The organism is Haloactinopolyspora alba, from assembly GCF_003014555.1.
GTDB classification, from domain to species: domain Bacteria; phylum Actinomycetota; class Actinomycetes; order Jiangellales; family Jiangellaceae; genus Haloactinopolyspora; species Haloactinopolyspora alba.
In genome coordinates this window covers 113,762-312,825 of sequence record NZ_PYGE01000005.1, presented here as the reverse complement: position 1 = coordinate 312,825, position 199,064 = coordinate 113,762, and the positions used below count along the sequence as shown (strand labels likewise).

General features: G+C 70.3%; 181 protein-coding genes, 2 tRNA genes and 4 pseudogenes (1 of these 187 cut by a window edge). 78 read left to right on the top strand and 109 right to left on the bottom strand.

Going from position 1 to position 199,064, the window contains the following annotated elements; translation table 11 throughout:
* A pseudogene (locus CLV30_RS26395) lies at positions 1-622 on the top strand (hypothetical protein); the annotation flags it as partial.
* A 140-nt stretch (positions 623-762) separates the two neighbouring features.
* Here the strand turns inward: CLV30_RS26395 and CLV30_RS09800 are convergent.
* Entirely contained in the window at positions 763-2,913 is a 2,151-nt protein-coding gene (locus CLV30_RS09800; RefSeq protein WP_106537002.1) for a DEAD/DEAH box helicase, read from the bottom strand.
* Positions 2,914-4,004: 1,091 nt separating this feature from the next.
* Here CLV30_RS09800 and CLV30_RS27825 point away from each other — a divergent pair.
* Positions 4,005-4,257 (top strand): annotated as a pseudogene (locus CLV30_RS27825) (TrmO family methyltransferase domain-containing protein); the annotation flags it as partial.
* 37 nt (positions 4,258-4,294) lie between these two features.
* Here the strand turns inward: CLV30_RS27825 and CLV30_RS09790 are convergent.
* The gene (locus tag CLV30_RS09790) at positions 4,295-5,098 is read right to left on the bottom strand and encodes a GntR family transcriptional regulator (RefSeq protein WP_106537001.1); all 804 of its coding nucleotides are present in this window, start codon (positions 5,096-5,098) and stop codon (positions 4,295-4,297) included.
* A gap of 199 nt (positions 5,099-5,297) precedes the next feature.
* Between CLV30_RS09790 and CLV30_RS09785 the strand changes: the two genes are divergently transcribed.
* From CLV30_RS09785 to CLV30_RS09765, 5 genes are all read left to right on the top strand, one after another.
* On the top strand, positions 5,298-6,080 hold the full coding sequence (locus CLV30_RS09785; RefSeq protein ID WP_165358596.1) for an ABC transporter permease: 783 nt from the start codon (positions 5,298-5,300) through the stop codon (positions 6,078-6,080).
* The gene (locus tag CLV30_RS09780; protein ID WP_106536999.1) at positions 6,077-6,877 is read left to right on the top strand and encodes an ABC transporter ATP-binding protein; all 801 of its coding nucleotides are present in this window, start codon (positions 6,077-6,079) and stop codon (positions 6,875-6,877) included. The genes CLV30_RS09785 and CLV30_RS09780 overlap by 4 nt, the downstream gene beginning before the upstream one ends.
* 32 nt (positions 6,878-6,909) lie before the next feature.
* Positions 6,910-7,920 carry an ABC transporter substrate-binding protein gene (locus CLV30_RS09775; RefSeq protein ID WP_106536998.1) on the top strand — a complete coding sequence of 337 codons (1,011 nt, stop codon included), beginning with the start codon at positions 6,910-6,912 and terminating at the stop codon, positions 7,918-7,920.
* Positions 7,921-7,960: 40 nt separating this feature from the next.
* Positions 7,961-9,508 (top strand): choline-sulfatase, encoded by a 1,548-nt coding sequence (betC, locus tag CLV30_RS09770; RefSeq protein ID WP_106536997.1) that lies wholly within the window; start codon positions 7,961-7,963, stop codon positions 9,506-9,508.
* 512 nt (positions 9,509-10,020) lie between these two features.
* Positions 10,021-11,835, top strand: coding sequence for an NPCBM/NEW2 domain-containing protein (locus CLV30_RS09765; RefSeq protein WP_106536996.1), 1,815 nt, complete (start codon positions 10,021-10,023; stop codon positions 11,833-11,835).
* A 45-nt stretch (positions 11,836-11,880) separates the two neighbouring features.
* Here the strand turns inward: CLV30_RS09765 and CLV30_RS26390 are convergent, their stop codons facing one another.
* The 6 genes from CLV30_RS26390 to CLV30_RS09740 all read right to left on the bottom strand — a co-directional run bounded on the left by CLV30_RS26390 (position 11,881) and on the right by CLV30_RS09740 (position 16,065).
* A complete protein-coding gene (locus tag CLV30_RS26390; protein WP_165358597.1) occupies positions 11,881-12,033 on the bottom strand; it encodes a hypothetical protein in 153 nt (50 codons plus the stop codon).
* A gap of 43 nt (positions 12,034-12,076) precedes the next feature.
* Positions 12,077-12,150, bottom strand: a tRNA-Leu gene (locus CLV30_RS09760).
* Between the two features lie 36 nt (positions 12,151-12,186).
* A complete protein-coding gene (locus CLV30_RS09755) occupies positions 12,187-12,672 on the bottom strand; it encodes a peptide deformylase (protein ID WP_106537040.1) in 486 nt (161 codons plus the stop codon).
* Between the two features lie 56 nt (positions 12,673-12,728).
* Positions 12,729-13,247, bottom strand: coding sequence for a glycine cleavage system transcriptional repressor (locus CLV30_RS09750; protein ID WP_106537041.1), 519 nt, complete (start codon positions 13,245-13,247; stop codon positions 12,729-12,731).
* Positions 13,244-14,542 carry a class I SAM-dependent methyltransferase gene (locus CLV30_RS09745; RefSeq protein WP_106536995.1) on the bottom strand — a complete coding sequence of 433 codons (1,299 nt, stop codon included), beginning with the start codon at positions 14,540-14,542 and terminating at the stop codon, positions 13,244-13,246. The genes CLV30_RS09750 and CLV30_RS09745 overlap by 4 nt, the downstream gene beginning before the upstream one ends.
* Positions 14,543-14,721: 179 nt before the next feature.
* A complete protein-coding gene (locus tag CLV30_RS09740; protein WP_106536994.1) occupies positions 14,722-16,065 on the bottom strand; it encodes an NAD(P)/FAD-dependent oxidoreductase in 1,344 nt (447 codons plus the stop codon).
* Between the two features lie 184 nt (positions 16,066-16,249).
* On the opposite strand from CLV30_RS09740, the gene CLV30_RS09735 reads away from it, so the two are divergent.
* Complete coding sequence (locus CLV30_RS09735; RefSeq protein ID WP_106537039.1) at positions 16,250-16,822, top strand: DUF4232 domain-containing protein; 573 nt, start codon at positions 16,250-16,252, stop codon at positions 16,820-16,822.
* 173 nt (positions 16,823-16,995) lie between these two features.
* Here CLV30_RS09735 and CLV30_RS09730 read toward each other — a convergent pair whose 3' ends face one another.
* Entirely contained in the window at positions 16,996-17,871 is an 876-nt protein-coding gene (locus tag CLV30_RS09730) for a uracil-DNA glycosylase (RefSeq protein ID WP_106536993.1), read from the bottom strand.
* Between the two features lie 169 nt (positions 17,872-18,040).
* On the opposite strand from CLV30_RS09730, the gene CLV30_RS09725 reads away from it, so the two are divergent.
* Positions 18,041-20,080, top strand: a complete 2,040-nt coding sequence (locus CLV30_RS09725) for an N-acetylmuramoyl-L-alanine amidase (RefSeq protein ID WP_205740797.1) — start codon at positions 18,041-18,043, stop codon at positions 20,078-20,080.
* Here CLV30_RS09725 and CLV30_RS09720 read toward each other — a convergent pair.
* The 6 genes from CLV30_RS09720 to CLV30_RS09695 form a co-directional block, all read right to left on the bottom strand.
* A complete protein-coding gene (locus CLV30_RS09720; RefSeq protein ID WP_106536991.1) occupies positions 20,011-20,829 on the bottom strand; it encodes an HAD family hydrolase in 819 nt (272 codons plus the stop codon). The two genes, CLV30_RS09725 and CLV30_RS09720, sit on opposite strands and share 70 nt — an antisense overlap.
* A 146-nt stretch (positions 20,830-20,975) precedes the next feature.
* Positions 20,976-21,902 (bottom strand): Ppx/GppA phosphatase family protein, encoded by a 927-nt coding sequence (locus CLV30_RS09715; RefSeq protein ID WP_106537038.1) that lies wholly within the window; start codon positions 21,900-21,902, stop codon positions 20,976-20,978.
* Positions 21,899-22,402: a DUF501 domain-containing protein gene (locus tag CLV30_RS09710; RefSeq protein ID WP_106536990.1), complete on the bottom strand. Its 504-nt coding sequence runs from the start codon at positions 22,400-22,402 to the stop codon at positions 21,899-21,901. Before CLV30_RS09710 ends, CLV30_RS09715 begins: the two co-directional genes overlap by 4 nt.
* Entirely contained in the window at positions 22,399-23,001 is a 603-nt protein-coding gene (locus CLV30_RS09705; protein WP_106536989.1) for an FtsB family cell division protein, read from the bottom strand. Before CLV30_RS09705 ends, CLV30_RS09710 begins: the two co-directional genes overlap by 4 nt.
* Before the next feature lie 15 nt (positions 23,002-23,016).
* Positions 23,017-24,297, bottom strand: a complete 1,281-nt coding sequence (eno, locus tag CLV30_RS09700) for a phosphopyruvate hydratase (protein WP_106536988.1) — start codon at positions 24,295-24,297, stop codon at positions 23,017-23,019.
* 153 nt (positions 24,298-24,450) lie between these two features.
* Positions 24,451-24,657 (bottom strand): hypothetical protein, encoded by a 207-nt coding sequence (locus CLV30_RS09695; protein ID WP_106536987.1) that lies wholly within the window; start codon positions 24,655-24,657, stop codon positions 24,451-24,453.
* Between the two features lie 69 nt (positions 24,658-24,726).
* Between CLV30_RS09695 and CLV30_RS09690 the strand changes: the two genes are divergently transcribed.
* The 4 genes from CLV30_RS09690 (at position 24,727) to CLV30_RS09675 (ending at position 29,491) form a co-directional block, all read left to right on the top strand.
* Entirely contained in the window at positions 24,727-26,100 is a 1,374-nt protein-coding gene (locus CLV30_RS09690; RefSeq protein ID WP_106536986.1) for a hypothetical protein, read from the top strand.
* A 2-nt stretch (positions 26,101-26,102) separates the two neighbouring features.
* Entirely contained in the window at positions 26,103-26,777 is a 675-nt protein-coding gene (locus CLV30_RS09685; protein ID WP_106536985.1) for a hypothetical protein, read from the top strand.
* A gap of 82 nt (positions 26,778-26,859) precedes the next feature.
* Positions 26,860-28,518, top strand: coding sequence for a helix-turn-helix domain-containing protein (locus CLV30_RS09680; protein WP_106536984.1), 1,659 nt, complete (start codon positions 26,860-26,862; stop codon positions 28,516-28,518).
* Between the two features lie 133 nt (positions 28,519-28,651).
* Complete coding sequence (locus CLV30_RS09675) at positions 28,652-29,491, top strand: class I SAM-dependent methyltransferase (RefSeq protein WP_106537037.1); 840 nt, start codon at positions 28,652-28,654, stop codon at positions 29,489-29,491.
* 18 nt (positions 29,492-29,509) lie between these two features.
* On the opposite strand, the gene CLV30_RS09670 is transcribed toward CLV30_RS09675, so the two are convergent.
* From CLV30_RS09670 to mfd, 6 genes are all read right to left on the bottom strand, one after another.
* Positions 29,510-30,175, bottom strand: a complete 666-nt coding sequence (locus CLV30_RS09670) for an AAA family ATPase (RefSeq protein WP_106536983.1) — start codon at positions 30,173-30,175, stop codon at positions 29,510-29,512.
* Between the two features lie 9 nt (positions 30,176-30,184).
* Positions 30,185-30,574: a TFIIB-type zinc ribbon-containing protein gene (locus tag CLV30_RS09665; protein WP_106536982.1), complete on the bottom strand. Its 390-nt coding sequence runs from the start codon at positions 30,572-30,574 to the stop codon at positions 30,185-30,187.
* A 111-nt stretch (positions 30,575-30,685) separates the two neighbouring features.
* On the bottom strand, positions 30,686-31,483 hold the full coding sequence (locus CLV30_RS09660) for a pentapeptide repeat-containing protein (RefSeq protein ID WP_205740835.1): 798 nt from the start codon (positions 31,481-31,483) through the stop codon (positions 30,686-30,688).
* 146 nt (positions 31,484-31,629) lie between these two features.
* Positions 31,630-32,637 carry a nucleoside triphosphate pyrophosphohydrolase gene (locus tag CLV30_RS09655; protein WP_106536980.1) on the bottom strand — a complete coding sequence of 336 codons (1,008 nt, stop codon included), beginning with the start codon at positions 32,635-32,637 and terminating at the stop codon, positions 31,630-31,632.
* Positions 32,634-33,269, bottom strand: coding sequence for a SurA N-terminal domain-containing protein (locus tag CLV30_RS09650; RefSeq protein WP_165358598.1), 636 nt, complete (start codon positions 33,267-33,269; stop codon positions 32,634-32,636). Before CLV30_RS09650 ends, CLV30_RS09655 begins: the two co-directional genes overlap by 4 nt.
* A 37-nt stretch (positions 33,270-33,306) precedes the next feature.
* A complete protein-coding gene (gene mfd / locus CLV30_RS09645) occupies positions 33,307-36,945 on the bottom strand; it encodes a transcription-repair coupling factor (protein WP_106536978.1) in 3,639 nt (1,212 codons plus the stop codon).
* A 495-nt stretch (positions 36,946-37,440) separates the two neighbouring features.
* Here mfd and CLV30_RS09640 point away from each other — a divergent pair, with 495 nt between their 5' ends.
* Both CLV30_RS09640 and CLV30_RS09635 read left to right on the top strand, forming a co-directional pair.
* The gene (locus CLV30_RS09640; protein ID WP_205740799.1) at positions 37,441-39,057 is read left to right on the top strand and encodes an alkaline phosphatase D family protein; all 1,617 of its coding nucleotides are present in this window, start codon (positions 37,441-37,443) and stop codon (positions 39,055-39,057) included.
* A gap of 31 nt (positions 39,058-39,088) precedes the next feature.
* Positions 39,089-39,943, top strand: coding sequence for a galactose-binding domain-containing protein (locus CLV30_RS09635; RefSeq protein ID WP_129710992.1), 855 nt, complete (start codon positions 39,089-39,091; stop codon positions 39,941-39,943).
* A gap of 37 nt (positions 39,944-39,980) precedes the next feature.
* On the opposite strand, the gene CLV30_RS09630 is transcribed toward CLV30_RS09635, so the two are convergent.
* From CLV30_RS09630 to CLV30_RS09605, 6 genes are read right to left on the bottom strand one after another with little or no spacing between them, the layout of a single operon-like run.
* A complete protein-coding gene (locus CLV30_RS09630; protein WP_106536975.1) occupies positions 39,981-41,561 on the bottom strand; it encodes an N-acyl-D-amino-acid deacylase family protein in 1,581 nt (526 codons plus the stop codon).
* Entirely contained in the window at positions 41,558-42,454 is an 897-nt protein-coding gene (locus CLV30_RS09625) for a serine hydrolase (protein WP_106536974.1), read from the bottom strand. Before CLV30_RS09625 ends, CLV30_RS09630 begins: the two co-directional genes overlap by 4 nt.
* Before the next feature lies 1 nt (position 42,455).
* Entirely contained in the window at positions 42,456-43,865 is a 1,410-nt protein-coding gene (locus CLV30_RS09620) for an SLC13 family permease (protein WP_106536973.1), read from the bottom strand.
* On the bottom strand, positions 43,862-45,001 hold the full coding sequence (gene menC, locus CLV30_RS09615) for an o-succinylbenzoate synthase (protein WP_106536972.1): 1,140 nt from the start codon (positions 44,999-45,001) through the stop codon (positions 43,862-43,864). The genes CLV30_RS09620 and menC overlap by 4 nt, the downstream gene beginning before the upstream one ends.
* Positions 45,002-45,006: 5 nt before the next feature.
* Positions 45,007-45,711 carry a MurR/RpiR family transcriptional regulator gene (locus tag CLV30_RS09610; protein WP_106536971.1) on the bottom strand — a complete coding sequence of 235 codons (705 nt, stop codon included), beginning with the start codon at positions 45,709-45,711 and terminating at the stop codon, positions 45,007-45,009.
* The gene (locus tag CLV30_RS09605; RefSeq protein ID WP_165358599.1) at positions 45,708-46,466 is read right to left on the bottom strand and encodes a GNAT family N-acetyltransferase; all 759 of its coding nucleotides are present in this window, start codon (positions 46,464-46,466) and stop codon (positions 45,708-45,710) included. The genes CLV30_RS09610 and CLV30_RS09605 overlap by 4 nt, the downstream gene beginning before the upstream one ends.
* Before the next feature lie 234 nt (positions 46,467-46,700).
* Between CLV30_RS09605 and CLV30_RS09600 the strand changes: the two genes are divergently transcribed.
* A complete protein-coding gene (locus CLV30_RS09600; protein WP_106536969.1) occupies positions 46,701-47,831 on the top strand; it encodes a M20/M25/M40 family metallo-hydrolase in 1,131 nt (376 codons plus the stop codon).
* Between the two features lie 125 nt (positions 47,832-47,956).
* Here the strand turns inward: CLV30_RS09600 and CLV30_RS25960 are convergent, their stop codons facing one another.
* Positions 47,957-48,202 carry a hypothetical protein gene (locus CLV30_RS25960; protein WP_129710994.1) on the bottom strand — a complete coding sequence of 82 codons (246 nt, stop codon included), beginning with the start codon at positions 48,200-48,202 and terminating at the stop codon, positions 47,957-47,959.
* Here CLV30_RS25960 and CLV30_RS09595 point away from each other — a divergent pair.
* The 3 genes from CLV30_RS09595 to CLV30_RS09585 are packed head-to-tail and all read left to right on the top strand — an operon-like array spanning position 48,201 to position 49,694.
* Complete coding sequence (locus tag CLV30_RS09595; RefSeq protein ID WP_129710995.1) at positions 48,201-48,929, top strand: ADP-ribosyltransferase domain-containing protein; 729 nt, start codon at positions 48,201-48,203, stop codon at positions 48,927-48,929. The two genes, CLV30_RS25960 and CLV30_RS09595, sit on opposite strands and share 2 nt — an antisense overlap.
* Positions 48,926-49,207 carry a hypothetical protein gene (locus CLV30_RS09590; protein WP_106536967.1) on the top strand — a complete coding sequence of 94 codons (282 nt, stop codon included), beginning with the start codon at positions 48,926-48,928 and terminating at the stop codon, positions 49,205-49,207. The genes CLV30_RS09595 and CLV30_RS09590 overlap by 4 nt, the downstream gene beginning before the upstream one ends.
* On the top strand, positions 49,200-49,694 hold the full coding sequence (locus CLV30_RS09585; protein WP_106536966.1) for a hypothetical protein: 495 nt from the start codon (positions 49,200-49,202) through the stop codon (positions 49,692-49,694). The genes CLV30_RS09590 and CLV30_RS09585 overlap by 8 nt, the downstream gene beginning before the upstream one ends.
* A 39-nt stretch (positions 49,695-49,733) precedes the next feature.
* Here the strand turns inward: CLV30_RS09585 and CLV30_RS09580 are convergent, their stop codons facing one another.
* Positions 49,734-50,288, bottom strand: a complete 555-nt coding sequence (locus tag CLV30_RS09580; protein WP_106536965.1) for a helix-turn-helix domain-containing protein — start codon at positions 50,286-50,288, stop codon at positions 49,734-49,736.
* A gap of 67 nt (positions 50,289-50,355) precedes the next feature.
* Between CLV30_RS09580 and CLV30_RS09575 the strand changes: the two genes are divergently transcribed.
* Positions 50,356-51,039 carry an AzlC family ABC transporter permease gene (locus CLV30_RS09575; RefSeq protein ID WP_106536964.1) on the top strand — a complete coding sequence of 228 codons (684 nt, stop codon included), beginning with the start codon at positions 50,356-50,358 and terminating at the stop codon, positions 51,037-51,039.
* Positions 51,036-51,359 (top strand): AzlD domain-containing protein, encoded by a 324-nt coding sequence (locus CLV30_RS09570; protein ID WP_106536963.1) that lies wholly within the window; start codon positions 51,036-51,038, stop codon positions 51,357-51,359. The genes CLV30_RS09575 and CLV30_RS09570 overlap by 4 nt, the downstream gene beginning before the upstream one ends.
* Before the next feature lie 15 nt (positions 51,360-51,374).
* Here the strand turns inward: CLV30_RS09570 and CLV30_RS09565 are convergent, their stop codons facing one another.
* Together CLV30_RS09565 and tdh are read right to left on the bottom strand one after the other, a co-directional pair.
* Positions 51,375-52,544: a glycine C-acetyltransferase gene (locus CLV30_RS09565; protein ID WP_244908029.1), complete on the bottom strand. Its 1,170-nt coding sequence runs from the start codon at positions 52,542-52,544 to the stop codon at positions 51,375-51,377.
* Between the two features lie 20 nt (positions 52,545-52,564).
* Positions 52,565-53,596, bottom strand: a complete 1,032-nt coding sequence (gene tdh / locus CLV30_RS09560; RefSeq protein ID WP_106536961.1) for an L-threonine 3-dehydrogenase — start codon at positions 53,594-53,596, stop codon at positions 52,565-52,567.
* Positions 53,597-53,748: 152 nt separating this feature from the next.
* On the opposite strand from tdh, the gene CLV30_RS09555 reads away from it, so the two are divergent.
* Positions 53,749-54,408, top strand: a complete 660-nt coding sequence (locus tag CLV30_RS09555) for an NAD(P)H-binding protein (protein WP_106536960.1) — start codon at positions 53,749-53,751, stop codon at positions 54,406-54,408.
* 178 nt (positions 54,409-54,586) lie between these two features.
* Here CLV30_RS09555 and CLV30_RS09550 read toward each other — a convergent pair whose 3' ends face one another.
* Together CLV30_RS09550 and CLV30_RS09545 are read right to left on the bottom strand one after the other, a co-directional pair.
* Positions 54,587-54,940: a PPOX class F420-dependent oxidoreductase gene (locus tag CLV30_RS09550; protein ID WP_106536959.1), complete on the bottom strand. Its 354-nt coding sequence runs from the start codon at positions 54,938-54,940 to the stop codon at positions 54,587-54,589.
* Positions 54,937-55,173 (bottom strand): DUF6069 family protein, encoded by a 237-nt coding sequence (locus CLV30_RS09545; protein ID WP_106536958.1) that lies wholly within the window; start codon positions 55,171-55,173, stop codon positions 54,937-54,939. Before CLV30_RS09545 ends, CLV30_RS09550 begins: the two co-directional genes overlap by 4 nt.
* A 113-nt stretch (positions 55,174-55,286) precedes the next feature.
* Here CLV30_RS09545 and CLV30_RS09540 point away from each other — a divergent pair, with 113 nt between their 5' ends.
* From CLV30_RS09540 to CLV30_RS09515, 6 genes are all read left to right on the top strand, one after another.
* On the top strand, positions 55,287-55,922 hold the full coding sequence (locus tag CLV30_RS09540; RefSeq protein WP_106536957.1) for a TetR/AcrR family transcriptional regulator: 636 nt from the start codon (positions 55,287-55,289) through the stop codon (positions 55,920-55,922).
* 10 nt (positions 55,923-55,932) lie between these two features.
* Positions 55,933-57,240 (top strand): adenylyl-sulfate kinase, encoded by a 1,308-nt coding sequence (gene cysC / locus CLV30_RS09535; RefSeq protein WP_205740800.1) that lies wholly within the window; start codon positions 55,933-55,935, stop codon positions 57,238-57,240.
* On the top strand, positions 57,237-57,572 hold the full coding sequence (locus tag CLV30_RS09530; RefSeq protein WP_106536955.1) for a mycothiol transferase: 336 nt from the start codon (positions 57,237-57,239) through the stop codon (positions 57,570-57,572). Before cysC ends, CLV30_RS09530 begins: the two co-directional genes overlap by 4 nt.
* Before the next feature lie 146 nt (positions 57,573-57,718).
* Positions 57,719-58,498 carry a hypothetical protein gene (locus tag CLV30_RS09525; RefSeq protein ID WP_129710996.1) on the top strand — a complete coding sequence of 260 codons (780 nt, stop codon included), beginning with the start codon at positions 57,719-57,721 and terminating at the stop codon, positions 58,496-58,498.
* Between the two features lie 224 nt (positions 58,499-58,722).
* The gene (gene fdhA / locus CLV30_RS09520) at positions 58,723-59,937 is read left to right on the top strand and encodes a formaldehyde dehydrogenase, glutathione-independent (RefSeq protein WP_106536953.1); all 1,215 of its coding nucleotides are present in this window, start codon (positions 58,723-58,725) and stop codon (positions 59,935-59,937) included.
* Positions 59,938-60,113: 176 nt separating this feature from the next.
* On the top strand, positions 60,114-60,308 hold the full coding sequence (locus CLV30_RS09515) for a hypothetical protein (RefSeq protein WP_129710997.1): 195 nt from the start codon (positions 60,114-60,116) through the stop codon (positions 60,306-60,308).
* A 13-nt stretch (positions 60,309-60,321) separates the two neighbouring features.
* On the opposite strand, the gene CLV30_RS09510 is transcribed toward CLV30_RS09515, so the two are convergent.
* The 3 genes from CLV30_RS09510 to CLV30_RS09500 are packed head-to-tail and all read right to left on the bottom strand — an operon-like array spanning position 60,322 to position 61,664.
* Complete coding sequence (locus tag CLV30_RS09510) at positions 60,322-60,603, bottom strand: type II toxin-antitoxin system RelE family toxin (protein ID WP_106536951.1); 282 nt, start codon at positions 60,601-60,603, stop codon at positions 60,322-60,324.
* Positions 60,600-60,860 carry a hypothetical protein gene (locus CLV30_RS09505; RefSeq protein WP_106536950.1) on the bottom strand — a complete coding sequence of 87 codons (261 nt, stop codon included), beginning with the start codon at positions 60,858-60,860 and terminating at the stop codon, positions 60,600-60,602. Before CLV30_RS09505 ends, CLV30_RS09510 begins: the two co-directional genes overlap by 4 nt.
* A gap of 57 nt (positions 60,861-60,917) precedes the next feature.
* On the bottom strand, positions 60,918-61,664 hold the full coding sequence (locus tag CLV30_RS09500) for a TetR/AcrR family transcriptional regulator (RefSeq protein WP_106536949.1): 747 nt from the start codon (positions 61,662-61,664) through the stop codon (positions 60,918-60,920).
* Positions 61,665-61,752: 88 nt separating this feature from the next.
* On the opposite strand from CLV30_RS09500, the gene CLV30_RS09495 reads away from it, so the two are divergent.
* The 3 genes from CLV30_RS09495 to CLV30_RS09485 are packed head-to-tail and all read left to right on the top strand — an operon-like array spanning position 61,753 to position 66,533.
* Positions 61,753-62,742: an ATP-binding cassette domain-containing protein gene (locus CLV30_RS09495; RefSeq protein ID WP_240723294.1), complete on the top strand. Its 990-nt coding sequence runs from the start codon at positions 61,753-61,755 to the stop codon at positions 62,740-62,742.
* On the top strand, positions 62,739-63,599 hold the full coding sequence (locus CLV30_RS09490) for an ABC transporter permease (protein ID WP_106536947.1): 861 nt from the start codon (positions 62,739-62,741) through the stop codon (positions 63,597-63,599). Before CLV30_RS09495 ends, CLV30_RS09490 begins: the two co-directional genes overlap by 4 nt.
* Before the next feature lie 48 nt (positions 63,600-63,647).
* A complete protein-coding gene (locus CLV30_RS09485; protein WP_106536946.1) occupies positions 63,648-66,533 on the top strand; it encodes an AfsR/SARP family transcriptional regulator in 2,886 nt (961 codons plus the stop codon).
* 17 nt (positions 66,534-66,550) lie between these two features.
* Here CLV30_RS09485 and CLV30_RS26935 read toward each other — a convergent pair whose 3' ends face one another.
* A complete protein-coding gene (locus CLV30_RS26935; protein ID WP_211300031.1) occupies positions 66,551-67,054 on the bottom strand; it encodes a G5 domain-containing protein in 504 nt (167 codons plus the stop codon).
* 357 nt (positions 67,055-67,411) lie between these two features.
* On the opposite strand from CLV30_RS26935, the gene CLV30_RS09470 reads away from it, so the two are divergent.
* Complete coding sequence (locus tag CLV30_RS09470; RefSeq protein WP_205740802.1) at positions 67,412-69,808, top strand: M14 family metallopeptidase; 2,397 nt, start codon at positions 67,412-67,414, stop codon at positions 69,806-69,808.
* 236 nt (positions 69,809-70,044) lie between these two features.
* On the opposite strand, the gene CLV30_RS09465 is transcribed toward CLV30_RS09470, so the two are convergent.
* From CLV30_RS09465 to CLV30_RS09430, 8 genes are all read right to left on the bottom strand, one after another.
* Positions 70,045-70,521: a ribose-5-phosphate isomerase gene (locus tag CLV30_RS09465; protein WP_106536945.1), complete on the bottom strand. Its 477-nt coding sequence runs from the start codon at positions 70,519-70,521 to the stop codon at positions 70,045-70,047.
* Positions 70,521-72,278, bottom strand: a complete 1,758-nt coding sequence (locus CLV30_RS09460) for a dihydroxyacetone kinase family protein (RefSeq protein WP_106536944.1) — start codon at positions 72,276-72,278, stop codon at positions 70,521-70,523. Before CLV30_RS09460 ends, CLV30_RS09465 begins: the two co-directional genes overlap by 1 nt.
* On the bottom strand, positions 72,275-73,411 hold the full coding sequence (locus CLV30_RS09455; RefSeq protein ID WP_106536943.1) for an ABC transporter ATP-binding protein: 1,137 nt from the start codon (positions 73,409-73,411) through the stop codon (positions 72,275-72,277). The genes CLV30_RS09460 and CLV30_RS09455 overlap by 4 nt, the downstream gene beginning before the upstream one ends.
* A complete protein-coding gene (locus tag CLV30_RS09450) occupies positions 73,408-74,616 on the bottom strand; it encodes an ABC transporter ATP-binding protein (protein WP_106536942.1) in 1,209 nt (402 codons plus the stop codon). The genes CLV30_RS09455 and CLV30_RS09450 overlap by 4 nt, the downstream gene beginning before the upstream one ends.
* Positions 74,617-75,483, bottom strand: coding sequence for a carbohydrate ABC transporter permease (locus CLV30_RS09445; protein ID WP_106536941.1), 867 nt, complete (start codon positions 75,481-75,483; stop codon positions 74,617-74,619).
* A 1-nt stretch (position 75,484) separates the two neighbouring features.
* Complete coding sequence (locus CLV30_RS09440; RefSeq protein WP_420841995.1) at positions 75,485-76,417, bottom strand: carbohydrate ABC transporter permease; 933 nt, start codon at positions 76,415-76,417, stop codon at positions 75,485-75,487.
* 64 nt (positions 76,418-76,481) lie between these two features.
* Positions 76,482-77,921 (bottom strand): ABC transporter substrate-binding protein, encoded by a 1,440-nt coding sequence (locus tag CLV30_RS09435; protein WP_106536940.1) that lies wholly within the window; start codon positions 77,919-77,921, stop codon positions 76,482-76,484.
* A gap of 24 nt (positions 77,922-77,945) precedes the next feature.
* Positions 77,946-79,010: an alcohol dehydrogenase catalytic domain-containing protein gene (locus tag CLV30_RS09430; protein WP_106537034.1), complete on the bottom strand. Its 1,065-nt coding sequence runs from the start codon at positions 79,008-79,010 to the stop codon at positions 77,946-77,948.
* Between the two features lie 227 nt (positions 79,011-79,237).
* Here CLV30_RS09430 and CLV30_RS09425 point away from each other — a divergent pair, with 227 nt between their 5' ends.
* The 3 genes from CLV30_RS09425 to CLV30_RS09415 all read left to right on the top strand — a co-directional run bounded on the left by CLV30_RS09425 (position 79,238) and on the right by CLV30_RS09415 (position 81,975).
* Positions 79,238-80,224 (top strand): sugar-binding transcriptional regulator, encoded by a 987-nt coding sequence (locus CLV30_RS09425; RefSeq protein WP_106536939.1) that lies wholly within the window; start codon positions 79,238-79,240, stop codon positions 80,222-80,224.
* A 102-nt stretch (positions 80,225-80,326) separates the two neighbouring features.
* A complete protein-coding gene (locus tag CLV30_RS09420) occupies positions 80,327-81,430 on the top strand; it encodes a helix-turn-helix domain-containing protein (protein WP_106536938.1) in 1,104 nt (367 codons plus the stop codon).
* Positions 81,427-81,975 (top strand): PIN domain-containing protein, encoded by a 549-nt coding sequence (locus tag CLV30_RS09415; protein ID WP_106536937.1) that lies wholly within the window; start codon positions 81,427-81,429, stop codon positions 81,973-81,975. Before CLV30_RS09420 ends, CLV30_RS09415 begins: the two co-directional genes overlap by 4 nt.
* Before the next feature lie 23 nt (positions 81,976-81,998).
* Here CLV30_RS09415 and CLV30_RS09410 read toward each other — a convergent pair whose 3' ends face one another.
* Genes CLV30_RS09410 through CLV30_RS09400 form a run of 3 tightly spaced genes read right to left on the bottom strand, consistent with a single transcriptional unit; the run spans position 81,999 to position 83,942 of the window.
* On the bottom strand, positions 81,999-82,841 hold the full coding sequence (locus tag CLV30_RS09410; protein WP_106536936.1) for a glycosyltransferase family 2 protein: 843 nt from the start codon (positions 82,839-82,841) through the stop codon (positions 81,999-82,001).
* 10 nt (positions 82,842-82,851) lie between these two features.
* Positions 82,852-83,664, bottom strand: coding sequence for a hypothetical protein (locus CLV30_RS25955; protein ID WP_146154791.1), 813 nt, complete (start codon positions 83,662-83,664; stop codon positions 82,852-82,854).
* Entirely contained in the window at positions 83,661-83,942 is a 282-nt protein-coding gene (locus CLV30_RS09400) for a PqqD family protein (RefSeq protein WP_165358600.1), read from the bottom strand. Before CLV30_RS09400 ends, CLV30_RS25955 begins: the two co-directional genes overlap by 4 nt.
* 155 nt (positions 83,943-84,097) lie before the next feature.
* Between CLV30_RS09400 and CLV30_RS09395 the strand changes: the two genes are divergently transcribed.
* The 10 genes from CLV30_RS09395 (at position 84,098) to CLV30_RS09350 (ending at position 97,614) form a co-directional block, all read left to right on the top strand.
* Complete coding sequence (locus CLV30_RS09395) at positions 84,098-84,580, top strand: LPXTG cell wall anchor domain-containing protein (protein WP_129710998.1); 483 nt, start codon at positions 84,098-84,100, stop codon at positions 84,578-84,580.
* Positions 84,581-84,653: 73 nt separating this feature from the next.
* Complete coding sequence (locus CLV30_RS09390; RefSeq protein ID WP_205740805.1) at positions 84,654-85,892, top strand: glycosyltransferase family 4 protein; 1,239 nt, start codon at positions 84,654-84,656, stop codon at positions 85,890-85,892.
* A complete protein-coding gene (locus CLV30_RS09385) occupies positions 85,889-87,067 on the top strand; it encodes a class I SAM-dependent methyltransferase (RefSeq protein ID WP_106536932.1) in 1,179 nt (392 codons plus the stop codon). Before CLV30_RS09390 ends, CLV30_RS09385 begins: the two co-directional genes overlap by 4 nt.
* Positions 87,064-88,215: a class I SAM-dependent methyltransferase gene (locus CLV30_RS09380; protein WP_106536931.1), complete on the top strand. Its 1,152-nt coding sequence runs from the start codon at positions 87,064-87,066 to the stop codon at positions 88,213-88,215. Before CLV30_RS09385 ends, CLV30_RS09380 begins: the two co-directional genes overlap by 4 nt.
* A 23-nt stretch (positions 88,216-88,238) precedes the next feature.
* Positions 88,239-89,171 carry a glycosyltransferase family 2 protein gene (locus tag CLV30_RS09375; protein WP_106536930.1) on the top strand — a complete coding sequence of 311 codons (933 nt, stop codon included), beginning with the start codon at positions 88,239-88,241 and terminating at the stop codon, positions 89,169-89,171.
* The gene (locus CLV30_RS09370) at positions 89,168-91,297 is read left to right on the top strand and encodes an InlB B-repeat-containing protein (protein WP_106536929.1); all 2,130 of its coding nucleotides are present in this window, start codon (positions 89,168-89,170) and stop codon (positions 91,295-91,297) included. The genes CLV30_RS09375 and CLV30_RS09370 overlap by 4 nt, the downstream gene beginning before the upstream one ends.
* Before the next feature lie 159 nt (positions 91,298-91,456).
* Entirely contained in the window at positions 91,457-92,947 is a 1,491-nt protein-coding gene (locus tag CLV30_RS09365) for an oligosaccharide flippase family protein (RefSeq protein ID WP_165358601.1), read from the top strand.
* Complete coding sequence (locus CLV30_RS09360) at positions 92,944-93,993, top strand: right-handed parallel beta-helix repeat-containing protein (protein ID WP_106536927.1); 1,050 nt, start codon at positions 92,944-92,946, stop codon at positions 93,991-93,993. The genes CLV30_RS09365 and CLV30_RS09360 overlap by 4 nt, the downstream gene beginning before the upstream one ends.
* Positions 93,994-94,413: 420 nt before the next feature.
* Entirely contained in the window at positions 94,414-95,691 is a 1,278-nt protein-coding gene (locus CLV30_RS25950) for a polysaccharide lyase domain-containing protein (RefSeq protein WP_129710999.1), read from the top strand.
* Between the two features lie 141 nt (positions 95,692-95,832).
* Complete coding sequence (locus CLV30_RS09350) at positions 95,833-97,614, top strand: asparagine synthase-related protein (RefSeq protein WP_106536925.1); 1,782 nt, start codon at positions 95,833-95,835, stop codon at positions 97,612-97,614.
* Positions 97,615-97,636: 22 nt separating this feature from the next.
* Here the strand turns inward: CLV30_RS09350 and CLV30_RS09345 are convergent, their stop codons facing one another.
* Genes CLV30_RS09345 through CLV30_RS09330 form a run of 4 tightly spaced genes read right to left on the bottom strand, consistent with a single transcriptional unit; the run spans position 97,637 to position 101,902 of the window.
* Positions 97,637-98,572 carry a glycosyltransferase family 2 protein gene (locus tag CLV30_RS09345; protein WP_165358602.1) on the bottom strand — a complete coding sequence of 312 codons (936 nt, stop codon included), beginning with the start codon at positions 98,570-98,572 and terminating at the stop codon, positions 97,637-97,639.
* A 38-nt stretch (positions 98,573-98,610) separates the two neighbouring features.
* Positions 98,611-99,456, bottom strand: a complete 846-nt coding sequence (locus CLV30_RS09340) for a glycosyltransferase family 2 protein (RefSeq protein ID WP_205740806.1) — start codon at positions 99,454-99,456, stop codon at positions 98,611-98,613.
* The gene (locus CLV30_RS09335; protein ID WP_106536923.1) at positions 99,456-100,718 is read right to left on the bottom strand and encodes a Coenzyme F420 hydrogenase/dehydrogenase, beta subunit C-terminal domain; all 1,263 of its coding nucleotides are present in this window, start codon (positions 100,716-100,718) and stop codon (positions 99,456-99,458) included. Before CLV30_RS09335 ends, CLV30_RS09340 begins: the two co-directional genes overlap by 1 nt.
* The gene (locus tag CLV30_RS09330; protein ID WP_146154790.1) at positions 100,715-101,902 is read right to left on the bottom strand and encodes a polysaccharide pyruvyl transferase family protein; all 1,188 of its coding nucleotides are present in this window, start codon (positions 101,900-101,902) and stop codon (positions 100,715-100,717) included. Before CLV30_RS09330 ends, CLV30_RS09335 begins: the two co-directional genes overlap by 4 nt.
* 244 nt (positions 101,903-102,146) lie before the next feature.
* Here CLV30_RS09330 and CLV30_RS09325 point away from each other — a divergent pair, with 244 nt between their 5' ends.
* Positions 102,147-103,016, top strand: a complete 870-nt coding sequence (locus CLV30_RS09325) for a YveK family protein (RefSeq protein ID WP_106536921.1) — start codon at positions 102,147-102,149, stop codon at positions 103,014-103,016.
* Positions 103,013-104,518 carry an O-antigen ligase family protein gene (locus CLV30_RS09320; protein WP_106536920.1) on the top strand — a complete coding sequence of 502 codons (1,506 nt, stop codon included), beginning with the start codon at positions 103,013-103,015 and terminating at the stop codon, positions 104,516-104,518. The genes CLV30_RS09325 and CLV30_RS09320 overlap by 4 nt, the downstream gene beginning before the upstream one ends.
* A gap of 55 nt (positions 104,519-104,573) precedes the next feature.
* Here CLV30_RS09320 and CLV30_RS09315 read toward each other — a convergent pair whose 3' ends face one another.
* Positions 104,574-104,972 (bottom strand): DUF4440 domain-containing protein, encoded by a 399-nt coding sequence (locus CLV30_RS09315; protein ID WP_106536919.1) that lies wholly within the window; start codon positions 104,970-104,972, stop codon positions 104,574-104,576.
* The gene (locus CLV30_RS09310) at positions 104,972-105,871 is read right to left on the bottom strand and encodes an SDR family oxidoreductase (protein ID WP_106536918.1); all 900 of its coding nucleotides are present in this window, start codon (positions 105,869-105,871) and stop codon (positions 104,972-104,974) included. The genes CLV30_RS09315 and CLV30_RS09310 overlap by 1 nt, the downstream gene beginning before the upstream one ends.
* Before the next feature lie 69 nt (positions 105,872-105,940).
* Here CLV30_RS09310 and CLV30_RS09305 point away from each other — a divergent pair, with 69 nt between their 5' ends.
* Positions 105,941-106,888 carry an AraC family transcriptional regulator gene (locus tag CLV30_RS09305; protein ID WP_106536917.1) on the top strand — a complete coding sequence of 316 codons (948 nt, stop codon included), beginning with the start codon at positions 105,941-105,943 and terminating at the stop codon, positions 106,886-106,888.
* A 101-nt stretch (positions 106,889-106,989) separates the two neighbouring features.
* Here CLV30_RS09305 and CLV30_RS09300 read toward each other — a convergent pair whose 3' ends face one another.
* The 4 genes from CLV30_RS09300 to CLV30_RS09285 are packed head-to-tail and all read right to left on the bottom strand — an operon-like array spanning position 106,990 to position 110,720.
* Positions 106,990-107,628: a PIG-L deacetylase family protein gene (locus CLV30_RS09300; RefSeq protein ID WP_106536916.1), complete on the bottom strand. Its 639-nt coding sequence runs from the start codon at positions 107,626-107,628 to the stop codon at positions 106,990-106,992.
* Positions 107,625-108,440, bottom strand: coding sequence for a sugar phosphate nucleotidyltransferase (locus CLV30_RS09295; protein ID WP_106537032.1), 816 nt, complete (start codon positions 108,438-108,440; stop codon positions 107,625-107,627). Before CLV30_RS09295 ends, CLV30_RS09300 begins: the two co-directional genes overlap by 4 nt.
* Positions 108,441-108,465: 25 nt before the next feature.
* Positions 108,466-109,689: a methyltransferase domain-containing protein gene (locus tag CLV30_RS09290; protein ID WP_106537031.1), complete on the bottom strand. Its 1,224-nt coding sequence runs from the start codon at positions 109,687-109,689 to the stop codon at positions 108,466-108,468.
* Between the two features lie 2 nt (positions 109,690-109,691).
* Positions 109,692-110,720: an NAD-dependent epimerase/dehydratase family protein gene (locus CLV30_RS09285; RefSeq protein ID WP_240723296.1), complete on the bottom strand. Its 1,029-nt coding sequence runs from the start codon at positions 110,718-110,720 to the stop codon at positions 109,692-109,694.
* Between the two features lie 229 nt (positions 110,721-110,949).
* Here CLV30_RS09285 and CLV30_RS09280 point away from each other — a divergent pair, with 229 nt between their 5' ends.
* Positions 110,950-112,113, top strand: a complete 1,164-nt coding sequence (locus CLV30_RS09280; protein ID WP_165358603.1) for a nucleotidyltransferase domain-containing protein — start codon at positions 110,950-110,952, stop codon at positions 112,111-112,113.
* Here the strand turns inward: CLV30_RS09280 and CLV30_RS27820 are convergent.
* From CLV30_RS27820 to CLV30_RS09215, 13 genes are all read right to left on the bottom strand, one after another.
* Positions 112,010-112,687, bottom strand: a complete 678-nt coding sequence (locus tag CLV30_RS27820) for a trypsin-like peptidase domain-containing protein (protein WP_425323596.1) — start codon at positions 112,685-112,687, stop codon at positions 112,010-112,012. The two genes, CLV30_RS09280 and CLV30_RS27820, sit on opposite strands and share 104 nt — an antisense overlap.
* 179 nt (positions 112,688-112,866) lie before the next feature.
* Positions 112,867-113,553: an HAD family hydrolase gene (locus CLV30_RS09270; RefSeq protein WP_106536913.1), complete on the bottom strand. Its 687-nt coding sequence runs from the start codon at positions 113,551-113,553 to the stop codon at positions 112,867-112,869.
* Positions 113,553-114,833, bottom strand: coding sequence for a sulfate adenylyltransferase subunit 1 (locus tag CLV30_RS09265; RefSeq protein WP_205740807.1), 1,281 nt, complete (start codon positions 114,831-114,833; stop codon positions 113,553-113,555). Before CLV30_RS09265 ends, CLV30_RS09270 begins: the two co-directional genes overlap by 1 nt.
* Positions 114,834-114,880: 47 nt before the next feature.
* A complete protein-coding gene (gene cysD, locus CLV30_RS09260; RefSeq protein WP_106536911.1) occupies positions 114,881-115,789 on the bottom strand; it encodes a sulfate adenylyltransferase subunit CysD in 909 nt (302 codons plus the stop codon).
* Entirely contained in the window at positions 115,786-116,568 is a 783-nt protein-coding gene (locus CLV30_RS09255; protein WP_106536910.1) for a 3'(2'),5'-bisphosphate nucleotidase CysQ, read from the bottom strand. Before CLV30_RS09255 ends, cysD begins: the two co-directional genes overlap by 4 nt.
* Positions 116,569-116,687: 119 nt before the next feature.
* Positions 116,688-117,587: a dTDP-4-dehydrorhamnose reductase gene (gene rfbD, locus CLV30_RS09250; RefSeq protein ID WP_106536909.1), complete on the bottom strand. Its 900-nt coding sequence runs from the start codon at positions 117,585-117,587 to the stop codon at positions 116,688-116,690.
* 42 nt (positions 117,588-117,629) lie between these two features.
* Positions 117,630-119,012: a sugar transferase gene (locus tag CLV30_RS09245; protein ID WP_205740809.1), complete on the bottom strand. Its 1,383-nt coding sequence runs from the start codon at positions 119,010-119,012 to the stop codon at positions 117,630-117,632.
* A gap of 275 nt (positions 119,013-119,287) precedes the next feature.
* On the bottom strand, positions 119,288-119,872 hold the full coding sequence (gene pth, locus CLV30_RS09240) for an aminoacyl-tRNA hydrolase (RefSeq protein ID WP_106536907.1): 585 nt from the start codon (positions 119,870-119,872) through the stop codon (positions 119,288-119,290).
* 34 nt (positions 119,873-119,906) lie between these two features.
* On the bottom strand, positions 119,907-120,563 hold the full coding sequence (locus CLV30_RS09235) for a 50S ribosomal protein L25/general stress protein Ctc (RefSeq protein WP_106536906.1): 657 nt from the start codon (positions 120,561-120,563) through the stop codon (positions 119,907-119,909).
* Positions 120,564-120,887: 324 nt separating this feature from the next.
* Positions 120,888-121,865, bottom strand: coding sequence for a ribose-phosphate diphosphokinase (locus CLV30_RS09230; protein ID WP_106536905.1), 978 nt, complete (start codon positions 121,863-121,865; stop codon positions 120,888-120,890).
* The gene (gene glmU / locus CLV30_RS09225) at positions 121,862-123,316 is read right to left on the bottom strand and encodes a bifunctional UDP-N-acetylglucosamine diphosphorylase/glucosamine-1-phosphate N-acetyltransferase GlmU (RefSeq protein WP_106537029.1); all 1,455 of its coding nucleotides are present in this window, start codon (positions 123,314-123,316) and stop codon (positions 121,862-121,864) included. Before glmU ends, CLV30_RS09230 begins: the two co-directional genes overlap by 4 nt.
* A 111-nt stretch (positions 123,317-123,427) precedes the next feature.
* Positions 123,428-123,501 (bottom strand) — tRNA-Gln (locus CLV30_RS09220).
* Positions 123,502-123,525: 24 nt separating this feature from the next.
* A complete protein-coding gene (locus CLV30_RS09215) occupies positions 123,526-124,050 on the bottom strand; it encodes a hypothetical protein (protein ID WP_129711001.1) in 525 nt (174 codons plus the stop codon).
* A 229-nt stretch (positions 124,051-124,279) separates the two neighbouring features.
* Here CLV30_RS09215 and CLV30_RS09210 point away from each other — a divergent pair, with 229 nt between their 5' ends.
* Both CLV30_RS09210 and CLV30_RS09205 read left to right on the top strand, forming a co-directional pair.
* On the top strand, positions 124,280-125,275 hold the full coding sequence (locus tag CLV30_RS09210) for an acyl-CoA desaturase (RefSeq protein ID WP_106536903.1): 996 nt from the start codon (positions 124,280-124,282) through the stop codon (positions 125,273-125,275).
* Between the two features lie 82 nt (positions 125,276-125,357).
* Complete coding sequence (locus CLV30_RS09205; RefSeq protein ID WP_106537028.1) at positions 125,358-125,984, top strand: TetR family transcriptional regulator; 627 nt, start codon at positions 125,358-125,360, stop codon at positions 125,982-125,984.
* Between the two features lie 33 nt (positions 125,985-126,017).
* Here the strand turns inward: CLV30_RS09205 and CLV30_RS09200 are convergent, their stop codons facing one another.
* The 3 genes from CLV30_RS09200 to CLV30_RS09190 form a co-directional block, all read right to left on the bottom strand.
* Positions 126,018-127,055 (bottom strand): fatty acid desaturase family protein, encoded by a 1,038-nt coding sequence (locus CLV30_RS09200; protein WP_106536902.1) that lies wholly within the window; start codon positions 127,053-127,055, stop codon positions 126,018-126,020.
* An 89-nt stretch (positions 127,056-127,144) separates the two neighbouring features.
* Entirely contained in the window at positions 127,145-127,522 is a 378-nt protein-coding gene (locus CLV30_RS09195; protein ID WP_106536901.1) for a VOC family protein, read from the bottom strand.
* On the bottom strand, positions 127,519-128,277 hold the full coding sequence (locus CLV30_RS09190) for a trans-aconitate 2-methyltransferase (protein WP_106536900.1): 759 nt from the start codon (positions 128,275-128,277) through the stop codon (positions 127,519-127,521). The genes CLV30_RS09195 and CLV30_RS09190 overlap by 4 nt, the downstream gene beginning before the upstream one ends.
* A 95-nt stretch (positions 128,278-128,372) precedes the next feature.
* Here CLV30_RS09190 and CLV30_RS09185 point away from each other — a divergent pair, with 95 nt between their 5' ends.
* Entirely contained in the window at positions 128,373-128,873 is a 501-nt protein-coding gene (locus tag CLV30_RS09185) for a MarR family winged helix-turn-helix transcriptional regulator (protein WP_106536899.1), read from the top strand.
* Between the two features lie 85 nt (positions 128,874-128,958).
* Positions 128,959-130,170: a D-alanyl-D-alanine carboxypeptidase family protein gene (locus CLV30_RS09180; protein ID WP_165358606.1), complete on the top strand. Its 1,212-nt coding sequence runs from the start codon at positions 128,959-128,961 to the stop codon at positions 130,168-130,170.
* Between the two features lie 86 nt (positions 130,171-130,256).
* Here the strand turns inward: CLV30_RS09180 and CLV30_RS09175 are convergent, their stop codons facing one another.
* The 4 genes from CLV30_RS09175 to CLV30_RS09160 form a co-directional block, all read right to left on the bottom strand.
* The gene (locus CLV30_RS09175) at positions 130,257-131,537 is read right to left on the bottom strand and encodes a YihY/virulence factor BrkB family protein (protein ID WP_106536897.1); all 1,281 of its coding nucleotides are present in this window, start codon (positions 131,535-131,537) and stop codon (positions 130,257-130,259) included.
* A complete protein-coding gene (locus CLV30_RS09170) occupies positions 131,534-132,082 on the bottom strand; it encodes a 2'-5' RNA ligase family protein (RefSeq protein ID WP_106536896.1) in 549 nt (182 codons plus the stop codon). Before CLV30_RS09170 ends, CLV30_RS09175 begins: the two co-directional genes overlap by 4 nt.
* Positions 132,083-132,086: 4 nt before the next feature.
* Entirely contained in the window at positions 132,087-133,094 is a 1,008-nt protein-coding gene (gene trpS / locus CLV30_RS09165; protein WP_106537027.1) for a tryptophan--tRNA ligase, read from the bottom strand.
* 90 nt (positions 133,095-133,184) lie between these two features.
* Positions 133,185-134,474 carry a hemolysin family protein gene (locus tag CLV30_RS09160; protein WP_106536895.1) on the bottom strand — a complete coding sequence of 430 codons (1,290 nt, stop codon included), beginning with the start codon at positions 134,472-134,474 and terminating at the stop codon, positions 133,185-133,187.
* A gap of 173 nt (positions 134,475-134,647) precedes the next feature.
* Here CLV30_RS09160 and pgm point away from each other — a divergent pair, with 173 nt between their 5' ends.
* Positions 134,648-136,318, top strand: a complete 1,671-nt coding sequence (pgm, locus tag CLV30_RS09155; protein WP_106536894.1) for a phosphoglucomutase (alpha-D-glucose-1,6-bisphosphate-dependent) — start codon at positions 134,648-134,650, stop codon at positions 136,316-136,318.
* 3 nt (positions 136,319-136,321) lie between these two features.
* Here pgm and CLV30_RS09150 read toward each other — a convergent pair whose 3' ends face one another.
* Complete coding sequence (locus CLV30_RS09150; protein WP_205740811.1) at positions 136,322-137,344, bottom strand: LacI family DNA-binding transcriptional regulator; 1,023 nt, start codon at positions 137,342-137,344, stop codon at positions 136,322-136,324.
* A 100-nt stretch (positions 137,345-137,444) separates the two neighbouring features.
* On the opposite strand from CLV30_RS09150, the gene CLV30_RS09145 reads away from it, so the two are divergent.
* Entirely contained in the window at positions 137,445-138,311 is an 867-nt protein-coding gene (locus CLV30_RS09145; RefSeq protein WP_106536892.1) for a phytanoyl-CoA dioxygenase family protein, read from the top strand.
* A 97-nt stretch (positions 138,312-138,408) separates the two neighbouring features.
* Here the strand turns inward: CLV30_RS09145 and CLV30_RS09140 are convergent, their stop codons facing one another.
* The 6 genes from CLV30_RS09140 to CLV30_RS09115 all read right to left on the bottom strand — a co-directional run bounded on the left by CLV30_RS09140 (position 138,409) and on the right by CLV30_RS09115 (position 149,139).
* Positions 138,409-139,473 (bottom strand): ABC transporter permease, encoded by a 1,065-nt coding sequence (locus CLV30_RS09140; RefSeq protein WP_240723300.1) that lies wholly within the window; start codon positions 139,471-139,473, stop codon positions 138,409-138,411.
* Positions 139,470-140,438 (bottom strand): ABC transporter permease, encoded by a 969-nt coding sequence (locus tag CLV30_RS09135; RefSeq protein WP_420841996.1) that lies wholly within the window; start codon positions 140,436-140,438, stop codon positions 139,470-139,472. Before CLV30_RS09135 ends, CLV30_RS09140 begins: the two co-directional genes overlap by 4 nt.
* Before the next feature lie 43 nt (positions 140,439-140,481).
* Entirely contained in the window at positions 140,482-142,212 is a 1,731-nt protein-coding gene (locus tag CLV30_RS09130; RefSeq protein ID WP_205740813.1) for a sugar ABC transporter ATP-binding protein, read from the bottom strand.
* Between the two features lie 23 nt (positions 142,213-142,235).
* Positions 142,236-143,348 carry an ABC transporter substrate-binding protein gene (locus CLV30_RS09125; RefSeq protein ID WP_106536890.1) on the bottom strand — a complete coding sequence of 371 codons (1,113 nt, stop codon included), beginning with the start codon at positions 143,346-143,348 and terminating at the stop codon, positions 142,236-142,238.
* A 93-nt stretch (positions 143,349-143,441) separates the two neighbouring features.
* Positions 143,442-146,576 (bottom strand): MGH1-like glycoside hydrolase domain-containing protein, encoded by a 3,135-nt coding sequence (locus CLV30_RS09120; protein WP_205740814.1) that lies wholly within the window; start codon positions 146,574-146,576, stop codon positions 143,442-143,444.
* Between the two features lie 85 nt (positions 146,577-146,661).
* Complete coding sequence (locus tag CLV30_RS09115) at positions 146,662-149,139, bottom strand: LamG-like jellyroll fold domain-containing protein (RefSeq protein ID WP_106537023.1); 2,478 nt, start codon at positions 149,137-149,139, stop codon at positions 146,662-146,664.
* 444 nt (positions 149,140-149,583) lie between these two features.
* On the opposite strand from CLV30_RS09115, the gene CLV30_RS09110 reads away from it, so the two are divergent.
* The 7 genes and pseudogenes from CLV30_RS09110 to CLV30_RS27265 all read left to right on the top strand — a co-directional run bounded on the left by CLV30_RS09110 (position 149,584) and on the right by CLV30_RS27265 (position 155,854).
* Positions 149,584-150,396, top strand: coding sequence for a DeoR/GlpR family DNA-binding transcription regulator (locus tag CLV30_RS09110; protein WP_106536889.1), 813 nt, complete (start codon positions 149,584-149,586; stop codon positions 150,394-150,396).
* A complete protein-coding gene (gene galT, locus CLV30_RS09105) occupies positions 150,393-151,490 on the top strand; it encodes a galactose-1-phosphate uridylyltransferase (RefSeq protein WP_106536888.1) in 1,098 nt (365 codons plus the stop codon). Before CLV30_RS09110 ends, galT begins: the two co-directional genes overlap by 4 nt.
* On the top strand, positions 151,487-152,473 hold the full coding sequence (galE, locus tag CLV30_RS09100; RefSeq protein WP_106536887.1) for a UDP-glucose 4-epimerase GalE: 987 nt from the start codon (positions 151,487-151,489) through the stop codon (positions 152,471-152,473). Before galT ends, galE begins: the two co-directional genes overlap by 4 nt.
* Positions 152,470-153,576: a galactokinase gene (galK, locus tag CLV30_RS09095; protein WP_106536886.1), complete on the top strand. Its 1,107-nt coding sequence runs from the start codon at positions 152,470-152,472 to the stop codon at positions 153,574-153,576. Before galE ends, galK begins: the two co-directional genes overlap by 4 nt.
* Positions 153,573-154,499 carry an aldose 1-epimerase family protein gene (locus tag CLV30_RS09090; RefSeq protein ID WP_106536885.1) on the top strand — a complete coding sequence of 309 codons (927 nt, stop codon included), beginning with the start codon at positions 153,573-153,575 and terminating at the stop codon, positions 154,497-154,499. Before galK ends, CLV30_RS09090 begins: the two co-directional genes overlap by 4 nt.
* A 287-nt stretch (positions 154,500-154,786) precedes the next feature.
* Positions 154,787-154,945 (top strand): annotated as a pseudogene (locus CLV30_RS27815) (type IV toxin-antitoxin system AbiEi family antitoxin domain-containing protein); the annotation flags it as partial.
* 279 nt (positions 154,946-155,224) lie between these two features.
* Positions 155,225-155,854 carry a hypothetical protein gene (locus CLV30_RS27265; RefSeq protein WP_240723301.1) on the top strand — a complete coding sequence of 210 codons (630 nt, stop codon included), beginning with the start codon at positions 155,225-155,227 and terminating at the stop codon, positions 155,852-155,854.
* A gap of 59 nt (positions 155,855-155,913) precedes the next feature.
* Here the strand turns inward: CLV30_RS27265 and CLV30_RS09080 are convergent, their stop codons facing one another.
* Entirely contained in the window at positions 155,914-156,636 is a 723-nt protein-coding gene (locus CLV30_RS09080) for a GNAT family N-acetyltransferase (RefSeq protein ID WP_129711003.1), read from the bottom strand.
* A gap of 82 nt (positions 156,637-156,718) precedes the next feature.
* On the opposite strand from CLV30_RS09080, the gene CLV30_RS09075 reads away from it, so the two are divergent.
* From CLV30_RS09075 to CLV30_RS09065, 3 genes are all read left to right on the top strand, one after another.
* Positions 156,719-157,021, top strand: coding sequence for a GNAT family N-acetyltransferase (locus CLV30_RS09075; protein WP_106536882.1), 303 nt, complete (start codon positions 156,719-156,721; stop codon positions 157,019-157,021).
* A complete protein-coding gene (locus CLV30_RS27810) occupies positions 156,952-157,203 on the top strand; it encodes a GNAT family N-acetyltransferase (RefSeq protein WP_106536881.1) in 252 nt (83 codons plus the stop codon). Before CLV30_RS09075 ends, CLV30_RS27810 begins: the two co-directional genes overlap by 70 nt.
* A gap of 102 nt (positions 157,204-157,305) precedes the next feature.
* Positions 157,306-158,253 (top strand): siderophore-interacting protein, encoded by a 948-nt coding sequence (locus CLV30_RS09065; RefSeq protein ID WP_106536880.1) that lies wholly within the window; start codon positions 157,306-157,308, stop codon positions 158,251-158,253.
* A 91-nt stretch (positions 158,254-158,344) separates the two neighbouring features.
* Here CLV30_RS09065 and CLV30_RS09060 read toward each other — a convergent pair whose 3' ends face one another.
* Together CLV30_RS09060 and CLV30_RS09055 are read right to left on the bottom strand one after the other, a co-directional pair.
* Positions 158,345-159,820, bottom strand: a complete 1,476-nt coding sequence (locus CLV30_RS09060; RefSeq protein WP_106536879.1) for an FGGY-family carbohydrate kinase — start codon at positions 159,818-159,820, stop codon at positions 158,345-158,347.
* Positions 159,821-159,980: 160 nt separating this feature from the next.
* Positions 159,981-161,402: an L-fucose/L-arabinose isomerase family protein gene (locus CLV30_RS09055; protein ID WP_106536878.1), complete on the bottom strand. Its 1,422-nt coding sequence runs from the start codon at positions 161,400-161,402 to the stop codon at positions 159,981-159,983.
* A gap of 138 nt (positions 161,403-161,540) precedes the next feature.
* Between CLV30_RS09055 and CLV30_RS09050 the strand changes: the two genes are divergently transcribed.
* The gene (locus CLV30_RS09050) at positions 161,541-162,536 is read left to right on the top strand and encodes a LacI family DNA-binding transcriptional regulator (protein WP_106536877.1); all 996 of its coding nucleotides are present in this window, start codon (positions 161,541-161,543) and stop codon (positions 162,534-162,536) included.
* A gap of 161 nt (positions 162,537-162,697) precedes the next feature.
* On the opposite strand, the gene CLV30_RS26380 is transcribed toward CLV30_RS09050, so the two are convergent.
* Positions 162,698-163,408 (bottom strand): hypothetical protein, encoded by a 711-nt coding sequence (locus CLV30_RS26380; RefSeq protein WP_106536876.1) that lies wholly within the window; start codon positions 163,406-163,408, stop codon positions 162,698-162,700.
* Positions 163,409-163,585: 177 nt separating this feature from the next.
* Between CLV30_RS26380 and CLV30_RS09035 the strand changes: the two genes are divergently transcribed.
* Entirely contained in the window at positions 163,586-164,134 is a 549-nt protein-coding gene (locus CLV30_RS09035) for a macro domain-containing protein (RefSeq protein WP_106536874.1), read from the top strand.
* A gap of 238 nt (positions 164,135-164,372) precedes the next feature.
* Here CLV30_RS09035 and CLV30_RS09030 read toward each other — a convergent pair whose 3' ends face one another.
* From CLV30_RS09030 to CLV30_RS08995, 8 genes are all read right to left on the bottom strand, one after another.
* Positions 164,373-165,584 (bottom strand): NADP-dependent isocitrate dehydrogenase, encoded by a 1,212-nt coding sequence (locus CLV30_RS09030; protein ID WP_106536873.1) that lies wholly within the window; start codon positions 165,582-165,584, stop codon positions 164,373-164,375.
* A gap of 169 nt (positions 165,585-165,753) precedes the next feature.
* Positions 165,754-166,743 carry a malate dehydrogenase gene (locus CLV30_RS09025; RefSeq protein WP_106536872.1) on the bottom strand — a complete coding sequence of 330 codons (990 nt, stop codon included), beginning with the start codon at positions 166,741-166,743 and terminating at the stop codon, positions 165,754-165,756.
* Positions 166,744-166,838: 95 nt separating this feature from the next.
* Positions 166,839-167,189: a DUF3017 domain-containing protein gene (locus CLV30_RS09020; protein WP_205740815.1), complete on the bottom strand. Its 351-nt coding sequence runs from the start codon at positions 167,187-167,189 to the stop codon at positions 166,839-166,841.
* Positions 167,186-168,313, bottom strand: a complete 1,128-nt coding sequence (locus CLV30_RS09015; RefSeq protein ID WP_106536871.1) for a citrate/2-methylcitrate synthase — start codon at positions 168,311-168,313, stop codon at positions 167,186-167,188. The genes CLV30_RS09020 and CLV30_RS09015 overlap by 4 nt, the downstream gene beginning before the upstream one ends.
* A gap of 102 nt (positions 168,314-168,415) precedes the next feature.
* Positions 168,416-169,276, bottom strand: coding sequence for a bifunctional methylenetetrahydrofolate dehydrogenase/methenyltetrahydrofolate cyclohydrolase (locus tag CLV30_RS09010; protein WP_106536870.1), 861 nt, complete (start codon positions 169,274-169,276; stop codon positions 168,416-168,418).
* Between the two features lie 83 nt (positions 169,277-169,359).
* Positions 169,360-170,928 (bottom strand): bifunctional phosphoribosylaminoimidazolecarboxamide formyltransferase/IMP cyclohydrolase, encoded by a 1,569-nt coding sequence (gene purH, locus CLV30_RS09005; RefSeq protein WP_240723302.1) that lies wholly within the window; start codon positions 170,926-170,928, stop codon positions 169,360-169,362.
* Positions 170,921-171,553, bottom strand: a complete 633-nt coding sequence (purN, locus tag CLV30_RS09000; RefSeq protein ID WP_205740816.1) for a phosphoribosylglycinamide formyltransferase — start codon at positions 171,551-171,553, stop codon at positions 170,921-170,923. The genes purH and purN overlap by 8 nt, the downstream gene beginning before the upstream one ends.
* Positions 171,554-171,660: 107 nt before the next feature.
* Complete coding sequence (locus CLV30_RS08995; protein ID WP_106536867.1) at positions 171,661-173,076, bottom strand: cell division protein PerM; 1,416 nt, start codon at positions 173,074-173,076, stop codon at positions 171,661-171,663.
* Between the two features lie 574 nt (positions 173,077-173,650).
* Here CLV30_RS08995 and CLV30_RS08990 point away from each other — a divergent pair.
* Genes CLV30_RS08990 through kynU form a run of 3 tightly spaced genes read left to right on the top strand, consistent with a single transcriptional unit; the run spans position 173,651 to position 176,898 of the window.
* A complete protein-coding gene (locus CLV30_RS08990; protein WP_106536866.1) occupies positions 173,651-174,163 on the top strand; it encodes a SigE family RNA polymerase sigma factor in 513 nt (170 codons plus the stop codon).
* Positions 174,156-175,619 carry a hypothetical protein gene (locus CLV30_RS26375; RefSeq protein ID WP_106536865.1) on the top strand — a complete coding sequence of 488 codons (1,464 nt, stop codon included), beginning with the start codon at positions 174,156-174,158 and terminating at the stop codon, positions 175,617-175,619. Before CLV30_RS08990 ends, CLV30_RS26375 begins: the two co-directional genes overlap by 8 nt.
* A gap of 43 nt (positions 175,620-175,662) precedes the next feature.
* Positions 175,663-176,898, top strand: a complete 1,236-nt coding sequence (gene kynU, locus CLV30_RS08980) for a kynureninase (protein WP_106536864.1) — start codon at positions 175,663-175,665, stop codon at positions 176,896-176,898.
* Positions 176,899-177,088: 190 nt separating this feature from the next.
* Here the strand turns inward: kynU and sucD are convergent, their stop codons facing one another.
* From sucD to CLV30_RS08960, 4 genes are all read right to left on the bottom strand, one after another.
* Positions 177,089-178,000, bottom strand: coding sequence for a succinate--CoA ligase subunit alpha (sucD, locus tag CLV30_RS08975; protein WP_106536863.1), 912 nt, complete (start codon positions 177,998-178,000; stop codon positions 177,089-177,091).
* A gap of 10 nt (positions 178,001-178,010) precedes the next feature.
* Positions 178,011-179,195: an ADP-forming succinate--CoA ligase subunit beta gene (gene sucC / locus CLV30_RS08970; RefSeq protein WP_106536862.1), complete on the bottom strand. Its 1,185-nt coding sequence runs from the start codon at positions 179,193-179,195 to the stop codon at positions 178,011-178,013.
* A gap of 208 nt (positions 179,196-179,403) precedes the next feature.
* Positions 179,404-182,766: a phosphodiester glycosidase family protein gene (locus CLV30_RS08965; RefSeq protein ID WP_106536861.1), complete on the bottom strand. Its 3,363-nt coding sequence runs from the start codon at positions 182,764-182,766 to the stop codon at positions 179,404-179,406.
* 200 nt (positions 182,767-182,966) lie between these two features.
* Entirely contained in the window at positions 182,967-183,380 is a 414-nt protein-coding gene (locus tag CLV30_RS08960) for a cobalamin B12-binding domain-containing protein (protein ID WP_106536860.1), read from the bottom strand.
* 478 nt (positions 183,381-183,858) lie between these two features.
* Here CLV30_RS08960 and CLV30_RS08955 point away from each other — a divergent pair, with 478 nt between their 5' ends.
* Positions 183,859-184,488: a M23 family metallopeptidase gene (locus tag CLV30_RS08955; protein ID WP_129711005.1), complete on the top strand. Its 630-nt coding sequence runs from the start codon at positions 183,859-183,861 to the stop codon at positions 184,486-184,488.
* A 502-nt stretch (positions 184,489-184,990) separates the two neighbouring features.
* Here CLV30_RS08955 and CLV30_RS08950 read toward each other — a convergent pair.
* Positions 184,991-185,254, bottom strand: a complete 264-nt coding sequence (locus CLV30_RS08950) for an acyl-CoA-like ligand-binding transcription factor (RefSeq protein ID WP_276320005.1) — start codon at positions 185,252-185,254, stop codon at positions 184,991-184,993.
* Positions 185,255-185,286: 32 nt separating this feature from the next.
* Here CLV30_RS08950 and CLV30_RS08945 point away from each other — a divergent pair, with 32 nt between their 5' ends.
* Both CLV30_RS08945 and CLV30_RS08940 read left to right on the top strand, forming a co-directional pair.
* Positions 185,287-185,607, top strand: a complete 321-nt coding sequence (locus CLV30_RS08945) for an anthrone oxygenase family protein (RefSeq protein WP_165358608.1) — start codon at positions 185,287-185,289, stop codon at positions 185,605-185,607.
* Positions 185,608-185,675: 68 nt separating this feature from the next.
* Positions 185,676-186,110, top strand: a complete 435-nt coding sequence (locus CLV30_RS08940) for a VOC family protein (RefSeq protein WP_106537021.1) — start codon at positions 185,676-185,678, stop codon at positions 186,108-186,110.
* A 54-nt stretch (positions 186,111-186,164) separates the two neighbouring features.
* On the opposite strand, the gene CLV30_RS08935 is transcribed toward CLV30_RS08940, so the two are convergent.
* Complete coding sequence (locus tag CLV30_RS08935) at positions 186,165-187,913, bottom strand: ABC-F family ATP-binding cassette domain-containing protein (RefSeq protein ID WP_106536856.1); 1,749 nt, start codon at positions 187,911-187,913, stop codon at positions 186,165-186,167.
* Positions 187,914-187,981: 68 nt separating this feature from the next.
* On the opposite strand from CLV30_RS08935, the pseudogene CLV30_RS27805 reads away from it, so the two are divergent.
* The 3 genes and pseudogenes from CLV30_RS27805 to CLV30_RS08920 all read left to right on the top strand — a co-directional run.
* Positions 187,982-188,422 (top strand): annotated as a pseudogene (locus CLV30_RS27805) (AAA family ATPase); the annotation flags it as partial.
* Between the two features lie 275 nt (positions 188,423-188,697).
* On the top strand, positions 188,698-189,354 hold the full coding sequence (locus CLV30_RS08925) for an ATP-binding protein (RefSeq protein WP_106536855.1): 657 nt from the start codon (positions 188,698-188,700) through the stop codon (positions 189,352-189,354).
* Between the two features lie 139 nt (positions 189,355-189,493).
* Positions 189,494-190,111: a dihydrofolate reductase family protein gene (locus tag CLV30_RS08920; RefSeq protein WP_106536854.1), complete on the top strand. Its 618-nt coding sequence runs from the start codon at positions 189,494-189,496 to the stop codon at positions 190,109-190,111.
* A 45-nt stretch (positions 190,112-190,156) separates the two neighbouring features.
* On the opposite strand, the gene CLV30_RS08915 is transcribed toward CLV30_RS08920, so the two are convergent.
* The 5 genes from CLV30_RS08915 to metG all read right to left on the bottom strand — a co-directional run bounded on the left by CLV30_RS08915 (position 190,157) and on the right by metG (position 195,912).
* The gene (locus tag CLV30_RS08915) at positions 190,157-191,044 is read right to left on the bottom strand and encodes a 4-(cytidine 5'-diphospho)-2-C-methyl-D-erythritol kinase (protein ID WP_106537020.1); all 888 of its coding nucleotides are present in this window, start codon (positions 191,042-191,044) and stop codon (positions 190,157-190,159) included.
* Between the two features lie 24 nt (positions 191,045-191,068).
* On the bottom strand, positions 191,069-191,941 hold the full coding sequence (rsmA, locus tag CLV30_RS08910) for a 16S rRNA (adenine(1518)-N(6)/adenine(1519)-N(6))-dimethyltransferase RsmA (protein ID WP_106536853.1): 873 nt from the start codon (positions 191,939-191,941) through the stop codon (positions 191,069-191,071).
* 32 nt (positions 191,942-191,973) lie between these two features.
* Positions 191,974-193,137, bottom strand: a complete 1,164-nt coding sequence (locus tag CLV30_RS27520) for a resuscitation-promoting factor (protein ID WP_205740817.1) — start codon at positions 193,135-193,137, stop codon at positions 191,974-191,976.
* A gap of 209 nt (positions 193,138-193,346) precedes the next feature.
* Positions 193,347-194,228 (bottom strand): TatD family hydrolase, encoded by an 882-nt coding sequence (locus CLV30_RS08900; RefSeq protein ID WP_106537019.1) that lies wholly within the window; start codon positions 194,226-194,228, stop codon positions 193,347-193,349.
* 103 nt (positions 194,229-194,331) lie between these two features.
* A complete protein-coding gene (gene metG / locus CLV30_RS08895) occupies positions 194,332-195,912 on the bottom strand; it encodes a methionine--tRNA ligase (RefSeq protein ID WP_106536851.1) in 1,581 nt (526 codons plus the stop codon).
* Between the two features lie 207 nt (positions 195,913-196,119).
* Here metG and CLV30_RS08890 point away from each other — a divergent pair, with 207 nt between their 5' ends.
* A complete protein-coding gene (locus tag CLV30_RS08890; RefSeq protein WP_106536850.1) occupies positions 196,120-197,145 on the top strand; it encodes a 3-keto-disaccharide hydrolase in 1,026 nt (341 codons plus the stop codon).
* A 153-nt stretch (positions 197,146-197,298) separates the two neighbouring features.
* On the opposite strand, the gene CLV30_RS08885 is transcribed toward CLV30_RS08890, so the two are convergent.
* On the bottom strand, positions 197,299-197,559 hold the full coding sequence (locus CLV30_RS08885) for a hypothetical protein (protein WP_106536849.1): 261 nt from the start codon (positions 197,557-197,559) through the stop codon (positions 197,299-197,301).
* 183 nt (positions 197,560-197,742) lie between these two features.
* On the opposite strand from CLV30_RS08885, the gene CLV30_RS08880 reads away from it, so the two are divergent.
* Positions 197,743-199,064, top strand: partial view of a glycosyltransferase family 2 protein gene (locus CLV30_RS08880; protein WP_165358609.1) — the 5' portion only. The gene runs 640 nt beyond the window's last position; the window shows 1,322 of its 1,962 coding nt (coding positions 1-1,322); the start codon lies at positions 197,743-197,745; the stop codon falls past the right edge of the window.

Here is a 199,064-nt window from a genome sequence, read left to right as displayed (position 1 = left end):
CCTGACACTCGACCTGTCCACATGGACAGGAAACACCACCATCAACAACATCAAAGTCTGGGTCCGCGGCACCACCAACAACGACTGGTCCGGCACCTACGACATCGGCGCGGGCTACTTCAGCTCCAATGAACCGACCACCATGCTGTGGGACTTCGAGGACGGCACCACCGGCGGGTGGATTCCCGAGTCGAACGTGGAGTCGGTCGAGGCCGTCACGACGTTCGCCAACAGACCCCGAGCGCCGGAAGAAGGCGACTACGCCCTGGAAGCCAGCTCGGCAACGGTGCCCGCCGACACTCCGCGGGTCATCTCGGTGACGCCCGACAACCCGCTGGACCTCACCGACGCCGAACACCTGGTCATGTCGGTCAACTCCTACGGCGCCGCCGGCCTCGGGATCTCCGACTACGAGGCCATCGTCCGCGTCTGGTCCGGCGACCAGATGATCGAGGGTCAGGCGTCCGATTACCAGCCCAACAGATGGAATCTGCTCTCCGCCGACGTCAGCGACTGGGAACACCGCTCCTCGATCACGAAGATCGAAGTCAGCTTCCGCGGCCTCGGCTCGTCGGACGATTGGGGCGGACGATTCCAGATCGACAAGATCGGATGGCTGTAAGCCCAGCGATTGCGAGGCCGACGATGACAACTGGCACCACGAGAGGAGCCACGTCGTCGATGACACCGCGTAGCACCGCGATGAAATAGCAGTTCAGAAGGGTGCCCCCGGTCGGGCTCGAACCGATTGGCAGCGCGCGGTTATCGCGTCGCCGACAACGCGTCTGTCAACTGTGCGACGAGAGTCTCGAGCTGCACTTCGGACGCCGAGGACACCTCTTCGTCCGAACCGTCGAGTGCTCTGGCTGCGAGCCCGGCCTTGCTGTCGATGAGCTCCGCGATCTTTGCGTCGATGGTCTGCGCGGCGATGATGCGCCAGGCGGTGACGGGTTCGGCCTGACCGATGCGGTGGACGCGGTCGATGGCCTGCGTCTGTTCGGCATCGGTCCAGGAGAGTTCGGCGAGCACCAGGTTCGAGGCGACTTGGAGGTTGAGGCCCACGCCGGCCGCCGTCAGCGAGCACACCGCGATGGAGACATCGGGATCGCCGACGAAGGCGTCGATGTTCTCCTGGCGCTTCGTCGCGGTCTGATCGCCCCGGATCGACGAGTACCGCAGGCCTCGCTCGGCGAAGACCTGCTCGGCGGTGTCCAGCACGTCGACGTGCTTGGCGAAGAAGACGACCTTGCCGACGCTGCTTGCGAGCTGCGCGGCGTAGTCTGCGGCCAGGCCGGCCTTGGCCTGGCCGATGCGCCGGATCATGCTGAACACGTTCTCGCCGGTCTTCGCCGTGGCCGCGTCGGCCAGCTCCCAACCGGCGACTCGGCGCACGAGGTCGTGGTCGATGCCCTGCACGACGTCGCCGGAGGCCCGTGTCTCGAGGGCGCTCTCGTAGCGCGACACGAGGCGGTCGGCGAGCTCGCGCTCGGCCGCACGAATCGAGCGGCCGACGGCGTCGTCGAGCTCGACGGGCAGGTCGGCGACACGGCGGGCGGGGATGTCGGCGGCCACGTCGGCCTTGCGGCGGCGGACGATGCCCAGGTCGATCACGCGCTCGCGAGCGGCGGCACAGAACCCGGGATCGGCCGGTGTCAGGCCGGTCTGCTCGAGGGCTTCCATGAGTTCCGCGCGCGGCTTCTTCTCGTCGATCCAGCCGAGGAACTGCCAGATCGCCCTGAAGTCGTCGACGTCGTTGATCAACGGAGTTCCGGTGAGCGCCATCAGCAGGGGGCGGACGGTGCGGGCCCGGATCTGTTCGGAGAGTTGCAGGACGTGTTGGGAACGCTGGGACTTCTTGTTCTTGATGAAGTGCGCCTCGTCGACGACCATGCCGCGGAAGCCGAGGTCGCCGAGCCAGCCGATGTGACGGTCCAGCACCTCGTAATTGATGACGATGATGTCGGCGAAGCCGTCGATCGTGTCCCCGTCTCCGTGGATCACGGTGGCCGGGTGGTCGGGCGTCCACCGGCCCGCTTCGCGTGCCCAGTTGGTCTTGACGACATTCGGTACGACGGCGAGCAGCGGGTAGGCGTCCGCGGCCTGCGCGGCGAGCAGCGCTTGAGCCGTCTTGCCCAGGCCCGGCTCGTCGGCGAGCAGGAAGGTCCGGTGCCCGGACTCGGCAGCCGCGACGAGCTGCGCCTGGTGTGCCATCAGCTCCGGGACGTTCGGCACTCCGACGGAGGAGGCATCAGGCAAGTCCATGCACGCCGAGACTCCGGCGGCGGCGTGCTCGAACGAACCGAGCAGGGGGCCGATCAGCTCCCAGCTGGCCAGACGGCGCGAGCCCGACCCTCGGGGACGTGACTCGCGCGTGCCCACTGACGCGAAGTCAGGCGCGAGAAAGGGATTGGCGAGCTGCCGGGAGACGACCGACTGCGGCACCACCTGACGCTTCGTCGTGGTCGTGGCGGCCGGCGGCACGCTGGTGGTGACGTCGTCGTCACCAGGCTCCATACCGGCCGAGATCAGCATCTCGCGCTTGAGCGACCTGGCTGCGTCGCCGACGACGGCGTCCTCGTCCAGCAACGCAAGGAGCGTGGTGTCTCGGGCGGCGACCTTCGCCAGGATCGTCGCGATCCCGTCGAGGCGCTTGAGCTGCTCCGCGCGGTAGGCGTCGCTTCTCGTCGAGTCGGCCTTGACACGGGCGCGTTCCTCGCGGACCAGCAGGGCGACGACCTGGAACTGGGTGCGTATAGAGGGGCTCACCGGGCCGTGCTGCACGCCCGCCTCGACCCTGCGCACGGCACTCGCGAGCACCGGGATGATGCCGTCGTTGTCCTGGTTGCGAGCACGACGCCTGGATCGCGGCGCCGTTCGGGTGGCGCCGGGCCGGCGCTGGATGTTACTGGCCAATCGCTCCTCCTCCGGAGTGCCAGGCTCGCTAGCCGTGGCGGTAGGCAGGGCCGCACCTCAATGTCCGCCAGGGTCGCCGATGCGGCAGCGAGGCTGGGCTGGTCCCCCACCCCCGCGGCGCGGTCCCACGGATCGTCACGGGCTCCGACGCAGTAGATCCTGACGTTGTGCCCACGGGTGCGTGATCTCCGACCATCGGCCGGACCACCGTCACTTGACGGCAGTGGAGACACACCCGCTCGGGGCACCAGGCCACAAGGCCACTTCTGAGAAGAGTACCGCCCACCCAAGGCCCGCCGACGGTGCCACGACCGAAGCAGGACCCAGCAGAACTCGTACTGCTCAACGCGTATCAACCCTTGGGCATTCCCGAGATGTCGACGAAGGCCCCGGAACCTCGAGAGTTCAGCCAACGCCACGACATGCGGTGAGTAGTCGCGACAGTCGTGGGAGCGCGTGAAGGAACGCCGTCGAACCAACGCATCCTGACCGCCCGCTCAGAGTCCCTGACGATCGACCCTGAACTCCAACTCCTCAATATCGTCTGGCGCCTACTCGACCCAGCCACTGAACCGGCCGCCCTCGACCAACTCACGGCCAGTGACGACCAACTCGCATGAAATGCCCGCGACCGCCAGCCACTGGTTCGTCACCAACCTGGAAAGATGCCTGAGACGCATCCACGCAGTAGGCGGGACGGACATCGGCCAGGGCACCCTGTGCCTGTCGCCGATCTGCTCACCGAATCGCTAACCCGCCGCTATGGGCAAGGACAGCTGAATACGCTTGCAAGTTTCCGAAAGGCGATCAGTTTGCGGAACCGTAGGGCCCTTCCGACTTCGTCGTTTTCGATTCGCCGGCAGGTCCTGGGCGATCGACGGCACGCCGAACAATCTGGACCAGGAAAGTCCGCCAGACCGTCGCCGCGACCAGCATGCCGATAATCAGGGGTTGAGTAATGTCGCCGAGGTAGCCCGCGCGGCGGCGCGGGCCTCGCGGATCATCTCCGGCGAGGCGGCGGGCGCACGCCGACACGCCGGGCAGGCGGCGGCCCGGTGCTCCGGATGTATGCCGCAGCGGTCACCGACGGTTCGGACGGGCCCGAAGTCGGCACATTCGGACACCGCGCCATGCGGCGCCTCAACTGGCTCGCGTCTCCCGCTGCCGACGACTCAAAGTCGACGGGCTCGACCTGCACGGCGAAGACCTCGACGCCGTCGACGGCACCCCAGTGCTCGACATCAAACCCTGGTTCACCGAGATGGGCCCCGCGGCGAGATCCACCAGCCCGAATGGACGACCACCATGCTCCGCGACTACTGCGGGTCACCCGACTCAACCTGACGAGCGGGACAACTGCCCGGCAGAATTCTCGTGTTCGTCAGTTGGGTCGCGCGGCTTCGGACGTGGATTCCAACGCGGACTCTCGCGGGTGGGCACTGGACGTGAGGTAGAGGCGGTCGGGCCGGAACGACAGCCGGCCCACCGCGATGACACGCTCGCCTTCGGTGAACAGGTGGCAGTGCACCACCAGGAGCGGGGCGCCGGGTGCCATGTCCAGTTCCGTCGCGACGGCGCCGGCGGCGGAAACGGCCGTGGCCGCGTGATCGCTACGGATCAGTGGGACGTGCTCGACCTCCCTGAAGAACGTGGTGACGCCGTCGGTGAGGGCGTTGATCCGTACCTCGTCACCGTTCAGCCTGGTGGGCAGGGTGTGTTCGATCAACGCGGCGGGCTCTCCGTCGATCTCGTAGGTCCGGCTCACCCGGAAGACCGGGTCCCCGGTCCGGAGGCCGAAAGCCGTCGCGTTCGCGTCGTCGACGGCTTCCCTGTGCACGCTCACTCTCCGGACTGCGTGAGCAGCACCGGAAGCGCCGAGGATGCCTGACACCGAACAGATGTAGTCGATCGGGTAGGCGATCGCGTCGCCGAGCGAGAGTTCACGGGGCCCCGTGATCAGTGTGCCGACACGGCGACGACGTTCGATCTCGCCGGCGGCCTCCAGAGCCGCGAGCGCTTCACGCAGCGTTCCGCGTGACGTGCCGAGCATCTCGCTGAGCTCTTTCTCCGGTGGGAGCCGATCGGACCCACGCGTCCGGTGCTCGGCCATCAGAGCGCGGAGCTTGGCCGTCACCTCGTTGACCAGTGAGCTGCGCCCTGCGGCGCTGACACCAGACGTTGTCATCGCACGATCCCTTCAACGAATGGTCTAACCATAATGCCTGCAGTACGACCGATCAAGCGGGACGACGGTCTTGACGTGCCGATCAATCGAATGTAGAAAAGGCAACCACTGGTACAGATCTTTCACTGTTTTTGATCAGACTTTAAGTCGAACCAGTCTTTCGAGTAGGCGTCGTACGCGGCAACAGATGGGAGCCGACGTGACAACCAGGGTCAGCGCAGGAACACGGCTGGCGCGGGCGGCACTGGGCACGGCAGGTTTCGCCGTCGTCGTGTTGCTCTGGCACATGTTTGCGATCGGGCAAGTCTTCGGGCAGGGACTGCTGCCGACGCCGGCGGAGGTCGGCCGGGTCATCGTCGAGGGCTTGGGCAATGGACTCTTCGGCGATCTGCTGATCAGCTTCCGGCGTGTCCTCGTCGGCGTCACGATCGGCATCGCGATCGCCACCCCGATCGGGTTCGTCCTCGGCTGGTTCGCCACGGCCCGAGCGATGTTCAACCCGCTGGTGAACTTCCTGCGCGCACTGCCTCCGATCGCCCTCGTCCCGTTGGTGGTCATCTACTTCGGCATCGGAGAGCTCGCCCGGGGCATCGTTCTCGTCTACGCCGCGTTCTTCGCCACGATCGTGATCGTGTACGAGGGCGTCGCTTCCCTCGACGAGAAGTACGTGCGAGCTGCTCAGACTCTCGGGGCGAACCGAACGGAGATCCTCGCCAAGGTCGTGCTGCCGCTGTCGCTGCCGCACGTCATGACCGCAGCCCGGGTCTCGCTCGGGATCGGCTGGGCTTCACTGGTCGCCGCCGAGCTCGTCGCGGCACAACGCGGCCTTGGGGCGGTGATCCAGAACGCGAGCAACTTCCTGGACATCCCCCGGGTCTACGCCGGGATCATCCTCATCGGGGTCTCGGCGCTGGTCATGGACGTTGCCGTTCGGATGCTGTCGGCCTACGTGGTCCGGTGGCAGGACAGGGGAACCCGATGACATCGCAGCAAACCGAGCACCGAGGACTGTCCGTCCAGTCGATCTCGACGAGCTTCGGGGACGGGCAGGCCCGCGTCGCCGTCCTCGACGACATCAGCATGAACGTCGACGAGGGCGAGTTCGTCGCCGTCGTCGGTCCGAGCGGATCGGGCAAAAGCACTCTGCTCAACGCCATCGCCGGCTTCGCACCGCCGGACAGCGGCGAACTTCTGGTCAACGGTCAGCCCGTCCGCGAACCCGGCCCGTCACGATGCGTCGTGTTCCAGGAGTACGCCGTCTTCCCCTGGCTGACCGTGCGCCGCAACATCGACTTCGGCACCCGGCTGCGTTCCTGGACCGGGACACGACAGCAGCGTGCGCAGATCGTCGACCGCTACCTCGACATGATGGGGTTGCGCGAATTCGCCGAGGCGCTCCCGAAGACACTGTCCGGCGGAATGCGCCAGCGCGTCGCCATCGCCCGCGCCTACGCCGTGGACCCGCAGATCCTGCTGATGGACGAGCCGTTCGCCGCTCTCGACGCCCAGACACGCGAGTACATGCAGGAATCGCTGATCGAGATCAACCAGCGCGAGCGGCGGACCGTCATGTTCGTCACGCACCAGGTCGAAGAGGCGATCTTCCTCGCCGACCGAGTGATCGTCATGACTGCACGCCCCGCGACGATCCAGGAGGTTGTGCCGATCCCCTGGAAAGGGCCAGAGCGCACACACGAGATCAAGACCGATCCCGAGTTCGTACGACTCCGGCGACACATCGAAGGCCTGTTGCGATCCCCGGACGGGCACGGCAGCTGATCCACGAATCCCGCTGAGATTGAGGAGCCGACATGTGGAGAAAGACCACAGCTGCGATGGGCGCCGCCGCTCTCGCGCTGACCGCCGCAGCCTGCGGCAGCGAAGAAACCGGAACAACCAGTAGCGACGGTGAGCAGGTCGTGCGCATCGGGTACATCCCCGGGCCGGCACCGGCCATGAATCTGCTGCTTGCCGATGAACGAGGCTATTTCGCCGACGAAGGGATCGACGTCGAGCTGACGCCGTTCCAGACCGGCATCTCGCTGTCCAACGCGCTGACCGGCGGGAGTATCGACGTCGGCGTCATGGGTGCCGTCGTGGCGAACTTCCCCGCGCGCGGGCAGGGCAAGTTGTTCCTGTTGAACAACCTCGAGGCCGATATTCAGCAGATCTGGGCCGCTCCGGGGTCCGGAATCGAGTCCGTGGCCGATCTCGCCGGCCGCAAGGTGGCCACCACGACCGGCTCTGCTGCCCATCTCTTGCTGCACGTCGCGTTGAAGGCGAACGATGTCTCCACCGAGGACGTCGAGGTCGTCAATCTCGACATGCCTGCTGTCGCCAACACCTTCGTCACTGGTGGCGTTCCGGCCGCCGCGCTGTGGGCGCCCTTCGACACCCAAGTCGAGGAGCAGCTGCCCGACGCCACCCTCGTCAGCACGTCCGCGGACTACGAGAAGGCCGCCATCGCCGGCGGTTGGGTCGCCAACAACGACTACTACGCGGACAACAAGGACGCGCTCGGGGCCATCACGCGGGCCTGGCTGAAATCCAACGCCGACCTGATGAACGAACGGGAGAAGGCCCTGAACGAGGCGTGCCCTCGTCTCGAGAAGTACATGAGTCTCGACACCTGCATCGAGATCTTCGGCAAGACCCAGACCTTCACCAACGACGAATGGGCCACCTTCTACGAGGACGGGACGGCCCTGGACTGGGTCGGGCGCATGGAGCAGGTCTTCGTCGACATCGGCGCCCTGCCGGAGTTCGTCGAGCCCGAGAACTTCTTCGACACGTCGATCTACCAAGACGCGGTCAGTCAGTGACGGCGGGGCACGGAACATCAGCGGAAAGGACAGCTCGGACGTGACGACGCAGCCTCAGCGCCCGAACGTACTGCTGATCATGGTCGACCAGCTCACCGCCTTCGGGCTACGGGCATACGGTAACGACGAGGTCATCACCCCACACCTGGACGCGCTCGCGCACCGGGGCGTCGTCTTCGACAACGCCTACGCGAACTCACCACTGTGCGTGCCCTCGCGAGCGGCGATGATGAGCGGCCGGCTACCCAGCGACGTCCCCTGTAACGACAACGCCGAGGAGTTCCCGGCGTCGGTGCCGACCTTCGCGCACACGCTGCGCCGTGCCGGCTACCGGACCGTCCTGGCCGGCAAGATGCACTTCGTCGGCCCGGACCAACTGCACGGCTTCGAGGAACGACTCACCACCGACATCTTCCCGGCCGACCTCACCTGGACGCGCCCGTGGGACAGCCTGGGAGACCCGCCCAGGCTGTCCGGCCGCCAGCGCAGCGGTGGCCGTGAGTACGTCGACATCCTCGACCGCTCCGGCCCCCTTCCGTGGACCTACCAGATGCATTACGACGAGGAGGTGCGCTTCCGAACCCTGCAACGTCTGCGCGAGTTCGCCGTGGACCGCGGGGAGCGCCGTGACCAGCCGTGGCTCACGGTGGCGTCATTCACCCAGCCACACGACCCATACGCGGCTCCAGCTGAGTACTGGAACCGCTACGAGGGCCGCACGATATCCCCGCCGCAGGCACCACCACCAGCATCGACGCACACACTCGACGAGTGGGTGAACGCCTTCCACGGAGTCGACCAGCACGACGTCAGCGACCAGCAGAGCGTCGACGCGCGGCGCGGCTACTACGCGATGATCAGCTACATCGACGACGTCGTCGGTGAGCTCCTCGCCGAACTCGACCGTCTCGGCATGGCCGACGACACCGTCGTGATCTTCACCAGCGACCACGGCGACCAGCTGGGCGAGCACGGCATGTACTTCAAGCGGACGCTGCGCGAATGGTCGGTGCGAGTTCCCCTCATAGCCGCCGGCGCAGGCGTACACGGCGGCCGGAAGGTTACCGAGCCGGTCTCACTGGTCGACCTGCACCCCACCCTGGCCGAACTCGCCGGAACGACGCCGCCCGACAGCGTCACCAGGCACTTCGCCGGAGCCAGCATCGTCGGCGGCCTCACCGGCGACGGCGGCGACGATCACCCCGACGTCATCGTCGAGAACTACGCCGAAGGCACCATCACCCCCATCCGCGCGCTGATCCGCGGACAGTACAAGCTCATCCAGGCGGCAGGGCTGGCAGACCAGCTCTACGACCTGGGAACCGACCCGGCAGAGACCACCGACCTGATCGACGACCCCGCCTACGCCACCACCACGGCCGACCTACGCAAGGAGATGTCGCGATCCTGGGATCCGGACCGGACCAAGGCCACCGTTCTGGAAAGTCAACGGATCCGCGCCTTTCTCGGCGAGGCCATGGCACACGGCCGGCACCATCCTTGGGACCACACCCCCGACAACGACGCGAGCCGACAATGGATCAGAGGCACCAACGACGACCCGTGGGACCCCCTCGCAGGATTCTGACCACGCACGCAAGGAATCGGCCACACACCAGTTCAGTGCTCGAAACACGAACCGAGCCGTCGATCGTGTCGCCGGCCGAGGCGGCATCCGACCGGTCAGCGTGCCGGCAGCTCGCTGGTCCGCTTCCGAAACCCACGCCGTGTACGTACGAAGCGTCGTCGTGCCGATGCGGGATCGATGCTCGCGCAGGAGTTCGAAGCTGTCCGGGTCGCGCAACTCGCACCACGAATCGCACCACGTCGCGCACACACGCAACTCCGGGGACGCACGTACTGCTGCGGTGGGGCGCGGAACAGCCCGGGAACACGCCGTAGGCGACGTCACCGATACCGCCGGAATCCGCTGGCGTCCCCGGGCGTGGAAACGCGCTCGCGCAGCGGACGGTGTAACGCGGAACTTCACTGTGGGTTCTACTCGGCGTACTGCCGACGCCATCGCGTGCCGTCAGGGTGGCGTGTCCAGAGCGAACATTCCGCTCCTCGCGGGATGTTCCGACCACAAGGAGACGTCGAATGACGCATCGCAGCACGGCCGCAGTCCTGTTAGGGGCGGTGATCGCCACGGCCGCGGCGATCCCGCAGGCCACGGCATCGCCACCCACTCAGGCAGCCGCAGCACAGTCCGCTGAACCGACCGGCACCTCGTCCGGCCAAGACGACGAGACGGTGACGTTCGACGTGTTCAGCGACATCCAAGGTCACCTCGACGACCTCGAGGATGTGCTGGACGCCGCCCACGCACTCGACCCGGAAACCGAGGGTTTGGTGATCAACGGCGACATCGTGGACCGCGGCTACTCGTTCGAATACGACGACGTGCAGGCTCGCCTCGACGCCGCCGACCGGAACGGACCGGTCGCCGCGACCATCGGCAACCACGAGGCGTACGCCGGAGCCTGGTGTGACGAGCGGACGCTCTGCCAGCCGAGTTGGCCCAACGGCTGGACCGAGGAGGCGTTCTACGGCAACTTCCTCGACTTCGCCGAGCGCGACTCGGTGTACGGCGAGTATTCCTTCGGCGGCGTACCCGTCCTCGTGACCGGCACCGAACGGCTGATGTGGTGGGAGGACCTCAACCTCGACGACCACGTCTACCTGAGCGACACTCAGCTCGACTGGCTGGACGAGCGCCTCCGCCATCACTCTCGCGATGGCCGGCCGGTGTTCGTCTTCACGCATTACCCGCTGGCCGACACCGTGAGTGCATCGGACAGGAGGGCCGGACAGTTCCACCTCCAGGACGCCGAACTTCGATCCGTCCTCGGCGCCTACCCCAACGCCGTCCTGTTCAGCTCACACACCCACGCCGACCTGCGTGATGACGACTGGGCCACCCGCGTCACGGTTCCCGGCGGGCACCCCGACGGCTTCGTCGCCGTCAACACCGGCGCCGTACTCAACCACCAGTACCTGCATGTGACGAGCGGACCCGACGGCGCCGTCATTCGCGCACGTGACACGTCAGCGGACACATGGGTCGGACGGATCGATGTACCGAGGGTGCAGCCCAGCTCCCCGGGGCTCGCGTCCGTTGCGGTCGACGTAGCCGAGGAGGCTGTCGCCCCTGGCGACACGGTGCGGATCGAGGCCACCGTGACCAACGTGGGCGGGCGGCCGATTCCGTGGGCAGATCTCACCGTCGAGGTACCGGACGGATGGTCCGTGGAACCGGTGGACGCACCGCCCGCGGGCCGGCTGACCGACGGCGACCGGCGCAGTGCCACCTGGGACGTGACCGCGCCGGGCGACGCCGCCGCTGACGTCGTCGACGTGATGGTGCGCGCCGTCGACCGGCGTGGCGACAGCCTGGGTGAGGGAACTTCGCCCCTGCGTGTCCCGTCGGCACCGGCCGGGACGCCGTACGTGTCGGACCTTCCCTTCCTTCGCGCCGACAACGGCACCGGGCCGGTGGAGCGGGACCTGAGCAACGGCGCTACGGCACCCGGCGACGGTCCGGCTCTGACGATGTCCGGAACCACCTATTCAAAGGGGCTCGGCACGACGGCGGACTCGCACACCTCGGTGTATCTCGGTGGTGCGTGCACACGCTTCACGGCGACCGTCGGGATCGACGACCGGGCACCGCAGGCGTCGCAGCGCCGGCCGCACGACGGCCGGGACGACGGTGGCGACGTGGTGCTCTCCGTCCGCGCCGACGACGGCGTCGTCTACGAGTCGGTAGTCATGCGACGGGGAGACGCTCCCGAACAGGTCGACGTCGACGTCACCGGAGCCGAGCGACTGCACCTCATCGTGGACGCCGCTGACGGCAGCACCGCCTGGGACTACGCCGACTGGGCCGACGCACGCCTGACCTGCGCGAGCTGACCCGAAGAACCAGCGAGCCCTGAGCCGGGCGTTCGTCCGCCCGGCTCAGGGCTGCTGAATGAACGCCGTAGCGTGTTCGACCAGCGTCACCAGAACGACCTCGACCGACGCACGCTCCCGGACTTCAGTGACGACGTACAGCACCTCTGAGCCGATCAGGAACGCATCGCGGATGTCCTCGACATCGTGCTCCTGCACAGCGTCGAAGCGTTGAGCGCGACAGGAACGGAATGCCCAGGGGTGCCCCCGGTCGGATTTGAACCGACACTGTGCGGATTTTAAGTCCGCCGCCTCTGCCTATTGGGCTACGGGGGCGCTGCCGCAATCAGCGTACGGGAGGGAGCGCCACGGCTACAGGTACGTCTGGCGGGCGTACACGGCGTGGGCGCCGGCGACCCGGTCCAGGAAGAGGTATCCGTCGCAGTGGTCGACCTCGTGCTGGAGCGCCCGGGCCTCGAATGCGTCGGTCTCGACGACCACCTCTTCGCCCGATCCGGGCAACCGGCCGCGCACGGCGATCCGGCTCGCGCGCTTCACGTCGCCGGTCAGGTCGGGAACGGACATGCAGCCTTCACGCCCCTTCTCGTTGCGCGTCGCCTCCTCGACGACAGCGTTGCACAGGACGAACGTGCCGTGCACCGTCCGCGCCTTCGGATGGCCGGACACGTCGACCGCGAACACGTGCCGTGCCACGCCGACCTGGCTCGCGGCGAGGCCCACGCACCCTGGCGAGACCCGCATGGTGGCCACGAGGTCCGCGGCCAGGCGCACCGTCTCGGGGTCGGCCGGATCGACCGGCGACGACGCGGCGGACAGCACCGCATCGGGCGCCTGCATCACCGGCAACACCCGGCCGTGGATGCCGAGTTCCGCCTCGGTCCAGTCCTGCAGGCTCACAGGACGTCGGTGTCCTGGGCGCGGAGGGTGACGTCGACGCCCAAGTCATGCCCGACCGTACGCAGCCTCGTGGCCAGCGCCGGCGCATCGACCTCGGCCGGCAGCTCGACCTCGGCGACGACGACGTAGAGATCGCCGGTCAGCCGGGTGGTGAGGTCGGTGATGTTGCCCCCGGCCTCGGCGACCTCGCGGGTGACCGCCGAGACGATGCCGGTCCGGTCGCCGCCGTGCACGGTCAGCAGGTACGGGTGTCCCGCAGGGCCTACACCGTCGTCGTCGGGAACGAACCTGGCCGACACCTCCAGCTGGCCGTCAGCGGTGAGCGGCGCCAACGCGTCCTCGACCTGGCGTGGTGAGCAGTCGCCGGAACAGATCAGCATCATGGCGAAATGCCCGCGCAACCGCGTCATGGTGGAGTCTTCGAGGTTCAGGCCCAGACCGGACAGACCGGCGGTGGCCGCGGCGATGATGCCCGGCCGGTCGTGGCCGATGACCGTGACGGCGATGTGGTTCACGTGCTCCATTCAATCGGACGGACCATGGGCATGTCGCTGCGGCCGTCGTCATGAGGACGCACGGCGAGTACCTGGTGGATCCCGATGCGTCCGGCGTCGAACGACAACGCCGAGCCGGCCATGTACAGACGCCACACCCTCGCCCGGCCCTCGCTGGCCGCGTCGACGGCACGCGACCAGCCCGCGTCGAGGTTCTGCACCCAGCTGCGCAGTGTGCGGGCGTAGTGCTCACGTAGCGCGTGCACGTCGCGGACCTCGAACCCGCCGGCCTCCAGGCGGTGGACGACGTTGCCGATGGGCAGCAACTCGCCGTCCGGGAACACGTACGCGTCGATGAACGTACGGTCGCCACGGACCTGGGTGGCGCGCCGGCCGCGACCGTTGCGCACGATCTGATGGTTCAGCAGCCGCCCGCCGGGACGCAGCAGCTCGTACAACCGGTCGGCGTACTCCGGCCACTGCGCGGCGCCGAGATGCTCGGCCATACCCACACTCGCGACGGCGTCGAACGGGCCGTCGTCGACGTCGCGCCAGTCGTCGCTGCGGACCTCGGCGAGCTCGGCCAGGCCGCTGTCGGCGATGCGCCGCTTCGCGTACTCGGCCTGCTCGGTGGAGACGGTGACGCCGACCACCCGCGCGCCGTACTCGCGGGCGGCGTGCAGGACCAGCGAACCCCAGCCGCAGCCGACGTCGAGCAGGCGCGCGCCCGGTTCGAGCCCGAGTTTGCGGCAGATCAGGTCGTTCTTGGCGCGCTGGGCGTCCTCGAGCGTGTAGTCCGGGCCGTCACCCGTCCAGTAGGCGCACGAGTAGACCATGGACGGCCCGAGCACGGTTTCGAAGAACGCGTTGCCGACGTCGTAGTGATGGCTGACGGCGGTGCGGTCGCGGCTCTTGGAGTGCTGCTCACCGCCGAGAGCGGCCTCTTCGACCGGAGCCTTCAGCGGCGGGCCGACCGCGCCGAGCACCACCGCCACCCGCATGACGTCCGCCCGCTCGGCCGCGGTGAGCCGCGGGCGACCGTTTATCGAGCGCACGGCGTCGTCCAGCCGGGACAACGCCTCCTCGAGGTCGCCGTCCACGTCGATCTCGCCGGCGACCCACGCCCGCGCCAGGCCGATCTCGTCCGGCTGCCAGAGCAGCCGCCGCAGCGCACGCCGCGAGTTGATGACCAACGTCGGGCCGCCCGCGTCGCCGTCCTGCGCACCGTCCCAGGTGCGGATGGCCAACGGCAGCGGGTGCCCGAGGAGACGCTCGACCAACGAGCTGATGCGACCGGCCGCTCCACCACTCGACATGACGACCTCCCCTCCGTATACCCCTGACCGTTACCGTATCGGCGGCTGCCGACACGTTCACGCGGCTTGCGGCGCGGATCACCGGCCGGAAGTCCATCAGCCGCGGACGTCACGAGGCATCTGCACGCATCACCAGGCCTGTACGGGTGGTGACGCAGGGAATTCCATGGTGAACGTGATCATTCCCGGTGTCGGGGGCGGGTGGGTTCCGCGGCGCGGCGGAAGTCCTCGCGGGGCATGCGCATCCGGCCGAGTGTCACCACCTCGCGGCGGAACAGCAGCGCCATCGTCCAGTCGACCAGCACGCGAGCCTTGCGGTTGAACGTGGGCATCTTGCTCATGTGGTACGTGCGGTGCATGAACCACGCGGCGAACCCGCGCACCTTCACGCCGTAGGTGTGTGCCACCCCCTTGTACAGGCCGAGGCTGGCCACCGAGCCGACGTACCGGTGCTTGTACGGCTTCGCCACTCTGCCCTTCGTCGACCGGGTGATGTTCTTGGACAGCAGCTTCGCCTGCCGGACCGCGTGCTGCGCGTTCGGCGCGGTCATCACGCCCGGTTCGTCGGCGGTGAGGTCAGGCACGGCCGCGTTGTCTCCGGCCGCCCACGCGTCGTCGAGGCCGTCGACGCGCATCTCCGGCAGGCAGCGGACCCGGCCGCGCTCGTCGAGCGGCAGGTCGCTGTGGCCGAGCACCGGGTTCGCCTTGACGCCGGCCGTCCAGATGATCGTGTCGCTGTCGAACGGCTTGCCCTTCGACAGCACGACGTGCCCGTCGACGCACGACTCGAGCTTCGTCTCCAGCCGGATCTCGATGCCGCGCTTGCTCAGCTCCTCCACGGTGTACACGCCCATCTCGGGTCCCACCTCGGGCAGGATGTGCCCGGATGCCTCGACCAGGACCCACCGCATGTCGTGCGAGCCGATCTGCGGGTAGTAGCGACGCGCGTACTGGGCCATGTTCTCCAGCTCACCCAACGCCTCGACGCCGGCGAACCCGCCACCGACGAACACGAACGTCAGCGCGCGCTGCTTGACCGCGGGGTCGGTCGTGGACGCCGCCACGTCGAGCCGGTCGAGGACATGGTTGCGCAGCGCGATGGCCTCCTCGACCTGCTTGAAGCCGATGCCCACGTCGGCCAGCCCGGGAACGGGCAGGGTTCGCGAGATCGCGCCCAGCGCGACGACGATGGTGTCGTAACCGATGTCGTAGGGCTCCCCGGCCTCCGGGTCGACGTTGACCGTCTTCGAGGCATGGTCGATCGAACGGACTTCGCCGGTGATGACGTGGCAGCGCTTCAGAACCTTGCGCAGCGGGACGACCACGTGTCGCGGCTCGAGCGACCCGGCGGCGGCCTCGGGCAGGAAGGGCTGGTAGGTCATGTAGGAACGCGGGTCGATCACCGTGATCCGCGCCTTCCGGCGCAGCTTGCGCTGCAGGCCGAGCGCCGTGTACATGCCGACGTAGCCGCCGCCGACGATGAGGATGTGCGGAACGTTCGTGCGTCCGGCTTCTCCATTCATGGGGCCAGACTATCGACCTTGTGAATGTGTTCACAAGCCGTTCGGCAGTGCCCTCGGCCACATCGCACCACAACCGCCGTACGCGCGCCGGCACGAGCGGGCGTGCAACCGAACGCGGCGGTTGCGGGTCATCCCGGGTAGCAGCACCAATCGAGCTCTACAACGCGTCGAGAGGACAGTCATGATGACCATCACGAGCCGAGCCACCCGGCACCAGGGCCGCGCTGCGTCGATCGCCCTTCTGCTCACCGGCACCGTCGCCACCGCCGCCGCCGCGGCAGCAGGCGCCGCCGCCGCGGCCGAGCCGGCCGAACCCGCCCGATCCGCCGCCGGAAGCTGCGCCCCGGGCCAGGTGTCCGTCTCCGCTTCGGCCACCGCGGCCGACGACAACATCGTCGCCGTCCACGTCACCAACCGGTCCGGCGTGACCTGCGCCGTCGACCGATTCCCGACCGTGACGTTCGGCGACCTCGACGGCACGGCGAGGCCGGTACCGGCGGGAGACAGCGCACCGTACCGGCTCGCACCCGGGGAGACCGCACACGCGGCGGTCCGGACCGCACCGGACATGGATTCCGACGGTACCGAGGTGGTCCAGCACGTCACCGTCGCCGCGTCGCCGGCACACGACGGCAGCCGGTTCACCGCCTGCGAGGTTGGACTGGGTGACCCCGGCATCTACGTCTACGACCCCATCACGACGTGGTGGCACCCGGCATACCAGCAGGCCGCGCAGAGCCTGCGCGAGCACGCCTGACGACCGGCCGTCACCCCTCTGAGATCTGGACCTGGTTGCCGTCCGGGTCGGTGGCCTTGATGTAGGTGCCCCAGGGCTCCTCGACCGGCTCGATGATTGGTGATCATCCGCAGCCCTCCCGAGCCCGTCCAGCCAGCCGTTGCGCACATGTTGGCACGGCGCACCGACACCGGTCAGCCGGACGCGGGCGCGGCGGTGGCGCGGGCGAACACGTCGTCGAACATCGCCTCGGTGAGCCGGCCGGTGAACGTGTTCTGCTGGCTGGGGTGGTAGCTCCCGATCAGCCGCACGCTCCCGGCCGGCGACAGTGTGAGGTCGACCTCGGCCGCGTGCCCGAACGCCGGCCGTGGCCGCGGCACCTGCGCCCCGCATCGGGCGAGCACGTTCAGCGCCGTCGTCCACGCGAACGAGCCCAGCGCGACCACCGCTCGCGTCGTCGGCAGCACCAGCTCGACCTCGCGGTCCAGCCAGTGCGCGCACGTGTCGCGTTCCTCCGGCGTCGGCTTGTTCGCGGGCGGCGCGCAACGCACCGCGGCGACGACTCGTGCCCCGGTCAGCCGCAGCCCGTCACCCGCGTGCGTCGCCGTCGGCCGGTCGGCCAGGCCAGCGCGGTACAGCGCCGCGAACAGCCAGTCGCCGCTTCGATCGCCGGTGAACACCCGGCCGGTGCGGTTCGCGCCGTTGGCCGCCGGGGCGAGCCCGAGCACCAGGACCCGCGGCTGCTCGTCGCCCCACCCCGGCGCCGGGCGCCCCCAGTACGGCTGGTCGGCGAACGACTTCCGTTTCTCGACGGCGACGCTCTCGCGCCACTCGACCAGCCGCGGACACGCCCGGCACACCGACGAGCGCGCCGTGACCTGCTCCAGGCTCGCGCCACTGGCCAGATCCGTAACCTCGTCCGCCGTGGTCGCGACGGGAGTGGCGGCGTCCGCGAGGTCGTCCGGCCATCCGGTGCCCGGCGGCACCGGGCTGGTGTACGGGTCCCCGGTGACCGGATGCGGGTGCGTCGACGGCTCGGCCTGCTGATCGTGTGCGGACACGCCGCTCATTGTGCCCTGAGCCCGGCGCGGCGCTCAGCACCGCCGATCGCGCCGAAGAATTTTCATTCACGTGAACAACACGCCAGCTGTTGACGGTCCATTTTCAGATGCAGCAGGATGATCTCCCATGTGACGGCGTCCCTTCGATCGCGTCAACCGGGCGGTCGGAGCCATCGGCATGGAGGTCCCTCGGATGCACCTCGGTTCACAGTTACGACGGCACACCCGCCTCGGCGCCGGACTTCTGGGCGTGGCCCTGGCGGCGGCACTGACGACGGCCCCCACAGCCGCGTCTCCGAACGCCTCTCCGCCCCCGGACCACCCGGTCGACGGCCGCCAGCAGCAGTACGCGGCCGCCGCCGCGGAGTTCGGCGTGCCGGTGCCCGTGCTCCTCGGAGTGTCGTACCTGCAGTCACGCTGGGACGTGCACGCCGGCTCGCCCAGCACCGCCGCCGGTTACGGCCCCATGCACCTCACCGACGCCGCCCACGTCAGCACGCTGCCGACGCCCGACGACGGCACACCGGCCGGCGCTCTCCCGGAGGACCCGCGCGGCGACGACTCGCGTCCCGCACTCGATGTCGAGCACCACGACGTGCCCCCACCCGACCAGGCAGCGCTGCAGACGCTCGACACCGCCGCGAGACTGACCGGGCAGGACGAGTCGACACTGCGCACCGACCCGGCCGCGAACATCCGTGCCGGCGCCGCCCTGCTCGCCGAGCACCAGCGCGAACTCGGCGCACCGCTGGGCGCGGACACCGATCCCGGCGCCTGGTACGGCGCGGTCGCCCGCTACGCCGGCGCCGACACCGCCGACGCCGCGGCGTCCTTCGCCGACGAGGTCTTCGCCACCGTGCGCTCGGGCGCCTCCCGGGTGACCGACGACGGCCACCGGGTCGCGCTCGCCGCGCACCCGGGCGTCGAGCCGCGAACGGAGCAGCTCGACGCGTTGGGCCTGCGCGACCTGGAACGTCCCGACGGTCTCGAGTGCCCGGTCGGGCTGTCGTGTGAGTGGCTGCCCGCGCCCTACGAACTGCTCGGCGACGGCAGCGACGTCGGCAACTACGGCAACCACGACCTGGGCGACCGTCCGAAGCAGCAGAAGATCGAGTACATCGTCATCCACGACGCCGAGGGCTACTTCGGCCCGACCACCGAGCTCGCGCAGGACCCGAACTGGGTCAGCTGGCACTACACGCTGCGTTCGTCGGACGGGCACATCGCCCAGCATCTGAAGGCCGAGGACGTCGGCTGGCACGCGGGGAACTGGTTCGTCAACGCGAAGTCGATCGGCCTCGAGCACGAGGGGTTCGCGGCGCAGGGCACCTGGTACACCGAGGCGATGTACCGCACGTCGGCCGAGCTGGTGCGCTACCTCGCGTTGCGGCTGAACATCCCGCTGGACCGCCAGCACATCGTCGGGCACGACAACGTCCCGGGCATCACGCCGGACTACGTCGCCGGGATGCACTGGGACCCGGGCCCGTACTGGGACTGGTCGCACTACTTCGACCTGCTGAAGGCGCCGTTCGAGTCGACCGGCACGCCACGGACCGGCCTGGTCACCATAGATCCCGACTTCGAGACCAACCGGCCGGCCTTCACCGGCTGCGAGACCGCGGGCGAGCCGTGCCCGGAGCGCGGGTCGTCGTCGGTACTGCTGCGCACCGAGCCCAGCCACGACGCGCCGCTGGTCAACGACCTGGGTCTGCACCCGGACGGCGGGCCGTCGACCATGCACATCTCCGACCACGGCGCCCGCGCCTCGGCCGGGCAGACCTACGCCATCGCCGGGCGCGACGGCGAATGGACCGCGATCTGGTACCTCGGGCACAAGGCGTGGTTCCACAACCCGACGGACCAGCCGACGGCGCACTGGGCGCGCGGATTCGTCGTCGTGCCGAAGCCCGGACGCGACAGCATCCCGGTCTACGGCCGCGCCTACCCGGAGCCCGACGCCTACCCCGAGGGGGTGCCGGTGCAGCCGATCGTGCCGCTGCAGTACACCCTCGCCGCGGGTCAGCGTTACGCCGCCGGGCCGGAGTTGACGGGTGAGTACTACCGGGCCACGACCTACGACGGTTCCTCCCCCGGCGACTTCACCGTGCTCCGGGGCGACAAGCGCTACGTGCAGATCCAGTTCGGTCACCGGTTCGCGTTCGTGGACGCCGACGACGTGCGGGTGGTGCCCTCCGGCGCGGATGCCCCGCGCTGAGGAGGGTTCACCAGCGAGATGTCGGCGAGGCTGCTCACCACCACGTGCGCACCGTGCTCGTACATCTCGCCGCACACGTCGCCGTGCCGGTCCACGCCGATGACGACGCCGAACGCGCCCCGGCGGCCGGCCTCGACACCGGTCAGCGAGTCCTCGATGATCGCGCACCGTCCCACGGGAACGCCGAGCCGCGCCGCCGCCTCGACGAACAGGCCCGGCTCGGGCTTGGCCTTGATGCCCAGGCGCTCCATGTCGAAACCGTCCACCCGGACGCTGAACAGGTCGACGACGTTCGCGGCACGGAGCACGTCGCGGCAGTGCCGGCTCGACGACACCACCGCCGTCGGCACACCGAGTTGTCGCAGCTCGCGGAGCAGGTCCACCGACGACGGGAACGCGATGACACCGTGCCGGTTGATCTCGGCGGCGAACCGTTGCGTCTTCTCCTCCGCCAGAGCGGCGATGCTGTCGCGACCACCGGTTTCGGGCAGCGTGATGCCCAGCGAGGCGAGATACGAGCGCACCCCCTCGTCGCGCGGGCGGCCGTCGACGTAGCGCAGGTAGTCGGTGTGCGCGTCGAAGACGGTCGGCTGCTCCCCCGTGCCCTTGGCGTGCCGGAGGAGGAACGCGTCGAACGTCTGCTTCCAGGCGGCCGCGTGCTCACGCGCGGTGTCGGTGACGACGCCGTCGGTGTCGAAGACGATCGCGTCGATCCGATCGAGATACAACGTCGCACTGTGCGTGCTCATCGCGTTTCCGTCACACATCCCGTTCGCGCTCGGGCGGCGGCCCCATGCCGGTAACCGGCGTTGACAGCCCTTACCCACACGCGGATCGTCTACACACCCCCGGCTGTCATGTTTCGCCCGCGGCACGACCGGCGCGACCGGCGCGATCAGCCGGCGACCAGGCTCCAGGCGATGCCGTCGAGGATGTCGTGTTCGCTGACCAGCACGTCGTCGACACCGGCGCGGTCGACCAGTCGGCGTAGGATCAGCGCGCCGGCGGCGATGACGTCCACCCGGCCGGGATGCATCGAAGCGATCGCCGCCCGATCCGCACGCGGCATCGTCAGCAGCCGGTCGCTGATCGTGCGCACGTCGGTGGCCGGGACGCGGCTGTGGTGGATGGCCGTGGGGTCGTATCCGGGCAGGTCGAGATGGATGGCGGCGACCGTGGTGACCGACCCGGCGAGCCCGACGAGCGTGGCGGCGGACGCGAGGTCGACGTCGGTTGCGGCGTCGTCCAGTGCGGCGTCGATGTCCTGGACGGCCGCACGGACCTGCGCGGGCGTGGGCGGGTCGGCGGCGAAGCGCCGTTCGGTCAGCCGCACACATCCGACGTCGACGCTCCGTGCGGCCTTCACGTCGTCGGTGCCGAACGCCACCTCCGTCGATCCGCCGCCGATGTCGGTCACCAGGTACGGCGCGGGCGACGAGGCCGGGAGCCCGCGCACCGCACCGCCGTAGGACAACGCGGCCTCGTCGGCGCCGCTGACCACCTCCGGGTCGACGCCGAGCACGTCACGCACCCCGGCGACGAACACGTCGCGGTTCGCCGCGTCCCGGGTCGCGCTGGTGGCGACCATGCGCACCCGCTCGACCCCGAGCCGGTCGATGATGCCCGCGTACTCACGCAGCGCCGTCATGGTCCGCTCCAACGCGGCCGGTGCCAGGCTTCCGGTACGGTCGACGTCCTGACCCAGCCGCACGGTCTCGAGCCGGCGGTCCAGGTCTGCCTGGGTTCCGGCCGTCGGATCCAGGTCGGTCACGAGCAGCCGGATCGAGTTGGTGCCGCAGTCGACCGCGGCGACGCGGGTCATCGCGGCTCCCAGGTGCAGGTGGCGGGCCGCCACACCGGTGCGAGCAGGTCGAGCGCACGGTCGCCCAGCGGGTTGACGCCCGGCCCCGCGGCCAGGCTGTGCGCGACCAGGACGTGCAGGCACTTCACCCGGGTCGGCATGCCGCCGGCGGACACGCCGCGGATCTCGTCCACGACGGCGACGCGTTCACGGCGGTCGAGGTAGTCGTGGTGAGCGGCACGGTAACCGGCCGCGAGCCCGTCGTCGGCGTCCAGCTCGGCGGACAACTCGCGCATCACACCGCGCGACTCGAGCGTGGACACCTCCGCCACCGCGTGCGGGCAGGTCAGATAGAACAGGGTGGGGAACGGCGTGCCGTCCGGCAGCCGCGGCTCGGTCTCGACGACGGCCGGATGGCCCGGCGCGCAGCGACAGGCTACCGCGCGGACGCCGCGGACCGGCCGGCCCAGCTGAAGCGTCAGCGTGTCGATGTCGGTCTGGTCGGCGTGCCGGGTGGTCATTCGCCTTCCTTCGGAGGTGGTGTGTCGGCGACCTCGACCGACGTCCACAGTCGCTCGTACCATTCGCCCTCGCCCGCCGGCGGCAGCCCGTCCTCGTCCACGGCGGACTCTTCGGCCTCCGGGTCGGCCACCACCACGTACCCCTGCTCGTCCGGCATCACGAAGTTCAGCCGCTGACGGGCCATCGCCTCGACGTAGGCAGGGTCCTCCCACAGCCGCAGCTCACGTTCCAGCCGCTCGACCGACGACTCCAGCTGCGCCGCCTCCCGTTCGAGCTCGGCACGCTCACCGTGCTGCTCGAACCAGGTCCGCAGCGGGTAGGCGTAAGAGACCAGCAGGACCGCCAGCACCAGAGCCAGCACCGCCGCGCGGCCGGTGACAGACGGCCGCCCCGGCTTGCGCGGCGGCGTCGCGCGGTCGCGTCCGGCGGCGTTCGACCCGGTGGCGCCGGGGTTCTTCGTCCCGGGCTCCACGGTGGCGCGCGGCCGGCCGGTCGATCGCGTCGACCGCGCTGCCGGGCGGGACGTACGGCCCGCCGGACGCCGTGCAGCCCCGCCACCCGAGGGCCGGGAGCCGGGGCTGCGACGGGACGTGGCCATGGTTCGGTGGACCTCCTACGCGCTGAACCTCGGGAAGGCCTTGGCGCCGGCGTAACGGGCGCCGTCGTCGAGCTCTTCCTCGATGCGCAGCAACTGGTTGTACTTGGCGACCCGCTCGGAACGTGCCGGCGCGCCGGTCTTGATCTGCCCGGCGTTCGTGGCGACCGCGAGGTCGGCGATGGTGGTGTCCTCGGTCTCGCCGGAACGGTGGCTGATCATGCAGGTGAAACGCGCGTGCTGCGCCATCGCCACCGCGTCGAACGTCTCGGTCAGCGAACCGATCTGGTTCACCTTGACCAGCAGCGAGTTGGCCGCGTGATCCCTGATGCCCTGCTCGAGCCGCTCGGGATTGGTGACGAACAGGTCGTCGCCGACGATCTGCAACGTCGAGCCGAGCGCGTCCGTCAGCGCCGCCCAGCCGGACCAGTCGTCCTCGGCCAGCGGGTCCTCGATGCTGACCAGCGGGTAGTCGGCGACGAGCTGCTCGTAGTACTTCGTCAGCTCGGCCGCGGAGACGTTTCCGCCCTCGAAGGCGTACCGGCCCTCGGAGTGGAACTCCGTCGAGGCGACGTCGAGAGCCAGCGCGATGTCCGAACCCGGGGTGAAGCCGGCCTTCTCGACGGCCTGCAGGATGAGGTCGAGCGCGTCGCGGTTGCTCGGCAGGTCGGGCGCGAAGCCGCCCTCGTCGCCCAGCCCGGTGGCCAGGCCGCGGTCCTTCAGCACCCGCTTGAGCGTGTGATAGACCTCCGCGCCCCAGCGCAGGGCGTCGCGGTACGTCTCGGCGCCGACCGGCGCGATCATGAACTCCTGGATGTCGACGTTGCTGTCGGCGTGCGAGCCGCCGTTCAGGATGTTCATCATCGGGACCGGCAGCAGGTGCGCGTTGGGGCCGCCGAGGTAGCGGAACAGCGGCAGCTCGGCCGACTTGGCCGCGGCCTTCGCGACGGCCAGGGACACGCCGAGCACGGCGTTGGCGCCGAGCCGGGCCTTGTTCGGGGTGCCGTCCAGGTCGATCATCGCCTGGTCGATGAGCCGCTGGTCGCTGGCCTCGAACCCGAGCAGCTCCGGCGCCATCTCCTCGGTCACGGCGTTGACGGCCTTCTCGACGCCCTTGCCCGCGTACCGGCCGGCGTCGTCGTCGCGCAGCTCCACCGCCTCGAACGCCCCGGTGGACGCTCCCGACGGGACGGCGGCGCGGGCAATGGTGTTGTCGTCCAGAGCCACCTCGACCTCGACGGTCGGGTTGCCCCGGGAGTCGAGGATCTCGCGTGCTCCGACTGCTTCGATCGTGGCCACGTAGAACTCCTGCGGTCTGCATGTCGCTGTCGTCGGTTCTTCTGTCGCAGTACGCCGCTGCAGTGACGACGGTGACGCTGCGCGCTCGTACGACCGCAGCTTACCCGGCCGGTCCTGCCGATTCGCCGACCGTCGCGCGCGCCACGCGGAGGGCTACTCGCGCTCGTCGGCGATGTCGCGGAGCTTTTCGGCCAGTCCAGCGAGTGCGCGCCGGGTCCCGCCAACGGTCTCGTCGGCTTCGTCCGCGAGTGGCCCGGCGAAGTCGCCGGACTGCAACTGCGCGGACAGTTCGCGCTCGACCGGCTCACAGAGCCCGTCGAGCCGCTCGGCCAACTGCCGCAGCTGCTCCACCTCACCCACGACGCGATGGTATCGAGTCGATCAAGCCACTATGGTCGTCCGAGGATCCACGACCGGGCGAGGGACGGGATGGGCAAGGTCGCGATCGACCCCGAGGGAGCCGACGAGACGGCCCGCCTGCTCGACGAGCTGGGTGAGGCGATCGACACGGCGCGCGGTGACGCCGCCGACCTCGACGTGGTCTTCCCGATGCTGGGCACGTGGCTGCATCAGTTCACCGTCCAGTCGCTGGCCGAGAAGCTGCGGACGGCGGCCGCGATCGTCCGCGGCGACGACAACCTCCCGTCGAACTGGCCGTCCGTCGCCGCCGACTACCAGCTCACCGACCACGTCGACACCGCGGACATCACCGAGGCACTGACCGGCTACGAGTCCCTCGAGCTGGATGAACTGAAGAACCTCCTCGACCTCGCCCGCGAGGCCGAGGTTCCCGCGACCGAGTATGCCGGCGCGCTTGAGCATTACTGGGAGTCCCGTGCCCTCGAACGCGCCGGCATCGACCGGGACGAGTGGGACCCGAGCCGGGGCGCCGACGTGCAGCGGGACATCATCGAGAAGGTCTACACCTACTACGGGGACCTGTACGGCGCGAACAACAACCTGATCTGGGCCGGGATGGCGAACATGATCGGCCCGTCGTTCGCCGCCGGGTTCTTCGACCTCGCCGAGTTCAAGGATCTCGCCGACCGGGTCAACGACAACGCCGCGCTGCATTCGCTGCTCGACGTGAACCCGGTCACGAAGGCACTCAGCGGGCTGCTGGCCGAGGCCGCCGGCATCGGCGAGGACGAACTGCACTTCTACGAGACGACGTTCCTGCAGATGCAGCAGGACATCTTCTTCGATCTGGCTCCCGTGCACGAGGCCTACCAGAGCGGCGGCTACGAGGCGGTCGAAGAGATGTACGACGCCGGAGTCATCGGCCGCGACGTCCGCGACGCGTTCCGGAAGATCGACCAGGGCGAACGGACCGGCGACACCTCGCTGGTCGAAGACGGGAACCGCGCACTGCTGTGGCGCGAACAGCGCGACGTCATCGACGGACACTACGATCAGATGCGATCTCACGAACCGAGCGGAGAACTCGTCACCCGATTCATGACTCTCATCGGCGCGCCGTCCATTCCGGGGGCCAAGGGCTACCCGGAGGTCTTCGACGACGGCAACATCGCCGACTTCGAGGACCGCTGGGCCCTGATCGAGCAGGACACGTTGCCGACATTCCTGGAACTCTGGCGCAACGACCGTGAGCGAGCCAACGAGATCATCTCCTCCCCCGTCGGCGACCGCATCGACGACAACAGGATGAAGGAACGGTTCCCACCGTTGGAATGGGTCCTCGACGGACCGCCCATCGACATCTCGATGCCGGACCCGCCGGGCGACATCATCCCTGATCTGCCCGGCATCGACGACATCCTCTTTCCCCCGTTGCCGTTTTGAGCATGTCCGCGCACCCGATTCTGCCGAGCCGTCGGTCCGTCACGGCCGGCTGCCTCGCGCTGATCCTGGCGCTGACCACCGGAGGCTGCATGAACGACAGCAACAACCCCGACGACCGCGGTCAGGTGGCCGATCACGTCGAGACCGACCACTACGAACTCGACCTCACCGAGCCACCCACCCGCGCCGATGTCGGTATCAGCGACGGAAGACAGGGCCTGTCCGTCTACTTCAAGGACGACACCTCCCGGACGTTCCGGACCGACCTTGCGCTGCCCGGCGGTCTGACACTGACGCTGCACCCGCGCCTCGTCGTCGTCGACGCGACCGACAATCTCGAACGGCCGCCGGAGCTGACGCCCGAGACCGCGCCCCCGGGCCACGTGGGGCTGCAGTTCTCCTTCGACACGACCGCGCAGGCCGAGGCGTTCATGCGCGATCTCGCAGCACAGCTCGGCCCGGACCATCGCGGCGAGATCACCGACCGCTACATCACCGAAACCCTCGGCCACCTGCGGCGCGGCACCCGCCCACCGTCCCCGCGCATCGCCGAGACCCGCATCGGCTACCTCCTGCTGTCCGTCCAGCCGCGCATCGGAACCGCGCCGGAGCAGGGCCCGCACTTCCTGGTCGACTTCCACTGGACGCGGATGCCGACGGCCGACAGCACCGGCTGACCGGTCCGGCGATGCGCGTCCGTCTGGAGTTCGCCGGCTCACGACAGGCGCCGAAGCCGTTGAGAAGCGCTACGGTTCTCGTGTGTCTGGCGTATTCCGTGCGGACACGGGGGGCGATGTCCTCGAGAGTGCCCGCGCGGCCGGTGAGCGCCGCGCCTGGGGCGAGGCGTACACGTTGCTGACCAGGGCGGATCAGCAGGGCCCGCTCGATGCGGACGATCTGGAGCGGCTCGCGCTCGCCGCCTACCTGACGGGGCGAGCGGACGCCGCCGCCGACGCATGGGAACGCGGCCATCATGCCTTGGTGCGCCGCGGGCAGTTGCCACGCGCGGCGCGCTGTGCGTTCTGGCTCGGACTGACGCTGGTCCTCAGGGGGCGACACGCGCACGGCGGCGGATGGCTGGCCCGTGCGCAGCACCTTCTCGAGACGGCGGCGCTGGACTGCGTCGAGCGCGGCTACGTCCGGCTCCCGGCGGGGTTGCAGGCCCTCGACAGCGGGGACACCGACACCGCGTACTCGATCTTCAGCGAGGTCGGCGAGATCGCCGAGCGGTTCGGCGACGCCGACCTGATCGCGCTCGGCCGGCTCGGGCGCGGGCAGGCACTGGTCGCCGCGGGAGACGTCGCGCACGGCGTCGGCATGCTGGACGAGGCCATGGTCGCGGTCACCACCGGCGACGTGTCGCCGCTGGCCGCCGGCCTCGTCTACTGCGCGGTCATCATCGCCTGCCGGGACGTCTTCGACGTGCGCCGCGCCGAGGAGTGGACGGTGGCACTGGACCGCTGGTGCGATTCGCATCAGGACCTCGAGCCGTATCGCGGGCAATGCCTGATACATCGCTCGGAGATCATGCAGTTGCGCGGCGACTGGGCCGGAGCCGCGCGCGAGGTACGACGGGCCTGTGAACATCTGTCCGACCCGCCGGGCGATCCGGCCCTGGGGATGGCGCACTACCAGCTCGCCGAGCTGCTGCGGCTACGCGGCGAGTTCACTCGTGCCGAGGCGGAGTACCTCAGGAGCGAGGACATCGGACACTCGCCACAGCCGGGCCTGGCACTGCTGCGGCTGGCCCAGCGGCGGGCCGATGACGCGGCCGCCGCGATCCGGCGCGAACTCCGGGAGGCGACGGCCCCGGTACGCCGCTCACACCTGCTGGCCGCACATGCAGAGATCGCACTGGCCCGCGACGACGTCACCACGGCGCGGTCAGCGACCAAGCAACTGGAGCACATCGCCGCCACGTTCGGCTCGCCGTACCTGCGGGCGGTGGTCGACTACGCCCGCGGGTCGGTGCTGCTGCACGACGGAGACCCGGCCGACGCATGTGCCGTTCTGCGCCGCTCGAAGACCGGCTGGCAGCAGCTGTCCGCGCCGTACGAGCTGGGCCGGGTGCGGTTGCGGATGGCTCAGGCGTATCAGCGGCTGGCGGAGCACGATGCCGCCGAACGCGAGGTCGCCGCGGCTCGGCGGGTGTTCGAACGGCTGCACGCAGCCCCGGCGCTCGGCCTGGCGGACGAGATCGCCTCGCTCGGTTCCGTGTACGCCGTCGGCGGATTGACGCCACGCGAGGTCGAGGTGCTGCGCCTGGTGGCGACGGGCGCGACCAACCGACAGATCGCGGACACGCTGGTGATCAGCGACAAGACCGTCGCCAGGCACATGAGCAACATGTTCACCAAACTCGGCCTCACCTCTCGGGCCGCCGCTACCGCGTATGCCTACGAACACCATCTGGTCTGATCGCCTCCGGAGTACCGCCGGCTACGCAGAATCACCTACCGGTCGTCGCCGGTGCGCATGGGTGATCCGCCCGATGCGGGCGGCGGGCGCGGCCGGGCACGCTGGGTCCACGCTCCAGAGCGAGGAGGAAACGATGACCACCACAACACCGACGCCCGAGCAGGTCCGAGCCGCCTGGGATGCGCTCGCGCCCGGGTTCGACGAACACGTGACGCCGCAGAACGAACAGTTGGGTGCGGAGCTGGTCGGCCGGGTGGACGTGCGCTCCGGCACCCGGTTCCTGGACGTGGCCGCCGGCAGCGGCGCGCTCGCCCTCGCCGCCGCGCGCCGCGGAGCGGACGTTCTCGCGACGGACGTCGCGCCGGCCATGATCGAACGGCTCCGCGATCGCGCCTCCGCGGCCGGACTGACGAACGTGCGGGCCCAGGTCATGGACGGCGAATCGCTCGACCTGGACGACGACTCCTTCGACGTCACCGGATCGCAGAACGGCGTGTCGCTGTTCCCGGGCCTCGACGCCGGTCTGGCCGAGATGGTCCGCGTCACCCGGCCCGGCGGCCGGGTGCTCGTCGCCGCGATCGGCGCACCGCAGAGGGCGGAGTTCTTCACCTATTTCATCGGTGCCGTACGTGCGGCCGCACCCGAGGCGCCCGTTCCGCCGTCGGACCCGCCACCGTTGCCGTTCCAGCTGGCCGACCCGGAAGTGTTCCGACACCGCCTGGTCGACGCGGGGCTCGTCGACGTGACGGTGCAGCCGGCGACGTGGGAGCTGCGCTTCGAGTCCGCCGCCGGGTTCTGGGCGATGGTGACATCCAGCAACCCGCTCGGCGCGCAGGTCGCCGCGGCCCTGACCAGCGAGCAGCGCGACGAGGCGTTGCGGGTGGTGGACGGAATGCTGCGGGAACGTTCCGGCGGCGAACCGGCCGCGCTGTTGCGCGCGGAGGTCAACGTCGGCATCGGCGCCACCCGCTGAGCCACTCGACGCCAGTGTTCACACGGCAACCTGCCGGCCCTCGTCATCGAGTTGCGGCTCGTGAGCGTGCAGCCAGGACACCACCGACGCGGCGGTCCGTTCGACCGGCACGTCCGTGGTGTCCAGCAGGGTGACGGGTGGGTGCATCGACGCGGCCTCTTTGCTCACCCAGGCGCTGTAGTCCAGCATCTCGGCGATCCGCGGCTCGTCCCACTCCCGCCACGCCGGCCGCGCGCGCAACCGTGCCGCCAGCTCGTCCGGTTCGCACATCAGCGACAGGTACGCGACGTCCGAGAACAGCGCGCGCTCGGGCAGCGGTTCGATCTCCGGAGGCACGACCGTGCCACACAGCACCACCGGGCGCCCGCTCTGATGGATCATCGCCGCCATCCGCAGCCATGCCGAGCGGAAGGTGCGGTGGTCGGGCTCGTCGTCACGCAGACCCGCCTGCCACAGCACGTCCTGCTCGACCACGACATACCGCGGCGCGAGCGTCTCGAGCAGCAACCGGGCCACCGTGGACTTGCCGGTGCCGCTGGGCCCGGTCACACAGTACAGCGGCAGCCGCCGGAACGGCTGCTCGTGACCGCACGCCGGGCAGCGCACGGCCGGTGGCTGCTGCCCGGCGAGCACCGTGACGTCGTCGGCGCGCTCGCCGCATCGGTCACAGACCAGTGGATTCACCGGCGGCGGTCAGTCGAAGAGCTGCTCGAACATGCTTTTCTTACGCTTCTTGCCGCCCGGACGCGGCGAGTCGCGACGGCCACCGCCGAGTCCGCCGAGCCCTCCGCCGAACGGGCCGGGACTGTCCTTGCGTCCCCCGTACGGCGACGGGCTGTCGGAACGGCCGCGGTACGGCGCCGGAGAGTCCGGACGCCCGCGACCCTGTGTCGGTGCCTGCGCCGGTCCGCCGGCCCCGTACTCCAGCGGCGGCGGGTCCTCGTTGTACTGCTGTTCGGCGGTGACGATCTGTTCGAGCTCACCGTAATCAAGGAAGATGCCTTTGCAGCTCTGGCACTGTTCGACGTGCACGCCCAACCGGTCGAACGTGCGCATCGATCCACTGCATTTCGGACAAGTCACGGTGATGGATCCTCTCGTCGAGGTCGGCAGGTCTGCGGAACATATCTCGTCGCCAACAGTGCAACGTTCGCACAGGCCGCGCGAGTTCCGCCACGGCTCGAGCCCACAGGGCTACCAGTGATCGGGGCGGGCAACCGCAGCCGGAAGAGCCGTCGCCGCGTCGCCGCGGGCGGCGTTCACCTGTGCCTGCGTCAGGAAGATGCTGTCGGTCAGATCGGCACCGGCCAGCACCGCGTCGCGGAAGTCCGCGCCGATGACGTCGGCCGAGCGCAGATCGGCGCCGCTCAGGTCGGCCGCGATCAGCAGCGCTCCGCGCAGGTCGGCGCCGCGTAGATCCGCGCCGTTCAGCCGGGCGCCGACGAGGTCGGCCCGCCGCAACTCCCGGCCCGCGCCCGGGGCGGCAGCCGTGGCGTCGGCGCGCACCAGCTCGCTGGCACGCTGCAGCAGCACGTCGACCTCACCGCGCCGGTCCGCGACGTCCGTCTCGAGCAGGACGTCCGTGTGGCTCTCGGTCAGCCGCTCGAGCTCCTGCCGTGCCTGGTGCAGGTCGGGCCGGATCGGCAGCGTCTGCGGGCGCGACTGCGCATCGGCCAGGTACCAGAGCAGCTCGTGCAGCTGGCGCATCACCCCGAACACGCCGAACATCCGACGTGCAGTGCCGGCGTCCTGCCGCCAGTCATGCCCTCCGAACGTGGTCCGGGTGACCTGTTGGCCGGCCCCGAAACAGTCGAAGACCGCACACCCTGGGAATCCGTCGGCCCGGAGCCGGGTGTGGATGCCGCACCGGAAGTCTGCCCGCAGGTGGGTGCAGGGCTCACCGGCCGGTTTGTCGATGGCGAAGTCGGCCGACGCGGTGAACGGCAGCGCGACGCAGCACAAGCCGGCACAGTTGGCGCAGTCGGCGCGCAGGCCGGCGCGCGGGTCGGCGCGGACGTCACGACCGGCACCGGCGGCTTCGTCGTCGGTGTCAACCTCCGGCGGTACGTCACCAGGCGATTGCACGCGTCACCAGGCCTGCAGGGGTGGTGACGCATGGAATTCCATGGTGAACGTGGTCATTCTTCACGCTCTGTGGTGTGGACGGTGGCGATGAAGCGGCGGACGGCGTCGCGCAGCGCCTGCTCGGCGTCGATGCCCTGGGAACGCGCGGCCGCGACGGCGGCCAGCAGCACGTCACCCACCGCATCGGCGTCCGGCAGCGACGGCAACTCGGCTTCGGGCGCCCGGACGTCGACCCGCGCCTTCTCGGTGCGGTGCAGCACCTTGCTCGCCAGCGACAGCGCCGGCTGGGCGAGCGGCACGCCGTCCATGGCGGAGTCGCGCTGCTTCTCCGCGCGCTTCAGCACCTCCCAGCGGTCGCCGACGTCGTCGGCTCCGGTGACCTCGGTGTCGGCGAACACGTGCGGGTGCCGTCGCACCAGCTTGGCGGTGATGTCGGCCGCCACATCGTCGACCGACCACGCGCCGGCGGGCCGTTCCTCGGCGATGCGCGCGTGGAACATCACCTGCAGCAGCAGGTCACCGAGCTCTTCGCGCAGTGCAGCGTCGTCGCCGGTCTCGATGGCCTCGAGCGTCTCGTAGGTCTCCTCGACCAGGTACGTCGCCAGACTGCGGTGCGTCTGATCGGCGTCCCACGGGCATCCGCCCGGTGAGCGCAACCGGTCCATGACCGAGACGAGGTCCAGCAGCCGTGCCCCGGGCACGTCGTACGAGCCGTCCAGCACCTCGACCCCGGGCGCTCGCGTCCCCCGCGCCCCGGCCTCCGCACGCACCGCCGCCACCAACTCGTCGTCGCCTTCCGGCGCGAGCAGCCACACCACCGGGCCGGACTCCACCAGGTCGAGCAGCGCGCCGGCGTCGGCCGGCACGTCGCAGCGGACCCGCACGCCGGCCGCGCGGACCGCCGGCAGCTGCGGATGCGACTCGTCGGCGGCGCACACCGTGCCCGAGCGCAGCGCATCCCATGCCGCGGCGCTGAGCAGCCCGGGCGCGACCCGGGCACTGGTCGCCAGCAGCACCAGCCGCGCGTCACCCGAGGGGGCGGCGGCCCGCGCTTCGGTCACTGTGCCGGCGGCGCAGCCGGTGGCGGCGTCTGCCCCGGAGTCGGCGTGCTGCCGGAGTTCTCGGGCTCGGAGATGGACCCGCTGTCGTCGGTGACCGCGAGCTGGTCGCCCCAGCTGCCGTAACGGGGGTTGACCTCGATGTTCAGCTGCTCGCCGAGGTCGACCAGCGCCTGGGTCACCGCGGCCTGGTCGGCGCCGGTCCGCGAGGTGTACTCCTGGACGATGAGCTGGTCGGTCAGCCCGGCGCGGAAGCTCTCGCGCGTGTAGCCGTTCTGCGCCAGCGCCGGGCCCAGGTTGCCGTCGGGCGACTGGCTCTCGAACCGCTCGATGGCGTCGTCGATCTGAGCCTGGGTGATGTCGATGTTCTCCCGCTCGGCGAGGCGCAGGAAGATCTCGTGCTGGATGTGCCGGGTCAGCAACTCACGCTGGAACCCGGACACGCCGCCCGCGGCCCGCACGTCGAAGCCCTCGAGCTGTTGCGACTCCTTGACCTGGTCCTGCAGCTCCGAAACGGTGAACCGCTCGCCGTCGACGACGGCGGCGGCGCCGACCTGGTCGGAGTCGCAGGCCGAGAGCGCGACGACGGCAGCGACAGCCAGCGCTGCGGGCACGATACGGCGAGTTGTCGACACGTTGATCCTCTTCGTCGGGTGGTCCGCCGGACGCATCCTACCCAGCCTGCGTTCCGGCCATGTCCGGCTGGTGGGCGATGACGTCGTCGATGACGCCGCGCGCCCAGGCCAGCAGCTCGACCCCGCGCAGCGGTGAGCCGCCGATGGCGGCGGTGGCGGCCGGGCGGGGCACGAGGACACTGCTGACGGCATCCTTCACGAGCGCCTTCGGATAGACGCGCTGCAGGCGCACCCGTTGCCAGTCGGCGAGCTCGACCTGGGAGAAGCGCACGAAGTTGCCCTGGATGGTCACCTCGGTCAGCCCGGCGCGGCGCGCGTGCACCCGGAACCGGGCGACCTCGAGCAGGTTGCGGACCGGCTCCGGCGGGTCGCCGTAGCGGTCCTCGAGCTCCGCCGCGACGTCCTCGACGTCCTTGTCCGAGACGGCCTCGGACAACCGCCGGTACGCCTCCAGGCGCAGCCGCTCGCTGGCGACGTAGTCGTGCGGGATGTGCGCGTCGACGGGCAGCTCGATCCGCACCTCCGGGATCTCGTCGCCACCATCACCTCGATACTCCGCCACTGCCTCGCCGACGAGCCGCACGTACAGGTCGAAACCGACGTCGGCGATGTGCCCGGACTGTTCGCCGCCGAGCAGGTTGCCGGCACCGCGGATCTCGAGGTCCTTCATCGCGACCTGCATGCCGGAGCCGAGGTCGGAGTGCTGGGCCACGGTGGCCAGCCGCTCGTGCGCCTCCTCGGTCAGCGGGGTCTCGCGTGGGTAGAAGAAGTACGCGTACGCCCGCTCGCGGCCACGGCCCACCCGTCCGCGCAGCTGGTGCAGCTGGGACAGGCCGAGACGCTCGGAGCGGTCGACGATGAGCGTGTTGGCGTTCGAGATGTCCAGGCCGGTCTCGACGATCGTGGTGCACACCAGTACGTCGACCTCGCGTTGCCAGAACGCGCTGATGACCTGCTCGAGCGCGTGCTCGCCCATCTGGCCGTGCGCGGTGGCGACCCGGGCCTCGGGCACCACCTCGCGCAGGTGCGCGGCGATCTTCTCGATCGTGTCGACCCGGTTGTGGACGAAGAACACCTGTCCCTCGCGCATCATCTCGCGCCGGATCGCGGCCCCGACCTGTTTCTCGTCGTAACCGCCGACGTAGGTGAGCACCGGGTGCCGCTCCTCGGGCGGGGTGGTGATGACCGACATGTCGCGGATGCCGGTGATGGACATCTCGAGCGTGCGCGGAATGGGGGTGGCCGACATGGTCAGCACGTCGACGTTGGCGCGCAGGTGCTTGAGCTTCTCTTTGTGCTCGACGCCGAAGCGCTGCTCCTCGTCGACGATCAGCAGGCCGAGGTTGTTGAACCGGACGTCGCCGGTGATCAGCCGATGGGTGCCGATGACGACGTCCACGGTCCCCTCGGCGAGCCCACGGATGATCTCCTCGGCCTCGGTGTCGGTCTGGAATCGCGACAGCGCGCGCACCGTGATCGGGAACGGCGCGAACCGCTCGGCGAACGTCGCGAAGTGCTGCTGCACCAGCAGCGTCGTCGGCACCAGGACGCCGACCTGCTTGCCCTCCTGCACCGCCTTGAACACCGCGCGCACCGCGATCTCGGTCTTGCCGTAGCCGACGTCGCCGCAGATGACCCGATCCATCGGCACCGAGCGCTCCATGTCGCGCTTGACCTCGTCGATGGTGGACATCTGGTCGACGGTCTCGACGTACGGGAACGCGTCCTCGAGCTCGTGTTGCCACGGCGTGTCCGGGCCGAAGGCGTGCCCCGGCGCGGACTGGCGCGCCGCGTACAGCTTGATCAGCTCGGCGGCGATCTCCTTGACCGCCTTGCGCGCCCGGCCCTTGCGTTTCGCCCAGTCGCTGCCGCCGATGCGGTCGAGGCCCGGGGCGTCACCCCCGACGTACTTGGTGACCTGTTCGAGCTGGTCGGTCGGGACGAACAGGCGGTCGCCGGGCTGCCCGCGCTTGCTCGGCGCGTACTCGACGAGGAGATACTCGCGGGTCGCGCCCTGGATGGTCCGGCTGGTCATCTCGATGTAGCGGCCGACGCCGTGCTGCTCGTGGACGATGAAGTCGCCCGGCTGCAGCTGCAGCGGGTCGACCTGGTTGCGGCGCCGGCTGGGCATCCGGGTGGCGCCCTTGGTGGAGACCCGCTGCCCGGTGACGTCGTCCTCTGTGAGCACAGCCAGAGCCGCCGATTCGGCGACGAAGCCGTGCGCCAGTGTTCCGGTGGTGACGTGCACGACGCCCGGGTCCGGCGACGCGAGCAGCTCCTCGTCGTAACGCGCGGGGACGTCGGCCTCGGCGAGCACCTCGACAACCCGCTCCGCCGTACCGTGCCCGCCGGTGACCAGCACGGCCCGCCCGCCGGTGCCCAGCCACCCGGACAGGTCGGCCACCGCGCGGGCGGTGTCGCCGCGGTACGTCTCGGCGGGACGGGCGGCGACCTCACGCGTCTCGACGGCTCCGGAGGTCACCATGTCGTCGCCGAGATCGACCGCGTACAGGTCCGCGTCGAGGTCCTGCTTCTCGGCCTTGCCGGTGTCGTCGGCGCCGAGCCCGAACGAGCTCAGGCTCCACCACCGCAGTCCCTGCTCGATGGCCTGCTCTCGCACGTCGGCCAGTGAGTGGTACGCGGCGGCGCCGAGGTCGATCGGCGCCGTTCCGCCGCCGGCCGCGGCGGCCCAGGACGCGTCCAGGAACTCCTGGCTGGTCGCGACCAGGTCGTGCGCGCGGGTGCGCACCCGCTCGGGATCGCACACCAGCACGTGCGTGCCGTCGGGCATCAGATCGATGAGCATCTCCATGCGCTCGACCAGCGCCGGGGCCAGCGACTCCATGCCCTCGACCGCGACCCCGGCCGCGATCTTCTCGAGCATCTCGGCGAGCTCCGGGTGCCGGCCCGCGAGGTCGGCGGCGCGCTGCCGGACGTCGTCGGTGAGCAGCAGCTCACGGCACGGCGGCGCCCACAGCCCTGCTTCGGTGGCGTCGGTGGAACGCTGGTCGGCGACGGTGAAGTAGCGGATGTCGTCGACGGTGTCGCCCCAGAAGTCGACCCGGACCGGGTGCTCCTCGGTGGGCGGGAAGACGTCGACGATGCCGCCCCGCACCGCGAACTCGCCGCGCCGCTCGACCAGGTCGACCCGGGAGTAGGCGGCCCCGGCGAGCCGGTCGACCACGTCCTCGAACCCGACCTCGTCGCCGACGCGCAACCGGACCGGCCGCAGCTCGGCCAGCCCCGCCACCTGCGGCTGCAGCACACTGCGCACCGGCGCCACGACGACCTTCACCCGCTCGGACTCGTCCTCGGGATGCACCAGCCGGCGCAGCAGCGCCAGCCGGCGGCCGACGGTGTCGCCGCGCGGCGACAACCGCTCGTGTGGCAGCGTCTCCCACGCCGGGAACTCCGCCACGCTGTCGTGCGGCAGCAGGCACCGCAGCGCGTCGACCAGGTCCTCGGCCTCACGCCCGGTGGCCGTGACCGCCAGCACCGGCCGGTCCGCGCCGACCGCCTCGTCCGCGATGGCGGAGACGACGAACGGGCGCAGCGCGGGCGGCGCGGTCAGGTCCAGGCTGGCGAGCGCACCAGTCCGCGCGTCGTGGACCGCGGAGCGCAGCGCCGGATCTCCGCCGTCGGCGAGCAACGTGTGGAGTAGACCGTACAGACTCATGACTTCCCCTGCCGGGCACGCGAACACGCCCCCGAACCAGGACGGAGCGGGGGTGACCTCTACGAGAATACGCCGCCGCACCGACAACGTCCGAGCCCCGTCGGCAGCGCCCTCGGACCCGCCGCTCCTGGTCACCTGATCGTCGTTTTCGCACCTGATCGTCAAGGAGGCGGCGATCAGGTGACAGTTCTGAGCAGATCCGGCCCTGAACGTCACCTGATCACCTCCAACATGTGGGCAGAAAACGATCAGGTGACACGACGTGGGCGCACAGCCTCGATCGGTCACCTGATCCCCGACGTCGCGCGCGGCGCCGCCTGCGCGGCGTGGCCGAGGGAGCTGCGGCCACGAGCCACACGATGGTTCTCGACCCGGGGGATGGACGATGCTGCGTGCGGGCGGTCGCCGCCGAGTGATCTGATCGCACGGGACAGTTCGCCCGAATGTCACCGCCGAGTCTCGGCAGCGACGATTCGCGATGATCTGCTCTGTTCCGTGACAGACGAGCGATCTGCAACCGATCCGACCGACCTCGCCCGCACCGCCGCCAGCCGCCGCCGTTTCCTCGCCGTCACCGGAGCCGCCGCAGGGCTCGCGCTCACTGGCGACCTGCCCGGCAACTCCGCCGCGTGGGGCGCCAGGCAGGACGCGTTGAAGCACGACCCGTTCACGCTGGGCGTCGCGTCCGGCGACCCGCTCAGCGACGCCGTCGTGATCTGGACCCGGCTCGCGCCGGAGCCGCTGGAGCCGTTCGGCGGGCTCGGGCCGCGGCCGGTCATGGTGCAGTGGCAGGTCGCCGAGGACGAACGGTTCAGCCGGATCGTGCGCCGGGGCACGATGCGGGCTCGCCGCGAGGCGTCGTACAGCGTGCACGTCGACGTCACCGGCCTTCGCCCGTGGCGGCACTACTACTACCGGTTCCGGGTCGGCCGGCACGTCAGCCCGGTCGGGCGGACGCGCACCGCGCCGGCCGCGGGCGCCGCCGTCGCCGGGCTGTCGTTCGCCTTCGCCTCGTGCCAGGCCTGGTGGGAGGGGTTCTACACGGCCTACCGCGACCTGGCCAGGCACGACCACGACGTCGTCTTCCACCTCGGTGACTACATCTACGAGATGGGCGTCGGCGCCGACTCCGGGGTGCGGCAGCAGCCGGTGCCCGCCGAGTTCACCCGCGAGACGGTCACGCTGGACGACTACCGCGGCCGCTACGCGCTGTACCGCACCGACCCGGACCTGCAGGACGCGCACGCCAGCGCCCCGTGGATCGTCACGATGGACGACCACGAGGTGGAGAACAACTGGGCCGGGCCCATCTCGGAGAACAACGCTCCGGAAGACGAGTTCCTGATCCGCCGCGCCAACGCGTTCCGCGCCTACTGGGAGCACATGCCGCTGCGGATGACCCAGTCGCCGACCGGACCCGACCTGCAGCTCTACCGCCGGTTCCAGTACGGCGACCTGGTCCGGTTCAACGTGCTGGACACCCGGCAGTACCGCGACGACCAGGCAGCCGGCGACGGCCAGGACCCGCCCAACCCGGGTTCGCTCGACCCGGGCCGCACCATCACCGGCGACGAGCAGGAGCGGTGGCTGCTCGACGGGATGGCCGAGCGGTCCGCGCGCTGGGAGGTGCTGGCACACCAGACCGCGATCGCCCAGCTGGACACCCGCGAGGGCCCGGACGTCGTCGTGCCGATGGACACCTGGGACGGTTACGTCGCCTCGCGCCGGCGCATCGTCGGCGGCGCCCGCGACGCCGGCGTGCGCAACCTGGTCAGCGTCGCGGGGGATCTGCACCGCAGCGTCGCCTCGGAGCTCAAGGCCGACTACGCCGACGAGGCCGCCGCGCCGGTCGGGACGGAGTTCGTCGGCACCTCGATCAGTTCCGGGCGCGACGGCACGGACCACGATCAGGGCGGGCTCACGATCCTCGCCGAGAACCCGCACGTGAAGTTCCACAACTTCCAGCGCGGCTACGTGCGCTGCGAGGTGACGCCACAGCAGTGGGTGGCCGACTACCGGGTGGCCGACAAGGTCACCGAGCCCGACGGAACCGTCACCACCCGTTCCCGCCTGGCCGTCGAGGACGGCGACCCGACCATCAACCGGGCCTGACGTGGCCGGCACCGACTTCCGGAGGCCATCGATGAACAGACGGAAAGCCGCACTCGCCCTGATCCCGGTCGCCGTGCTCGGCGTCGCCGCGTCGGCGGCCGCACGCCCCGGCCCGCCGAGCGACGTCGAGATCTCGGCGTCGGAGCAGCCCGTCGAGGTCATCGGACTGCCGTGCCTGCACGGCGACAGCCTCGAGGTCGCGATGACCAACACCGGCGCCGACGACGTCTACGCCGACATGGAGCTCTCCGTGCAGTCGCCGCTGCGCCTCGACCGGCGGGTGTTCTCGTCCTGGCTTCCCGCCCGCGACCCGGACACCACGGTGAGCACCGACGTCACGATCCACGCACCCCGGGACGCCGAGCCCGGCAGCTACGACGTGCAGCTGAGCACCGACCGGTCCCGGCTGACCGTGCCGGTAGAGGTGCTGCCACTGCCACCGAAGGGCCCCGGCGACGACCTCGCCCTCGGCGAGCGGGCCACGGCGTCGACGACACACGGCAACTTCGTCCCCTGCGGCGCCGTCGACGGCAACACCGACGACGCCGACTGGAACACCGCGACCGGCTGGAACGACGGGACCCGCGGCGCGTTCCCGGACTCCTACCGCGTCACGCTGGCCGAGCCCACGTCGATCAGCCGGGTCGAGCTGCACACCCTCGACTCGCAGCGGTTTCCCGCTACCGGCTACGGCCTGCGTGACTGGGACCTGCAGGTGCTGACCGACGGCGCGTGGACCACCGTCGACCAGGTGCGCGGCAACGTTAACGGCCATGTCACCTCGACCTTCGCGACGGTGACGGCCGAGGCGGTACGGGTCGTCAGCCACGACTCGAACGACCACTCCTACTCGCGCATCGTCGAGCTCGAGGTCTACGCCGACTGACACCTGAAAACCATGTCGAGCCCACCAGGCACATACGCTACGCCCGCAGGACGCGGCCGGCGCGGACGTCGGTGATCTCGCCGTCGTCGAGTGCCACCTCACCGGTCACCAGGACCGTGCGGACACCCTCGGCGAGCCGCCACGGGTCCTTGAAAGTGGCCCGGTCGGCCACCGTGTCCGGATCGAACACGACGACGTCGGCCACCGCTCCGGGCGTCACCACACCGCGGTCGTGCAGCCCCAGCCGCGATGCCGGCAGCGACGTCATCTTGCGCACCGCCTCCGGCAGCGTCAGCACGCCCTGTTCGCGCACGTAGCGGCCGAGAACCCGCGGGAACGTGCCGAAACTGCGCGGGTGCGGACGCCCGCTGCCGGACGGGCGCAGCACCCAGCCGTCGCTGGCGACGGCCACGCGCGGGTGCCGCAGCACGGTGGCGACGTCGTCCTCGCTCATGCCGTGGTTCACGACCGCCACCGCCGCGTCGTGGGCCTCGAGCACCCGCAGCGTCGTCTCGGCGGCGTCGACCCCGTCCCGGCGCGCGACGTCGCCGATGCTGGAGCCGACGGCGTCGCGGTACGGTCCCTCGCCGAGCTCGGCGATGACGACGTCGTCGGCGTCCAGCCGGATCCGCGCGCGCAGCTCGGCCGCGAGGCGGTCGCGCTCGGGCGGATCGGCGAGCCGCCGCAGCAGGCCCGTCGGGCCGCCGTCCATGGCCCAGCCGGGCAACCGGGCGGTCAGCGTGGTGCTGGACGCGGTGTACGGGTAGACGTCGGCGGCGATGTCCACGCCGCGCGCCGCCGCGTCGTCGATCAGCTCCAGGGCCGCCGAGACCGTTCCGTGGTGCGCGCGGCCCATCGCCTTGAGGTGCGAGATCTGCACCCGAGCACCGGCGGCCTCGGCCGCGTCGACGGCCTCCGTCACGGCCGCGGTCAGCCGGTCGGACTCGTTGCGGATGTGCGTGGAGTACAGCAGGCCGTGCCGCGCCGCGGCGGCGACCAGCGCCCGCACCTCGGCGGCGTCGGCGTACGCGCCCGGCGCATAGATGAGCCCGGTGGAGAACCCGTGGGCACCGTCGCCCGCGGCCGCGGCCAGCAGCGCGTCCATCCGTGCGATGTCGTCGCCGGCCGCCGGCCGCTCGTCGCCGCCCATCGCCGCGAGCCGCAGCGACGAGTGCCCGGCCTGCAGCGCGAGGTTCACCGCCGGGCGGACCGCGTCCACCGCCGCCGCGAACCCGCCGCCGTCCGTCCACTCCCAGCTCAGCTCCGGGTCGAAGAACGCGGTGGACGCCCGCAGTTCCGCGAGATCGGCGACCGGGAACGGCGACCAACCGCAGTTGCCGCCCAGCAGCGTGGTGACGCCCTGCGGCAGCTGCGACGTCGCGGCCGGCCATCCCTGCAGGCTGAAGTCGGCGTGCGAGTGCAGGTCGATGAACCCTGGCGCGATCACGCACCCGTCAGTGTCGATGACACGGTGCCCTTCCGGGCGGTCGGTCCCGCGGCGGTGCGGGACCACGTCCGTGACCCGGCCGCCGTCCACGGCGACGTCGGCCGGCACCGACCCGGCGCCGGTTCCGTCGACCAGCACGCCCCCGCGTAGGACCAACTCGTGTGCGCTCATGACCGCTCGCCCCCGCTGTTCGTCGCCCGTTCCGCCATCGACTCGCCGTCCTCGTCGCCGGCCCCGTGGCCGCCCCCGTCGCTGCGCACGGCGGCCACCACCAGGTCCGCCGCCGTCGAGATGACGCCACCGGCCGGCCCGGTCCCGGCGCCCTGCGACACCGGGTCGGTGAGCTCGGATCCGAGCGCCGCCAGCACCACGCTGCGGCCGTCGAACTCGAGCACGCCGACGTCGTGGCGGACCCCGGGGAGTTCACCGGTCTTGTGCGCGCAGCGCACGTCCGGGCCGACCCCGGCCGGGATCCGGTCGTTGAACTGCTGGCGGCCCAGCACGTCCAGCGCGTACCGGCGCCACGGCTGCGGCAGCAGGTCCGGTCCGGCCAGTCGGTCCAGGATCAGCGCCTGGTCGTCGGCGGTGGTGACGTTGTCGCGTCCGGCGCGCGCCGCGTCGGTGTCCATCAGGTGCCGCCGCAGCAGGGTCGACGAGGCGCCCAACGCGACGATCCGCCGGCCGGCCTCGTCCAGGTCGAGCGCGTCGATGACCATGTTGGTCGCGGTGTTGTCGCTGACCCCGATCATCAGCTCGAGCGCCTCGCCGAGCGGCAGCGCGCGCACCGACGGCATCAGGTCCAGCACGCCGGTGCCGCCGGCTCGCCGATCGGGCACCGGCAGCGGGTCGTCCAGGGACCGTTCCCCCGCGGCGACGTCGACCAGTACCAGCGCGAGCAGGGCCACCTTGACGGTGCTCGCGGCGGGCATCACGACCGAACCGGAGACCGACGCGACCGGACGTCCGGACTCGCGGACGCTGAACGCCCAGCGGCCGGGCGAGCGGCGCGCCAGCGCGTCCAGCTCGCCGCGCAGCGCGTCGGCCGCCAGCCCCACGTTCGTCACCTCACAGCACCAGGAAGAGCAGACCGAACAACACCAGGTTGGCACCCATGATCGCCCATCCGTTCAGCAGCATCATCCGCAGGTTCGACGAACGCGCCAGACCCATCTGCCCGATCATGTCCGCGTTGGGGAACGGCCCGAACCAGTCGATCTGGCTACCGCCGAGCAGCGCGGCGCTCCACGCGCCGGGTGCGACGCCGATGCTCGCCGCGACGGGCCACAGCAGCTCGTCGATCAGCACCACCTGAGCCACGGCGGCGCCGGCGACGCCCACCCAGCCGACGACGAGCGCCAGCATCAGGAACGGCCACGGCCCGACGTCGGACAGCACCGGCTCCAGCTCCGCCAGCAGGGTGTCGTACGCGCCGGAGTCCTCGAGCATCGTCAGCAGCGGGTTGAACAGCCAGAACAGGAAGAACAGCCAGAGCAGTGACGACGCGCCCGCGTAGAACGAGTTCAGCGCGTCCGCAGGGCGCATCCCCCCGGCCAGGGCGGTGACGATCGCCGTGACCAGCATGACGACGATCGCGTACGCGTACCCGGCCTCCAGCACCACGCCCAGCACGGCCATCGCGACCATGGTGCCGATGAACGCGCCGGCCGCCCGCTTCTCGCGCGCGGTGGGCGCTTCCGCGGTGTCCAGGCCGGCGATCTGCTCGGCGGTGTACTGCTCGGTCTCGACGGTGCGCCGCTGGATGTAGCGCGCCATCGCGAACCCGACGCACCACGTCACGATCGCCATCGGCAGCCCGGCGGAGAGCAGGTAGCGCAGGTAGCTGATGTCGGCGGCGCCGGTGATGGTCACCACCGGCGGGGTGAACGGGCCCACGATCAGCCCGGCGGCACCACCGGCGTGCAGCATCGCCGCCACGGACGGGCGCGACCGGTGCACCGCCGCGGCCACCGGGATGACGATCGGCGCGAGGATCGCGTTCGCGCCCGCGAGTGTCCCCAGCGCACCGACCAGCACGGTCGAGGCGAGCATGATGCCGACCTGGATGCGCAGCGGGCTGTCGACGCCGACGCGGTGCAGCAGCTCGCGCACCAGTGTCTGGGCGGCTCCGGTGTCCGAGGCCACCCGGCCGAGGCCGGCCCCGAGCATGATGATCAGGCCGACGACCGCGATGAACGAGCCGAGCGATTCCGACATCATCGTGCCGAAGTCGAGCGGCCCGACCCCGTTCAGCACCAGCCCCACGACCAGCGCCGCCCCCGTCGCCAGCACCACGTCGAGCTCCAGCAGCACCAGAACGGCGTAGACGACGATCGGCAGCAGCCCCCACAGCTGCAGGTCGTCGGTGGCCAGGTTGACCACCAGTGCGGTGATCAGCGACGCGACGAGCAGGCCGATCGCGACGATCTTCTTCGGCGGTAACGCCGTGCCCCGTTCGGGCGCCTGTTGGACGGTCATGCGGACTCCGGTCTGGTCGGCGCGGCCGGGACGGTCGCGCTCACGATGGTGGCGGCGGTCACGACGTCGACGTCGACGTCGTGGCCGAGGCCCGGTGCGGTGGGGACGGTCACGACTCCGTTGTCGGCGGTGACCGGCGGGTCGATGACGTCCCGTTCGTAGTACTTCGCCGACGCGGACACGTCCGACGGCAGCGTGAACCCGGGCAGGCTGGACAGCGCGACGTTGGCCGCGCGCCCGACCCCGAACTCGTGCATCCCGCCGCACCAGACCGGGATCCCGTGCTCTGCGGCGAGGTCGTGTGCGGCCTTCGCGGTACCAAGGCCGCCCATCCGTGAAACCTTGATGTTCAGCACCCGCCCCGCGTCGAGCGCGACGGCGGTGCGCAGGTCGTCGAGGGTGTCGACGGACTCGTCGAGGCAGATCGGCGTCGTCAGGCCGCGCTGCAGCGCGGCGTGCGCGACGAAGTTCCGTGGCGCGAACGGCTGCTCGATCATGGTCAGCCCGAACGAGTCGAGCGCACGCAGGGCCGCGAGCTCCTCGTCGGACTCGCCGTAGGCGCCGTTCGCGTCGACGTGCAGCGCGAGGCCGGGGAAGGCTGCCCGCACGGCACGGACCGGCTCGGCGTCCCAGCCCGGCGCGATCTTCAGCTTCACCCGCGGGTAGCCGGCGTCGACCTGGCGCTGGACCTCGGCGAGCAGTGCGTCGACGGTCGGCTCGATGCCAAGGGACACGCCGGCGACGACCTCGGTGCGCGTGCCGCCCAGCGCGGTGGCCAGAGCCACGCCGGTGTGCCCGGACCACAGGGTCCACGCGGCCATCTCGACGCCGGCTTTGGCGAAGCGGTGCCCGCGCACCCGCGCCCAGGCGTCCGGCACCTCGTCCGGATGCTCCCACCGCCGTCCGATCAGCGCCGGCAGCAGGTAACGCTCGGCCACGAGCCGGCAGGTGTCGACGGTCTCCGGTGAGTAGTACGGGTCGCTCGGCGAGGCGATCTCGCCCCAGCCGACGTCGCCGGACTCGTCGACGAGCCGGACCAGGATGTGGTCGAGGTGGTCCTTCGCGTGCGAGCTGGTGCGGAACCGGTGTACCAGCGGCAGCCGCACGACGTGCAGGGACGCGTCGGTGACGAGCAACGGATCTAGCCTTCCCAGTAGAGGTCGAGCGCCCGGCTGATCCGGTCGCGTTCGGCCAGCCTTCGGCGCGCACCCTTCGCGCTGGCGGTGGTCAGCGTGGCCAGCAGGTGCACGACCGCCGCGACGGCGGTGGGCGAGTCGGCGTACGACGCGCTGCCCGTCGGCACGACGATGGCCTGCGCGGCGACCGTGGCCAGCGGCGCGTCGGCGGCGTCGGTGACGGCGACGACGGTGCCGCCGGCGGCCGCGAACTGCTCGGCGACCGCGACCGTCTCACGGCGGTACCGGCGCAGCGAGACGGCCACCAGCACGTCGGAGTCGCGCACGTCGCTGAGGACGTCGAGCGGGCGGACCACGGCGCCGTCGACGAGCGTCACGTTGGACATCCCCGCGGACAGGTCGGCGGCGAGCAGCGAGGCGTAGGCGAACGCCTTGCCGGTGCCGGCGACGAACCGCCGGCGGGCGGCCACGACCGTCGCCGCGGCCCGCGTGACCGAGCCGTCGTCGACGACCAGCCGGAACGCCTCGGCCAGGTTGTGCGTCTCCTGCTCGATGACCCGCGCCTGCAGCGCCGCCGCCGACGACTGCCGCTGTAATCGTGCGCCGAACCGGTCGCCGGGACTGCTCAGCCGGCGGTCCTCGGCGCGTTCGTCGCCGCCGTTGCCCGCCCGTTCGTCGCCGCCGTTCCCGGCGTGTTCGCCACCGGTCACGGGTGCTCCGGGACGAACCGGTACGCCGCTGTGCGCTCGCCTGCGCGCACGCACGACACCGCCACGTACCCGTCGGCCATCAGCGCACCCACCGCGCGGCGCAGCTCGTCGCGGATGTCCAGCGGGGTCCGGTCTCGTTCGGTGGCCGCGGTGGCCAGGTCCGACGGCAGCGACACCCACACGTGGTCGCCGTCGCGGTGTGGGTGGAACCAGCCCGCCGGGTCGTCGGCGGCGGGCGCGTCGTCAGGATAGGCCCGAGCCGGCGCCGCGGCTCGAGCACGCCGGTCATCGTCGAGATCCCAGTCGACGATGATCCGGTCGGTGCCGGGCACGCCGTAGAGGTCGCGACGGAACCACCGGCCCACCGCGCCGAGCACGTCCAGGTTGAAATGGCCGTTGCGGGTCAGCACGGGATCGTACGACCAGCGCATCCGCATCTGCCCGGTGGCGACGGCAACGTCACGCTGGGCTCGTTTGAGCGCGCGGCCCAGACCGGTGCCCTGGTGGGCGGGGTCGACCACGGCGGCCTGGGAGTAGTGATAGACCTGCTCGCCGTCCGTGCCCACGAACCCGTAGGCGAACGCGATGACCTCGCCGGCGAGGTCGTGCGCGCCGACGACCGAGCCGCCGTTGGCGGCCAGCGAGCTGAGCAGCCGCGGGTTCACCGAGTGCGACGGGTCCTGATACCCGAACACCCGGCGGTAGAGCTCGGCGGCACGGCGCAGGTCGTCGGCCGCGGTGAGCGGTCCAGCCACGGGAGTGCCGGTCGACACCATTCGCCTGTCCTCCGAACTTCGGCCGACGCGGCCGCCCGCAGCACCAGAAAGCGCACAGATACGGGACGTATATGACTGGCGGAATGCTGTCAGCACCTTTGAGACGTGTCAAGACCTGGACACCTGACCGGTTGGCGCCACACATACGGGACGTATGATTGTCGCCACTGTCGGCCGACCGGCAGCGACGACCGCCTGGGAGGATCGGCATCCATGGACGTGCACGGCCCGGACACGGCAGCGATGACCGAACGGCTCGAGCAGTACGTACGGCACGAGACGCCCACCGGCGACGCCGCGCGCCTCGACGCGCTGGCCGACCTGCTGCTCGACCGCCACCACGCCCTCGGAGCCGACGTACGCAGGGTGGACAGCGAAACCGGCGACCACCTGGTCATGGAGCACCCGGGCGCCGGTGACAAGGCGGACGACGCACCGGTGCTGTTCGTCGGCCACCACGACACCGTCTGGCCGGCCGGTCACCTCGAGGACGCGATGCCGTGGCGCATCGACGACGGCGTCGCCCACGGTCCCGGCGTCTTCGACATGAAGAGCGGGCTGGTCGTCATGGAGACCGCGCTGGAGACGGTGCGAGCCCGCGGCGTCGCACACCGGCCGGTCCGGGTGGTGATCGTCGCCGACGAGGAGGTCGGCTCGCCGAGCTCAACCGAGCTGGTCGCCTCGTGCGCGGACGGCGCCGCCGTCGCCCTGGGGTTCGAGTCGCCGCACCCGGACGGAGCGCTGAAGGTCGGCCGGCGCGGCAGCTCCCGGGTGCGGGTGAGCGTCCGCGGGCGGGCGTCGCACGCCGCGCTCGATCCGGGCGCCGGCGTCTCGGCCGTCGACGAACTCGTCGACCAGCTGGTGCGCGTACGTGCCCTCGTGGCCGACGCCCCAGGCGAGGTGCTGTGCAACGTCGGCACCCTGGTCGGAGGCGGCAAGACGAACGTCGTGCCGGCCGAGGCCGGCGCGGAGATCGGGCTGCGGTTCCTCGACGCCGAGACCGAGCGCGTGGTGCTCGACGGGCTGACCGGGCTGCACCCCGTCCGCTCCGGCGCGGACGTGATCACCGACGTGCTCACCCGGCGACCCACGTGGACCTCCGGCGCCGGTGAGCAGCGCCTGATGGACGTCGTCCGCGCCGCCGCCGCGTCGGTGCGCCAGGAGGTCACCAGGCGTCCGGCCGCCGGCGCAGCAGACACCAACACGACCGGGGCCCTCGGCCTGCCCACCGTCGACGGCCTCGGCCCTCGCGGCGCAGGAGCGCACGCAGCGCACGAGCAGGCCGTCCTGGCATCGCTACCGGAGCGCGCGGAGCTGGTGGCGGCGCTGCTCACCGACCTCTGACGGCGGCCCGGGCCAAGGCGTCGCCGACTTCGATACCGCCAGGTGCCGATCGACGGGTGCGATCGGCCGTCACGTGCACCGGACGGTATCGAAGTGCGAATGCGGGCGATCTCGCATCGCCGACGTCACAGCTCGCCGGGTCGGCGCACCTTCGTGGGCATGGACCACTCGGAGCGCGGTGGCGCCGGCTCGATCCGCTCGGCCATCGACGGACTGTCGGACACCGCGCGCACGGCGCACGACGAGATCGGCGCCGTGTCCGAGTCCGTCCGCTCCGCCGTCCGCGAGATCGCCGAGGCCGCGACGCCGGGCCTGAGCCGGCAGGAGACGACGGCACTCGAGTCGGCGCTGCACGAGGTCACCGCGGACATGCAGCGCACCCTCGACACCCTGGACGACGAGATCACCGGCGCCGTCGACACGCATGTCGCCGAGCTCGAGACGCTGCTGCGCACCGACCGAACCGGCGGCCCGGCCGGGGGCACTGCGGAGACAGCGGGGCCGTCGGCGCCGCCGGAGGACGAACCGCCGCCGCTGCCGCCGCTGGACGACATCCCGGCGCTCAAGGGCACGACCGAGTGGGCCGAGGCCGTCGTCGAACGGTACCCGCGGCTCACTGTCGACGAAGTGCTCGCGATCTACCACTACACCACCGTCGACGGCGTGGACGAGATGAACGGGCACCTGCGCCACCCGGAGAACACGCCCGAAGCCGCCCGCGCCGCCATCCAGCAGCGCATCGACGCCGCCGTCTCCGGCCTGAAGAAGCTCCCGAAGGTTCCTGGGGTGACATTCCGGGGCACCTACATCCCTGAGGACATTCTCCCGGACTGGCGTGCTGGAGCCCGGGTGTCTGACGCTGCGTTTTACAGTTCGTCCACCGACGCCGCCGTCGCGGAGGATTTCAGGCTAAGCCGGGATGGAAACGTCTTCGTCACTATCACGGGCGCAACAGGCGTTGACGTACAGGCACTGTCACACTTCGGCGACGAAGCGGAAATCCTCTTCCAGCCCGGCACCGAGTGGAGAGTCATAACTGCAGAATGGGACGAGCGCCGAACATGCTGGGATCTCGATGTCGTTGAGGTGACACGATGACGTTCGACTGGGACGAGTTCAACAAGCTGACAGACGAAGAGAAGGCCGCCTACATGAAGGCGGTACGTGAAGCAGCGTTGAAAGAAGCAGAGGGCAAGACGTTCCCTCCTGGCAGCATCGCACCCGAGAAAGCGCGATTTCAGGAGGGCTCCCAGGTCATCGGGCATATGAACGCGGACGGGACCGTCCATTACTACTCCGACGACGAGAAGCCGACCGTCCGCGAAAAGCCGGACCAGGACGACGACTCCGCGGACGAGGACGGCCGGCGTGACTGAGCCCTCGGCGTCCACGCTCCTCGCCGCGCTCGAGAAACTGCCGGCCACGGCGGCTGTCACGTATCACGGCCTGCCGGCCGGAGCCGAGGCGCCGACCGGAACGTTCGTCACGCAGGGCTTCACCGCGACCTCGCGCGACCCGCGCGTCGGCACCGAGAACTTCACCGCGGCCGAACTCGTCGCGATCGCCGGACGGACCGGCCGCGACATCGCGTTCATGTCGCAGCACTCCGCCGAGGCCGAGGTCGTCCTCCTGCCGGGAACGATCCTGCGCCCGCTGCGGACCCTGCGGACCGCGGACGGCCTGGCCGTTCACGTCTTGGAGGAGCTGCTCACCGGCGACGAGTCCGGACGGCCGCATCCGTCGCTTCCGCGATCCGCCGACGCGTTGGCCGACCTGGTCACGGGGACCGTGGCCGCCGCGCAGGACCAGGCGTTGCCGGTCCAGGTCAGCTCGCCGGGCAAGTTCTGCGCCGCGCTGGCCTGACGGTCCGTTTCTGCCCTGCGCTGGCCTGACAGCTCCTGGTCAGACGTGCTCGGAGACCAGCACGGCGCTGGTGTCGGACTCCATCGCCTCGAACACGTGCGCGGCGTCGCCCGGGTACGAGACGTAGTCGCCGGGGCTCAGCTCAACCGGCTCGTCGGCGACACCCACCCGGGCCCGTCCCGCACACAGCACGACATGCTCGACCACGCCCGGCATGTGCGGCGCGGACTCCCGCGGCGGGCCGGGTTCGGCCGTGATCACGTAGATGTCGCGACGCGCGTTCGGCGGGCAGGAGGCCAGCAGCGTCGCGACGTAGTCGGCCCGTTCGGAGGCCACCCGCGGACCCTCGCCCGCGCGGATGATCTGCACGCTCGGTCGCGGCGGCTCGACCAGATGCGAGAACGGTACGTCCAGGGCGACGCCCAGTGCCCACAGCGTCTCGACGCTCGGGTTGCCGGTTCCGGATTCGAGCTGCGACAGCGTGGACTTCGCGATCCCCGCCCGTCGCGCCACCTCGGCCAGCGACAGGCCGGCGCGGCGCCGTTCGTGCTGCAGCGACGCGGCGATCACCGCGAGCGGCGGGCCGTCGTTCATTCGTTCGCTCCATCAGTCGATACGTTCATCTTGACGAACACCGCTCAGGTGTTCACCATGGGATTCTATGCGTTCGGTATGGCGAACACTCGGCGCCGCGCGGATCCGCGACATCGCGGCCGTCGGCGCCTCGGTGTGCATGATCGGCATCTCCTACGGCGTCACCGCGCACGACGCCGGGTTCGCGCTCTGGCAGATCATCGCGCTGGCCGTCCTGGTGCTCGGCGCCTCGTCGGAGCTGCTGTTCGTCGGGGTCCTGGCGGCCGGAGGAGCGCCGGCCCTGGCCGTGCTCGCCGGGCTCGTCGTCAACGCTCGCAACGCGGCGTACGGCATGCGAGCCGGCGCCTTCCTGCACGGCCGCCGCACGAGGCTGGCCGGCGCACACCTGGTCAACGACGAGTCGGTCGCCCTCGCGACCGCTGCGCCCACACCCGAGACCGCGCGCGCCACGTTCTGGGCCAGCGGCGTGACCATCATGGTCAGCTGGCCGCTCGGCGCGTTCGTCGGAGCGACGCTCGGGCAGGTGGTGCACGAGCCCGCCGTCCTGGGGCTCGACGCGGTATTCCCGGCGGTGCTGCTGGCGCTCGTCCTCCCCGCGCTGCGCCGCGACACGACCACCCGCGTCTGCGCGTTGGCCGGAGGATGCCTGGCCGTGGCCGGCGCTCCGGTGCTGCCGGCGGGCGTCGCGCCACTGGTCGCGCTGCTCGCCGTGCTCGTCTCGATACCGTCGACCATGCGGAGCCGGCGATGATCGACACGGCGCATCTCGTTCCCGCGATCATCGCTTTCGCCGCAGGTACCTACGCCCTGCGTGCCGGCGGCGTGTTCCTGCGTCACCGCGTCAGCGTCACCGACGAAGCCGAGCAGGTCCTGGACCGCGCCGTCGTCACGCTGCTCACGGCGGTCCTGCTCACCGCTGCCCTGTTCACCACCACCGAACTCGCCGGCGCGGCCCGGCCCACGGGCGTCGTCGCCGGCGGGCTGGCCGCACTGGCGCGAGCACCGCTGGTCGTCGTGGTCGTCGTGGCGGCCACGACGACCGGTGTGCTGCGGCTGATGGGGATCGACTGACCCGCCCGGTGACCGTCAGGCCGCGTCGCGGGCACGGACGAAGGCCCGCACCGCGTCGCGCAGGTCCTCCGGCGTGTGCGCAGCCGACACCTGGGTACGGATGCGCGCCGCGCCGTGCGGCACCACCGGGTACGAGAAGCTGACCGCGTAGACGCCCTCGGCGAACAGCCGCTCGGACAGCCGTCCGGCCGTCGCGGCGTCGCCCACCATGACCGGGACGATCGGGTGCTCGCCAGGCAGCACGTCGAAGCCCGCCGCCGTCAGTTCCGAACGGAACAACGCGGTGTTCTCCCGCAGCCGCTGCCGCAGGTCGGCGCCGTCGCCCAGGCGGTCCAGCACCGCCATCGCGGCCACCACGATCGACGGCGCGACCGAGTTGGAGAACAGGTAGGGCCGCGACCGCTGCCGCAGGTACTCGACGATCTCGCGCCGCCCGGACGTGTAGCCGCCGCTGGCGCCGCCCAGCGCCTTGCCGAGCGTGCCGGTGACGATGTCGACACGGTCGGTCACGCCGAAACGCTCGGGTGTGCCGCGGCCGCCCTCGCCGACGACGCCGACCGCGTGCGAATCGTCCACCATGACCAGCGCGTCGTACCGCTCGGCGAGGTCGCAGATCCGGTCCAGCGGCGCCAGGTAGCCGTCCATCGAGAACACGCCGTCGGTGGCGATCAACCGGTGCCGCGCGTCCGCGGCCTCGACCAGCCGCGCCTCCAGCTCGTCCATGTCAGCGTTGGCGTAGCGCAGCCGGCGCGCCTTCGACAGCCGGACGCCGTCGATGATGCTCGCGTGGTTCAGCGCGTCGGAGATGACCGCGTCCTCCGGGCCGAGCAGCGTCTCGAACAGCCCGCCGTTCGCGTCGAAGCACGAGCCGTACAGGATCGTGTCCTCGGTGCCGAGGAAGCCGGAGATCTTCCGCTCCAGCTCGGTGTGGATGCTCTGGGTGCCGCAGATGAACCGCACCGAGGCCATCCCGAAGCCCCACTCGTCCAGACCGCGCTTGGCCGCCTCGACGAGCTGAGGGTCGTCGGCCAGCCCGAGGTAGTTGTTCGCGCACATGTTCAGCACGCTGCGTCCGTCGTCGAGCTCGACCCGCGCACCCTGCGGCGTCGAGATGACGTACTCGGGCTTGTAGAGCCCGGCTTCGCGGATCTCCTCCAGATCAGCGCGCAGCTGCTCGCGCATCATCGTGAACACCACTCGTCTCCCTACCGGCTCGCCCACTCCATGATCACTTTGCCGCTGTTGCCCCCGGCCGCGGCCTCGAACGCCGCCGCGTGCTCGTCGTGGCCGAACCTGTGCGTGACCACCCGCGAGATGTCCACCCCAGCCTCGACCAGCACCGACGCCTGATACCAGGTCTCGAACATCTCCCGGCCGTAGATGCCGGTGAGGGTGAGCATCCGCAACACGATGCTCGACCAGTCGAGGGTTGTCTGCTGCGACGGCAGGCCCAGCATCGCGATCCGGCCGCCGTTGGCCATGCCGTCGACCATCGAGTGCAGCGCGCGCGAGTCGCCCGACATCTCCATGCCCACGTCGAAGCCCTCGGCCATGCCCAGCTCGTCGCGGACGTCCTCGAGCGCCGTCGTCGTCACGTCGACGGTCGTGCCGACGCCGAGTGACCGGGCCAGCTCGAGTCGGTACGGATTGACGTCGGTGACGACGACGTTGCGGGCACCGGCGTGCCCGGCGACCAGCGCCGCCATGATGCCGATCGGCCCGGCACCGGTGATCAGCACGTCCTCGCCGTGCACCGGGAACTTCAACGCGGTGTGCACCGCGTTGCCGAACGGGTCGAAGATCGCGGCCGCGTCCAGGTCGATGTCGTCCGGATGTCGCCACAGGTTGCCGGTGGGCATCGCGATGTACTCGGCGAACGCGCCGGCGCGGTGCACGCCGATGCCTTCGGTGCCGGCGCACAGGTGCCGGTCACCGGCTCGGCAGTGCCGGCACCGCTCGCACACGATGTGGCCCTCGCCGCTGACGATGTCCCCGGCCTGGACGGATCGGGTGCCGGGAGCCACCTCGACGACCTCGCCGACGAACTCGTGCCCGACGACCAGCGGCGGCGTGATGTTCTGCTGCGCCCACGCGTCCCAGTGCAGGATGTGCAGGTCGCTGCCGCAGATGCCGGTGCGCAGGACCCGCACCAGCGCCTCGCCCGGCCCGACGGTCGGCATCGGCACGTCGGTCAGCTCCACGCCGGCCGCGGGCTCGGTTTTGACCAGGGCTTTCACCGAACGCGTCCCTTTCTTCCGGAGTCGGCTCGACCGTATCTCACGGCCATCACGAGGCTTTCCAACGCGTCACGAGGCCTGCAGGGGTGGTGACGCATGGAATTCCATGCGGAACGTGATCATTCGACGCGTGGTCGGTTACGGTGTCAGGCGTGCGAGTGGTCATTGCGGGTGGACACGGGCAGATCGCGCTGCGCCTCGAGCGGCTGCTGACGCTGCGCGGCGACGAGGCCGTCGGGCTGATCCGCGACCCCGGTCAGGCCGGCGACCTGGCCGCGGTCGGCGCCACGGCGGTCGTACTCGACCTGGAGGCGAGCGGTATCGACGACGTCGCCGCGGAGCTGCGCGGCGCCGACGCCGTGGTCTTCGCGGCCGGCGCCGGCCCGGGCAGCGGCGCGGAGCGCAAGGAGACCGTCGACCACAACGCGGCCACCCTGGTGGCCGACGCCGCCCAGTCGGCGGGCGTGCGGCGTTACCTGCTGATCTCCGCGATCGGCGCGAACGACGAGCCGCCGCCCGACACCGGTGAGGTGTTCGCGGCGTACCTGCGCGCCAAGGGTGCCAGCGAGGACGACCTGCGGGGACGTGACGTCGACTGGACCGTCCTGCGCCCGGGCCGGCTCACCGACGACACCGGCACCGGCAGGGTCACGCTCGCGGAGTCCACCGGTCGCGGCGCCGTGTCCCGGGACGACGTCGCGGCGGTCCTGCTGGCGCTGCTGGACGAGCCGACGTCGGCGCAGCTCACGCTCGAACTGGTCGGCGGAGACACGCCGGTCCCGGACGCGGTGGCCCGCGTCACCCAGCGCTGACGCCCCACGACCACGAGGCCTCGGCGCACGTGTCGTCGCGGATTCCTCGAGCGGTGTGGGGTTACTGCGGCGGCGACGTGGGCCCACTGGGTCTGGCACCCCAGTAACTCCGCATCGCTTGTGCAGTAACTCCACACCGCTGAGCCGGAGTGACCACGCGATCAGCGATGCGCCAGGATCATGCGGGTTCGGTGTCGAGGCCCCAGCTGATCACTCGCACCGGATGGATCCGGATGATCGGCTCCGGCGAGGCGATGGCCTCGGCGCGGCCGTGCACGATGACCGACCGCGGCGACCACGGCGGCAGTACGTCGTCGACGATGAACGCCACCTTCGGGTTCGCCTGCACGTCACGATACTTGCGCGTGGCGGCGAAGTTCCGGCCGCCGATGTCGATCGTGCCGAGCTCGGTGTTGTAGGTCCAGCCGAGCGGAACGATCCGCGGTTGACCCGTCTCGTCGACCGTGGCCAGACGACCCAGACCGGGGCCGCTCAGCAGGTAGCGCGACTCGGCTTCGGTGAACGCGCTCATGCCCGCACCTCCGTTGCGGCGCGCCGCATCCCGCCGAGGAGCGCGGCGGCGAAGGCCACCGCGATGGGAAGCCCCACCTGCATCGGCGGCTCCCCGTTCCGGAGGTCGACGGTCAGGTCGGCGTCGGCGGCTCGCGCGATCACCCAGAGGAGCGCCGGCGCGGCGACCGCGGCGATGACCGTGACAACGCGTCGGATCCGAAGGTGTGGCACGGATGTGGTGGTGATGGTCATGAGATCGACCCTCCTCGAAGAATTACACGCGGTGTGTAATTCAAAATCTACACAGTGCGTGCAGTTCTTGCAAGTGTTAAGTTCACAAGTAGTGCAGTTCATCTGGAGGATCCATGCCGTCGATCGACAGTCCGCAGAACGCCCGCAGCAGGCGCACCCGCACGGCACTGCTCGACGCCACCCGCGCGCTGATCGAGGAGGAGGGGTTCGACGCCCTGACGACCACCTCGGCGGCCGAGCGCGCCGGCGTGTCGCGCCGCGCGGTCTACCTGCACTTCTCCTCGCGGAACGAGCTGCTGGCGGCGCTCTACCGGCACCTCGGCGAAACCGAGGACCTCGGCACGTCGTTGCAAGCGGTCTGGAACTCTCCCGACGCCGTCACGGCGCTGGACGAGTGGGCCCACCACATGGCGCGCTCGCACCCGCGAATCCTCGCGGTCTCCCGGGCCATCGAACGTGCCAGGTACACCGACGACGATGCCGCGGGACTGTGGAATCTCACCATGAGCAACTGGCTGACCGGCTGCACCCGGCTGATGGAGTGGCTCGACGCCGACGGCGCGCTGAGCCCGTCGTGGACGGTCTCCTCGGCCGCGGACATGCTGTGGGCGCTGATGTCCTGGGACCTGCTGGAACGGCTGACCGCCGACCGCGGATGGGCACCCGAACAGTTCGGCGAGCAGTACGCCGCCATGCTGACTGCGACATTCGTCCGGCCGGGCGCGCCGGAGCGCGGTGGCGCCGTCTAGGCTGACCCGCGTGCCGGACACGCAATCGATACCGACGTCGACCCCGGACGAGACCACGCTCGCGGAGGTCGAGCTGACCCTGCTCGGCGTGGGCGATCCGCACGTGTCGGTGCCTCTTCCCGACGAGGACGCCGAGCACGCCCGGACCGCCGGGTCCGTCGTGGTCACCGACCGCGAAGGAGCGCCGGTGGCGACGCTGCGGGTCGCCGCGGACATCGGACGCACCTCCGATGGGCTCACCCGTCTCACCGGCATCGTCGAGCCGGTGCCGACACGTGACCAGCCGACCGGTCCGTACGCCGCGCTGCGACGGGACCCGGCCGAGGTGGACCTGCCCGAGCCGCTCGCGGTCGTCGGCCACGATCCGGTCGACGGGGCCACGCTGGAGGCCGTCACAGCGCAGGCCGGACGGGCGGTGCTGTTCGTGGTGCTCGACGGGCCGCGCGCCGTTCCCGGACCGGCGCTGCCGGACGTGGCCCGCTCTGCCCTGCGGTTACGTGACCGGCTGCGGGCCGGCGGCCGGCGGTGCGAGGTCGTCGTCGTGCCGGCGCCGCAGTACGGCGACGAGCGTGACAGCACGCTGGCCGACAGGGTCGCTGCCGCCTACGGGGGCACAGCGGTCGTCGCCGAGCGCGACGCCGACCGGGACGCCCTGCGTAGATGGCTCGACGGCGCCGCGGATGCCCCGGCGGACCAGCCGGAGGAGTCCTTCGACGCCTGGCGGCGCTGGCGCCCGCTGCCGGCCGGACGCGGCGCCGTGCTGCTGTTCACCGGCCTCTCGGGCTCGGGCAAGTCGACCGTCGCACGGGCGGTCACCGACCGGATCGCCGAGCTCGGCGACCGCGAGGTCACCCTGCTCGACGGCGACGTCGTCCGGCGCAACCTGTCGGCCGGGCTCGGCTTCTCGCGAGCCGACCGGGACCGCAACATCGAGCGCATCGGCTTCGTCGCCGCCGAGATCGCCCGGCACGGCGGGCTGGCGGTGTGCGCACCGATCGCGCCGTTCGCCGCCACCCGGGAACGGGTCCGGCAGATGGTCGAGGCCGGGGGCGCGGACTTCCTGCTGATCCACGTCGCCACCCCGCTGGCCGAATGCGAGCGGCGCGACCGCAAGGGCCTCTACGCCCGGGCACGGGCCGGGGAGATCCCCGACTTCACCGGGATCTCCAGCCCGTACGAGACTCCGGACGACGCCGACCTGGTGCTGGACACCTCGGCGATCACCGTCGAGGACGCCCGCGACACCGTCCTCGACATGCTGACGCGCGCCGGCCGGCTCGCCGGCCACCGGGACGGCGACGACGACGGCGCCGCATGAGCGACACCCTCCCCGCACGCGATCTGGCCGATCCTCGCGAGCTGCTACTCGCCCATCTCGACCGGTACCGCGGCACCATCGCACGCAAACTCGACGGCCTCACCGAGACCGAGCTGCGCACCAGCAGGCTTCCGTCCGGCTGGACTCCGCTACAGCTGGTGAACCATCTGGTGCACATGGAACGACGGTGGCTGCGATGGGGTTTCGCCGCCGAACCGGTCGACGAACCGTGGGGTGACGGCGACGAACACGACCGGTGGACCGTTCCGGCGACCGCGACGGCACACGACCTCGTCGCCGCGCTGCACACCGGCGGCGCGGTCGGCGAGTAGCCCGCGGTTCCGGATCACCCCGCCGGCGAGCCGACGCATCGGGCAAGAGCGGGCGGCGCGTCCCGTCGTTCGCGGGCAAGACCGTCGGCAAGGCCGGCTGACCAGGGTGGACGGCATCCGTCCCCGGAGCAGCCATGGAGCCCGCCATGCCGACAGTCGCCGCAGCCCCGTCCCGCCGTCACACCGGCTCGAGCCTGATCGGACAGCTCAACGCCGAGTGGGCCCGGCTGTGTGCCGACGACGCCACCGCGGATGCCGTGCGTTGCTGGGCTCGGTACCACCGTGCGCTCGACGGGTGCACCGGACTTGCCGACGTCGAAGCGGCCGTCGCCGGGAGCGCCGACGACGTCCTACTCGCATTGCTGGGCCTGGCGCACGACGGTGACGGGTTGGCCGGGCGTACCGTGCTCCAGCTGATGCTGGGCAAGGCCGTCCGGATCGCCGCCTCGCACAGCGGCCGGGACACCCGCGAGAGCCTCGAACACGCCGCCGTCTCCGCGTTGTGGACCACGATCGCCACGTACCCGACCGACCGCCGGCCCGCCCGCGTCGCGGCGAACATCGCGATGGACACCGTACGTGCCGTGTGCGGCGAACTCGCCCACGACCGCGTCGAGTCGCCGCAGGCCCCGGAGGCGCTGGGCCGACCGGGCGAGATCAGCGCCGTCTCCGAGCACGACGGCGGTCCCGCCGACCAGGAGCTCATCGAGCTCCTGGCGTGGGCGGTGGCGGCGGACATCGTGTCGGCCGCCGACGCGACCCTGATCGTCGACGTCTACGCCCCGGCGCCGGGCGAGGCAGGCGGCGCTGCAGCCGCGACCCGGCACGGCGTCAGTTGGCCGGCCGCCCGGCAACGCGCCAGCCGCGCGATTCGGAAGATCACCCGGGCGATCAACGACGACGTCCCTGCCCACGCCGGCGTCTGAACCGCTCACGTCCGTTGACGACCCCGTGAGCGGGGTCTAGGTTGACGAATGGGGTGACTGACGTGCGGACGCTGCCCGTGTCCGCACGCGACGGGCACGCTCCGCACCAACCTCCGGCGGCTGAACGCTGCTGTCGCTCCTCACCGGGAGGAGGCGATGCCACTGCGCTGAAACGCGACACGCACGGTGCCATCGCACCCGGACACACGAGAGGAGCACGGATCGTGGCAGGCAACAAGGCAGTGATCTACAGGGGCGCCGGACGGGTCGAGGTCGAGACGACCGAGTACCCGACGTTCGAGCTCAAGGACGGCCCAGGGGTGAACCCGCACAACGTCGGCCGCCAACTTCCACACGCAGCGATCCTCAAGGTCGTCGCCACCAACATCTGCGGCAGCGACCAGCACATGGTGCGCGGACGCACCACCGCTCCCGAGGGCTTGCCCCTCGGCCACGAGATCACCGGCGAAGTGGTCGAGACCGGCCGTGACGTCGAGTTCACCAAGACCGGCGATCTCGTCTCGGTTCCGTTCAACATCGCGTGCGGCCGGTGCCGGAACTGTAAGGAGGGCAAGACCGGAATCTGTCTGAACGTGAACCCGGACCGGCCCGGATCGGCGTACGGCTACGTCGACATGGGCGGCTGGGCCGGCGGACAGGCCGAGTACGCGCTGGTCCCGTACGCCGACTGGAACCTGCTGCGGTTCCCGGACCGCGACATGGCGATGGCGAAGATCCGCGACCTGGCGATGCTCTCGGACATCTTCCCCACCGGCTTCCACGGCGCGGTCACCGCCGGCGTCGGCCCGGGGTCGACCGTGTACATCGCCGGCGCCGGCCCTGTCGGGCTCGCGGCGGCGACGTCGGCGTTCCTGCTTGGTGCCGCCGTGGTCATCGTCGCCGATCTGCAGAAGGACCGGCTCGAGCAGGCGCGCAGCTTCGGCTGCGAGACCATCGACGTGTCCGCGGCCGACCCCGCCGACCAGATCGAGCAGATCCTCGGTGAGCCCACCGTCGATTGCGCGGTCGACGCCGTCGGCTTCGAGGCCCGCGGGCACGGATCCGACGCCGAGGTGGAACGGCCGGCGACGGTACTGAACACGGTCATGGGCGTCACCCGGGCCGGCGGCGCCGTCGGCATCCCGGGTCTGTACGTCACCGGTGACCCCGGCGCCAGCGACGAGGCGGCCAGGCAGGGCTCGCTGTCGCTGGACTTCGGCCTCGGCTGGGCGAAGTCGCTGTCGTTCACCACCGGGCAGTGTCCGGTCATGCGGTACAACCGCCAGTTGATGATGGCGATCCTGCACGACCGCACCAACATCGCCCGGAACGTCAACGCCACCGTCATCCCGCTCGACCGGGCGGCGGAAGGCTACGCGGAGTTCGACCACGGCGCGGCCCGCAAGTACATCCTCGATCCGCACGGCATGATCGGGTAACTCCCACCCGCACCGCTGGCGGGGTCCGGTCGCGCCGGGCTCCGCCGGCGGTCGTTTGTCCGCCGGGAATAGTTGCACTAGAATTCTTCGCTTATCCGTACAGACCTGTACGAAATGGAGGCGTCCGCACCGTCGCGGGCAGTCTGTTCCACGCCCGCGCGAAGGTGGTGGTCACGATGACCGACGAGCGCCTGGATCTCGAGTTCGCCTACACGAGCTACGCGGACTCGTGCCGCGACCTGTATTCCCTGCATTACCGCTGCCGCCGCCCGCACGGGCACGCCGGCGCGCATGCCGCCGGGTTCGGCGAGCACCGGGTGCGCTGGCAGCACCATCCGGCGCACGGCCTGGACGCACCGCCGGTGTCCTGAGCAGCGGAGTGATCTAGCGTGCCCGGTACGCGATGGACCGGTGCCTGATGTCGAGAACGATCACGACTCGCTCGACCTCGTCGATCTCGTAAAGCACACGCCAGTCTCGGGCGAGCCTGGCGCTGTAGATGCCGACGAGTTCGTCACCCAGCGGCTTGCCGAGACGTCGCGGGTTCTCGCGTAGCGGGCCCGTGATGAGCTCTACCGCCGCGAGAGCGATGCCCTCCGGCACACGCTCCGCGACGGCTCGCCGTGCCGACTCGGACCAACGAGCCTCGTAGGGCTCGCCCGTCATGCGCTGCGCGTCCGTCGCTCACTCAGAGTGGCGAGAACCTCGTCCGTCGAATACGTCTCTCCGCGCGCGACCTGCTCTCGCGCGTCCGCCAGCGCCCGCAGTGTCTCCGCGTCGGCTTTGACCTCTGCCGTCTCGCGCCGACCGAGGTAGGACTCGATGGCGAGCAGGACCACCTGTTGCACACTCCGCCGGTCCTCTTCCGCCGCCGCACGCAGTTCGGCGTCGATCTCCGGCGGCAGCCGCAACGTCATAGCCATACCACAACGGTACCAGTCAGCACCATAATGGTGCAATCGCAGCTCAGCGGAGCGCGTTTACGCCCGCAGGCGGGCCTCGATCCCGTCGAGGATGGCGCGCATGCCGAGGTCACGGATCTGCTCGAACGAGAACGTGAACGTGTCCTCGTGCAGCTGAGCCAGTGTCGGATACGCGCCGGCGCTCATGGCGCGGACCAGCAGCGGCTCCTGCGCAGCCCAGAACTCTTCCTCGGAGACGCCGGTGCGCCGCTCGGCGTCCATGGCGTTCAGGTGCGCCCGTGCGACCGCGCAGACGAAGAAGTCGACCGCCGACACGACCATAATCTTCTCCTGGTCGGACAGGCCGCTGTCGACGAGATGGCGCATCACGTACTCGAGGCTGGCGACGTTGTTCGGCCCGAGCATCGCGCGGGTCTGGTCCACCTGCGGGTACCACGGATGCGCGAGACACAGCTCCCACGTGCCCTGACCCTGGATCTCCAGCGCCCGCCGCCAGCCGAGCAGCTCCGCGGCGCCGAGTTCCTCGTTGCCGGTGACCGCGACGCGGTCGAGCATCAGGTCCAGCAGCTCGGCCTTGCCCGGCACGTAGCGGTACAGCGACATGGTGCCGACGCCGAGCTCGGTGGACACCCGCCGCATCGACAGCGCGCCCAGCCCTTCGGTGTCGGCCACGGTGATCGCGGCGTCGACGATCCGCTCCAGTGTGAGGCCCGGCTTGGGGCCGCGGGTCGGCTTCTCCTGCAGCCCCCAGAGCAGCTCGAGGCTGCGCCCGACGTCGCCGCTTCCGCTGAATTCGGTGGTCATCGCGGATCAGCTTAGTAGCCGAAGCTGACTGCGTATGGTGTACTCTTCTTTATTGAGTACAATGTACCCAGTAAGGAGCGCTCCGATCGTGCCCACACCAGAGACCTCGATCGCCGCCACCGGGCTGCGCAAGATCTACGGCGACAAGCGCGCCCTCGACGGATTCGACCTGACCGTCCCGCGCGGAACGGTCTACGGCCTGCTCGGCCCGAACGGCGCGGGCAAGACGACGGCCGTGCGCATCCTGGCCACCCTGATCCGGCTCGACGGCGGCCACGCCGAGGTCGCCGGCGTCGACGTCGCCCGCGAACCACGCAATGTCCGCCGCCGTATCGGCCTCGCCGGTCAGTACGCCGCCGTCGACGAGATCCTCACCGGGCGGCAGAACCTGCGGATGTTCGCCCGGCTGTTCCACCTCAGCTCCCGGCGCGCCCAGCAGCGCGCGGACGAGCTGCTGGAACAGTTCGAGCTCACCGACGCCGCCGACAACGGCGTCAAGGAGTACAGCGGCGGCATGCGCCGGCGCCTCGACCTGGCCGCCAGCATGATCCTCACCCCCGACGTCCTGTTCATGGACGAGCCCACCACCGGCCTCGACCCGCGCGGCCGGAACGAGGTCTGGCGGGCGGTGCGCTCCCTGGTCACCGGCGGCACCACCGTCCTGCTCACCACCCAGTACCTGGACGAGGCCGACCAGCTCGCCGATCGCATCGCCGTCATCGACGCGGGCCGGGTCATCGCCGACGACACCCCCGCGGCACTGAAGAACTCGGTCGGCAGCGACCGGATCGACGTGGTCGTGCAGGACCCGGCGGACCTGCCGGCCGCCCGCAAGGCGGTGACGGCGGTCGCCATCGGCGAGCCGAGCAGCGACGAGGCCGAGGGCAGCGTGCACGCCCCGGTGCGTGACCGGGTCGGCGCACTGACCGAGGTCGCCCGCACGCTGCAGGAGCAGGGGATCGTCCTCGACGACATCGGCCTGCGCCGGCCCACGCTCGACGACGTGTTCCTGCTGCTCACCGGAAGCCGCACCGACGACGACACCGCCACGTCCGCGAAGGAGGACGCCACCGCATGAGCACACCGACCCGTGCCGGCGGCCCGGACGGGCCGCCCGCCGCGACCATCGACGACGACGGACCGCAGCGGTCGGCGTACTGGGCCGTCATCGACTGCTGGACGGTCGTCCGTCGCGAACTGACGCACGTGATCCGCCAGCCGAGCAACATCGCCTGGCAGCTGGGCTTCCCGATCGTCGCGGTGCTGCTGTTCGGCTACGTCTTCGGCAGCGCGATGTCGGTTCCCGGAGGCGGCGACTACCGCGAGTACCTGATGCCGGGCCTGTTCGGCATGACCATGGCGTTCGGTTTCATGAACACCGCGTACGCGGTGGTGATGGACACCACCAAGGGCGTCACGGACCGGTTCCGGTCGATGCCGATGTCGTCGTCGGCCGTCGTCACCGGGCGCGGTGTCGGCGACCTCATCAGCGCCAGCGTCGATCTGCTGGTGCTGGCCCTGATGGCGCTGGTGGTCGGCTGGCGCTCCGACGGTTCCGTGCTGGCCACCGTCGCCGCGTTCGGACTGTTCCTGTTGCTGCGCTTCGCGCTCATCTGGATCGGCATCCTGCTGGGCCTGATGGTGCCGAACGAGGAGGCGGCGGGGAACCTCTTCGCGGTGGCGTTCCCGTTCGGCATGATCTCTAGCGCGTTCGTGGCGCCGTCGCTGATGCCCGACTGGCTCGGCACCATCGCCGCGTGGAACCCGGTGTCGTCGACCGTCACCGCCGCCCGGGAGCTGTTCGGCAACCCGGTGGCCGGCAGCGACACCTGGATCGAGCAGCACGCGCTGCTGATGGCGGTGGTGTGGCCGCTGGTCATCACCGCGGTGTTCGTCCCGCTCGCGGTCCGGCGCTTCCAGCGGCTGAGCCGCTGACCCGGGCGCGGTCCGGCGCGCATCGGTGGCACGGCTATCCTGCTGCCGATGCACGCCGCCGGCCGGGGGTCGGACCACCACCCCATCGAGATCGCCCTGCTCGGCCCGGTCGAGGTCCGCAGCCGCGGCGTACCCGCCGCGGTTCCGACGGGACGCCCGCGCACCCTGCTGGCCTGCCTCGCGCTCAGCCCGGGGCAGGCGGTCACGCAGGCGACGCTGGCCGGGTACCTGTGGCCGGAAGGGCTGCCCGCACACCCGCGCCAGGCGCTGCAGACCTACGTCGCCCGGCTGCGGTCGGTGCTCGGCGCCGACGCCGTCGCCACAGCCCAGGACGGCTTCGCGCTCGACCTGCCGCGCCGAGCGGTCGACCTGCACCGGTTCCGCACCGCGGTGGCCGACGCCGACGCTGCCGCGGACGATCCCGCCGAGCAGTTGCGGCAGCTGTGCGAAGCGCTGTCGCTGTGGCAGGGCGCGCCGCTGAGCGGACTCTCCCCGGCCACGCTGACCACCGAACACTCCGCGGCGCTGACCGCCGAACGCCTCGACGTCACGGAACGCGCGAACGAGCTGCGGCTGCGGCTGAACGACGTCGGCGACGAGCTCATCGGTACTCTGCGCCGGCTCGTCGCCCAGCACCCGTGGCGTGAACGGTCCTGGTCGCAGCTCATGCGCGCGCTGTACGCCGGTGGCCGTCCGGGTGAAGCACTGGCGACGTTCCACGAACTCGTCGGCGTCCTGCGCCGCGATCTGGGCACCGATCCGGGTCCAGAGCTGACGGAGCTGCACCAGCGCATGCTCGCTGCCGACTCCGGCCTGGTGTCCGCATCGGCGCCGCCCGCCGGCCGTGCCGTCCCGGTTCCCGCGCAGCTGCCCGCCGGGGTCTCCGACTTCGTCGGCCGCGCCGGCGAGGTGGCGTCGATGACCACTCTGCTCTCCGACACCGAGGGGCCCGCGCGACGGATCGTGGTGTCCGGAGCAGCCGGTACCGGCAAGACGACGCTGGCGCTGCGGGTCGCGCACCGGGTCCGGTGCGCGTACCCGGACGGCCAGCTCTTCGCCGACCTGCGCGGCGCCAGTGACCCGGCGGCCGCGCACGACGTACTGGGACAGTTCCTGCGCGCGCTCGGCGTCACCGGCTCGGCGGTCCCGCCCACGCTGGACGAGCGCGGCACACTGTTCCGGTCGCTGTGCGAGCGCCGCCGGCTGCTGATCATGCTGGACGACGTCGGCTCGGCCGACCAGGTGGCTCCGCTGGTCACCACCGACCGGTGCGCGGTGCTCGTGACGGCCCGGCCACACCTGCCGTCCCTTCCCGCCGACCAGCGGATCGACCTGGACGTGTTCTCCCCGGCCGAGGCGGGGGAGCTGCTGACCGCGATCGTCGGGCGGGCACGCCTGGCCACCGAGCCGGACGCCACCGCGGACGTGCTGGCCTCGTGCGGCGGCTCGCCGTTGGCCGTGCGCATCGCCGGCGCCCGGCTGACCACGCGGGCGTCGTGGTCGGTGGAGCAGCTGGCCCGGCAGCTCAGCACGAACACAGGGCTGGCGGCACTCTCGGTGGACGGCATGAGCGTGCGCGCCACGCTCGACGTCACGCACCGCAGCCTCGAACCGGAGCAGGCACGCTGGTTCCGGCTGCTCGCGGCGATGCCGGCGACCGCGTGCGACACCGAGTCCGCGAGCGTGGTGTGGGGCGTGGATCCCGCGGCCGCGCGCGCCGGACTTGAACACCTGAGCCACCTGCGTCTGCTGGAACCGGCGGACGAGCACGGCTACGTGTGGCACGACCTGGTGGGGCAGTACATGGCCGAGCTCGCGGACGCTGCCGAGCTACAGCGCCCCGCGGCGGCCCTGCTCCGGCGCGCCCACCTGAACCTGCGGAACGCGAAACGGTGCCTGCGCGCCGAACGCGAACTGCGCGACGCCGTCGACGACGATCCGGACGCCGCGCACGCCCGCGCCTTCGCCGGTGCGGCCGAGGTGCACGAATGGCTGCACCCACGGCTCGAGGCGATCCGCTCACTCGCCCGGCGTGGCCTGGAGGGCGCGCACGGACTGCCGGTCGACGAGGCCGCGGCGGTGATGATGCTCTCCGACATCGTCGCCTCCGAGTGCTGTCTCAGCGACACGGCGGGCGACGCCGCGCGTGCCGTGCTCGACGCCGACGTCCCGCTTCCCGCAGGTCTGTCCGCCGTCGGCGCGGCGTGGCAGAACCTCGGCGCGGCGCTGGCCACACAGCACCGCTTCGACGACGCCCTCGCGGCCGGTGAACGCGCCATCGCCGTCTGGCGAGAGCTCGGTGACCGGTTCCGCGAGCTGAGCACCCTCGGCAACATGGCCACCGCGTACGCCAGGTCCGGGCGCCACCTCGAGGCAGCCGACCTGCTGGCGACCTGTATCGCCGCCGACGACGTCCTGCCCGCGCAGGGACGGGCCCGATGCCTGCAGAACATGGCCAGCGTGCACGTCCGCCTCGGCCGCTACGCCGAGGCGGACCGGGCGCTGCGCGACGCACACGCTTTGGCGCCGCCGGATCCGGTGTCTCCCGACTCGTACTACGAGGCGCTGCGGTGGGCGGAGCTTCACCGCGAGACCGACCGCCGCGACGACGCCGTCGCCGCCTACGACCGGGCTCACGGCATCGGCGTGGCGCTGGACTCCAGCCACATGCAGGCGACCGCGCTGCGGTACTGCGCGAGGGCGCTGCGCCAGGTCGGCGACGACGGAAGCGCGCCCGCGGCGCAGGCCCTCGAAATCGCCCGCCTGAACCACCATCTGCGTCTCGAGGCCGATGCGCTGGTCGAGCTCGGCCACGCGGCCGACAAGCTCGGCAACCCCGGCGTCGCCACGTCCTACTGGCGGCAGGCGGTGGAGATCCTCGAATCGCTCGGCGCCCCCGATGCCGGCGACGTGCGGCAACTGCTCACGGACTGAGCAGGCCGCGGGGACTACTACTCGCAGCCGACTCCGTCGCCGTCGGCGTCCAACCCGTAGACGTCGTCACCGGCCACGCTGACGGGACCGTCGGCGTACGAGGGCCCGTTCCCACTGCCACCAGCGCAGTCGACATCACTGTCGATCGGGACACATCCGCCGCTGTAGTTCGGGTCGCAGTCCGTCTGCACCTCCGGCTCCGGCTCGGGTTCAGGCTCCGGCTCCGGCTCGGGTTCAGGCTCCGGCTCCGGCTCGGGTTCAGGCTCCGGCTCCGGCTCGGGTTCAGGCTCCGGCTCCGGCTTCGTTTTGGTGCCGACGGCGACCACCTCGTCGACTGGCTTCTTGGTCACCTCTTCGCCCACGAGGGTCCGAGACGTCTCCATGCCGTCGGTCAGGACGACCTCGTAGGTGAGTGTCTTCACGCCCTCGACGCCGGACACGACAAGTGCTGACGTGCCGGCGTCCCTCGACGGGTCGTCCCGCGTGACTTCGCGGAACGGGATCGGCTCGGTCTCAGTCACAGTCGTAGTGGTCACCGACGGTGTCGGCGTGACGTCCTGCGTGGTCGACGCCGACGGCGTCTCGGCGCCCGCACATGCGGCCGCGCCGAGTGCGACGGCCACGCCGACGAGCAACGATCGACAATGCGCATGCGAACGCGCGGTCATGCGGCCCATGGCCTTCTGCCCCCCAAGGCGCCGATCAGCGAGCGCCCCATCACGGCGCGCCTTGTCATGATCAGCATTGTTGTGGGCGAACAGTATCGACAGCCGTTGATCACGTCAATCACCAATTCCTGACAAAGGTATTGACGTATGACAAAGATCGGAATTGGATGGCGATTCATGTCATAGCGCTCGGACCTTCGAGGAGGAGCCATGGCTTCGCCCGTCACCCGTTCCCGAGTCCACCGCACCCCGCGCCTCGCCGCGCTCGCGGCCGTCCCGCTCCTGCTCGCCGGGTTGTCCACCGCGCACGGAGCCGACGCCGAGCCCGCTGGCGAGCCGATCGCCCCGTTGATCGACGACTCACCACGTGAGCTGGTCGAAGTCGTCGTCGAGGACCGCCAGGGCGTCCTCGACCTCATCTCGGCCGGCGCCGACGTGACCGAGTACGCCCGTCCGGTGGCCGACGGCGTCGAGGTCCATGTAGTCGCCGGCGCCGGCGAACAGGACCGGCTGCGCGACCTGGGCTTCGACGTCGGCGAGACGGTCGTCGCGGCGGAAGAGGTCGCCGCGACCGTCGCCGAACGTGAGGCCGCCGTACGGCGTCTGGACACGATGTCCGCGCGCGCCGCCGACACGTTGACCGTGCTGCGGTCGGAGTGGTTCGAGAGCGACGGGCGGACCTACCTGAACGTCGAGGTGAAGACCTCCGCCGGCGAGGACAGCTCCACGGTCCTCACCATCTCGGTCAACGGCCGGACCTACACGCTGGACCGCTTCGCCGACGCCGGCGAGTATCTCTATCACCGCTTCAGCCGGCCGATACCGGTCGACGAGGTGCCCGATCAGGTGACCATCACCAGCAGTATGGGCGGTGAGACCACGGCCCAGGTCGACAGATGGCTCGGCGAGCCCAGGCCGCCGGAGGGCCCGCACTACGCCACCGGTTTCGTCGACCACTACATGGACCCGACCGAGGTGTACGAACGCATCGAAGCGCTGGCCGCGGAGTTCCCGGACCTCGCGGAGATCGTGGAGCTGCCGTACGAGACGAACGGTTACCGGCGCCACGCCCAGGCGCTGATCGGTGACGTCACCGCGAACACCTTCTACGTGACTTCGAAGGCGTGGGGGCACGAGGGCGGCAACGACCTCGTCGTCGAGACCCTCGACCCCGGCACCGCCGACAGCCCGCTGGGCGTCACCGTCGACGGCGACACCGTGACGGTGTCGCTGGGTACCGACGGCGACGGCAACCCGGCCAGCACCGCGGCCGAGGTCGTCGAGGCCATCAACACCACGCCCGAGGCGTCGGCGCTGATGACGGCTTCGACCTACCGCGGCGACGACGGCGACGGGGTCGCGGTCGCGGACCGCCGGCACCTGTCCGACTCGCTGGACGCTCCGGACTCGATCTCGCGGGAACCGTTCACGGTGCGTGCGATCCGCATCGGCTCGGACCGGGACGGTTCGAAGACCGGTGTCCTCGCGTACTCGCAGGAGCACGCCCGTGAATGGGTGACGCCGCTGGTGGCCGTCGAGACCGCCGAGCGGCTGCTGCGCAACTACCGTCAGGACGCGGCCACTCGCAAGCTGGTCGACGGCCTGGACATCTTCATCATCCCGTCCGTCAACCCCGACGGCGGGCACTACTCGTTCTACGACGAGAACTTCCAGCGCAAGAACATGACGAACCACTGCGGCGCGCAGTACGGCGACCCGAACGCCAGCACCGCGTGGGGAGTGGACATCAACCGCAACTTCAGCGTCGGCTCCCGTCACGACGGGTATGTGGGTGCGTCGGGATTGTGCGTCAGCGGCGTCTACTCCGGACCGTCCGAGCTGTCCGAGCCGGAGGCCCGCAACGAGGTCTGGCTCACCGAGCAGTTCCCGAACATCGACTTCGCCATGAACGTCCACTCGTACGGCGGGTACTTCATGTGGCCGCCGGGGGCGTACGTGGCCGACGGGCGGACCCCGCTGGAGCGGCCGACGCCCGGTGAGGAGGAATACTTCTGGACCGCGTCCCGGCACATCCTGTCGGCGGTGCACTCGTGGCGCGGCACCGCGGTGTGGCCGGGCCGGACCGGGCCGGTCATCGACGTCCTGTACTCCGCGGCGGGCAACTCCGCCGACGAGCACTGGTACGAGAAGGGCATCTACGGCTGGGACTTCGAAGTCGGCGCGGACATCTGGGACCCGGAGGAGGGCGAGTGGGACTCCGTCGGCTTCCAGCCACCCTTCGCCGAGGGATACCAGGAGGCGATGGAGTTCTCCAGCGGCCTGATCGGCCTGTTCGAGGTCGCGCGTGCCCACGGCACGGACGTCCGGCCGCCGCGCACCACTCTCGAACTCACCGACGACGGCGTCGTCTTCGACAGCACCGAACCGGTCACCGTCCACTACACGCTGGACGGCAGCCGGCCGACGTACGACTCGCCGATGGTGCGCTCGGCCGGACTGCGCGAAGGCGCCGCTCCGGTGCCGGTGGGCACCGGGACGACCCGGGTGCACTGGTTCTCGGTCGACGCGGCCGGCAACGTCGAGAACCGGTACGACCCGGACGGTCACGGCCGCAACTACCGCAGAGACACCGTCACGGTCGAGTAGCCTCGCCCGGCTCTGTCACCTGATCATCGTTACGTCACCTGATCGTCCTGTTGGGAGCGATCAGGTGACGTAACCACGGCAACCAGACGGACGTCGATCACCTGATCATGTCCAACATGCGATCGCCGGATGATCAGGTGACGAGTTCGCCACGCACGCCGCGCCGGCGTCACCTGATCACAACTACCGCCGGCGAGCCGAACCGGCACACGACCAGACACACGGAGACGGGCGGTTCAGCCGGCTCGGCGTTCGAACGCGGAGATCACCGCGACCTTGTCCGCCGAGGCGGAACCGTCGTCGAACGTGAGCCCCAGCCATTCGGTGGCCAGCAGGCGCGCGAGCTCGGGCCCGACAACACGGGAGCCCATGGTCAGCACCTGGCAGTTGTTCGACAGCACCGAGCGCTGCACCGAGTAGCTGTCGTGTGCCACGGTCGCGCGCACGTCCGGCACCTTGTTGGCCGCGATCGCCATGCCGATGCCGGTGCCGCACACCAGCAGTGCGCGGTCGGCCTCGCCGTCGGCCACCCGCTGCGCCGCCGCAAGTCCGACGTCGGGGTAGGTGCGCTCGTCCCCGGCGTCGTGCACGCCGAGATCGGTCACCACCTCGACCCGGTCGTCGCCGCGTAGAGCCTCGGCCAGCAGATCCTTCAGAGCCATCCCCGCGTCGTCGGCGCCGACCACGATCCGCCACTGCTGCTGTTCCGCCATCACTGCCGCACCTCGCTCGTCGCTGGCACATCACTCGTCCCGGGCACGGCAGCCGTGGTCGCGACCGCGCATGCGGCCAGCGACACGGCGCCCGGGTCGGCGGTGCCGTTGCTCCGGTCACCCAGCCGTGCCGCCCGGCCGCGCTGCGCGACCAGGTCGGCGGTCGCCGCGGCCGCGTCCTCAGCGGCGCGCGCGGCGCGCACCCACGCCTCGTGCACGTCCTCGCCGTCACCGACCGCCGCGGCGAACGTGTCGACCAGCGGACGCAGCGCGTCGACGAGAGTCTTGTCGCCGGGTTCGCTGCCGCCCAGGCGCACCACGGCCGCCTCGGCCTCGCGCAGCGCCCGCACCAGCAGCGCCGGGTCCGGCGTGTCGGGACCGGCTGCCTCGAGCACGTGGCCGGCCGTGGTGAGACCGCTGCCCCAAAGCGCGCCGGAGGCACCCCCGGCCGCGTCCGCGAAGGCCATGCCGGCGGCGACCAGCACGTCGGCGGCCGCCGGGCCGGACCGCCCGGCCGCCGTCACCGCGGCGTCGATTCCCCGGGTCATCGTCGTGCCGTGGTCACCGTCGGCCGCCACGGCGTCGAGGTCGCCGAGATGCTCCTCCAACTCAGCAAGCCGTACCGCTGCGGCGCCGAGCATCGCCCGCGCCGTCCGGCCGGACGGCGTCAGCTCGTCGTCGGCGACGACGGCGCGCGCGGAGTCCTCGGCCCCGGTGGCACCGAGCGGGCGCGGGCGCGCCGACTCCGGGGGCAGCTCGGCCGGTCGCTGGTACCCGGGCGTGGTCGCCGGCGCGGACAGCAGCCCTTCGAGCTCGTCGTCGGTCCACACGACCGTGACCGAGCACCCGGCCATGTCCATCGACGTGACGAACTCGCCGACCTCCGGCTCGGTCACCTCGACCCCGGCGGCGCCGAACGCGGCGACCACCGACCGGTGCAGCACGAACAGTTCCTCGTACTTCACCTGGCCCAGCCCGTTGACCAGCAACCGCGCCCGTCCCGCACCCTCGGGCCGTTCGGCCAGCAGGCGCTGCACCAGCTGGTCGGCGAGGTCCTCGGCCGACGTCCTGGGCACGCTGAGAATGCCGGGCTCGCCGTGGATGCCCAGCCCGACCACCATGGTGCCCTCGGGCACGGTGAACAACGGCTCCGTCCTGCCGGGCAGCGTGCAGCCGTCGAAGCCGACCCCGATGGTGCGGCACCGGTCGTTGCAGTGCCGCGCCACCCGCTCGACCTCGTCCAGGCCGGCGCCGCGGTGGGCAGCAGCCGCGGCGGCGCGGAACACGAAGAAGTCGCCGGCGATGCCGCGCCGCTCGTGTGCCCGCTCCGGCGGGGCCGACGCGATGTCGTCGGTGACCAGCACGATGCGCGCGTCGATGCCGTCGCGCGCCTTCGCCTGGTCGGCGGCGAGGCCGAAGTGCATGACGTCGCCGGCGTAGTTGCCGAACATCATCAGCACGCCGGCGCCGCCGTCGACCGCCCGGATGGTCCGGTAGGCCTGCTCGGCCGACGGGCTGGTGAAGATGTCACCGCAGACGGCGGCGTCGGCGAGGCCCGGACCGACGAGACCGGCGAACGTGGGGTAGTGCCCGGAGCCACCGCCCACGATCGTCGCCACCCGGCCCGGTTCGGCCGCGGTGACCGAGGCGACCGCGGAGGTCTCCGGCACCCGGCGGATGATCCGCGAGTACGCACCGACCAGGCCGTCGAGCGCCTCGTCCTTGAACGCGCGCCCGGAGTTGTACACGTACGTCATCGCAGCCGCTCCCCGCTGTCGTCGTCGAACAGGTACACCTGGCCGGCGTCGGCGGCGAAACGCAGCACGTCGCCTCCGGCCAGCCGTTCGTCCGCCGGCGTCTGCACGACGACCGGCTCGTCCACTCCCGGCACGTCGACGGTCGCCTGCCCGAACTCGAGCAGGTTCTCGTACACTCGGACCTCGCCCTCGAGCGCCGGCTGCTCGGCGCCGACGCCGGTGTGGCAGTCCTGCGGCCGCAGCCCCACGGTGACGGCCCGCCCGTCGGCCACGCCGGTCGCCGTCACCGGCAGCATGCCGGCGTCACCGACTCGCACGAATGTCTTCCCGCCGCTGCGCTGCACCACGCCGTCGACGAGGTTGATGTTCGGCTCGCCCACGAAGTCGGCGACGAACCGGTTGGCGGGATCGTCGAAGATCTCGTCCGGTGTGCCGAACTGCTGGATGACGCCGCCGTCCATGACCGCGATCCGGTCCGCCAGGCTCAGCGCCTCGAGCTGGTCGTGGGTGACGACGATGGTGGTGTAGCCGAACTCGCGCTGCAGCACCTTCAGCTCGCGCCGCACCCGCTGCCGTTGCGCCGCGTCCAGGTGCGACAGCGGCTCGTCCAGCAGCAGTACCGGAGGGTTGCGGATGAGCGCCCGCGCCAACGCGACGCGCTGCTTCTGCCCGCTGGACAGGTCGGCCGGCCGATGGTCCAGCAGCTCGGTCATTTCCAGCCGCGCGGCCAGCGTGTCCACCCGCTGGTCGGCGTCGCGAACCTTCCGCGCCCGCAGTCCGTACCGGAGGTTCTGGCGCACCGACAGCGGCGGGTAGAGCGCGTAGCTCTCGAAGCCCACGCCGACGTTGCGCTTGGCCGGTGGCAGATCCGCGACCGACGTCGCACCGATGCGGATGTCGCCGTCGGTCACCGTCTCGAGTCCGGCGACCAGTCGCAGCGTCGTCGTCTTGCCGCAGCCGGACGGGCCCAGCAGCGCCACCATCTCGCCGGGCTCGATGGACAGCTCGATGCCCTTCACGGCTTCGAACGAGGTCTTGCCCCGGCTGGTGTAGGTCTTGTGCAGCCGGTCGAGCACCAGACTCTGGGCGACCGTGTGCTGCGCAGATCCGTCGGTTCGGGTCAGTGTGCTCATGCCCGGTCCTCCTCGTCCGTCGCGCCGGCCAGCGAGCCGATCCGCGGGGTCTCCTCGCCGGACGCGCCGGCTTGGAAGACGTGCACCTGGTGGTTGGGGACGCTCAGCTCGACGGGCTCGCCCTCACCGGCCGCTCGTTCGGCGGAGGTCACCACGATGACCGGTGTCGAGCCCCCGACGTCCACGCTCACCTCGACCAGCCGGCCGAGACGTTCGACGAGCCCGACCCGGCCGCGCATGCGCAGTTCACCCGGGGCGCTGCGACCTGCGCCGGGACCGGCGACGGGATCAGCGTCGGGACCGGCGACGGCAGCAGCGTCCGGTGGCGCACCGGCCCCGGCCACCGCGACGTCCCGAGGGCGCAGCCCCAGCCGGACCCGCTGACCGGACGTGACCGCCAGCCCGGGGGGCACCGCCACGTCGACCGCGCCGTCGGCGCCGTGGATGCGGCCGTCGTCGACCACCGCGTCGAGCAGGGTGATCTCGGGCTGGCCGAACGCCTTCGCCACGAACGTGTCGGCGGGTGCGTTCCACACCTGCTCCGGCGCGCCGACCTGGACGATCCGGCCGTCGCGCAACACGCCGACCCGGTCGCCCAGCGCGAGGGCCTCCTGGTAGTCGTGCGTGACGTACACCGACGTCGTCTGCGACACCGCGCCCAGCTGCTTGAGCTCCGCGCGCATCGCGCTGCGCAGCTTGGCGTCCAGGTGCGACAGCGGCTCGTCCAGCAGGTACACGTCGGCGGGGCGTACCAGCACCCGTCCGAGCGCCACTCGCTGGCGCTGGCCGTTGGACAGCTCCTTGGGCAGCCGGTCGAGCAGGTGCGAGATGCCCAGCGTGCCGGTGACCGCGTCGACCCGGCGGCGCTGCTCCGCGTCGTCGTACCTGCCGGTGCGGCCCGAACGCAGCGGTGACGCGAGGTTGTCCAGAACGCTCTTCTGCGGATAGAGGGCGTAGCTCTCGAAGGCCATCGCCACGTTGCGCTCGTACGGCTCGACGCCGCTCATGTCGCGTCCGCCGATGGTGACGCTGCCGGCGTCGACCTCGATCAGCCCGGCGATGCTTTTCAGCGTGGTCGTCTTGCCCGCGCCCGAAGGGCCGAGCAGGACGAAGAACTCGCCGTCGTCGATGTCCAGGTCGACCGCGTCGATGCCGACGGTCGAGCCGTAACGCTTGCTCAGACCCGTGATGTCGAGGGTTGCCATCTAGGATTTCACCGCCCCGAAGGAGAGCCCGCGCACCAGGTATCGCTGGATGGTGAGCGCGAGGACGAGCGGCGGAAGCGCGGCGATGACCGCGGCGGCCGCCGTGAGGTTGTAGTACGCCTGCCCGCCCCCGCCGAGGAACTTCGTGATCGCCACGGTGACCGTCGACGCCTCACTCTCGGACAGCACCAGCGGGAAGATGTAGTTGTTCCAGGCGAAGATGAACGCCAGCAGCGTCGCGGCCGCGATACCGGGCCGGACCAGCGGCAGCGCCACCATGACGAACGCCCGCCTGCGGGTGTAGCCGTCGAGCAGTGCCGCGTGCTCGAGATCCTCCGGCAGGTCCTGGAAGTACGAGCGCAGGATCCACACCACCAGCGGCATGGTCACCAGCTGCAGCACCCAGATCATGCCGACCGTGGTGTCGAACAGCCCGATCTGGTTGTAGATGACGAACAGCGGCACGATGACCATCAACTCCGGCGCGAACCGGAAGGACAGGATGGTGAACATCAGGTCGTTGGAACCGCGGAAGCGCCACCGGCCGGCGGCGTAGGCGGCCGGGATACCGACCACGAGCGACACCAGCACGGCGCCGGCGCAGTTCAGCACGCTGGTGAGCAGCGCCGTGGGAAAGTCGACGCTGGTCAGCTCCTCACCACGGTCGCTGAGCACGGTGCCGAAGTTGTCCAGCGTGGGGCTGAACGAGAAGTACGTCGTCGTCTGCTCGGCGTCGGTCTTCAGCGCGAGCAGCACCAGCCAGACGATGGGGAACAGCGAGAACACGAACCACGCGAGCAGCGTGAGATCGGCGAGAATGGCCGACGGCGTGAACCGCTTCTGTCCCGGCATGAGCGTGGTGGCCATGTCAGCCCTCCGATCCCGCGGCGCGGCGTTGTGCCTTGCCGAGCGCGCTGACGAGGAAACGTGCGGTGATGAAGACGATCACCCAGAGCACGAACATGTAGGCGCTGCCGCGCGAGTAGTCGAGGTTGATGATCGAGTCCTCGTACGCGCCGATCTGCAGCGTGCGTGTCGCCAGCCCGGGCCCGCCTGCGGTAAGCACGTAGACGTGGTCGAAGATCTTCAGGTTGTCCATGAACCGGAAGATCACCGCGACCAGGATGTACGGCCACAGCATCGGCAGCTGCAGGGTGCGCAGCCGGAACCACCAGCCGGCACCGTCGACGTCGGACGCCTCGAACGGTTCCTTCGGCAGCGACCGCAGACCGGCCAGCACGAGGATGGCGACGAACGGTGTGAAGATCCAGATGTCGACCAGGATCACCGACCACAGCGCGTTGTCGGCGCTGAGCCAGTCGACGGAGTTGCCCAGGCCGAGGACGTAGTTCAGCACCCCGAACTGGGAGTTGTACATCAGGCTCCAGATCACGCCCGCGATGACCGGAGCGATCATCAGCGGCATGATCAGGACCTTCTCGAAGATCCGGCCGACCAGGCTCGCGCGGTTCAGCAGCAGCGCGATACCGACTCCGAGCACGGTCTCCACGCCGGTGGCGAGCAGCGCGAACATCATGGTGACCCGGACGCTGGTCCAGAACTGCTGGTCGCCGAGGATGCTGGAGAAGTTGTCGAGGCCGACGAAGTCCGGGGTCGGGTTGGCGGCGCCGTAGTTCAGCACCGAGTAGAAGGCGCCGACGCCGAACGGGTACAGGATGCCGACGGTCAGCAGCAGGGCCGGCAGCGCCAGCAGGTACGGCCGCGCCCCACGGCGCCACTGCGGCACCGGTTTGGTCGCACGGGTGCGCGGGCCCTCGGGGTCGGCGGATCTCGACTCGATGGGCGGACTGTTGTCCGGAAGCGTGTGCGTCACGGTACGGTCCCTTCGCAGGGCGGACGGTCCTTCAGAGATTGACCTTGGACGTGTTCGTGCGGGCCAGGCTGTCGAGCCGCTCCTGGGCGTCCGCGCCCCCGAAGATGTCCTGCACGGCCACCGCCCAGTCCTCGGTGGTGTCGAAGAACTTCGACTGCGGCGTGAACTGGATCGTCGAACTGTCGATGACGGTCTCGAACGACTCGAGGTACCCGGGGAACCCGCCGAGGGTCTGCTTGAACGCGCCGTCGAACACCGACTGCCGCACCGGGTCGGCGAACGCGCCCTGCTGCACGGCCGAGGTCATTGCCTCCTTGCCGGTGGCCCACTGCATGAACAGCCAGGCGGCCAGCTTGTTGCTGCTGACCGAGTTCATGGCCAGGCACCAGGTCCACAGGTTGGTGTCGTAGTTTCCGTCGGGACCGGCCGGGCCCGGGTGCCACCCGAGGTTGCCCGCTTCCGCGCTCGCGCCGGGCTGGTTCTTCGGGTAGGTCGCGCTGTCGGCGTCGTAGACCATCATGGCGGTGCCGTCGCCGAGGTCGTTGGTGCAGTCCGGGTAGGTGTACGTGGTCCAGCCGACCGGGCCCGCCCGGTGTGCGAGATCGACCCACTTGCGGACGAAGTCGACGGCCTCGGGGCTGTTCATCCGCGCCTGCAGCTCGCCGTCGACGAGTTCGTAGTCGACCGCTCCTTCACGGCTGTACTGGGTCATGAAGCCGGGGTGGATGGTCGCCCACGACTTCGAGCCGCGGAACGCCACCCCGTAGCGGTTCTCGGATCGGTCGGTGAGGTCGACGGCGAGCTGGATGAAGTTCTCGAAGTCGTCCGCCGGCTTGATGCCGCGGCGGTCGAAGTACGCCTTGTTGTAGGCGACGACGTTGTTCTCGAACCCCCACGGCAGTGCCCACTGACCGCCCTGACCGATGGGCGAGCCGAGCTGGAAGTCCCACTTCGTCGCGTCGCGCAGGCCCTGGAAGATGTCCTCGAAGTCGTACTCGGCGTTGGTGGCCGCCGAGTTCTCGATCCACGGGCCGAGATCCTCCAGCCAGCCGGGCGGGCCGTACTGCCAGATGAAGTACGCGCCCAGCATGAACACGTCGTGTGCTCCGGTGGCGCCGGCCAGCTCGATGTTGAGCTTGGTGTAGTAGTCCGCCTCCGGCACCAGGTCGACCTCGAGCTCGATGCCGGTAAGCTCGGTGAACTCGGCGAGCAGCGGCTGGAAGCTCTTCTGGTACGGGTGCGGGGTCTGCAACAGCCGCAGCGTCGTTCCTTCGGCCGCGCGCCAGTCGAACGAGCCGGTGACGGCGCTCGCGCCGTTCTCGGCCTCGACGGCGGGTGCGATGGCGCACGACGACAGCGCCGACGGCACTCCGACGGACAGCCCGGTCAGGCCCGCGGCCTGCAGGAACCGTCGCCGGCTCAGGTCCGGCGCGCCCGGCCGGGCGGCGCCCTGTGGGCGGTATCGGGGCATGGCGTCCTCCTCGTCGTGAAGTGATCAGCGGGGCAGCAACGAGACCTTGATGGACTCGGTGCCCGACGCGACCAGGTCGAGCCCGTCCTGGAACCGGTCGAGGGGAAGCTGGTGGGTGCAGATCTCGTCCATCGGCAGCCCGCCGGACTCGATCATCCGGATCGCGGCCGGCCAGCAGCCGGGGCCGAGGTGCGCACCGAGGACGTCGAGTTCCTTGTCGTCGCTGATGATGCTCCAGTCGACGGTCACGTCGTCCTTGAAGACGCTGTACTCGACGTAGGTGCCCAGCTTGCGCAGCAGGCCGAGGCCCTGCGCGACGGCAGACGGGTGGCCGGTGCCCTCGAGGTAGACGTCCGCACCGTAACCCTCGGTGAGACTGCGCACCACGGCCTCGGCGTCGTCGGTGCCGATGTTCACCGTGACGTCGGCGCCGCACTTCGCCGCGAGCTCGAGCTTGCCCGGTTCGAGGTCCAGTGCCACGACGTGCTGCGGTGACCGAGCGCTCGCGCCGGCGATCATGCCGAGCCCGATGGGCCCGCACCCGGCCACGACGACCACGTCCCCGAAGCGGATGTTCGCCCGTTCGACGGCGTGCAGCGCGCACGACAGCGGCTCGGCGAACGCCGCGTGGGCCGGCGGCAGGTCGCTGCTGACCTTGTGCACCAGGGCTTCGGGCGGGAATGTCATGTACGGGGCCATCGCACCGGGGGTCCGGCGCTTGAACCCGTACATGCCGTGCGGCGCGCACATCCAGTACTCGCCGCGCTGGCAGTAGCGGCACTCCCAGCACGGGACGATCTGCTCGGAGACCACCCGGTCGCCGACCTCGACACCCCACCGGGCGCGGGCCTCGTCGTCGAGCTCGACCACGACACCGGTGAACTCGTGGCCGGGGACGACCTCGGTCTCGGCCCAGGCCGGACGGTTGTCGTCGCCCCAGAACTTGGCGGCGCCGTGGTAGCACTTCAGGTCGCTCGCGCAGATGCCCACGGCCTCGACCCGGACCAGCGCTCCACCGTCGGGGACGGACGGGACCGGAACCTCCTCGAGGCGGTAGTCCCGCGGTCCGTGGCAGACGACTGCCTGCATCGTCTCGGGCAACTGTCCCGCCGTGGCGGCGGGCGGTGCGGTAGCGGGGTTCGTCACGGTGACCTCCTCGGCCACGTCCGGATCGCGGAGGCGATCTCACGTCGCTGTAACGCGGGCCACACTAGACCGGCTCGGAAATTCTGTCCAGAACTTCTGTTCACTGAATTTTTGGGTAGAGTGTTTGTTCAGCGCCGGTCCTCGGCGCCGTCGACTCGCAGCCTGGACTCATGAACAGATCAGACTCGAACTCCGATGAACCGGCGACGCGGTTCTCCGTCGACCTGATGTACGCCGCGGCCCGGCTCTACTACCTCGAGGACGCCAACCAGGCCGACGTGGCCAAACAGCTCGGCACCAGCCGCGCGACGGTCAGCCGGCTGCTGTCCGAGTCGCGTCGTCGCGGGATCGTGCGCATCGAGGTCGTCCCGCCCGAGCACACCTCCGAGAACGACCTCGCCGCCGACACCGCCCGCGCGCTCGGCATCGACGCGGTGTACCTGTCGTCGTCCACCGCCGCCGGGCACCTCGGAGCCTCGCTGGCGCCGCCGTTGTCCACCGCGCTCGACTCGGTCGACTGGTCACCCGGCGACGTGCTGCTGGTCTCCTCCGGGCGCTCGGTCTACGAGGCCGCGCAGTTCGAGCTGCCGTCGCTGCCGGGCGTGCTGGTGGCGCCCACCGTCGGCGGACAGGACGATCCCGAGGCCTGGTACCAGACGAACGAGATCACCAGAACCGTGGCCGCCGAGGTCGGCGGTCGCCCGGTGTTCCTGTACGCACCAGCGTTACCGAGCCCCGACCTGTTCGCGAGCCTGCAGGACGAGCCGTCGTTCCGCCGCATCGTCGACCTGTGGCACACCGCCAAGTGCGCCGTCGTCGGCATCGGCGCTCCCCCGGCCACCCGCACCTCGCTGCCGGCGTTCGTGCCGACCGACACGGCCGACGTGCGCGAGGCCGTCGGCGACGTCTGCTCACGTTTCTACGACCGCGACGGCGCCCCGGTCGCGTTCCCCGGCAGCGACCGGCTGGTGGCCGCCGGGCTGGACGTGCTGCGCGAGACGCCAGTGGTCGTCGCGGTCGCCGCCGGGCAGGAGAAGGTCGAGGGCATCGCCACGGCGGCCCGGGCCGGGTACTTCAATCGGCTGGTCACCGACCCCGCCACCGCCGAGCTGCTGGTCACGGCCACCCCGTCGGTCGAGGACACCGTTCCCGGCTGATCGGGCCGCCTCATGCCGCCCAGCATGGCTGATCGCAGCCGATGGTGCCTGCCTGTCGAGATCTCTTTCGGATCCATCCAGCACTGTTCTAGAATCGCACACATGACGATCGGTGAGCGCGTGACGGAGGCGCGCACTGAGTCTGGACTGACTCAGTCGCAGCTGGCAGCTACGGTGAGTCTCGATCGCAGTGCGCTTGCGAAGATCGAGACCGATACGCGGCGCGTCACCGCAGTGGAGCTTGTCGCGATCGCCCGGGAACTGGGCCGTCGTGTCGAGTGGTTCGTCGACCCCGGTCCGCAGCCGATCATCTCGTATCGCCAGTCGAAGGATCGCGCAGCCACGCAGCAGATCGACACTGAGCTGGATCGAATCGTCCGCGATGTCGAGTTCGTCGTTGACCAGACGTCCGGGTTGATCTCGAACCCACCGGAAGAGGCACGGCCACCTGCAACGCTGGCTGAGGCGGACGCACTCGCGATGACGACACGCGGTCTCCTTGGACTGTCCCCCGACGAGCCAGCTCACAACCTGTCCCAGCTCGTGACAACGATCGGTCTACTGCCTTTCGCGATCCACCTCACCACCGGAGCGGACGCCGGAACCGTACTACTCGACGAGGGCGGCGTCAGCGTCGTCAATGGCGACCTGCATGTCGGGCGTCGGCGCCTCGCACTCGCGCACGAACTGGGGCACTATCTGATCGCCGACCCCTACACCACCGATTGGCGGGTCGACGCAGCCGACTCCGAAGCGCTCGAGGCGCGCCTCGATCGCTTCGCGCGCGCCGTTCTCCTGCCGGAAGCGGATCTACGGAATCGGTGGGCGCAGTGGGCCGCTATCGCGGACGATTCATTGCGAGACACAGCGATTCGCGCCGGAAGTCATTATCGGGTGGACATGGCCACCCTTGCTCGCCGCCTCGCCGAGACAGGCCTGGTGGACGCACAAGAGGCAGACGATGTTCGACGTGCACGGACGAAGAAGGCAGACATCGTGGAGAAGAACCTCGTGGTCCCGCACGAGCTGGAACCGGTGTCACTCCCTCGGGTGTACGAACAAGCCGTCCTCCGCCTGTACCGGCGTGAAACCGTGACGAGCGATCGTGCGCTCGGGCTCCTTCTCGGGACGTTCGACCAGGACGGCCTTCCCGATCTTCCTGCGATCCCAGACCCGGGAGCCGAGATCTGGGCCATCACCTCATGACCGTGGACCACCAGAGTGCCTATGTGCTCGACACCGGTCCATTGAGCCACTTCGCCCGAAGCCAATGGCTCGGCGTACTCAAAGCGATCCTTGGCGATGTGCAGGTGCTCGTCCCCGATGTCGTGGCGGCTGAGTTGACCAACGGGTGCACTCAGCACGTGCATCTGAAGGCCGTCATCGAAGCGGAATGGATCGACGTCGTTGCGTTGGACAGCCCAGAGCAACTGGCCGCGTTCGCCTACTACGAACAGCGGCTGGTTGGACCCGGCCGACGCAACATCGGAGAGTGCGGCGTTCTCGCACTGGCCGAGACGATGGCGGACGCAGTAGCCGTGGTCGACGACCGCGTGGCTGTACAGGTCGCGACCAAACGCGGCGTCACGATACGACGCACGCTCGGGTTGTTGTGCGAGGCGATCAGGAAGGATCTGCTGACTGTTCCGCTGGTCTCGGCGATTGCCGACGATCTCATGAAGGACAAGTACCGACTCCCGTTCGGGCCAGGAGGGTTCGCGCGTTGGGCTGAGGAACAGGGGCTCACATGAGCCCGGCACCACATGGTGCCAGATCAGGTGCGGCTGCTCTCGTCACGCAGCCATGTGCGATCCCCTTCGCGGACCGCCCGCCGCGCCCGTAGCCGCGCCAGCGCTGCCGTCGCGGCGAACAGAGCGACCTTCGGCGTCGATGCAGGACGCCGTGCGGCGAGCCGGGCCAGGTCGGACAGTCCGGTCCGGGGCGCCGGCCGCGCACCCGGCGCAACCGGCGCACCCAGTGCGAGTTCCGCGTTGCCGGTCATTGCCCGCACCCGGCGGCGCATCAGGTCGGCGTACGTCCGCGGCGGGTGGACCACCACCCGCGCGCCGGGCGCGACCAGCCGCTCGTCAGCGCCGAACGCCACCGTCACCATCAGGTCGTCGGACATCACGTCGCGCCAGCCACCCAGCCGCGCGTGTCCCGCTTCGCCGACGGCCACCACACCGCGGCCGAACAGTTCGTCGCGGACGGCGGGCAGCCGCTGCCACACGTCGTAGTACCAGCGCACCCGCATCTCGGCCCCGCCCATCGGCAGCACCCGGACCGGCCCCGCGGCCAGCACACCCGGGCGAGTGACCGCCTCGCTCAGCGCTCGGACGTCGGCGGCGCCGAGCACCACGTCCGCGTCGACGTACAGCCGCGGAAACGAGGTCGCGGCCTCGTCACCGAGACGCAGCGCCGCGCTCTTCGAGGGCACCGGAGTCTCGAGCACGCGCACGCCGGTGAACCCGGCAGCCACCTGGGCCGTCGCGTCGGTGCAGCCGTTGGCCACCACGACGACGTCCAGCTCACCCGGCCGCGCGTCGGCGAACAGAGCGGTCAGCAGCCGGCCCAGGACGCGTTCTTCGTTGTGGGCAGGCACGACGATGCTGGTCACCGAGCAAGTATCAGGCCGGTGGCCCTCCGGCGCCAGACCCCTCCGGCCACGCCGCGGCGCCAGAGCCGTCCAGCAGCGCCGCGACGGCGTCGGCCGCGGTGGCGACGTCCCCGACGCCCAGCAGCCAGCCGTGCGCCGACCCCGCCAGCCGTGCCGCCGCCTGCCACGCCCGGGCGCCGTGGACGTAGTGGTTGAAGGACGCCGCCAGCACCTCGCGCAGCACGTCACCGGCGGCGACCGGTACCGGCGGCGCCGCCCCACCGTCGCGGCGGGCCAGCACGACGTGCGCCACCTCGACGGACGAACGCACCGGCGCCGCGCCGAGTGCCGCGGCCGCGACCGCCGTCTTCCCGGCCCCCACGGCCGCGACCCCCTCCGCCCCGTCGGCCCCGTCGAGCCCGAGCGTCGCCGCCGACCACGGCGTCAGCATCAGCGGACGGGGCCAGCCGGTCACGGTGCCGGTGTCCAGGTCGACGGCGACGAGCTCGTCGCTCAGGTAGTCGAAGCCCTGCTGCAGACAGGCCGCCGTCAGCGTGCTCTTGCCCTGCCCGGACGCACCGGGGAAGAGCACCGCGCGCCCGTCCCGGACGACCGCTCCCGCGTGCAGCAGCAGGCCCCGCGCGGGCTCGACCGCGGCCCGCGCGACGGCCGCCAGCACCGTCTCGACACCGGACGGACCGGCGTCACCGAGGTCGACGACTCGCTCGGCGGGCGCGTCGTCGGGGGTGAGCACGTCACCGAGGACCGAGCGCAGCGCCGTGGTGTCGGCGCCGACGACCTCGATCGACACGCCGGCGACCTCGACGACGAGCCGTCCGCTCACCCCGGCGCCGTCGCGACGAGATCGTGCCCGGACAACGTGTCGAGCGCGGACTCGACATCGGTGCGCACGACCTCGGGATCGGCCCCGTAGGAGCTGGCGAGCAGCGCGGCGATGTCCGCGGCCGAACGGTGCCCGTCGATCAGGCGCCAGACGTCGCTGGCCGTCGTGTTCAGCACCAACGCGGTCTGCGTCGGCTCGTGGAAGAGCGTGATCTCGCCGTCGATCTCGAGTTCCCGCACGGACGTCGCGGCCACTGGCACGGAGCTGGCTCTGATCACCCGGTCATGGTAACGAGCGACGATTCGCGCGGTACGGCGAATTCAGGAGAGACAGATCGGGCATTTCCCGCTATTATCTCGCCATTCGCACGGGGGGCGTGCGAATGGCCGAGATGTTGGGGCGTTGCTTTATGCAGCAGAACCGTTCCACAGACATGAGCCGACGGGCGATGCTTGCCAGGGGGGCCGCACTCGGCGGCGCAGCGTGGGCCGTACCGACGGTCACGACGATCGCGTTGACCCCGGCGACCGCCGCCTCGCCCAGCGGCGAACCACCCGAGCCGCCGGAACCCCCGGAACCGCCGGAGCCGACCGAGCCGCCGGAGGATCACGAGCCCACGCACGAGCCGGAGCCTCCTGAGCAGGACCACCCCCGGCCGGACAAGCCCGGCAGACCCGACAGACCCGGTGAGCCCGACAGTGAGCCGACGGCCGTGAAGCCGCCCGATCACGACGAGCCCTGGAAGCCGGACTCGCCGGACCGGGAGACGACCGCGGGCGAGCTGCCGGACACGGGCGTCGGTGACGTCACCCGCACGCTGGCGCTCGGCGGCGCGCTGGCTGCGGGAGGTGCCGTGCTCTACGGCGCAGCGCGTTCGGCACGCGAGCAGCCCGAGCAGGACGGATCGGGCATGTGACGCACGCCGCCCGCCAAGCGGCGGGCAACTGTGAACGTCATCGGGGCCTGGGGGGCATATGAAGGTCTTCGGCGTGTCGACATCCGCCGCCGCGGCGCGCGGATCACCACGCGTGCTCGTCGTCGTGCAGAACATCCCGGTCCGCATCGACCGGCGCGTGCGTTCCGAGTGCCGGGCGCTGCTCGACGCCGGCTACGGCGTCACCGTCGTCTGCCCGAAGGAGCACCCGGACGAGCCGGACCGGCACGAGCTCGACGGCGTCGTCGTCCGCTCGTACCCGCCGCCGCCGTCGACGTCCGGGCCGCTGAGCTACCTGGTCGAGTTCGTCGTGTGCTGGCTGCGCACCGCCAGGTTGTCGGTGCGGGTCGCGCGCGCCGAGGGGTTCGACGTGCTGCAGGCGTGCAACCCACCGGACACGTACTGGCTGCTCGGCCTCGCGTGGAAGGCTCGCGGCAAGCGGTTCGTGTACGACCAGCACGACCTGTGCCCCGAGGTGTACGAGGCCAGGTTCGGCCGCCGCGGCCCGCTGTACCGCGTGCTGCGGTGGCTGGAACGCGCCACGTACGCGGTCGCCGACCGCGTCGTCAGCCCGAACCCGTCGTACCGAGAGGTCGCGTTGCGGCGCGGCCGGGTCCCGGCAGCGCGCTGCACCGTGGTCATGAGCACACCGGACCCGGCGGCGATGATCCGCGGCCGGGAACATCCCGAGCTGCGCGCCGGCCGCACGTACCTGGCCTGCTACGTCGGCATCATGGGCCCGCAGGACGGGGTGGATCGGCTGCTCGACGCCATCGCCCACTACGTGCACGTGCTCGGCCGCGACGACTGCCGGTTCGCCCTGCTCGGCTACGGCGACAGCCTCGACGACCTGCGACGGCAGGCCACCCGCCTCGGCATCGACCACCGGGTGACGTTCACCGGCCGCATCGATCAGGACGAGCTGGGCCGCTGGCTGTCGACCGCCGACATCGGCGTCACGCCGGACCCGCCGTGCGAGTTCAACCACCGCTCCACCATGAACAAGACCCTCGAGTACATGGCGCACGAGGTCGCCGTCGTCGCCACCGACCTGCGCGAGACGATGCGCTGCGCCGGGCCCGCCGCGGTGTACGTGCCCGACGGCGAGCCGGTCGCGATGGCGGAAGCGTTCGCGGAACTGCTGGACGATCCGGTGCGGCGCAAGACCATGGGCGCGGCCGGGCGGGACCGGATCGAGACCGACTTCGCCTGGGCCGACCAGGCGCGCGGCTACGTCGGCGTGTACGACGAGCTGACGGCCGCACCCGCTCCAGTGCGAGGTGTCGCGTCATGAACGTGTTCTCGTGCCCCGCGTGCGACGGGTTCGCGCTCGAGGATTTCCACACCGTCGAGCACGTCCCGGCGAACAGCTGCCTGATGCTCGACGACCCGGTATCGGCGCGCGCGTTCCCCACCGGCGACGTACGCCTTGCCGTCTGCCTGGACTGCGGCTTCGTCACCAACACGGCGTTCGAGCCGTCGCTGACCACGTACGGCACCGATTACGAGGAGTCGCAGGCCTGCTCCGCGCTGTTCCGTGACTACATCACCGACCTGTCCGCGACGTGGGTCGAACGCTACGGGCTGGCCGGCGGCACCGTCGTCGAGATCGGCTGCGGCAAGGGCGACTTCCTCGCCACCATGGTCCGGGCGGGCGCCGGTCACGGCATCGGCATCGACCCCGCGCTGCGCCCGGACCGCGTCGAGGCCGGTGTCCGCGACCGGACCAGCTGGATCACCGGGACGTTCCCCGAGGACTACCCGCGGCTGGACGCCGACGGCGTCGTCTGTCGGCACACCCTCGAACACATCGGCGACGTGGGCACCTGGCTGGGAACCGTGCGGGCGGCCATCGGCGAGCGCACCGACTCGGTGGTGCTGTTCGAGGTCCCGGACGCGCTACGGGTGCTGCGTGAGGGCGCCTTCTGGGACGTCTACTACGAGCACTGCTCGTACTTCTCGGCCGGCTCGCTCGAACGGCTGTTCCGGCACTGCGGGTTCGACCCGGTGGGTGTCCGCACGACCTACGACGACCAGTACCTCGTCGTCGAGGCGCGTCCGGCGGCACGCACCCCGCCGCGCCCGGACATGCCGCCCGACCGTGACGACGTCCTCGCCGCCACCCGCCGGTTCGCCGCACGCATGGACGAGGCGCGGGCGCACTGGCGAGGCCGTATCCGGAAGGTGGCCGAGTCCGGGGGAACGACCGTCGTCTGGGGGGCCAGCTCGAAGGCGGTCGCGTTCCTCGCGGTTCTCGGCAAGGACTCCGAGCACGTTGCCGCGGCCGTCGACATCAACCCGCACAAACAGGGCCGGTACCTCGCCGGCAGCGGTCACCGGGTCGTCGCCCCGGACGAGCTGCCCACGATCGACCCCGACCTGGTCGTCGCCATGAACCCGACCTATCTGACCGAGATCGGCCACGATCTCGGCACGCTACGGCTGTCCGCCACCCTGGAGGCTCTGTGACCATCGGCCGATGCCCGGCGTGCGGCGGCGACCGGCTGAAGGCCGTCGCCGACCTCGGCAACACGCCCGTGCTGAACGGCGTCATGTTCGACGACCCGGCTTCGGCGCGCTCCGCGACGCAGGGCCGGCTGGACCTGTACGGCTGCCTGGACTGCGCGCACGCGGTCAACGTCGCCTTCGACCCGGGCCTGATCGACTACGACGCCGAGTACGACAACTCGCTGCACTTCTCGCCCACGTTCCGCGCCTACGCCGACGACCTGGCCGCACGGCTGGTGGACGCCTACGCGCTGCGCGAGGCACGGATCGTCGAGATCGGCTCCGGCAAGGGCGACTTCCTCGAGTCGATCACGAAGCTCTGCGGCGGACACGGCGTCGGGTACGACCCCAGTACGATGCCCGACCGCGAGATCCCGAACGTGACGCTGGTCGGTGACTACTACCGTCCCGGGCAGGACGTGGAACCGTACGACCTGCTGGTGTGCCGGCACGTCCTGGAGCACCTCGACGACCCGGAGTCGGTGCTGCGCTCACTTCGAGCCGCCGCACCCGAGGGATCGGTGCACTACTTCGAGGTTCCCGCCGCCGAGTTCGACTTCGGACCGGCCGGCATGTGGGACTTCATCTACCCGCACGTGTCGTACTTCTCCGCCGGGTCGCTGCGGTGGCTGCTGAACCGGTGCGGGTTCGACGTGGTCGCGTCGGGCCGCGCGTTCTCCGATCAGTTCCTGTGGGTCGAGGCCAGGCCCGCCGCGCACGAGGCCGCACCGGGCGCCGTGCCGCCGGACCCGGCCGAGCACCTGGCGTTGCTGGACGAATTCGCCGCGCGGCACGAGTCCCAGGTGTCCCGTTGGCGCCAGCACATCGCGCGGGCGATGGGCCAGGGCGCACGCGCGGCCCTGTGGGGAGCCGGTTCGAAGGGCGTGAGCTTCCTCAACGCCGTCGACGACGGCACCGAACTGGCCGTCGTCGACCTGAACGACCGAAAGTGGGGCCGCTACCTGCCCGGGACCGGGCACCGCGTCACCGCACCGGACGACCTCGGCCGTGACGTCACCGAGGTCCTGATCACCAACCCCGCGTACGCGCCCGAGATCTCCCGGCACCTCGGCGAGCTCGGCATCGACGCGGACGTCGTCGCGGTGTGAGGACGGAGGAGGACCGAGCTGACATGGCCGTTCCCCGGGTGACTATCGGACTCCCCGTCTTCAACGGGGAGCAGTACCTTCGCGCGGCCGTCGACTCGATCCTCTCGCAGGACTACGAGGATTTCGAGCTGCTACTGGCCGACAACTGCTCGACCGACGGCACGCTCGCCATCTGCCGTGACGCGGCGAAACGTGATTCGCGCGTATCGGTGCACCGAAGTGACACCAACCGGGGCGCTGCCTGGAACTACAACCGTCTCGTCGACCTCGCGCAGGGCGAATACTTCAAATGGGCCGCACATGATGATCTTCATGAGCCGGCCTTCCTCCGCAGATGCGTGGAGATGCTCGACGCGGAGCCGGATATCTCGTTGTGCTACACGCGCGCTGTCGACATCGATGAGTACGGAACGGTGATCCACCACCACGACCTGCCGAACTATGCCACCGGAAGCAGTCCGTCGGCACGTGTCTCCTCGATCCTGCTCGACCCGTCGCCTTGTATCGAGTCGTTCGGGCTCACCCGACGCCGGCAACTGCTGCAGACGTCGAAGATCGGCGCATACACCGGATCCGATCGGACCCTGTTCCTGGAGCTCGCACTACTTGGCCGGTTCCATGAGATTCCAGAGACGCTGTTCATGCACCGCAACCACGCCGGGCAGTCAGTGCATCAGTACAAAGACTCGCGTAACCGGAACTTCTGGTTCGACCCGAGTTGGCAGGGCCGGTTCAGTGCACCTCAATGGCGGGTCTTCCGCGAGTATCTCCGAGCTACCGCGCGCAGCCCTGCACCACCGACCGAACGCGCCCGAACTGTGGCGCCGCTCGCACGGTGGGGCGCACGGCACCGCCGGGTACTGGCGCGCGAAGCTGCGTCGCTACTCCTTCGCAGGCGCACTACGACGGTGACCTCGGCTGACGGATCCGGAACCTCGGGGGAGGGTTCACGATGAGACGTCCGACAACGGGGGTGCTCGGTACCGGCCTCGCCCTGCTGAGCTCCCTGCTTCTCGCACAGTCTCCGCATGCGGCGACTGCCTCTGGTGCAGCGTTCGTGTCGGACGACTTCGCCAGTGGTGTGCTCGACCCGTCGCTGTGGACGGTCACCGACCCGGCAGGTGAAGGAACGGTCGCCTTCCCCGGCGCCGGAACCAGCAACGCCCGTCTGAGCCTGTCCGTGCCCTCCGGCACGAACTACGACCCCTGGGGAACCAACCGCGCACTACGCGCCACCCAACCCGTCACCAACGACGACTTCCAAGCCCACGTCCGGTTCCTGTCCGTGCCGACCGCGAAATACCAGACCCAAGGCATCCTCGTCGAACAAGACGCCACCAACTGGATGCGCTTCGAGGTCCACTCCGACGGCAGCAGCCTGAACATGTTCGCCGCCAAAACCGTCAACGGAAAAACCACCACACTCCTGCGCGAAACCATCACCGCCGGCACCGAATCCCAACTCCGACTCACCCGAACCGGCGACACCTGGACCCTGGCCCACTCGACCGACGGCACCACCTGGATCACCGCCGAAACCATCAACCACACCATCCAGGCCACCCACATCGGCCCCTTCGCCGCCAACGGCTCGCCCTACCCCACCTTCACCGCCGACATCGACTACTTCTTCGACACCGCCGCACCCATCGAACCCGAAGACGGAAACACCGCCACCACACACACCCTCACCACCACCACCGACGGCCAAGGCACCATCACACGAAACCCCGACAACACCACCTACCCCGAAGGCACCGACGTCACCCTCACCGCCACACCAGCCAACGGCTGGACCTTCACCGGCTGGACCGGCGACACCACCGGACCAGACCCCACCACCACCATCACCATGAACACCGACCACACCGTCACCGCCACCTTCCACCAAGACACACCGCCGGAAGAAGACGAGTACGCGCTGACAGTCTCGGTGAACGGCGACGGCACGGTGCAGCGGTCACCGTCGGCCAGTACGTATCCGGACGGCACCGACGTCACCTTGACGGCGGCGCCAGCCGAAGGCTGGACTTTCGCCGGCTGGTCGGGTGACGCATCAGGAACCGACGAGTCGGTCGTCGTGATGATGGATGCACCACGATCCGTCACCGCAACGTTCGAGCAGGTTTCAGTCGATCCGCCGTCCGTGGATGTCTGGTACGGCGACGATCAGACGTTCGGTGTCGCCGGTGTCAGCCAGCGGTGGGTGAACGTTCTGGGCAACGTGAGCGACGCGGACGGTATCCAGAGCGCGAACTACCGGCTCAACGGCAACGCTCCGGTCGGCCTCTCGATCGGATCGGACCTGCGTCGTCTGTACGGCGAAGGCGACGTGAATGTCGAGATTCCGTACGACGACTTGAGCAGCGGAGCCAACACGGTCGCGATCACAGCGACCGACACGACGGGCGAGTCCGCGACCGAGTCGGTCACGGTCCGCAAGGACGTCCGATCGCCGTCGCTGCCCTATTCGACTTCGTGGGGCTCGTCGCAGAATCCGAACGACGTCGCGCAGGTCGTCGACGGGAAGTGGACCAGCGGCAGCGGTGGGCTCACGATCGTCGAGCCAGGCTACGACCGCACTGTCGCTGTCGGAGACAGCAGCTGGGACAACTACGAGGTCGAAGTCCCGGTGACCGTGCGCGGTCTCACCCCGGGTTACGGCACGCCCCAAAGCGGCTCGCCCGTCGTCGGCCTCGCGCTGCGCTGGAACGGCCACACACCACGCGACACGGAAGAACCCGCGGTCGGCTGGTACCCGACCGGTGCCTTCGCTTGGTACCAGTGGTACGACAGCGGGCGGTACGCACTCATCGGCAACGACGGGTGGCCGTTGAGCCGCGACGGCGCCCCCTGGGACTTCGGAACGACGTACATCATGAAGGCACGTGTCGAGTCCGTCGCCGGGGGCACGGATTACAGCTACAAGTGGTGGCCGCAAGGTACGAGCGAACCCCAGGGTTGGTCATTGAGCGTGACCGACGACAACAGCCCGGACACCGGCGGCGTTCTGCTCATCGCACACCACGTCGACGCGACCTTCGGCACGGTCGACGTGTCACCGCTCGGCGACTCGCCATGACCGGCGGGTGATGGCATGACGCCACCCGTCACCACCGGACGCCACGCGGCACAACGTCGCGCGCCGGAGGCTTCGACGCCCAACGGCGCAGGGTCGAAGCGGCATGCGCGATCCGGCAACTCGAACGGCGTTCGGTCGGCGACCGTATGGTCCTACGCGATGACGCTGGGCAAGCTGGCAATGACCACCGGCCTGTCTCTCGTCCTCGCCGCCATGCTGGGACCGCGGGCGTTCGGCGTCATCGCGATGGCGCTGGTCTTCACCAACTTCATCGAGATGATCCAGCAGCAGGGGATGATGCCGGCGATCATCGCCCGCAAGACCCTGCGTGACGAGCACAAGGACACCGCGTTCTGGCTGGTGATCGGTGCCGGAGTCGCCTGCACGTCCGTCGGTCTGCTCGTCGCGCCGTTGTGGGCCGGGCTGAACGACCTGCCGGAACTCACGCTCGTGATCCAGGTTCTCGCCCTCAGCGTGCCGCTGAGCTCTTCGGTCGTCGTCCACGAAGCGATCCTGCGACGTCGCCTCGAGTTCAAGAAGCTGACGATCCGAACGTGGTCCTCGGTGCTCGCCGGTGGTGCCGCCGGAATCGGCGGCGCGGTGCTGGGCTGGGGTGTGTGGGCTCTGGTCGCCCAGCAACTCGTCATGAACGCCACCACGGTGGTCGTGTTGTGGGGCGTCTCCTCGTGGCGGCCGCGCTTGCGGTTCAGTGGCCAGGCCGCACGCGAGCTCTGGAGTTACGCCGCTCGTTCGTCCACGTCGAGTCTCGGCCTGTTCCTCGGCGGTCGCGTCGACATCATCCTCGCGGGTGCGCTGTTCGGGCCGATCGTGGTCGGCCTGTACCGGATGGGCCAGCGGTTGACGCAGATGGTCGTCGACGTCACCGCTCGCTCCATGCAAGCCGTCGCCCTACCGAGCCTTTCCGCACTGCAGGACGACCGCGACGCGTTCGCCGAACGCCTGCTGCGCATGCAACGGATCGTCGCGGCCCTGACCTTCCCGACCTTGGGAGTCGTCGCCGGCATCGCTCCGGTCGTCGAACGGCTCCTGGGTCCTGAGTGGCAGGGCACGACCGTCGCCATACAGGTCCTCGCCATCAGCCAAGGTCTGTACTCTCTGGCACTCGTCCTGAGTCCGGCGATGCAGGCACGTGGGCGACCGGGCACCGTCGCCGTGTTGGTGTGGATCTGGGCCGGTGCGGCAGCCGCGGCCCTGGTCGGCGCGGCAACGGTGCCCGTCGACGGCACGGACGGCCAGCTGCTCGTTCTGTGCCTCGCGATCACGGCTGCTTCGGCGGTGGGAGCGACGATGACAATGATCGCTGCCTCCCGGGTGTTTGAAGTCCGAATTGTGACGATCCTGGGCTCGTCCGGCCCTGCCGTAGCGGCCGGCGTTGCCGCTGGCGCAGCGACCTGGGCTATCCAGTCCGCGATCACGTCGCCGCTTGTCGGGGCGGTCGTCGCCGGAATGCTCGGCGTAACCGTAGCCGCGACGATCCTGGCGCTGCTCGACCCGGTGGTCCGGGGTGCCGTACGACCCTTCCTGGACTCTGACCTCCGTCGCCGAGCCGCCCCACCACCAGCGGCGAACCCGGCGTCCGACCGGCTCGCCGGTTTGCCGGTGGATCGCGCCTTCACGAGCAGGGAATGATCATGCGAAGCGCTCAGAACCACGACGCCGGTCAACAGCCAGGCGGCGCCGCCCTACATCCACGTCGGCGCTCGCTCCTGGTCACGGTCCTCGCCGCGAGCCTCGTGGTGGGAGTCGTCGCCGGACTCTATGCCGTCTTGGACGAGCCGGACGGTTCGAATGCCGGCGCGCAGGACAGCGGACCCGCAACCGGACCCGAGGACCGCACCGAATCCGGAATCGAAGAGCCGGGCGCTTCAGAGGAAAATCTCGATGACTCCTTCCCCACGAAGTCGAGCACCGGTCCTCGAGTACCGATCGATTCGCTACGTCCGAGCGAGCCGATCGTCACGGAGGAGGACGGCCAGGAGATCGAGGGGCTCGATGTCGCGTCGCGAATCAAGATCATCAATGATGATGTCACCGTACGGGACGTCCGCCTGCGGTTCGATGGAACGGTCGGCACCTACGGCATTCACGTGGCCGAGAAGGACGACGGCACGTGCCCGGAGAACGTGTTGATCGACCACGTCGAAGTGTCCGGCACGGACGAACTCGACGTGGAAGCGATCGCGGTGTATTCGCCCTGTCCGTACGTCCTGCGCGACTCGCGGATCGTGAACGTCGGCAGCGCGATCCGGATCACGAGCGGCGCAACCATCGAGCACAACTACATCGTCGCTGACCTCACCGAATCCGGTTCGGAGGCGCACCGCTCGGCGATCGGTTCGAACGGTGGCCACGACAACCGCATCGTCGGGAACACCATCGAATGCGTGGGGGCGGGATGCTCAGGTGCTCTGGTCCTGTACGGCTCCTTCAGTCCGGTCGAGAACGTGCTCGTGCAAGCCAACCTGCTCAACACCACGGGCTCGTACTGCACCTACGCCGGGTCCTTGGAGTCCAAGGAGTATCCGCTCGCCGAAGGGGTTCGGTACATCGACAACCGCTTCGGCCGCAAACACTTCGACACCTGTGGTCGCTACGGGCCGGTAGCCGGCGCGAGCGAGGTCAACGGCAACGTTTGGGAAGGAAACGTCTGGGACGACACAGGTGAACCGATCTGAGACCGCCTCGCCCGCAGCACACGCCCATCACTCGGTCGCACGGCTTGACCCGGGACGGCCACGAAGATCGACCAACCGGCCGGCGCCGGAGACCTACGTCACGATTGCGCCGATTTGTGAAGATCTTTGATCGTGATCGCGCGAACATAACGACAAGATCACGAGGCTCGGCCCGCACGGCGCCGTGACCCTGTTGATCTCGGCAACACCCCTGGTCAGTTTCATGATGATCAGTGCGCCGATACGCCATGCCCGAACCACAACCACCCCACGACACGCCGCAGTGGCACAGACCTTTCCGATCTCTTTGCAGCAGGTCATGGGCTTGCGCGTCCAAGCGGCGTCTGTTTCATTGGGCCTCGGTAACGAACCGGTCACGAGATCTCGAGCCCGACCAAGCAACGACAGCAGGGACAGAGCATGCCGAAGTACGGCGCCCCCAGGGGTCGCAAGACGCACCGCCTCCTCATCGTCATCACCACTGTCATCGCCGCCGTCCTGGCGGGCGGCGTCGCATGGGCATCGAACACCGGTCCAGCCGGCCCGAGCTCCACGGAAGCGCATGCTTCCGAAGGTGACCGCGACCGCCCCGGCGATCGGAACGTCGAGCAGGACCGCCGTGACCGTTTCGGCGATCACCCCCGGTTCAAGAACGTAGGAAAGTGGGGTGGATGGCACCGTTGGCGGTCCGAACGCCCGGACCGGCCGGACCGTAACCACCCCAGAGAGACACCAACCGCATCTCCATCACCAACCGCGTCTCCATCGCCAACCGACACACCGACGCCGAGCGAGACGCCGAGCCAGACACCGAGCCCGACCACGTCTCCGTCGCCGAGTGAAAGCCCGTCGCCGGAGGACACTCCCACCGGGACGCCGAGCCCGGAGCCGACACCGACCGAGAACCCCGACGGCTTCCCAACCCGGGAAACCACCGGCCCGACGGTATCGGCGTCGTCCCTGAAGCCCAGCGGGTCTGTCTCATCGACACAGAACGGCCAGGTCATCGAGGGGTTGGACGTCTCGGGCAACATCACGATCACGCACGACAACATCACGCTTCGCAACGTCCGACTGACAGTCGAGGACGCGCACTACGGCCTGCACATCGACGAGGCCAGCGACGGGTCGTGTCCATCCAACGTCGTGATCGAGAACGTCGAAGTGACCGGAACCGACACGCTGGACGACGAGACCATCGGCGTCTACTCAGCCTGCCCGTACACACTCCGCGACTCGAGTGTCGTCCACATCGGTAGCGCGGTGCGGATCACGGATGGCGCAACCATCGATGGCAACTTCATCTTGGCCGACCACACCCTTCCCGGGTCCGACTCTCACCGCTCGGCGATTGGCCTGAACGGCGGCGCCGATCACGTGATCACCGGTAACAACATCGACTGTGGCGGAAGCGGCTGCTCGGGAGCGCTGGTGATGTACGGCGACTTCGCACGGGTCGAGAACGTCCTGGTCCAAGACAACCTGTTCAACACGACCGGCTCGTACTGCACCTACGGCGGATCTGTGAGCTCCAAGGAATTCCCGACGGCAGCGAACGTCCGGTACATCGACAACAGCTTCGGCCGAAAGTACTTCGACACGTGCGGCCGATACGGCCCATTTACCGCCGTACAAAGCGGTTCCGGAAACCAATGGACCGGTAACGTGTGGGCAGACACGGGTGAGCCGGTGGGCTGATGACAAACGCCCACCACGGCACCCAGCCGGGGAGGGCAATTGTCGAAGGAATTGCTCGTCGTCGCCGGGCCCTCTGCGGAGGGCCCGGCTCGACGACGTCGGACGGTTGTCGAGCACGCAGCTCACTCGGTTCCCGGACATATGGCGCACGAGGTCGTCTCGACATCCAACGCGACGGCGGCGCTGGTGAGCACCGAACCCGTCGGCGCCGGCGAAGGCGTGGTTTCCGGCACCGGCGACAATCTCATGGCCGCTGTCGCGCTCACGAAATCTGGCTTGTCGAAAGCCGTGTCGGACACGGTGCCGAGCGCCGCCGTTGGAGCCGAAGCGGGCCATGTCGTCGTCGCCGCGGAACCGGACGGCACGATCACGGTCCGAAATGACGGCGCCGGAGTCGTTCCGGTTTTCTGGTTCGCGGGAGCGCACGACCTCTGTGTCTCCACCCATCTGGCCTCACTTGTCAGTCTCGGTGCACCGGCCGATCCCGACATGCAGGGAATGGTCGAGTATCTGGCGATGCTCCATCCGCTGGGGCAGCGAACCACTCTTGCCAAAGCTTCCATTCTGCCGGCCGGTGGTGAGTTGACATGGCGGCCGGGCGGGGTCGGCGAGGTGAGATCGCAGCCCGTTTTCGCTCCCTCGGGCGAGACGATGAGTGACGTCGCCGCGGTCGACACGTTCCGCGACACCTGGAACGTCGTCATGCGCGACATCATCGACCGCCGAGAGGGAGGTCGGCTCGCCCTGAGCCTCAGTGGAGGGCTGGACAGCAGGGCCATCGCCTGCGCCCTTGCCGCCCTCGGGTCGGGGGCGTCGACCTTCACCTACGGGACGCGCGGTCAACGTGAAGTCGAGATCGCGACCGCGATCGCCGAACGACTCGGCATGCCGCACACCACCATGCCCCTGACGGGCGACCGAATCCTACCCGAGATGTCCGCCGGAGCCGAGAGACTCGATGGCGCTCACGCGCCGTCGGAGCTTTACGACTCGTGGTTTCACGACGCCATTCATCAGTTCGCTGACGTCGTGGTCAACGGCCACGCGGGAGGGCCGCTCTGGGGAGACGAAAAGGCGCACGGCCTACGGTCGCTCGACGATGTCGCTGCGCACGTCCACGGTCGGTATGCGGGCGCTGTCACACAGGCGGAGACCTACCTGGCCGATCGGGCCGGCGGTGACATCGATGCGATCCTCCGCGCGAGCATCCGAGCCTCCCTCGAACCGTGGGACTTCTCCCGACGATCGGACATGATCACCTATTGGCAGGTGACGAACCGGCAGACGCGCTGGGGAAACATGGTCGTCAGCGCGATGCGGAGAAGAGGAATCCGGGTCGAAACGCCGTTCATGGACGGCCGCTTTCTGAGCTATGCGGCCCGCCTCGGTCCGTCGCAGCGACGAAACGGCCGGTTGTACCTCCGGATTCACCGAACCGTCTTTCCGCAAACGGCAGACGTTCCGCGCAGCGATGACGGGAACCCCCCGGACAGGCTGAGCCACCTCTACTGGTCCGGCGACACCTCCTTTCTTGCGCAATGGTTGGCGATGACGGCCGAGCACCCGGTGTCCGGCGTACGGCGGGGCGCCCGCCGTGCCGCGATGCAAGGAGCTTCGCTGCTCCGCACTCGCTTGAACGTCCCGGGCCCGGCGGACCGCTTGGCGACCCGCGCGAGTGCTTTCCCCGCTGACCTGCTCGTTCGCACCAGGCCCACGTACGCCTCACGCCTGGCGTCGTGGGTCGAGTCCAACGCCGGCGCTCATCCGATGTTCGACGACGAACAGTTGTTCGCCGCCGTGGCCGCGCTGCGATCCGGAACGTTCACCGGGTCGGCCTCCGCGCTGGCGCGAGTGGCCACCGCGAACACGTGGCTGGCGGACTACGCGCGGCGCGGCGCGGCGCGGCGGGAACTGTTGCACTGATCGGCCCTGCCCGGTAACCGGGTCATCGCCTCGGAGGTACTGGGGCGCGCCCGCGGAGCAACGCTCTCAACGCCGCGCGATTCGTGGGCCGCCCCAGCGCGGCGCGCACAGCCTCGTTGAGAACGACAACCGCCCAGTAGGCGGCGCTGGACACAGGTCCGTGCCGTTTGCGGTACAGCTTCGTCCGATTCACGGCCAGAATGCTCCACAGCCACGGCGATGTCTCCATCGCACCACCGGGATGAGTCGCGACGGCACGCTCGACGTAGCGCAGCCGATAGCCGGCGTCCCGCGCCCGAAGGGCGTAGTCGGTCTCCTCGGAGTAGAGGAAGAACTCCTCGGACAACAGACCGACCGAGTCCAGCGCCGCCGTGGAGATGAACATGGCCGCGCCCGTAGCCCAGTCGGCGGTAGCACCGTCGACGTAGTACTCCGGATCGCGGATCATGTCACCGAGCAGCGGGTATTTCGCCGCCCGGTGCCCGCCGAGCAGCGCCTCACCGACGGCACGCAGCAGCGTCGGCTCCCGACGCAGCGAGAACTTCAGCCGTCCCGACGTGTCGACGATGCGCGGCACCGCGATCCCCACGTCTTCGGTCTCTGCTGCGTCCAGCAGCCGGCGGACCGAGCCGGGTTCCAGCACGACATCCGGGTTCAGGACCAGCACCCCGCGCCGGCCCAGCGCGTGCCGTAGGCCGACGTTGAGTCCCGCTCCGTAACCGAGATTTCCGCCGGCGTCGAGCACCGTGGCCCACGGGGCGAGGCAGCGAGCCGTCTTCACGGTGCCGTCACTCGACGCGTTGTCGACCACCACGACGTGGGCGCTGGACAGCCCGTCCAATGCGGCCGGCAGAGCGCGCAGGAACGGCTCCACCACGGCACTGCTGTCGTGTGTCACCGCTACCACCACGACATCGGGGTCGCCGGCTGCTTCCCGCACCGCTGCGGGCTCGGTCAACGGACCAGCAGAGGCGTCACCACGGTGGACATCACCGGTCACCACGTGGCGGGCCTTCCGGTCATCAGCCGGAGCCGGTTGCGGCCGCCTCGGATCTTGCGCCGCCAGCCTCGGTAGTGGTGCGGGTCCAGCGGAGCGGTCTGCAGGACGTGAGCACTGTGCCGCAACTGAGCCAGCCAGTTGTCGACGGTCCGCACGCCGTTCGCCTGCGCCGACAGCGGCATCCGGTCGGTGAGGTCGGCATCTGTCTTGATCAACGTGTGCGGCGAGCGGGGATCGTCCATGTGATCCTCACCGACGAACGGGAAGTAGTAGCCGTTGACCGCACCGTCCCGAGCGAGTCGGTGGCAGTACCCGGTGAACGACTCGTCCGTGCGCAGCGGACCGAGCCGCTCTATGCGTGACCGGGGCAGCAGGTAGCCACTGCCCTGCACCCAGAGGTTTCGCATCAGCTGATGTCCGCCGTCGAACGTCCGGATCTTGCGCGCCGCGACGTCCGGCAGGAAGTCCTCCTCCGGGTGCCGCCAGCTGCCGACGACGCCGAACTCCGGGTTCGCGTCATGTGCGGCCGCGAAGGTGTCCAGCCAGCCCGGCGTGACCAGACAGTCGTCGTCCACCTTCGACACGAACCGCGCACTCGACTCCGCCCACAGCCAGTTCGTGGGCTCGCGCAGGCGGACGTTCTCGCGGCTGTGATGGAACCGTGCGACACGGTGGTCGGCGCGGAACGGGCGCAGCGCCTCCAGCGTCTCCTCGTCGTCGCCGTTGTGCCACAGCCACACCCGGTCGTCATCGCCGAGCGTGTCCAGCAGCCGCGGCAGGCTGAGATGCAGGTAGCCACCACTGCGGTAGGTGATCATGATGATGTCGGCACGTGCACCCATCAGCGCACCTCCTGGTGGTGGCGGCTCTCCGGCTCACGGAGGCGCCGCCGCCGAATGCGCTTGAGCGTCCCGCCGACCGACGAGATCTTCGCCCGCGTCCCCAACCGCGACCACGACCGGATGCCCGGCATGCCGCGGTACCGCGGCGCGCGCAACCCTGCCAGGCGCATCGTCAGCACCCGCGCCCACACCGATCCGCGGGTGCTGGCCAGGTTGGGCTGCGACTGTGGCAATCGGTCGAGCGGGATCGGGCCGCCGGCCACGGCGCCGTCTCGGAGCGCTGCCTGCAGCACGGCGCTGCCCGCCGGCGTGCGCACCACGACCAGGGAGCGGCCCGGTTCATCGTCACGCACCGGTCGGTACCAGGGATCACCGACGGACAGATCGGCGAACTCGCCGGTGTGATCCGGGCAGATCATGCAACGCCACTGCCGATGCTTCTGCAGCGTGTCTCCCCACGAATCCTCGTAGCTGAGCGAGCTGCGCTGCCCGTCGGCGGTCCGGATCCGGAACCGGCCCGGCCAGCCGTCACCGCGGTAGTCCAGCCGTTCGACGTCGTCCGGTTCGGCGCCGAGTCGACGCACCGCCTCCTCGGTCGCCCGGGTGGACGGCGTACCGGCGCAGAAGATGCCGACCGTGAAGGCGACCTTCTCCGCCAACGACGGCCGCAGCCGCGCCGCCCGCGCAGTCGCCGCGATGTCACACGGCTTGCCGACGACGACGCACGGCCCTTCGGCGTTCTCCACCAGGTCCAGCCGCTCACACGGGCTGGCCGGCGAGTACCGGGAGCCTGCCGCGGAGACGATGTCGTCGTACGTCCGGTTCAGCACGGTCTCGTTCAGCAGCGGCGCGTCCGGCCGCGCCTGCACCTGCAGCGCGCCCACCGCCTCTCCGCACGTGACCGCATGCGCGGTCAGTGCCGACACGACACCTCCGGACGAGCCACGGTGGCGCACCGCAGGATCGGTGGACCAGCATTCGTACAGCTCGAGCACCGGTCCCCACTCGCCGCCGAACGGAGCGTCGTCCAGAGCGTGCTGGTCGTGGCGTAGCGACGCCCCCGGGCACACGTTCAGCGCCGAGCCGTCGACCACGTCGTTCGCCGGCCCGTTGACGCCGACGATCGGCAGCGGACGCCGTCCGGCGTCGGGAACGTCGACCATCTGCAACGCGTCCGGCTCGAGGTAGGCGCAGGCGCCGCATCCGGTGCACAGATGGGCGTCCACGACCTCCTGGATGGTCCGAGCCGCACGCCCACTCATGCGATCGCTTCCCACTCGTCCGCGCCGTCGCGCCAGCGGCGGACGTCGGAAAGGAGCTCGGTCAGCTGGTCCCGTGACCGGTCGACCACCGGCGGCACGCGCACGGCGAGCTCGCGCCTGATCGACTCGCGGTCGTGGAACGACGTGACCATCGCCTCGACCGCTGCGGGACCTGCGCACCGGCGCGCTTCCAGTACCTGGTCGGCGGCGCCACAGGTGTCGAACACCCCGCGCGTCTTGTCGCTGTAGGCGTAGCCGAACGCCGGCACCCGCGACGACAGAGCACCGATCGTGGAGTGCATCCGGCTGCCCGCGAACCAGGCGCACTGCGCGATGCACCATTTGAGCTCTGCGGCGTCGAGCTCCGGCGGCAGCACCGTGACGCGGGAGCGGGCCGTGTCGGGCAACTGGTCCAGCGCTTGCCCGATGGCGGCGACGTCACTCTCGCCGCCACCTCCCGGAACGTGCACGTGCGGCACGGCCAGCACGTGCGCTCCGGCGTCGACCAGCTCTTCGAGCAACGCCGACATCGTGCCGACATAGTCGCCGGCCAGTCCGAACCGCTCGACGGCATGCGCGCCACGCAGCAGCCCGCTGATGTTCACACCGGCCAGCACACCGTCCGCAGCCACGGCTTCGACCTTGTCCGCCACGCTGCCCGCCGGGCGACGCGGTCGCAGCGCGAACGCCACGTCGACACCGTCGCGCAGCCGCGAGGTGTCGGCGTCCGGCCCGGCGAGCTCGAGCAGCCGCTGGTGACTGTCCAGGTCACGTGCGTACGCCAGCCGCGCCGAACGCACCAGCCGCGCCGCCAGGGCGTGCCCCTCGGACGTGTCGAAAGGACCGTAGGTCTGTGGCAGCAGAACGAGTGTCCGCCCGGCGCGGATCGCCGCGCGCTTCGGCGCCGAGACGGACCGCAACCGGGTCGGTCCGTACATGTCGGTGAAGCTGTCGCCACCGCTGACGTCGAGCACCGCGTCGGCGCGGCCGATCCTGGCGGCCACCGGGTTGCCGCGGCCGCGCAGCAACCGCGTCCCCACCGACTGCGCCGCACGCACCTGTGCCCAGCTCTCGGGCCGATACCAGCGCCGCGACATGCGCACGCCGGCGAACTCGACCTCGGTCGACGCGTACCGGCCCGATGCATCCGGGCGCACGCCCCAGCCGTCGTCGAACGCGGTCACCGTTGATCCCGGCGCAGTCGCGTCGACGACATCGAGCACCGAGCGACCGAGCGCTTCCACACCACGGTTGCCGTTGCCGATCGACGCTCCGGCCAGGCAAAGCCGAAGTCCCCCCACGCGGGTAAGTATGACCTATCGCACGATTCCCCGCGACCCCCGCTAGCCGGATAAGCCGGAAACATCTACCATCAGTGCTACGCAGGTGAGCGCCCGTCGGCGCGCCTGTTCTCCGGGGGGAGGCCGAATGGACGTGTGGCGTATCACCGTGGCCGCGTTGCGGCGGTGGTACGTGCTGCTGCCCCTGCTGGCCCTGACCGGCGTTGCCGTCATCACCGCGGGCAACGGCGTCGCCCCCGAATACGAGGCCCACACGTCGGCCATGATCACCCCCGCCCGGGTCGAAGCCGCCGTCCCGAACCCGTACGGTGAGCTCGACTCCGCGAACGCCGCCCTCGGCATCGTCCTGGACAGCGCCGAAAGCCGCCGCGCAATCCAGCAGCAAGGCCTGGACGCGGCCTACGAGATCGGCGCCGAGTCTCGCAGCGCTCTCTTCCAGATCGCCAGCCGCGCGGACGACCCCGAGATCGCCGAGCGCACCGGTGCCGCTGTTCTCGAACTCGCGCGGCAAGAATTGGCCACCCGGCAGACAGAAGCTGGCCTGAACGAAGCTGCTCGGTACTCACTGGCGGTACTCGAGCCACCGGCAGTCGTCAGCACCGTGCAGACTGGCAAGACCCGCGTCCAGGCGGTCGTCGGCGTGCTCGGAGCCGGACTCTCACTGCTGGTGGCGGTCCTGTTCGACGACATCGTTGGTTTGGTTCGCCGATTCCGGTCCAACCGAACTCGGTCGCGCGCTGCCACGACGACGAGCGCCGCGCCATGGGACGGGGTGTCGTCCACCAGAGCCGCTCCGTGGGACGGGGTGATCTCGCCCACGGACTTGGCTGCGCCGTCGCGCACACCCGGTCACCACCAGTCCGCCGCGCCTGGCCGGGGCATCGTCCATGTGTCGAGGACGACGGACCCGAACGAACCGCCGGCCGACGGTGCGCCTGAACCGAGCGACGCCGAACATGCGGATCAGGCGGGGTACGAGGTCAGCCGCCGTTCATGAGCGGCTCGCAGGCAGCGTCGTCGAGCGGGACCAGGCGTGCCCGGCGAGCAGCTTCCTGGCAGCCGGCACTGCTGCGCCCGCCCGACACTCCGGGTCCCGGGTCATCCGGCTGGCAACCCGCGTTGCTGCGTGTGATGCGCCCCAGCACGACGGCGCTGCTCGTCGTGTTTCTCGCGCTCCAGTTCCTCATCCCGGCACGCTTGGTCATCGGAGGGATGGGCGCCGTGGGACGCCCGTCGGTGGCGGTCGGCATCTTGCTGATGTTCCTGTGGCTGGTGTCGTTCACACGCCGCAACCAGCTGCCGTCGGCGGTCCAGCCGATCCGCTGGGTCGTGCTCGGCTATCTGGCGGTGCAACTGTTCGGCTACGCCGTCGGCTACGACCGGGGATTGCCGGGAATCGAAGCCAGCGCCGCCGACCGGTGGCTGATCTTCGTGGTGGCGATGGTCGGCGTCACGCTGGCCACAGCCGATGGAGTACCCGACCGTCGCCGACTGGACAACCTGCTACGCACCCTCGTGGCTCTTGCCAGCGTGATGGCGTTCATCGGCGTCCTGCAGTTCCTGGGCGTCGCCGACCTCACTCAGTACCTCCGCCTGCCCGGACTGCAGAACAACGCCGAGCTCATCGACATCGGCGAACGCGGCGGACCGGGCTTCGCCCGGGTCGCGTCCACTGCCACGCACTACATCGAGTTCGGTGTGGTGTTGTCGATGGTGCTGCCGTTGGCGTTGCACTACGGGCTGTTCGCCTCGTCGGTCAAGCAGCGGTGGACGTGGTGGACAGCCGCCGGGCTCATCGCCGCCGCCATCCCGTTCTCGCTGTCGCGCTCGGCCACTCTCGCGGTGGCCGTCGGTATGTTCCTGCTGGCCACGGTGTGGCCATGGCGGCAGAAGTTCAACGGCGCGATGATCGGGCTGGGTGCCGCCACCGCGTTCACCGTCGTACAGCCGGGCGTCCTCGGAACGATCCGTGCCCTGTTCACCAACGCCGAGAACGACCCGAGCATCCAGAACCGGTTGGCCGACACGGAGTACGTACTGAACCTGTGGGAGCAGAATCCGATCATCGGGCGCGGCGCCGGGACCGTCCTCCCCGACCGTTACATCCTGCTGGACAACCAGCTGTACATGACACTCCTGGCCGGCGGCGTCGTTGGCCTCGTCGGTCTGGTCCTGTTCTTCATGGTCCCCTACTTCGTGGCGCGCAACATCCGGCTACGCGGCGCCGACCAGGAAACCCGCCATCTCGCACAGGCGCTCGCGGTGATCTTCCCGGTCGGGCTGCTGGCCAGCGCGACGTTCGACTCGCTGTCGTTCGCGACGTTCGTCGGCGTGGTCTTCGTCGCCGCCGGCGCGATCGGAGCGCTGTGGCGCCTCGACCACGAGTCCGGTCACGAGCGTGTGCTTCAGGTCGCCGGGCCGGACGACCGTTTCGTCGCCACACCATTGATGGCCGACAGAACGAGCAAACCGGGCGGACAACAGACGTCTCCGACGTGATGGGGGCGTGGTTACTGGCGTGATAGCACCAGTAACCACGCCCCCATCACGCGGATCACGCGGGATCGGGCCGCCACGTCTCGTGCAGGTGCTCCCAGAGCAGCCCGTGACGCGCGTCCGGGTCGCGGACGAAGACGGCGGTGCTGCGCCTGGACGTCGCCCCGTCCGGCCTGGCGTGGTGCTCGTCGTAAGTGGCGACGACGGTCGCGATGTCGGCGGCCACCACCCGGACGGCGTCGATCGTGATCCGCAGTCCCGGGTCCGAGCCGGCGGAACGAGCGATCCCGTCGACGACGTCGGCACGGCGCCCGACCTCGCCGTCCGGCATCCAGATCTCGAACCGCGGGGTCAGCACGCCGGCGAAGGCAGCCAGCGATTCCTCGGTGGCCTCGCCGCGGAGCAACGCCTCGATCAGCCGGTGCTGCTCGACGATCTCGTTCTCGGCCTCGCTCATCACTGCCTCCATGGCTGCTTCGCGATCCAGTCGCGCAGCGGCGTCAACGGCACGCCGAACGTCTCCTCGACGCCGCCGGCCGACCCGTCGTAGAGTCCCGCGCCCTCCGGCGTGTTCAGCCATCGATACGTCTGCGCCACCCTGCCCGCTGCTGCCGGGCCCATCGCGGCGGCCATGCCCCGCTCGAACACGTCGACAGGCAGGGCCCGGTAGGTGACAGCCGAGCCGAGGACGGACGCGAACGCCGCGGCCAGTTCCGGCCCGGTGATCACGTCCGCACCGCCCACGTCGACCGCCCGGCCGACCAGGGCGTCGTCCGAGAACGCCGCCACCGTGAGCGCCGCGAGGTCGTCGTGGCTGAGCCAGGCCACCCTGCGGTCCGCCGCCAGCGGATACGCCAGCGTGGCGCCCTCCGTGCCCGGCTCGTACATCCCCGGCATCAGCAGATTCTCCAGGTACACCGGGGGTCGCAGCACCACTGTCGGTACGCCGCACCCGAGCAGTGTCGCGGCGGCACGGCGGCGAGACTCGAAGATCTCCACGTCCGTCGGCGCCGCCGGCACGCGGTTCGACCCGTTGAACACCAGCCGTTCCACGCGCGCGTCGGTCGCGGCCGCGGCGACGCGGCTCACCCACTCGTCCGCGCGTTCGGCATCGGCGGACAGCGGCAGCGTCACGGACACGTGCGTCACGCCGTTGAACGCGGCCCGCAGCGCATCCGGGTCGGCGAGGTCCCCGCTCATCCGTTCGGTTCCCGCCGCGGCGGGATCTCGTCGACGTCCGAATCCGCGGACCCGCGCGCCACGACGGGTCAGCGCCCGCGCCACCGCGCCTCCTTGGGCACCGGCAGCACCGATCACCAGGTACGTCCCGTTCAGCTCTCTCGCTCGATGTGTCATGAGACCAGCCTGTTGCCGCGCGGTTGTACGATCCATGAACAGAAGTCCTCGGAGAATAAGGATCCGTCCATGACCGCGGTGACCGACAGCACCGCCGAGGCCGACGACGATCTGCTGACGGCCCTACTGACCCCGCTGCGCCTGCGCGGTGTCTTCGCCAGCTGGTGGATCATGCCCGCGCCATGGGGCATCCGCGGTGCGGGAGAATCGTCCGCGATCCTGCATTACGTGCGTTCCGGCGCGCTGGCCGTGACGCTTCCCGGAACCACCGAGCCGACGTGGATACGCGCCGGCGAGCTCGCGCTCTTCCCGCACGGCACCGGGCACGAACTGGCGGACCGGCCGGGACGCGCGCTCATGCCGCTCGAGCTCGTGCTTCCCGACCGGCCGGCCGGCGGCACGCGGGTCGTCGAACTCGACGGGACCGGCCCGGTCACCGAGCTGCTCTGCGGCGGCCTGCACTACGACGCCGCGGCCGTCCCGGTGATCTACCGGAGCCTGCCGGACGTGCTGCTCGTCGACGAGCGGATGCAAGCTCGGGAACCGCTGCTGTCCACCGTGCTCGCCCAGCTGGCCTCCCGGGACGAGTTCGAGACACCGGGCTCGACGCTGGTGACGCTGCGCGCGTTCGAGCTCGTCTTCGTGCTGGCGCTGCGGGCCGCGTTGAGCGACCTCGGCTCCGACGCACCCGCCGTACAGGCGCTGCGCCATCCCGGAATCGCCCGGTCGCTGCTGGCCGTGCACACCCGCTTCGAACAGGCGTGGACGCTCGAGACGCTCGCGTACGAGGCACACATGTCCCGGTCCGCCTTCGCGGCGACGTTCCGTGACCTGGTCGGCGTCACGCCGGCGCGCTACCTGGCGAACCGCCGCATGCAGGAGGCCGCCCGGTTGCTGACCGAGACCCCCCTCCCGCTCGGCGCACTACCGGACCGCGTCGGCTACCGCTCCGCAGTCGGGTTCCACGCCGCGTTCCGCGCCCACTTCGGCACGACGCCCGCACGGTTCCGGCAGTAACGGTGTTGGAGTGCTGGGGCTTGAAGCCCAGCAGCCGCACAGTGCTCACGCAGTTCTCCGCACAGTGCCCGCGCAGGAGATCACACAGGGCCTGCCACGCGTCAGAACCGCAGGACGGCCTTCGACACCGTGAACGCCTCGGCGTAACGACTACGGCACTCGACACCGCGCAACCGCAACAGGCCCAGGAACAGTTCCTCGTCCCACCAGTCCCGCCCGGTCTGCGAACCGAAGCACTCGTCCAGCAGCCGTACCTTGCGCTGCGCGGTCTCCGGGCTCACCGGCACGTAATGCGTCGCCGTGCCCAAGTCGCCGTCCCACTTCGGGATCTCATAGCCCAGCACGAGCGCGTCCCGCCACACCGTCGGCACGAGTTCGGCGAGCAGCCGGTGATCCTGGTGTGCGTCGTCCGCCCTGGGGGCGAACACGACATCCGGCTGGATGTCCCGTCCGGCCGCTTCCAGAGCATCCTTCACCTCGCCCCAGTGTGCCGGCAGCCGCCCGTCCGGCAGCCCGACGACCCGGACGTCGACCGCTGCTCCCGGCAGGAACGCGCCGGTCGCCTTCATCCCCTCGTCGCGGCGCTCACCCTCGCCGGTCAACACGAGCGCGTTCGCCCGCACGGACCGCGCCTCCGCGAGCGTCAGCAACGTGGCTCCACACCCGATCTCGATGTCGTCAGGATGCGCACCGAGGCAGAGGATCTCCAGTTCGCCGGCGGTCGGCAGCAGACTGATCATCGACCCGCGGACCCGGCAGTCGCGGGCGCGTCGGCACCGGCTCGCCAGAGCTCCCACGGCGCCGCGCCGCTGGTGTGCAGCACTTCGAGCTGGGTGCGCTCCTTCAAGGTGTCCATCGGTGCCCAGAAGCCGTCGTGCCGGATCGCCAGCATCCGCCCGTCCTTCGCGGCACGGACACAGCCGTTCATCACCAGGTCGTCGCCGGGCTCGAGATAGTCGAAGATCCCCTGCCGGAGCACGAAGAATCCGCCGTTGATCCACACCCCCATGTCCTCCGCGGTCCGGAAGCCGGTGACGTTCGACCCCGCGTCCATGTCGACCACGTGGAACGAGTGCTGGGGCTTGACGACGAGCATGCTGCCAACGGCCTCGGTGGCCAGGAACCGGTCGACGACGCCGTCCAGCGGGGCGTCGGTGAGGACGTCACCGTAGTTCGCCAGGAACACGTCGTCGTCGCCCAGATGGTGGCGCACCCGGCGCAGGCGCTCCCCGATCTCGGACTCCATCCCGGTGTCGACGAAAGTGATCCGCCAGTCACCGATGTCCGAACCCAGCAATTCGACGTTGCGGCCCCCGTCGGTGAGCACGAAATCGTTGGACGCGGTTTCGCGATAGTCGAGGAAATAGTCCTTCACCGACTGGGCGCCGTAGCCGAGGCACAGGATGAACTCCCGGTGCCCGAAATGCGCGTAGTAACGCATGACGTGCCACAGCACCGGACGGTCGCCGATCGTCATCATCGGTTTCGGCGCGGAGTCGAGGCCGCTGCGCATCCGCAACCCGTACCCTCCGCAGAAAAGCACCACCTTCATCTTCATCCCCCCGGATGACGCGAACTCAGAACACGTCCAGTGCGGGCAGCGGCACGACGAGCCGCCCACCCCAGTCGCGGACGTACGACAGCTGCTCGGCGATCTCGGCCCGCAGGTTCCACGGCAGGATCAGCACGTAGTCGGGCCGTTCCTCGGCGAGACGCTCCACCGGATGCACCGGGATGTGCGTCCCCGGCAGGAACTTGCCGTGCTTGAACGGGTTGCGGTCCACCGTGAACGACAGCAGGTCCTGCCGGACACCGCAGTGATTGAGCAGCGTGTTTCCCTTACCCGGCGCGCCGTAGCCCGCGACCGTGGCCCCTTTGCGTGAGCATTCGATCAGGAACTCGACGAGCTCGTTGCGGACCTCGGCGACCGCCGCGCCGAACCCTGCGTGGCCGTCCAGCGTGTGCAACCCGGCGGCGGCTTCGTCGTCCAGCACCTTGCGTACCGCAGCGGTGGGCTCGCCGGCCGACTCGGCCGGCACCGACCAGGTGCGCAGCGACCCGCCGTGCGTGGGCAGTTCGTCCACGTCGACGACCGTCAACCCGGCTTCGGCGAGTACCCGCGCCGTGGTGAGCAGCGAGAGGTAGGAGTAGTGCTCATGGTAGATCGTGTCGTACTCGCGGCCCTCGACCAGCCGCAGCAGGTGCGGGATCTCGATGGTGACGCAGCCGTCGTCGCTCAGCAGTGCGCGCAGCCCGCGGGCGAAGTCGACGATGTCCGGCACGTGCGCGAAGACGTTGTTGGCGACGACGAGGTCGGCCCGGCCGTGCCGCGCCGCGATGCCGGCGCCGGTCTCCTCGCCGAGGAAGCAGATCTCGGTGTCGATGCCGTCGTCCAGCGCCGCCTGCGCGACGTTCGCGGCCGGTTCGACGCCCAGACAGCGGATACCGCGGTCGCGGACGTGCCGCAGCAGGTAGCCGTCGTTGCTGGCCACCTCCACCACGAACGAGCCGGAACCGAGACCACGCCGCTGCACGGCACGGTCGACGAACGTGCGCGCGTGGGCCACCCACGAGTCGCTGTACGACGAGAAGTACGCGTAATGGCTGAAGATCTCTTCGGCCGGAATGTAAGCCGGCAGCTGCACCAGCAGACAGGACGGGCACACTCGGACGTGCAGCGGATAGAACGTCTCGCCGCCGTCGATCTGGTCGGCGTCCAGGATCGCCTCGCACGGAGGCGACATACCCAGGTCGACGAAGGTGCGTGTCAGCTCGGCCGCACAGAGCCGGCAGGTGGGCAGGCTCATCGCGACGTCCCGGCCGGCTCACGCAGCCGCAGCTCGTCGTCCAACCGTCCCGTGTCGAGCAGGTTGCGGATGCGCGCCAGCCGGACGAACCGGGCGCCTTCGAAGTCCTCGGCCGCCAGCCCGAGCCGAGCGAAGTCGCCGGCCAGCTCACGGATGCCGTCCGCGACGGTCCACGCCGGCCGGAACGCCGGCAACAGCTCGGTGATCTTGGCGAAGTCCACGCGGTAATCTCGCTGGTCCGGCCCCGCGCTGTCCGCGAAGGTCACCGGTACGTCCATGAGCTGCGATACCTGAACAGCGACGTCCCGGATCTGCAGCACGTCCTCGTCCCGTCCCACGTTGAACGCCTGATCGTGCACGACCTCACGGGGAGCCTCCAGCGCGGCGAGGAACGCACGCGAGATGTCCTCGATGTGCACCAGTGGCCGCCACGGCGACCCGTCGCTTTGCAGCCGTACCTCACCGCGGGTGTGTGCGGTTCCGGTGAGGTTGTTGACGACGATGTCGGCGCGCAGCCGCGGCGACGAGCCGTAGGCGGTGGCGTTGCGCAGGTATGTCGGGCTGAAGCTGTCGTCGGCCAGCGCCGTGAGCTCCCGCTCGGCCACGACTTTGCTCTCGCCGTACGGCGTGACCGGGTTGAACGGGGCGTCCTCGGCCACCGTCGTGGTCCCCGCGGCACCGTACAGCGAGCACGACGACGAGAACAGGAACCGGGACACCCCCGCCTGCTTGGCTACACGCGCCGTGTGCACCGGTCCCACGGCGTTGACCGCGCGCGTGGCGTCCGGGTTCAGATGGCCGATCGGGTCGTTCGAGACGGCCGCGAGGTGCACGACCGCGTCGAAGCCCTCGAGGTCCTCCGGCGCCACGTCACGGACGTCGCCGTCGCGGCTCGACCCACCCGGATCGTAGGTCCCGAAGTCGCAGCCGTCGTACCAGCCGACGTCCAGCCCGGCGACGTCGTGGCCGGCTCGGCGGAAGAACGGAACCAGCACCGCGCCGATATAGCCACGGTCGCCCGTCACGAGTACACGCATCATTGCCCCCCAAGGCACCGTGTGCCCCGCAGAACTCCGGACCCCCCGCCCGGAGAACAATCTCTGCGAGGAATCTACCCGTAGTCCACGATTGCGTCGATACCTCAGCGAACCATTCTGCATTGTCATCAACACTGCACATTCGAGATATCGGTCTACGATGAGGGATCGGCCGCGGCGGCGAGGGGCTGCCCGGTCTCATGATGCTGGGGGGCACATGGCACGTTCCGCTCGGCGCCCGCCACCGGGTGTCACCTCGCTACGGTCCCGCCGCGCGATCTCGACCGCTGTCAGGGACATCTGCCGAGGCCGGGCACCCGAACTGCCCGACGACAGCGCCGTCCGGCGGGAGTTCCGCGGCGCCGTCCGGCACCACCGGGTCGCTCCACTGGCCCACGTCCTGCTGCGCTCGGGTGATCCACCGCTGGCTGCGCTGCTCAAGCCGGACCGCGACGCTGCCATGGGCCGCCATCTCGCCGCCACCCTGGCGCTCGACGACCTCGGCCGCGTCCTCGGCGACATCGGCTGGGCGACGTTCAAAGGCCCGATACTGTCCGAGCACGCACACCCGGCGCCGGGGTTGCGCAGCTACACCGACGTGGACGTGCTGATCTCGCCGTCGTCACTGCGCACAGCATCAGCGCGACTCCTGGACGCCGGCTGGGAGGTCGCCGACTACGACGACATGCTCGCCAATCCGGACACGCCGGGCGAGATGCACTGGGTCGGTCCGCACGGCACCCTGCTCGACCTGCATTGGTCGGTGATCAACATGGCGTCCACCCGGCGAGAGTTCACCGTCCGCACCGACGAGTTGCTCGACCGCCGCGTCCGGGTTCCCGTCGGCGGCGCCTCGACCTGGACGCTCGACCCCGTCGACACCGTCGCGCACGTCGCGCTGCACGCGGCGCTGACCGGGGCACACCGGATGTTGCTGCTCCTCGACGTCGACCAGCTCGCCCGGCGCATCGCCGACTGGGACGAGCTCGTCGACCGGGCACACAGCTGGGGCGCCGGACCGGCGCTGGGCATCGTGCTCGCGCGGGCCCGTGCGCTGCTTGGCACTCCCCTGCCAAAGGGGCTCACCCACGACCTGGGCATTACCGCCGGGTTGCGCGTCGTCAGCGGCACCGTCGACCGCCTCGCGCCGGTGTCGAGCGTGCGCCGGGAGTCGTCGCTGGCACGGCTGGTGGCTCGGTCATCCAGGTCGACCAGCGGCCGAACGTCGACGGCCATCGTCCGACGCAGCGCACGTGGCCTGACCGGACGCATGGGCATCAGCGACCGCGCACCCACACCGGCCGACCGGCGACCGGCCGACCGCGACGCGCTCGAGACCTACCTGCGCATGGTCGAAGTACATGCCGAGGCTGTTTCATGACGCCGCCCGTCCGCGACGACCAGGCCGACTCGGCGCGCACGATGCCCAGGGCGGCGTCCCGTGCGACGTCGACCGGAACGGCCGCCCCCGTGCCCGCATCCGTGACCGTGAGGACGCCGAGCACCTCGCCCCGGTCGTTGACCAGCGGGCCGCCCACGCTGGACGGTGGCACGTCTGCATCGGTCCGTACGACCGCGACCTCGGAACCGCCGGTCACCGTGGCAGGATCGTCCAGAGCCTCGATCGATCCCACGGCCACGGCCTCGTCCGCGCCCACCGCAAGCGCATGATCCCCGACCCGCGCCTCGGCGAGACCGTCGCGCGAGTGCAGCGGGGGCAGGCCGGAGTCGTCGACTCGCAACGCGGCGATGTCGAACCGGGCCCGGCCGCCGAGGGACTGCCGACACCACGCTGGCCGGACGAGACTCCCACCGAGCGGGCGTACTGGTCCGGCCGCGAGCGGACGGCCGACGACGTCGTCGGTCCGGCGGTCAGCGACGCCACGCAACTGTTCGAGGTCGTGGCCTTGGGCCAAGCCGTCGCGCTCGTTCCGGCCTCGCTGGCCGAGCGGCACCCGCGCTCCGACGTCGCTCTCCGGCCCGTCGTCGATGCGAGCCCGTACACGATCGCGATCGCCTGGCCTGAAGCCGCGCGGGCGGCGTCGACGGCGACGTTCGTCCGCACCGCCTGCGAGCTCTACGAGCCGCAGGTCATCAGCGCCTAGGCCGAGCACGCGGGCGCTGCTCGGTGCCCCTACTCGGGAGCGGCAACCAACCGGAGACCGCTTTCGGCCGCCGCGACCAGGTCCGCCTCCACGGCCAGGCCACGCTCGCTCGCGTGCGCCGGGTCGTAGGAACCGTCCGCGAGCAGCACACACGCCGCGCCGACCGACGCGGCCGCTTCGCTGTCGTCGAGTGTGTCGCCGATGAGCACGACGTCCTCGGCACGCACCGGCATGCCGCGGTACTGCTCGAGCCCGGCCACGTGCCGGCGCAGCGCCTCGTGCTTGCTGGCCGCGCGTGTCTCCGGGTGCGCGCCCTCGACCACCAGGAACGTCTCGCCGATGCCGTGTGCCCCGACGATCTCGAGCAGCTCGTCGTGCTCGCTCATGGACAGCAGCGACTGCGTGACGCCCGCGTCGGCCAGCCGGGCGAGCACGTCCACCGCCTCACCGCGCAGCCGGGCGTTCGGAAGCAGCCGGCGGTAGTGCGCGTGGTAGACCTCGGCGAGCGCGTGCCACTCGTCGTCGACGAGTCCGCGACCGATCAACCGTTCGTAGAACGACCGTACCGGGCGGGTGAACGACCGCCGATACGTGTCGTGGTCCACCGGGCCCGCGCCGATCTCGACGCACGCGGCGCTCGCCGCGCGCACGGTGATGTCGAAATCGTCGAACAGCGTGCCGTTCCAGTCCCAGACGACGTGCGCCCGTGCCTGCATCAGCCGGCCGACGTGATCATCCCGGCGCCGACGGTGCGATGCGTGGTCTCGTCGACCAGGATGAACCCGCCGGTGATCCGGTTCCGACGGTACTCGTCGGCCAGCAGCGGGACGGTGGTGCGCAGCCGGACCCGGCCGATGTCGTTGAGCCCCAGCTCACCGGCATCGTCGTCACGGTGCAGGGTGTTGACGTCCAGCCGGTACTGGATGTCCTTGACCACTGTCCGTGCCGACCGGGTGGTGTGCTTGATCGCAAGCTTCTGTCCCGGCACGAGCGGTGCGTCGGTCATCCAGCTGACCATCGCGTCGATGTCCTGCGCCACGAACGGCTGGTTGTGCGGCCGGCAGATCATGTCACCGCGCGAGACGTCGATCTCGTCCTCGAGTCGGACGGTCACCGACATCGGCGGGAACGCCTCCTCCACCGGCCCGTCGGCGGTGTCGATGGAGGTGATCTTCGTGGTGAGACCGCTGGGCAGCACCATGACTTCGTCGCCGGGCTTCAACACGCCGCCGGCCACCTGACCGGCGTAGGCGCGGTAGTCGGCGTGCTGCATGGACTGCGGCCGGATGACGTACTGCACCGGCAGCCGCACGTCGACCAGGTTGCGGTCGCTGGCGATGTGCACGTTCTCGAGATGGTGCAGCAGCGACGACCCCTCGTACCAGGGCATGTTCTCGGAACGGGAGACGATGTTGTCGCCCTGCAGCGCCGAGATCGGCACCGCCGTCAGATCCGGGATGTCCAGCTTGGTGGCGAAGGCGGTGAAGTCGCGATGGATCTCGTCGAAGACCTCCTGCGACCAGTCGACCAGATCCATCTTGTTGACCGCCAGCACCAGGTGCGGAACCCGCAGCAACGAGACGATGAACGCGTGCCGGCGGCTCTGCTCGACCAGCCCCTTACGCGCGTCGACCAGCACGATGGCCAGGTCGGCGGTAGACGCACCGGTGACCATGTTGCGGGTGTACTGCACGTGCCCGGGCGTGTCGGCGATGATGAACGTGCGCCGCGGCGTCGCGAAGTAGCGGTAGGCCACGTCGATGGTGATGCCCTGCTCACGCTCGGACCGCAGCCCGTCGGTCAGCAGCGCGAGGTTGGTGTACTCGTCACCCCGCTGCTGACTGGTGCGTTCGACACTCTCGAGCTGGTCGGTGAAGATCGACTTCGAATCGAAGAGCAGCCGCCCGATCAGGGTGCTCTTGCCGTCGTCGACCGAGCCGGCGGTGGCGAACCGCAGCAGGCCGGCGTTGGCCTCGGTGGGCGTCGTCGCGGTCACGCTGTGTGCTCCCAAGTACGTATCGTGCGGCGGGTCCGGGGATCCATCTAGAAGTAGCCTTCCTTCTTCCGGTCCTCCATCGCGGCCTCGCTCACCCGGTCGTCACCGCGGGTGGCGCCGCGCTCGGTCACGCGGGTCGCGGCGACCTCGCCGAGGATCTTCTCGATGGTGTCGGCGTCCGAACGCACCGCCGCCGTCAACGACGCGTCACCGACCGTGCGGTAACGGACCCGGGCGGTGAACGTCGGCTCGTCGTCGCGCGGGCGGCAGAACTCGTTCACGCCGAACAGCATGCCGTCGCGCTCGAACACCTCGCGGTCGTGCGCGTAGTAGATGGCCGGGACCGCGATCTTCTCGCGCGCGATGTACTGCCAGACGTCCAGCTCGGTCCAGTTGGACAGTGGGAAGACGCGGATGCTCTCGCCGAGGTGGATCCGCCCGTTGTACAGGTTCCACAGCTCGGGGCGCTGGTTCTTCGGGTCCCACTGGCCGAAGTCGTCACGGAACGAGAACACCCGCTCCTTAGCCCGGGCCTTCTCCTCGTCGCGCCGGGCGCCGCCGAACAGCGCCGTGAAGCGATGCTTCTCGATCGCGTCGAGCAGGACGGGCGTCTGAATCCGGTTACGCGAGCCGTTCGGCTCCTCGGCCACCAGCCCGCGCTCGATGGCCTCGGGAACCGAGGCGACCACGAGGTTCACCCCCAGCTCGGCGACGCGCTGGTCGCGGAACTGAATCACCTCGGGGAAGTTGTGCCCGGTGTCGACGTGCATGACCGGGAACGGGATCGGCGCCGGCCAGAAGGCCTTCTCGGCCAGGCGCAGCATCACGATCGAGTCCTTGCCGCCGGAGAACAGCAGGACCGGACGTTCGAGCTCGGCGGCCACCTCACGGAAGATGTGAATGGCCTCGGACTCGAGGACGTCGAGCTGGGTGAGCTGGTATTCGTGCGTCGTCATCGTGCGGACCTCGGGACGGCGGGAATCGGGTCGGCCTCCGGGCCGGACACGGCCGCGAGCAGCGCCTCGGCGAGCTCCGGTCGGGCCACGAGCAGATCGGGGAGGTAGGTGTCGGCGTTGTTGTACTGCAGCGGGGAACCGTCGAGGCGGCTCGCGTGCACCCCCGCGGCCAGCGCCACGGCGGCCGGAGCGGCGGAGTCCCACTCGTACTGCCCGCCGGCGTGCACGTAGGCGTCGACCTCGCCGCGGACGACCGCCGTGGCCTTGTACCCGGCCGAGCCCATCGGGACGAGCTCGGCCGACAGCTCCCGAGCGGCTCGCTCGGCGACCTCGGGCGGACGGCTGCGGCTGACGGCGATGCGCGGGACACCGGACGTGCGCTGCGGCAGCTGCGGCGGCGGGTCGGACGTCACGGTGGTACCGAGGCCCGGCAGCGCCACCGCTCCCGCGGCCAGCCGTCCACCAGCCCACAGCGCCACGTGCACCGCCCAATCGGCACGCCCTTCGGCGAACTCCCGGGTGCCGTCGAGCGGGTCGACGATCCACACCCGATCAGCCTCGAGCCGCGCCTCGTCGTCGGCGGCTTCCTCGCTCAGCACGGCGTCGTCCGGACGCTCGGCCGCGAGCGCCTCGGACAGGTAACGCTGCGCGGCGCGGTCACCCGCGTCGCGCAGTTCCCGCCCGCCGTCACCGGGTCCGTGCTCACGGCGCAAAGTCCGCAGCAGTTCGCCCGCCTCGTGTGCGAGACGGGCGGCCAAGATCGCGTCGGCCTGGGTCACAACTCTCCTCCGGGGCGCATCAAGCACCCCACATTAGGTTCCCGCCCCGTTGCCGCCGAACCGTGCTCAACATTCGGGACAACTGGATCCCAGCCATAGTACGTGTCCCGCCCCGCGGTTCAATCGCCGGACAGCACAGTCGGGGCCGCTGCCGCCAGTGCGGTACGCCACGGCCGCATCGGCGCCAGGCCGATCCGGGCCCACCGGTCGTGTCCCAGGACCGAGTACGCGGGGCGTGGCGTCAGCCGGGGCATCCGGTCGCTGCCCACCGGCCGCACCCGGTCCGGGTCGAGCCCACGCTCGGCGAAGACCGCCCTGGCCAGCCCGTACCATGTCGTCGACCCCGAGTTCGTCGCATGCAGGACACCGGCGATCCCGGACGCGTCCAGCAGCCGCCCGACGTCAACGATCCGTTCCGCCAGATCGAACGCCCACGTCGGCTGTCCGCGCTGATCGTTCACGACATCGACGTACGGGCGCTCGTCGGACATACGCACCATCGTGCGCACGAAGTTCGGCCCGTGCACGCCGTACAGCCAGCCGGTCCGGAGCACGACGCCGGTGTCCGGCAGCGCGTCGGTGACTTCGCGTTCGGCCTCGACCTTCGTCCGCCCGTACGCCGTCGCCGGCGCCACCGGCGCGTCCTCGGCGTACGGCTGATCGCTCTCCCCGTCGAACACGTAGTCCGTGGACAACTGGATCATGCGAGCACCGGCCCGGCGGCACGCCCGGGCCACGTTCGCTGCTCCCGTGACGTTGACGAGCCGGGCACCTGGCTCGTCGACCTCGGCGGCATCGACGTCGGTCCACGCGGCGAGGTTGACGACGATGGCGCGCACCTGCGACTCGCCACCGGCCGTACGCACGATGCTCGACACCGCCGCGTCGACCGCGCGGGCCTCGGTGACGTCGAGGACGGCACGCGAGGTGGGCACCACGGGTTCGCCGACTCCGTGCAGCAACGCCACCAACTCGCGCCCCAGCATGCCCTCGGCCCCGGTCACCAGCCATGTCGGCACCTCGGCTCCCTTCCCGGTCCGTCGAAGGCGCTCGGAGCTGTGTCAGTACGCGCCGGTCCCCTTGAGCACCGCGCCGGCCGTGCGGCCGAGCAGTCGGGCGTCTTCGCCGAGGGACCAGTTGTCGACGTAGCGCAGGTCGAGCCGGACGGTCTCGTCCCACGTCAGGTTGGACCGGCCGCTGACCTGCCACAGCCCGGTCATCCCCGGGATCGCACGCAGCCGGCGGCGCTCCACCGTGGTGTATTCGGCGACCTCCTCCGGCAGCGGCGGCCTGGGACCGACCAGCGACATCTCACCGCGCAACACGTTGACCAACTGCGGCAGCTCGTCCAGCGAGTACTTGCGCAGCACCCGGCCGACCCGGGTGATCCTCGGATCGTCGCGCATCTTGAACATGGGACCCGCCCCGTCGGCCGACGCCAGCAGCTCGTCGCGCCGTCGATCGGCGTCGGTGTGCATCGTCCGGAACTTCAGCATCGTGAACAGCAGGCCCTCGCGCCCCACCCGGACCTGCCGGTACAGCACCGGCCCCGGCCCGGACGCCCGGACGGCGAGAGCCACGGCGGCGAACAGCGGAAACAGCAACGCCAGCCCGACGGCCGCCAGGGTGCGATCGACCACCGACTTCGCCACCCACCGGGCACCGGCGAAGCGGACCTCGCACACCTGGAGCAGCGTGCTCGCGCCGGCCTGACCGACGCGCGTCCGGTGCGCCGCCACGTCGGCCAGTCCCAGCTCCGCCGTCAGCACCGCTCCGGTGCCCTCGAGCGCCCAGCCCAGCTCCCGCAGCCGCTCACCGGTGAACCCGGATCCGGGAGCGACGCAGACCACCTGCGCACCCGACTCCACCGCGGCGGCCCGGACGGTGTCGACCGGCGAGCGGGCCGACGGCAACGCGAGAGTGGCGCCGTCGGCGGCGATCGGTCCTCCGACGGGGAACGTGTCGACGACGACGCCGTCGGCGCCCTCGACACACGCACCGACCACCGTCAGCACTTGGTCGTCGTCACCGGCCAGCCGATCGATCACACCCGACAGCGCGGACGACGTCCCGACGACGATGGTCCGCGCACCCGGGACACCCCGCCGCCGCAGCGTGCGCACCCGGCGCGCCACCAGGAACCGGACCAGCAGCGACCCGCACAACAGGATCGCCGCGGCCGCCACGAGCCATCCGCCGAGCAGCTGCGCACCCGCCAGCGAACCAGCGATCGCGACCGCCGCCACCAGGACCGTCAGCGCCTGCACGACTCCCGTACCGGGACGCGTCGCGCTCAGGAAGCGGTCGCCACGCCGCGCCAGCGCCGCAGCCACCAGCGGCCACGAGACCGCGAGCGCACACACCGCGAGCAGGTGCGGGCGGCTCGGAAACGGCCACACCGCAGCAGCGGCGACCGTGGCCGTCAGCACGTCGCCGACGGCCACCGCCGAGCGCCGCCGGAACGGGCGGCGGTGGTCCGGTGGATCGGACCGGCCGCCACTTCCCCGGCGGTCATGCAGAGAATGTCCACGCCGATTCCGGGCGCGCGCACTCGTAGACGAAAAACCGACCGTAGCCATGGCCCCCCCAAGGCTCCGATACCCCCCACCGGCTCGTCACCGAGCCGAAGAACATGCGGAGACTATACGTCGAGGGAGCACAGCGGGCCAGAGGGAATCCGGCCGGGAATTCTCGACAATCCCGATAGTCGCGTGCGGAATCAGCCGTTGTAGTGATTCTGCGCGTACGTCAAACCGTCCACGACGACCGCCTCGGCCGCATCCGCGGCCCGGTCGATCTCGGTGTCGAGATCACGACGCTCGGCAGCCGAGAACGGCTTCAGAACGTACGCGGCCGGATCCGTCCGGCCGGGCGGTCGGCCGATGCCGATACGCAGCCGGCAGTAGTCGCCCGATCCGACCGCCGAGCGCACCGAGCGCAGACCGTTGTGGCCGTTGTCGCCGCCACCGCGTTTGAGACGGACCGCGCCGAACGGCAGGTCGAGCTCGTCGTGCGCGATCAACAGCCGCTCGGGCGGAACCGAGTAGAACGCCGCCAACCGCGCGACCGGCCCGCCTGACTCGTTCATGTACGAGCGCGGCACCGCCAGCACCGCCCGCGAACCCGGAACCGCGCCGATGCGCACCTCGGCCACGTCGGCGCGGTTGCGCCGCTGCGCCTTCAGCTTCGCGTCACACCGCGCCGCCAGCAGCTCGACCACCATCGCGCCGACGTTGTGCCGCGTACCCGCATACGACGGGCCGGGGTTGCCCAAGCCGACGACGATCCACGTCGCGTCCGACATTCACCCGGCCTCCGGCCCGTCACGCGGTGTACGTTCAGGACTCTTCGGAGGAGGACTCCTCGCCACCCTCGGCGGCGGCCTCTTCGCCCTCTTCGGCCGCGCCCGCCTCGGCGGCTTCCTCGGTGGGCTCCTCCGCCTCGAGGTCGGCCTCGGTCGGCGTCGCGGTGATGTTGACGATCAGCAGTTCCTCGTCCGCGGCGAGCGTGGAGCCGCTCGCCAGCACCAGGTCCTTCGCGTGGATCTGGGTGCCCTCTTCGAGCTCGTCGACGGAGACCTCGATGGACTCGGGCAGGTGTGTCGCCTCGGCCTCGACGGAAACCGTCGTGTTCTCGAGGCTGACCATGGTGCCGGGCGCGGCGTCGCCGGTGACGACGACGGGGATGTCGACGGTGACCTTCTCGCCGCGCTTGACCAGCAACAGGTCGACGTGCTCGATGAAGCCCTTCAGCGGGTCGCGCTGCACGTGCTTCGGCAGCGCCAGCTCACTCTTTCGACCCTGGATGTCGAGGTTGATCAGGACGTTCGCGGTCTTCATCGCGAGCATCGTGTCGTGGCCCGGCAGCGAGAGGTGGACGGGGTCCGTGCCGTGGCCGTAGAGGACCGCGGGAACCTTCTCGGAGCGGCGAAGGCGGCGCGCGGCGCCCTTGCCGAACTCGGTGCGCAGCTCGGCGGCGATCTTGACATCGGACACGGTGGTACTCCTCGAAAGGCGGTGGGCGATCAGGCGACACGTCGGGCTCCGGCGAAAGGCGCGCGCACCGACTGCGCACCGCGTCGATCACGGAACCGTCATGGACGGCGCCCTCGCCGAGGCAACCACAGAAGTTTAGCGGTCACCCCGCCGCAAAGTGAAACCACCCCGCCTGGTCGACGGGCGGCGTTCCGGGCAGGCTCGGTGCCCGGCGATCGCGCGGTTGTGTGGACGGGGGAGCCTGCCAGGGCTCGGCTCGGGCATCGGCGAGGTACGAGCCGCGGGCGGGGCAGGCTTCCCCGTCCGCGCGGCCGCCACCCCCTCCTACGCGTTGCCGTTGAACAGGCTGGTGACCGAGCCCTCCTCGAACACCTCGTGGATCGCGCGAGCCACCAGCGGGGCGATCGAGAGCACCGTCAGCTTGTCGAACCGGCGCTCCTCCGGGATGGGCAGCGTGTTCGTGACGATGACCTCGCTGATGCCGGAGTTCTTCAGCCGGTCGACCGCAGGCCCCGACAGCACCGCGTGCGTCGCCGCGACGAGGACACCCGCCGCGCCGTTGGCCAGCAGCGCCTCGGCGGCCTGCGTGATGGTGCCGGCGGTGTCGATCATGTCGTCGACGAGCAGGCAGGTGCGCCCTTCGACGTCGCCGACGACCTCGTGCACCTTGACCTTGTTGGCGACGTTCGGGTCGCGGCGCTTGTGGATGATCGCCAGCGGCGTGCCGAGCCGGTCGGCCCAAACGTCGGCCACCCGCACCCGGCCGGCGTCCGGCGAGACGATGGTCATGTTCGCCGGATCGTGCTGTGCGGCGACGTGGTCGGCCAGGATGGGCAGCGCCCACAGGTGGTCCACCGGGCCGTCGAAGAAGCCCTGGATCTGGGCGGTGTGCAGGTCGACGGCCATCAACCGGTCGGCCCCGGCCGTCTGGAACATGTCGGCGACCAGCCGTGCGGAGATCGGCTCGCGGCCGCGGTGCTTCTTGTCCTGGCGCGCGTAGCCGTAGAACGGCATGACCACGGTGATCTGCTTGGCCGACGCCCGCTTGAGCGCATCGACCATGATCAGCTGCTCCATGATCCATTCGTTGATCGGCGCCGTGTGGCTCTGGATGACGAAGGCGTCGCTGCCGCGGACGCTCTCGTCGAAGCGGACGTAGACCTCGCCGTTGGCGAAGTTGTGCGTCTTGCTCGGCACCAGACCGACACCGAGATGATCGGCGACCTCAGCGTTCAGTTCGGGGTGGGCGCGTCCCCCGAACAGCATCAGGGTCTTCGTACCGGTCGCCCGGATCCCACTCACACCGATTCCCCCTCGACGTGATCGTCGCCGGCACGCTGCTGTGCGGCGTGTGCTGCCTCGGCTGTCGCAGTACCCGCGCGGCGGCGAGCGACCCAACCGTCGACGTTGCGCTGCCGTGCCCGTGCCACGGCCAGCTCTCCCGGTTCGGTGCCAGCCGTCACGGTGGAGCCGGCCGCGACGTAACTGCCGTCGGCCAACTCGACCGGAGCCACCAGCACCGAGTCGCTACCGACGAAGGTGTGCCGGCCCACGGTGGTGTGGTGCTTGGCGACGCCGTCGTAGTTCGCGACGATGGTGCCGGCGCCGATGTTCACGCCCGCACCGATGGTGGCGTCGCCGACGTACGACAGGTGGGGCACCTTCGCCCCCTCGCCGACGGACGACGCCTTGATCTCGACGAAGGCGCCCGCCTTCGCGCGCTCGTCGATTACCGCGCCGGGGCGTAGGTAGCTGAACGGGCCGACACTGGCCGATGCTGCGACCTCGGCACCGACCAGGTGCGAGCGCACGACCGACGCGTCGGCGCCGACCGTCACGTCGCGCAACGTGCTGTCCGGGCCCACCTCGGCCCCGGCGCCGACGTGCGTGCTGCCGTGCAGCTGAACGCCGGGGCGCAGCACGACGTCCTGCTCCAGAGTGACGGTGGCGTCGATCCAGGTGGTGGCCGGGTCGACCATGGTGACTCCCGCGCGCATCCACCGCTCGGTGACGCGACGGTTCAGCTCGCGGGTCATCGTGGCGAGTTGCACGCGGTCGTTGACGCCCTCGGTCTGCCAGGGGTCGTCGGTGACGAACGCGCCGACACGGCGGCCTTCGGAGCGGGCGATGCCCAGCACGTCCGTCAGGTACAGCTCGCCCTGCGAGTTGTCCGTGGTCAGCTGCCCCAGCGCGGACCGCAGCACAGCGGCGTCGAACGCGTAGATCCCGGAGTTGATCTCGGTGATGGCTCGGACCTCCGCCGAAGCGTCCTTGTGCTCGACGATGCCGCGCACGGCGCCCTCGTCGTCACGGAGGATCCGGCCGTAGCCGGTGGGGTCGGCGACGTCGGCGGTCAGCACGGTGACCGCGTTGGCGTCCGCGGTGTGCGCGTCGACCAGCTCGTGCAGAGTGGCGCCGGTGAGCAGCGGGACGTCGCCGTAGGTGACGACGACCACACCGTCGAGATCGGGCAGCGCGCCGAGCGCGACCTGCACGGCGTGGCCGGTGCCGAGCTGCTGCTCCTGGACCACCGTCGCGACCCCGGGGGTCTGCCCGAGATGGGCCGCGACCTGGTCACGTCCGTGCCCGATGACCACCGTCAGGTGGTCCGGCTCGAGCTCCTGGACAGCCGCGACGGCATGGCCCACGAGGGAGCGCCCCGCGAGCTCGTGCAGAACCTTGGGCGTCGATGACTTCATCCGGGTGCCCTCGCCGGCAGCGAGAACAACGACGGCGGCCGGGCGCGTAGTCACGCGTTCGTGCTCCTCGGCTTGGATGGCGGGACCGGGCACGACGATACCCCGCTGGGCGGCCGCCGAGAACTTCAGCCTCCACAGCCACCCGGCCGGCGAGGATTCGAACCATGGCTCCCGGGAGAGGGATCGAACCTCTACTAGCTGGACCAAAACCAGCTGTGCTGCCATTACACAACCCGGGATGGGAGTTTCGAATCCTCATTGTGTCACGGTGCACTCACCTCCCGCCGTTCGCGTTCCACCGCTCGCCTGGCCCGCTCCCGGCGCCAGTTGACCCGACCGGCTTCGGCTCGCCGACTCGCACCGTCCGAACCCGGCGTCCAGGCGATGCCTTTGGTGAGCTGCCACGTCGTTCTCTTGACCAGGCCGGCCACGGGCGATCCCGGGCGCCGACCAGCCGTCCCGGCGTAACGCCCGGGCGCGTTCTCGTGAGCCGTCGGGACTCGCGGCCTGGCACGGCCCTTGCCGTACACCCCGAGGAGGCGACTGATCGTGCTCGCGCCGACGTGCAGCTCCGCCTTGATCTGCGCACAGGTCGCCCCCGCGGTGCGCAGCGCCCGAACACGCTCGGCCAGCTCAGCATCGCCGCTGAACTGCACTCCGCCCATGCCCGAACACTGCCAGCCGGTGCCGGCAACGTCGGCCGCATGCGCGGGCGGCGCGAGAACGATCAGGTGACCATCGGAGCCGCCTGATCGGCGATGTGTCACCTGATCATCCGGCGTCCGCATCGCGGACATGATCAGGTGACACGATGCGCCGAAGGGCCCACCCGTTCTGCACCTGATCGCCACGCATCCGGTGATCAGGTGCAGGATCGACGATCAGGTGACCGCCGAGCGATCAGGTGACAGCTGGGCGATCGGCTCGGATCCGGATGCCCGCAAATCCGGCCTATGCGACCTACGGCATCGTAGGTTACGGTAGCGTAAGGAAGGTATCCCTAACGACGGAGACTCCATGGCTCCCACGGACACCACCACGGCTCGCACTCCGTCCGCACCGGACGAGCTGCCGCAGGGCACGCTCTCCGAGGACACCCAGTCCATGGGCGAACGGATCACTCTCGGCGTCTTCATCGCGGTGCCGTTCATCGCGCTGCTCGCCGCGGTCCCGGTCGCCTGGATGGGTGGCTATCTGAGCTGGCTCGACGTGGTCCTGGCGGTCGTGTTCTACGCCATCTCCGGGCACGGCATCACCGTCGGCTTCCACCGGCACTTCACGCACCGGGCGTTCAAGGCCAACCGGGGCACCAAGGTCGGCCTGGCCGTCGCCGGCAGCATGGCCATCGAAGGGCCCGTCATCCGCTGGGTGGCCGACCATCGCAGGCACCACAAGTTCGCTGACAAGGACGGCGACCCGCACTCGCCGTGGCGCTACGGCGACACCATCCCCGCGCTGCTCAAAGGGATGTTCTTCGCCCACATGGGCTGGATGTTCGACGTCGAGCAGACCGATCAGCGCAAGTTCGCGCCAGATCTGATCAAGGACGACGACATCCGCCGCGTCAGCAAGCTGTTCCCGCTGTGGGTGGCGCTGTCGCTGCTGCTGCCGCCGATCATCGGCGGTTTGGCCACGTGGTCCTGGCACGGCGCGTTGACGGCGTTCTTCTGGGCCACGCTCGTGCGCGTCGGCTTGTTGCACCACGTCACCTGGTCCATCAACTCGATCTGCCACGCGATCGGCGAGCGCCCGTTCGAGAGCCGCGACAAGTCCGGCAACGTCTGGTGGCTGGCGCTGCTGTCGATGGGCGAGTCCTGGCACAACCTGCACCACGCCGACCCCACGTGCGCACGGCACGGCGTTCTCAAAGGCCAGATCGACTCGTCGGCGCGCATCATCTGGGCGTTCGAGAGGCTCGGCTGGGCGTGGGACGTCCGCTGGCCCAGCGCCGAGCGGATCGAGGCGAAGAAGGTGGACGATTACGGCGGTGAATCGACACTGATCGCACCATGACGACGTACGGGCGCCCGGCGTGCATGATGGGCGGGTGACCGACGTCGCTCCCAGGCCGCGCGCCACGCCCAGCCGGGTACGGATGACCGGAAAGCAACGACGCGAACAGCTCCTCGACGTCGGACGTACGTTGTTCGCCGAGCGGGGCTTCGACGGCGCCTCGATCGAAGAGGTGGCCGCTCGCGGCGGCGTGTCCAAACCGGTGGTGTACGAGCACTTCGGCGGCAAAGAGGGCCTGTACGCCGTCGTCGTCGACCGCGAGATGGAGGAGCTGCTCGAACGGATCACGACGGCACTGGGCTCGGCGACCCATCCGCGGGTGGTCCTCGAGCGCGCCGCGCTCGCGTTGCTCGACTACATCGAGACCTCGGCCGACGGATTCCGCATCCTCGTCCGCGACTCCCCGGTGGCGCACTCCACCGGCAGTTTCGCCAGCCTGATCTCGGACGCCGCCAGCCAGGTCGAGCACATCCTCGCCGCCGAGTTCACCTCCCGCGGCCTGGCCGCCGAGCACGCCCCGATGTACGCCCAGATGCTGGTGGGCATGGTCGCACTGACCGGACAGTGGTGGCTGGACGTGCGGTCGCCGGCGAAGGCCGACGTCGCCGCCCACCTCGTCAACCTCGCGTGGAACGGACTCGCCGGCCTGGAACACCACCCGCGGCTCGGCGACGACCAGGACGCGCCCGGCACGGATCAGCCGGCGTGACGTTCGCCGCCTCGGCGAGCGGTGAGTGATCATTCACGCGCGCAGCGGCTCGCCGACGTCGTGCATGTGCCGCAGCGCGATCCGGTACGACTCCACCAGCCCGGTCTCCTGGTAGGTGACTCCGACGTCGGCGCAGTACTGCTCGACGATCGGCTTGGCCCGGCGCAGGTTCGGCGTCGGCATGCTCGGGAACAGGTGGTGCTCGATCTGGTAGTTCAGCCCGCCGAGCGCGACGTCCATCATCGGCCCGCCGCGGACGTTGCGCGAGGTCAGCACCTGCTTGCGCAGGTAGTCCAGCTCGTCCTCGGCCGTCAGCGTCGGCATGCCCTTGTGGTTCGGCGCGAACGTGCACCCGAGGTACACGCCGAAGACGGCCTGGTTGAGCAGCAGGAACACGATCGCCTTCGCCGGTGACAGCACCAGGAACAGCGCGCCCAGGTATCCCGCGAAGTGCACCAGCAGCAGCGCGAGCTCGAGGTGACGCCGTTTCGTCGCCGGATTCAACGTGGCGCGGACGCTCGAGACGTGCAGGTTGAACCCTTCCAGTGTCAGCAGCGGGAAGAACAGGAATGCCTGACGTCGGCCGAAGAACCGGGCCAGGCCGCCGGCGTTCTCGGCCTGGCGCTCGGACCACACCAGGATGTCGGGGGCGACGTCGGGGTCGAGCTCCTCGTGGTTCGGGTTGGCGTGGTGCCTGGTGTGCTTGTCCATCCACCAGCCATAGGACATGCCGATGCCGACGTTGCCGACGATCCGGCCCGCGATCTCGCTGGGCTTGCGCGTGCGGAACACCTGGCGGTGGGCCAGGTCGTGGGCGACCAGTGCCACCTGGGCGAACGCCACGCCGAGCACCACGGCGACGACGAGCGTCCACCAGGTGTCGCCGAGCACCGCGAGCGCGGCCCACGCGGCCGCGTAGGCCGCGGCGACGAGGGTGAAGCGCGCGACGTAGTAGCCGGGGCGACGGTCGAGCAGTCCCTCGGCGTTGATGCGCCTGGCCAGTGCGGCGAAATCACTTCCGCCGCGACGGCTCCGCGACCCGTCCAGCGTGGAGGCATCCTGTGCAGACATGCCGTCGAGTCTGAGTGCAAGCCGGCCGGAGCCGAAATCCGGCCACCCCCCGGGTCGCTGCTGGGGCTGGCACCACCTGCGTGGAGGACCTACTCCGGTCCGAGCGGTTCGAGGAGCTCGAGGCGGTTGCCGAACGGGTCGTGGACGTACGCGCGCCGGTGTCCGGGCAGCAGCGTGTCCGGCGCTGCCGGGACGCCGGCGGAACGCAACCGTGCGCACACCGCGTCCAGACCGTCCACGCCGGCGACGGTGAACGCCGGATGTGCCTTCTCGGCCGGCCGGAACGGCTCCTCGATGCCGACGTGCACTTCGGCCGTTCCGGATCGGAACCAGACGCCGCCGCGAGCGGCCAGCGCGGCGGGCTTGGCCACCTCGGTCATGCCGAGCAGGTCGCCGTAGAAGCCGCGAGCCGCCTGTTCGCCACCGGGCGGACAGGCCACCTGCACGTGATGCAGCCCGGCGATCATGCGCGGTTCCGGTGCGCGACGGCGAAGACCCGGCGGTACGGCAGCAGGGTGCCGTGAGGCCCGCGCGGGTACGCCGCGCGCAGCAGCCGGCGGTACTCCTCGACGAACTGGTCGGCCCCGTCGGCGGCGAGCGCGGCGAGCACCGGGCGCAACGCCGTGCCGCTCATCCACTCCAAGACGGCGTCCTCGCCCGCGAGCACCTGCAGGTACGTGGTCTCCCAGACGTCGGCCTCGAGGCCGAGACCGAGCAAGGCGTCGAGATACTCGGACGGCTGGTGCGCGGACGGCCAGGTGATGTCGAGCCGGCCGCTCCAGCGGGACGACGCGGCCAGCTCGCGCAGGAGGACGTGTGCGGGTTCGCCGAAGTTGCCCGGCACCTGGAACGCCAGCCAGCCGTCGGCGGCGAGGTGCCCGGCGAGGTCGGGCAGCAGGTCCAGGTGACCCGGGACCCACTGCAGGGTGGCGTTGCACACCAGCACGTCCACCGGCCGCTGTGGCGTGTAGGAGCGCAGGTCGGCATGGACGAACTCGACGGCCCCGTCGTCCGGCGTCGCGGCGATCATCTCCGCCGACGAGTCCACACCGACGACGTGCGCACCGGGCCACCGTGCGGCCAGCGCGGACGTCAGTGTTCCCGGACCGCAGCCGAGGTCGACGATCTCGGTTGTCTCGGTGGCGCCCACCCGGGCCGTCAGCTCGTGGAACGGCCGGTCACGGTGGTGGGCGAACTGCAGGTAGCGAACCGGGTCCCACATCGGCCAGCCCTCCGATATCTTGAAGACAAGATAAATGAGTATCAAGCGAGTCCTCTTGATGTCAAGATGCTTGCGCGAGGCCGTAGAGTCGTGCCATGGCGCAGGACGAGGTCGACCGGTTGATCCAGGCGTGGCAGCGCGAGCGGCCCGACCTCGACGTCACGCCCATGGCGGTACTGTCCCGCGTCAGCAGGCTCGCGCGACACCTCGACCGGGCACGACGAGCGGCCTTCGCCGAGCACGGCCTCGAACCGTGGGAGTTCGACGTTCTCGCGGCGTTGCGTCGCGCGGGGTCTCCGTACGAGCTCTCGCCCGGAGTCCTGCTCGCCCAGACCCTGGTCACCAGCGGCACCATGACCACTCGCGTCGACAAACTGACCGGGCGCGGGCTGGTCAGTCGCCGGCGCGACGCCGACGACCGGCGCGCCGTCCGAGTGAGCCTGACCGAGCTCGGCAAGACCTCCGTCGACGCCGCGCTCGAAGGGCTGCTGGCGCACGAACGCAGCCTGCTGGCCGACCTGGACGGTCCCGAACGGGAGCTTCTGTCCGGAATGCTGCGGACACTCGTCCGCCCGTTCGACGATGCGCCCGCCTGACCCGGGCCGGCGGTGGCTACGCTGAAGAGCGATCATGCGTTCCGTGTCGCGTCGCCGTCCAGGCTGCCGGAGCAGGGTTCTGCCGGTGGCCGCGTTGGCGTTCCTCGCCGCGGGCCCGGCCACGGTCACGGTGACGACCGCGGTGGCCACCGCGCCGGCCGTTCCACCACCCACGGTCACACGCACGCCGTCGCCGTCCGGCAGCCCCACCGTCCTGGAGCCCCCACCCGGCTCACCCGTCGACCACACTGTCGGCGGCGAAACACTGGCCACGGCCGGCGCGGTGCTGGCCGGCGACGGTACGGCTCCGGTGCCGACGGTCGACGCGCGAGCCTGGCTGGTGGCCGAGACCGACTCCGGTGACGTCCTGGGCGCGTACAGCCCGCACGCGCGCCGCGCGCCGGCCAGCACCATCAAGCTGCTCACCGCGCTGGCCACGGCCCCGGTCCTCGAGCCCGAGCAGCACTACACCGTCACCGCAGCCGACGCGGAGGTGCAGGGCAGCCGGGTCGGCCTCGTCCCCGCCCAGGAGTACACGGTCGACGAACTGCAGCACGGGCTCCTGCTCGCCTCCGGCAACGACGCGGCGCACGCCATCGCCGTGGCTGCCGGCGGCGTCGGCACCACCCTCGAGCTGATGAACGAGCAGGCGCAGCGGCTCGGCGCCTTCGACACGAACGCGCTGACGCCACACGGGCTCGACGTGCCCGGCCAGGTCACCTCGGCCTACGACCTCGCGCTCATCGGCCGGCACGTGCTGGAGCACGAGCGGCTCGCCGAACTGGCGCGCACCCGTAACTACGACTTCCCCGGGCGCGACGGCGCGACGTTCCAGATCCAGAACCAGAACCGGCTGCTCGGCAGTTACAAGGGCGCGGTGGGCCTGAAGACCGGCTACACGTCGCAGGCGGGACACACCTTCGTCGGCGCCGCGACCCGCGACGGGCGGACCCTGCTCGCCGTCGTCCTCGGAACCGGGGGACGTGCCGAGAACGCCGCGGCAGCGTTGCTGGACTGGGGCTTCGGCGCGTCCACGGCCGAACCCGTCGGCCGGCTGGTGAGCACCGAGGACGTCGCGGCGATGGTCGCCGACGCCGAGCAGGAGGGCGAGGATCCCGCCGGCAATCCGTTCGACGAGTACGGCGACGCGTTGAGCAGTCCCGGCGGGACGTCCGACGGCGTACCCAGCGTGGTCTGGTTCAGCCTCGCGGCGGCGGCCGCGTTCGGCGGCGCGGGTTTCGTCGTCCGGCGCCGCAACGCCCGCCGCGGCAGCGGCCGCTACGCCCCCCGCCGCTGACCGGAATGACCACGTTCACCATGGAATTCCATGCGTCACCACCCGTACAGCCCTCGTGATGCGTGCACAGTCCTGGTGATGGACGGTCAGTCGCCGGAACGCGGGCCGAAGACCGCCCGAGCGGTCCGGGCGGCGCGTCCCGCAAGCAGTGTCAGTCCCACGCCAGCGGCTCCAAGGACGGTTCCCGCGGCCATCCCGACGGCGCGGGCCTGCCGTGCGGTCGGCTCCAGGACCGGCCCGCGAGCCGCCGGACGCGGCCGGCCGCCCGCCTCTTCCCCGGCGCCCGCGGCACCCTCGGCACCTGCGCCACCCCCGGCGCCCATACCACCCTCGGCACCCGCACCACCCTCGGTGACCGCGCCAGCCGCCGGCGTCCCCGCACCGGCGCCCGCCCGGGCCCGTCTGCGGTCGGTGCCGGCACGCTCCGCGCTGGCGAGCCGTTCCGAGTGCATCCCCTTCGCCCGTTCCTCGGCCTCGAGTTCGTCGAGCGCGCTCTCGACGGTCAACGCCGCCAGCAGCATCAGCAGCCGGGTGACGAGGTAGATCCACGCCAGCATCGCCAGCGGCGTCGCGAACGCGGCGTAGGCGCTGTTGGACGCGGGCCCGACCACGTACTCCACCAGGAACGTCTTGAGCACCTCGAAGGCGAACGCGCCCAGCAGAGCCGTCAGCAGCAGGTTGCGCGCCGGCACGATGATCCGCGGCAACCCGGCCAGCAGATACGAGAAGAGCAGCGTGTTGACCCCGATGGACAGCACCCAGCTGATCGCCTCGAGGGTTCCGGCCTCGCCGAGACCCTCGATCCCGAACCAGTCGACCAGGTCGCGGGCCATCCGGCGCAGGATGACGCTCGTGCCCCACGACAGTGTCAGCAGTACGCCGAGCCCGCCCAGGGCGAGCAGGTCGAACGTCTTCCGGACGACGATGTTGCCCGGCTTGTCCTCGATGAGCCACATCGACCGGACGGCGGCCCGGATGGAGTCCACCCAGCGCATCCCGGTGTAGAGCAGACCGACACCGCTGATGAGACCCAACGTGCCGGAGTTGCGGTGGAAGCTCGACACGTCGATGCCGGACTCGGACTCGCTGCCGAACCCGGGGAGATTCTCGTTGACGAGGTCCTGCACCGTCTCGATGCCCGCCTGGCCCGCGACCGCACTGGCCGCCGACGCCGCGAGCAGCACCAGCGGGAACAGCGACACGAAACCGTAGAAGCTCGCCGCGCCGGCCAGCCGGTCGCCGCGCAGGTCGCCGTAGCGCTGCCAGCTGCGCACCGGCAGCGTCGGCTCGAGCCGCTCCCAGATGCGTCGCAGCCGCTGCCACACCCGTTGCAGCCGCTGCCACCAGCGACGGAACCAGGTGATCACACCCGGGTGCCCTTCCCGGTGAGCTCGAAATCGCGCTCACGCCGCCAGAAACCGTCGGCTCCGTGCTCGTAGAGACTGAACGCGGACACGTCGAACCCGGCGTCGTAGCCGGCGAGCGTGTCGAACGCGTTGTCCATGGCCTCCTCGGAGACGTGATGGGCCACGGTCACGTGCGGGTGGTACGGGAACGACAGCTCGACGTCGAGCGGCCCGGTCCTGATGGCCTGCGACAGCCGCTCGCACCCCGAGATGCCCTGCGCGAGCGCCACGAACACGACCGGCGAGACGGGCAGGAACGTCGCCGTACCCCGCAGGTGGACACGGAACGGCGCGAACCGCGAGGCGATCTCCTTGAGGTGGGTGTGCACGATCGACCGGTCCGCGTCGTCGATCTCCGTCGGCGGGAGCAGCGTGATGTGCGCGGGGATCGCGTCGGCCAGCGGATCGCCAAAGGCGCGCCGCCAGTCCTGTAACTCCGACCCGTACGGCTCCGGGATCGGCACGGCCACGCCGATGGTCCGGCCGTGGGCTGTGGGAGTCGTCACGACGTCACCGGGCGGTCAGGAACCCGACGCGTCGGTACACCGTCTCGAGGGTCGGACCGGCGACGTCGCGTGCCTTCGCCGCGCCTCGGGCCAGCACCGAGTCGAGTTCGGCCGGGTCGTCCAGCAACTCGTGCACCCGCCGCTGGAACGGCACGACGATGTCGAGGACAGCAGCGGCGACCTCCTTCTTCAGGTCCCCGTAGCCGCGCCCGGCGAAGTCCTGTTCGATCCGCTCGACGGGCCGGTCGCCGAACGCGGACAGAATGGTGATCAGGTTGGTGACGCCCGGTTTGTTCTCGGCGTCGACGACGACCTCGCGTCCGGTGTCGGTGACCGCGCTCTTGATCCGCTTCTCGATGGTCTTCGGGGACTCCAGCAGCTCGATCAGCCCGGACCCGGCGACGCTCTTGCTCATCTTCGCCGTGGGGTCCTGCAGGTCGTAGATCTTCGCCGTCGCTTCGGGGATGTACGGCTCGGGCAGCACGAACGTGTCACCGAACCGGGAGTTGAACCGTCCGGCCAGGTTGCGGGTCAGCTCGATGTGCTGGCGCTGGTCCTCGCCGACGGGGACGCGGTCGGTGTTGTAGAGCAGGATGTCGGCGGCCTGCAGCACCGGATAGGTGAACAACCCGACGGTGGTGCTCTCGGTTCCGGAGCGCGCGGACTTGTCCTTGAACTGGGTCATCCGGCCGGCCTCGCCGAACCCGGTGATGCAGCTGAGCACCCAGGCGAGCTGGGTGTGTTCGGGGACGTGGCTCTGCACGAACAACGTGCTGCGGTCCGGGTCGATGCCACCGGCGAGGTACTGCGCGGCCGTCACCCGGGTGCGATGCAGCATCTGCTCGGGGTCATGACCAGCGGTGATGGCGTGCAGGTCGACCACGCAGTAGACCGCGTCGTGGTCGTCCTGCAACCTCGCCCACTCCCGCAGCGCCCCCAGGTAGTTGCCGAGGTGCAACGACGCGTTGGTCGGTTGCATGCCGGAGAACACGCGGGGGCGTTGTGGCGTCATGGCGCCCATTCTGACAGCCTTCCTTCCGGCGCGCGCGCCGAGATCATCCCGAACACCGTGAACACAGCCGGAACCGGATCCGCAACCGGCTCAGCCACCCGGTTCCGCCGGCAGCACCCGCACGCGCGCCGCGCGCCTGCCTTCGACCGCCAGGACCTCGATCCGGATCCCGCCGTGGTCGACCGTGTCGCCGACGACCGGCAGCCGTCCCAGCCGCGCCACGACGTACCCGGCGGCGGTCTCGTACGGTCCCTCCGGCAGCCGGACACCGGTCTGGTCGGCGAAGTCGTCGATGTTGGTGAGACCGTCCAGGTCGACGACGCCGTCGATGACCGCCGAGGCGTCCTGCTCGTCGGTGTCGTACTCGTCCTTGATGTCGCCGACCAGCTCTTCGACCAGGTCCTCCAGCGTGACGATGCCGGCGGTCCCGCCGTACTCGTCGACGACGACGGCGAGGTGCGAGCCCTCGCGGCGCATCTCCGTCATCGCCGGCAGCACCCGCTTCGTCCCGGGCAGCACCAGAACGTCGCGCGCCAGATCGCCGACCCGGATGCTGCGGCGGGACATCTCCGGCTCGAACAGGTCGCGGACGTGCACGAACCCGACCACGTCGTCGGCCGATGCCCCGACCACCGGATAGCGCGAGTGCGGCATGCTCGACGCCCGGTTGACGGCCTTGAACACCGGCAGGTCGGCCTCGAGGAAGTCGACCTCGGTACGCGGCCGCATCACCTCGCGCACCTGCCGGTCGCCGACGGAGAACACGTCCTCGACGATGCGGCGCTCCTCCTCACCCAGGCTCTCGTGCCCGGAGACCAGCTGGCGCAGCTCGTCCTCGCTCATCTCCTCACGCTGCGCCGACGGGTCGCCGCCCAGCAGCCGGACGACGACGTCCGTGGACTTCGACAGCAGCCAGATCACCGGGCGCATGAGCGTCGCGAACCGGTCGAGCGGCGGCGCCACCAGCAGTGAGACACCGGCCGCGCGCTGCAGGGCGAGTCTCTTCGGCACCAGCTCGCCGAGCACCAGGGACAGGTAGGCGATGAACAGCGTCATCCCGATGAACGCGACCGTCGACGCGGCGCCCTCGGGCAGACCCCAGTCCTCCAGCACCGGCGCGAGATCGGGCGCCAGCGTCGACGCCCCGTACGCGGCGGAGAAGAACCCGGCGACGGTGACCCCGATCTGCACCGCGGAGAGGAACCGGTTGGGGTTGTGCGCCAGCCGCGCCACGCGCTCTCCGCGCCTGCCCTTGTGCCCGAGCTGGCCGAGCTGGCTCTCGCGCAGCGACACGAGGGCGATCTCGGTCGCGGCGAACAGACCGCCGATCAGGATGAACAGCAGCACCAGCCCGACGTTGAGCAGGGTCCCCTGGTTCACGGCTGCCGCCCCGGCGTATCACAAGGGTCGGCGCTGGTATCACCCATTGGGGCATCCTAGAGTGCGCCCGGGAGGGTAGGCACGGCCCGGTCCGGGACCGGCTCCCGACCCGGTACCTCCACCCGACTCCCTACCCGGCTCTCCGGCGACGACACTCCCGAGGACGGTACGAGATGACTGACGCCCCACGCGCGGGACAGCCCGCCGGCGCGGACGACCTGGTCGACGTGGCCCGGCTGGTCACCGCCTACTACACCGCCCGTCCCGACCCCGCCGACCCGGCGCAGCGCGTCGCCTTCGGCACGTCCGGGCACCGGGGCTCGTCGTTCGACGCCGCGTTCAACGACGCGCACATCGCCGCGACCGCGCAGGCGATCTGCGACCACCGTGCCGCGCACGGCATCGACGGGCCGCTGTTCCTGGGCCGCGACACGCACGCGCTGTCCGAGCCGGCGTGGGCCACCGCGGTCGAGGTCTTCGCGGCCAACGACGTGACGCTGCTGATCGACAGCCGTGACCGGTACACACCGACCCCGGCGCTGTCGCACGCGATCCTGCGACACAACACCGACGCCCGACGCACGACCACTCGTCATGCCGACGGCGTCGTCGTCACCCCGTCGCACAACCCGCCCTCGGACGGCGGGTTCAAGTACAACCCGCCCGACGGCGGCCCGGCGGGCTCGGACATCACCGGCGCGATCCAGGACGCGGCCAACCGGTACCTGGAGTCCGGTCTCGACGGGGTGCGCCGGATGCCACTCGCGCGCGCCCGCTCGGCCGGCACCACCGCGGCGTACGACTTCCTCGGCACGTACGTCGACGACCTGCCGTCGGTGGTCGACGTGGACGCGATCCGCGGCGCCGGCGTGCGCATCGGCGCCGATCCGCTGGGCGGCGCTTCGGTGGACTACTGGGCCGCGGTGGCCGAACGGCACCGGCTGGATCTGACGGTGGTCAACCCGCTGGTCGACCCGACCTGGCGGTTCATGACGCTGGACTGGGACGGCAGGATCCGGATGGACTGCTCGTCACCGTCGGCGATGGCCTCGCTGATCGAGACCATGCGCGGCGACACGCGCGCTTCCTACGACGTCGCCACCGGCAACGACGCGGACGCCGACCGGCACGGCATCGTCACGCCGGACGCGGGCCTGATGAACCCGAACCACTACCTCGCCGCGGCCATCGCGTACCTGTTCGAGCACCGCCCGGACTGGCCCGGCGACGCGGCTGTCGGGAAGACGCTGGTCAGCTCGTCGATGATCGATCGTGTCGCGGCGTCTCTCGGCCGCGGACTGGTGGAGGTCCCGGTGGGCTTCAAGTGGTTCGTGCCGGGCCTGCTGGACGGGTCGGTGGGCTTCGGCGGCGAGGAGTCGGCGGGTGCGTCGTTCCTGCGCCGCGACGGCCGGGTGTGGACGACCGACAAGGACGGCATCGTCGCCTGCCTGCTGGCGGCGGAGATGACGGCGACGACGGGCCGCTCGCCGAGCGAGCACTACCGGGAGCTGACCGCCCGGTTCGGCGACCCGGCGTACGCCCGTGTCGACGCGCCGGCGACGCGGGAGCAGAAGGCGGTGCTGGCTCGGCTGTCCCCCGAGCAGGTCGATGCCACCGAGCTCGCAGGTGAACCGATCACGGCGACGCTGACACGGGCGCCGGGCAACGATGCGCCGCTGGGCGGGCTGAAGGTCGTCACCGACTCCGGGTGGTTCGCGGCACGTCCGTCGGGGACCGAGGACGTCTACAAGATCTACGCCGAGAGCTTCCGCGGGGCGGATCACCTGGCCCGGATCCAGGACGGTGCCCGCGCCGTCGTCGACGCCGCCCTGTCGGCCGGCTGACGGTCAGGTGGTCTCGCGGACGACGAGGCGGTGCTCGGCGACGATGTCGCGGTACGGGTCGCTCACCGACGCGGGGCCGAGCCGCTTGGCCAGGCAGTCCAGCGCACGTTCGGCGATCTGCTCCTTGGCCGGGGCCACGGTGGTCAGCGCCGGCGTGGAATACCGGCCGTCCTCGATGTCGTCGAAGCCGCAGATCGCGAGGTCGTCCGGGACGCGCAGGCCACGCTCGTAGGCCACCCGGAGCGCGCCGAGCGCCAGCTGGTCGTTGACGCAGAACACCGCGTCCGGCGGGTCGTGGTCGAGCAGCGCCCGCATCGCCGTGGCGCCGTCGGCGCGGTGCAGCGCCTCGACCGGCATCTCGAGGTGCGGCGTGGGGGTCATGCCGGCGGCGCGCAGCGCCGCGCGGTATCCGGTGAGGCGCTCGGCGGCGGTGTTGTTGGGCAGGTTCGGCTGCGCGCCGATCAGCGCGATCCGCCGGCGGCCGGACCCGACCAGGTGCTCGACGGCCTCGCGCGACGCGCTGACGTTGTCCACGGCGACCCGGTCCATCAGGCCCCCGGGCTCGCGCTCGCCGAGCAGCACCAGCGGGACGGCGTCGACGCGCCCCCGCAGCTCGGCCGGCGACAGCGCCCACGGCGAGAAGATCAGCCCGTCGACGAGCTGCAGCCGCATCCCGTCGAGCATCCGCCGCTCGCGTTCGGCGTCGCCGTCGGTCTGGTCCGCCAGCACCACCCAGCCGCGCGTTTCGGCGGCGCGCACCGTCAGCGCGGCGAGCTCGCCGAAGTACGGCGAGTCGAGCTCGGGCACGACCAGGCCGATCAGCCCGGATCGGCCCTGCCGTAGCGACCGTGCGGCCGCGTTGGGCCGGTATCCCATCTCGTCCAGGACCGTGCGGACCCGCTCGCGGGTGTCCGCCGCCACGTACGGGAAGTCGTTGACGACGTTGGACACCGTCCGCGGCGACACGCCGGCACGCGCGGCGACGTCCTTGAGGCTGGGCCGCGCCTGCCCTCGGCTCCGGTTCACCCGCTCATCGTCGCAGACGCCGGCAGGCTCTTCCATCCGTGGGTTGCAACGTGGCATGCTACGTTGCAAATCGACCGCACCCGTGGAGGGGAGAACCACCATGAGCCAACCGACGACGGCGGCCGGGAACCGGCCCGAGCACCTGTTCGGCCAACCGTCCGAGGAGGTCACCGAGCTCGTGGGCGACCTGTACCGCGACGGCATCGTCGCCTGCCGCGGAGCCTTCGACCGCGAGTGGGTGCGTGAGCTCGGCGAGGACGTCGAGGCCGCGTTCCAGGACGCGCTGGCGCGGCCCGGCGGCGCTGTCGGGCGCGGGCCACGGCGCCACTACGTCGAGATCCATCCGGAGCAGCTGCGCGGGTTCGCGGATCTCGTGTCACATCCGTGGGTCACGTCGCTGTGCGCGGCCGTGCTCGGCCCGGACTACCAGATCGTCGAGGTGGGCTTCGACGTCCCGCTCGCCGGGGCGGTCAACCAGCCCTGGCACCGCGACTTCCCGATGCCGGAGGAGACCAGGCAGACGGGGAAGCTGACGTCATTGGCGTTCAACGTCACCACGGTCGACACGTCGGAGGACATGGGCCCGTTCGAGATCGCGCCGGGCACGCAGTGGGACGACAGCGCGGAGTTCGGCCACGACATGTTCCCGCCGCGGCCGCACTACCCGCGTTACGAGTCACTGGGCGTGCGCAAGTACCCGCAGATGGGTGACATCTCGGCGCGCTCGGCGCTGACCATTCACCGCGGCACCAAGAACCACTCGCAGAAGTCGCGTCCGGTCCTGGTGCTCGGCGTCGACGCTCCCGGCGCCGGCAACGCCGAGCACCACGACCTCGCCGTCACCAAGGGCTACTGGGCGACCCTGCCGCAGGAGGTCCGCGACCACCTGTCCTGCCCCGTCGTGGACGAGCTCACCCCCATCGTGCAGAAGCACACGATCGAGGGCCTGATGATGGGCGACGCCTGACGGCTCCCCCGCCCCGATCGGACGCTCTCATGATCATCGGCACTTTCCGGCCACATAGCCCGGAAAGTGCCGATGATCATGAGAAGAAGCGGCGGCGTCAACCTCTCCGGGATCGGGCCAGGTAGCTCTGGATGCTCACCACCATGAGCAGGATCGTGCCGCTGACCACCGCCTGCCAGTTCGAGTTCAGCGAACCGACCTGGTTGATGACGTTCTTGATCACCTGTAGCAGCAGCGCGCCCACGAGGGTCCCGAGGATCGTCCCCGCGCCGCCGGTCAGCAGCGTTCCTCCGAGCACGACCGCCGAGATCACCTCGAGCTCCATGCCCACGCCCAGCACCGTCACGCCGGACGAGGTGTACGACGCGATCAGCGCGCCGCCGAGCCCGGCCAGCAGCCCGTTGACCAGGTAGGTGATCACCTTGGTGCGCACGACCGGCAGGCCCATCAGCTCGGCCGCGTCCTCCTGGCCGCCGATGGCCAGCACGGTCGTCCCGTAGGACGTGCGGTGCAGCACCAGCGCACCGATCGCGAACAGGACGACCAGCAGCCACACCGAATAGCCGACTCCGAGCAGCTCACCTTGCGCGAGCTGCAGGAACGCCGAGCCCTCGGGCACCTTGTACGTCGTCGTGCCCTCGTCGGTGATGAAAAGGAGCAGGCCACGGGCGAACAACAGCCCGGCGAGCGTCACGATGAACGGGGCGAGCCCGCCCTTGGCGATGATCAGTCCCTGCACCAGGCCGATGAACCCGCAGACGGCCAGCGGCACCAGCAACGCCGGCACGAACCCGTACTGCGACGCCCAGGCCGCGAGGACGCCGCCGAGCGCGAACACCGAGCCGACCGAGAGGTCGATACCGCCGCCGAGGATGACGAACGTCATGCCCAGCGCCACGACCGCCATGAAGGACGCCTGCACCGCGATGCTGCTCAGGTTCGCCCCGGTCGCGAACGACGGGAAGACGACGGAGGCGACCGCGCAGAGCACGATCAGCAGGACGAGCGCACCCTGCCGCTGCGCGAGCTCGGCGATGCGCATCCCCAGGCCCAGCCGGACCGAACCCGGCTGCGGGCCCGGTCCCGGCGATCCGGCCGAGGCACCCTTCGCAGGGTCCCGGTCCGGCGCCGCGCCCGCTCGCTCCATGGTCGGCCCGCTCATCTGCGTCCCCTCCGTCCCAACTGCAGGTACACCGCGCCGACGACGATGACGGCCTGCGCCATCTGCGCGACGGAATCCGGAATGTCGTGGGCGATCATGGTCGCGGTGATCAGCTGCAACAGCAGCGCACCGGCCACCGTCCCGGCGACGCGGATCTGACCGCCGGTGAGCGGCGTACCTCCGATCACCACCGCCGTGATCGCGCTCAGCTCCATCAGCAGCCCGAGCCTGGTCGGGTCGCTGGCCTGCGAGCGGGCGGTCAGCAGGACACCGGCGACCGCTGCGAGCAGCGCGCACACGACGTACGCGGTCAGCAGCACGCGGCCCACCGGAAGCCCGGCCAGCACCGAGGCACGGGCGTTACCGCCGATGGCCACGATCTGGCGGCCCAGCGTGGTCCGCGCGACCAGGAACCACACGAGCACCGTCACCACGATCGCCACCAGCACGACGTACGGCACGCCGAGCACGCTGCCGGTGCCCAGGGCTCTCATGCCCGGGTCGCGGATGCTCTTGATCTCGCCGCCGAGCAGATTGGCGAGGCCGCGGCCGGCGACCATCAATCCCAGGGTGGCCACGATCGGCTGCACCCCGATCCGGGCGACCAGGCTGCCGGCGACCGCCCCGCTCAGCGCACCGGCCAGCAGGGCGACGAGTATCGCCAGCGCGGCCCCGTAGCCGATGTACAGCGGGATGACGGCGGCGGCGAGCGCCATGACCGCGCCCACCGACAGGTCGATACCCTTGGTGGCGATCACGACGGCCATCCCCAGCGCCACGATCAGCACCGGGACGACCTGGATCAGCTGCAGCCGTAACGTCGCCACGTTGACGAAGTTCGGCGTGATCACGATGTTCACCATGATCAGCGCCGCCAGGGCGACGTAGACGCCGTTGCGCCGGATCCATTGGATGTCGAAGCGGCGCCACGATCGCCGGCCGTCCGCGCCGTCCGCGGCGGTCACGTCGGCGGCGCCGTCCGCATGCTCACGCACCGGTGCTCGGTGATCAGCCACGTCCGTCCTCCTCTTCCTTCGCGGCCGTCCGCACGGCAGCGGTCGGCTGCCCGGTGCCGGCGGAGGGCCCGGAGCCGTCCGCCGGTTGCCCGGCACCGTCGGTCGGTTGCCCGTCGTCGCCAGCCGGTTGCCCGTCGTCGGCCGGATCCGCGCTCTCACCCGCGAGCGCCGTCAGCAGCCGCGAATGGCTGAGCTCCGATCCGGACAGCTCCGCCTCGACCCGGCCCGCGTGCAGCACCACCACCCGGTCCGCGCCCTCGACGAGCTCCTCCATCTCGCTCGAGATCAGCACGACGGCGAGACCGTGCCCGGCCAGCTCGTCAATGAGCGCCTGAACCTCCTGCTTGGCCCCGACGTCGATGCCGCGGGTGGGCTCGTCCAGCAGGAACACCGTGGGTTCGGTGCACAGCCAGCGCGCGATCAGCACCTTCTGCTGGTTGCCGCCGGACAGCTCACGCACCTTCTGTCCGGTGTCGGCGGCCTTGATCTTCAGCCGGGTCATGAACGTCTCGACGAGCGCGTCGATCCGGGACTCCACCACGATGCCGCCGCGGGCCATCCTGGGCAGCACCGCCAGCGCGATGTTGTCGCGCACCGACAGGTCCGGGATGATCCCCTCCGCCTTGCGGTCCTCGGACAGCAGCGCGACCCCTGCCTTCAACGCGTGCCGCACCGAGCCGGCACGCAGGTTGCGCCCGGCCACGGAGACGCGCCCGGACTCCACCGGGAGGTCACCGTAGATCGCCTTGACGGTCTCGCTGCGCCCGGACCCCAGCAGTCCGCCGAGACCCACGACCTCACCCGGCCGGACCTGTAAGGCGACGTCACTCAGCCGGCTGCGCACGGCGATTCCGGACGCGTCCAGCACGGGCGCGTCGCCGTGGCGGTGCTTGCCCGCGAACTCGGTCACGCCCTGCGCGCCCACCTCCGAGGCGTCCTTGCCCAGCATGTGCGACACGAGCGTCACCCGGTCCAGCTCGGCCATCGGCCCGGTGTGCACGTGGTGCCCGTCGCGCAGCACGGTGACGCGGTCGCACAGCTGCCACAGCTCGTCCAGGCGGTGCGACACGAACACCAGCGCGGTGCCGGAGCGGCGCAGGTTCCGCGCCACCCCGAACAGCGTCTCCACCTCGGCCGGCTCGAGCGACGAGGTCGGCTCGTCCATGATCACCACGCGGCTCTCCACCGAGACGGCGCGGGCGAGCGCCACCATCTGCTGCGCGCCCAGCCCGAGGCGGCCGAGTTCGCCGGTGACGTCGACGTCGATGCCGAGGTCACCGACGAGCTGTGCGGCGCGCCGGTTCATGGCGCCGACGTCGACGGTGCCCCACCGGGTGCGCGGCTCCCGCCCGAGGTAGATGTTGCGGGCCACGGACAGCAGCGGGACGAGGTTGACCTCCTGGTAGATGGTGGAGATCCCGGCACGCTGCGCGTCCGCGGGCCGGGCGAAGCGCACCGGTTCGCCGCCGTAGCGGAACTCTCCGCCGTCCGGCGCGTACACGCCGGTGAGCACCTTGATCAGGGTGGACTTCCCGGCGCCGTTCTCACCGACGAGCGCGTGGATCTCGCCGGGCAGCAGGGTCAGGTCGACACCGCGCAGCGCCTGCACGCCCCCGAAGGACTTCGTGGCGCCGCGCACCTGCACCAGCGGCGCCGCGCCCGGCGGTCGCAGCGTGCCCGGGCCACTCACGTCGTCGTCGGCCACCGTCGTCTCCTCCGTCATCGCATCCACCCCCGATCCGTGGCTCAGAACGCCTTGCTCAGGTCCGCTTCGGCGTTGCTGCTGTCGTACATGCCGTCCTCGATGACGATGTCCTCGCGGATCGACTCGCCGTCGATGAACCGCTGCAGCGTCTGGAAGGCCAGCGGCCCGAACCGCGGGTTCGACTCGATGACGACGTTGTAGCGGCCGTCGACGATCGCCTGGACGGCGTTGCGGGTGCCGTCGATCGACACGATCTTCACGTCCTGACCGGGCGCCCGGCCGGCGGCGGAGATGGCGGTCATCGCGCCGAGGCCCATCTCGTCGTTGTGCGCGTAGATGGCGTCGATCTCCGGGTTGGACTGCAGCAGCTGCTCGGTGACGGCCTGTCCCTCGTCCCGGGCGAAGTTGGCGGTCTGTTCCGCGACGATCTTCAGGCCCGGGTACTCGGCTTCGGCATGCTCGACGAACCCGGCGTTGCGCTCCTCGGTGACGTTGTTGCCCGACGAGCCGCGCAGAATCGCCACGTTCGCCTCGCCGCCGGTCACCTCGTTCATCGCGTCCGCTGCGCGGGTGCCCTGCTGGTAGAAGTCCGAGCCGAGGAACGAGATGTAGTCGGTGCAGTGCTCGTTGGTGACCTTGCGGTCGATCGTCAGCACCGGGACGCCTTTCTCGCGTGCGGCGTCCAGCGCGGGGTCGAGCCCGTCGGAGTTCACCGGCGCGACGACGAGGTAGTCGACGCCCTGGTTGAGCATGTCCTGGATGTCGGAGATCTGCTTGGGCAGCTCGCCGTTGGCGTTGGTGACGATCAGCTCGGCGACACCGATGTTCTTGGCCTCGTCCTTGATCGACTTGGTCTCGGCTGCCCGGAACGCCGCCGTGTCCGGCTCGGACTGGGAGAACCCGACGGTGGCCTCCGCGAGCGGCACCCCTTCGACGTTGCCGTTGCCGTAGCTGTCGATGGTGCAGCCCGTGCCCGTCGGCTCCTCCGTCGGTTCGCGGACGACCTGCGCGTCACCTTCGCCGGCGGCCGCGGTGGTGTCGGAGCCGGAGCCGTCCTCCCCGCCGGTGTTGGTGCAGGCGGCGAAGGCGAGTGCGCCGGCCGCCGTCAGGCTCAGCAGCCGGACGGTCCGGCGCGATCTGGTGTTACCCGACATTTCCTGTCTCCTTCACTGGGTTTCCACCCGTGCCGCGCGGCACGGGAGTGCAACTGGGGGGTCGTGTGCTGGTCGGATGGACGGCGACGGCCGCTAGCGGGTGCGCACCGTGAACCGCTCGAGGGAGAGCTCCCCGGTCTCGAGCCGCAGGCCCATGGCCGGCGACCATCCGTGCACGACGTCGCGGTCGACGGCGACCGAGAACGGTGCCGTGTGGATCCGCCGCCACCGTCCGTCATGCTCGATCCAGCTGGTCAGGGAACCGTCCTGGATGACGGCGGCGAAACGGTCGCCGGGCTCCCAGGTGACGTCGGCGCAACAGCCGCCGTTGGCCGGCGGGCCGTGGCTGCTCCCACCCGCCCTGATGTCGACTGCCGACGTGCCGTGGTGGTTGTTGTACCAGGCCAGCACACTGTCGCCGTCCCCGCCGGACAGCCCGGCGAAGATGCTGTCCTCCGGCGACGTGCCGGCGAAGCTACGCGGTTCGACGATCACGGCCGTCCCGTGCGGCGACGCGTCCACCGGCGCCGCCAGCACGAACCCCGACCGCCCTTCCGACGTGGCGGTCAGCGCGCCGTCCGCGACCGTCAGCTCCGCGGCCGCCTCACCGAACGGGCGGTCCACCCGGTAGCGGGCGACCCGGTCGTCGGTGAAGTCGTCCACCCATGCGGTCTCCGGGAAGTCGGCGGGGTCGAAGACGGACTCGGTCTCGGCGACAGCGCCGGTGCTTCGCCGCGCCCCTCCCGGCAGCCGCGACTTGGCCATGGCCCGCAGCGGCGCCGTCGACCCGAGCGCCAGGTCGTCCGGCGGCGTCACCTCCCACCGGGTCCGCAGTGTCTCGCCGGCTCGCACCGGAGTCGGCCTGGTCCGCCCCAGGGATGAGACCTCCCAGCCGCGCGGCACCAGCAGCTTCGGCCTCACCACAACCGCGCGGGCCCCGTCGTCGACGGTCACCGTGGTGGCGACCTCGGCGGTCTCGCCCGCCCGCACAGCGAGGACGTCCTCGGCGCCGGTGTCGACACCGACGGTCAGCCGGGGGTCCTCGGCCCGCCACGCCTGCCAGGCGCTGACGCCGACCGCTCCACCGTCCTCGCGGGTCGCGGTCAGCCGAAGCCCGTCGGTGAGCACCGGCTCGTCGAGCAGCACCCGGTTCAGGACGCCACGCCGCGGCGAAGCCGGACTCCGGCGCCCGTCCGGCAGGTCGCGCCAGTCGCCCGCATCCGTCCGGTACTCCAGCCGGTACGCGTCCGGGGTGCGCACGCCGCCGCCGTCGTCGTAGAACGACAGCCGGATGTCCGATACCGGTGTCGGCACGCCCAGGTCGAGCGTGAGCCGGTCCTCGTCGTTCGGGCTCGCGTAGTTCGTCCACCGCGACGACGGTGTGTCGATGTGCAGGTCCTGGCCGTCGATCGCGTTGGCCGCACTGTCGGTGCCGAAGGTGTAGGTGGCGCTCGCCGACGGGTACCCGGTCCCGTCGACGTTGGCGAGATCGTCGACGACCTCGGGCAACGGCTCGTCCGTCCCGGAGGGCACGTCGACGGTCACCGGCGAGAGGTCATCCTGTCGGTGCACCGGCTCGCCGTCCAGCCACACCGACAGGCCCGCGCCCTTCCGGTAGGCCGAGCCGTCCCGGTCCCACAGCACGGTCAGGTTACGGCCGTGGTAGGCGAGGTTCTCGAGGGCGAAATGGTCCCAGTCCCGCGGCGCCAGCGGCGCGATCTCGACGCTGTCACCGGTCCGCGGGCGGACGCCGAGCAGCCCGGACAGCACCAGGTCGTTGAATGTCGAGTGGTTGTAGTCCTCGCTGTGTCCGGCGCTGTCGTAGAGCCAGCGGTCCTCGTCCGGATGGTGCGCCTCGGCCACGTACGGCTCGCCGTCCTTGCGCTGGGTGAGGGCGTACTTGCGCAGCGAGTCGTAGTAGTCGGCACGGTCGACGTGCGGCTGGTCCGGGTAGTCGATCAGCAGGTTGGCCAGGGCCGTCAGCGTCTGGCTCGTCGAGTACGGCCAGCTGGGGCCGTTCCAGCGGCAGCATCCGTCGCTCGCCTCGTGCATGAACCACGGGCTGCGCCGCTCGACCGTCGTCGGGCCGTACGGCGCGGCGAAGCCCTGAGGATCAGTCAGCTGCGACCAGGCGGCGGCGTTCTCCGGCGGCGCCATGTGGAAGTACCACGGGATGAACCCGATCTGCTCGCGGTCGGCCAGCCGGGACCGGTCCGGGTTGTCGTCGCGCATGACGTGCTTGTAGAACTCGTCGGCCGGGTCCCACAGCCACCGCTCCTGGTTCCGCTTCAACTGCCGGGCGCGCTGCTCGTAGCGTTCGGCCGCCGCCGCGTCGCCCTCATCGCCGCGTAGCCGCAGCAGGTGCGCGATCGCCCGCGCGTCGCCGTACTGGTAGGAGTTCAACGTCGGCCGGAACCCCGCACCGCCGTGGTAGGGGTCGTCGCTCTGGTACGAACTCGCCGTGTACTCCATCGCGTCCCACACCGGCGTCTGCCAGTAGAGCCCGACCTCGTCGTCGAACTGCCCGGACCACCCCTTCCACTGCTTCTCCAGCTCGGGTAGCCGGTCGATCGCGTGGTCGAGCCGGCCGTCGACGCGGGCCCGCGCGAGCACGGCGTCGGCGGCCCAGAACGAGTACTGATGCGCCCAGTCGGTGGTGTTCTCGTTCAGGAAGTCCGTCGCGGGCTTGGGGCCGGACCCGGAACCGCGCAGCCAGTAGTCGACGTAGTCGTCGAGATAGCGGTGGTCGCGTAGCCAGCGGCCCTCGCGGATATGGTGCGCCGCCGCGGCGACGATGCCGCCGTTGGGCGCCGAGTACCCGACCGGTCCGAGGAACTCCGACACGATCCAGCCGTCCTCGGGACCGGTGTACTTCAGCGCCTCCTTCACCACCCGCCAGCGGTAGTAGTAGGTGTCCTCGATCTGCTCGTCCGGGAGGTCGACGAACGGGACGTTCGCCTCGTACCAGGCCGGTTCGACGACGTCGCCGAGCAGCGCGCCGTGGTCGAGCACCGAGGTTCCCGCGCCGACCTCCGGGTACGGCCCGGTGCCGGTCCGGGGCGCGGGCTGCGCCGCGTCCGACCCGTGCGGCTGCGCCGCCGCACGCTCGGCGACCGGAGTCGCCGTCGCGGTCAGAGCCGTCATGGCGAGCACGCCGGTGACGGCGAGAACGCCTCGCCCGCGGACAGTACCGACGGCATGGCGGCCACGCCGGTTCTCGAGTGTCATCGTCGCCTCACCTCGACAGTTCGGGTTTCGCCGGTGGTGCGGGCGCGGCGTCGGCCGCACCCGCACCACGTCGGGGTTTCGTCCGTCAGTTCTGGCCGGAGCCGTACAGCGTGCCGACCTCACCGGCGTCCAGGGCCCGGTCGAACAGCCGCACCTGGTCGACCGCACCGTTCAGGAAGTCGACCTGGTTGCCGCCGAACTGTGCGCGGCCGATGACGGTGTTGCCGGTGGCGTCGTCGGCGACGCAGGCGTCGCGCGTGGCCACGCGCTCACCGTCCAGGTAGAGCTCGATCGTCCCGGCGGCCGCGTCACGGACGCCGACCAGGTGGTACCAGCGCCCCGTCTCCGGCTTCTCCGGCGACAACGCACGCAGGCCGGCGAACGAGAACGCGAACCGCTGATCCGCGCCGGAGTACTGCAGGAAGAACCCGCTGGTGCCGTCGCCGTCCTGCGACACGGCGGTCTGGAACCGGCCGCCCGCCTCGTTCAGCTTCACCCACGCGGACACGCTGTAGTTGCCGGTGGTGTCGAGGATGCTCGCGCCGGTGTCGGCGAACTGGCCGTCGCCGTTGAACTCCACCGCGGAACCGTCGACGCCGGTGGTCCAGGACGGGCCGCCGACGAGCGTCGCGTCGTGCTCGCCCACCGCGTCGGCGGTCGTCGTGCCCGAGCCCTCGCTGAACGGGTAGAACGAGATGCCGTCGAGACCGGGTGTGCCCGGGTCGGGATCGGGCACACCCTCACCGGATCCGTCGGCTTCGGCGATGATCTTCTCGTTGATCGCCCGCACCCGGTCGAAGTCCATCTTCTCGACCTTGCGGTCGTAGGTCAGAAGTCCGTTGACCTCGTGCTCGACGTCGGTGATCTGGGTGTAGACCGCCGCCGAGATGCCGCAGGTCTTCGCCGCTTCCAGCACGTCCTGCTGGTTCTCGACGTAGCGCCTGGTCAGCGCCTCCTTGTTCGGCGTCATCTCGTACGCGTGCCCCTCGCCGAACCACATGTGGCCCTCGACCTCGAGGCCGAACCCGCCGTGCTCGCCGTCGACGGCCACCCGGTTCTCGTCCGGCATCGGCGTGGCCGGCCCGACGTAGTCGTGCCAGTCGATCATGTCGCCCTTGCCGGAGTCGCCGAGCGAGTCGCAGCAGTTCACACCGCTGTGCGCGTTGACGAGTCGAGTGGGGTCCATCTCCTTGATCCGCTCGGCGAGCTCACCGGTGCGCTCCTGGCTCCACTCGCCCCAGCCCTCGTTGAACGGCACCCACGCGACCACCGACGTCCAGTGATCGTGCTCCTCGACCATCTCGAACAGCTCGGACTCGAACTGGTCGCGCCACTGGCCCTGGATCGGGTCCGGCCGCGCGGAGGGCATGTCCTGCCACACGAGCAGCCCGAGCCGGTCGGCGTGGTAGAACCACCGATCCGGTTCGACCTTGATGTGCTTGCGGACGGTGTTGAACCCCATCTCCTTGTGCTTCTCGAGATCGAAGCGCAGCGCCTCGTCGGTCGGCGCGGTGTGCAGCCCGTCCGGCCAGTACCCCTGGTCCAGGGTCGACATCTGGAACAGGATCTCGCCGTTGAGCGTCAGCCGCTGCTTGCCGTCCTCACCCTTGGCCATGCCGACCTCGCGCATGCCGAAGTACGACTCCACCCGGTCGACGCGGCGGTTGCCGTCCATCAGGTAGACCTTGAGGTCGTACAGGTGCGGGTTGTCGGGCGACCAGAGCTTCGCGTCCGGGATCTCCAGCTCGAGCTTCTCGTCGGCGGCGCCCGTGGCGCGCGCCACCGGCCGGTGGTCGTCGTACGCGATGGCCTGCACCGACATGCCCTCGGCCGCTGCGGCCTCGACGCCGAGTGTGAGCGTGTCGGTGTCGATGTCCGGCGTCATGTTCAGCCCGGTCACGTGCGCCTCGGGCACCGGCTCCATCCAGACCGTCTGCCAGATGCCGGAGCTGGCCTCGTAGAAGATGCCGCGGTCGGGCACCAGCCGCTGCTTGCCGACCGGCTGCTGCGTGGCGTCGGTCAGGTCCTCGGCCCAGACGATGAGCTCCTGCGGACCGTCGCCGGTCAGCGCGTCGGTGATGTCGACGGAGAACTTGTCGTAGCCGCCGCGGTGCGAGGTCACCTCCTCGCCGTTCACCCAGACCCGCGCGTCGTAGTCCACGGCGCCGAAGTTGAGGATCAGGCGTTCACCCCGGCCGACGTGCCAGTTCGGCGGCACCTCGAAGGTCCGCCGGTACCACATCCGGTCCTCGTGTCGCTGGATCCCGGACAGCGCGGACTCGATCGGGTACGGCACCAGCACCCGTTCGTCCAGCGTCTCGCCGAACGGCGGCTGTTCACCCTCGGCCGCCGCAGCGAACTGCCACACGCCGTTCAGGTTCTCCCAGTCCCGCCGGACGAGCTGCGGCCGCGGGTACTCGGGCAGGGCGTTGTCCGGGCCGACCTCGTCGGTCCACGGCGTCGTCAGCGGCGGCTCGCCCGGCGTCCAGCCGTCGGCCGCCTCCGGGCCGGTGCCGGGCGGGCCCTGCGCGGCGTCGTCGGCCGCGCCCGCCGGGACCGTCATGACGGACACCCCCAGCACGCCTACTGCCGCGAGCGTCAGTCCACGGCGCCATCGGCCACGCGTCGGTGCATCAATCAGCTTCACTGCCGTACCCCTTTCGCGTTGCGCGCCGGGACATCACGGCGCAGAACGGGCATGCGAGTGGGCCTAGTCCATCGTTGTCACCCTCAGATGTCAACCGAATCAAACATGTTCCATCGGAAACACTCAGATCACGATTCGGGCTCGACACGCTACCGTCCATCCCGGTCTCACCTGCGATCTCGGTGCCCATCAGGCACGCCGGGCGCACCTGCGGACGCGGGATCGACGCCGCGATGTATGCTCGACACGCAAGGACCGGACACAATTGAACGCTCGCTACGACGTGGCGCGATCGGTCGTGATCGACCACGCAGACGCGACACACCGCCGACTCCACCCGGCTGAGACAGGGGGCAACGGATGCTGGCAGCCGAACGACAGGGACACATCCTGGACGAAGTGCGCCGGCGAGGGGCCGTCCGGGTGGCCGAACTGGCGGCCCAGTTCGGTGTCTCGGACATGACGATCCGGCGCGATCTCGACGCGCTGGTCGCGCGAGGCGCCCTCGACAAGGTGCACGGCGGCGCCACGTCCAAGCGCACACCGAGCACCGAGGAACCCGGGTTCGAGGTGAAGTGGCTGCGCCAGCAGGACGAGAAGGACGCCATCGCGCGCGCCGCGGCCGATCAGGTCACCCCCGGCTCCGCCGTCGGCGTCTCCGCCGGCACGACCACCTGGACCCTCGCACAACACCTGCGCAACATCCCCGGGCTCACCGTCGTGACGAACTCGATGCGGGTGGCCGACGTGCTGCGCGCCGACGACGACTCGGACCTGAACGTGGTGCTCACCGGCGGCGTCCGCACGCCGTCGGACGCGCTGGTCGGTCCGATCGCCGTGTCGTCGCTGCGCCAGCTGCACCTCGACGTGGTGTTCCTCGGCGTGCACGGCATCGACCCGAGCGCCGGGTTCACCACGCCGAACCTGCTCGAAGCCGACACCGACCGCGCGCTCGTCGCCGCGGGCAAACGGCTCGTGGTCCTCGCCGACCACACCAAGTGGGACACGATCGGCATCAGCACCATCGCCGCGCTGGACGAGGCCGACGTCGTCATCAGCGACGAGGGCCTGCCACCCGAGGCGCACGACGTGCTGAACGAGCACGTCGGCAAGCTCGTCATCGCGCCATCCGAGCCCACCACGACCACCGGGACCGCGGACACGCCATCGTGAAGAAGACCACCGATCACCTCAGCGACGGTCGCGAGATCATCTACTTCGACGCCGACGACGACGGTCGCGACCACCATCCCGACCTGCGGGACCTGCCCCCCGTCAGCACCACCTCCCAGCTGCGCCACGACCCGCTGCTGAACGAGTGGGTCGTCCTGGCCTCGCACCGGCAGGACCGCACCCACCTGCCGCAGGCCGCCCAGTGCCCGCTGTGCCCGTCCCGCGGCGATCGGCGGACCGAGGTCCCGGCGCCGGACTACCGGGTCGTCGTCTTCGAGAACCGCTTCCCCAGCCTGTCCGCCGCGGCCGAGCAACCGAACGACGGCACCGCTCTGGTGCCGCGCGCCCCCGGCCGCGGACGCTGCGAGGTGGTCTGTTTCAGCAGTGACCACGACGGATCGTTCGCCACGCTCAGCCCGGAGCAGGCCCGGCTGGTCGTCGACGCCTGGGCCGACCGGACCGCCGCCCTGTCCGAGCATCCAGCGGTCGAGCAGGTGTTCTGCTTCGAGAACCGGGGCGAGGAGATCGGCGTGACGCTGTCACACCCGCACGGGCAGATCTACGCCTACCCGTTCGTCACACCGCGCACCGCGACCATGCTCGACTCGGCGCGTCGCCACCACGACCGCACCGGGCGGAACCTGTTCGCCGACGTGCTCGCGGAGGAACGCGCCGCAGGCGAACGCGTCGTCGCGTCGTCGGCGCACTGGACGGCCTTCGTCCCGGCGTTCGCGCGCTGGCCGGTCGAGGTGCACCTGTATCCGCACCGGCAGGTCACCAGCATCCCCGAGCTCGACGACCACGAGCGCGACGACTTCGCCCGGCTCTACCTCGACGTGCTGCGCCGGTTCGACCGGCTGTACGACCGGCCGCTGCCCTACGTCGCGGCGTGGCACCAGGCTCCGGTCAGCACCGGGCACGACCTCGCGTACCTGCACCTGCAGCTGTCGTCGACCAAGCGCGCGCCGGCCAAGCTGAAGTACCTGGCCGGCTCCGAGTCGGGCATGGGCGCGTTCGTCACGGACGTGCTGCCCGAGGACGTGGCCGCCCGGTTGCGCGCGGCCGGCACCGAACCCACCGAGGAGGAGTCGTGAAACTTCTGGTCACCGGTGGGGCCGGGTACATCGGCTCGGTCGTCGCGGCGCGGCTGCTGACCGCCGGGCACACCGTCGTCGTCCTCGACGACCTCTCCACCGGCCACCGGGACGCCGTGCCGGACGGCGCCGGGTTCGTCCACGCCGGCATCGCCGACGCCACTGACCTGCTCGACGCGTCGTTCGACGCCGTCCTGCACTTCGCCGCGAAATCGCTGGTCGGCGAGTCGGTGGCGGAGCCGGAGCGGTACTGGTGGAACAACGTCGCCGGCACGCTGCGCCTGGTCGAGGCGATGACGGCCGCGCGGGTGCGGCGGCTGGTGTTCTCGTCCACGGCGGCGGCCTACGGCCGGCCGGATCGCACGCCGATCACCGAGGACGCGCCGGCGGCGCCGATCAACCCGTACGGGCACAGCAAGCTCGCCGTCGACCACCTGCTCGCGGGCACGGCCTCGGCTCGCGGGTTGGCCGCGATGAGCCTGCGGTACTTCAACGTCGCCGGCGCCGTCGGCCGGCACGGCGAGCGGCACGACCCGGAGACGCACCTGATCCCGAACATCCTCGACGTTCCGGCCGGTCACCGCGACGCGGTGGACGTCTTCGGTACCGACTACCCCACCCGCGACGGCACCGCGGTCCGCGACTACCTGCACGTCGACGACCTCGCCCGGGCACACGAGCTGGCGCTCGACGCCACCGGCTCGGCCGAGTCCGTCGGCACGCACGGCTCGCACAGGATCTACAACCTCGGCACCGGCACCGGCTACACCGTGCGCGAGGTCGTCGAGTCCGTGCGGCGCGTCACCGGCCACCCGGTCCCGACACGCGAGCGCGACCGCCGCGCCGGCGACCCGCCGGTGCTCGTCGCCTCGGCCGAGCGCATCGGCACCGAGCTCGGCTGGCACCCGCAACACGACCTGGACCGCATCGTCGCCGACGCCTGGCGGTTCACGACCACACACCCGGAGACGATCACCCGATGAACACGGTCACCGGTTCCGCTCCCGGCCGGGTCAACCTGATCGGCGAGCACACCGACTACAACGGCGGGTTCGCGCTGCCGCTGGCCCTGCCGCACCGTACCCGCGCCCGGGTGCAACCGCGCGCCGACGGCGTCGTCACCGCCTCGTCGTCCGCTCCGGGATCGTCGACCGTCACGTTCGACCGGGCCACCCAGCCCGGTGACGTCGACGGCTGGGCCGCCTACGTCGCCGGCGTCTTCTGGTCGCTGCGCGAGAGCGGGCACGAGGTGCCCGGCGCCGACGTCGTCGTCGACAGCGACGTGCCCCGCGGAGCGGGCCTGTCGTCGTCCGCGGCGCTCGAGTGCGCGGTGCTGGTGGCCCTCGACCGGGTCGCCGGTCTGGGCCTCGACCGGACCGGCATGGCGCTGATCGCGCAGCGGGCCGAGAACGACTACGTCGGCGCGCCCACCGGAGCCATGGACCAGATGGCCGCGATGCACGGCGGGGACGGGCAGGTGGTCCTCTTCGACGCCCGCGCCGTCAGCGCTCAGCCGATCCCCTGCGACCTCGACGCGGCCGGGCTCGCCCTGCTGATCATCGACACTCGCGCCGCACACAGCCACGCCGACGGCGAGTACGGCGCGCGGCGCGCCTCCTGCGAGGAAGCCGCGGCCCAGCTGGGCGTGTCCACGCTGCGTGCGCTGCAGGAACAGCAGGTCGACGCGGTCGTGGACCGGCTCGGCGACGACGTGCTCCGGCGGCGGGTCCGGCACATCCTGACCGAGAACGCGCGGGTACTGCGCACCGTCGACCTGCTGCGCGCCGGCAAGGTGCCCGACATCGCGCCGCTGCTCACCGAGTCGCACGCATCCATGCGCGACGACTACGAGATCAGCGCCCCGGAGGTGGACGTGGCCGTCGAGGCCGCGATGCAGGCCGGCGCCCTCGGCGCCCGGATGACCGGCGGCGGCTTCGGCGGCTCGGTCATCGCCCTGGTGGACCGCGAACGCAGCGACGCGGTGGCCGAAGGCGCCCGCACCGCGTTCGAGCGGAACGGGTTCACCGAACCGCACACGTTCGTCGTCGTCCCGGCCGTCGGCGCCGGTGTTCAGGAGGACCAGTGAGCCCCAGCGGCAGCCAGCTCGAACTGCACCACGGTGACTACACCGCCGTCGTCACGGAGGTCGGCGCGACGCTGCGTGAACTGCGGGTCGAGACCCGGCCGCTGGTCGTCGGCTTCGGGCCGGACGAGATCCGGCCGGCGCATCGAGGTGCCGTGCTCGCCCCGTGGCCCAACCGGATCGCCGACGGTCGGTACTCGTTCGGCGGCGTCTCGCGCCAGCTTCCCGTCACCGAGCCGGCCCGCGGCAACGCGCTGCACGGCCTGGTCACGTGGGTGCGCTGGCAGGTCGTCGAGCACGAGGCCGGCCACGCGGTGCTGCGGCACCGGCTCGTCCCCCAGCCCGGCTACCCGCACCCGCTGGAGCTGACGGTGCGCTACCGGCTCGACGACGACGGGCTGCACTGGAGCGTCGAGGCGAGCAACACCGGGGACAGCGCGGCACCGTACGGCTGCGCGCCGCATCCGTATCTGGTGGCAGGCGACGGCCGGGTCGACGACTGGACGCTGGAGCTGCCCGCGTCGGAGTACCTGGAGGTGACCCCCGACCGGCTGCTACCCGTGGAACGGGCGTCGGTCGACGGGACGGCACTGGACTTCCGCGACGGACGACGGGTCGGCGACACGTTCGTCGATCACGCGTTCACGGCGCTGGGCCACGACCCGGACGGACGCAGCCGCGCCCGGCTGCGTGACGGCACCGGACAAGGCGTCGAGATGTCCTGGGACGCGACGCGGTGCCCGTGGATCCAGATCCACACCGGCGACCGGCCCGGCGAGGCCGCCCACCGGGCCGGGATGGCCGTCGAGCCGATGACCTGCCCGCCGGACGCGTTCAACTCCGGCACCGACGTGGTCGCCCTCGCACCCGGCGCCTCGCACCAGGCCACCTGGACCATTTCCGCCCTCTCGCCGTCCTCGCACTGACGGTCACCGCGGTTCGACGAGGCTCGCACCCGGACGCATCGCCCCAGGTCGGCACGGAGTTCCGTGCGCTGACAGTCGTATGCGCGAATTCCGGACGAATGGCCGCCTCCTAGGGCCGCTATCCGTCCGGAATTCGCGCATACGACTGTGAGAGCCTCTCGGCTACCTCCGTGCGCACAACCCACTCGGGCGCAGAGGGCGGGGCGGATGCAGAGGGCAACCGCACGTTGTCCACAGAACTCGCTCTCCACCTCCCGCACCAGCAGCGCATCACGCATCGTGTCGGCATGCCCGCACGGTTACGCTCCCTGCCCCGCGACATCACCGAACTGCTCCATCGCGAACACGGCGTGGTCGACATCGCCACGGCCGCTGCAGCCGGGGTGGGCGAACGACGCCTACGGCGGATGCACCAGGCTGGCCTCCTGAATCGGGTCGCACCGGGGTGTTATGCCTCGGCCGAGGCCTACCGCACAGCGACGCCGTGGGAGCGACACCTGATGCGGGCGCGGGCGTTCGCCGCCAGCCGTGGACCTTTGATCTTCCTCACTGGTTGGTCGGCCGTGGTCGTGTGGGAAATGCCGACTATCGGGAGACCACCGCAGGTTCCGCAGGCGGTGAGGAGTACGGCCACCGGATGCACCGGCCGGCGCACTGCCCAGGGAGTAATACGATCCGTATACATTCCGTTCGGTCAGGCGCGGCGGGTCGGGCGGGTGGGGGTGATGAGCCGGGAGTGGGCCGTGGCCGAGGTCGCCAGGACCGGTCCGATCCCGCACGCTCTGGTTGTCGCCGACGCTGCCGCTAGCACCGGCGCGGACCTCCACGAGGGTGCCGCGCACATGTCCGGCTGGGTAGGCGTCCATCGGGCGCGGTGGGTCGCCGCGCACGCCGACCCGCTGGCGGAGTCGCCCATCGAGACCCTCGGCCGGTTCACCTGCATCGAGTTCGACCTGCCGATGCCGGTCTCCAACGCCTGGGTCGGCGCCGAGCGCCCCGAGTTCCGGGTCGACGGGCTGTGGCCCCACCACGGGGTGGCCAGCGAGGCCGACGGCGCGATCAAGTACGACAACCGCCCGGATGCGTCCCAGATCGTCGCCCGCCAGAGCGAACGGGAATGGCGCCTACGCAGGCTCGGACTCGACCTCGCCCGTTACGACTGGGACCTCGCCAGCCGCGACCGGGCAGAACTCGCCCGCCGGTTCACGGCCCTGCTACGCGACAACCCACCACGCCACGAGCCGATCCGGTGGTGGAAGCACGACCCCGACACCGGCCCCGTCGAGCCGCAACCACACGACTGGCCCTCCCCGCGACCGGCATCGATCGTCCTTCCCGCCGGTTGGGACCGCTGACCCCGCTTCGACGCGCTCATGACCATCGGCTGACAGCTCACGACCTGGGGCTGTCGCCGTCACGCCCGAGCGATCCACGTGGTGAACGCCTGGCCCATCCGGAAGCCCAAGCGTTCGTACATGCCGCGTGCAGTGTCGTTGTCGGAATACATGCCCAGCGTGACTGCGGGCGCGCCAGCGTCGAAGCCGACGCGCATCACACGCGCCGTCACATCCGCGCCGACCCCGCGGCCACGCAGGTCGGGGCGTACGGCGATCGCCCGCAGGTTCGGAACCTCCGACGAGCGCTCGGACTCTGCGGCGCAGGCGACGAGCGCGCCCGCTGTATCCCGTACGCCGTACCAGGAATCCACTGTCGGGTCGCCAGGCAGAGCCGACGTCGCGGGCGACGAGGCCCGTAGGAGTTCGGTGAGCTCGTCCGCAACGGCTACGTCGTCGGTATCCAGCTGTTCGACAGCTGCTTCGCCCGGCCGGTGCGCCGGTACCTCGGTGGTCCAGAACCATTCCCACTCGTGCCGCGGTACGAACCGTTCGCGGCCCGGACCGGCCGCCCCACGCGGCACCACCACCATGTCGAGCGCGACATCGTCGCCGGTGTTCACGACAGTCAGCGCGGTCGACGTCAGCCGCTCCGCGTCCTCATGGTCGCCGAACACCATGAGGATGCGCCCGAACCTGCCGCCGGCGGTGAAGCACGCGGCTCGGCCCAGACCCCAGGCCTGCTGGAACCGCCTCGCCGAATGGTTCCACCGGGCCACCGGGTGGCCGTCGGTGAAAGCCACCAGTGCATCGTGGTCGTGGAGTTCGATCAACGACGTCGACAGCACCGAAACAGACTAACGCCGGCGCGGGTGAGGCTCACGGGTGGGCCGTGACAGCCTGATGCTCATGGACTTCGTGATTCGACCGTACGAAGCGAGCGACCGTGACGTCGTCCTCCGGTTCACGCCAAGGATCTCGGAGGGAGTCGCGCCGTGGCTGGACCACGACGACGTCGTCGGTGCGTTTGTCGGCTTCGCGGAACATGACGTCGACCGGCCGGCTTCCGACGAAGCGGTCGTGTTGGTGGCCGAGTCCTCCCAGGGCGATGTCGCCGGATTCGCAACTGCTCAGGTGCAGTCCACTGGACCGGGCAGCGTCAGGTCTACGTCGGGCTGGTTGCGGTAACCGAGCAGGAGGAGGGCAGAGGTATCGGGCGTGCCCTCGTCGAGCGGTTGAAGGCCTGGTCCCGGGACCGTGGCGCACACCGGATCATGCTGGACACCGGTGTCGCCAACCACCGGGCACGTTCCTTCTACGCTCGGCTGGGCTTCGAGGAGGAGTCCGTTCGGCTTTCCTCGAGTGTTTGACAAGGTTCTGCGACCTGTCCCTCCCCCGGGGCGTGCGCCCGCGCGGTTCGTCGGTTAGCCTCGCCTAAATAAGGTGAAGCAATCTTTCCGACAGGGATATCGATGACCGTCACGACCGAACACGCGGGCCAGACCACCCCGGCCACCCCCTGGCGACCGTTCCGGGTGACCGTGGCTGGGACTCACACGCTCAGTCCGTCGTTCGTGCGCATCACGTTCACCGGCGACGACCTGCACGAGTTCGGACACGACGGCCCGGACCAGCGGGTCAAGCTCTACCTGTCCCGGGACGGCCGCCACGTACCCGAGCTGTCGCCCACCGAGTGGTACCGGGAGTACCGCGCCGCCGACCCGGAGACCCGCGGGTTCCTGCGCACGTACACCATCCGTGCGGTCCGGCCGGACCGGCGCGAAGTCGACATCGACTTCGCGCTGCACGGCGACCACGGTCCCGCGTCGGCCTGGGCGTCGCGCGCCGCGGTAGGCGACGAGGTGGCGCTGATCGGGCCCAACCGTGCCTACGGCACCGACTGCCAGGGGCACGAGTGGAACCCGCCCGTCGACGCGCGCGACGTGCTCGTCGCCGGCGACGAGACCGCCCTGCCTGCCGTCGCCGGCATCCTCGAGTCGCTGCGCGACTCGCCGGCCTGCCCGCGGCGGGTCCGTGTCCTGCTGGAGGTTCCCGACGACGGCGACGTCCTCGACCTGCCGGCGCCGGAGCACGCCGAGGTGACCTGGCTGTGCCGGCGCCGCCCCGACGGATCGGCCGCGGCCAACGGTGCCCTGCTGGTCGACGCGGTGCTCGCCTCCGACTTCGGGACCGGCCCACATGCGGCGTCGGCCGACGCCAGCGCCGTCGACACGGTGGACATCGACCTCGAGGTGCTGTGGGAGGTCGCCGCCGGAGCCGGCAGCCCGGTGTACGCGTGGGTCGCGGGTGAGGCCGGCGCGGTCAAGACGATCCGGCGGCACCTCGTGGGCGATCGCGGCATCGACAAGGGCGCCGTCACGTTCATGGGTTACTGGCGTACCGGCCGCGCTGAGTGCTGACGCGGCGCTGCCCTGCATCACCAGGCGATTGCACGCGTCACCAGGGCTGTACGGGTGGTGACGCATGGAATTCCATGGCGAACGTGATCATTCAGGACACGGCGAGAGCGTGCTGGATGTCGCGGGTCTGCTCGTACAGGGACCGGTACATCGGGTACAGGCGGTCGTAGACCTCGGACTCCGCCGGGACCGGCTGCACCGTATGGCCGCCCTGGCTCCACCGGTCGTCGCGGTCGGCCGCACCGACCGCGACGGCGGCGAACTTGGCGTCGCCGTAGGCCGCGCCCACCGTCACCGGCGGCACCTCCTGATCGATGCCCGCGGCGCTGCTGACGATGCGGGTCCACAGGTCGCCCTTCGTTCCGCCGCCCACCGCGACGATCCGCTCCACCGGTACCCCCGCCTCGCCGAACGCCTCGAGGTTGTGCCGGACGCCGAACGCGGTCGCCTCGAGCAACGCGCGATAGACGTGCCCGGCGCCGTGCCGCAGCGACAGCCCGGCGACGACGCCCCGCGCGTCCGGGTCGGCGAACGGCGTGCGCTCGCCGTCGAAGTACGGCAGCGCCAGCAGGCCGTCCGCCCCGGCACGGACGTCGCCCGCGTCGGCCACCAGCTCCTCGTACGGGCGGTCGCCGACCAGATGCCGGAACCACCCGGTGATCGAGCCGGAGCTGGCCATCCCCCCGGCCAGCGTGTGCAGTCCCGCGTGCTGGCCGACGGTGCCCCACAGCTGCGAGTGCACGACCGGCTCGCTGGTGACCGCGATGAAGAACATCGTCGAGCCGTACATGACCATGACGTCGCCGGGGTGGCGCACGTCCACGCTCTCGGCCTCGGCCCACGCGTCGATGGTGCCGACCGCCACCGCGGTTCCGGCACGCAGCCCGGTCTGTTCGGCCGCCTCGGCCGTGATGTGCCCGGCGACCTCGGCGGGCCAGCGCAGCTCCGGCAGCTCGAGCCCGGGCGCGACCCGGTCGCTCCACTCCGGGATCCACGCGCAGCGAGCACGGTCGTACATCGGCTGGCACTGGTTCGCCGAGTGGTGATCGAGAACGTACGCGCCGGTGAGCCGGTAGACGACGTAGCTGTTCGCCATGAACAGGTGGCGGGTGCGCTGCCACACCTCCGGCTCGTGCCGGCGGACCCACTCGACCTTCGGGCCGGCCGACTGCGACGACAGCCGCGAACCGCACCGCCGCAGCACCTCGTCCGCACCCAGCTCGGCCTCGAGCTCGGCGGCCACGCCGACGGCGCGGGTGTCGACGCCGTACAGGATCGCCGGTCGCAGCGGCCGCCCGGCATCGTCGCCGACGAGCACCGTCGGGCCGATGCCGCTGACGCACACCGCGCCAATCCGGTACGCGTCGACCTCCGCGACCATCCGCCGTGCCAGCGCGCACACGTCGCCCCACCACACCGCGTCGGCGTCCTGCTCGACCCAGCCCGGCTGCGGCCGCTGCACGTCGTGCTCGACGACGTGGACCGCGACGACCTCACCGTCCGTGGACGCCAGGACGGCCTTGCTGCTCGCCGTGCCGATGTCGATGCCGAGAACGAGATCGGTCATCGATCTCCACCCTCCTGGTCGCGCTCCGGATCGAGTCAGTGCTGCGAGCGCGACTCGCCGCGACACGAGCCGCACCACACGTTCCACGTCAGCGGCGACCAACATACCCCGGACGTGACACGTGCCACGTCCGGGGCAGTCGCCGCCGTCAGACCGCTGCTCAGCCTGCCGAGCCGGGCCCCAGCGGCTGGAACTCGACGTCGAGCAGGCGGCACACCTGCTCGAGCTCGGCGACGTGGTCACCGGGCACCGCGTGGATGTGGTTCGCGCCGAACCGGGACAGGAACTCGTCGGCCGGCACCTGCATCCGGGTGAACGCGTGCGGCCACTCGAACGTCGACTCGCGCGCCAGCTTCTCGTTGATCTCGTCGCCGTAGTCCTCGAAGGCACCCCGCACGACCTGCATCCGGTACCGCCCGTCGTACCGGGTCAGCCGTGCCAGCGTCATCTCTCCCGGCGCCGCCACGTGCTGCACCGACGCGCCGCCGGCCGGGAAGAAGAACACCTCCGGGTAGAGGTTCACCCGCCGCAGGTTCTCGGCCGGGTCGTCGCTGCGCGCGGCGTACCAGGTCGCGTGCTGCCCGGAGTTGCACATGTCCCACATGTCGCGTTCGGCGTTGTAGTGCCGCACGTCCGCGAACAGCACCGGATCGCCGGAGATCAGCTTGAGCACCTGCATGGTCAACGCCGCGTCCATGTCCGACTCGGTGGCCGTGACGTGCGTCGGCTTCGGGCCCTCCCAGTCGTAGGGATCGTTGAGGAAGGCCTCGGTGATGTCCATGGTGGTGAAGTGCGTCGTCAGCTCCGGCTGGCCCTTGATGCCGGAGAAGTCGAGGTTCCACTCGTCGATCAGCTCGCGCACCGCGTGGTACGAGCGGATCTGGCGCTCCAGGATCTCGGGGGTGAGCTGCTTGCCGTCGTAGTGGACGTTCGCGTGCGCCTCGAGCCACTCCCGGCCGGCCCGCGCCCGCGACTCGGGCACCAGCTCGGAACGGCGGACGATCTCCCACTGGTCGATCTCCTCGACGTCCACGCCGAACGTCGACAACCACTGGTCGGTGTTGGCCACGGCGGTGTACATGCCCATCGGGCGCCCGCCGAAGCGGCCGAAGGTGCTGCCGCGCAGCCCGCCCACGGCCTGTGCCGCGCGCACGTGCACGAGCAGCCGCTCCAGCGTCGCGGGGTCGCCGACGTCGCCCCACACCCGGCCGTGGACCCGGCCGACCTGGTCGAGCGAGCCGCCCGCGGCGAGCATGCCGACCATGCCCGGCTGCACCGGGTCGATGCTGGCGAGCAGCACCAGCGGCCCCGGTGTCGCGTCGGCGGCCAGCATCGAGAAGTGCGGGAACGCCCACACCGGGTAGTTGAAGATGGTCACGTCCGGACGGGACTCGGCCACCAGCCGTGCCTGGCTGGAGGCCAGCTCGTTCGTCGAGACGGGCTCGGGTGCGCGGACGACTTCGTGTCCCGCGCGCTCCAACGCCGTGGCGACGTCCGCCTCCGTCGAACGGGCCAGCGCCTCGATGTCGCGGTGGACGAAGTCACGTCCGTCGGAGATGGTCAACAGGCCGATACGCGCCACGGTCTTCTCCCGTCTCAGTCGGTATCCTGATGAGAAATCGATTGCACACACGCTAAGATGACCGCTGGACGGATGTCAACGCCGGTGACCCACCGCACGGCGTGGTATCCAATGCGGGGGGAAAGAAAGGGGCGATACGTGGCCACGATCTACGATGTGGCGCGGCATGCTGGTGTATCCGCGGCGACGGTGTCACGTGTACTCAACGGGCACGTCAAGGTCGACCCTGCGCTCGCCGAACGGGTCACCGCAGCCGTCGCCCAGCTCGGATACCGGCGCAACGCCGTCGCCCGCAACCTGCGCACCAGCCAGACCAGCCTCTGGGCCGTCATCGTCTCCGACATCGAGAACCCGTTCTTCACCTCGATGGTCCGCGGGATCGAGGACGTCGCGTCCTCGGCCGGCTTCTCGGTGGTGCTGTGCAACAGCGACGAGAACCCGGAGAAGGAGTCGAACTACATCGCGGCGGCGCTGACCGAGCAGATGGCCGGGGTCGTCATCTCGCCGTCGTCGAACCACGTCGACGACGTCAACCTGCTGCTCGAGTCGGAGTGCCCGGTCGTGGTCATCGACCGCGAGCTGCAGGGGGTCGACGCCGACACGGTCCTGGTCGACAACGCGCACGGCGCCGACCTCGCCACCACGCACCTGATCGAGCAGGGCAACACCCGGATCGCCTGCATCGCCGGGCCGCGCTGGCTCAGCACCGCCACCCAGCGTCTCGACGGGTACGCGCATGCGCTCACCCAGGCCGGGCTGGCCGTCGACGACGATCTCATCCGCTACGCCGACTTCCGCGAGCGCGGCGGCTACGACGCGATGTCCTCGCTGCTCGACGAGGGCGCGGCACCACAGGCCGTGTTCGCGGCGAACAACCTGATGACCATCGGCGCCATGGAGTGCCTGGTCCAGCGCGGCCTCGCGGTCCCGTCCGACGTCGCCATCGTCGGGTTCGACTCCATCCCGTGGGCGGACCTGATCCGCCCCACCCTGACGACGGTCGCGCAACCCACCTACGAGGTCGGCCGGCGCGCGGCACAGTTGCTGGCCCGGCGTTCCAGCACGCCGGACGGCCCGGCAGAGCGGGTCGTCCTGCCCACGTCGCTGCAGGTACGCGGCAGTTCGACCCGGTGAGGCCGGCGGCGGCCACCGGCGTGATCGTCAGGGATCCACTGTCGCTCCAGCAGTAATGGATCCCTGACGATCACCGAGTGCCGCGCTAGGAAATCGATTACCGGAGTCGCCCGGGCCGCTGTGCGCCGGACCAGGACAGCCGTCGGAACCCGCCCGCGGTGTCAGCGGCCGGCGACCAAATCGGCGTCGTGGATGGTCACGTCGAAGCCCGAGCCGTCCTCGTCCCCGCCGAGATCGCGGACGCTGACGACGATGCCGGTCGCGACGTCCAACGCCACCCGGAACGCCTCCGGGTATGCCTGCCGCGCCGGTGACGGACCGCCCTCGTCGAGCAGGATGCCGGCCGCCACCCGGTCGAACAGCAGCGGACAGCACGAACACCGCGGGTCGTAGTCGGCCGTCGGGCGCACCGTGGCCTCGACCGTCTCGCGCCCCGCCCGCGACGTCCCGACCAGATCGACAACGTCGACACCCCGGACCGAGGGGTCGTGCACGGGACCGTCGGCCGCCGTCCCGTCTGCCAGTTCGACCGGGTCGAGCATCGCGACCCAGCGGTAGTTGTCGTACATCGGGTCGTCGTAGACGAGCTCCGCGTCGTCCGGCCGCTCGGAGACGAGGCCGTCCGGCCGGCGCAGCGGCTGCGGCGCCCACGGGTCCAGCGGAAAGCAGTACTCCGGCCGGGGCGGCAGTGCCGCCGGCCGCGCGTCCGGGTCGTCGTCCGTCAGAACGCTGACCCGGGACGGTCGCGCCGCGGTGCCGGTTGTCGCCGACCGTGTGGACGCGGCCGTCCGGCTCCTCGATGCGCATCCGCCCCGGGCGGCGGATCCACGCGCCCACCACCTCTCCCGGCCCGCCGGGAGCGCCCGGGCCACCTGCCTCGCCCGGGCCGCCGGCGTCGCTCGGGCCGCCGGTCACGCCGACCGTCGTGCGGGTCAGCCGCATCGAGGACCACAACCACGGCGACGAGCGCGCGAGCGCGCGGAAGGTGTCCACGTCCACGTGCCGACAGTAACTCCACGGGCGTACCGTCGGCAGCGTGAGGTGCAGCCATGAGCCATCATGAATTCTCCGGCGTCACCGTCGAACTGACCGTCGGCGACATCACCGCACAGCCGGACGCCGACGCCGTCGTGAACGCCGCCAACGCGCAGCTGCGCACCGGCGGCGGCGTGGCCGGAGCGATCCACCGGGCCGCCGGGCCCGGCCTCGCCGACGAGTGCGCGCCCCTGGCGCCGATCAGCCCCGGCCAGGCGGTGATCACCGGCGCACACGGGCTGCCGAACCGGCACGTCATCCACTGCCTGGGGCCGGTGTACGGCAGTGACGAGCCGAGCGCGGAACTGCTGGCGTCGTGCTACCGCACCGCGCTACGGCTGGCCGACGAGGCCGACCTGGGAGTCGTGGCGTTCCCGGCGATCTCGACCGGCGTCTTCGGCTACCCGGTCCGCGACGCGGCCGCGGTCGCACTGAGAACGGTGGCGCGCGCGGCGCCGGACCTGACCTCGGTGTCGACGGTCCGTTTCGTCCTGTTCGACCAGCGAGCGCTCGACGCCCACCAAGCGGCGCTCGCCGACGTCAGCGGAGACGCCGCCCGCTGACGACGTTCGGCCGCCGTCAGTTGGCCGGCCGCCGACGGTGCACGTCGGCTCATGATGATCAGGTGACATATGTGCGTCGCTGTCCGGCACAACGTCACCTGATCATCCGACGCCCGCATGCCGGACATGATCAGGTGATTGCCCGCCACGTCGCGGCAGCTCAGCGCCTCGATGACGGTCACGTCCGCACTTGATCGCCGGACTCGCGACGATCAGGTGCCCAAACGACGATCAGGTGTCAGGCGAGCCGGGCAGCGAGGTTCTCGTCCAGCGCCGCCAGGAACTCCTCGGTGGTCTTCCACTCCTGGTCGCCGCCGACCAGCAGGGCGAGGTCCTTGGTCATGATGCCGGACTCGACGGTCTTGATGACCACGTCTTCCAGCGTCTCGGCGAACCCGACGACCTCGGGGGTGTTGTCCAGCTTGCCGCGGTGCTCGAGACCGCGCGTCCAGGCGAAGATCGACGCGATCGGGTTCGTCGACGTGGGCTTGCCGGCCTGGTGCTGGCGGTAGTGACGGGTGACGGTGCCGTGCGCGGCCTCCGCCTCGACCTTGCCGTCCGGCGTCATGAGCACCGACGTCATCAGGCCGAGCGAACCGAAGCCCTGCGCGACGGTGTCCGACTGGACGTCGCCGTCGTAGTTCTTGCAGGCCCAGACGTAGCCGCCCTCCCACTTGAGCGCCGCGGCCACCATGTCGTCAATGAGCCGGTGCTCGTAGGTGATGCCGGCAGCGTCGAACTCGGCCTTGAACTCTGTCTCGAAGACCTCGGCGAACAGGTCCTTGAACCGCCCGTCGTAGGCCTTGAGGATGGTGTTCTTGGTGGACATGTAGACCGGGAACTTGCGCTCCAGGCCGTAGCGGAACGACGCACGGGCGAAGTCGCGGATGGACTCGTCGTAGTTGTACATGCCCATGGCGACACCGCCGCCGCTGAAGTTGGCGACCCGCATCTCGATGGGCTCGCCACCGTCGTCCGGCGTGTAGGTGATGGTGACCGAGCCCGGGCCGGGCACGACGAAGTCGCTCGCGCGGTACTGGTCGGCGTGTGCGTGGCGGCCGATGATGATCGGCTTGGTCCACCCCGGCACCAGCCGCGGGATGTTGCTGATGATGATGGGCTCGCGGAAGACGACACCGCCGAGAATGTTCCGGATGGTGCCGTTGGGCGAGCGCCACATCTTCTTCAGGCCGAACTCCTCGACCCTGGCCTCGTCCGGCGTGATGGTCGCGCACTTCACGCCGACGCCGTGCTCGTTGATGGCGTTGGCGGCGTCGACGGTCACCTGGTCGTCGGTCGCGTCGCGGTTCTGGACGGACAGGTCGTAGTACCGCAGATCGACGTCGAGGTACGGATGAACGAGCCGATCCTTGATGAACGACCAGATGATCCGCGTCATCTCGTCGCCGTCGAGCTCGACGACGGGGCCGGCAACCTTGATCTTCGCCATGGTCAGCGCTCCTGGAAGGTGAGTTTTCTCGACGTCAAGATACCAGACCGGTGCGGCGTCCTCGACGCGGGTGGCCTGCGTCCATGGTGCGGACGGGCATCGGCGAGTGAGGCACGAACGAGCCGCGGACAAGGACGCGGGCCACCCGCGTCGAAGACGAACACAGCGGTCAGACCAGCCCGAGCGCGGCCACCGCGTCGCGTTCCTCCTGCAGCTCCTGCACCGAGGCGTCGATGCGCTCGCGGGAGAAGTCGTTCAGCTCCAGCCCCTGGACGATCTCGAACCGGCCACCCCGGGACACCACCGGGAACGAGGAGATCAGGCCCTCCGGAACGCCGTACGAACCGTCGGAGATCACTCCCGCCGACGTCCAGTCGCCGTCCGGGGTGCCGTGCGCCCAGTCGTGGACGTGGTCGATCGCGGCGTTGGCCGCCGAGGCCGCCGACGACGCGCCGCGTGCCTCGATGATCGCCGCCCCGCGCTTGGCCACGGTCGGGATGAACTCGTCCGCCAGCCACTGCCGGTCGCCGACGAGATCGGCCGCGCTCTTGCCGGCGATCTCGGCGTGGAAGATGTCCGGGTACTGCGTCGCCGAGTGGTTGCCCCAGATGGTCAGCTTGGTGATGTCCGCGACGCTCGCGCCGGACTTCGCCGCCAGTTGCGACAGCGCCCGGTTGTGGTCGAGGCGCGTCATCGCGGTGAACCGCTCCGCCGGCACGTCCGGCGCGTGCGCCTGGGCGATCAGCGCGTTCGTGTTGGCCGGGTTGCCCACGACCAGCACCCGCACGTCGTCGGCGGCGCCGGCGTTGATCGCCTCGCCCTGGGGCTTGAAGATGCCGCCGTTGGCCTCCAGCAGGTCGCCGCGCTCCATGCCCTTGGTCCGCGGCCGGGCACCGACCAGCAGCGCGACGTTGACACCGTCGAACGCGCGGCGGGTGTCGTCGGTGACGTCGACCCCGGTCAGCAGCGGGAACGCGCAGTCGTCGAGCTCCATCGCGGTGCCTTCGGCCGCCTGAACGGCCTGCGGGATCTCCAGCAGCCGCAGCCGCACCGGAGTGTCGGGACCCAGCAGCTGCCCCGAGGCCACCCGGAACAGCAGTGCGTAACCGATCTGCCCGGCCGCGCCGGTGACAGTGACGGTGACTGGGGCCTGCGCCATGACGTCTTCTCCTCGTTGAGCCGGCAATGTCGACGACTGCGATGCTACGCACGGCGGGACCGGCCGTCAGCCGCAGGGTCGTCCCGGTGACGCGGTCACGACGGCGGCGGCACGATGAGCGAGGCGATCAGGGTGCCACCACCGAGGAACCCGAGCGTCAGGATGTCCAGGAACCGCGACCGGACATTCAGCAGGCCCGCACGGCCGTTCGGCAGCACGGCGCGCAGGAACGCGGCGAGACACACCCCGCCGGCGATGATGAACGTCCCACGACGGAAGTGATCGTCGGCGACGATGCCGATACCGACCGCGATGACGGCGAGCACGAGGAGCAGCGGCCACTGCCGGAACACCCCTTGGAACCAGCTCCGCGGGGTCAGCCGGCGTTCGGCGGCCTGTGCCCACCGGACACGGAGCGGCCGCTCGCGATCGGACGGTGCGTTCACCGCTGGTCGATGTCCACCCACCGCTGATCGCGGGGGCCGATGTAGTCGCTGTCCGGGCGGATCAGGCGGTTGTCCTCGTGCTGCTCGATGACGTGCGCCGTCCAGCCGCTCATCCGGGAGACGGCGAACACCGGCGTGAACAGGTCGGTCGGAATGCCCAGGGCGCTGTAGACGCTGGCGGCGAAGAAGTCGACGTTGGGGTACAGCCCCTTGCTGTCGAGCACGACCTGCTCCATGCGCCGGGAGAACTCGTAGTAGCGCGAGTTGCCGGTCATGTCGGCGAGTTCCTTGCTCATCTCGCGCAGGTGGGTGGCGCGCGGGTCCTCGGTCTTGTACACGCGGTGCCCGAAACCCATCAGCTTGCGCCCGGCGTCCAGTTCGGCGCGCACGAAAGCGTCGACGTCATCGACGTCGCCCTCGATGGAGCTCAGCGTCTTCATGACCGCCTCGTTCGCCCCGCCGTGCAGCGGACCGCGCAGCGCGCCCATCGCGCCGGTCACCGCGGAGTGGATGTCGGACAGCGTCGCCGCGATGACCCGCGCGGCGAACGTCGAGGCGTTCATGGTGTGGTCGGCGTGCAGGACGAGGCAGGTGTCGAAGATCTCCGCGGCCCGCGGCGACGGCCGCTCGCCGGTGATCTGCAGCAGGAAGTTACCCGCGATGCCGAGGTCGGCCTCCGGCTCGGGTACGCGGGTGCCGCGGCGTTCGGCCTCGTAGCGGGCGACCAGGACCGGAAGCTGCGCCACCAGCCTGGTCGCCTTGCGCCGCTCGGCCTCGATGGAGGAGTCGGCCGCGTCCGGATCGTCGACCGACAGCGCCGAGACCAGCGTGCGCAGCGCCTCCATCGGAGAGCCGCTGCTGCCGACCTCGGGCACCAGTGCGTCGGCGGTCCGGCCGATGCGCCGGTCGCCGGTCAGTTCGGAGCGCAGTTGGTCGAGCTGGGACCGGTTCGGCAGTGAGCCGCGCTGCAGCAGATGGACGCACTCCTCGAAAGAGGTACGCCCGGCGATGTCGTTGATGTCGTAACCACGATAGAAAAGCCGGCCTTCTCGGCCGTCGATGTCCGAGATCGACGTGGAAGCGGCCACCACGTCCGCGAGGCCGCGCGGAGACTTTTCGGCCATGAAAGGGGACCTCCTCGTCCTGAGCGAGTCCGCGCCACCCTACCGACTGTTGGTGACACCACGGGCTCCGGCCCGCGCAGTGGGACCGGCGGGCATCTCCGGCTAGAGCCGTTCGGCGGCCTCCACGACGTTGGCCAGCAGCATCGCACGGGTCATCGGGCCGATGCCCCCGGGCATGGGCGCCACGTGTCCGGCGACGTCGCGGACCTCGTGCGCCACGTCGCCTGTGTAGCGGCCCTTGCCGTCGTCGCCGACGACCCGGGTGATGCCGACGTCCAGCACGGTCGCCCCCGGCTTCACCAGGTCGGCGGTGACCAGGCCCGGCACGCCCGCCGCCGCGATGACGATGTCGGCCCGGCCGAGGTGAGCGGCCAGGTCACGGGTGCCGGTGTGGCACATGGTGACGGTGGCGTTCTCGCTGCGGCGCGAGAACAGCAGGCCCATCGGGCGCCCGGCGGTGACGCCGCGGCCCACGACCACGACATCCGCGCCGTCGAGAGGCACGTCGTAGCGGCGCAACAGCTCGAGACACCCCCGCGGTGTACACGGCAGCGGCGCCGGTCGCATCAGCACCAGGTGGCCGAGGTTGACCGGGTGCAGGCCGTCGGCGTCCTTGGCCGGGTCGATCATGGACAGCACCCGCTGCTCGTCCAGCCCGCGTGGCAGCGGAAGCTGGACGATGAAGCCGTGGCACTCGCGCGACTCGTTCAGCTTCGCCACCGCGGCCTCGACGTCGTCCTGCCCGGCCGTCGCGGGCAGCTCGACCTGCAGCGACTCGACACCAACCTCGGCGCAGTCGCGGTGCTTGCCGGCCACGTACGCATGGCTGCCGGGGTCGTCGCCGACGAGCACGGTGCCGAGCCCCGGCGCCACGCCGCGGGCGCGTAGCGCCGCGACCCGTTCCGTGAGCTCGGAACGGATGGCCGCTGCGGTCGCCTTGCCGTCGAGAATCGTCGCGTTCACGGCGCTGATTCTCGCACGCTGCGCCGATCATCGGCATCAGCCGTGTGGACGGCACCGGACGCGCCGGCGATCAGCGGTGAGCGTCAGTGGAAGAAGTGCCTCGACCCGGTGAAGTACATGGGCACGCCGTATTCACGTGCCGCCGCGACCACGTCGTCGTCACGGACCGAGCCGCCCGGCTGGACCAGCGCGCGCACGCCCGCCTCGAGCAGGACCCGCGCACCGTCGTCGAACGGGAAGTACGCGTCCGACGCCGCCACCGAACCCGCCGCGCGCTCCGCCGCCCGCGCCACCGCGAGCCGCGCCGCGTCCACCCGGTTGACCTGGCCCATGCCGACGCCGACGGCGGCGCCGTCCGCGGCCAGCAGGATCGCGTTGCTCTTGACCGAGCGCGACGCCCGCCACGCGAACACCAGGTCGGCCAGGGTCGCCTCGTCCGCGGGCTCACCCGCCGCCAGGGTCCACGCCGAGGGGTCGTCGCCCGGCGCGTCCACCCGGTCGACCTGCTGAACCAGCAGGCCACCGCTGATCCGGCGGGTCTCGACGGCCTCCGCGTCGGCGGTGTCGGACGGGGCCACCCGCAGCAGGCGGATGTTCTTCTTCTGCGTCAGGATCTCCACCGCCGCCGGCTCGAAGTCCGGCGCGACCACGACCTCGGTGAAGATCTTCGCGATCTGCTGCGCCGCCTCCTCGGTGACCGCGCTGTTCGCGGCGATGACCCCGCCGTAGGCCGACACCGGATCCGTCGCGTTCGCCTTGCGGTGCGCCTCGGCGATGCCGGTGCCGACGGCGATGCCGCAGGGGTTCGCGTGCTTGATCACCGCGACGGCCGGTTGGTCGAAGTCGTGGGCGCAGCGCCAGGCCGCGTCCGCGTCGACGAAGTTGTTGTACGACATCTCCTTGCCGTGCAGCTGCTCGGCGCCCGCGAGGCCCGGAGCACCCTGCCCCGACCGGTACAACGCCGCCGCCTGGTGCGGGTTCTCGCCGTAACGCAGCACCGACGTGCGGTCCCACGTGCCGCCGATCCAGGCCGGGAACACCGGGTCGTCGGACGGCGCCTGCTCGCTGCCCATCCAGGACGCGACGTGCACGTCGTAGGTGGCCGTGTGCACGAACGCCGCGGCGGCCAGCCGCTGCCGCTCGGCGAGGGTGAACCCGCCGGCGCGCACCGCCGCCAGCACGTCGTCGTAGCTCGCCGGGTCGGTGACGACGGCGACGTTGGCGTGGTTCTTCGCCGCGCCGCGGACCATCGACGGCCCGCCGATGTCGATCTTCTCGACCACGTCCTCGGCGCCCGCTCCGGACGCGACGGTCTCGGCGAACGGGTAGAGATTGCTGACCAGCAGCGTGAACGGCTCGATACCGAGCTCGGCGAGCTGGTCGCGGTGCGCGTCGTGACGCAGGTCCGCCAGCAGTCCCGCGTGCACCGCCGGGTGCAGCGTCTTCACCCGGCCGTCGAGGCACTCGGGGAACCCGGTCAGCTCCTCGACCCGCGTGACGGGAACACCGGCGTCGGCGATCCGCGCCGCCGTCGACCCGGTGGAGACGATCTCGACGCCGGCCTGCGCCAGGCCGCGGGCCAGATCGTCCAGGCCGGTCTTGTCGTACACGCTGATGAGCGCCCGCCGGACAGGCGTACGTGCGTCAGTCACGGATGGTGACCTTTCTCTCGTTGATCGTCCAGCCCTTCCGGGCCAGTCGGCCGACGTACTCGACGAGCTGGGCACGCTCGGCATCCTTGATCCGCTCGGTGAGCGTCGCCTCGGTGTCGTCGTCCAGCACCGGAACCGTCACCTGCGCGATGATCGGCCCGGTGTCGACACCCTCGTCGACGAAGAACAGCGTGGCACCGGTGACCTTGACACCGTAGGCGAGGGCGTCGCGGGGACCGTGCATTCCCGGGAACGCAGGGAGCAGCGAGTTGTGCGTGTTGACGTACCGGTCACCGAAACGCTCGAGGAACCGCGGCCCGACGAGCTTGAGGAAGCCGGCGGACACGACCAGGTCCGGCTCGTGTGCCGCAGTCCGCTCGGTCAGCGCGCGGTCCCAGTCGGCGCGGCGCTCGTGGTCGGCCACCCGTTCGACGAACGTGGGCACGCCGGCGTCACGCGCGATGTCGAGCGCGCCGATGCCGTCACGGTCGGCGCCGACGGCGACCACCTGCGCACCGTAGGACTCGTCCGCGCAGGCCCCGAGAAGCGCGGCCAGGTTGCTGCCGGTCCCGGAGGCCAGGACGGCGACGCGGCACACTCGCCCGGCGTCGTGGTCGTGGGCCAACAGACAACTCCCTCGTGGATCGCGGCCGCGGCGATGCTCGCGCCGGTGCGCGACGAGACGGCCGTCGGCGAGGATACCGGCCGTGCGGCCGCGGCGCGTGAGCCGGCTCAGTCGGTGCCGGTGGGTCCGGCGCCCGATGCGCCGGTCGTGCCGCCGGACCCGTCGTCGGATCCGCCGCCGGAACCCTCGCTGGCACCGTCGCCGGTCGTCACCGTCTTCGCGGCGCCGCCCGTCGTGCCGTCGCCCGTGGTGTCCGGCGTGGACGAGCCGTCGGCTGCTGTCACCGTGACGGCGTCGTCGGCGCCGCTCGCTCCTGCCGCGCGACGTGCCGCGCTGCCGCCCTGCCAGCGCAGCAGGAGAACCGTGACGGTGGCCGTGACGCTGACGAATCCCAGGGTGGCGGCGGCCGTCTGCCAGGGCACCGGGCCGATCTCGGTGAGCCGTGCCGCGCCCGCCGTGCCGCCGGACAGCAACGCGAGTGTTCCCGCGCCGATCGCGGCGGCGACTCCTGCGCCGGCCGCGGTACCGAGCACGGGCACCAGCGCCGGCCGTCCGTCGTCTCCGGGTGCGAGACGTGCGTAGCTCACCAGCCCGGCGAGCACACCCGCCAGGACCGGGCCGGCCAGGACGAGCCAGATGGCCGGTCCGGGCAGGTCCGCCGGTAACGCGCCGAGAGCCGGAACGGCCGGGACCGGGCCGAGCTCCACCCCGCCCGGTGCGACCGACGTGCCCGTTCCCACGGCGAAACCCGGTCCTAGGGCGAACGACATCGCCCAGATGACGGCGTTCGGCATGATCAGCGCACCACCGACAGCGAGGACGGCGCCACCGAGCACCCCCGCGTCCAGGGCCCTGGCGAGCGCGCCGACCTGGCCGGAGTTGGCGACGGCGCTCACCGTGGCGAGCACGGCGCCCACGGCGATCAGCCCGGCCAACGCCGCTGCCGCGCCGGCCAACGCCGCACGGACCAGGAGGGGCAACCGTCCGTACCACCGCGGCAGCAGGTCCGCCTCGTGCGCGACGCCGACGACCGCCGCCGCGCACGACCAGGCCCCGGCCCAGCACACCGCCTCGAGCGGCACCGCCGACACCTCGGCCGTGGCGCCCATGCCCGCGATGATCCCGGCACCGAGCGCGTAGGTCAGCACCGCCGGCAGCACGACGGCGATGGTGCCGCGCCGTCCCGAGACCCCGGCCGAGTGCGCCGCCCAGCGAGCCGACCGGTACATGAGCAGCACGAAGACGATCGTCAGCCCCAGCGGCGCGATGGTGAAGTCCGCACCCGCGACGTCCTGGCCGGTGCGGTGCGCCGCCAGCCAGACCCGGGCGCCGAACCGCAGCGGATCGCCCATCGGCGCTCCGGCGCCCTCGCTGATCCAGATCGCCATGGCCGGCAGCACGCTCATCGCGAACGTCGCCACCAGGGCCCACCCCGCGGCGGCGATGGCCGCCAACCAGGGCACCCGCGAGCCCCAGGCCGGTTCGTCCCGGCGGAGCAGCGGGCGGGTCAACAGGTCGGGCACGCTCCCATGGTCGCCGCAACGGGCCCCGAACCCGGTGACACCACGCCGACGAGCGGGCGGCTCGGCGCGTATCGGCGACGGATGCGGGTTCGAGGGATCGCTCGGGCCGGGCGTCCCTGGGGTTCGGTGGCGTCTGTGTTGCGGAGGCCGGGGCGTGGACGTACTGCCGGGGTACACGGGAGCGCTGGATATACAACTGAGCGCCGGATGGAGGCGCTGTCGGGGCCGTGTCCGGCGCTCAGTTGTATATCCAGCGCTGAGTTGTCTGCCGAGCGTCGGCGGCGATGGTCGTGTGCGGTGCGCTCCGACGGCCCGACCTCGTCGAGCGGCGAGGGGGTCACGTCTCCGTCGGCGCGGGCCGGGTCATCACGAGGCTTTCGCTCGCATCACCAGGCATGCAGGGGTGGTGACGCAGGGAATTCCATGGTGAACGTGGTCAATTTCGGGGCGCCGCGGGCGGGGCATGGGCATCATCAAATGCAGCCGGGGTGCAACCGTGGGGGCCACTCGCGGGTCGTCCTTGATGACAGCTCGGCGACGAGGCACGACCAGCGAGCACGACCGAGGGGGCAGCATGGCCGACGACGAGGACTTCGACGCGTTCTACGACGCGACGAACCGCCGCGTGCTGCACCAGATGTATGCCATGACCGGCAACCTGGCCGACGCCCAGGAGGTGACCCAGGAAGCCTACGCACGCGCATGGCAGCGCTGGAAGCACGTCAGCCAGGCGGCCAACCCTGAAGCCTGGATCCGCACCGTCGCCTGGCGCGTCGCCGCGAGCCGCTGGCGCAAGGCGAAGAACTCCGTCACCGCCTTCGCCCGGCACGGCACTCCGGACCCCGCCCCACCACCGGACCCCGACCACGTCGCGCTGGTCACCGCGCTCAAGGAGCTCCCCGAGAGCCAGCGCCGCACCATCGTGCTGCACCACCTCGTCGGTATGAGCGTCAACGACATCGCTGCGGAGACGCACGCATCCGCGGGCACCGTCAAGGCTCGCCTCTCCCGCGGCCGCGCTGCTCTCGCGGCCCTGCTCACCGACACCGAAGCCGACATCACCGCTGGAGGTGACAGCCATGAGTGACAGCTTCGACGACGAGCTGGCCCGGAGGTTGGCCTCCTTGGAGTCCGGCAGTGACTCGACCCGGATGCCCGGCGCCGCCGCCGCACGTCGACGCGCCGCACAGCGCACCCGGCACCAGATCGCGACCGGTGTCGTCGGCGGCTTCGCGGTGATCGCGATCGGTGTCCTCGGAGTGACCCAGCCGACCTACACCACCTCGCCGGAGCCGGTCGGCCCGGCCCCCGACACGTCGACCCCGACCGCCGTCCCCACGACGCCGACCGACTCGCCCACGCCGACCGGGGCTCCCACGGTGCAGTCACCCCCGCCTGATCCCGACACCGGACCCGACTCGTCCGACACGCCGTCGGCACCGGACGACGACGAGAACGACCCCACCCAGTCGATCCCCGACTCCGTGTTCCTCACGACGGACGACCTCGAGGCGGGTGGCGAAGACGGGGAGAGTCCGTACGAATGGGAACGCACGACGACGGACACCTGGCTGCCGTGCGTCCCCGCCATGCCCGACAACGCGCAGGCTCGAAGTTTCGAGCCGACGGCGGAGACGTCCGGCGATCCGGCACGAGTCGACCAGTTCGTCGAGGAGACGGCCGCCGACCAGGCGCGGGCTCGGCTGGACGCCGTGCGCCGGGCCGTCGAGGAGTGCACCGAGCAGAACGACGCGGAGCTCAGCGGGGTCTGGTCGCTCGCCGGTGTGGGAGACGAGGCGTACACGATGGCGTACGGCGGTCCGCCACGCGACGAAGATACGCAGACCTATGTCACGGCGACCCTGATCCGCTCCGGCGATCGAGTCACGTCCATCTTCGACGCGTACACCGGCCAGGACTACATCGGTGCTCCGCGTACCGGACTCGCCGTTGCTGCCGTCGAGCGCATGTGTGCAGAGTCGGGGGACGACTGCACCGGCGCGGTCACGCAGGAGCAGATCTACCCCGTGCCGGACGGCGACGTCACCATGTGGCTCACGATCGACGACGTCCTGGCCGCGACAGGCCTGGACAGGATCAACAACGCGACCAGCCCGTCCGACGTACCGGAGGGCGGGCCGGGCGGATGGGCGCACGTCGGCCTGCCGAGGCACCCGATGGACGACGGCGCGCAGTCGCTGCGGAGACGCATGTTCTCCGACACGTTCCACGGCGTGGTCGTCGACGAGAAGATCGCGCGGTTCCCGGACGCCGAATCCGCGAGCACCCACTACACCGAACTGGTCGCGGCAGCGAACGCGTTCGAGCAGGAGGGCAGCGACGTCACCCGGACCGGCACGGTCGAGACGGACGAGTACGAGGGCACGACGTGGCGGATGGAGGACCCCGAGTACGACACGGTGTCCGTGTACGGGGCAGTGGTCCGCGACGACCGGGTAGCGGCCGTGACCCACGCCGGAGATCTCACCGACGAGCAGATGACCGACCTGCTCGACCGTGCCGGTCAGGCTCTCGGCGAGTGACGCGAGCCCGAACACCGGCCGGCGCGGCGCGTAACCTGCCGGCATGGACCGCACGCACGCCGAGGACCTCGACCGCTCGGACCCGCTCCGGCACCTACGCGACCGGTTCGAACTGCCGGACGGGCTGATCTACCTGGATGGGAACTCACTCGGCGCGTTGCCGCGCGGGGTGCGGAGCCGGGTCCACGCCATGATCGACGACGAGTGGGGGCGAGACCTGGTCGCGTCGTGGAACACGCACGGATGGTGGGACCTGCCCGCTGCCGTCGGCGCCACGCTGGCGCCGCTGGTCGGCGCCGGTCCTGCTTCGGTGTCGGTCGGCGACTCCACGAGTGTGCAGCTGTTCAAGCTGCTCGTCGCCGCCGCGCGATTGCGCCCCGGCCGTCGGACGATCGTCACCGAGCCGGGCAACTTCCCCACCGACTCCTACATCGTCTCCAGCGTCGCCCGGACACTCGGCCTGACGGTGCGCTGGTGGTCGGCCGAGGAGACCCCTGACATCCGCGACGTGCTCGACGACGACGTCGCCGTGGTGTCGCTGTGTCACGTCGACTACCGGCTGGGGCGGATGCACGACGGCGCGGGCGTCACCGCCGCTGTGCACGATGCCGGCGCCCTGATGCTGTGGGACGTGTGCCACTCCGCCGGCGCCGTCGACGTCGACCTCGACGGCTGGGACACCGACCTCGCCGTCGGCTGCGGCTACAAGTACCTCAACGGCGGCCCCGGCGCGCCGGCCTTTGCCTATGTGCACCCGCGCTGGCACGACACCCTCGACCAGCCGATCGCCGGGTGGCACGGGCACGCCGACCCGTTCGCGCTCGAACGCGACTACCGTCCCGCGACCGCGGCCTTGCGGGTTCAGGCCGGGAGCGTCTCGCTGCTCGGGGTGGGCGCGCTCAGCGCCGCACTGGAAGCGTTCGACGGCGTCGCGATGGCCGACGTACGAGCGAAGTCGCTGGCGCTGACCGACCTGTTCCTCACCTTGGTCGAAGAGCGGCTCGCAGCCCACGGGGTAGCCGCGGAGGCGCCGCGTGAGCATGCGCGCCGCGGCTCACAGGTGTGCCTGCGGCTGCCCGAGGCCTACGGCTTCGTCCAGGCGTTGATCCGCCGGCAGGTGGTGGGCGACTTCCGCGAGCCCGATCTCGCCCGGTTCGGCTTCGCTCCGCTGTACACCCGCTTCGTGAACGTGCACGACGCCGTCGAGCGCATGGTGACGGTGCTGGAGTCCGGCGAGCACGAGCGCCCCGAGAACACCGCCCGCGCCGCCGTGACGTGATGGTGCTTGTCGCAGGTGGTCTGCGGCCATGGTGCGGACGGGCATCGGCGAGCGAGGCACGAGCGAGCCGCGGGCGAGCCCGGTCTCGGTAGGGTGGTCCGCGTCCATGGCGCGGACGGGCATCGGCGAGCGAGGCACGAACGAGCCGCGGGCGAGGACGCGGACCATTCCAACCGAGACTTCACACGACTCAGCCGCCCTGGAAGACCTCACGCATCAGCCGGGCCGTCTCACTCGGCGTCTTGCCGACGCGGACGCCGGCCGCCTCGAGGGCCTCCTTCTTCGCCAGGGCGGTGCCGGACGACCCGGAGACGATGGCGCCGGCGTGGCCCATGGTCTTGCCCTCGGGAGCGGTGAAACCGGCGACGTAGCCGACGACCGGTTTCGTCACGTGCTCCTTGATGTAGGCCGCCGCGCGCTCCTCGGCGTCGCCGCCGATCTCGCCGATCATGACGATGCCGCGGGTGTCCGGGTCGGCCTCGAACGCCTCGAGCGCGTCGATGTGGGTGGTGCCGATGACCGGGTCGCCGCCGATGCCGACGCAGGTGGAGAAGCCGATGTCACGCAGTTCGTACATCATCTGGTATGTCAGCGTGCCGGACTTGCTGACCAGGCCGATGGGCCCGCCGCCGGTGATGTCGGCCGGGATGATACCGGCGTTGGACTGGCCCGGGCTGATGACGCCCGGGCAGTTGGGGCCGACGATGCGCGTCGTGTTGCCACGCTTGGCGGCCGCATCCTGCGCGTAGGCCCAGAACTGCGCGGTGTCGTGCACCGGGATGCCCTCGGTGATCACGACGAGCAGCTCGATGCCGGCGTCGACGGCCTCGTTCACCGCTTCCTTGGTGAACTTCGGCGGGACGAAGACGACCGACACGCTCGCGCCCGTCTTCTCCATCGCCTCGGAGACCGAGCCGAACACGCTGAGCACGGCGTCCGGCGCGAACTCGGTGAAGTCGAGCTCCTGGCCGGCCTTACGGGCGTTCACGCCGCCGACCACGTTGGTGCCCGAGCGCAGCATCCGTTGAGTGTGCTTGGTGCCCTCGGCGCCGGTGATGCCCTGGACGATGACCTTGCTGTTCTGGTCGAGGAAGATTGCCATCGTTACGTCCTCACTTCCCGGCCGCGAGCTCGGCGGCGCGGCGCGCGGCGCCGTCCATCGTGTCGACCTGTTCGAGCGTTCCGGGCGGTGCCGTCGCAGCAAACTCCTGCAGGATGCGCCGGCCCTCCTCGGCGTTGTTGCCGTCCAGGCGGACGACGAGCGGCTTGGTGACCTCGTCGCCGCGGCTCTTCAGCAGCTCGAACGCGTGCACGATGCCGTTGGCCACCGCGTCGCAGGCGGTGATGCCGCCGAACACGTTGACGAAGACGCTGGTGACCTCGGCGTCGGAGAGGATGATCTCGAGGCCGTTGGCCATGACCTCGGCCGAGGCGCCGCCGCCGATGTCGAGGAAGTTCGCCGGCTTGACGCCGAGCTCCTCGCCGGCGTAGGCGACCACGTCCAGAGTCGACATGACCAGGCCGGCACCGTTACCGATGATGCCGACCTCGCCCGACAGTTTGACGTAGTTGAGGTCCTTCTCCTTGGCGCGGGCCTCCAGCGGGTCGGCAGCCGCGGAGTCCTCGAACCGGGCGTGGTCCTCGTGCCGGTACCCGGCGTTCTCGTCCAGGCTGACCTTGCCGTCGAGCGCGACGACGCGGCCGTCCGGTGTCTTCACCAGCGGGTTGACCTCGACCAGCGTGGCGTCCTCGGCGGTGAACACGGTCCACAGCTGCTGCAGGACGCCCACGACCTGGTCACGCACGTCCGGGCCGAACCCGGCGGCTTCGGCGATCTCCGCGGCCTTGGCGGCGTCGACCCCGGCCAGCGGGTCGATCGGGATCCGGGCCAGCGCCTCGGGCCGCTCGACGGCCAGCTGCTCGATCTCGACGCCGCCCTCGACGCTGGCCATGGCCAGGAAGGTGCGGTTCGTGCGGTCGAGCAGGAACGAGACGTAGTACTCCTCGGCGATGTCGCTGGCCTGCGTGACCAGGACACGGTGGACCGTGTGGCCCTTGATGTCCATGCCGAGGATCGCCTCGGCCTTGGCACCGGCCTCGGCGGGGTCCTCGGCGAGCTTGACGCCGCCGGCCTTGCCCCGGCCTCCGGTTTTCACCTGAGCCTTGACGACGACCTGCCCGCCGATCGTCTCGGCGGTCCGACGTGCCTGCTCAGCGGTCTCGGCCACGGATCCCGGCAGCACCGGGACCTCGTGTGCGGCGAAGAGCTCCTTCGCCTGATACTCCATCAGGTCCACGCGAATCCATCCTTTGTCTTCGGTCGCGTTCGGCTGTGTGGCGGTGCGCCCCGCCGGACTCGGCCAGTGTCACGCACAGCCGTGAGCAGCCTATCCGCGCCGGTGAACGGCCGCGTCGACGGGTCCGCCCCGCCCATGCTCCCGCTCGTGGTCATCGACGATCCTCCGTGCCATGACACGGAGGATCGTCGATGATCACTGGAGTCGGTCAGCTGACGGTGATGTCCTTCGTGGCGGTCTCACCGTTGACGGTCACGCTCAGCGACGCCGTCCCCGCGCGGAGCCCGACGACAGTTCCCGCATCCGGGTCGACGGCGACGACGGCGTCGGCCGGAGCGTCGGCGGCGGGGCCGACGAACACGCGGTCGCCGCCCCATTGCGCCGACACCGGCCAGTCCACCGGCACCACACGGGTGTCGTCCTGGGCCACCGTGGCGGCGACGTCACCGCTGCCGTCGACGGCGAGCTCGGCCGGCGCGGTCAGCTCGATCGCGTCCACCCGGGCGTGAACCTCGGCGGTCAGCCACGAGCCGGACTCGCCGCGCCCGTGCGGCGGTTCCACACCGAGCATCGTCCACCCGGTGAAGCCGCCGTTGTCCGCCGTGCTCGACGGCGTCTTCCCGGAGTTGCCGTTGATCACGTACGGGACGCCGTCGACGGACGTCGCGTCGAACACGCCGACGTGCGCGCCGACATAGGCCGCGGACTTGCCGCTACCGGCCTCGAACTCGGCCAGCCAGCGCTCCACCATGTCCGCCTCGCGGCGGTCGACCAGCTGACTGTTCGCGGTCGGCAGCGGGTCGTCGGTCGGATGGTGGGCGAACACGAGCACACCGCTGATCGACGGGTCCGCCGCCGCCTCGTTCAGGTCGCTGCGCAGCTGTGCGATCTGGTCGAACTCGTCGCCACCGGCGCGCAGCGTGCCGAACGCCGAGCTCAGCGTGATGATCCGGGTGGTGCCACCCGAGCCGGGAAGGTCGACGGTGCGCTGCGTCGGCCCGAACTCGTCGGTGAAGTTGCTGATCGGGCCGCCCTGCACCTCGTGGTTGCCTGGCACGTAGTACCAGGGGAAGTCGACGCCGGCCAGCTCCTCGTCCAGGATGCGCCGAGCCAGGTCGAAGTCCTCGGGCGCGGCCTCGTCCACGAAGTCGCCGTTGATGACCAGCGCGTCCGGCTGCGCCGCGACGATCTCGCGCAGCGTGCGGCGGGCGGCGGCGACGACGTCACTGTCCGGGTCGCGCCCGACGAACTGCGAGTCGCTCATGACGGCGATGCGCTGCTGCGCGCCGTCCGCGGTGCCGTCCGTGACGATCACCGGGTCCTCGAACCGCTCGGTCTCGGGCAGCTGGACGTCCGGAGCAACCTCGACGGTGATGTCGCTGAACGCCGTCTCGCCCTCGTAGCGTGCGTCGCCGCGCGGCTCGACCGCGTAGACGTCGCGGAAGGTCAGCGGGTACTCCGTCCCGGCCGGGACCGCGAACTCGACCTTCCGCCAGCCGGTGAAGGTGGTGTAGCCGCCGTTGAGTGTCAGCAGCGTGCCGTTGCGGTCGTACACCCGCATCCGGATCCAGGTGCCGTTTCCGTCTCCGCGGACCCACGCGTTGACCGACTGCGGCTGGCCCGGCAGTTCGAACTGCTGCGGCGGCTTGGCGTAGGCGGCCCGGGTGTTGGGACCGGTGAAGTCGTAGCTCATCCGCACCCCGTCGCGCCCGTCCGGCCCCTCGGTCGGCTCGATCGCGCCGGTGGCACGGGCGAAGGCGATGTCCCAGTCGGCGGCGTCGGAGAAGTCGGCCACCGACACCTCTTCCAGTCCGATGGTGACGGCCACCTTCGTCTCGACCCCGCCGGCCGACAACGTGAGCAGCGCCGAACCGCTGTCGCGCAACGGACGAACCCGCAGGCCGTCGCCGTCCGTGACCAGGTCGACGACGTCACCGCCACCACTGACGTCGACGTCGGCGGGCTCGATCGGAGCGCGGTAGCCGTCGATGTCGTAGCCGGTCAGCTCGATACGGCCGGTGTCGTCGGCGCCGCCCAGTGCCACCAGGGTCTCGTTCGGCTCGATCCGGCGCAGTTCGCCGAGGACAGTGATGCCCAGCTCACCGGTCGACCCGCGCAGCCGCGCGCTGATGTCCGCCTGCCCCGGAGCGACGCCGGTCACCGTCGCCGCGTCCGCGTCCCGGCTCACTCGCGCCACCCGATGGTCGGAGGTGTGCCAGCGCGGGCGCGCCTCGACCGGCGCCAGGGACTCGTCGTGGCCCAGCGCGTCGATGCTGCGCGTCAGTCCCGGGAAGACGCGCCCGGCGTGCTCGCTGTCGGATTCGGTCCGCACGCGGAACCCGGACAGCTCGCCCGATCCCTCGGTGGCGAACAGGCCGAGCCCGTTGGCAACCGGACGCTGGCTGCCGTCCGAAGGGCTGTTGACCACGCTGCGGTCGTCCGTCGCCGGGTCGCGGACCACCATCGTGGACGAGCCGCCGCCGTCGATGTTGAGCGCGTCGTACGCGCCGATGTCGTCCATGAACTCGGCGGTCTCGGTGAGCGTCATGCCGTGCGCGTGCGCCTGCCGGCCGTCGATGGTCACCATGTACATCCGCGAGCCGTCGGCGGAGATCCCCAGCGCCGAACGGGGGTGCTGGGCCCGGCTGCCGAAGTCGCGCGGCTCGCCGTCCGACATCAGCACCTGGTTGCCGCCCAGGGCAACGGCCACCTCGCCGAAGTCCGACCGGGGCGCGTAGGTCACGTCGACGGTCTGGCCCTTCTCGAGACCGAGCAGCGACTCGGCGCCGGCGCCGCGGCCCACGAGCACCACGGCGTCGTCGGCGATCGACCCGGCGCCGGGCGTGGCGCCGACCTCGGTCACCTCACCGTCGACCACGACGACCTCGGCCGTCGTCGCCGCGCCCTGCACGGCGTCGGCACGGGTGTAGTCGCCCCACGCGGACGTGTACACGCCGATGCCGCCGGCCGGGATCCGGAAGGTGTTGACACCCGCGAGGTCCAACGTGGTCCCGTCGCCGACGGCGATCTCACCTTCGAGAAAGACCCGCGCCATCCGGACCGAGCCGTCCTCGGAAACCGTGAACGCGTTGTCGTGCCCGGCGACGGGTGTCGTGACCAGGCCTTCGTCGCGGCTGACGCCGACGCCCAGGGGCGCGTCGGACTCGTTGATGTCGAAGAAGTCACCGTTGATCGCGGCGGTCGCTCCGCTGTCCTCGGCCATCGATCCGACGGTCTTCCGCTCGGTCACCGTCCCGGAGTACTGGTAGTCCAGCGTCACTCCGGCGGACAGGTCGACCTCGAGCACCGAACCGGCGTTCCATCCGTCCTGTTCCAGGCGGGAGAACGTGGTGAGCTCCATGCCGGGCGCGATCGCCTTCTGGTCCATGTCGACCAGCACCGACTCGCCCTCACGGGTCAGATCGCCCGGCTGCAGTCCGTCAGCGGCCGTTCCGCGTTCCGTGCTCGCGGGCTCCGCGGTGGCGGCGGCCGGGGCGACGAGGGCCGCGCCGCCGATCAGTACCGCCGCGACAGTGACTTTTCCGATTACGTGATCTCGTCGTGTCAACACCCGGCCACCTCATCGCGGACGAGCGGCCGGCCCCCGAGCACCATGCCGCAGATCGGTGAATTTCCGGCAAACTGTACCGATCAAGGCCGAATTCGGGATAGATCCGCGAATGATTTTCGTCCGGCGGACGCGGGGGCGGTCGCCGTCTCGGAGTGGACCGCGCTACCCCACGGCCCCACGCGTACGTGCCGCCGGCGTACTCAGGACGCCTGCGCGCGGTCGGACAGGGTGTCGACCCAGGCGATGATGTCGTGCGTCGACGCGCCGGGGGTGAACACCTTGGCCACGCCCATCTCTTCCAGTGGCGGGATGTCCGCGTCGGGGATGATCCCGCCGCCGAAGACGACGATGTCGGACGCGTCGCGCTCGGACAGCAGCTCCAGGACGCGGGCGAACAACGTCATGTGCGCGCCCGAGAGTATGGACAGCCCGATCGCGTCGGCGTCCTCCTGGATGGCCGCCTCGACGATCTGCTCGGGCGTCTGGTGCAGGCCCGTGTAGACCACCTCGACGCCGGCATCGCGCAGGGCGCGCGCCACGACCTTCGCCCCGCGGTCGTGACCGTCCAACCCGGGCTTGGCCACCACGACCCGCAAGTGGTGCCTGTCTGCCATCACGACGTACCTCCCAGGAGCGACGCTGATCCCACGGCTGTCGTTGCAGCTTACCCGGCGCCTGCAGCTGGGCCGATCCGCCGACCGCGGTCGCCCGTTCGCCCGGACGAATCCGCCGGACGGATGATCCGGAGCGCAATGTGACGCAGATCACATGTCACAGAGCGTCATGATCGTGACGCTGCGTATGCATCCGCACGTTCGATCGTCCCGGCAGGTCACGGCTACATCACGAACAGCGGGCCTCGAACGGAATGATCACTCATCGTGAACGCCTGCACAGACACCTTGGTCTAGACGTTTGGCATCCCCCCTAAGGGGCCGCTATGGTCCTGCGAGTCGTTGTTCCCGACGAAAGGTTCCTGGCGTGTCGCAACGCTCCGGCAGCGGGCGTCACCGTAGCCGCCGTAGACACGTCAGTGTCCCGTCGGTGGTCGGCTCGGTGGCAGTGGCCGCAGCAGCATCGGGCGCCCTGGCGATGCCTCAGGCAGCCGGTACGACCAACAACGACTCCGACGGCTCACTCGGAGCCATTCCGCAGCGCCCCCAGCAGACCGGCAGCGGCGACGCCGACGCTCTCGAGACGGTCGCCGCCGCCGGTGAGTCGCTGACCGCGCAGACCAGCGAGACCGCCCAGGTAGCGCACACACGCATCGCCGAGCACCAGCGCCAGCTGGCGGCCGAGGCCGCCGCCCGCGCCGCACGCGAGGCCAAGCGCTGGCTGCTCCCGATCTCGACGTACCGCATCACCGCGGGCTTCGGCTCCGGCGGCTCGATGTGGTCCAGCACACACACCGGCCTCGACTTCGCCGCATCGACCGGCACCGAGGTCTACTCGATGTCCTCCGGCGAGATCGTGTTCGCCGGTTACGACGGGCCCTACGGCAACAAGATCGTCATCGAGCACTGGGACGGCACCGAGACCTGGTACTGCCATCTCTCCCGGTTCGTGCAGCGCTCCGGCGAGGTCTCCCCGGGCGAGGTCATCGGCCAGGTCGGCTCGACCGGCAACTCCACCGGGCCGCATCTGCACCTCGAGGTGCACCCCGACGGCGGCGGGCCGGTCAACCCCCGTACCTGGCTGGAAGAGCAGGGCGTCTCCGTCTGATCAGCACCCGCTGATCACCACCCGGGCCGTACCCCTGCCCGCCCGGTTACCGGCTCGGGCACCCACCACCGGGGCCCTGGCTCAGGTTCCGGCACCCGGTTCCAGCGCGGCGAAGGCGCGGCTCACTAGTACTACAGCTGTAGTTCGTGATGTTTCATGTTCGTCCGTCTGATGGCGGCAACGGCGGGGATGTGAACGCACCTCGGTGAGAAAACCGACGGACGGCGCCCGTTTCTCGCTGCGACGCGTCACATTTCTCACCGAGGTGCGTTCAGGTCCCCGAGGTGAGGTCGGCCAACGACGCTGCCGTGCCGGTGCCCGTCGACGCCCACCGGCCCTCCGACAAAGCAGATGCTGCAACCCTGCCGGCGACGCGCCCCGGACTTCTCGGCGATCGTCCAGCAACGCCCGGCGGCCACCGTGACGTGTTCCTGTGTCACAAACCAAGATCACCAAGCGGTGGCCGCCCCATATCCAGCACCGACACGACCATGATCACGATCTACAGCTGGAGTACTAGCCTCATCGCCTCGTCGACCTCCGGCCACAGCCGGTCCGGCGTGGTGCCTTCGGCGATCCACCGCTCGAACACGAGGCGGAACGCGGCGGTGACGGTCGCGGCGAGAAGGCACGTGGAGAGGTCGTCGAGCGGCCGCTGGCGCCGGGTCGTCGTCATCTCGGCCATCGCGGTCTCGATGCCGTGGAAGTACTCGAGACGCTGTGGCTGCCGGCTGGGCGTGCTCATCAGCACGCGATACCGCCGCAGCGCCGGATTCGGGCACAGTCATCCTCGTGTTCGTGGCAGCCACGACGGTCGCAGCAGCCGTGGCGATCGCCACCGCATGGACGTGGGGCCAGGGCTCGCCGTGGCTGCGCCTGAGCGGCGGGACGCTCTTCGTGCTCGGAAACTTCCTGCTCACCGCCGCCTACATCGACCCGCGCAGCCGGAGGCTGGCGGACTCGGAGACGTTCTGGCCGACCGTCCTCGACGAGTGGGTCCCGGCCAACCACGTCCGAGCGCTCGCGTGCACGGCCTCGTGCATCCTGCTCGTGGTGGCATCGAGTCCACGCCGCAGGTCGCACTCGCCGCGCAATGGCCTCGCCGTGGCTCGAGCCTGACAGCTGAGCCCCGCACGGCCACGACCGCGGGTGCTCGGCGAAAAGCACGCACCTTTACGATGAACTCGATGGCATCGGTCAAGCAGTTCCAAGTCACCTTCGACTGCGCAGAGCCGGAGCGCGTCGCTCGCTTCTGGTGCGAGGTGCTCGGCTACGTCGTACCGCCGCCGCCCGACGGGTTCGCCACCTGGGACGAGTTCAACAGCTCACTACCGCCCGAAGATCAGGGCTCAGCGTTCGCCTGCATCGATCCGTCAGGCGTTGGCCCGCGACTGTTCTTCCAGCGCGTCCCCGAAGGCAAGACCGTCAAGAATCGGCTGCACCTCGACGTGCGGGTCGGCACCGGACTCGTGGGCGAACAGCGCCTCGCCACCCTCGAGGCCGAATGCGCACGGCTGGTCGCGCTCGGCGCGACACGCGTACGACTACTGCCTGCCGACGACGACAACGAGTCGTGCATCGTCATGCAGGACATCGAGGGCAACGAGTTCTGCCTCGGCTGAGGGGCGTCAACCGACCCCGTCGGCCAGTCGTCAACCGACTCCGTCGGCCAGTCGTCAACCGACTTCGTCAGCCAGTTCCAACCATTTCGACTCCAACGCCGCCCGCTCGTCCCGGATCGTGCGCAGGGTCGCGTCCAGCTCCTGCACCTTCTCGTGATCGGTCGCGTGGTCGGCCAGCTGCTCGTGCAGGCCCTCCTCACGGCGCTCCAGCTTGCTCAGTTCACGCTCGATGCGCGCGATCTCCTTGCGCGCGGCCCGAGTGTCACCGGTACGTGTCCGGGCCGACTGCGCCGGCGCCTGCTCGCCCGCCTCCCGGCGCAGCTGTAGATACTGCTCCACACCTCCTGGCAGCTGGACCAGCTTGCCGTCGCCCAGCAGGGCACAGATGCCGTCCGTGACCCGCTCGAGGAACCACCGGTCGTGGCTGACCACCACCAGAGTGCCCGGCCAGCCGTCCAGGACGTCCTCGAGAACCGTCAACGTCTCGACGTCCAGGTCGTTCGTCGGCTCGTCCAGCAACAGGACGTTCGGCTCTCCCATCAGCAGCCGCAGCATCTGCAGCCGTCGGCGCTCGCCACCGGAGAGGTCACCGACGGGCGTCCACTGCCGCTGCCCGGCGAAACCGAACCGCTCGAGCATCTGCCCCGCGGTCATCGTGTCACCACGGCCCAGCCGGATCTCCTGGCTGACCTCCTCGACGGCCTGAAGTACCCGGCGCGACGGGTCGACGTACGAGACCTCCTGAGCCAGGTGGGCGGCCACCACCGTCCGGCCCACCGCGACCCGCCCGTCGGACGGGGCGAGGCTGCCGTCCAGCAGCCGCAGAACGGTGGTCTTCCCGGAGCCGTTCACACCGACCAGGCCGACCCGGTCACCCGGGCCGAGCCGCCACGTCACGTCGTCGAGCAGCTTCCTCCCGCCGATCTCGACGGTGACGTCCTCGACGTCGAGCACGCTCTTGCCCAGCCGCGTGGTCGCCATCTGCGCCAGCTCGTAGCGGTCCCGCGGCGGCGGCTCGTTCTCGATGAGCGCGTTCGCCGCCGCGACCCGGAACTTCGGTTTGGACGTGCGCGCCCGCGGGCCCCGCTGCAGCCACGCGAGCTCTTTGCGCAGCAGGTTCTGCCGGTTGGCCTCCTCGTTCGCGGCGATCCGGGCTCGCTCGGCCCGGGCCAGGACGTACGCGGAGTAGCCACCGTCGTAGGCGTGCACCGTGCCGTCGACCACCTCCCAGGTGGACCGGCAGACGGTGTCGAGCAGCCACCGGTCGTGCGTCACCAGGATCAACGACCGCCCCGCCGTGGCGAGATGGTTGGCCAGCCAGTCGATGCCCTCGACGTCGAGGTGGTTGGTCGGCTCGTCGAGCAGCAGCAGATCGGCGTCGCCCACCAGGATCCGCGCCAATGCCACCCGGCGCCGTTCACCACCGGACAACGGGCCGACCCGCGCGTCCATCGACACACCGGGCAACAGATGGGTCATGACATCGCGGATACGCGGGTCACTCGCCCACTCGTGCGTGGCAGCGTCGCCGACGACGCTGTACCCGACGGTCGCGTCCGGGTCGAGGTCGTCGTCCTGACCGAGCCGGGCGACCCGGAGGCCGCCGGTGTGCGTGACCCGTCCGGAGTCCACGGTCTCGGTTCCGGCCAGCACCCGTAGCAGCGTCGACTTGCCACCGCCGTTGCGCCCGACGACGCCGATGCGGTCGCCGTCGGCCACGCCGATCGATACGCCGTCGAGGACGTGCCGGGTGCCGTAGGCCAGCGAGACGGATTCGAGATTGATGAGATTTCGCGGCGCCATGTTGCTCCCATGGTCTCACGCGCCCCGCGACCTCCCGAAACAGCGGACTCCTGCTGCGGGCACAGCTCATGGCTGGTGGCGTTCTGCCCAGTAGAGGTACTGCGTTCTGCCTAGTAGGACTACTGCGTTTTGCCGGTCAGCAAGGAGTCGACCTTGGTTACCCGCTCGCACGAAACCTCACCAGCAGGGTCGACGAGATGCTCCGAGTTTTCCGAGTCGTCATGATCGGTGGAGCTCGTCAGGTCGGCAAGACGACGCTGGCTCAAGACCTGCTCGGCATCCCTGCCCAGAACAGGTTCACGATGGACGACGGCGCCGCACTGGCGAGCGCGACGGACGACCCCGTGGCCTTCGTCCAGAGCCTGCCGCGCCCTGCGGTGGTCGACGAGTTCCAACGTGCCGGCGAGAGCTTCCTCCTCGCCGTGAAGCGACGCGCCGACCTGGACAGGACACGAGGCCAACTGCTGCTCACGGGTTCGGCGAACTATCTGGCAGATCGCGCTGTCTCCGAGACGCTGGCCGGACGCACCGGGCGCCTGACGCTCTGGCCGCTCTCGGCCGGCGAGGTCCGTGGGCAGCACCACGAGACGTTCATCGACCACCTTTTCGCCGCCGGCTCGTGGCCCGCGCCGCATGGGGACGTGCTCAGCCGGGACGACATCGCCGAGTGGGTGCTACAGGGTGGCTATCCTCCAGTCGTTCTGGACGAGTTGACCGGGCGTGCCGCCGTGACTGGTTCACGGCCTACCTCCAGGACGTCGTGTCTCGGGAGGCGCTGCGCCCGATGGCGGAAGTACGGATGGAGAACGAGCTGCGGCACGTGCTGTCACTCCTGGCCGCGCGGAACTGTCACGAGCTCGTCCTCGCCGATCTCGCCAACGACTCCGGACTGCACCGTGACACCGTCGCCAACTATGTCGCCCTGCTCCAAGCGCTCTATCTGGTCGTCCTCGTCCCCGCCTCGGCGACGAACGCCACCACTCGAGCAAAGAAGCGCCCGAAGGTCCTGTTCACCGACACGGGCCTGGCAGCACACCTCAGCGGTGCGAGCGCAGCGGTCTTCAACCCTGCGGTGAACGACCCGATGGCAGGGGCATTGTTCGAGTCCCTGGTCATCGGTGAGGTGTACAAACAGAGCCAATGGAGCGGGCGTTCGGTCGATATCGCGCACTTCCGCGACCGTGCCGGCGCCGAGGTCGACCTGATCGTCGAAGAACACGGGACTCGACGCGTCGCGGGCATCGAAGTGAAGCTCACCGCTACGCCGCTGGCCAAACACGCCCGGCACCTGGCCGGGCTACGCGACCGACTCGGCGAACGGTTCACGATCGGGCTCGTGGTGCACTCGGGCAGCCAGACGCTTCCCCTGGGCGAGCGTCTGTGGGCCGTTCCTGTCTCGACGCTGTGGCGTGCCGACCCCGCACCCGAGGTCGGCGCCTGAGACGAACCACGATCACCGGGGCGACGGAACTGCGCGCCCGGTGTCGAAATGCGCCGGCCCCGTTCGACGCGGTCTTGACAGCCGAGGACAGCCGGGTCCACGTCTGAGCCATACATCGCACACGGAAGGGAACGGCGACATGAAGCTGACAGTGACCACGTTCGTCTCGGTGGACGGCGTGATGCAGGGGCCGGGCGGGCCGGACGAGGACCGCACCGGCGGATTCGAGCGCGGCGGCTGGCTGGTTCCGTACTTCGACGAGGTGACCGGGCAGTTCATGGACGCGACCTTCCGCAAGGTCGACGCGTTCCTTCTCGGCCGGCGCACGTACGAGATCTTCGCCGGCTCGTGGGGAGAGATGGCCGACCCGGGCGACAACCCGGTGGCGGTCACCCTCAACACGCTGCCCAAGTACGTGCCCTCGACGACGATGAAGGACCCGCAGTGGGCGAACTCGACCGTGCTCTCCGGTGACGTCGCGGCGGCGGTGCGCGAACTGAAGGCACGGCCGGGCAGAGAGCTGCAGGTACACGGCAGCGGCACCCTGGTGCGCTGGCTGTTGGACAACGATCTGGTCGACGAGCTCAACGTGATCGTCTTCCCGGTGATCGTGGGCGACGGTACGCGGCTGTTCCCGGCCAAGGGTCTTGACACGGCGCTGGAGCTGGTCGAGTCACAGGCCACACCGAAAGGCGTGACGATCCAGGTCTACCGGAACGCCGGTCGCCCCGAGTACGGCACCGCCGAGGTCGAGTGAGGCAGGTGCCGGACCGGTCCCCTTCCGGTGCGCGCCGGTGGCTGCTCAGTCACCGGTGCGCGCGGGCCCTGTGACCTGCAGGACCTGCGCACAGGTCCCCGACGCGTCCAGCCGGGCCGCGAGCTCACCGGAATGCTCCCCGTCGCGGGCGAGGAACGCACATGTCGGGCCGGACCCGGAGACGATGCCGCCGAGAGCGCCCGCTTCGCGGCCGGCACGGAGCGTGTCGGCCAGCTCGGGGCGCAGCGCCACCGCGGCTTCCTGCATGTCGTTGCGCAGGCTGGCGGCCACGGCGCCCGGATCTCCCCCGGCCAGCGCGGTCAGGATCGCTTCTCCGACAGCCGGCTCGGGGACGCTCACCCCGGAGCGCAACTCGTCCAGCCGGCGGTACACGTCCGGCGTCGACAGGCCCCTGGAAGCGACGGCGAGCACCCAGTGCAGCGTCGTGCCGACGGTGATTCCACGCAGCCGCTCACCACGTCCGGTCCCCACGGCGGTGCCGCCGGCCAGCGCGAACGGCACGTCACTGCCGAGCGTCGCCGCCACGGTGGCCAGCTCCGTGTCCGAGGCGCCCAGCTCCCACAGCGCATCACAGGCCCGCAGGACGCCCGCTGCGTCGGCACTGCCGCCGGCGAGACCGGCGGCCACCGGGATCGCCTTGTGGACGTCGACGCGCGCCTTCGCCGGCACACCGGCACGTTTCGCCAGGGCGCGTGCCGCGCGGGTCGCCAGGTTCGTCGCATCGGACGGGACGCCGCCGGCGTACGGACCCGACATCGTCACCGTCAGATCGTCGCCGGCGCGCGCACGCACCTCGTCGTACAGCGACACGGCGTGGAACACGGTCGCGAGGTCGTGATATCCGTCCCGTCGGGCTGGTCCGACCGACAGCACCGGATTGATCTTCGCCGGGACTCGGGTGATCACCTGCAGCACCAGCGGGACGTTACCGCACCATCATCCGATGGCGGCACGAGCCGCAGCGATTCGGGCAAAATCCCGCACATTGAGCTGCTCGCCGCGCGCCCGCGGGTCGATCCCCGCGGCGTGCAACACCGCCTCGGCCGCCGGGGCGGACCCGGCCCACCCGCTCAACGCGGCACGCAGCGTCTTGCGCCGCTGCGCGAACGCGGCATCGACGACGGCGAAGACCTCGCGGCGGTCACCCGGCGGCGGCTCGTGACGGCGCAGCAGCACCAGGCCGGAGTCCACGTTGGGCACCGGCCAGAACACGCTGCGCGCCACCGCTCCGGCGCTGTCGACAGTGCCGTACCACGCCGCCTTGACCGACGGCACTCCGTACGTCCGCGAGCCCGGCGCGGCGGCCAGCCGGTCGGCGACCTCCTTCTGCACCATGACCAGAGCCCGCTCCAGGCTCGGCAACAGCTCCAGCGTGTGCAGCAGCACCGGGACCGCGACGTTGTACGGCAGGTTCGCGACCAGCGCCGTCGGCTCGGGCCCCGGCAGCGGTCCCATCCGCAGCGCGTCTGCGTGCACGACGTCCAGCCGCGGCGCCGACGACGGCGCGTACTCGGTCACCGTCTCCGGGAGCGCGGACGCCAGCGCCGCGTCGACCTCCACGGCCGTCACGTGCCGCACGTGCGGCAGCAGGGCCAGTGTGAGCGACCCGAGCCCCGGGCCCACCTCGGCGACCACGTCCTGCGGGCCCACGCCGGAGACGCGGACGATGCGGCGCACGGTGTTCGCGTCGACGACGAAGTTCTGCCCGAGCGTCTTGGTGGGCCGCAGCCCGAGACGTGCCGCGAGCTGACGAACGTCCGCCGGCCCCAGCAACCTGGGACCGGCGGACGTCTCGTCGTTGGTGTCCACGCAGCCGAGCCTAGTGCCCGGCGTGCGGGGAACTACGTCGGCAGGCCGAGTTCGGCCGCACAGGCCGGCCACGCGCCGTACCCGCCGCGGTCGTCGCGGACCTTCTCGGCGATCCGGATCTGCTCGGCCTTGCTGTTCTCGTGCGGGTAGCCGGAGCCGCCGTACGCCTGCCAGGTCTCGAGGTTGAACTGCAGGCCGCCGTAGTAGCCGTTGCCCGTGTTGATCGACCAGTCGCCACCGGACTCACACTCGGCGAGGGAGTCCCACACGCCGCCGTCGATGTTCTCGTCGCCGGAGTCGTCGCTGCCGTCGTCGCCGGTGTCGCCACCGCCGTCGTCCTCGTCCGGGGCGGGATCGGTCTCGGGTTCCTTGGTGCCGACGAGGACCACCTCGTCGACCGGCTCGTCGACGACCTCTTCGGAGACGACCTTCTCGGCGTGCAGCTTGCCGTCGATGTAGGTGTTGCGGATGACACGCTTGAGCGTGCCGTTCTCACCTTCGGTCTCGACGGTGGTGGTGCCCTCCTCGAGGGTGTCGTCCTCCTGCTCGGTGGTCTCGAACGGCACTGCGGCCGTGACCGTCTCGGTCTCGACCTTGACCCGTTGGACCCTGATCTTGTCCCCCTGGGTCAGCTCGGCCGACAGCCCCGGCTTGACCCGGTCGCGTTCGCCCAGCTTGACCTCGGCGTCGGACAGGGCCTGTCGCACCGTCAGCGCCGTCGTCGTCAGCTGCCGCGGCTTGCCGCCGGCGACGAGCGTGATGTCCTTGGACGTGCGGACCGTGAAGTCGATTCCGCCGCGTCCGATGGGCTGCGACCGTGCGACCGACAGGTCGGCGCCTTGATGCCGGATGTCCAGGTCGCCGAGAGCTTCGTCGACCGACCGTGCGGTGGTCCACATCTGCTCTTTCTCGCCGTCGACGGTCACGGTGATCTGGCGGCCGTACCGGACCGAGATCTCGGTGCCGTCCTCGACGGAGCTGCCCAGCGTGGGGATGACCTCGTCGTGCTTGCTTACCTCGATGCCCTGGTCGTCGAGGACGTCCTCGACGCTGCTTCCGAAGGTGTGCACGGTCTCGGTCTTGCCGTCGACGTTGAGCGTCACGGCGTTGTCAAGCGTGATGTAGGCGACGCCGCCGCCTACCAGTGCAGTGACGACGGTTGCATTGACAACCAGCGTCTTCGCGGACGGAAGCACTGTGCTCCTGTGGTCGTACGTCCCGGGCACGGGATTGGATGGCCTGACCTCGCAGCGCCCCGTCACGCTACCGCAGGCGCGTTCGCGCCCAGGGCACCGCCACCGGCGTGTCCGGCTCTCCTTATGCCACCCGAAGCTTCCCCGACTCCGGCTAACAATCACGAGACGGTAACGTATCGCGCCGTTTGCCACAAACGGGCCCGCCTATATCACCAGGATCCGAAGACGCGTGCGGCATTCGCAGCCAGAGTGACACAGGTCTCATCAAGATCGAGGGCGAGCTCGTCCGCCATCGCCCGCACCGTCACCGGGACCAGGTACGACGCGTTCGGCCGCCCCCGGTACGGATGCGGCGTGAGGAACGGCGCGTCCGTCTCGACCAGCATGTTCGCCGCCGGAGTCACCGCGAGGGCCGCCCGCAGCGACGCCGCGTTCTTGAACGTCACCGGCCCGGCGAACGACAGGAACCAGCCGCGTTCCACGCAGTGCTCGGCCATCTCCGCGTCCCCGGAAAAACAGTGAAAAACGACACGCTCCGGCAGCGCGGCGTCGTCGAGGATGCGCAGCACGTCCGCATGGGCATCACGGTCGTGGATGACCAGCGCAAGGTCACGCCGACGGGCCATCTCGATGTGCGCGCGGAACGACTCCTCCTGCGCCGCGCGGCCGTCCGGTCCGGTGCGGAAGTGGTCGAGACCGGTCTCTCCGACGCCACGGACCCGGTCGCTGCTGCCGGCCAGCCGATCGATCTCGGCCAGCGCGTCGTCCAGAGTGCCCGCCGCGGCGTGACGGGGCGCGTCGTTGGGGTGCAGCGCCACGGTCGCCACGACCGCGTCGTAGCGGTGCGCGGCGTCGACGGCCCATGCCGAACCCTCGAGGTCGCAACCGACCTGCACGATGCGCGTGACGCCGACCTCCGCCGCCGCGGCGATGGCCGTCTCCGGCGCGAACGCGTCACCGTCGTCGCCGTCGGCGATGTCCAGGTGGCAGTGCGTGTCCGTCACCGGCGCCGGGAGCGGGTCCGGGGCGGGCGGGCGGGTCCGGTCGCGGGTGCGCCCGGTCTCGTCGGTGGCTGGTCGGCGTTCTCGCATCGTCATCCGGTCGTCGTCACGAGGGTTTTCGTCGCATCACGAGGCCTGCACGGGTGGTCCTGCATGGAATTCATGCTGGACGTGATCATTCGTTCGCGGCGGCTCACTCAGGGAAGCGGGGGAACAGGGCGGCGCCCTTCGTCACGGTGGCGCCGGGAACGAGCTGTCCCCAGCGGCCGGCGTCGGCGACCGGCTGCTCGTCGAGCGCACCGAGGTCCTTCTCCGCGCCCAGCGACGCCCACAGCGCGGCCGACGACTTCGGCATCGCGGCGTTGAGCAGCACCGCCAGCGCGCGCAGCGCCTCGGCCGAGGAGTACAGAATGCTCGCCAGCCGGTCGCGCCGCGACTCGTCCTTGGCCACCGCCCACGGCTGCTGCTCGGTGATGTAGCCGTTGGCCGCCTCGACCAGCGTCCACACCGCGGCCAGCGCCTCGTGCGGCGCCACCCGGCCGACGGCGGCGTCCGCCTCGGCCGCGGCGCGCTCGGCGACCTCCGACAGCCGGCGCTCGGCGTCGGTGTCGGGGCCGGGCTCCGGCAGCACCCCGTCGAAGTACTTGCCCACCATCGCGGTGACCCGCGACGCGAGATTGCCCAGGCCGTTGGCCAGCTCCGCCTGGTAACGCGCGGCGATGTCCTCCCACGAGAACGACCCGTCGTTGCCGAAGGCGATGGCGCGCAGGAAGTAGTAGCGGAACGCGTCCGAGCCGAACGTGTCGATGATGTCGGACGGGGCGATGCCGGTCAGCTTCGACTTGCTCATCTTCTCGCCGCCGACCAGCAGCCACCCGTGCGCGAACACCTGCTTCGGCAGCGGCAGCCCGGCGGCCATCAGCATCGCCGGCCAGATGACCGCGTGGAAGCGCAGGATGTCCTTGCCGACGAACTGGACGTCCGGCGGCCAGATGCCGCGGAACGCGTCGTCGTCCGCGCCGTAGCCGACGGCCGTCGCGTAGTTCAGCAGCGCGTCGACCCACACGTAGATGACGTGCGAGGAGTCCCACGGCACCCCGACGCCCCAGTCGAACGTCGACCGCGAGATCGACAGATCCTGCAGGCCCTGCTTGACGAAGCTCACGACCTCGTTGCGGGCACTCTCCGGTTCGATGAAGCCGGGGTTCTCCTCGTAGAAGGCCAGCAGGCGCTCGGTGTAGGCCGACATCCGGAAGAAGTAGTTCTTCTCCGCCAGCATCTCCACCGGCCGGCCGTGAATCGCGCACAGCTTCTGCCCCGCGTACTCGCCGGTGCCGTCGATCAGGTCACCCGGCTGCTTGTACTCCTCGCAGGCGACGCAGTAGGCGCCCTCGTAGGTGCCCTCGAAGATCTCGCCGGCGTCGTGCAGGCCCTGGATGAACTCCTTGACCCGCTCGACGTGGCGCGGCTCGGTGGTGCGGATGAAGTCGTCGTTGGAGGCGTCGATGGTCTCGAGCACCGGCTTCCACGCGGTCTCGACGAGACGGTCGGCCCAGACCCGCGCGTCGACGCCGTTCGCCTCGGCGGTGCGCAGCACCTTCTCGCCGTGCTCGTCGGTCCCGGTGAGGAACCAGACGCTCTCTTGGCGCTGCCGATGCCACCGGGCGACGAAGTCGGTGACGACCGTCGTGTACGCGTGCCCGATGTGGGGAGCGTCGTTGACGTAGTAGATCGGCGTGGTGACGTAGAACGCCTTGGCGGAAGGTTCGGGCATGGCGTCGATCGTAGTATCCGCTGTCCCCGGATCATCAATGATGCCCACTGCCACCGACCCCGGCTGCGCTTCGGTTCCTTGTGGAAGCAACCACTTTCGCAATTTGCAAGTGAAAGTTCGTCGTCGAATATTGAAAGGTGGAGCCAACTCTCGTACCGTCACTTATCGGCGTGACGTCGGTCACCAGGGGGGCTGACAACGCAAGGAGTGTTCTTGATTTCCACGCGAGAGCGAGCCGTCGGCTTCGCAACACTGACAGCAGGCCTGTTGGTGGCGCTGACGGGCTCCGCCGCCGCCGAACCGGCGCCGCGAGCCGCCGTGACGGACGAGACATGCGCGGCGGCCGATGCCCGCCCCACGGTCAGGTTCCTCGACACCGACAGCGGCGTTCCGAACTCCGCCACCGGCGGTGGCTGCACGATCAACGATCTCATCGACGACGAACGCGCCTGGCCGAATCACGGCGAGTTCGTCCGCCACGTCGTCGACGTGGCCGACTCGTTGGCGGAGTCCGACGTCATCAGCCGTGCCGACGCCGGCGCGCTGCGGGCCGCGGCCGGCAGGTCCGAGGTCGGCAGGACGACCTCCTACGTTCCGCTGTTCGACGGCACCGAGGCGTCGTTCGACGACTGGGCCTACGCCGGCCAGGGCGGGTTCGACCTGCTGCCCGACGGCACGATCCGAAGCCGGGTCGGCGCCGAGGGCGGGTTCGGCGTGTTGTGGTACAAACCGCAGGAGTTCGCCGACTTCTCGCTGCGGCTGAAGTTCCGTGACGACGCACCCGGTGATCTGCGCGCGAACAGCGGCGTTCAGGTCCGCTTCCCCGAGCTCACCGCGCCCATCGAGGGCTGCTCGGACAACCTCGCGTGGATCTCCGTCGCCTGCGGGCACGAGGTCCAGATCAACGACTCACCGGAGACGGCCGGCAACGATCCCCGCAAGACCGGATCGATCTACGGGTTCGCCGACCTGAACCTCGCCCAGGCACAGCCCACGCCGAAGGGGACCTGGAACGACCTCGAGGTCCGCGTGGTCGGCCAGCACTACACGGTGATCCGCAACGGCGTGGTGATCAACGAGTTCGAGAACGTGCCAGGACTTCCGTTCCCGGGCCGCCCGGACGACCCGGGCTCCAGCGGCCGCGGTCTGGTCGGCCACGTCGGGCTACAGGCTCACGGCGCTCCCCAGGACGTCGTCTCATTCCGCGACGTCCGAATCAGGGACCTCTCCTGAGTCAGCACGCCACCTCACGGCGTTGATCGTCAGCGATCTACGCACGACGTCGGTGCGCCGGCCCGGCTGCCAGCGCATTGTTCGGCAGCCGGGCCCGACGCGCCGGTGCGACGGGCCGAACCGGGCCCGGCCGGTGGCGCCGGTGTGCAGACGCTACGCATGGACGGTCTGATGCTGCCATCGCTCGAACGCGCCGCGCGACAGCGACAGCGACAGCGACAGCGACAGCGACAGCGACAGCGACAGCGACAGCGACAGCGACAGCCGAACTCTGGACCCTGAGCCCGCCGAAAACGCCCTCTTCGTCGACGACGATTCGCCCCGACTCGGCGCGGAATGCTCGAACCGAGCGCCCTCCTGCCCAAAAAATCCGAGCCCCACCTCGCCGGAAAAGCTGCTGATGCGAACTCGCACCAGCGCAGTCCGCGCGTCTCGACCAAGACCCAATGGTGAATTATGCACTCCTTTTCATCTCGTCGGTGTATCGCGACCGAGCTGTGGATCACCTACTTCACTCTGGCTGTCACCGCCTTCGCTACCCTGGGAATTCTGTCGAGGGTAACGGGCCTGTACCAGCGAGAGCCGTTGATAGATTCCATGAGCGACGCCGGTGAACACACCGTGTTCACTCTGTCGGTGCTGGCCCTGATCTACGGGGGCGTGGTGTACCAGCTCGCGCGGGTCGGAAACCTCAAGCGGCTGCGGGCACATTCGCTCACCTCTTCGAAGGACACCGAGGAAACCTTCACACATTTCCTGACGGACTCGGCTCCGCTCGTGACGATACTCGTTCCCTCCTACAAGGAAGAGCCGCGCGTTGTCGAGCAGACGTTGTTCTCCGCTGCTCTGCAGGCATATCCCAACCGGCGAGTCGTCCTGCTGGTGGACGACCCGCCGAATCCGCAAGGGGACGACGAACCGGAGGCGTTCGAGGCGATCAGGTCGGTGCCTGCCGCGGTGCAATCATTTTTCGAACCTCTCCATGTGCGGTTACGGCAGGAGAGCCGGCAGTTCGAGGTCAGAAGGGAACAGGGGATCCTCGACGTCGAGGGCGAGGCCGTTCGTGCCGCCGAACTGTACGACTACGCGGCGAAATGCCTGCGGAGAAAAGCGGAGGCATACCCCAGCGCGGATCACAACGACACCTTCTTCGTGGACGACATTCTCCTGGGCTCGGCGCAGGGATGCTCGGACCACGCCGACCGTCTACGCAAGGCGGAAGGCGCAAGTGAGTCCCAACTGCAGGTCGAATACGAACGCCTCGTGCAACTCTTCCGGGTCGAGGTCACGTTGTTCGAACGGAAGCAGTACCTGAACCTTTCGCATGAGCCCAACAAGGCCATGAACCTGAACAGCTACATCGGCCTCGTCGGGGGAAGCTACAACATACTTCAGAGCCCCGAAGGGCGCCTGCTCGAACGCGCACCCAGCGGCCAGGCCGATCCGGACCTGCGGGTTCCGAGGACGAAGTACCTCGTCACCCTCGACGCCGACAGTCTCCTCACCCGGAACTACCTCGATCGTCTCGTTCACCACATGGAGCAACCCGGAAACGAACAGGTCGCGGTGGCGCAGACGCCGTACACGGCAGTGCCGAACGCGAGCAATGTGCTCGAGCGTCTGGCCGGAGCCACCACCGACATCCAGTACCTCGCACATCAGGGCAGCGAGTTTTTCTCCGCCGCCTACTGGGTCGGCGCCAACGCGGTGCTGCGCACGGCGGCGCTCGACGACATCAGACAGGACGCCACCGAGCGCGGATACACGATCAGCAGATTCATCCAGGACCGCACCGTGATCGAAGACACCGAGTCCACCATCGATCTCATCGAACGCGGCTGGCGGATCTACAATTATCCTGCCCGCCTGGCGTTCAGCGCAACGCCACCGGACTATGGCTCGATCCTCATCCAACGGCG

Excerpts from the sequence above, each read along its gene's own strand:
- CLV30_RS09790 (WP_106537001.1), bottom strand. The coding sequence starts at position 5,098 with ATGACAACGTCTGGTGTCAGCGCCGCAGGGCGCAGCTCACTGGTCAAC.
- CLV30_RS09780 (WP_106536999.1), top strand. The coding sequence starts at position 6,077 with ATGACATCGCAGCAAACCGAGCACCGAGGACTGTCCGTCCAGTCGATC.
- CLV30_RS09775 (WP_106536998.1), top strand. The coding sequence starts at position 6,910 with ATGTGGAGAAAGACCACAGCTGCGATGGGCGCCGCCGCTCTCGCGCTG.
- CLV30_RS09765 (WP_106536996.1), top strand. The coding sequence starts at position 10,021 with ATGACGCATCGCAGCACGGCCGCAGTCCTGTTAGGGGCGGTGATCGCC.
- CLV30_RS09755 (WP_106537040.1), bottom strand. The coding sequence starts at position 12,672 with ATGCAGGCGCCCGATGCGGTGCTGTCCGCCGCGTCGTCGCCGGTCGAT.
- CLV30_RS09745 (WP_106536995.1), bottom strand. The coding sequence starts at position 14,542 with ATGTCGAGTGGTGGAGCGGCCGGTCGCATCAGCTCGTTGGTCGAGCGT.
- CLV30_RS09740 (WP_106536994.1), bottom strand. The coding sequence starts at position 16,065 with ATGAATGGAGAAGCCGGACGCACGAACGTTCCGCACATCCTCATCGTC.
- CLV30_RS09735 (WP_106537039.1), top strand. The coding sequence starts at position 16,250 with ATGACCATCACGAGCCGAGCCACCCGGCACCAGGGCCGCGCTGCGTCG.
- CLV30_RS09730 (WP_106536993.1), bottom strand. The coding sequence starts at position 17,871 with ATGAGCGGCGTGTCCGCACACGATCAGCAGGCCGAGCCGTCGACGCAC.
- CLV30_RS09725 (WP_205740797.1), top strand. The coding sequence starts at position 18,041 with ATGGAGGTCCCTCGGATGCACCTCGGTTCACAGTTACGACGGCACACC.
- CLV30_RS09720 (WP_106536991.1), bottom strand. The coding sequence starts at position 20,829 with ATGAGCACGCACAGTGCGACGTTGTATCTCGATCGGATCGACGCGATC.
- CLV30_RS09715 (WP_106537038.1), bottom strand. The coding sequence starts at position 21,902 with ATGACCCGCGTCGCCGCGGTCGACTGCGGCACCAACTCGATCCGGCTG.
- CLV30_RS09710 (WP_106536990.1), bottom strand. The coding sequence starts at position 22,402 with ATGACCACCCGGCACGCCGACCAGACCGACATCGACACGCTGACGCTT.
- CLV30_RS09705 (WP_106536989.1), bottom strand. The coding sequence starts at position 23,001 with ATGGCCACGTCCCGTCGCAGCCCCGGCTCCCGGCCCTCGGGTGGCGGG.
- CLV30_RS09690 (WP_106536986.1), top strand. The coding sequence starts at position 24,727 with ATGGGCAAGGTCGCGATCGACCCCGAGGGAGCCGACGAGACGGCCCGC.
- CLV30_RS09685 (WP_106536985.1), top strand. The coding sequence starts at position 26,103 with ATGTCCGCGCACCCGATTCTGCCGAGCCGTCGGTCCGTCACGGCCGGC.
- CLV30_RS09675 (WP_106537037.1), top strand. The coding sequence starts at position 28,652 with ATGACCACCACAACACCGACGCCCGAGCAGGTCCGAGCCGCCTGGGAT.
- mfd (WP_106536978.1), bottom strand. The coding sequence starts at position 36,945 with ATGAGTCTGTACGGTCTACTCCACACGTTGCTCGCCGACGGCGGAGAT.
- CLV30_RS09635 (WP_129710992.1), top strand. The coding sequence starts at position 39,089 with ATGAACAGACGGAAAGCCGCACTCGCCCTGATCCCGGTCGCCGTGCTC.
- CLV30_RS09630 (WP_106536975.1), bottom strand. The coding sequence starts at position 41,561 with ATGAGCGCACACGAGTTGGTCCTACGCGGGGGCGTGCTGGTCGACGGA.
- CLV30_RS09620 (WP_106536973.1), bottom strand. The coding sequence starts at position 43,865 with ATGACCGTCCAACAGGCGCCCGAACGGGGCACGGCGTTACCGCCGAAG.
- CLV30_RS09600 (WP_106536969.1), top strand. The coding sequence starts at position 46,701 with ATGGACGTGCACGGCCCGGACACGGCAGCGATGACCGAACGGCTCGAG.
- CLV30_RS09595 (WP_129710995.1), top strand. The coding sequence starts at position 48,201 with ATGCAGCGCACCCTCGACACCCTGGACGACGAGATCACCGGCGCCGTC.
- CLV30_RS25960 (WP_129710994.1), bottom strand. The coding sequence starts at position 48,202 with ATGTCCGCGGTGACCTCGTGCAGCGCCGACTCGAGTGCCGTCGTCTCC.
- CLV30_RS09590 (WP_106536967.1), top strand. The coding sequence starts at position 48,926 with ATGACGTTCGACTGGGACGAGTTCAACAAGCTGACAGACGAAGAGAAG.
- CLV30_RS09580 (WP_106536965.1), bottom strand. The coding sequence starts at position 50,288 with ATGAACGACGGCCCGCCGCTCGCGGTGATCGCCGCGTCGCTGCAGCAC.
- CLV30_RS09575 (WP_106536964.1), top strand. The coding sequence starts at position 50,356 with ATGCGTTCGGTATGGCGAACACTCGGCGCCGCGCGGATCCGCGACATC.
- CLV30_RS09570 (WP_106536963.1), top strand. The coding sequence starts at position 51,036 with ATGATCGACACGGCGCATCTCGTTCCCGCGATCATCGCTTTCGCCGCA.
- CLV30_RS09565 (WP_244908029.1), bottom strand. The coding sequence starts at position 52,544 with ATGATGCGCGAGCAGCTGCGCGCTGATCTGGAGGAGATCCGCGAAGCC.
- CLV30_RS09550 (WP_106536959.1), bottom strand. The coding sequence starts at position 54,940 with ATGAGCGCGTTCACCGAAGCCGAGTCGCGCTACCTGCTGAGCGGCCCC.
- CLV30_RS09545 (WP_106536958.1), bottom strand. The coding sequence starts at position 55,173 with ATGACCATCACCACCACATCCGTGCCACACCTTCGGATCCGACGCGTT.
- CLV30_RS09540 (WP_106536957.1), top strand. The coding sequence starts at position 55,287 with ATGCCGTCGATCGACAGTCCGCAGAACGCCCGCAGCAGGCGCACCCGC.
- CLV30_RS09530 (WP_106536955.1), top strand. The coding sequence starts at position 57,237 with ATGAGCGACACCCTCCCCGCACGCGATCTGGCCGATCCTCGCGAGCTG.
- CLV30_RS09525 (WP_129710996.1), top strand. The coding sequence starts at position 57,719 with ATGCCGACAGTCGCCGCAGCCCCGTCCCGCCGTCACACCGGCTCGAGC.
- CLV30_RS09515 (WP_129710997.1), top strand. The coding sequence starts at position 60,114 with ATGACCGACGAGCGCCTGGATCTCGAGTTCGCCTACACGAGCTACGCG.
- CLV30_RS09510 (WP_106536951.1), bottom strand. The coding sequence starts at position 60,603 with ATGACGGGCGAGCCCTACGAGGCTCGTTGGTCCGAGTCGGCACGGCGA.
- CLV30_RS09505 (WP_106536950.1), bottom strand. The coding sequence starts at position 60,860 with ATGGCTATGACGTTGCGGCTGCCGCCGGAGATCGACGCCGAACTGCGT.
- CLV30_RS09500 (WP_106536949.1), bottom strand. The coding sequence starts at position 61,664 with ATGACCACCGAATTCAGCGGAAGCGGCGACGTCGGGCGCAGCCTCGAG.
- CLV30_RS09490 (WP_106536947.1), top strand. The coding sequence starts at position 62,739 with ATGAGCACACCGACCCGTGCCGGCGGCCCGGACGGGCCGCCCGCCGCG.
- CLV30_RS09485 (WP_106536946.1), top strand. The coding sequence starts at position 63,648 with ATGCACGCCGCCGGCCGGGGGTCGGACCACCACCCCATCGAGATCGCC.
- CLV30_RS09470 (WP_205740802.1), top strand. The coding sequence starts at position 67,412 with ATGGCTTCGCCCGTCACCCGTTCCCGAGTCCACCGCACCCCGCGCCTC.
- CLV30_RS09465 (WP_106536945.1), bottom strand. The coding sequence starts at position 70,521 with ATGGCGGAACAGCAGCAGTGGCGGATCGTGGTCGGCGCCGACGACGCG.
- CLV30_RS09460 (WP_106536944.1), bottom strand. The coding sequence starts at position 72,278 with ATGACGTACGTGTACAACTCCGGGCGCGCGTTCAAGGACGAGGCGCTC.
- CLV30_RS09455 (WP_106536943.1), bottom strand. The coding sequence starts at position 73,411 with ATGAGCACACTGACCCGAACCGACGGATCTGCGCAGCACACGGTCGCC.
- CLV30_RS09450 (WP_106536942.1), bottom strand. The coding sequence starts at position 74,616 with ATGGCAACCCTCGACATCACGGGTCTGAGCAAGCGTTACGGCTCGACC.
- CLV30_RS09445 (WP_106536941.1), bottom strand. The coding sequence starts at position 75,483 with ATGGCCACCACGCTCATGCCGGGACAGAAGCGGTTCACGCCGTCGGCC.
- CLV30_RS09435 (WP_106536940.1), bottom strand. The coding sequence starts at position 77,921 with ATGCCCCGATACCGCCCACAGGGCGCCGCCCGGCCGGGCGCGCCGGAC.
- CLV30_RS09430 (WP_106537034.1), bottom strand. The coding sequence starts at position 79,010 with ATGCAGGCAGTCGTCTGCCACGGACCGCGGGACTACCGCCTCGAGGAG.
- CLV30_RS09425 (WP_106536939.1), top strand. The coding sequence starts at position 79,238 with ATGAACAGATCAGACTCGAACTCCGATGAACCGGCGACGCGGTTCTCC.
- CLV30_RS09420 (WP_106536938.1), top strand. The coding sequence starts at position 80,327 with ATGACGATCGGTGAGCGCGTGACGGAGGCGCGCACTGAGTCTGGACTG.
- CLV30_RS09415 (WP_106536937.1), top strand. The coding sequence starts at position 81,427 with ATGACCGTGGACCACCAGAGTGCCTATGTGCTCGACACCGGTCCATTG.
- CLV30_RS09395 (WP_129710998.1), top strand. The coding sequence starts at position 84,098 with ATGAGCCGACGGGCGATGCTTGCCAGGGGGGCCGCACTCGGCGGCGCA.
- CLV30_RS09385 (WP_106536932.1), top strand. The coding sequence starts at position 85,889 with ATGAACGTGTTCTCGTGCCCCGCGTGCGACGGGTTCGCGCTCGAGGAT.
- CLV30_RS09375 (WP_106536930.1), top strand. The coding sequence starts at position 88,239 with ATGGCCGTTCCCCGGGTGACTATCGGACTCCCCGTCTTCAACGGGGAG.
- CLV30_RS09370 (WP_106536929.1), top strand. The coding sequence starts at position 89,168 with ATGAGACGTCCGACAACGGGGGTGCTCGGTACCGGCCTCGCCCTGCTG.
- CLV30_RS09365 (WP_165358601.1), top strand. The coding sequence starts at position 91,457 with ATGACGCTGGGCAAGCTGGCAATGACCACCGGCCTGTCTCTCGTCCTC.
- CLV30_RS09360 (WP_106536927.1), top strand. The coding sequence starts at position 92,944 with ATGATCATGCGAAGCGCTCAGAACCACGACGCCGGTCAACAGCCAGGC.
- CLV30_RS25950 (WP_129710999.1), top strand. The coding sequence starts at position 94,414 with ATGCCGAAGTACGGCGCCCCCAGGGGTCGCAAGACGCACCGCCTCCTC.
- CLV30_RS09350 (WP_106536925.1), top strand. The coding sequence starts at position 95,833 with ATGGCGCACGAGGTCGTCTCGACATCCAACGCGACGGCGGCGCTGGTG.
- CLV30_RS09340 (WP_205740806.1), bottom strand. The coding sequence starts at position 99,456 with ATGGGTGCACGTGCCGACATCATCATGATCACCTACCGCAGTGGTGGC.
- CLV30_RS09335 (WP_106536923.1), bottom strand. The coding sequence starts at position 100,718 with ATGAGTGGGCGTGCGGCTCGGACCATCCAGGAGGTCGTGGACGCCCAT.
- CLV30_RS09325 (WP_106536921.1), top strand. The coding sequence starts at position 102,147 with ATGGACGTGTGGCGTATCACCGTGGCCGCGTTGCGGCGGTGGTACGTG.
- CLV30_RS09320 (WP_106536920.1), top strand. The coding sequence starts at position 103,013 with ATGAGCGGCTCGCAGGCAGCGTCGTCGAGCGGGACCAGGCGTGCCCGG.
- CLV30_RS09315 (WP_106536919.1), bottom strand. The coding sequence starts at position 104,972 with ATGAGCGAGGCCGAGAACGAGATCGTCGAGCAGCACCGGCTGATCGAG.
- CLV30_RS09310 (WP_106536918.1), bottom strand. The coding sequence starts at position 105,871 with ATGACACATCGAGCGAGAGAGCTGAACGGGACGTACCTGGTGATCGGT.
- CLV30_RS09305 (WP_106536917.1), top strand. The coding sequence starts at position 105,941 with ATGACCGCGGTGACCGACAGCACCGCCGAGGCCGACGACGATCTGCTG.
- CLV30_RS09300 (WP_106536916.1), bottom strand. The coding sequence starts at position 107,628 with ATGATCAGTCTGCTGCCGACCGCCGGCGAACTGGAGATCCTCTGCCTC.
- CLV30_RS09295 (WP_106537032.1), bottom strand. The coding sequence starts at position 108,440 with ATGAAGGTGGTGCTTTTCTGCGGAGGGTACGGGTTGCGGATGCGCAGC.
- CLV30_RS09280 (WP_165358603.1), top strand. The coding sequence starts at position 110,950 with ATGGCACGTTCCGCTCGGCGCCCGCCACCGGGTGTCACCTCGCTACGG.
- CLV30_RS09270 (WP_106536913.1), bottom strand. The coding sequence starts at position 113,553 with ATGCAGGCACGGGCGCACGTCGTCTGGGACTGGAACGGCACGCTGTTC.
- cysD (WP_106536911.1), bottom strand. The coding sequence starts at position 115,789 with ATGACGACGCACGAATACCAGCTCACCCAGCTCGACGTCCTCGAGTCC.
- pth (WP_106536907.1), bottom strand. The coding sequence starts at position 119,872 with ATGTCGGACGCGACGTGGATCGTCGTCGGCTTGGGCAACCCCGGCCCG.
- CLV30_RS09215 (WP_129711001.1), bottom strand. The coding sequence starts at position 124,050 with ATGCGGACGCCGGATGATCAGGTGACACATCGCCGATCAGGCGGCTCC.
- CLV30_RS09210 (WP_106536903.1), top strand. The coding sequence starts at position 124,280 with ATGGCTCCCACGGACACCACCACGGCTCGCACTCCGTCCGCACCGGAC.
- CLV30_RS09205 (WP_106537028.1), top strand. The coding sequence starts at position 125,358 with ATGACCGGAAAGCAACGACGCGAACAGCTCCTCGACGTCGGACGTACG.
- CLV30_RS09200 (WP_106536902.1), bottom strand. The coding sequence starts at position 127,055 with ATGTCTGCACAGGATGCCTCCACGCTGGACGGGTCGCGGAGCCGTCGC.
- CLV30_RS09195 (WP_106536901.1), bottom strand. The coding sequence starts at position 127,522 with ATGATCGCCGGGCTGCATCACGTGCAGGTGGCCTGTCCGCCCGGTGGC.
- CLV30_RS09190 (WP_106536900.1), bottom strand. The coding sequence starts at position 128,277 with ATGTGGGACCCGGTTCGCTACCTGCAGTTCGCCCACCACCGTGACCGG.
- CLV30_RS09185 (WP_106536899.1), top strand. The coding sequence starts at position 128,373 with ATGGCGCAGGACGAGGTCGACCGGTTGATCCAGGCGTGGCAGCGCGAG.
- trpS (WP_106537027.1), bottom strand. The coding sequence starts at position 133,094 with ATGACGCCACAACGCCCCCGCGTGTTCTCCGGCATGCAACCGACCAAC.
- pgm (WP_106536894.1), top strand. The coding sequence starts at position 134,648 with ATGACTGACGCCCCACGCGCGGGACAGCCCGCCGGCGCGGACGACCTG.
- CLV30_RS09145 (WP_106536892.1), top strand. The coding sequence starts at position 137,445 with ATGAGCCAACCGACGACGGCGGCCGGGAACCGGCCCGAGCACCTGTTC.
- CLV30_RS09140 (WP_240723300.1), bottom strand. The coding sequence starts at position 139,473 with ATGAGCGGGCCGACCATGGAGCGAGCGGGCGCGGCGCCGGACCGGGAC.
- CLV30_RS09130 (WP_205740813.1), bottom strand. The coding sequence starts at position 142,212 with ATGACGGAGGAGACGACGGTGGCCGACGACGACGTGAGTGGCCCGGGC.
- CLV30_RS09125 (WP_106536890.1), bottom strand. The coding sequence starts at position 143,348 with ATGTCGGGTAACACCAGATCGCGCCGGACCGTCCGGCTGCTGAGCCTG.
- CLV30_RS09120 (WP_205740814.1), bottom strand. The coding sequence starts at position 146,576 with ATGACACTCGAGAACCGGCGTGGCCGCCATGCCGTCGGTACTGTCCGC.
- CLV30_RS09115 (WP_106537023.1), bottom strand. The coding sequence starts at position 149,139 with ATGACGGTCCCGGCGGGCGCGGCCGACGACGCCGCGCAGGGCCCGCCC.
- CLV30_RS09110 (WP_106536889.1), top strand. The coding sequence starts at position 149,584 with ATGCTGGCAGCCGAACGACAGGGACACATCCTGGACGAAGTGCGCCGG.
- galK (WP_106536886.1), top strand. The coding sequence starts at position 152,470 with ATGAACACGGTCACCGGTTCCGCTCCCGGCCGGGTCAACCTGATCGGC.
- CLV30_RS27265 (WP_240723301.1), top strand. The coding sequence starts at position 155,225 with ATGAGCCGGGAGTGGGCCGTGGCCGAGGTCGCCAGGACCGGTCCGATC.
- CLV30_RS09065 (WP_106536880.1), top strand. The coding sequence starts at position 157,306 with ATGACCGTCACGACCGAACACGCGGGCCAGACCACCCCGGCCACCCCC.
- CLV30_RS09060 (WP_106536879.1), bottom strand. The coding sequence starts at position 159,820 with ATGACCGATCTCGTTCTCGGCATCGACATCGGCACGGCGAGCAGCAAG.
- CLV30_RS09035 (WP_106536874.1), top strand. The coding sequence starts at position 163,586 with ATGAGCCATCATGAATTCTCCGGCGTCACCGTCGAACTGACCGTCGGC.
- CLV30_RS09030 (WP_106536873.1), bottom strand. The coding sequence starts at position 165,584 with ATGGCGAAGATCAAGGTTGCCGGCCCCGTCGTCGAGCTCGACGGCGAC.
- CLV30_RS09025 (WP_106536872.1), bottom strand. The coding sequence starts at position 166,743 with ATGGCGCAGGCCCCAGTCACCGTCACTGTCACCGGCGCGGCCGGGCAG.
- CLV30_RS09015 (WP_106536871.1), bottom strand. The coding sequence starts at position 168,313 with ATGGCCGAAAAGTCTCCGCGCGGCCTCGCGGACGTGGTGGCCGCTTCC.
- CLV30_RS08990 (WP_106536866.1), top strand. The coding sequence starts at position 173,651 with ATGGCCGACGACGAGGACTTCGACGCGTTCTACGACGCGACGAACCGC.
- CLV30_RS26375 (WP_106536865.1), top strand. The coding sequence starts at position 174,156 with ATGAGTGACAGCTTCGACGACGAGCTGGCCCGGAGGTTGGCCTCCTTG.
- kynU (WP_106536864.1), top strand. The coding sequence starts at position 175,663 with ATGGACCGCACGCACGCCGAGGACCTCGACCGCTCGGACCCGCTCCGG.
- sucD (WP_106536863.1), bottom strand. The coding sequence starts at position 178,000 with ATGGCAATCTTCCTCGACCAGAACAGCAAGGTCATCGTCCAGGGCATC.
- CLV30_RS08960 (WP_106536860.1), bottom strand. The coding sequence starts at position 183,380 with ATGGCAGACAGGCACCACTTGCGGGTCGTGGTGGCCAAGCCCGGGTTG.
- CLV30_RS08955 (WP_129711005.1), top strand. The coding sequence starts at position 183,859 with ATGCCTCAGGCAGCCGGTACGACCAACAACGACTCCGACGGCTCACTC.
- CLV30_RS08940 (WP_106537021.1), top strand. The coding sequence starts at position 185,676 with ATGGCATCGGTCAAGCAGTTCCAAGTCACCTTCGACTGCGCAGAGCCG.
- CLV30_RS08935 (WP_106536856.1), bottom strand. The coding sequence starts at position 187,913 with ATGGCGCCGCGAAATCTCATCAATCTCGAATCCGTCTCGCTGGCCTAC.
- CLV30_RS08925 (WP_106536855.1), top strand. The coding sequence starts at position 188,698 with ATGGCGGAAGTACGGATGGAGAACGAGCTGCGGCACGTGCTGTCACTC.
- CLV30_RS08920 (WP_106536854.1), top strand. The coding sequence starts at position 189,494 with ATGAAGCTGACAGTGACCACGTTCGTCTCGGTGGACGGCGTGATGCAG.
- CLV30_RS08900 (WP_106537019.1), bottom strand. The coding sequence starts at position 194,228 with ATGCGAGAACGCCGACCAGCCACCGACGAGACCGGGCGCACCCGCGAC.
- metG (WP_106536851.1), bottom strand. The coding sequence starts at position 195,912 with ATGCCCGAACCTTCCGCCAAGGCGTTCTACGTCACCACGCCGATCTAC.